This window comes from Aureimonas populi (assembly GCF_017815515.1).
Taxonomy (GTDB): Bacteria; Pseudomonadota; Alphaproteobacteria; order Rhizobiales; family Rhizobiaceae; genus Aureimonas; species Aureimonas populi.
In genome coordinates this window covers 2,812,763-3,034,891 of record NZ_CP072611.1, presented here as the reverse complement: position 1 = coordinate 3,034,891, position 222,129 = coordinate 2,812,763, and the positions used below count along the sequence as shown (strand labels likewise).

At 66.4% G+C, this 222,129-nt stretch carries 216 protein-coding genes, 7 tRNA genes and 3 pseudogenes (2 of these 226 only partly in view); 122 read left to right on the top strand and 104 right to left on the bottom strand.

Translation table 11 applies throughout. The features are described from left to right. From cckA to alaS, 3 genes are all read left to right on the top strand, one after another. Positions 1–1,512 carry the 3' portion of a cell cycle histidine kinase CckA gene (gene cckA, locus J7654_RS14370; RefSeq protein WP_209736561.1) on the top strand. 1,023 nt of this gene lie to the left of the window's left edge, so only the last 1,512 of its 2,535 coding nucleotides appear in the window; its start codon lies off the left edge, out of view; its stop codon occupies positions 1,510–1,512. A gap of 236 nt (positions 1,513–1,748) precedes the next feature. Continuing rightward, positions 1,749–2,819, top strand: coding sequence for a recombinase RecA (gene recA, locus J7654_RS14365; RefSeq protein WP_209736560.1), 1,071 nt, complete (start codon positions 1,749–1,751; stop codon positions 2,817–2,819). A 170-nt stretch (positions 2,820–2,989) separates the two neighbouring features. Next, on the top strand, positions 2,990–5,659 hold the full coding sequence (gene alaS / locus J7654_RS14360) for an alanine--tRNA ligase (RefSeq protein ID WP_209736559.1): 2,670 nt from the start codon (positions 2,990–2,992) through the stop codon (positions 5,657–5,659). Positions 5,660–5,733: 74 nt separating this feature from the next. Here alaS and J7654_RS14355 read toward each other — a convergent pair whose 3' ends face one another. Both J7654_RS14355 and J7654_RS14350 read right to left on the bottom strand, forming a co-directional pair. Then, positions 5,734–6,114 carry a PRC-barrel domain-containing protein gene (locus J7654_RS14355; protein WP_209736558.1) on the bottom strand — a complete coding sequence of 127 codons (381 nt, stop codon included), beginning with the start codon at positions 6,112–6,114 and terminating at the stop codon, positions 5,734–5,736. Between the two features lie 146 nt (positions 6,115–6,260). After that, a complete protein-coding gene (locus tag J7654_RS14350) occupies positions 6,261–7,478 on the bottom strand; it encodes an NADP-dependent isocitrate dehydrogenase (RefSeq protein WP_209736557.1) in 1,218 nt (405 codons plus the stop codon). A 161-nt stretch (positions 7,479–7,639) separates the two neighbouring features. Between J7654_RS14350 and J7654_RS14345 the strand changes: the two genes are divergently transcribed. From J7654_RS14345 to ttcA, 5 genes are all read left to right on the top strand, one after another. After that, the gene (locus tag J7654_RS14345) at positions 7,640–8,410 is read left to right on the top strand and encodes an RNA methyltransferase (protein WP_209736556.1); all 771 of its coding nucleotides are present in this window, start codon (positions 7,640–7,642) and stop codon (positions 8,408–8,410) included. Next, positions 8,407–9,228, top strand: coding sequence for a glutamate racemase (gene murI / locus J7654_RS14340; protein WP_209736555.1), 822 nt, complete (start codon positions 8,407–8,409; stop codon positions 9,226–9,228). The genes J7654_RS14345 and murI overlap by 4 nt, the downstream gene beginning before the upstream one ends. A 23-nt stretch (positions 9,229–9,251) precedes the next feature. Continuing rightward, positions 9,252–9,410, top strand: a complete 159-nt coding sequence (locus J7654_RS14335; protein ID WP_209736554.1) for a YqaE/Pmp3 family membrane protein — start codon at positions 9,252–9,254, stop codon at positions 9,408–9,410. A gap of 209 nt (positions 9,411–9,619) precedes the next feature. Further along, entirely contained in the window at positions 9,620–10,237 is a 618-nt protein-coding gene (gene rpsD / locus J7654_RS14330; RefSeq protein WP_209736553.1) for a 30S ribosomal protein S4, read from the top strand. 80 nt (positions 10,238–10,317) lie between these two features. Continuing rightward, positions 10,318–11,163, top strand: coding sequence for a tRNA 2-thiocytidine(32) synthetase TtcA (gene ttcA / locus J7654_RS14325; RefSeq protein WP_245195511.1), 846 nt, complete (start codon positions 10,318–10,320; stop codon positions 11,161–11,163). A 4-nt stretch (positions 11,164–11,167) separates the two neighbouring features. On the opposite strand, the gene J7654_RS14320 is transcribed toward ttcA, so the two are convergent. From J7654_RS14320 to purC, 10 genes are all read right to left on the bottom strand, one after another. Next, on the bottom strand, positions 11,168–12,424 hold the full coding sequence (locus tag J7654_RS14320; protein ID WP_209736551.1) for a multidrug effflux MFS transporter: 1,257 nt from the start codon (positions 12,422–12,424) through the stop codon (positions 11,168–11,170). Positions 12,425–12,578: 154 nt separating this feature from the next. After that, on the bottom strand, positions 12,579–12,926 hold the full coding sequence (gene grxD / locus J7654_RS14315; protein ID WP_209736550.1) for a Grx4 family monothiol glutaredoxin: 348 nt from the start codon (positions 12,924–12,926) through the stop codon (positions 12,579–12,581). 51 nt (positions 12,927–12,977) lie between these two features. Beyond that, entirely contained in the window at positions 12,978–13,211 is a 234-nt protein-coding gene (locus tag J7654_RS14310; protein ID WP_209736549.1) for a BolA/IbaG family iron-sulfur metabolism protein, read from the bottom strand. Between the two features lie 84 nt (positions 13,212–13,295). Beyond that, complete coding sequence (purL, locus tag J7654_RS14305; protein ID WP_209736548.1) at positions 13,296–15,518, bottom strand: phosphoribosylformylglycinamidine synthase subunit PurL; 2,223 nt, start codon at positions 15,516–15,518, stop codon at positions 13,296–13,298. Positions 15,519–15,594: 76 nt separating this feature from the next. Beyond that, entirely contained in the window at positions 15,595–16,002 is a 408-nt protein-coding gene (locus J7654_RS14300; protein ID WP_209736547.1) for a hypothetical protein, read from the bottom strand. Then, positions 15,999–16,637, bottom strand: coding sequence for a hypothetical protein (locus J7654_RS14295; protein WP_209736546.1), 639 nt, complete (start codon positions 16,635–16,637; stop codon positions 15,999–16,001). Before J7654_RS14295 ends, J7654_RS14300 begins: the two co-directional genes overlap by 4 nt. A 17-nt stretch (positions 16,638–16,654) precedes the next feature. Further along, a complete protein-coding gene (locus J7654_RS14290; RefSeq protein WP_245195510.1) occupies positions 16,655–17,047 on the bottom strand; it encodes a hypothetical protein in 393 nt (130 codons plus the stop codon). Continuing rightward, positions 17,044–17,727, bottom strand: coding sequence for a phosphoribosylformylglycinamidine synthase subunit PurQ (gene purQ, locus J7654_RS14285; RefSeq protein ID WP_209736545.1), 684 nt, complete (start codon positions 17,725–17,727; stop codon positions 17,044–17,046). The genes J7654_RS14290 and purQ overlap by 4 nt, the downstream gene beginning before the upstream one ends. Positions 17,728–17,739: 12 nt before the next feature. Next, positions 17,740–17,979, bottom strand: coding sequence for a phosphoribosylformylglycinamidine synthase subunit PurS (gene purS, locus J7654_RS14280; protein WP_209736544.1), 240 nt, complete (start codon positions 17,977–17,979; stop codon positions 17,740–17,742). A gap of 73 nt (positions 17,980–18,052) precedes the next feature. Continuing rightward, on the bottom strand, positions 18,053–18,817 hold the full coding sequence (gene purC / locus J7654_RS14275) for a phosphoribosylaminoimidazolesuccinocarboxamide synthase (protein WP_209736543.1): 765 nt from the start codon (positions 18,815–18,817) through the stop codon (positions 18,053–18,055). Positions 18,818–19,055: 238 nt separating this feature from the next. Here purC and J7654_RS14270 point away from each other — a divergent pair, with 238 nt between their 5' ends. Beyond that, on the top strand, positions 19,056–19,373 hold the full coding sequence (locus J7654_RS14270) for a DUF1476 domain-containing protein (RefSeq protein ID WP_209736542.1): 318 nt from the start codon (positions 19,056–19,058) through the stop codon (positions 19,371–19,373). A 10-nt stretch (positions 19,374–19,383) separates the two neighbouring features. Here the strand turns inward: J7654_RS14270 and J7654_RS14265 are convergent, their stop codons facing one another. Together J7654_RS14265 and cls are read right to left on the bottom strand one after the other, a co-directional pair. After that, a complete protein-coding gene (locus tag J7654_RS14265; protein WP_209736541.1) occupies positions 19,384–19,944 on the bottom strand; it encodes an RBBP9/YdeN family alpha/beta hydrolase in 561 nt (186 codons plus the stop codon). Between the two features lie 57 nt (positions 19,945–20,001). Next, positions 20,002–21,441: a cardiolipin synthase gene (gene cls / locus J7654_RS14260; RefSeq protein ID WP_209736540.1), complete on the bottom strand. Its 1,440-nt coding sequence runs from the start codon at positions 21,439–21,441 to the stop codon at positions 20,002–20,004. A gap of 205 nt (positions 21,442–21,646) precedes the next feature. Between cls and J7654_RS14255 the strand changes: the two genes are divergently transcribed. Further along, the gene (locus tag J7654_RS14255; protein ID WP_209736539.1) at positions 21,647–22,444 is read left to right on the top strand and encodes an endonuclease/exonuclease/phosphatase family protein; all 798 of its coding nucleotides are present in this window, start codon (positions 21,647–21,649) and stop codon (positions 22,442–22,444) included. Between the two features lie 45 nt (positions 22,445–22,489). On the opposite strand, the gene J7654_RS14250 is transcribed toward J7654_RS14255, so the two are convergent. The 6 genes from J7654_RS14250 to J7654_RS14225 form a co-directional block, all read right to left on the bottom strand. Continuing rightward, positions 22,490–22,819, bottom strand: a complete 330-nt coding sequence (locus tag J7654_RS14250) for a hypothetical protein (RefSeq protein WP_209736538.1) — start codon at positions 22,817–22,819, stop codon at positions 22,490–22,492. 91 nt (positions 22,820–22,910) lie between these two features. Beyond that, positions 22,911–24,224 carry an adenylosuccinate lyase gene (gene purB, locus J7654_RS14245; RefSeq protein ID WP_209736537.1) on the bottom strand — a complete coding sequence of 438 codons (1,314 nt, stop codon included), beginning with the start codon at positions 24,222–24,224 and terminating at the stop codon, positions 22,911–22,913. A 71-nt stretch (positions 24,225–24,295) separates the two neighbouring features. Beyond that, positions 24,296–25,018, bottom strand: coding sequence for a DUF2259 domain-containing protein (locus J7654_RS14240; protein WP_209736536.1), 723 nt, complete (start codon positions 25,016–25,018; stop codon positions 24,296–24,298). Beyond that, the gene (locus J7654_RS14235; RefSeq protein WP_209736535.1) at positions 25,015–26,025 is read right to left on the bottom strand and encodes a P1 family peptidase; all 1,011 of its coding nucleotides are present in this window, start codon (positions 26,023–26,025) and stop codon (positions 25,015–25,017) included. Before J7654_RS14235 ends, J7654_RS14240 begins: the two co-directional genes overlap by 4 nt. Next, a complete protein-coding gene (locus tag J7654_RS14230) occupies positions 26,022–27,053 on the bottom strand; it encodes an ABC transporter substrate-binding protein (RefSeq protein WP_209736534.1) in 1,032 nt (343 codons plus the stop codon). The genes J7654_RS14235 and J7654_RS14230 overlap by 4 nt, the downstream gene beginning before the upstream one ends. A 95-nt stretch (positions 27,054–27,148) precedes the next feature. Further along, positions 27,149–27,490, bottom strand: a complete 342-nt coding sequence (locus tag J7654_RS14225; RefSeq protein ID WP_209736533.1) for a DUF3140 domain-containing protein — start codon at positions 27,488–27,490, stop codon at positions 27,149–27,151. A gap of 279 nt (positions 27,491–27,769) precedes the next feature. Here J7654_RS14225 and J7654_RS14220 point away from each other — a divergent pair, with 279 nt between their 5' ends. The 5 genes from J7654_RS14220 (at position 27,770) to J7654_RS14200 (ending at position 30,302) form a co-directional block, all read left to right on the top strand. Continuing rightward, on the top strand, positions 27,770–28,222 hold the full coding sequence (locus tag J7654_RS14220; RefSeq protein ID WP_209736532.1) for a flavin reductase: 453 nt from the start codon (positions 27,770–27,772) through the stop codon (positions 28,220–28,222). A 56-nt stretch (positions 28,223–28,278) separates the two neighbouring features. Then, the gene (locus J7654_RS14215; protein WP_209736531.1) at positions 28,279–28,602 is read left to right on the top strand and encodes an XdhC family protein; all 324 of its coding nucleotides are present in this window, start codon (positions 28,279–28,281) and stop codon (positions 28,600–28,602) included. After that, on the top strand, positions 28,599–29,315 hold the full coding sequence (locus J7654_RS14210) for an XdhC family protein (RefSeq protein ID WP_209736530.1): 717 nt from the start codon (positions 28,599–28,601) through the stop codon (positions 29,313–29,315). The genes J7654_RS14215 and J7654_RS14210 overlap by 4 nt, the downstream gene beginning before the upstream one ends. Then, the gene (locus J7654_RS14205; protein WP_209736529.1) at positions 29,312–29,920 is read left to right on the top strand and encodes a nucleotidyltransferase family protein; all 609 of its coding nucleotides are present in this window, start codon (positions 29,312–29,314) and stop codon (positions 29,918–29,920) included. The genes J7654_RS14210 and J7654_RS14205 overlap by 4 nt, the downstream gene beginning before the upstream one ends. A gap of 94 nt (positions 29,921–30,014) precedes the next feature. Continuing rightward, on the top strand, positions 30,015–30,302 hold the full coding sequence (locus tag J7654_RS14200; protein ID WP_209736528.1) for an usg protein: 288 nt from the start codon (positions 30,015–30,017) through the stop codon (positions 30,300–30,302). Between the two features lie 3 nt (positions 30,303–30,305). On the opposite strand, the gene radC is transcribed toward J7654_RS14200, so the two are convergent. From radC to phaC, 3 genes are all read right to left on the bottom strand, one after another. Further along, positions 30,306–31,013, bottom strand: coding sequence for a RadC family protein (gene radC / locus J7654_RS14195; RefSeq protein ID WP_209736527.1), 708 nt, complete (start codon positions 31,011–31,013; stop codon positions 30,306–30,308). Positions 31,014–31,021: 8 nt separating this feature from the next. After that, entirely contained in the window at positions 31,022–31,855 is an 834-nt protein-coding gene (map, locus tag J7654_RS14190) for a type I methionyl aminopeptidase (RefSeq protein ID WP_209736526.1), read from the bottom strand. An 80-nt stretch (positions 31,856–31,935) separates the two neighbouring features. Further along, positions 31,936–33,750: a class I poly(R)-hydroxyalkanoic acid synthase gene (gene phaC / locus J7654_RS14185; protein ID WP_209736525.1), complete on the bottom strand. Its 1,815-nt coding sequence runs from the start codon at positions 33,748–33,750 to the stop codon at positions 31,936–31,938. 205 nt (positions 33,751–33,955) lie between these two features. Here phaC and J7654_RS14180 point away from each other — a divergent pair, with 205 nt between their 5' ends. The 3 genes from J7654_RS14180 to J7654_RS14170 all read left to right on the top strand — a co-directional run bounded on the left by J7654_RS14180 (position 33,956) and on the right by J7654_RS14170 (position 37,042). Next, complete coding sequence (locus tag J7654_RS14180; RefSeq protein WP_209736524.1) at positions 33,956–34,369, top strand: hypothetical protein; 414 nt, start codon at positions 33,956–33,958, stop codon at positions 34,367–34,369. A gap of 97 nt (positions 34,370–34,466) precedes the next feature. Beyond that, entirely contained in the window at positions 34,467–35,684 is a 1,218-nt protein-coding gene (locus J7654_RS14175; protein WP_209736523.1) for an LL-diaminopimelate aminotransferase, read from the top strand. Between the two features lie 53 nt (positions 35,685–35,737). After that, positions 35,738–37,042: a homoserine dehydrogenase gene (locus J7654_RS14170; RefSeq protein WP_209736522.1), complete on the top strand. Its 1,305-nt coding sequence runs from the start codon at positions 35,738–35,740 to the stop codon at positions 37,040–37,042. A gap of 26 nt (positions 37,043–37,068) precedes the next feature. Here the strand turns inward: J7654_RS14170 and J7654_RS14165 are convergent, their stop codons facing one another. After that, positions 37,069–38,298, bottom strand: coding sequence for an IS110 family RNA-guided transposase (locus J7654_RS14165; protein ID WP_245195507.1), 1,230 nt, complete (start codon positions 38,296–38,298; stop codon positions 37,069–37,071). Positions 38,299–38,501: 203 nt separating this feature from the next. On the opposite strand from J7654_RS14165, the gene glpX reads away from it, so the two are divergent. Both glpX and recJ read left to right on the top strand, forming a co-directional pair. Further along, the gene (gene glpX / locus J7654_RS14160; protein ID WP_209736521.1) at positions 38,502–39,485 is read left to right on the top strand and encodes a class II fructose-bisphosphatase; all 984 of its coding nucleotides are present in this window, start codon (positions 38,502–38,504) and stop codon (positions 39,483–39,485) included. 29 nt (positions 39,486–39,514) lie between these two features. Beyond that, the gene (gene recJ, locus J7654_RS14155; RefSeq protein WP_209736520.1) at positions 39,515–41,311 is read left to right on the top strand and encodes a single-stranded-DNA-specific exonuclease RecJ; all 1,797 of its coding nucleotides are present in this window, start codon (positions 39,515–39,517) and stop codon (positions 41,309–41,311) included. 37 nt (positions 41,312–41,348) lie between these two features. Here recJ and J7654_RS14150 read toward each other — a convergent pair. The 3 genes from J7654_RS14150 to J7654_RS14140 form a co-directional block, all read right to left on the bottom strand. After that, a tRNA-Glu gene (locus J7654_RS14150) sits at positions 41,349–41,423 on the bottom strand. Between the two features lie 67 nt (positions 41,424–41,490). Next, entirely contained in the window at positions 41,491–42,411 is a 921-nt protein-coding gene (locus J7654_RS14145) for a YcbK family protein (protein ID WP_209736519.1), read from the bottom strand. A gap of 252 nt (positions 42,412–42,663) precedes the next feature. Further along, the gene (locus J7654_RS14140) at positions 42,664–43,104 is read right to left on the bottom strand and encodes a VOC family protein (protein WP_209736518.1); all 441 of its coding nucleotides are present in this window, start codon (positions 43,102–43,104) and stop codon (positions 42,664–42,666) included. Between the two features lie 197 nt (positions 43,105–43,301). On the opposite strand from J7654_RS14140, the gene J7654_RS14135 reads away from it, so the two are divergent. The 8 genes from J7654_RS14135 to J7654_RS14100 all read left to right on the top strand — a co-directional run bounded on the left by J7654_RS14135 (position 43,302) and on the right by J7654_RS14100 (position 45,863). Beyond that, the gene (locus J7654_RS14135) at positions 43,302–43,880 is read left to right on the top strand and encodes a cold-shock protein (RefSeq protein ID WP_209736517.1); all 579 of its coding nucleotides are present in this window, start codon (positions 43,302–43,304) and stop codon (positions 43,878–43,880) included. Then, positions 43,880–44,374 (top strand): DUF192 domain-containing protein, encoded by a 495-nt coding sequence (locus J7654_RS14130; protein ID WP_209736516.1) that lies wholly within the window; start codon positions 43,880–43,882, stop codon positions 44,372–44,374. The genes J7654_RS14135 and J7654_RS14130 overlap by 1 nt, the downstream gene beginning before the upstream one ends. A gap of 103 nt (positions 44,375–44,477) precedes the next feature. Continuing rightward, positions 44,478–44,651, top strand: coding sequence for a hypothetical protein (locus J7654_RS14125; RefSeq protein WP_209736515.1), 174 nt, complete (start codon positions 44,478–44,480; stop codon positions 44,649–44,651). 44 nt (positions 44,652–44,695) lie between these two features. After that, on the top strand, positions 44,696–44,953 hold the full coding sequence (locus tag J7654_RS14120) for a DUF2171 domain-containing protein (protein ID WP_209736514.1): 258 nt from the start codon (positions 44,696–44,698) through the stop codon (positions 44,951–44,953). Positions 44,954–44,966: 13 nt separating this feature from the next. Next, positions 44,967–45,143 (top strand): hypothetical protein, encoded by a 177-nt coding sequence (locus J7654_RS14115; protein WP_209736513.1) that lies wholly within the window; start codon positions 44,967–44,969, stop codon positions 45,141–45,143. Positions 45,144–45,329: 186 nt separating this feature from the next. Continuing rightward, positions 45,330–45,406 (top strand) — tRNA-Pro (locus tag J7654_RS14110). Positions 45,407–45,451: 45 nt separating this feature from the next. Continuing rightward, on the top strand, positions 45,452–45,757 hold the full coding sequence (locus J7654_RS14105; protein ID WP_209736512.1) for an ETC complex I subunit: 306 nt from the start codon (positions 45,452–45,454) through the stop codon (positions 45,755–45,757). 30 nt (positions 45,758–45,787) lie between these two features. Next, positions 45,788–45,863: transfer RNA gene (locus tag J7654_RS14100), tRNA-Arg, on the top strand. A gap of 218 nt (positions 45,864–46,081) precedes the next feature. Here the strand turns inward: J7654_RS14100 and J7654_RS14095 are convergent. Both J7654_RS14095 and J7654_RS14090 read right to left on the bottom strand, forming a co-directional pair. Continuing rightward, the gene (locus tag J7654_RS14095) at positions 46,082–46,606 is read right to left on the bottom strand and encodes a DUF992 domain-containing protein (protein ID WP_209736511.1); all 525 of its coding nucleotides are present in this window, start codon (positions 46,604–46,606) and stop codon (positions 46,082–46,084) included. A gap of 142 nt (positions 46,607–46,748) precedes the next feature. Continuing rightward, positions 46,749–47,006 carry a hypothetical protein gene (locus tag J7654_RS14090; RefSeq protein ID WP_209736510.1) on the bottom strand — a complete coding sequence of 86 codons (258 nt, stop codon included), beginning with the start codon at positions 47,004–47,006 and terminating at the stop codon, positions 46,749–46,751. A gap of 203 nt (positions 47,007–47,209) precedes the next feature. Between J7654_RS14090 and J7654_RS14085 the strand changes: the two genes are divergently transcribed. From J7654_RS14085 to J7654_RS14075, 3 genes are all read left to right on the top strand, one after another. Next, complete coding sequence (locus J7654_RS14085) at positions 47,210–48,241, top strand: IS110 family RNA-guided transposase (RefSeq protein WP_209736509.1); 1,032 nt, start codon at positions 47,210–47,212, stop codon at positions 48,239–48,241. Between the two features lie 607 nt (positions 48,242–48,848). Further along, on the top strand, positions 48,849–49,151 hold the full coding sequence (locus tag J7654_RS14080; RefSeq protein WP_209736508.1) for a hypothetical protein: 303 nt from the start codon (positions 48,849–48,851) through the stop codon (positions 49,149–49,151). Positions 49,152–49,280: 129 nt separating this feature from the next. Next, positions 49,281–50,222, top strand: a complete 942-nt coding sequence (locus tag J7654_RS14075; protein WP_209736507.1) for a phosphatase PAP2 family protein — start codon at positions 49,281–49,283, stop codon at positions 50,220–50,222. Here J7654_RS14075 and metC read toward each other — a convergent pair. After that, a complete protein-coding gene (metC, locus tag J7654_RS14070) occupies positions 50,134–51,309 on the bottom strand; it encodes a cystathionine beta-lyase (protein ID WP_209736506.1) in 1,176 nt (391 codons plus the stop codon). The two genes, J7654_RS14075 and metC, sit on opposite strands and share 89 nt — an antisense overlap. 205 nt (positions 51,310–51,514) lie before the next feature. Between metC and J7654_RS14065 the strand changes: the two genes are divergently transcribed. From J7654_RS14065 to J7654_RS14045, 5 genes are all read left to right on the top strand, one after another. Then, positions 51,515–52,534: an amino acid ABC transporter substrate-binding protein gene (locus tag J7654_RS14065; protein WP_209736505.1), complete on the top strand. Its 1,020-nt coding sequence runs from the start codon at positions 51,515–51,517 to the stop codon at positions 52,532–52,534. Positions 52,535–52,625: 91 nt separating this feature from the next. Next, positions 52,626–53,816 (top strand): amino acid ABC transporter permease, encoded by a 1,191-nt coding sequence (locus J7654_RS14060; RefSeq protein WP_209736504.1) that lies wholly within the window; start codon positions 52,626–52,628, stop codon positions 53,814–53,816. Between the two features lie 20 nt (positions 53,817–53,836). Next, positions 53,837–55,336, top strand: a complete 1,500-nt coding sequence (locus tag J7654_RS14055) for an amino acid ABC transporter permease (protein WP_209736503.1) — start codon at positions 53,837–53,839, stop codon at positions 55,334–55,336. Positions 55,337–55,523: 187 nt separating this feature from the next. After that, entirely contained in the window at positions 55,524–56,264 is a 741-nt protein-coding gene (locus J7654_RS14050; protein ID WP_209740583.1) for an amino acid ABC transporter ATP-binding protein, read from the top strand. 131 nt (positions 56,265–56,395) lie between these two features. Then, complete coding sequence (locus J7654_RS14045) at positions 56,396–57,568, top strand: AI-2E family transporter (protein WP_245195509.1); 1,173 nt, start codon at positions 56,396–56,398, stop codon at positions 57,566–57,568. A 2-nt stretch (positions 57,569–57,570) separates the two neighbouring features. On the opposite strand, the gene J7654_RS14040 is transcribed toward J7654_RS14045, so the two are convergent. The 4 genes from J7654_RS14040 to J7654_RS14025 all read right to left on the bottom strand — a co-directional run bounded on the left by J7654_RS14040 (position 57,571) and on the right by J7654_RS14025 (position 62,284). Then, positions 57,571–58,752: a serine hydrolase gene (locus J7654_RS14040; protein ID WP_209736502.1), complete on the bottom strand. Its 1,182-nt coding sequence runs from the start codon at positions 58,750–58,752 to the stop codon at positions 57,571–57,573. A gap of 117 nt (positions 58,753–58,869) precedes the next feature. Then, entirely contained in the window at positions 58,870–60,726 is a 1,857-nt protein-coding gene (locus J7654_RS14035) for an OmpA family protein (RefSeq protein ID WP_209736501.1), read from the bottom strand. Positions 60,727–60,879: 153 nt separating this feature from the next. Continuing rightward, positions 60,880–62,025, bottom strand: coding sequence for an FAD-dependent monooxygenase (locus tag J7654_RS14030; RefSeq protein ID WP_209736500.1), 1,146 nt, complete (start codon positions 62,023–62,025; stop codon positions 60,880–60,882). A 13-nt stretch (positions 62,026–62,038) separates the two neighbouring features. After that, positions 62,039–62,284, bottom strand: coding sequence for a zinc-finger domain-containing protein (locus J7654_RS14025; RefSeq protein ID WP_209736499.1), 246 nt, complete (start codon positions 62,282–62,284; stop codon positions 62,039–62,041). Positions 62,285–62,413: 129 nt separating this feature from the next. Between J7654_RS14025 and J7654_RS14020 the strand changes: the two genes are divergently transcribed. From J7654_RS14020 to J7654_RS14010, 3 genes are all read left to right on the top strand, one after another. Next, on the top strand, positions 62,414–63,187 hold the full coding sequence (locus tag J7654_RS14020) for an alpha/beta fold hydrolase (RefSeq protein WP_209736498.1): 774 nt from the start codon (positions 62,414–62,416) through the stop codon (positions 63,185–63,187). Between the two features lie 79 nt (positions 63,188–63,266). Continuing rightward, a complete protein-coding gene (gene cysE / locus J7654_RS14015; protein ID WP_209736497.1) occupies positions 63,267–64,091 on the top strand; it encodes a serine O-acetyltransferase in 825 nt (274 codons plus the stop codon). An 18-nt stretch (positions 64,092–64,109) separates the two neighbouring features. Next, positions 64,110–64,379, top strand: coding sequence for a DUF3126 family protein (locus tag J7654_RS14010; RefSeq protein WP_377946516.1), 270 nt, complete (start codon positions 64,110–64,112; stop codon positions 64,377–64,379). 59 nt (positions 64,380–64,438) lie between these two features. On the opposite strand, the gene J7654_RS14005 is transcribed toward J7654_RS14010, so the two are convergent. Both J7654_RS14005 and J7654_RS14000 read right to left on the bottom strand, forming a co-directional pair. Continuing rightward, the gene (locus tag J7654_RS14005; RefSeq protein WP_209736495.1) at positions 64,439–65,032 is read right to left on the bottom strand and encodes a transglutaminase-like cysteine peptidase; all 594 of its coding nucleotides are present in this window, start codon (positions 65,030–65,032) and stop codon (positions 64,439–64,441) included. Positions 65,033–65,459: 427 nt separating this feature from the next. Continuing rightward, complete coding sequence (locus J7654_RS14000) at positions 65,460–66,065, bottom strand: PilZ domain-containing protein (protein ID WP_209736494.1); 606 nt, start codon at positions 66,063–66,065, stop codon at positions 65,460–65,462. Positions 66,066–66,204: 139 nt separating this feature from the next. Here J7654_RS14000 and J7654_RS13995 point away from each other — a divergent pair, with 139 nt between their 5' ends. Beyond that, entirely contained in the window at positions 66,205–66,945 is a 741-nt protein-coding gene (locus J7654_RS13995) for a rhomboid family intramembrane serine protease (protein WP_209736493.1), read from the top strand. Between the two features lie 65 nt (positions 66,946–67,010). Beyond that, a complete protein-coding gene (locus J7654_RS13990) occupies positions 67,011–67,442 on the top strand; it encodes a CBS domain-containing protein (protein WP_209736492.1) in 432 nt (143 codons plus the stop codon). Positions 67,443–67,449: 7 nt separating this feature from the next. Here the strand turns inward: J7654_RS13990 and J7654_RS13985 are convergent, their stop codons facing one another. Genes J7654_RS13985 through folE form a run of 3 tightly spaced genes read right to left on the bottom strand, consistent with a single transcriptional unit; the run spans position 67,450 to position 69,497 of the window. Beyond that, positions 67,450–68,409: a patatin-like phospholipase family protein gene (locus J7654_RS13985; RefSeq protein ID WP_209736491.1), complete on the bottom strand. Its 960-nt coding sequence runs from the start codon at positions 68,407–68,409 to the stop codon at positions 67,450–67,452. A gap of 39 nt (positions 68,410–68,448) precedes the next feature. Then, a complete protein-coding gene (gene hisI / locus J7654_RS13980) occupies positions 68,449–68,886 on the bottom strand; it encodes a phosphoribosyl-AMP cyclohydrolase (RefSeq protein WP_209736490.1) in 438 nt (145 codons plus the stop codon). After that, on the bottom strand, positions 68,883–69,497 hold the full coding sequence (gene folE, locus J7654_RS13975; protein ID WP_209736489.1) for a GTP cyclohydrolase I FolE: 615 nt from the start codon (positions 69,495–69,497) through the stop codon (positions 68,883–68,885). The genes hisI and folE overlap by 4 nt, the downstream gene beginning before the upstream one ends. Positions 69,498–69,624: 127 nt before the next feature. Between folE and J7654_RS13970 the strand changes: the two genes are divergently transcribed. The 3 genes and pseudogenes from J7654_RS13970 (at position 69,625) to thrS (ending at position 72,419) form a co-directional block, all read left to right on the top strand. Further along, on the top strand, positions 69,625–70,071 hold the full coding sequence (locus J7654_RS13970; protein WP_209736488.1) for an iron-sulfur cluster assembly scaffold protein: 447 nt from the start codon (positions 69,625–69,627) through the stop codon (positions 70,069–70,071). After that, a pseudogene (gene yidD / locus J7654_RS13965) lies at positions 70,008–70,322 on the top strand (membrane protein insertion efficiency factor YidD); the annotation flags it as partial. The gene J7654_RS13970 and the pseudogene yidD, both read left to right, overlap by 64 nt. Before the next feature lie 129 nt (positions 70,323–70,451). Then, on the top strand, positions 70,452–72,419 hold the full coding sequence (thrS, locus tag J7654_RS13960) for a threonine--tRNA ligase (RefSeq protein WP_209736486.1): 1,968 nt from the start codon (positions 70,452–70,454) through the stop codon (positions 72,417–72,419). A 24-nt stretch (positions 72,420–72,443) separates the two neighbouring features. On the opposite strand, the gene J7654_RS13955 is transcribed toward thrS, so the two are convergent. Further along, complete coding sequence (locus J7654_RS13955; protein WP_245195508.1) at positions 72,444–73,571, bottom strand: hypothetical protein; 1,128 nt, start codon at positions 73,569–73,571, stop codon at positions 72,444–72,446. Positions 73,572–73,748: 177 nt separating this feature from the next. Here J7654_RS13955 and J7654_RS13950 point away from each other — a divergent pair, with 177 nt between their 5' ends. From J7654_RS13950 to J7654_RS13940, 3 genes are all read left to right on the top strand, one after another. After that, positions 73,749–74,330, top strand: coding sequence for a nitroreductase family protein (locus J7654_RS13950; RefSeq protein WP_209736485.1), 582 nt, complete (start codon positions 73,749–73,751; stop codon positions 74,328–74,330). A gap of 3 nt (positions 74,331–74,333) precedes the next feature. Further along, positions 74,334–74,939: a flavin reductase family protein gene (locus J7654_RS13945; RefSeq protein ID WP_209736484.1), complete on the top strand. Its 606-nt coding sequence runs from the start codon at positions 74,334–74,336 to the stop codon at positions 74,937–74,939. A gap of 81 nt (positions 74,940–75,020) precedes the next feature. After that, on the top strand, positions 75,021–76,151 hold the full coding sequence (locus tag J7654_RS13940) for a DUF2336 domain-containing protein (protein WP_209736483.1): 1,131 nt from the start codon (positions 75,021–75,023) through the stop codon (positions 76,149–76,151). Here the strand turns inward: J7654_RS13940 and J7654_RS13935 are convergent. Next, a complete protein-coding gene (locus J7654_RS13935) occupies positions 76,148–76,909 on the bottom strand; it encodes an NAD kinase (protein ID WP_342451371.1) in 762 nt (253 codons plus the stop codon). The genes J7654_RS13940 and J7654_RS13935 overlap by 4 nt on opposite strands. Before the next feature lie 333 nt (positions 76,910–77,242). Between J7654_RS13935 and fdhD the strand changes: the two genes are divergently transcribed. Further along, positions 77,243–78,049 (top strand): formate dehydrogenase accessory sulfurtransferase FdhD, encoded by an 807-nt coding sequence (gene fdhD, locus J7654_RS13930; RefSeq protein ID WP_209736481.1) that lies wholly within the window; start codon positions 77,243–77,245, stop codon positions 78,047–78,049. A gap of 2 nt (positions 78,050–78,051) precedes the next feature. Here fdhD and J7654_RS13925 read toward each other — a convergent pair whose 3' ends face one another. From J7654_RS13925 to J7654_RS13915, 3 genes are all read right to left on the bottom strand, one after another. Continuing rightward, positions 78,052–79,206, bottom strand: coding sequence for an osmoprotectant NAGGN system M42 family peptidase (locus J7654_RS13925; RefSeq protein WP_377946518.1), 1,155 nt, complete (start codon positions 79,204–79,206; stop codon positions 78,052–78,054). A 91-nt stretch (positions 79,207–79,297) separates the two neighbouring features. Next, positions 79,298–81,085 (bottom strand): N-acetylglutaminylglutamine synthetase, encoded by a 1,788-nt coding sequence (gene ngg, locus J7654_RS13920; protein WP_209736480.1) that lies wholly within the window; start codon positions 81,083–81,085, stop codon positions 79,298–79,300. A 3-nt stretch (positions 81,086–81,088) separates the two neighbouring features. Beyond that, positions 81,089–82,864, bottom strand: coding sequence for an N-acetylglutaminylglutamine amidotransferase (locus J7654_RS13915; RefSeq protein ID WP_209736479.1), 1,776 nt, complete (start codon positions 82,862–82,864; stop codon positions 81,089–81,091). Positions 82,865–83,076: 212 nt separating this feature from the next. Between J7654_RS13915 and J7654_RS13910 the strand changes: the two genes are divergently transcribed. Beyond that, entirely contained in the window at positions 83,077–83,550 is a 474-nt protein-coding gene (locus J7654_RS13910; RefSeq protein WP_209740574.1) for a MaoC family dehydratase, read from the top strand. Beyond that, positions 83,547–84,233 carry a phosphoglycolate phosphatase gene (gene gph, locus J7654_RS13905; RefSeq protein ID WP_209736478.1) on the top strand — a complete coding sequence of 229 codons (687 nt, stop codon included), beginning with the start codon at positions 83,547–83,549 and terminating at the stop codon, positions 84,231–84,233. The genes J7654_RS13910 and gph overlap by 4 nt, the downstream gene beginning before the upstream one ends. On the opposite strand, the gene J7654_RS13900 is transcribed toward gph, so the two are convergent. Beyond that, positions 84,230–84,829 carry a DUF2076 domain-containing protein gene (locus J7654_RS13900; protein WP_209736477.1) on the bottom strand — a complete coding sequence of 200 codons (600 nt, stop codon included), beginning with the start codon at positions 84,827–84,829 and terminating at the stop codon, positions 84,230–84,232. The two genes, gph and J7654_RS13900, sit on opposite strands and share 4 nt — an antisense overlap. Before the next feature lie 133 nt (positions 84,830–84,962). On the opposite strand from J7654_RS13900, the gene J7654_RS13895 reads away from it, so the two are divergent. Beyond that, positions 84,963–85,379: an SH3 domain-containing protein gene (locus J7654_RS13895; RefSeq protein WP_209736476.1), complete on the top strand. Its 417-nt coding sequence runs from the start codon at positions 84,963–84,965 to the stop codon at positions 85,377–85,379. Between the two features lie 46 nt (positions 85,380–85,425). Here J7654_RS13895 and J7654_RS13890 read toward each other — a convergent pair whose 3' ends face one another. Beyond that, positions 85,426–85,620, bottom strand: coding sequence for a hypothetical protein (locus tag J7654_RS13890; RefSeq protein ID WP_209736475.1), 195 nt, complete (start codon positions 85,618–85,620; stop codon positions 85,426–85,428). Positions 85,621–85,792: 172 nt separating this feature from the next. On the opposite strand from J7654_RS13890, the gene J7654_RS13885 reads away from it, so the two are divergent. Continuing rightward, positions 85,793–87,022, top strand: a complete 1,230-nt coding sequence (locus tag J7654_RS13885; RefSeq protein ID WP_245195507.1) for an IS110 family RNA-guided transposase — start codon at positions 85,793–85,795, stop codon at positions 87,020–87,022. On the opposite strand, the gene J7654_RS13880 is transcribed toward J7654_RS13885, so the two are convergent. The 3 genes from J7654_RS13880 to J7654_RS13870 form a co-directional block, all read right to left on the bottom strand. Next, positions 87,006–87,152, bottom strand: a complete 147-nt coding sequence (locus tag J7654_RS13880; protein ID WP_209736474.1) for a hypothetical protein — start codon at positions 87,150–87,152, stop codon at positions 87,006–87,008. The genes J7654_RS13885 and J7654_RS13880 overlap by 17 nt on opposite strands. A 137-nt stretch (positions 87,153–87,289) precedes the next feature. Continuing rightward, positions 87,290–87,365: transfer RNA gene (locus J7654_RS13875), tRNA-Thr, on the bottom strand. Positions 87,366–87,441: 76 nt separating this feature from the next. Further along, positions 87,442–88,416 (bottom strand): NAD(P)H-dependent flavin oxidoreductase, encoded by a 975-nt coding sequence (locus J7654_RS13870; RefSeq protein ID WP_209736473.1) that lies wholly within the window; start codon positions 88,414–88,416, stop codon positions 87,442–87,444. A 172-nt stretch (positions 88,417–88,588) separates the two neighbouring features. Here J7654_RS13870 and J7654_RS13865 point away from each other — a divergent pair, with 172 nt between their 5' ends. From J7654_RS13865 to J7654_RS13815, 11 genes are all read left to right on the top strand, one after another. Further along, entirely contained in the window at positions 88,589–89,665 is a 1,077-nt protein-coding gene (locus J7654_RS13865) for a hypothetical protein (RefSeq protein ID WP_209736472.1), read from the top strand. Between the two features lie 40 nt (positions 89,666–89,705). Next, positions 89,706–90,515: an exonuclease domain-containing protein gene (locus J7654_RS13860; RefSeq protein ID WP_209736471.1), complete on the top strand. Its 810-nt coding sequence runs from the start codon at positions 89,706–89,708 to the stop codon at positions 90,513–90,515. A 73-nt stretch (positions 90,516–90,588) separates the two neighbouring features. Further along, positions 90,589–92,250 (top strand): cisplatin damage response ATP-dependent DNA ligase, encoded by a 1,662-nt coding sequence (locus tag J7654_RS13855; RefSeq protein ID WP_209736470.1) that lies wholly within the window; start codon positions 90,589–90,591, stop codon positions 92,248–92,250. Positions 92,251–92,351: 101 nt separating this feature from the next. Further along, positions 92,352–92,882 (top strand): YciE/YciF ferroxidase family protein, encoded by a 531-nt coding sequence (locus J7654_RS13850; protein ID WP_209736469.1) that lies wholly within the window; start codon positions 92,352–92,354, stop codon positions 92,880–92,882. Between the two features lie 185 nt (positions 92,883–93,067). Then, positions 93,068–93,511: a TadE/TadG family type IV pilus assembly protein gene (locus J7654_RS13845; protein ID WP_209736468.1), complete on the top strand. Its 444-nt coding sequence runs from the start codon at positions 93,068–93,070 to the stop codon at positions 93,509–93,511. Next, positions 93,508–95,163: a pilus assembly protein TadG-related protein gene (locus tag J7654_RS13840; protein ID WP_209736467.1), complete on the top strand. Its 1,656-nt coding sequence runs from the start codon at positions 93,508–93,510 to the stop codon at positions 95,161–95,163. The genes J7654_RS13845 and J7654_RS13840 overlap by 4 nt, the downstream gene beginning before the upstream one ends. A 137-nt stretch (positions 95,164–95,300) precedes the next feature. Then, positions 95,301–96,482, top strand: a complete 1,182-nt coding sequence (locus J7654_RS13835) for a Gfo/Idh/MocA family protein (RefSeq protein WP_209736466.1) — start codon at positions 95,301–95,303, stop codon at positions 96,480–96,482. Positions 96,483–96,762: 280 nt separating this feature from the next. After that, the gene (locus J7654_RS13830) at positions 96,763–97,932 is read left to right on the top strand and encodes a tyrosine-type recombinase/integrase (RefSeq protein WP_209736465.1); all 1,170 of its coding nucleotides are present in this window, start codon (positions 96,763–96,765) and stop codon (positions 97,930–97,932) included. Positions 97,933–98,014: 82 nt separating this feature from the next. Then, positions 98,015–98,335, top strand: coding sequence for a hypothetical protein (locus tag J7654_RS13825; RefSeq protein ID WP_209736464.1), 321 nt, complete (start codon positions 98,015–98,017; stop codon positions 98,333–98,335). A gap of 162 nt (positions 98,336–98,497) precedes the next feature. Continuing rightward, positions 98,498–98,740, top strand: a complete 243-nt coding sequence (locus tag J7654_RS13820; RefSeq protein ID WP_209736463.1) for a helix-turn-helix domain-containing protein — start codon at positions 98,498–98,500, stop codon at positions 98,738–98,740. Beyond that, positions 98,737–100,983, top strand: a complete 2,247-nt coding sequence (locus J7654_RS13815) for a VapE domain-containing protein (RefSeq protein WP_209736462.1) — start codon at positions 98,737–98,739, stop codon at positions 100,981–100,983. Before J7654_RS13820 ends, J7654_RS13815 begins: the two co-directional genes overlap by 4 nt. Positions 100,984–101,239: 256 nt before the next feature. Here the strand turns inward: J7654_RS13815 and J7654_RS13810 are convergent, their stop codons facing one another. Next, complete coding sequence (locus J7654_RS13810; RefSeq protein ID WP_209736461.1) at positions 101,240–102,052, bottom strand: IS5 family transposase; 813 nt, start codon at positions 102,050–102,052, stop codon at positions 101,240–101,242. 568 nt (positions 102,053–102,620) lie between these two features. Between J7654_RS13810 and J7654_RS13805 the strand changes: the two genes are divergently transcribed. Both J7654_RS13805 and J7654_RS13800 read left to right on the top strand, forming a co-directional pair. Beyond that, positions 102,621–103,124: a hypothetical protein gene (locus J7654_RS13805; RefSeq protein ID WP_209736460.1), complete on the top strand. Its 504-nt coding sequence runs from the start codon at positions 102,621–102,623 to the stop codon at positions 103,122–103,124. A 44-nt stretch (positions 103,125–103,168) separates the two neighbouring features. After that, on the top strand, positions 103,169–103,429 hold the full coding sequence (locus J7654_RS13800; protein WP_209736459.1) for a hypothetical protein: 261 nt from the start codon (positions 103,169–103,171) through the stop codon (positions 103,427–103,429). Between the two features lie 5 nt (positions 103,430–103,434). Here the strand turns inward: J7654_RS13800 and J7654_RS13795 are convergent, their stop codons facing one another. Continuing rightward, positions 103,435–103,908, bottom strand: coding sequence for a hypothetical protein (locus tag J7654_RS13795; protein WP_209736458.1), 474 nt, complete (start codon positions 103,906–103,908; stop codon positions 103,435–103,437). 121 nt (positions 103,909–104,029) lie between these two features. On the opposite strand from J7654_RS13795, the gene J7654_RS13790 reads away from it, so the two are divergent. The 6 genes from J7654_RS13790 to J7654_RS13765 all read left to right on the top strand — a co-directional run bounded on the left by J7654_RS13790 (position 104,030) and on the right by J7654_RS13765 (position 106,308). After that, entirely contained in the window at positions 104,030–104,386 is a 357-nt protein-coding gene (locus J7654_RS13790; protein WP_209736457.1) for a hypothetical protein, read from the top strand. Then, positions 104,379–104,651 (top strand): hypothetical protein, encoded by a 273-nt coding sequence (locus J7654_RS13785; RefSeq protein WP_209736456.1) that lies wholly within the window; start codon positions 104,379–104,381, stop codon positions 104,649–104,651. The genes J7654_RS13790 and J7654_RS13785 overlap by 8 nt, the downstream gene beginning before the upstream one ends. A gap of 168 nt (positions 104,652–104,819) precedes the next feature. Next, positions 104,820–105,218 carry a hypothetical protein gene (locus J7654_RS13780; RefSeq protein WP_209736455.1) on the top strand — a complete coding sequence of 133 codons (399 nt, stop codon included), beginning with the start codon at positions 104,820–104,822 and terminating at the stop codon, positions 105,216–105,218. Between the two features lie 24 nt (positions 105,219–105,242). After that, positions 105,243–105,521, top strand: coding sequence for a hypothetical protein (locus J7654_RS13775; RefSeq protein WP_209736454.1), 279 nt, complete (start codon positions 105,243–105,245; stop codon positions 105,519–105,521). Between the two features lie 3 nt (positions 105,522–105,524). Continuing rightward, positions 105,525–105,881: a hypothetical protein gene (locus J7654_RS13770; protein ID WP_209736453.1), complete on the top strand. Its 357-nt coding sequence runs from the start codon at positions 105,525–105,527 to the stop codon at positions 105,879–105,881. Next, a complete protein-coding gene (locus tag J7654_RS13765) occupies positions 105,868–106,308 on the top strand; it encodes an HK97 gp10 family phage protein (RefSeq protein WP_209736452.1) in 441 nt (146 codons plus the stop codon). The genes J7654_RS13770 and J7654_RS13765 overlap by 14 nt, the downstream gene beginning before the upstream one ends. On the opposite strand, the gene J7654_RS13760 is transcribed toward J7654_RS13765, so the two are convergent. After that, positions 106,305–106,469 (bottom strand): helix-turn-helix domain-containing protein, encoded by a 165-nt coding sequence (locus J7654_RS13760; protein ID WP_342451370.1) that lies wholly within the window; start codon positions 106,467–106,469, stop codon positions 106,305–106,307. The two genes, J7654_RS13765 and J7654_RS13760, sit on opposite strands and share 4 nt — an antisense overlap. Positions 106,470–106,661: 192 nt before the next feature. Here J7654_RS13760 and J7654_RS13755 point away from each other — a divergent pair, with 192 nt between their 5' ends. Further along, entirely contained in the window at positions 106,662–107,621 is a 960-nt protein-coding gene (locus tag J7654_RS13755) for an IS481 family transposase (protein ID WP_209736450.1), read from the top strand. Positions 107,622–107,670: 49 nt separating this feature from the next. Here the strand turns inward: J7654_RS13755 and J7654_RS13750 are convergent. Then, positions 107,671–107,745 (bottom strand) — tRNA-Thr (locus tag J7654_RS13750). A gap of 336 nt (positions 107,746–108,081) precedes the next feature. Between J7654_RS13750 and J7654_RS13745 the strand changes: the two genes are divergently transcribed. Next, positions 108,082–109,167, top strand: coding sequence for a TRAP transporter substrate-binding protein (locus J7654_RS13745; protein WP_209740567.1), 1,086 nt, complete (start codon positions 108,082–108,084; stop codon positions 109,165–109,167). A gap of 77 nt (positions 109,168–109,244) precedes the next feature. On the opposite strand, the gene J7654_RS13740 is transcribed toward J7654_RS13745, so the two are convergent. Next, a complete protein-coding gene (locus J7654_RS13740) occupies positions 109,245–110,762 on the bottom strand; it encodes a TRAP transporter large permease (protein ID WP_209736449.1) in 1,518 nt (505 codons plus the stop codon). A gap of 23 nt (positions 110,763–110,785) precedes the next feature. After that, positions 110,786–111,325, bottom strand: coding sequence for a TRAP transporter small permease subunit (locus tag J7654_RS13735; protein WP_209736448.1), 540 nt, complete (start codon positions 111,323–111,325; stop codon positions 110,786–110,788). A 192-nt stretch (positions 111,326–111,517) separates the two neighbouring features. On the opposite strand from J7654_RS13735, the gene J7654_RS13730 reads away from it, so the two are divergent. Both J7654_RS13730 and dnaE read left to right on the top strand, forming a co-directional pair. After that, the gene (locus J7654_RS13730; protein ID WP_209736447.1) at positions 111,518–111,751 is read left to right on the top strand and encodes a hypothetical protein; all 234 of its coding nucleotides are present in this window, start codon (positions 111,518–111,520) and stop codon (positions 111,749–111,751) included. Between the two features lie 282 nt (positions 111,752–112,033). After that, on the top strand, positions 112,034–115,510 hold the full coding sequence (dnaE, locus tag J7654_RS13725) for a DNA polymerase III subunit alpha (protein WP_209736446.1): 3,477 nt from the start codon (positions 112,034–112,036) through the stop codon (positions 115,508–115,510). Here dnaE and J7654_RS13720 read toward each other — a convergent pair. Together J7654_RS13720 and J7654_RS13715 are read right to left on the bottom strand one after the other, a co-directional pair. Beyond that, a complete protein-coding gene (locus J7654_RS13720; RefSeq protein WP_209736445.1) occupies positions 115,470–116,843 on the bottom strand; it encodes a DNA polymerase IV in 1,374 nt (457 codons plus the stop codon). The genes dnaE and J7654_RS13720 overlap by 41 nt on opposite strands. A 61-nt stretch (positions 116,844–116,904) precedes the next feature. Then, entirely contained in the window at positions 116,905–117,216 is a 312-nt protein-coding gene (locus tag J7654_RS13715; RefSeq protein ID WP_209736444.1) for a DUF3572 domain-containing protein, read from the bottom strand. A gap of 126 nt (positions 117,217–117,342) precedes the next feature. On the opposite strand from J7654_RS13715, the gene J7654_RS13710 reads away from it, so the two are divergent. Then, positions 117,343–117,714, top strand: a complete 372-nt coding sequence (locus tag J7654_RS13710) for a response regulator (protein ID WP_209736443.1) — start codon at positions 117,343–117,345, stop codon at positions 117,712–117,714. A 341-nt stretch (positions 117,715–118,055) separates the two neighbouring features. Here J7654_RS13710 and rpmG read toward each other — a convergent pair whose 3' ends face one another. The 9 genes from rpmG to J7654_RS13665 all read right to left on the bottom strand — a co-directional run bounded on the left by rpmG (position 118,056) and on the right by J7654_RS13665 (position 128,605). Next, a complete protein-coding gene (gene rpmG / locus J7654_RS13705; protein WP_149298814.1) occupies positions 118,056–118,223 on the bottom strand; it encodes a 50S ribosomal protein L33 in 168 nt (55 codons plus the stop codon). Between the two features lie 203 nt (positions 118,224–118,426). Next, positions 118,427–119,077 carry an NUDIX domain-containing protein gene (locus J7654_RS13700; RefSeq protein ID WP_209736442.1) on the bottom strand — a complete coding sequence of 217 codons (651 nt, stop codon included), beginning with the start codon at positions 119,075–119,077 and terminating at the stop codon, positions 118,427–118,429. A 77-nt stretch (positions 119,078–119,154) separates the two neighbouring features. Beyond that, complete coding sequence (locus tag J7654_RS13695) at positions 119,155–119,583, bottom strand: DUF983 domain-containing protein (protein WP_209736441.1); 429 nt, start codon at positions 119,581–119,583, stop codon at positions 119,155–119,157. After that, complete coding sequence (gene rnr / locus J7654_RS13690; protein ID WP_209740563.1) at positions 119,580–121,838, bottom strand: ribonuclease R; 2,259 nt, start codon at positions 121,836–121,838, stop codon at positions 119,580–119,582. Before rnr ends, J7654_RS13695 begins: the two co-directional genes overlap by 4 nt. Positions 121,839–121,843: 5 nt before the next feature. After that, a complete protein-coding gene (topA, locus tag J7654_RS13685; RefSeq protein WP_209736440.1) occupies positions 121,844–124,516 on the bottom strand; it encodes a type I DNA topoisomerase in 2,673 nt (890 codons plus the stop codon). 99 nt (positions 124,517–124,615) lie between these two features. After that, the gene (gene dprA / locus J7654_RS13680; RefSeq protein WP_209736439.1) at positions 124,616–125,746 is read right to left on the bottom strand and encodes a DNA-processing protein DprA; all 1,131 of its coding nucleotides are present in this window, start codon (positions 125,744–125,746) and stop codon (positions 124,616–124,618) included. Further along, positions 125,743–126,354, bottom strand: a complete 612-nt coding sequence (plsY, locus tag J7654_RS13675; RefSeq protein ID WP_245195506.1) for a glycerol-3-phosphate 1-O-acyltransferase PlsY — start codon at positions 126,352–126,354, stop codon at positions 125,743–125,745. Before plsY ends, dprA begins: the two co-directional genes overlap by 4 nt. Beyond that, complete coding sequence (locus tag J7654_RS13670) at positions 126,351–127,652, bottom strand: dihydroorotase (RefSeq protein ID WP_209736438.1); 1,302 nt, start codon at positions 127,650–127,652, stop codon at positions 126,351–126,353. The genes plsY and J7654_RS13670 overlap by 4 nt, the downstream gene beginning before the upstream one ends. Beyond that, positions 127,649–128,605: an aspartate carbamoyltransferase catalytic subunit gene (locus J7654_RS13665; protein WP_209736437.1), complete on the bottom strand. Its 957-nt coding sequence runs from the start codon at positions 128,603–128,605 to the stop codon at positions 127,649–127,651. The genes J7654_RS13670 and J7654_RS13665 overlap by 4 nt, the downstream gene beginning before the upstream one ends. Before the next feature lie 154 nt (positions 128,606–128,759). Here J7654_RS13665 and J7654_RS13660 point away from each other — a divergent pair, with 154 nt between their 5' ends. Both J7654_RS13660 and J7654_RS18370 read left to right on the top strand, forming a co-directional pair. After that, complete coding sequence (locus tag J7654_RS13660) at positions 128,760–129,281, top strand: hypothetical protein (RefSeq protein WP_209736436.1); 522 nt, start codon at positions 128,760–128,762, stop codon at positions 129,279–129,281. Beyond that, positions 129,281–129,499, top strand: a pseudogene (locus J7654_RS18370) (DUF6105 family protein); the annotation flags it as partial. The gene J7654_RS13660 and the pseudogene J7654_RS18370, both read left to right, overlap by 1 nt. Before the next feature lie 60 nt (positions 129,500–129,559). Here the strand turns inward: J7654_RS18370 and ruvX are convergent. After that, positions 129,560–130,039 (bottom strand): Holliday junction resolvase RuvX, encoded by a 480-nt coding sequence (ruvX, locus tag J7654_RS13655; RefSeq protein ID WP_209736435.1) that lies wholly within the window; start codon positions 130,037–130,039, stop codon positions 129,560–129,562. A 65-nt stretch (positions 130,040–130,104) separates the two neighbouring features. On the opposite strand from ruvX, the gene J7654_RS13650 reads away from it, so the two are divergent. The 7 genes from J7654_RS13650 to J7654_RS13620 all read left to right on the top strand — a co-directional run bounded on the left by J7654_RS13650 (position 130,105) and on the right by J7654_RS13620 (position 135,643). Further along, positions 130,105–130,806, top strand: a complete 702-nt coding sequence (locus J7654_RS13650; RefSeq protein ID WP_209736434.1) for a metal-dependent hydrolase — start codon at positions 130,105–130,107, stop codon at positions 130,804–130,806. Positions 130,807–130,911: 105 nt separating this feature from the next. Continuing rightward, positions 130,912–131,199, top strand: a complete 288-nt coding sequence (gene gatC, locus J7654_RS13645; protein WP_209736433.1) for an Asp-tRNA(Asn)/Glu-tRNA(Gln) amidotransferase subunit GatC — start codon at positions 130,912–130,914, stop codon at positions 131,197–131,199. 58 nt (positions 131,200–131,257) lie between these two features. After that, positions 131,258–131,677 (top strand): GNAT family N-acetyltransferase, encoded by a 420-nt coding sequence (locus J7654_RS13640; protein ID WP_245195780.1) that lies wholly within the window; start codon positions 131,258–131,260, stop codon positions 131,675–131,677. Then, complete coding sequence (gene gatA / locus J7654_RS13635; protein WP_209736431.1) at positions 131,674–133,155, top strand: Asp-tRNA(Asn)/Glu-tRNA(Gln) amidotransferase subunit GatA; 1,482 nt, start codon at positions 131,674–131,676, stop codon at positions 133,153–133,155. The genes J7654_RS13640 and gatA overlap by 4 nt, the downstream gene beginning before the upstream one ends. A 50-nt stretch (positions 133,156–133,205) precedes the next feature. Then, complete coding sequence (gene gatB / locus J7654_RS13630) at positions 133,206–134,702, top strand: Asp-tRNA(Asn)/Glu-tRNA(Gln) amidotransferase subunit GatB (protein ID WP_209736430.1); 1,497 nt, start codon at positions 133,206–133,208, stop codon at positions 134,700–134,702. Between the two features lie 28 nt (positions 134,703–134,730). Continuing rightward, the gene (locus tag J7654_RS13625; protein ID WP_209740558.1) at positions 134,731–135,108 is read left to right on the top strand and encodes an NADH:ubiquinone oxidoreductase subunit NDUFA12; all 378 of its coding nucleotides are present in this window, start codon (positions 134,731–134,733) and stop codon (positions 135,106–135,108) included. Positions 135,109–135,238: 130 nt separating this feature from the next. Further along, positions 135,239–135,643: a DUF2155 domain-containing protein gene (locus J7654_RS13620; protein ID WP_209740556.1), complete on the top strand. Its 405-nt coding sequence runs from the start codon at positions 135,239–135,241 to the stop codon at positions 135,641–135,643. Here the strand turns inward: J7654_RS13620 and aat are convergent. From aat to J7654_RS13595, 5 genes are all read right to left on the bottom strand, one after another. Next, positions 135,583–136,251, bottom strand: a complete 669-nt coding sequence (gene aat / locus J7654_RS13615) for a leucyl/phenylalanyl-tRNA--protein transferase (protein WP_209736429.1) — start codon at positions 136,249–136,251, stop codon at positions 135,583–135,585. The two genes, J7654_RS13620 and aat, sit on opposite strands and share 61 nt — an antisense overlap. Positions 136,252–136,258: 7 nt before the next feature. Next, positions 136,259–137,608, bottom strand: a complete 1,350-nt coding sequence (gene accC / locus J7654_RS13610; RefSeq protein WP_209736428.1) for an acetyl-CoA carboxylase biotin carboxylase subunit — start codon at positions 137,606–137,608, stop codon at positions 136,259–136,261. Positions 137,609–137,663: 55 nt separating this feature from the next. Next, entirely contained in the window at positions 137,664–138,146 is a 483-nt protein-coding gene (accB, locus tag J7654_RS13605; RefSeq protein ID WP_209736427.1) for an acetyl-CoA carboxylase biotin carboxyl carrier protein, read from the bottom strand. A gap of 204 nt (positions 138,147–138,350) precedes the next feature. Continuing rightward, positions 138,351–139,112: a DsbA family protein gene (locus tag J7654_RS13600; RefSeq protein ID WP_209736426.1), complete on the bottom strand. Its 762-nt coding sequence runs from the start codon at positions 139,110–139,112 to the stop codon at positions 138,351–138,353. A 48-nt stretch (positions 139,113–139,160) separates the two neighbouring features. Beyond that, positions 139,161–140,534, bottom strand: coding sequence for a M48 family metalloprotease (locus tag J7654_RS13595; RefSeq protein ID WP_209736425.1), 1,374 nt, complete (start codon positions 140,532–140,534; stop codon positions 139,161–139,163). A 103-nt stretch (positions 140,535–140,637) separates the two neighbouring features. Between J7654_RS13595 and J7654_RS13590 the strand changes: the two genes are divergently transcribed. After that, on the top strand, positions 140,638–141,807 hold the full coding sequence (locus tag J7654_RS13590; protein WP_209736424.1) for a pyridoxal phosphate-dependent aminotransferase: 1,170 nt from the start codon (positions 140,638–140,640) through the stop codon (positions 141,805–141,807). Positions 141,808–141,856: 49 nt separating this feature from the next. Here the strand turns inward: J7654_RS13590 and J7654_RS13585 are convergent, their stop codons facing one another. Continuing rightward, positions 141,857–144,586 carry an Rne/Rng family ribonuclease gene (locus J7654_RS13585; protein ID WP_209736423.1) on the bottom strand — a complete coding sequence of 910 codons (2,730 nt, stop codon included), beginning with the start codon at positions 144,584–144,586 and terminating at the stop codon, positions 141,857–141,859. Positions 144,587–145,160: 574 nt separating this feature from the next. On the opposite strand from J7654_RS13585, the gene J7654_RS13580 reads away from it, so the two are divergent. The 3 genes from J7654_RS13580 (at position 145,161) to prfB (ending at position 150,229) form a co-directional block, all read left to right on the top strand. Further along, on the top strand, positions 145,161–146,363 hold the full coding sequence (locus J7654_RS13580) for an N-acetylmuramoyl-L-alanine amidase (protein WP_245195505.1): 1,203 nt from the start codon (positions 145,161–145,163) through the stop codon (positions 146,361–146,363). Positions 146,364–146,558: 195 nt separating this feature from the next. Next, on the top strand, positions 146,559–149,003 hold the full coding sequence (locus tag J7654_RS13575; RefSeq protein ID WP_209736422.1) for a penicillin-binding protein 1A: 2,445 nt from the start codon (positions 146,559–146,561) through the stop codon (positions 149,001–149,003). 97 nt (positions 149,004–149,100) lie between these two features. Then, a protein-coding gene (gene prfB / locus J7654_RS13570) for a peptide chain release factor 2 (RefSeq protein WP_209736421.1) occupies positions 149,101–150,229 on the top strand; the annotation gives its coding sequence in 2 pieces (ribosomal slippage) (positions 149,101–149,169 and positions 149,171–150,229; 1,128 coding nt in all). Positions 150,230–150,269: 40 nt separating this feature from the next. Here prfB and J7654_RS13565 read toward each other — a convergent pair. Both J7654_RS13565 and J7654_RS13560 read right to left on the bottom strand, forming a co-directional pair. After that, positions 150,270–151,508, bottom strand: a complete 1,239-nt coding sequence (locus J7654_RS13565) for a M23 family metallopeptidase (RefSeq protein WP_209736420.1) — start codon at positions 151,506–151,508, stop codon at positions 150,270–150,272. 81 nt (positions 151,509–151,589) lie between these two features. Further along, positions 151,590–152,063, bottom strand: a complete 474-nt coding sequence (locus J7654_RS13560) for a peroxiredoxin (protein ID WP_209736419.1) — start codon at positions 152,061–152,063, stop codon at positions 151,590–151,592. 184 nt (positions 152,064–152,247) lie between these two features. On the opposite strand from J7654_RS13560, the gene J7654_RS13555 reads away from it, so the two are divergent. Next, positions 152,248–155,574, top strand: a complete 3,327-nt coding sequence (locus J7654_RS13555; protein ID WP_209736418.1) for an AsmA-like C-terminal region-containing protein — start codon at positions 152,248–152,250, stop codon at positions 155,572–155,574. Here J7654_RS13555 and tyrS read toward each other — a convergent pair whose 3' ends face one another. After that, complete coding sequence (gene tyrS, locus J7654_RS13550) at positions 155,575–156,825, bottom strand: tyrosine--tRNA ligase (protein WP_209736417.1); 1,251 nt, start codon at positions 156,823–156,825, stop codon at positions 155,575–155,577. A 22-nt stretch (positions 156,826–156,847) separates the two neighbouring features. Then, positions 156,848–157,516, bottom strand: coding sequence for an alpha/beta hydrolase (locus J7654_RS13545; protein WP_209736416.1), 669 nt, complete (start codon positions 157,514–157,516; stop codon positions 156,848–156,850). Between the two features lie 213 nt (positions 157,517–157,729). On the opposite strand from J7654_RS13545, the gene J7654_RS13540 reads away from it, so the two are divergent. The 8 genes from J7654_RS13540 to sufA all read left to right on the top strand — a co-directional run bounded on the left by J7654_RS13540 (position 157,730) and on the right by sufA (position 165,240). Next, entirely contained in the window at positions 157,730–158,908 is a 1,179-nt protein-coding gene (locus J7654_RS13540; protein WP_209736415.1) for a cysteine desulfurase family protein, read from the top strand. A gap of 137 nt (positions 158,909–159,045) precedes the next feature. Continuing rightward, on the top strand, positions 159,046–160,572 hold the full coding sequence (gene sufB, locus J7654_RS13535) for a Fe-S cluster assembly protein SufB (RefSeq protein ID WP_209736414.1): 1,527 nt from the start codon (positions 159,046–159,048) through the stop codon (positions 160,570–160,572). A gap of 85 nt (positions 160,573–160,657) precedes the next feature. Continuing rightward, on the top strand, positions 160,658–161,413 hold the full coding sequence (sufC, locus tag J7654_RS13530; protein ID WP_209736413.1) for a Fe-S cluster assembly ATPase SufC: 756 nt from the start codon (positions 160,658–160,660) through the stop codon (positions 161,411–161,413). 3 nt (positions 161,414–161,416) lie between these two features. Continuing rightward, positions 161,417–162,679 (top strand): Fe-S cluster assembly protein SufD, encoded by a 1,263-nt coding sequence (sufD, locus tag J7654_RS13525; protein WP_209736412.1) that lies wholly within the window; start codon positions 161,417–161,419, stop codon positions 162,677–162,679. Between the two features lie 35 nt (positions 162,680–162,714). Continuing rightward, positions 162,715–163,950 (top strand): cysteine desulfurase, encoded by a 1,236-nt coding sequence (locus J7654_RS13520; RefSeq protein WP_377946409.1) that lies wholly within the window; start codon positions 162,715–162,717, stop codon positions 163,948–163,950. Between the two features lie 10 nt (positions 163,951–163,960). Next, complete coding sequence (locus tag J7654_RS13515; RefSeq protein ID WP_209736411.1) at positions 163,961–164,371, top strand: SUF system Fe-S cluster assembly protein; 411 nt, start codon at positions 163,961–163,963, stop codon at positions 164,369–164,371. A 58-nt stretch (positions 164,372–164,429) separates the two neighbouring features. After that, positions 164,430–164,807 (top strand): VOC family protein, encoded by a 378-nt coding sequence (locus J7654_RS13510; RefSeq protein ID WP_245195504.1) that lies wholly within the window; start codon positions 164,430–164,432, stop codon positions 164,805–164,807. Between the two features lie 58 nt (positions 164,808–164,865). After that, positions 164,866–165,240, top strand: coding sequence for a Fe-S cluster assembly scaffold SufA (gene sufA / locus J7654_RS13505; RefSeq protein ID WP_209736409.1), 375 nt, complete (start codon positions 164,866–164,868; stop codon positions 165,238–165,240). Between the two features lie 70 nt (positions 165,241–165,310). On the opposite strand, the gene J7654_RS13500 is transcribed toward sufA, so the two are convergent. The 5 genes from J7654_RS13500 to J7654_RS13480 form a co-directional block, all read right to left on the bottom strand. Next, a complete protein-coding gene (locus tag J7654_RS13500; protein ID WP_209736408.1) occupies positions 165,311–166,834 on the bottom strand; it encodes a DEAD/DEAH box helicase in 1,524 nt (507 codons plus the stop codon). Positions 166,835–167,074: 240 nt separating this feature from the next. Further along, positions 167,075–167,446 (bottom strand): hypothetical protein, encoded by a 372-nt coding sequence (locus tag J7654_RS13495; protein WP_209736407.1) that lies wholly within the window; start codon positions 167,444–167,446, stop codon positions 167,075–167,077. 244 nt (positions 167,447–167,690) lie between these two features. Further along, positions 167,691–169,712 (bottom strand): DNA topoisomerase IV subunit B, encoded by a 2,022-nt coding sequence (gene parE, locus J7654_RS13490; protein ID WP_209736406.1) that lies wholly within the window; start codon positions 169,710–169,712, stop codon positions 167,691–167,693. Between the two features lie 192 nt (positions 169,713–169,904). Then, the gene (gene glnA / locus J7654_RS13485) at positions 169,905–171,314 is read right to left on the bottom strand and encodes a type I glutamate--ammonia ligase (protein WP_209736405.1); all 1,410 of its coding nucleotides are present in this window, start codon (positions 171,312–171,314) and stop codon (positions 169,905–169,907) included. A 46-nt stretch (positions 171,315–171,360) separates the two neighbouring features. Next, positions 171,361–171,699 (bottom strand): P-II family nitrogen regulator, encoded by a 339-nt coding sequence (locus tag J7654_RS13480; RefSeq protein WP_209736404.1) that lies wholly within the window; start codon positions 171,697–171,699, stop codon positions 171,361–171,363. Positions 171,700–172,025: 326 nt separating this feature from the next. On the opposite strand from J7654_RS13480, the gene J7654_RS13475 reads away from it, so the two are divergent. Then, positions 172,026–173,435, top strand: coding sequence for an NAD(P)H-hydrate dehydratase (locus tag J7654_RS13475; protein ID WP_342451468.1), 1,410 nt, complete (start codon positions 172,026–172,028; stop codon positions 173,433–173,435). Here the strand turns inward: J7654_RS13475 and J7654_RS13470 are convergent. Both J7654_RS13470 and uvrA read right to left on the bottom strand, forming a co-directional pair. After that, positions 173,423–174,238 (bottom strand): DUF72 domain-containing protein, encoded by an 816-nt coding sequence (locus J7654_RS13470; RefSeq protein WP_209736402.1) that lies wholly within the window; start codon positions 174,236–174,238, stop codon positions 173,423–173,425. The genes J7654_RS13475 and J7654_RS13470 overlap by 13 nt on opposite strands. A 1-nt stretch (position 174,239) precedes the next feature. Beyond that, positions 174,240–177,116, bottom strand: coding sequence for an excinuclease ABC subunit UvrA (uvrA, locus tag J7654_RS13465; RefSeq protein WP_209736401.1), 2,877 nt, complete (start codon positions 177,114–177,116; stop codon positions 174,240–174,242). A gap of 145 nt (positions 177,117–177,261) precedes the next feature. On the opposite strand from uvrA, the gene J7654_RS18365 reads away from it, so the two are divergent. The 4 genes from J7654_RS18365 (at position 177,262) to gyrA (ending at position 181,366) form a co-directional block, all read left to right on the top strand. Then, entirely contained in the window at positions 177,262–177,501 is a 240-nt protein-coding gene (locus J7654_RS18365) for a VOC family protein (protein ID WP_245195503.1), read from the top strand. Continuing rightward, complete coding sequence (locus tag J7654_RS18360; RefSeq protein WP_245195502.1) at positions 177,470–177,682, top strand: VOC family protein; 213 nt, start codon at positions 177,470–177,472, stop codon at positions 177,680–177,682. Before J7654_RS18365 ends, J7654_RS18360 begins: the two co-directional genes overlap by 32 nt. A gap of 105 nt (positions 177,683–177,787) precedes the next feature. Beyond that, positions 177,788–178,330 carry a single-stranded DNA-binding protein gene (gene ssb / locus J7654_RS13455; RefSeq protein WP_209736400.1) on the top strand — a complete coding sequence of 181 codons (543 nt, stop codon included), beginning with the start codon at positions 177,788–177,790 and terminating at the stop codon, positions 178,328–178,330. A gap of 357 nt (positions 178,331–178,687) precedes the next feature. Beyond that, complete coding sequence (gyrA, locus tag J7654_RS13450) at positions 178,688–181,366, top strand: DNA gyrase subunit A (RefSeq protein WP_245195778.1); 2,679 nt, start codon at positions 178,688–178,690, stop codon at positions 181,364–181,366. 76 nt (positions 181,367–181,442) lie between these two features. On the opposite strand, the gene J7654_RS18420 is transcribed toward gyrA, so the two are convergent. Continuing rightward, positions 181,443–181,571: a hypothetical protein gene (locus J7654_RS18420; RefSeq protein WP_280842340.1), complete on the bottom strand. Its 129-nt coding sequence runs from the start codon at positions 181,569–181,571 to the stop codon at positions 181,443–181,445. A gap of 223 nt (positions 181,572–181,794) precedes the next feature. Here J7654_RS18420 and coaD point away from each other — a divergent pair, with 223 nt between their 5' ends. The 5 genes from coaD (at position 181,795) to tgt (ending at position 185,612) form a co-directional block, all read left to right on the top strand. Then, on the top strand, positions 181,795–182,238 hold the full coding sequence (gene coaD, locus J7654_RS13445; RefSeq protein ID WP_245195501.1) for a pantetheine-phosphate adenylyltransferase: 444 nt from the start codon (positions 181,795–181,797) through the stop codon (positions 182,236–182,238). Between the two features lie 36 nt (positions 182,239–182,274). Continuing rightward, entirely contained in the window at positions 182,275–182,832 is a 558-nt protein-coding gene (locus J7654_RS13440; protein ID WP_209736397.1) for a peptidylprolyl isomerase, read from the top strand. A 115-nt stretch (positions 182,833–182,947) separates the two neighbouring features. Beyond that, positions 182,948–183,424: a peptidylprolyl isomerase gene (locus J7654_RS13435; protein WP_209736396.1), complete on the top strand. Its 477-nt coding sequence runs from the start codon at positions 182,948–182,950 to the stop codon at positions 183,422–183,424. After that, complete coding sequence (gene queA / locus J7654_RS13430) at positions 183,424–184,479, top strand: tRNA preQ1(34) S-adenosylmethionine ribosyltransferase-isomerase QueA (RefSeq protein WP_209736395.1); 1,056 nt, start codon at positions 183,424–183,426, stop codon at positions 184,477–184,479. The genes J7654_RS13435 and queA overlap by 1 nt, the downstream gene beginning before the upstream one ends. After that, complete coding sequence (gene tgt, locus J7654_RS13425) at positions 184,476–185,612, top strand: tRNA guanosine(34) transglycosylase Tgt (protein ID WP_209736394.1); 1,137 nt, start codon at positions 184,476–184,478, stop codon at positions 185,610–185,612. Before queA ends, tgt begins: the two co-directional genes overlap by 4 nt. Before the next feature lie 16 nt (positions 185,613–185,628). On the opposite strand, the gene J7654_RS13420 is transcribed toward tgt, so the two are convergent. The 4 genes from J7654_RS13420 to J7654_RS13405 all read right to left on the bottom strand — a co-directional run bounded on the left by J7654_RS13420 (position 185,629) and on the right by J7654_RS13405 (position 191,034). After that, positions 185,629–186,552, bottom strand: coding sequence for a glutaminase (locus J7654_RS13420; RefSeq protein ID WP_209736393.1), 924 nt, complete (start codon positions 186,550–186,552; stop codon positions 185,629–185,631). Between the two features lie 40 nt (positions 186,553–186,592). Beyond that, on the bottom strand, positions 186,593–187,699 hold the full coding sequence (locus tag J7654_RS13415; RefSeq protein ID WP_209736392.1) for a YihY/virulence factor BrkB family protein: 1,107 nt from the start codon (positions 187,697–187,699) through the stop codon (positions 186,593–186,595). A gap of 132 nt (positions 187,700–187,831) precedes the next feature. After that, positions 187,832–190,834: an autotransporter outer membrane beta-barrel domain-containing protein gene (locus tag J7654_RS13410; RefSeq protein WP_209736391.1), complete on the bottom strand. Its 3,003-nt coding sequence runs from the start codon at positions 190,832–190,834 to the stop codon at positions 187,832–187,834. A gap of 124 nt (positions 190,835–190,958) precedes the next feature. Further along, positions 190,959–191,034, bottom strand: a tRNA-Lys gene (locus J7654_RS13405). A gap of 160 nt (positions 191,035–191,194) precedes the next feature. On the opposite strand from J7654_RS13405, the gene J7654_RS13400 reads away from it, so the two are divergent. The 3 genes from J7654_RS13400 to glmS all read left to right on the top strand — a co-directional run bounded on the left by J7654_RS13400 (position 191,195) and on the right by glmS (position 195,270). Further along, positions 191,195–191,932 (top strand): cytochrome c biogenesis CcdA family protein, encoded by a 738-nt coding sequence (locus tag J7654_RS13400; RefSeq protein ID WP_209740550.1) that lies wholly within the window; start codon positions 191,195–191,197, stop codon positions 191,930–191,932. A gap of 24 nt (positions 191,933–191,956) precedes the next feature. Further along, a complete protein-coding gene (gene glmU, locus J7654_RS13395; protein ID WP_209740549.1) occupies positions 191,957–193,315 on the top strand; it encodes a bifunctional UDP-N-acetylglucosamine diphosphorylase/glucosamine-1-phosphate N-acetyltransferase GlmU in 1,359 nt (452 codons plus the stop codon). A 128-nt stretch (positions 193,316–193,443) separates the two neighbouring features. Beyond that, positions 193,444–195,270: a glutamine--fructose-6-phosphate transaminase (isomerizing) gene (glmS, locus tag J7654_RS13390; RefSeq protein ID WP_209736390.1), complete on the top strand. Its 1,827-nt coding sequence runs from the start codon at positions 193,444–193,446 to the stop codon at positions 195,268–195,270. Position 195,271: 1 nt separating this feature from the next. Here the strand turns inward: glmS and recG are convergent, their stop codons facing one another. Continuing rightward, positions 195,272–197,374 carry an ATP-dependent DNA helicase RecG gene (recG, locus tag J7654_RS13385; protein WP_209736389.1) on the bottom strand — a complete coding sequence of 701 codons (2,103 nt, stop codon included), beginning with the start codon at positions 197,372–197,374 and terminating at the stop codon, positions 195,272–195,274. Between the two features lie 163 nt (positions 197,375–197,537). Here recG and J7654_RS13380 point away from each other — a divergent pair, with 163 nt between their 5' ends. Further along, on the top strand, positions 197,538–197,825 hold the full coding sequence (locus J7654_RS13380) for an FAD assembly factor SdhE (RefSeq protein ID WP_209736388.1): 288 nt from the start codon (positions 197,538–197,540) through the stop codon (positions 197,823–197,825). Between the two features lie 449 nt (positions 197,826–198,274). Further along, positions 198,275–201,331, top strand: a pseudogene (mfd, locus tag J7654_RS13375) (transcription-repair coupling factor); the annotation flags it as partial. A gap of 8 nt (positions 201,332–201,339) precedes the next feature. Here the strand turns inward: mfd and J7654_RS13370 are convergent. Next, entirely contained in the window at positions 201,340–203,127 is a 1,788-nt protein-coding gene (locus J7654_RS13370; RefSeq protein WP_245195777.1) for an extracellular solute-binding protein, read from the bottom strand. Between the two features lie 260 nt (positions 203,128–203,387). On the opposite strand from J7654_RS13370, the gene J7654_RS13365 reads away from it, so the two are divergent. Then, positions 203,388–204,011: an invasion associated locus B family protein gene (locus J7654_RS13365; RefSeq protein WP_245195500.1), complete on the top strand. Its 624-nt coding sequence runs from the start codon at positions 203,388–203,390 to the stop codon at positions 204,009–204,011. A 69-nt stretch (positions 204,012–204,080) separates the two neighbouring features. Here J7654_RS13365 and hspQ read toward each other — a convergent pair whose 3' ends face one another. Beyond that, a complete protein-coding gene (hspQ, locus tag J7654_RS13360; RefSeq protein ID WP_209736386.1) occupies positions 204,081–204,422 on the bottom strand; it encodes a heat shock protein HspQ in 342 nt (113 codons plus the stop codon). A gap of 58 nt (positions 204,423–204,480) precedes the next feature. Beyond that, positions 204,481–205,836: a UbiH/UbiF family hydroxylase gene (locus J7654_RS13355; protein WP_209736385.1), complete on the bottom strand. Its 1,356-nt coding sequence runs from the start codon at positions 205,834–205,836 to the stop codon at positions 204,481–204,483. Positions 205,837–205,857: 21 nt separating this feature from the next. Between J7654_RS13355 and pcsA the strand changes: the two genes are divergently transcribed. Beyond that, positions 205,858–206,592, top strand: a complete 735-nt coding sequence (gene pcsA / locus J7654_RS13350; protein WP_209736384.1) for a phosphatidylcholine synthase — start codon at positions 205,858–205,860, stop codon at positions 206,590–206,592. A 22-nt stretch (positions 206,593–206,614) separates the two neighbouring features. Further along, positions 206,615–207,592 carry a quinone oxidoreductase family protein gene (locus J7654_RS13345; RefSeq protein WP_377946418.1) on the top strand — a complete coding sequence of 326 codons (978 nt, stop codon included), beginning with the start codon at positions 206,615–206,617 and terminating at the stop codon, positions 207,590–207,592. 12 nt (positions 207,593–207,604) lie between these two features. Here the strand turns inward: J7654_RS13345 and J7654_RS13340 are convergent, their stop codons facing one another. The 8 genes from J7654_RS13340 to J7654_RS18415 form a co-directional block, all read right to left on the bottom strand. Further along, positions 207,605–207,802, bottom strand: a complete 198-nt coding sequence (locus J7654_RS13340; RefSeq protein ID WP_209736383.1) for a hypothetical protein — start codon at positions 207,800–207,802, stop codon at positions 207,605–207,607. Positions 207,803–208,148: 346 nt separating this feature from the next. Continuing rightward, positions 208,149–208,958: an MBL fold metallo-hydrolase gene (locus J7654_RS13335; protein ID WP_209736382.1), complete on the bottom strand. Its 810-nt coding sequence runs from the start codon at positions 208,956–208,958 to the stop codon at positions 208,149–208,151. Continuing rightward, positions 208,955–209,761, bottom strand: a complete 807-nt coding sequence (locus tag J7654_RS13330; RefSeq protein WP_209736381.1) for a TatD family hydrolase — start codon at positions 209,759–209,761, stop codon at positions 208,955–208,957. Before J7654_RS13330 ends, J7654_RS13335 begins: the two co-directional genes overlap by 4 nt. 43 nt (positions 209,762–209,804) lie before the next feature. After that, entirely contained in the window at positions 209,805–211,352 is a 1,548-nt protein-coding gene (gene metG, locus J7654_RS13325; RefSeq protein WP_209736380.1) for a methionine--tRNA ligase, read from the bottom strand. Positions 211,353–211,409: 57 nt separating this feature from the next. Further along, a complete protein-coding gene (locus tag J7654_RS13320; protein ID WP_209736379.1) occupies positions 211,410–212,465 on the bottom strand; it encodes a DNA polymerase III subunit delta' in 1,056 nt (351 codons plus the stop codon). Further along, positions 212,462–213,127, bottom strand: a complete 666-nt coding sequence (gene tmk, locus J7654_RS13315) for a dTMP kinase (RefSeq protein ID WP_209736378.1) — start codon at positions 213,125–213,127, stop codon at positions 212,462–212,464. Before tmk ends, J7654_RS13320 begins: the two co-directional genes overlap by 4 nt. Continuing rightward, positions 213,124–214,311, bottom strand: a complete 1,188-nt coding sequence (locus J7654_RS13310; RefSeq protein ID WP_209736377.1) for a D-alanyl-D-alanine carboxypeptidase family protein — start codon at positions 214,309–214,311, stop codon at positions 213,124–213,126. Before J7654_RS13310 ends, tmk begins: the two co-directional genes overlap by 4 nt. Positions 214,312–214,393: 82 nt before the next feature. Beyond that, on the bottom strand, positions 214,394–215,575 hold the full coding sequence (locus J7654_RS18415; RefSeq protein ID WP_280842339.1) for a septal ring lytic transglycosylase RlpA family protein: 1,182 nt from the start codon (positions 215,573–215,575) through the stop codon (positions 214,394–214,396). A gap of 123 nt (positions 215,576–215,698) precedes the next feature. Between J7654_RS18415 and J7654_RS13300 the strand changes: the two genes are divergently transcribed. From J7654_RS13300 to J7654_RS13290, 3 genes are all read left to right on the top strand, one after another. Continuing rightward, complete coding sequence (locus J7654_RS13300) at positions 215,699–215,866, top strand: hypothetical protein (protein WP_209736376.1); 168 nt, start codon at positions 215,699–215,701, stop codon at positions 215,864–215,866. 138 nt (positions 215,867–216,004) lie between these two features. Continuing rightward, a complete protein-coding gene (locus J7654_RS13295) occupies positions 216,005–217,183 on the top strand; it encodes a zinc-dependent alcohol dehydrogenase (RefSeq protein WP_209736375.1) in 1,179 nt (392 codons plus the stop codon). Positions 217,184–217,372: 189 nt separating this feature from the next. After that, positions 217,373–217,945: a transglycosylase SLT domain-containing protein gene (locus J7654_RS13290; RefSeq protein WP_209736374.1), complete on the top strand. Its 573-nt coding sequence runs from the start codon at positions 217,373–217,375 to the stop codon at positions 217,943–217,945. 154 nt (positions 217,946–218,099) lie between these two features. On the opposite strand, the gene J7654_RS13285 is transcribed toward J7654_RS13290, so the two are convergent. Then, a complete protein-coding gene (locus tag J7654_RS13285; protein ID WP_209736373.1) occupies positions 218,100–218,999 on the bottom strand; it encodes a lipid kinase in 900 nt (299 codons plus the stop codon). A gap of 277 nt (positions 219,000–219,276) precedes the next feature. Between J7654_RS13285 and J7654_RS13280 the strand changes: the two genes are divergently transcribed. The 3 genes from J7654_RS13280 to J7654_RS13270 all read left to right on the top strand — a co-directional run bounded on the left by J7654_RS13280 (position 219,277) and on the right by J7654_RS13270 (position 221,302). After that, entirely contained in the window at positions 219,277–219,723 is a 447-nt protein-coding gene (locus J7654_RS13280) for a cupin domain-containing protein (RefSeq protein WP_209736372.1), read from the top strand. Between the two features lie 271 nt (positions 219,724–219,994). After that, positions 219,995–220,084 (top strand) — tRNA-Ser (locus tag J7654_RS13275). A 441-nt stretch (positions 220,085–220,525) separates the two neighbouring features. Beyond that, positions 220,526–221,302 carry a protein NO VEIN domain-containing protein gene (locus J7654_RS13270; protein ID WP_245195499.1) on the top strand — a complete coding sequence of 259 codons (777 nt, stop codon included), beginning with the start codon at positions 220,526–220,528 and terminating at the stop codon, positions 221,300–221,302. 3 nt (positions 221,303–221,305) lie between these two features. Here J7654_RS13270 and J7654_RS13265 read toward each other — a convergent pair whose 3' ends face one another. Together J7654_RS13265 and J7654_RS13260 are read right to left on the bottom strand one after the other, a co-directional pair. Then, positions 221,306–221,689 (bottom strand): hypothetical protein, encoded by a 384-nt coding sequence (locus J7654_RS13265; protein ID WP_209736370.1) that lies wholly within the window; start codon positions 221,687–221,689, stop codon positions 221,306–221,308. Further along, positions 221,686–222,129: the 3' end of a recombinase family protein gene (locus J7654_RS13260; RefSeq protein ID WP_209736369.1), read on the bottom strand. 882 nt of this gene lie beyond the right edge of the window; 444 of the gene's 1,326 nt are visible here — the last part of the coding sequence; its start codon lies off the right edge, out of view; its stop codon occupies positions 221,686–221,688. The genes J7654_RS13265 and J7654_RS13260 overlap by 4 nt, the downstream gene beginning before the upstream one ends.

The following is a 222,129-nucleotide window of genomic DNA, read 5'->3' as shown; positions in this document are numbered from 1 at the left end:
TTCACACGCTTCTTCAATTCCTCCCCCATGGCCATCGCGGCGCTGGACGCGCAAGGCAGCGCGACCAGGGCCAACCCGGCCTTCGCCCGCCTGTTCGGGCAGTCGGCGGCCGGAGGATCGATCCCGCTGGCGGAGGCGGTGCGCGAGGACAGCCGCGAATCGATTCTCGGCGCTCTGTCCGCCGCGGGGCGCGGGCAGGCCGGCATTCCGTCCATCGACGTCGAGCTGGCAGGCTCCTCGGCCCGCTCCGTGCGGCTCTACTTCAACGCCGTCTCCGACCTCACCGACGGCTCCGGCGACAGCGTCATCGTCTATGGCGTGGACTTCACCGACCAGCGCGCGCTGGAGGAGCAGTTCGCCAAGGCACAGCGGATGCAGGCCATCGGCAATCTGGCCGGCGGCATCGCGCACGACTTCAACAACGTGCTGACGATCATCACCGCGTCCGTGGACTTCCTCCTGCTCAACCACCGTTCGGGCGACCCGTCCTTCCAGGACCTTCTGCTCATCAAGCAGAGCGCCAACCGGGCCGCTTCGCTGGTTCGCCAGCTTCTGGCCTATTCGCGGCGCCAGACCATGCGCCCCAAGATGCTGAACCTGACCGATGTGGTCGCGGACATGCATCTTCTCCTCAAGCGAATCGTCGGCGACCTGGTGAAGCTCGAGCGCCACCATGGCCGCGACCTGTGGCCCGTCATGGCCGATATCGGGCAGTTCGAGCAGGTGGTGACGAATCTCGTCCAGAACGCGCGTGATGCGATGGCGGAGGGCGGCACGATCACCATTTCCACGCGCAACGTGCCGGCCGACGAGGCCGCGACCTTGCCCTATGCGGAGCTCTCTCACGCCGACTATGTGCTCGTGGAGGTGGCCGATACCGGTTCGGGCATGCCGGCCGATGTTGCCGAGCGCATCTTCGAGCCCTTCTTCACGACCAAGGAGATCGGCAAGGGCACGGGTCTGGGCCTCTCCATGGTCTATGGCATCGTCAAACAGTCGGGCGGGTTCATCTTCGTGGATTCCAAGGTGGGGGAGGGCACGGCCTTCCGCATCTACCTGCCCCGTCATGTCCCCGCCGAGATCGCCGCGCCCGCGCGCGACACCGCCGCTGCCGCCCTGCCCAACGCGCGGATCGACCTTTCGGGGACGGCCTCGATCCTGCTGGTGGAGGATGAGGACCATGTGCGGGCAGGCAATGTGCGCGCGCTGAAGATGCGCGGATACGAGGTGCACGAGGCCTCTTCCGGCGTGGAGGCGCTGGAGGTGATGGAAGAGATCGGGGGCCGGATCGACCTTGTGGTCTCCGATGTGGTGATGCCTGAAATGGACGGGCCGACGCTGCTCCGCGAAATGCGCAAGACACGGCCGGACCTCAAGTTCATCTTCGTCTCGGGCTATGCCGAGGACGCCTTCGCGAAGAACCTGCCGGACGGCGAGAAGTTCGGCTTCCTCGCCAAGCCTTTCTCCCTCCGGGAGCTGGCCGTGACGGTGAAGGATATTCTCGACGAATGAGGTCTGGCCTCGCCGGGTTTGAACGGCCTCGCCACGGCAGGGGCGCATATTCTGCGAAGGGCACACGCGTTAAGCCTTCGTTCATCAATCGCGAAATGGCGCCTCGGCCAAATCACTTCGCGAGAGTGGGAACAAAAAGAGATCATCCGCTTGCAAGATGGAACAAAAAGGGTACATTGACGGTAGCCAGATCGCATTGCGCCCCTTTGCGGCGCGTGGAATAAGGACCGGGCCCGATGGCACAGAACTCACTCCGTCTCGTTGAGGATTCGTCTTTGGACAAGAACAAGGCGCTCGACGCCGCGCTTTCGCAGATCGAACGGGCCTTCGGAAAAGGCTCGATCATGCGCCTGGGGGCAAATGAGAAGCTCGACATCGAAACGATTCCCACCGGCTCGCTCGGCCTCGACATCGCTCTGGGCGTCGGTGGTCTGCCGAAGGGGCGTATCGTCGAGGTCTACGGGCCTGAAAGCTCGGGCAAGACGACGCTGGCGCTCCATACGGTAGCGGAAGCGCAAAAGGCCGGCGGTATCTGCGCCTTCGTGGATGCCGAGCATGCGCTCGACCCGGTCTATGCTCGCAAGCTCGGGGTCAATCTGGAGGATCTCCTGATCTCGCAGCCCGACACGGGCGAGCAGGCACTGGAGATCGTCGATACGCTGGTGCGCTCGGGCGCGATCGATGTCCTCGTGATCGATTCGGTGGCGGCGCTTACGCCGCGCGCGGAGATTGAGGGCGACATGGGCGATTCGCTGCCTGGCATGCAGGCGCGCCTGATGAGCCAGGCGCTGCGCAAGCTGACCGGCTCGATCTCGCGCTCCAAGTGCATGGTCATCTTCATCAACCAGATTCGCATGAAGATCGGCGTCATGTTCGGCTCGCCCGAAACGACGACGGGCGGCAATGCACTGAAGTTCTATGCCTCCGTCCGGCTCGACATCCGCCGCATCGGCTCGATCAAGGATCGCGAGGAGGTGACGGGCAATCAGACGCGCGTGAAGGTAGTCAAGAACAAGCTGGCGCCTCCGTTCAAGCAGGTCGAGTTCGACATCATGTATGGCGAGGGCGTCTCTAAGACGGGCGAGCTGATCGACCTGGGCGTGAAATCCGGCATCGTGGAGAAGTCGGGCGCGTGGTTCTCGTACAACAGCCAGCGGCTGGGCCAGGGACGCGAGAACTCCAAGCAGTTCCTGCGCGACAATCCTGACCTGGCCAACGAGATCGAAAGCGCGATCCGCCAGAATGCGGGCCTTATTGCCGAGCAGTTGCTCGATAATTCAGGCCCAGGGGATGAAGCCGAGGCGTAAGGTTCAAGGGCGTCGCCGTCGTGGTGGCGCCTGAAGGCTTTGTAAGGGGCGCTGGCCCGGCCGTGGCTCTTGCCTCGATGGACAGCGTTCGCGGGCCTCGTTACAAGGCGCCGGGTGCGAAGCGATATGCTTGCGCACCCAGTTTTTCTCTGCCTTGCGAAGGTCTTCCCATGAACGGCGTGAACGAGATCCGGTCGGCGTTTCTGCAGTATTTCGCCAAGAACGGGCACGAGAAGGTCGCCTCCTCGCCGCTGGTGCCGCGCAACGACCCGACATTGATGTTCACCAATGCCGGCATGGTGCAGTTCAAAAACGTCTTCACCGGTTTGGAAAGCCGGCCCTACAGCCGCGCCGTCACCTCGCAGAAATGCGTGCGCGCGGGTGGTAAGCACAACGATCTCGACAATGTCGGCTACACGGCCCGGCACCATACCTTCTTCGAGATGCTCGGTAATTTCTCCTTCGGCAACTATTTCAAGGAGAACGCGATCGAGTTGGCGTGGAACCTGATCACGCGCGAATTCGGCCTGCCCAAGGAGAAATTGCTCGTCACCGTCTATGCCGAGGACGATGATGCGGCAGTCCTATGGAAGAAGATCGCGGGGCTCTCCGAGGAGCGCATCATCCGCATCGGGACGTCGGACAATTTCTGGTCGATGGGCGAGACGGGGCCGTGCGGGCCGTGCTCGGAAATCTTCTACGACCATGGCGACCAGATTTGGGGCGGGCCTCCGGGCAGCGCCGAGGAGGACGGCGACCGCTTCATCGAGATCTGGAACCTCGTCTTCATGCAGTTCGAGCAGCTCGCGCCCGGCGAGCGCGTCCCGCTGCCCCGGCCCTCGATCGACACCGGCATGGGGCTGGAGCGTGTCGCGGCCGTTCTGCAGGGCGTGCATAACAATTACGAGATCGACCTGTTCCGGGCGCTGATCGCCGCTTCGGTGGAAGCGACCGGGGCGGCGCCGAGCGACGCCAACATCGCCAGCCATCGCGTGATCGCGGATCATCTGCGCTCGACGGCCTTCCTCATCGCCGATGGAGTTCTGCCCTCGAACGAGGGGCGCGGCTATGTCCTGCGGCGCATCATGCGACGCGCCATGCGCCACGCGAAGCTTCTGGGCGCGCGAGAGCCGGTGCTGTTCAAGATACTGCCGGCGCTGGTCTCGGAGATGGGCCGCGCCTATCCCGAGCTGGTTCGGGCAGAAGCGCTGATCTCCGAGACGCTGAAGCTGGAGGAGAAGCGCTTCCTCACGACGCTCGACCGGGGCTTGTCGCTCCTGAACGAAGCCACCGCGGATCTGGGTCAGGGGCAGGAGCTGGGCGGCGAAATCGCTTTCAAGCTCTACGATACCTACGGTTTCCCGCTCGACCTGACGCAGGACGCGTTGCGCGCACGCGGCATCGGTGTCGATGTGGCGGGCTTCGAAACCGCGATGGGGCGCCAGAAGGCCGAAGCGCGCGCAAGCTGGACCGGCTCGGGCGAGGCTGCCGACGAGAGCGTGTGGTTCAAGCTGCGGGAGCGTTTGGGAGCCACGGAGTTCCTAGGATACGACACCGAGGATGCGGAGGGCCAGGTCCTGGCCATCGTGCGCGACGGCATTGAGGTCCAGAGCGCGGAAGAGGGCGAGGAGATCGCTCTGATCCTGAACCAGACGCCGTTCTACGCCGAGTCGGGCGGGCAGGTGGGCGATAGCGGCGTGATGCGCGGCGATGGCGTGCGCTTCGAGGTCGTGGACACGCAGAAGGCGGCGGATGGGTTGTTCATCCACCGTGGCCGGCTGGTGGAAGGCTCGCTGCGCAACGGCGTGGCGCTAGAGATGCATGTCGATCACGACAGGCGGACCAGGATTCGCTCCAATCATTCGGCCACGCATCTTCTTCATGAAGGTCTGCGGCAGGTGCTCGGCACGCATGTGGCGCAGAAGGGCTCGCAGGTCGCGCCTGAGCGGCTTCGCTTCGACTTTTCGCATCCCAAGCCGCTCGAGATGGCCGAGGTGGCGGAAGTGGAACGCCTCGCCAATGACATCGTGCTGCAGAACGCGCCGATCGAGACACGGCTGATGGCCGTGGAGGATGCGATCGAAACGGGTGCTATGGCGCTTTTCGGCGAGAAATACGGCGACGAGGTGCGGGTCGTTTCCATGGGGCAGGCGATCGAGGGCGAAAAGGCCGGTCGGGCGTTTTCCGTGGAGCTCTGCGGCGGGACGCATGCCCGCTCGACGGGCGATATCGGGCTTGTCCATGTGGTGTCCGAATCGGCCGTCGGCGCAGGCGTCCGGCGGATCGAGGCGCTCACGGGTTCGGCGGCGCGCGCGTACCTTCTGGAGCAGGACGCCCGGGTGAAGCGTCTGGCGGCGGCCTTGAAGGTGGGGGCCGGCGAGGTTCCCGAGAGGGTCGAGACGTTGATCGAGGAGCGCCGTCGTCTCGAGAGGGAACTGGCCGAGGCGAAGAAGCGGCTGGCGCTGGCTGGAGATGGCGCCGACAAGGACAATGCCGCTCCGAAGAGCGTGGGAGGCGTAAGCTTTGTCGGACGCGTGCTGGAGGGAGTGGCGGCCAGGGACCTCAAGGGTCTTGTCGACGAGGTGAAGACCAGCCTCGGCTCGGGGGTGGTCGCCTTCGTCGGGGTCGCGGACGGCAAGGCAAGCGTCGTCGTCGGCGTGACGCCGGACCTCGCTGGCCGCTTCGATGCCGTGCATCTGGTTCGCCAGGCCAGCGAGGCGATCGGCGGCAAGGGCGGTGGCGGCCGTCCCGACATGGCGCAGGCCGGAGGGCCTGATGGCGCACGCGCGCATGAGGCGATCGCGGCCGTCGAAGGAGCTCTCGGTCAAGCGGCCGCCTGAGGCGCAGGGCCTTCATCCACTGACTGAAAAAGGGGCCGCAAGGGCCCCTTTTTCCTATCCTTTGACTGATCCGGTCAGTCGTCCCAGGTGGGAAGCTCTGCGACCTCTTCCGGGGTCAGCGAGATGATGAGCCGGTTGGCCTCGAGGGTCAGCGCGTCCACGGGGATGAGAACGTCGCGGTCGGCGTACCCCTCGTCCCCATCGAAATCGACTGCGAAGTGGGTCGCCGTCGTGCGGTCGGGCCCGACGAGTTCTTCCACATCGCCGACTTCCACGCCTGACGCCGTGTAGACGTCGATATCGTCCAGCAGGCCCGCCGCGATGTCGAACGGCGCGACGATGGTCGCATCGTCGACTTCGACGAGCATCTGCTGGGCCAGCGTCGGCGTGGCGGCAAAGGCGCCCACGCCTGCGGCGAGCGCGATGGCGGTGGAGCGGAAGGCGTTCAATGGCATGGTGGTCTCCTTTCGAATGTCGAAGGGAGCAATGTCGCGAGAGCGAGATCGTTGCATCACGCCGGCAGGGTGCCGCCTCATGTCGCGCATGAGAAAGGCCCGGACGGCGAACGTCCGGGCCTCGATGGTTGTCTCGTCAGGGCCCCTCAGGCGGTGGCCATCGCCTTCTTCAGGTTCTCGTCGATCTTGTCGAGGAAGCCGGTCGTGGACAGCCAGGGCTGATCCGGGCCGATCAGGAGCGCGAGGTCCTTGGTCATGTGGCCGGATTCGACGGTGTCGATGCACACCTTCTCCAGCGTGGAGGCGAAGCGCGCGAGATCGGCATTGTCGTCGAGCTTGGCGCGATGGGCCAGGCCCCGCGTCCAGGCGAAGATCGAGGCGATGGAGTTGGTCGAGGTCTCCTGCCCCTTCTGGTGCTGGCGGTAGTGTCGCGTGACTGTGCCGTGCGCAGCCTCCGCCTCCACCGTCTTGCCGTCCGGCGTCATCAGCACCGAGGTCATCAGGCCGAGAGAGCCGAAGCCCTGCGCCACGATATCGGACTGCACGTCGCCGTCGTAGTTCTTGCAGGCCCAGACATAGCCGCCGGACCATTTCAGGGAAGCGGCCACCATGTCATCGATCAGGCGATGCTCGTAGGTCAGCTTGCGCTTGTCGAACTCGGCCTTGAACTCGGCGTCGAACACCTCCTGGAAGATGTCCATGAAGCGCCCGTCATACTGCTTCAGGATGGTGTTCTTGGTGGAGAGGTAGACCGGGTAGTTGCGTGTCAGGCCGTAGTTGAACGAGGCGCGCGCGAAGTCGCGGATCGACTCGTCGAGATTGTACATCGCCAGCGCGACGCCGGCGGCCGGGGCGTCGAACACCTTGTGCTCGATGACCTGCCCGTCCTCGCCCACGAACTTGATCGTCAGCTCGCCCTTGCCGGGGAACTTGAAGTCGGTGGCGCGGTACTGATCGCCATAGGCGTGGCGGCCCACGATGATCGGCTGCGTCCAGCCCGGCACGAGGCGGGGCACGTTCTTCATGATGATGGGTTCGCGGAAGATCACGCCGCCGAGGATGTTGCGGATCGTGCCGTTGGGCGAGCGCCACATCTCCTTGAGGCCGAACTCCTCCACGCGGCCCTTGTCGGGCGTGATGGTGGCGCATTTCACGCCCACGCCGTGCTTCTTGATGGCGTTGGCGGCGTCGATCGTGATCTGGTCGTTCGTCTCGTCGCGCTTCTCGACGGAGAGATCGTAATATTCCAGATCGATATCGAGATAGGGGTGGATCAGCTTGTCCTTGATGAACTGCCAGATGATCCGGGTCATCTCGTCGCCGTCGAGCTCGACGACGGGGTTTGCGACCTTGATCTTCGCCATGCTTTTCCTTCCCCTGAATTGAACGCCGCCGGATGGCCGCGCGCCGCAAGGGTCGCCGGACGGTTTCCCTTGAAAATTATAGGGGCGCGTATAACACCCGCTCCGTCGCCTGCAAAGCGAGCGTGACACGCTCTGGTGGGGCGCGAGAAGGAGCAAGGCGCGTGGCCGGGACCGACCGAACGGGCGAATGGATCAGTGGCGGGCCGGCAATCGTCCTCGTGGAGCCGCAGCTCGGCGAGAATATCGGCATGGTGGCGCGCGCGATGGCCAATTTCGGCCTGTCGGACCTGCGCATCGTCAATCCGCGCGACGGATGGCCGAACGAGAAGGCGCGCGCCGCCGCCTCCAAGGCCGATCCGGTGATCGACGGGGCGCGTGTCTTCGCCCGTGTGGAGGATGCGGTCGCCGATCTCTCCTATGTCACGGCGACGACGGCGCGCCCGCGCGACTCGCACAAGATCGTCATCGGCCCGGCGGAGGCGGGCGCCAGGCTGCGCGCGCGCATGGAGGCGGGCCAGGCGGCGGGCATCCTGTTCGGGCGCGAGCGCTTCGGCCTGTCCAACGAGGAGGTCGATCTCGCGGATGAGATCGTCACCTTCCCCGTGAACCCGGCCTTCGCCTCGCTGAACATCGCCCAGGCGGTTCTTCTGATGAGCTACGAGTGGATGCGCTCGGGCGAGGAGCTGGCGGGCCGCCCGCGCTTCGACGCCCCCGCTGCGCCGCCGGCGGACAAGGCGGACCTCTACCGCCTGTTCGACCATCTGGAGAGCGCGCTGGAGGAGAGGGGCTATTTCTTCCCGGCCGAGCGGCGCGCGCCGCTGACGCATAATCTGCGCAACATGCTCACCCGCCCGGGCTTCAGCGCGCAGGAAATCTCCGCCCTGCACGGCGTGCTGCGCGCCTTGCGAAAGGCGCCGAGGGACGCGTCATGAGCCAGCGGCCGATCCTGGTCTTTGATTCCGGCATCGGGGGGCTCACGGTCCTGCGCGAGCTGCGCGTCGCCATTCCGGACCGGCGCTTTATCTACATTGCCGACGATGCGGGCTTTCCCTACGGCGACTGGGAGGAGTCGGCGCTGATCGAGCGGATCGTCGCCCTGTTCGACGGGCTGATCGCCGAGCACCGTCCGCAGCTTGCTGTGATCGCCTGCAACACCGCCTCGACGCTGGTGCTGGCGCATCTGCGCGCCGCCTTCGACATTCCCTTCGTTGGCACGGTGCCGGCCATCAAGCCGGCGGCGGAGCGCTCCCGTTCTGGCCTCGTCAGCGTGCTGGCAACGCCCGGCACGGTAAAACGGGACTATACGCGCGGGCTCATCACGGATTTCGCGCGCGATTGCGAGGTCAACCTCGTCGGGTCCAGGCGCCTAGCCGGGCTGGCCGAAGCGCATATCCGGGGAGAGCGCGTCGGTTTCGACGAGCTGGAGACCGAGATTTCCGCCTGCTTCGTGCAGAAGGAGGGGCGGCGAACCGACATTGTGGTGCTGGCCTGCACGCACTATCCGTTCCTCGCCAACACATTTCGCAAGATCGCGCCCTGGCCGGTGGACTGGCTGGACCCGGCGGAGGCCATCGCCCGCCATGCCGCCAAGGTGCTTCCCGACATCGCGCCCGGGTTGCCGGAAGGGTTCGACCGCGCGGTGTTCACGGGCGGGGCGCCCGACTATCCCACGCGCCGGCTGATGCACGGCTTCGGCCTTTCGCTCGGCCCTGGGGAGGGAACGGCCAGCGCCTGGCGCGCGTTGGGCTGAAAACCAACAAGAAGGCTGGATTCATGGATCTCATCCGCATCATCTTCGCCATCCTCCTGCCGCCGCTCGGCGTGTTCCTGCAGGTCGGGCTGGGCAAGCATTTCTGGATCAATATCCTCCTCACGCTGCTCGGCTACATTCCCGGCATCGTCCACGCCGTATGGGTGATCGCGCGCAAGTGAGCGTACCGCGCACGCTTGACAGCGTGGGCCCCCGCGCCTAGAGAAAGCCCATCGGTGGAGCTTGAAAAGGCTCCGCCGTTTTTACGTGTCCCGTGGGAGGTCCGTTTTCGGATATCCCTGTCAGTTCGCCGCCGGCGGGCAGAGGAGGGCGCGTTTCCTCGCCCGGCGGCCAGCGCCGTTCGGGCACGAATGTGTTTGAAGGAAATGCGATGAGCAAGCGCGAAGCGTCCAAGTACAAGATCGATCGCCGCATGGGCGAAAACATCTGGGGCCGTCCCAAGTCCCCGGTGAACCGCCGCCAGTACGGCCCCGGCCAGCACGGCCAGCGCCGCAAGTCCAAGATGTCCGACTTCGGCACGCAGCTTCGTGCCAAGCAGAAGCTCAAGGGCTATTACGGCGACGTGTCCGAGAAGCAGTTCCGCAAGATCTACGAGGAGGCCGCCCGTCGCCGCGGTGATACCTCCGAGAACCTGATCGGCCTGCTGGAGTCGCGCCTGGACGCGATCGTGTATCGCGCCAAGTTCGTGCCCACGATCTTCGCGGCCCGCCAGTTCGTCAACCACGGCCATGTCAGCGTCAACGGCGTTCGCACGAATATCGGCTCGTATCGCTGCAAGGCCGGCGACGTGATCGAGGTTCGCCAGAAGTCCAAGCAGCTCACGGCGCTGATCGAGGCGACGCAGCTCGCCGAGCGCGACGTGCCGGACTACATCGAGGCCGACCACTCCAAGATGGTCGCGACCTTCACGCGCGTCCCCGGCCTCCACGACGTGCCGTATCCGGTCGTGATGGAGCCGAACCTCGTCGTCGAGTTCTACTCGCGCTGAGCGGGTTTCAATCCCAGTATCGAAAGGCCGCGCTCGTCGCGGCCTTTTGCGTTTGAGGGTGTGCCATGCCGGATGTGCCGATGGAAGCGGACGAGGACGCGGTGGAGGAGGGCGGCGGCCATTCGCTGTTCAGAAACGCGCCGTCCTCGGTCTCCTTCAGGAAGCTGCGCAAGCGGCTGCTTCGCGAGGCGCGCCAGACCATCGAGAGCCACGCCATGGCGCGGCCGGGCGCGCGCTGGCTCGTGGGCATTTCCGGCGGCAAGGATTCCTACGCCCTGCTCGCGCTCCTCATCGACCTGCAATGGCGGGGTGTGCTGCCGGTCGATCTTCTCGCCTGCAATCTCGATCAGGGCCAGCCGAACTTTCCCAAGCACGTTCTGCCGGAGTTCCTTGCGCGGCACGGCGTCGCCCACCGCATCGAGTATCGGGACACCTATTCGGTGGTGAAGGAGAAGGTGCCGGCGGGCGCGACCTACTGTTCGCTCTGCTCGCGCCTGCGGCGCGGCAATCTCTACCGCATCGCGCGCGAGGAAGGCTGCGAGGCGCTGGTTCTCGGCCATCACCGCGACGACGGGCTGGAAACCTTCTTCCTCAACCTTTTCCACGGCGCAAGGCTTTCGGCCATGCCGGCCAAGCTCCTGAACGACGAGGGCGACCTCCTGGTGCTGCGGCCGTTGATGAATTCCGGCGAGGAAGACATCGCGCGCTTCTCGGCCGCAATGCGGTTCCCGATCATTCCGTGCGACCTGTGCGGCAGCCAGGACGGCCTCCAGCGGAACGCGATGAAAGCCTTCCTCGCCGACATGGAAAAGCGCTTTCCGGGCCGCAAGGAAACCATTGCCAAGGGGCTGGCGAACGTGAAGCCGAGCCATCTTCTGGACCCGGCGCTGTTCGACTTCGCCGGACTGTCTCCGCAGCGCCGCTGAGGGCCTATTCCGCTGCCGTCGGCTTCACGGGGTCCGCGTGGCGCGGCTGGAAGAGCCTGCCGCCCTCCGCCGCCAGCACGCATCCGAGCGAGGCCAGCGAGAGGACCACGAAGCCGGTCAGCATCGGAACGATGGTGCCGTTGAAAAGATAGCCGATCAACGCCCCGATCAGCCCGCCACCGAGCGTCTGGGCAAAGCCCAGGACGGCGGAGGCCGTGCCGGCGACGTGGCCGAGCGGGTCCATGGCCAGCGCGTTGAAGTTCGTGCCGATCAAGCCGAACATGCAGAAGGTCACGGCCGTCAGCGGCAGGAACAGCCAGAACGGGGTCGCGCCGCCGAGCGTGAGGGCGATGGCGAGCTGGATTATCGACAGCAGCAGGAACATCACCAGGGCTCCGTGCGAAAGCCTGCGCGTGCCGTAAGTCTCCACCAGCCGGGAATTCACGAAGGAAACGGCGGCCATGAGGATGGCGACTGCCGAGAAGTAGAGCGTGAACTCCGGGCCGATGCCGTAGACCACGGTGTAGATCTGCTCGGCCTGGTTGATGAAGGAAAAGAGGACGCCGAAGATCAGCGCCGTCGCCATGGTGTAGCCGAATGCGAGACGGTTGGTGACGACGGTGCGGAAGGCCAGGGCGATGCGCTCGGCCGTCAGCGGGATTCGGTCGGCTGGATCGAGCGTTTCGGGCAGGCGGAACAGCGCCCAGAGCGAAACGAGAAAGCCGAAGGCGGCGACCAGGATGAAAATCTCGCGCCAGTTGCCGAACAGCATGACGAGCTGGCCGACATTGGGCACCAGGACGGGGATGACCATGAAGATCATCATGACGATGGACATCACACTGGCCATGCGCCGTCCATCGAACAGGTCGCGGACGATGGAGACGGCCACCACGCGCGTGGCCGCAGCGCCGATGCCCTGAATGGCCCGGAAGGCGAGAAGCACGCCGAAGGTCGGAGAGAAGATGGCCGCGACGGAGGCGAGCGTGTAGATGGCAAGCCCCGCCAGAAGAACGGGCCTGCGACCGAACCGGTCCGCCAGCGTGCCATAGAAGATCTGCGCCGCACCGAAGCCGATGATATAGGCGGTGATGACGAACTGGCGGCTGTTCTCGTCCGCAACCGCAAGCGAAACGCCGATGCTGGAGAGCGCGGGGATCAGGATGTCGATAGCGGCGGCGTTCAGCGCCATCAGGCTCGCGACAAGAGTCACGAGCTCCCAATGGGGCAGGCGGCGCGGCGGGAAGGGCGCGAGCTTCATCGATCTTAGTCTTTCTTGAATGCAGGCTTCGATAGGCCGCGCGAGGCCTATTAGCAAGCGTGCCTGACAATCTCGCGGCTCCAGCCGGCCGCAAAAGCCAAAGGGCCCGTTCGTCGCCGAACGAGCCCTTCGGGACGAAGCGCTTGCCGCGCCGTCAGCCGCTGGCAGACTCGGCGGCCCGCACCGCGATACCCTTGCCGGTCAGGAAGTCCTGAAGCTCGCCGGCCTGGAACATCTCGCGCACGATGTCGCAGCCGCCCACGAACTCGCCCTTCACATAGACCTGCGGAATGGTGGGCCAGGAACCGTATTCCTTGATGCCGTTGCGAAGCTCGTCGGAGGAGAGGACGTTGACGCCCTTGTACTCGATGCCGAGGTAATCGAGAATCTGCACCACCTGGCCGGAGAATCCGCATTGCGGGAAGGCGGGGGTGCCCTTCATGAAGACGATCACGTCGTTCGTCTTCACCTCATTGTCGATCCATTCGTTGATGCCGCTCATCGCGCTCGTCCTTGTCATCGCCGGCGGGTCGCGCGGCGTCTCATCCTGTTGCTATTTGGGGGCGCTGGTCTGGAGCGCCAAGGCGTGGAGCACCCCGCCCATGTTTCCCTGAAGGGCCTGGTAGACCATCTGGTGCTGCTGCACGCGGCTCTTGCCGCGAAAGCTCTCCGCCACCACTTCGGCCGCGAAATGGTCGCCGTCGCCCGCCAGGTCGCGGATCGTGACCTGCGCGTCGGGAATGCCGCTCTTGATCATTTGCTCGATCTCGTGGGCATTCATGGGCATCGGCGAATCTCCGGGGCGTCTGCTTTGAGTGTGAACCCACAGGATAGGAACTTTGCCGCGCGCCCGCAATGAGGGCGCAGGCCGTCAGGCCGGCAGCCCCTCCTCGGCGTGCGCGCCGCTCATATAAGCTGGGAACCAGCTCTCGTGGGCGACGACCAGATCGGCGACCGCCAGATCGAGCGTTCCGTCCATGACGAACCTGTCTCCACCCGCCACGCCCAGCCGGCGCGCTTCCACGCCGGCGGCTCGCACCTCGGCGAGAACGCCCTCTGCCGCTTCCGGCCGCACGGCCACGACATAGCGAGCCTGATCCTCGCCGAAGAGGGCGGCGTGGCGCGCGCCTTCGCCGGCATCGGCCCGCAGGCCGAGATTCGATGCGATGGCGAGTTCGGCCAGCGCGACCGCCAGCCCGCCATCGGACAGGTCGTGGCAGGTGCGCACGGTGCCCGCCCGGATCAGCCCGCGCACCAGGTCTCCGACGCGCTTTTCGCGGGCAAGGTCCACCACGGGCGGGGCGCCGTCCTCCCGGCCCTCGATCTCGCGCAGATAGATCGACGCGCCCAGATGCGTTCCATCCGCCCCGATGAGGAACAGGACATCGCCTTGCGCCAGATTGTCCGTCCGCGCGGTTCGCGAACGGTCCTCGATGAGTCCGACGCCGCCGATGGTCGGGGTCGGCAGGATGCCCTCTCCGAAGGTCTCGTTGTAGAGCGACACATTGCCCGAGACGATAGGGAAGGCGAGCGCCTCGCAGGCCGCGCCGATGCCTTGCACCGCCTTGACGAACTGGCCCATGATCTCCGGCTTCTCGGGATTGCCGAAGTTCAGATTGTCGGTGGCTGCCAGCGGCTCGGCGCCCACGGCCGTGAGATTGCGCCAGCATTCGGCGACGGCCTGCGCGCCGCCCTGCCAGGGGTCCGCCTCGCAGTAGCGCGGCGTTACGTCGGACGAGAAGGCGAGGGCCTTGGTGGGATGGCCGTCGACGCGGACCACACCCGAATCCCCTCCGGGCCGCTGCAGCGAATTGCCCTGGATCAAGGTGTCGTACTGCTCGAACACCCAGCGGCGCGAGGCGATGTCGGGTGAGCCCATGATCTTGATAAGCGCCTTCCCGTAATCGGCCGGCTCCGCGATCTCGGCTGCGGGGATCGCGCGTTGCGGCGCCGGCTCCACCCAGGGGCGGTCATATTCGGGCGCTTCGTCGCCCAGTTCCTTGATCGGCAGATTGGCGACCTCCCTGCCTTCGAAGAGCACGCGGAAGCGCAGATCGTCCGTCGTCTTGCCGACGAGGGCGAAGTCGAGCCCCCATTTGACGAAGATGGCCTCGGCCTCCTCGCGCTTGTCGGGGCGCAGGACCATGAGCATCCGCTCCTGGCTCTCCGACAGCATCATCTCGTAAGGGCTCATATGCGCCTCGCGCACCGGCACCCTGTCCAGTTCCAGCTCGATGCCGAGGTCGCCCTTGGCGCCCATCTCCACGGCCGAGCAGGTGAGGCCCGCCGCCCCCATGTCCTGGATGGCGATGACCGCCCCGGTCTCCATCAGCTCCAGGCAGGCTTCCAGAAGGCACTTTTCGGTGAAGGGGTCGCCCACCTGCACGGTGGGGCGCTTCTCCTCGATGGTCTCGTCGAACTCGGCCGAGGCCATGGTGGCCCCGCCCACGCCGTCGCGCCCCGTCTTGGCGCCGAGATAGACGACGGGCAGGCCGACGCCCTCGGCCTTCGAGTAGAAGATCGCATCGGTCTTCGCCAGGCCCGCCGCGAAGGCGTTCACCAGGCAGTTGCCGTTGTAGCGCGGATGGAAGTTCACCTCGCCGCCCACCGTCGGCACGCCGAAGGCATTGCCGTAGCCGCCGACGCCCGCCACGACGCCGGCCACCAGATGGCGCGTCTTGGGATGGTCCGGCGCACCGAAGCGCAGCGCGTTCATTGCCGCGATGGGGCGCGCACCCATGGTGAACACGTCGCGCAGGATGCCACCCACACCGGTCGCCGCGCCCTGGTAGGGCTCGATATAGGAGGGGTGGTTGTGGCTCTCCATCTTGAAGACCACGCACAGCCCATCGCCGATATCGACCACGCCTGCATTCTCGCCGGGGCCCTGGATGACGCGTGGGCCCTTGGTGGGCAGCGTGCGCAGCCAGCGCTTGGAGGATTTGTAGGAGCAATGCTCGTTCCACATGGCCGAGAAAATGCCCAGCTCGGTGACCGTGGGCTCCCGCCCGATCAGGTCGAGAATGCGCTGGTATTCGTCTGGCTTCAGGCCATGGGAGGCAACGAGATCCGGCGTGATGGCGATGTCGGTCATGGGCTCGGCTTCGATGGTCGCAAGGGGTGGGCGGCTCGTCAGGCTCTACCGCGCCGGAGGCGGCGATAGAAGGGGGTCAGGATGCGCGAACCCAAAGTCGCGGGTCCACGCCGAGGCGACGGCAGGGCGCGGCGTCCTCGCGTGAACGCAGGATAAGGACATCGTCGGCCGCCTGCGGGATGAAATCCTCGGTGATGCGGCGCTGGAGGATGAGGAGCGTATAGTCGGCGCTGCCCGGCTGGCGGGCAGGCGAGCGCACGCAGGTTCCATGGCCTCGCGCATCGGAGAAGAGAAGGCCGGACAGGCGCTCCACAGCCGCGCGGCGATAGACGACGGCAGCCGTCTGCTCGACATAGGCCGTCTCGGCCGGCGTGAGCGGAGCGAGTGAGGGAACAGGCGAGACCTGCGCGCCCGCGCCAGCGCAGGCGGAGAGGACGGATGCGGCCCCTATGGCCAGGACCCCGCGCCAGCCCCCGCACCTCATGACGGCGCCCTGCCGAGCCGCATGTGCCGGCTCGACCAGGCCGCCTGCCGGTCTCCGGCCTGCGCCGCGAGTAGCCCGAAAAAGGTCACGACCATATAGCCGACGAGTTCAAGGGCCTCTTCCAGGCCGGGCAGATTCCACTTATCGCCAAGCTGGGAAATCCCGATCAGCGGCACGAGGATGAGAAGGGGGGCGAGCTTGACGATGAAGGCGGGAAGCTGGCCGAACTGCGCCCGGCCGAAGCGGGCGGGCCGCACGCCGCGATTGAGCAGGGACCAGCCGATGACGGCCACCACCACCAGCAGATAGATCGTGTCCTTGTAGCCGTTATCGATGCACGGTCCGAACTCGTAGTACGGGCTGGTGCAGCGAGGAACCTCGCGGACGAAGAACAACATGCTGAGAGCGGCAAGGCTGAGAGCGGACAAGCCGCCCCATTCCGGCAAGCGCAGGCCGCCGCGCAGGAAGAAGACGGACGCAAGGGCCAGGAAGGCGAGCTGGGCGATCTCCACCGGGCCGTTTTCGCCCAGCATCCCGCCATCCCATCGCGAGAGCAGGAGCACGCAGGTTCCGACGGCAGCGGCAACGCCGAGCAGGGCCCAGTCGAGAGGCCGCGGAGGTTCAAGACGCTGCATCGCTCATTCCATCGGGTTCAGGCGCAGGTTTCGCCGCCCGCCGACCATCGGTCGATATCGCGGCGAATACGGGCCGCCGTCTCGCCTTGTAGCAACGGTCCATAGGTGGAAACGTCCGGCGTGCCGGTGCGGCCCTCGACCACCAGAAGCGGGCGCTCCTCGGGGCGGTTCTTCGGGACGACCAGGAAGCGCGGGCGCCCGGAGAAGGAGGACAGCTCGGGCGCCAGGCTGTAGCGGGCAAAGGCCGGATCGCCCGAGCGGAACCAGCAGCGATTGGCCGCCAGCGTCAGCCGCTCCATGCGGTCCAGGCCCGTGTCGCCGGCCTGTGTTGCCACCGGTTCGGGCGCGCGGCCGGCGCAGCCGGCAAGAAAGACGAGCAGCACCATCGAGGCGATGGCGCGCAGGCTCACGCCGCCACGCCCCGCGACGTCATGCCGAGGGCGCTCTCGAAGAGGCCGCGCCCATCCGTTCCGCCATGTTCCGGCTCGATCAGGTTCTCCGGGTGCGGCATCATGCCCAGCACGTTGCCCGCCGCGTTCACGATGCCCGCGATGTCGCGAACGGCGCCGTTGGGGTTGGTGCCTTCGGCATAGCGGAAGACCACCCGGTCCTCGCCCTCCAGCCGTGCCAACGTCTCCTCGTCGGCGAAATAGTTGCCGTCGTGATGGGCGACCGGGCAACGGATGATCTGGCCCGCATCATAGGCGGTCGTGAACCGGGTCGAGGCGTTGACGACCTCCAGCTTCACCTCGCGACAGACGAAGTTGAGGCTGGTGTTGCGCATCAAAGCGCCGGGCAGGAGACCGGCCTCGCACAGGATCTGGAAGCCGTTGCAAACGCCCAGAACCGGCACGCCCCGCGCGGCCTTGCCCGCCACGGCGCGCATGACGGGGGAGCGCGCGGCAATGGCGCCGCAGCGAAGATAATCGCCGTAGGAGAAGCCGCCGGGCACGACGATGAGGTCGACATCCGGGATTTCGGTTTCGCTCTGCCAGACGGTGATGGGGGGCTTGCCCGCGATGGTGGTGAGCGCCGCGATCATGTCGCGGTCGCGGTTGAGCCCGGGCAGGAGGACGACGGCAGCTTTCATGTCGCGATCCGTTCAGTCGATTTCGACGGCGTAGTTCTCGATCACCGTGTTGGCGAGAAGCTTCTCGCACATCGCCTTGAGGTCGGCCTCGGCACGGGCGCGATCCTCGCCTTCCAGCTCCAGGTCGAAGACCTTGCCTTGCCGAACGCCCGCCACCCCGGCGAAGCCGAGGGTGCCGAGCGCCCCCTCGATGGCCTTGCCCTGAGGGTCGAGGACGCCGTTCTTCAGCGTGACGAGGATGCGCGCCTTCATGGGATGATCCGTCTGTCTCTTGAATAGACCAGCTTGAGCGCCGGTGCCGGAAGCGGCTTGCCTCGCCGCCGCCTTACTTGACCAGCACCGGCCCGGAAGGGCGGGGCGGCTCGTTCTCGTTCATGATGCCGAGCCGGCGGGCGACCTCCTGGTAGGCTTCCACCAGCCCGCCCATGTCACGGCGGAACCGGTCCTTGTCCAGCTTGTCGTTGGTGGTCACGTCCCAGAGGCGGCAGCTATCGGGCGAGATCTCGTCGGCCACGATGATGCGCATCATGTCGCCCTCGAACAGGCGCCCCGTCTCGATCTTGAAGTCCACGAGCTGGATGCCGACGCCGAGGAAGAGGCCTGAGAGGAAATCGTTGACCCGGATGGCGAGCGCCATGATGTCGTCGATTTCCTGCGGGCTCGCCCAGCCGAAGGCCGTGATGTGCTCCTCGGACACCATCGGGTCGTCGAGCTGGTCGGCCTTGTAGTAGAACTCGATGATCGAGCGCGGCAGGACCGTGCCTTCCTCGATGCCCAGTCGCTTGGCCAGCGAACCGGCAGCCACGTTGCGGACGACCACCTCCAGCGGGATGATCTCGACTTCCTTGATCAGCTGCTCGCGCATGTTGAGCCGCTTGATGAAGTGCGTCGGGATGCCGATGCGGTTCAGATGCGTGAAGATGTATTCGGAGATGCGGTTGTTGAGGACGCCCTTGCCATCGACGATCTCGTGCTTCTTCTTGTTGAAGGCGGTCGCGTCGTCCTTGAAGAACTGGACCAGCGTGCCGGGCTCGGGACCCTCATAGAGGATTTTGCCCTTGCCTTCGTAGATACGGCGGCGACGTGTCATGAATGGTGCTCGATCATAAGTGGAGGAAAGGCGCGAAACTCGCTGGCGCGCGCGAAAAAGCCGTCAGCGCGTGAATAGCCCAAAGACGCGCCCTTAACAATCGCCGCTCTTAAAATCGGATTCGGGGAGGCGGACCGCAAGGGGCGCACCTTCCCTCATTTGGCCGCGCCCCTTCAAAAAAGCGGGGCGCGGGTTTAGATCGCTGCGGACCATAACCCGATCCGCTCAGGAGAATGCCATGTCGATGGACGACCGCCGCAACGAGTTCGAATCCCGCTACGCGCGCGACCAGGAGCTTCTGTTCCGCATCGAGGCCCGGCGCAACAAGCTGGTGGGTCTGTGGGCGGCCGGCAAGCTCGGCAAGGAGGGTGCCGAGGCGGAAGCCTATGCGCAGGAGGTGCTGAAGGCCAGCTTCGCGCGCCCGGGCGAGGAAGGCGTGTTCGACAAGGTACGCGCCGACTTCGACGCGGCGAATGTCGACCAGTCCGACCACCAGATTCGCCGACAGCTTGCCGAATCCTTCTCCGAAGCCGAACGCCAGATCACGGCCGGCTGATTCCGGCCGTTCAGGCCGGAAGGGGCAGGCGGGAGAGAAATTTCCCGAAGGTCAGGAGCCCTTCCGGCCAGGGGCCGTGGCCGCTGGCGCTGTTCAGGTGCCCCGAAGTGCCCGCGTCGATGAACAGAGAGCCCCAGGCGGCCGCCGTCTCCTCGGCCGCCTCGAAGGAGGAGAACTCGTCGGCGCGGCTGGCCACGACGACGGAGGGGAAAGGCAGCGGCGCGCGCGGATAGGGCCCGAAGGTCAGAAAGTGCTTCGGGCGCAGCGTGTCGCTCGCCACATCCGGCGGGGCCACCAGGAACGCGCCCGCCACATGCTTGCGAAACTGCGGAACGGCATGGATCGCCGTGGGCACGCCCAGCGAGTGCGCCACGAGCACCACGGGGCGCTCCGATGCGTTGACGGCGTCGGCCACCGCGCGGGTCCATGTCTCGCGCTCGGGCTTGCTCCACTCTTCCTGCTCCACGCGGCGCGCGGTGGAAAGCTTGCGCGCCCAGCGGCTTTGCCAATGCTGCTCGGAAGCGCCCGTGTAACCGGGCACGAAAAGGATGTCGGCGTCTGAAACTCGCATGGGCGCGCATGTGAGGGCCGCAGCGCGCCGAGTCAAGAACAGCCCCTCCCGCTCGCCTCAGAGAAGCGGGCTGATCAGCCTCATGACGTTTTCGCTGAGCTTGACGAAAAAGCCGCGCTGCTCCCACCGCTCCGGGTCCAGGCGATGGCTCTTGCCGCAATAGTCTCGCTCGATGCGCCGGAGCTGCTCCACCAGCGCCTTGTCGTAGACCACGAGCGTCACCTCCGAATTCAGCTCGAAGGAGCGCCGGTCCATGTTCGCCGAGCCCACGATGGCGATGTCGTCGTCGATCGAGAGATGCTTGGCGTGCAGGAACCGCTCGCGATACAGCATGACCTCCACGCCGGACGACATCAGCTCGTCGTAATAGGACTGCTGGGCGTGGTCGATGAGGAAGCTGTTCGTGGTTGAGGTGACGAAGAGCGTCACGCTCACGCCCTTCGACACGGCCGTCCGCATGGCCTGGAGCAGCGGCTCGTTGGGGATGAAGTAGGGTGTGGCCAGCACCACCTTCTCTCGCGCCGTGTGGATGAGGTCGGTGAACAGGACGTCGACGCCGCCCTCCGGGTAGTCCGGCCCGGTGGGCAGAACCTGCGCCATGGCCGTTCCCGCCGGCGCTCCGTCGCCATGGGGCATCAGCTCCGGCGAACCGATGTCCTCCTCGCTCTCCAGATACCAGTCGCCGATGAAGACGGCCTGAAGCTCCAGAACCACCGGGCCGGTGACGCGGGCCATGACCTCGCGATAGAAGCTCTTCGGCTCGTACTCGATGCGGTGCATGTTCTGCGAGCCTACCCAGCCGATCAGGCCATCGACCACGACGATCTTGCGATGGTTGCGCAGGTCCGCGCGGGTGGCGCGGTTCCAGAAGGAGAGGGGCAGGATGATGTTCATCTCCACCCCCGTGCCCTGAAGGCGGCGGGCGATGGCGGAACGGTGCCCGCGCGAGCCCATCGCGTCGATGAGGAGGCGGCATTTCACGCCGCGCCGTGCCGCGCGCTCCAGCGCGCTCAGCACCTTGTTGCCCGCCTCATCGTTCTGGAGAATGTAGAACATGACATGGGCATGGTGCGTGGCGCGGTCGATATCGGCCGCGATCCGGTCTACGACGCGGTTGTAGTCCGCGTCCAGCTCGATCGAATTGCCGGCCAGGCATGGCAGGCGGCCGATATTACGAATGAGGTTCGAGGCCATCCTATGCCTCGGCGCCAGGTTCTCGCAGCCGCCGCGCTGGTCCAGCGACAGGTCGCCGAGCGCGCGCCCGAGGACGCCGGGCAGTTGGCGGATGCGCCTCTTGCGCCAGCGCGGATGCTCCGCGTGGCCCAGCGCCAGATAGATGAGCAGCGCGGCCCAGGGCAGGAAGAAGAAGAGGATCATCCAGCCCTGCGCCGCGGCGGGAGAGCGGCGGAACGGGATGTAGATCAGCGCGCCGAAGATGATGATCCAGTTGATCAGGCTGACAGCGATTCGCCAGATCGAACCGTCGAAATCCGTCATGCCTCACATTCCCTTACGCCGGGCACCACTGCTCACTGCCGCTCACTTAGGGCGCAGGCGCGCCATGGGACGAGCGAAGCCCCGCGCCGTTCGACTTTCTTTCGCCTCGGGTCGCGGCCATGAGAAGATCGGGCGAGGCTGGCGGCCGCGCCCGGCATAACCATATTCATAGCCGCCAAGCCGACCCTCGAAAGGCCCGTTGTCCATGCCGCGTATCGTCTATGCCAATCTGGGGTATTCGCGAGATATAGACGGCTCGCTCGGCCATCACGTCCGGCGCGTCCACCACCATATCTACACGCCGCGCGATGTGCAGGTTCGAAGCCTGACCTTCGTGAAGGAGATGCTGCGCGAGATGAAGCCCGATTTGTCGTGCTTCGTGGAGATCGACAGGGGATCGCTGACCAACGGCTTCTTCGATCAGCTCCCCATCCTGCGCGAGGACCACCACGCGACGGTGCAGATCGATTCGAAATATGCGCTCGAACGCAAGTTCCGCCGCTTCTCCATCTCCAAGGGCAAGTCCAACGCCTTCCTGGCCTCGCAGCCCCTTCAGTTCGAGGCGCGCTATCTGGATTTCGGCAAGAAGAGGCTCGTCTACGACATCGACATCGAGGGCATCCGCGTCCTCATCGCCCACTGCTCCCTGCTCCGGCGTGTGCGGGAGCGGCAGTTCGAGCAGATCGCGGCGTGGACGCGCGAGAAGGACGCGCCGACCGTGGTGATGGGGGATTTCAATATCTTTCGCGGCTGCCGCGAGCTGGAGCCGCTGCTGCACGACCGGCGCTTCGTGCATCTGAACGGCGCCCTCGGGCCGACCTTCAGGCTCGGCCCCTACCGCGCCAGCCTCGACACCTGCCTCGTCTCGAACGACATCGCGGGGCGTTGTGAGCTGGAAATCGTCAACCAGCCCTTCTCCGACCACCAGATGCTGCGCATCGATATCAGGCCGGAGGGGGAGACGCTCCGCGAGCAGATCGAGAAGCAGGCGGCAGTCGCATGAGAAAAGACCCCGCCGAAGCGGGGCCTTTTCCTGTATGAGCCGGTCTTAGTTGGCCGGAGCAGGAGCCGGTTCGGCGCCGGGGGTCGGCGCGGGCTCTGCCGGGGCGGGCGCCTCGGGCGTGGCCGGCGGCGGCGTGGTCGTGGTGGCCGGCGGGGCTACCGGAGCCGAATCCTCTACGGCCGGCGCGCCAGCGCCTGTGGTCGTGGCGGGATCGGGCGTACCCGTGAAGAACAGGAAATAGAGCACGATCGCGACGACGAGCGCGCCGAGGATGAACCAGATCGCGCTCGGACCGCTTCCTTCACGAGGCGGCACATCACGCGGCGGGGGCGGCGGAGGGGGCGTCTGGCCGGGAGGGGGAGGCGTATGGGTCATGTCGTTTCCTTGCCTTTCAGCGTGCAACGATGTGTGCACGATAAATCGCCAGGGCCTGCTTAGGTTCCGCCCTTCCTCTCGATTCCGTGATTCATTTTTCAGCGGTGCCGAAAACCCTCGTGAAAATCGTATCGACATGCTTGGTGTGGTAGCCGATGTCGAACTTCTCGCGGATTTCGTCCTCGGAAAGCGCGGCCGTCACGTCGGCATCGGCCAGAAGCTCCTGAAGGAAGTCGGCGCCTGCCTCCCACACCCTCATGGCGTTGCGCTGGACGAGGCGGTAGGCGTCCTCACGGCTGACGCCGGCCTGCGTCAGCGCCAGGAGAACGCGCTGGGAGTGCACCAGGCCCTTGAACTGGTTGAGGTTCTTCTCCATCCGCTCGGGGTAGACGAGCAGCTTGTCCACCACCCCGGTGAGGCGTGCCAGCGCGAAATCGAGCGTGATCGTGGCGTCCGGGCCGATCATGCGCTCGACGGAGGAATGGGAGATGTCGCGCTCGTGCCAGAGCGCCACGTTCTCCATCGCCGGCAGGGCGTAGGAGCGAACCATGCGGGCAAGCCCGGTCAGGTTCTCGGTCAGCACCGGGTTGCGCTTGTGGGGCATGGCCGAGGACCCCTTCTGGCCGGGCGAAAAATACTCCTCCGCCTCCAGAACCTCGGTGCGCTGCAGATGCCGCACCTCGATGGCCAGCCGCTCGACCGACGAGGCGATGACGCCGAGGGTGGCGAAGAACATGGCGTGGCGGTCGCGCGGGATGACCTGCGTGGAAACCGGCTCCGGCTTCAGCCCGAGGGCCTTGGCGACGTGCTCCTCCACGCGCGGGTCGATATTGGCGAAGGTGCCGACCGCGCCGGAAATGGCGCAGGTCGCCACCTCCTCGCGCGCCGCCACGAGCCGCTGGCGGCAGCGCTCGAACTCGGCATAGGCCAGCGCGAGCTTGACGCCGAAGGTCGTCGGCTCGGCGTGGATGCCGTGGCTGCGGCCGATGGTGATCGTGTCCTTGTGCTCGAAGGCGCGGCGCTTCAACGCGGCGAGAAGCGCGTCGAGGTCGGCGAGAAGGATGTCGGAGGCCCGGACGAGCTGGACGTTGAAGCAGGTGTCGAGCACGTCCGAGGAGGTCATGCCCTGATGGACGAAACGCGAATCCGGCCCGACGAACTCCGCCAGATGGGTCAGGAACGCGATCACGTCGTGCTTGGTCTCGCGCTCGATCTCGTCGATCCGCGCGACGTCGAAGGTGGCGGCGCCGCCCTTTTCCCAGATGGTTCTGGCCGCTTCGGCGGGAATCACGCCGATCTCGGCCAGCGCGTCGCAGGCATGGGCCTCGATCTCGAACCAGATGCGGAACTTGGTCTCCTGCGACCAGACGGAGACCATCTCGGGGCGGGAGTAGCGGGGGACCATGAGCGTCAAGCCTTCGTGAGCGGAGGAGGGGTCGCCCGCCGTCTAACAGAGGCGGGCGGGGCGCTCAACGTTCAGTCCAGCGGCACGGGCACGGCGATGTAGCGCATGTCCGGCCCTTCGAAGCCGACCTGCTTCACGCCGATGAGCGCCACGGCCCGCATCCGGCCCGTCGCCGTGCCGTGAACCTGCACCTGCGCGATGCGGTAGTCGAAGGCGCAAGCGCGGCTGTCCGGCAGGGTCTCGTCCTCGTGCAGGACGCGCGCCGTCTCTCCCGGCCCTGCCGCCACGCGCACCAGCCTGAAGCCGGAAATCCCGTGGCCGAACGCGGTGCAGAACTCCGGCGCATCGGGCCGGGGCAGGAGGGAGAGGCGCAGCTCCACCGGCTCGTCGATGCGCGGCTCGATGGCGCGGGGCAGGAACTCCACCCGGTGCGGGTCGGCCGAAAGCTCCGTCGGCGGGCTGGATGCGACGATGAGCCCGAACTCGGCCTTCGGCTCGTGGGCGGAAAGCAGGCCGGCGGCCGCCTCGCGCGCCTGCCGCCGGGCCGCGTCCAGATGCGCGCCCTCATCATCCAGGCGCACCCGCACGGGCGAGGGGGCCAGATAACGGTCCTCGTCCAGATCGAGGACGAAAATCTCTGCGTAGGGAAAGCCGGAGCCGTCCTGGATGCCATATTGCTCGAACGCGAAGACACGGCCGTCGGCCGAGAAGCCGAGCGGGTTGAGCGTGGCGAAGTCGCCGGCAAGGGCTGGCGCGGCGAGGAACGCCGTGAGCGATGCCAGCATGAGCCTCATGCGAACTCCTTCCACGCCGGCAACGGATCATTCTCCGCCGTCGATGCGGCATGAACGCCGCGCGCGATGGCGCGCGCCATGACCGACGCTGCGGCGGCGCCCAGCTCCAGCGCCTGCCGTGCATCGGGCGCGATGCCGCTGCCCCCGGTCGCGAGGCCGAAGACGAGGTCGCCGTCGAAATCGGTGTGCGCTGGCCAGAGCGCGCGGGCGAAACCGTCATGCGCGGCGACGGCGAGCCGCCTGGCGCCGGCCTTGTCGAGGCGCGCGTCGGTGGCCACGATGGCGATGGTGGTGTTGGCGCCAGCCCGCGCGCCCAGCTTGGTGCGCGGAAGGATGGCATCGGCCGGCAGCGGCGCGGGCAGGCCGAGGCCCCCGAACTCGTCTTCGATCTCGAACGGAGCGGCCCAGAAATGGCGGGTCGTGCCCACGAGCGGCGAGCCGACCGCGTTGACCGCCACGAGAGCGCCCACGATGATGCCGCCCGGCAGGACGAGGGAGGCCGAGCCGAGGCCGCCTTTCACCGTCGCCGTCGTCGCGCCCGCGCCGGCTCCGGCGCTGCCGAGGGCGAAGTCGTGCGCGGCGCTGGCCGCCGCCTCGTAGCCGAGCTCGCGATAGGGCGGGAAACGCGCCCAGTCCTTGTCGCCGCCATTGGCGAGATCGAAGAGGATCGCGGCGGGCACGATGGGCACGCGCAGCCCCGCCACCTCGAAGCCGCGCCCGGCTTCGCGCAGGAAGGCCTGCGCGCCGCTGGCCGCATCGAGCCCGAAGGCCGAGCCACCGGACAGCACCAGCGCGTCCACCGCCTGCACCGTGTTTTCCGGCGCGAGCAGGTCCGTCTCCCGCGTGCCCGGTGCACCGCCGAGGATGGCGACCGAAGCGGGCGCAGGCGTATCGACGAGAAGTACCGTGGAGCCGCTTTTCAGCCGCTCATCGGAAGCGTTGCCGACCCGGATCCCGGCGATGTCGGTGATGAGATTGCGGCGCCCGGGCCGGCCGAACCCGCTCACGATTGCGGCACGGGAACGAACGCCTCGCCGTTCCACTCCCTCAGCTCGAAGGCACGGCGGCTGGAATCGCCCTTCCCGTCGAAGGAGATGGGGCCGAGCACGGTCGGAAAAGTCGCCTGCTGCATGGCTTCGGCAAAGCTCGACCCGCTCGCCGCATCGAGCGCGCCGAGCGCGATCTCGGTGGCCGCACGCGCAGGGCGGTGATAGCCCTCCTCGATGCGCTGGCCCGCCTCCGGCGCCTCGTCGAAGATGCCCAGGGCGCGCGTGCCCGCCGCGATATCCGTCTCGCCGGGCTCGTCCACGAGCTGCTCGCCGCCGACTATTTCCAGCTCGAGCCCGATCTCGCCCGCGTCCCGCTGGAGAATGGCGATGTCCTGCCGGCTGCCGAAGGCCAGAAAGCGCGTGACCCCGCTTTGCAGGATGCGGCGGGCAAGGGGGAACTGCACTTCTTCGGCCGGCCGGTAATTGTCGACGAGCGCGGGCTCTATCGACTCGGGGCCGAGGCGCGCGCGGACCTCGTCGGCAAGGTCGCGTGCCTGGACCGAGCCGTCCTCGACGATGCCGAAGGGCACGGTGCGCCAGTTCTCGCGCACGAAGGCGGCGATGGCGTCGGCCTCCGCGTCCGATCGCGGGGCCAGGCGCCAGACGAGATGGCCGGTCCGATCCCGCCTGTTCGTCAGGCGATTGGCGCGCACGCCCACATCGACCACCGGAATGCCGGCCTGCGTCAGCACCGGCAAGGCGGCTTCGATGGCCGGCGTGCACAGGAAGCCGATCACCGCATCGACGCGCTCCTGGACGAAGACGCGCGCGGCGACCTCACCGCCTTCCGCCGAACATTCGGTGTCTGCGGCCACGACCGTGGCGCGCGTGCCGGCTGCGGCCGCCGCGCCGGCCACCATCTGCTCGCCCAGAATGGCGGACGGCCCGGACAGAGGCGCTGCAACGCCCAGCGCGTAAGCCTGCGCGGCGGCGGGGCCGGATGCGGCGGCGAGGAGCAGGGAGAGGAGAAGGACACGTCGAGGCATGTGCGTATCCTAGACATCGCGCCCCGCGAAGGCGAGAGCGCACCCTGCGCCCCTTCATCCTCTCGTGGATGGATGATACCGCGTTACGACTTTTCTCACTTCAACGGATCGTGGCCCCAGTTCATCAGCGAGTAGCGCCACCGGCTTTTCGTCACGTCGCCCTGCGGCTTCTGCGCCGAGTGGCGTTTGATGTAGCCGACGACCTTGCGCATATGCGCCCACTGGCTGTCTGTCAGATCGACTTTCTTCGTCGCCTTGATCTCGATGATCCGGCGGCCGGAAGCATGGCCGACGGATTCGCTCTCGCCCTTTTTGGTGATGCCGACCGTCTTCGACTCCTCGGTCTCCAGCCAGCGCTCCAGTTCCGTGGGCGTCATGTTCGCCAGAGACCGGAATTCGCTCCAGGTCTGTTCATGGTCGCGCATCTCGTCCTGCATGTCGGGCTCCCGCCTGCCTTTGGCCGCCAAGGCGAACGGGTGGCGGTGATGCCGGTTCCGTCCTTGAAGGCGCCTCACGCGGCGTGCGGACCGCTGCGAGCTCGAACCCTTCGCCGGCGGGCTTGCCCGGGCCGGCCATTCCGTGGCAAGCGCGGAGGGCCGTTCGCATCCGAGTGCTCCGCCCCGTCCCGCCGGGCGGCCGGTTCTCGCAGCATTCGTGGATTGGGATTCGAAGTGCTGACAAACCCGACCGTCGACCGCGCTGAGTTTCGCGAAGCGATGAGCCATTTCGCCGCCGCCGTCCATCTGATCACCACGGATGGCCCGGCAGGGCGGCGCGGCGTGACGGCCACCTCCGTCTGCTCGGTGTCGGACGCGCCCGCGACTCTCCTCGTCTGCCTGAACCTCTCGAGCCCGCTCAACGATCGCTTCGAGGCCAATGGCGTGTTCGCGGTCAACATGCTGTCGGCCGAGGCCGAGCCCGTGGCGCGCATCTTTTCCGGGCAGGGCGGGCTGGAGCCGGAGGCGCGCTTCGCCAGCGCCCGCTGGTCGACCCTTTCGACAGGCTCGCCCGTGCTGGAGAGCGGCGCGCTCGCCAGCTTCGACTGCCGGCTGGTGGACAGCCGCATCGTGGCGACGCACCGCGTTCTCATCGGGGAAGTCGTCGCCATCCGCCAGGGCGAGCCGGCGTCGAGCCTTCTTTATCGCGACAGGCGCTATCGCACCCTCTGACAGGGGGAGGAGCGGAACCTATGTGTCGTGGACAGCATGACCCACGGGGTTCGCCAATGAGCGCAAGCGACGACGTTCTGGCCACAGCCGAGCGATGGATGGAGGAAGGGCGCTCAGGCGCTCTCGCGACGGTGGTGGAGACATGGGGCTCGGCCCCGCGCCCCGCCGGCAGCCACCTGATCGTGGACGGGCAGGGCCATTTCGAGGGCTCCGTCTCGGGCGGCTGCGTGGAAGGGGCGGTGATCGCCGAGGCCGCGCAGGTGATCGAGACGGGCGAGCCGAGAATGCTCGAATTCGGCGTGGCCGACGAGACCGCCTGGCAGGTCGGCCTTTCCTGCGGCGGGCGTATCAAGGTCTATCTCGAAAGACTGGAACCGTGAGGGCCGCGCTGCTGCGCGAGCTGAACGAGGCGCGCGCCGCCCGGCGGGCCGTGGCGCTTGAAACGGAGTTGTCCAGCGGCCGCCAGCGCCTTGTCCGGGAGACCGGGCTGGAGGCCGATCCCCGCGGCGAGGCGATCGCCAGTGCTTTCCGGTCCGGCAAGTCGGCCTCGATCGAGACGCCGGATGGGGCGTTCTTCGTCAACGTGCATCTGCCGCCGCCGCGCCTCGTCGTCATCGGCGCGGTGCATATCAGCCAGGCGCTTGCACCGATGGCGCGGCTCGCCGGCTACGACATGGAGATCATCGACCCCCGCACGGCCTTCGCCTCCCCGGATCGCTTTGCCGGGGTGCCGCTTTACGCAGCCTGGCCGCAGGACGTGCTGGCCGCGCGCCCGCTGGACGCCTACACCGCGCTGGCGGCGCTGACGCATGATCCGAAGATCGACGATTTTCCGCTGGCCGAGGCGCTGAGGGCCGGCTGCTTCTATGTCGGCGCACTCGGCAGCCGGAAAACCCACGCCAGGCGCGTGGAACGGCTCGGCAAGGGGGGCCTTCCCGAGGATGCCATCGCGCGGATCGAGGCGCCCATCGGTGTCGATATCGGGGCCTCGACGCCGGCGGAGATCGCCGTGGCCGTGCTCGGCTCGATTATCGCGGCCTTCCGCAAGCGGCGGATGCGCCCGGAGCGGCGCGGCGAGACACCGCCGCGATGAACCGCGTGCACGCGCTGGTGCTGGCGGCGGGGCAGTCCAGGCGGATGGGGAAGCCCAACAAGCTGCTGGCCCGCTTCGGCGGGGTGCCGCTCGTTCGCCGCTCGGTCGAAACAGCGCTGGCCAGTTCCGCCGACCGTGTGCATGTCGTCCTCGGCCACGAGGCCGCCGAGGTCGAGGCTGCGCTGCGCGGGCTCGATATCCGTGCGATCCGCAATCCCGCCTATGGCGAAGGGCTGGCGACCTCGCTCAAGGCCGGCTTCGGGGCGGCGAGCGAGGGGGCGCAAGGCGTCCTCGTCATGCTGGCCGACCAGCCGGGGCTGACGCCGGACCATCTCTTGCGCCTCATCCTGGCATTCGGCGCACAGGGGCCGGGGGCGATCGTCATCGCAGCGCATGAGGGACGGCGGGGCAACCCGGTGATCCTCCCGTCCCGCCTCGGGGCCGAGATCTCGGAGCTGAGCGGCGATGTCGGCGCGCGGTCGATCATCGCGGCCCATGCGGACCTGATCACAACGGTCGAGATCGGCCCGGCCGCCCTGCTCGACGTGGATACGCCGGAGGCGGTGCTGGCCGCCGGCGGCGCCATTCCCGTCACGCGCATGTGAAGGCGAGCGCGCGGCGCGGCGCAAGCTTTGCTCAACAAAAGGGGCACAGGCTCTTGCCATGGCGGCCGTGCGTGCCGCCCCTGAAGAGGAGCCCATGCTGATGAAAGGCCGCGTTCCAGACCCGCAGTTCGAACGAATGCTTCAAGGCTACGGCGTGACCACCGCCGAGGTGCTTTACCGGATGCCGGACCACCCGGCGCTTCTCCAGACGTTTTCCTGGCAGTTCGACGATATCGCCCCGGACTATCCGCGCCTCAAGCGCTTCCTCGACTATTGGGAGCGCGAGATCGAGGCGATGATCCAGTCCGTGCGGGTCATGCATCGCGGCCTCATCTCCCCGCAGGAGGTGCGCCTCGTGCGGGAGGCGGGGCACCTGCAATAGTCCTCAGATCAGGCGCGAGCCCTTGAAGCTCGTATGGCCCGAACGGCCGATGATGATGTGATCGTGCACGGCGATGCCCATGGGCCTGGCGGTCTCGATCACCGTGCGGGTCATCTCCACGTCCGCCCGCGAGGGGGTGGGGTCGCCGGAGGGGTGGTTGTGCACGAGGATGATCGCGCTTGCCGAAAGCTCCAGGGCGCGGCGCACGATCTCTCTCGGATAGACGGGCGTGTGATCCACCGTTCCCGTCTGCTGCACCTCGTCGGCGATGAGCGTGTTGCGCTTGTCGAGGAACAGGATGCGGAACTGCTCGCGCGTTTCGTGCGCCATGGCGGCCTTGCAGTAGTCGAGCAGGCTCTGCCACGAGGACAGGACCTCGCGGCCGCGCATCTCGCCCCTCATCGCCCGCCGGTTCACGGCCATCACGATGCTGAAATCCAGCGCGGTGGAGGCGCCGATGCCGTCGATTTCCTCCAGAAGGTGGCGCGGCGCGTTGACGACTTCGCCGAAGGAGCCGAAACGGGCCATCAGCGTCTTGGCCAGCGGCTTCACGTCGCGGCGGGGAATGGTGCGGAAGAGGAGGAGCTCCAGAAGCTCGTAGTCCGCAAGCGCGTTTTCGCCGGCCTGCGCGAAACGCTCGCGCAGGCGGTCGCGATGGCCGTCATGATGCTTCGATGCGGCGCCCTCGGGCCCGCCGGTCCTTGCACGCATGGGCCGGTTCAGGCGGCGGCGGGCAGGCCGGGCGTTTCAAGGCCGCCCGGAGAACGGGTGAAGACCTCGCAGCCCGTCTCCGTGACACCCACCGCGTGCTCGTACTGCGCGGACAGCGAGCGGTCGCGCGTCACGGCCGTCCAGCCGTCCGACAGCACCTTCACGTGCGGGCGGCCGAGATTGATCATCGGCTCGATGGTGAAGATCATGCCCGGGCGCATCTCCGGCCCTTCGCCGCGCCGCCCGTAATGGAGGATATTGGGCGAATCGTGGAACAGCTTGCCGACGCCGTGGCCGCAGAAGTCGCGCACGACGGAGCAGCGCTCGCCCTCCGCGAAAACCTGGATGGCCGCGCCGATATCGCCGACATGGCCGCCGGGGCGCACCTGCTCGATGCCGATCTCCAGGCAGCGATAGGTGATCTCGCACAGCCGCTCGGCCGCGCGCTTGATCCGGCCCACGGGGTACATGCGCGAGGAATCGCCGTGCCAGCCGTCCACGATCAGCGTCACGTCGATATTGACGATATCGCCTTCGCGCAGCGGCTTGTCGTTCGGCTGGCCGTGGCAGACAACGTGGTTGATCGAGGTGCAGCTCGCATATTGGTAGCCGCGATAATTCACCGTGGCCGGAAGCGCGCCGTGCTTCAGGGCGAACTGGAAGACATGCGCGTCGATGGCGGCGGTCGTCACGCCCGGGCGCACGACATCGGCCAGCTCATCGAGGCACAGGGCCGTCAGGGCGCCCGCGCGCCGCATACCCACGAAGGCATCCTCGCCGTAGAGGCGGATGCTGCCGGTGTTGCGCACGGGCTCGGCTTCGGCTTCCAGATAATGTGTCATGTGCCAATCGCTCGGGCAGGATCGTCAGGGGTCGATAGGCATGTCGCACCTTGGCGCGCGGGCTTCAAGTGCCTTGCCGCTCAGCCGCGAACGTAGGAGCCGGGCGCCGGCTCGATGAGGCTGAGCGCGCTGCCACCGACAGCGCGCGCCGGAACCCTGTCGCTCGTATGGCTCGCCAGCCACTGCCGCCAGTGCGGCCACCACGACCCCGCCGTCTCCCGGGCGGCGGCCTGCCATGCTTCGAAGGAAAGGTCGGCGCTGGGCGCCGGGCCGGTCCAGTAGCGGTATTTGCGCCTGTCCGGCGGGTTGACCACGCCGGCGATGTGCCCGGACCCGGCCATGACGTAAGTGACCGGCGAGCCGAAGGCCCGGCTTCCGGCATAGACGCTTTCGGCGGGGGCGATGTGGTCCTCTCGCGTCGCCAGATTGTAGACGGGGATGTCGATCACGCGAAGATCGACCTTCAGCCCGCCGATCTCCATTGCCCCTTGCGAGAGCCGGTTCTCCAGATAGCAGTTCCGCAGGTAGAAGAGGTGGTTGGCCCGGGCCATCCGCGTGGCGTCGGCGTTCCAGTAGAGAAGGTCGAAGGGCAGGGGCTCCTTGCCCTTCAGGTAGTTGTCGATGAAATAGGGCCAGATCAGATCGCCGGACCGCAGGAGGTTGAAGGCCGTCGCCATGTGCGAGCCTTCGAGATAGCCCTTCGCCGCCATCATCCCTTCCAGCGCCTTGAGCTGGTCCTCGTCCACGAACACCTTGAGGTCGCCGGCATGGGTGAAGTCGACCTGCGCGGTCATGAGGGTCGCCGAGCGGATGCGCTCGTCCCCCCTGGCCTTGAGATAGGGCAGGGCCGCGGCCAGCAGCGTTCCGCCCACGCAATAGCCGATGGCGTCGACCTGCGCCTCGCCCGTGGCGGCCTCCACAATGTCGAGGCCGAAGACCAGCCCTTCCTCAATGTAGGCCTGCCAGTCCTTGTCGGCATGGCGTTCGTCCGGGTTCACCCAGGAGATGACGAAGACCGTGTGCCCCTGGTCCACCAGCCAGCCGATGAAGCTCTTCTGCGGGTTGAGGTCGAGGATATAGAACTTGTTGATCCAGGGCGGGCAGATGAGGATGGGCCGCCGGGCGACCTCGGCCGTGCGCGCTTCGTACTGGATGATCTGGCAGAGATCGTTCTGCGCCACCACGGCGCCGGGGGTGGCGGCGATGTTGCGGCCGATGGAGAAGCCGGCACGGTCGCTCTGGCGCAGCTTCAACGTGCCGCCCCCCGCCGCCATATCCTCGGCGAACATCGTCATGCCGCGCACGAGGTTGGCGCCGTTCTCGGCGATCGTCTCGCGGTAGAGCTCGGGGTTGGTCAGCACGAAATTGGAGGGCGAGAGGGCGTTGGAAAGCTGCCGGACATAGAAGGCGGCCTTGCGGCGGGTATGGGGATCGAGATCCTCGGCCCGCGCCACGAGGTCGTCCGCCCAGCGCGCCGTCAGGAGATAGACCTGGCGGAGGAAGTCGAAGAAGGGGTTCCTGCTCCATTCCTCGTCCGGGAAACGCCTGTCGGGTTGCGAGGGCTGCACCTCTTGCTCCAGCTCGCCGGAAAGGCGACGAATCGAGCGGCTCCATATGTCGAGATAGCCGGAGAGGAGGTGGGTCTGCGCCTCCATCGCGCGGGCTGGGTCGGCAAGCCAGTAGCGGCTGACCTCGGAGAGGGTCGAAACCACGTCGGCATAGGCTATCGGCCCTCCGTCCGGCGTTTCGCCGCGCTCGCGCGGCTCCACCCATGCGGCGGCGGCCTTGCCGATCTGCTCCAGCGCGCGTGCCATGTTGCGCGCGAAGGCTTCCGGGTCGCGAATTCCGAACTCGCCTTCGGAAGAAGTCGCCTCGTCGCGGTGATGGTCGTCCATCGCGGTCCCTCCCAGCAGCCGCCCTGCAAGGCGGCTTCCTCAACGCGCCTTCTTCTCCTAGAAAGCAGAATAACGGCGCGAGTTCAGCCTCAAACGCTTTCTGCATGGCACATTCGTCGCCGCAGCGCAGCGCAGCGGGAGCGGTTGAAGCGTGGCCCCGCGCGGGGCACGGCTACGCCGGTGGCGAGACGAGAGGCGGGAATCGATGAAGAACATGGCGCTCAAGGCACTGGCGGCGCTCTCGCTCGGCGTTCTCGGCGGATGCCAGGGCTTCACGCCCCGCGATGACGACCCGGGCATTCCGCTGGTCGTCGCCCCGCAGGTGGAGCGCGGCCCATCCTCGCAGCGCCTCGGCCCGGACGGCTACCCGCTGATCGGCGCCTATCCGCGGGCCGCCACCTCGCAGGCCACGGCGGAGGCGGTGGCCGAGACGCAGGCGCGATACGCCAACGTCGCCGGGCGAGCCCGGCCCGTGGGAGCGGCCGACACGGGCGCCCTCGCCGCGACGGCGGCCGGGCGGGCGGCGGAGGCCGCATCCCGAAACGCGCAATATGCCAGAACGGTGGAGGAACTACAGGCCGTGGCGCGCGAGCAGCAGCGGCGCGTGGTGGGAAATTGAGCCCCGGGGTCTAAATCATCGGGCCGCGCTCCACGGCGATTGCAGGGCGGTGACGCGCGCAGTATGACGAGGCCTTCCGCGCCAGGGATGTCTCGCCATGGAAGAGTTCCACAAGGTCCGCCGCCTGCCTCCTTACGTGTTCGAGGAGGTGAACAAGAAGAAGGCCGCCGCGCGGGCCCGCTCCGTCGATATCATCGACCTGGGCATGGGCAATCCCGACCTGCCGACCTCGAAATTCGTGGTCGACAAGATGTGCGAGGCGATCCGCGACCCGCGCACGCATCGCTACTCCACCTCCAAGGGCATTCCGGGGCTTCGCCGGGCGCAGGCCGCCTATTACGAGCGCCGCTTCGGCGTGAAGCTGAACCCGGACACGCAGATCGTCGTGACGCTCGGCTCCAAGGAGGGCTTCGCCAACATGGCGCAGGCCATCACCGCGCCCGGCGACGTGGTTCTGTGCCCGAACCCGACCTATCCGATCCACGCCTTCGGCTTCCTGATGACGGGCGGCACCATCCGCTCCATCCCGGCCTGCCCGGACGAGGATTTCCTGCGCGCGGTGGACCGCGCCGTGCGGCACTCGATCCCCAAGCCCATCGCCATCATCCTGAACTACCCGTCCAACCCGACGGCCTACGAGGCGAGCCTCGACTTCTACCGTGAGGTGGTGAAGTTCGCGCGCGAGCACGAGATCATCGTGTTGTCGGACCTGGCCTATTCCGAAATCTACTTCGACGGCGCCCCGCCGCCCTCCGTTCTGGAGGTGGAGGGCGCCATGGACGTGGCGGTGGAGTTCACCTCCATGTCCAAGACCTTCTCCATGCCGGGCTGGCGCGTGGGGTTCGCCGTGGGCAACGAGCGGTTGATCGCGGCGCTCGCGCGGGTGAAGTCCTATCTCGATTACGGTGCCTTCACGCCCATCCAGGTGGCCGCCACGGCCGCGTTGAACGCGGGCGACGGGCCGGTGAAGGAAGTGCGCGACATCTATCGCCACCGGCGCGACGTGCTGGTCGATTCCTTCGGCCGCGCGGGGTGGGACGTGCCGCCTCCCTCCTCCACCATGTTCGCCTGGGTGCCGATTCCCGAGGCGTTCCGCGCCATGGGTTCGCTGGAGTTCTCCAAGCTCCTGATCGAGAAGGCGGACGTGGCGGTGGCGCCGGGCATCGGTTTCGGCGAGCACGGGGACGACTACGTGCGCATCGCGCTCGTGGAGAACGAGCACCGCATCCGCCAGGCCGCCCGCAACATCCGCCGCTTTCTTGCCTCGGGCGGCGAAGCCATGCAGAACGTGGTCCCGCTGGCGGCACGACGCTAGCGCGCCGCGCACGGCGCGGTTTCAAGGTCACAGGAATTCGCATAGGGGACCTCATGGATCGTCCATTGAGGCTCGGCATCGCCGGGCTGGGAACCGTTGGAGCCTCGCTCGCCCGGCTGGTGACGGCGCGCGCGCAGACCTACGCGCTGCGCGCCGGACGCCCGATCGAGATCGCGGCCGTGTGCGCGCGGGACCGGTCGAAGGATCGCGGCGTCGATCTGTCGGGCGCGCAGTGGTTCGACGATCCGGTGGCGCTCGCCTCGCAAGCCGAGATCGACGTCTTCGTGGAACTGGTGGGCGGATCGGAGGGCGCGGCGCTCGACAGCGTCAAGGCCGCGCTCAATCGCGGGTTGACGGTGGTGACGGCCAACAAGGCGCTGCTGGCGCATCATGGCGTCTCGCTGGCGCGGCTCGCTCACAAGAAGGGCGCGACGATCCTCTTCGAGGCGGCCGTGGCCGGCGGTATTCCCATCATCAAGACCATGCGCGAGGCGCTGCGCGGCAACGCCACCAGCCGTGTCTACGGTATTCTGAACGGCACCTGCAATTACATGCTGACGCGCATGGAAAAGGAGGGAATCGCCTTCGAGGACGTTCTGGCCGACGCCCAGCGCCTCGGCTACGCAGAGGCCGACCCGACCTTCGACATCGGCGGCTTCGACGCCGCGCACAAGCTGGCGATCCTGACCTCGCTCGCCTTCGGTTGCGAGATCGATCTCGAATCGATCTTCGTGGAGGGCATTTCCTCCGTCACCACCGCCGATATCGAGGCGGCCGAGGAACTGGGCTACCGCATCAAGCTCCTGGCCGTGGCGCAGCGCACGGAAAGCGGCATCGAGCAGCGCGTTCACCCCACGATGATTCCCGCCGCCTCCGCGCTGGCGCAGATCGACGGCGTGACGAACGCGGTGGCGATCGACACCGACCTTCTCGGCTCCATTCTCCTGGCCGGCCCCGGCGCGGGCGGGGACGCGACCGCCTCGGCGGTCCTTTCCGACGTGATCGACGCCGCAAGGGGCGTTCGCCTGCCGGCGCTGGGTGTCGAGCCGGCACGCCTCGCGCCTTACAAGCGCGCCCGGATGCGCGCGCATGAGGGCGGCTACTACATCCGGCTCTCCGTGCTCGACCAGGTGGGCGCCTTCGCCTCCATCGCGCGGCGAATGGCGGAAAACCAGATATCGCTGGAATCCATCGTGCAGAGGCGGCGGGAGGGCGAGGCGGACGATGAGACGCGCCCGGTGATCCTCATCACCCACGAGACGACGGAAGCGGCCGTGCGCAAGGCGCTAGACGCGGTGTCACGCGACGGGCACCTGAGGGGTGAGCCGCGCATGATCCGTATCGAATCGCTCAGTTGACGGGAGGATGCAGCCTAATGGTTTCGTCAAGCTGCATTCTTGAAGTTTGGGCTGAACGGCGTCCTTGTTTGGAGGATGGCCCAGACGACATTTACGCGCCGCCGTGCGAGGGCGATGACGGCTTGGTTGTGGCGTTTTCCCTCGGTTCTCTTTCGGTCGTAGAAGGCGCGGCTTTCCGGGTCTGCGAGAGCGTTGAAAGCGGACTGGAAGAAGACGCGTTTGAGGGTTTTGTCGCCTCCGGTGGATCGTCGGACGGTTCTGGATTTCCCGGACTGGCGCAGGACGGGAGTGAGCCCGGCGGCGGCTGCGAGTGCATCGGCGGAACGGAATCGGGTGGCCGAGCCGACGCAGGCGATGAAGTCTGCCGTGAGCACGGCCCCCATCCCCGGCAGGCTGCGGATGAGGGCCGCATCAGGGTGGCAATCGAGAAGGAGCTCAAGATCGGCATCGATGCGGTCGCGCTGCGCACGGGCGGCCAGCGCCTCGGTGGCGAGGTCCCTGACCAGTCTGGCGCGGGTTTGGGCGCCGGGCACGTCGATGGCCTGCGCCTTGGCCAGGGTGACGGCCTCTTCGGCCATGGCGTCAGCGCCCCGCATGCGCGGATAGGCTTTCGTGAGCTGGCGTGCGAGGCGTTCGGGCTTGGCGTCGCGCAGCTCGTGCGGAGCGGCGAACAGGCTCAGGAAGACGAGGCCGGCCTTGGTCCTCACGTCGATGCGCCGCTCCAGCGCCGGAAAGAGCGAGGAAGTAAGGTCGCGCAAACGCGCGAGACGTCTGGTCTGATCGACGACGACCTCGCGACGTCGGCCGACGAGCAGACGGATGTCGACGTTGATCTCGGTTTCGACCTCCACCGGCCGCAGGTCCATGCGGGTTCGCGCCAGATCGGCGATGGTCGCGGCGTCACGGGGATCGGACTTGTTCTCGCCGCCGCGTGTTCCCTGCCGGGCTCGGTTGACCGCAAGGCCGGGCGTGTGAACAACCCGGAAGCCCGCTTCGGCCAGCATTGCACAGAGCAGAGTGGCGCAGCCGCCGAGCAGGTCGAGCGCGACCGTGACGCTTGCGGCATCCGGCGCGGACAGTTCGCTGATCAACGCCTCGATGCCTTCCGGGTCGTTCCTGACAGCATGGCTGAAGATGGCCTTTGCGTCCGAGCTGATAGCGCAGGCCCAATGGATGTCCTTGGCGGCGTCGATACCGACGTAAAGGTGCATGCTTTCCTCCCTGATGCGTCCTCCTTTGAGCGGCAACCTTCCCACGCCGTCCTCGCCCTACACAGCGATCAATCGCAGAGCCTAATCAGCGGTCGGGTCAGGTGTGGAGACCGGGCGGTTCTGCCTCCCGAGCCATCGAGGGCGGCCAGCATGATAGCCATACCCGGTCCCCTGCCTTCCGACATCTTCGGTCATAAGAACCGCGCCGAAAAGGCAGATGTCGAAATGCACTTCATTGGTAGGGCCGCATGAGCTCGGCACCTGGCGGCAGTCTGGACCGCGTCCTTTCCATCGAGATCGCGCGGGTGACGGAGCGTGCGGCCGTGGCCGCCGCTCTCCTGCGCGGGCGCGGCGACGAGAAGGCGGCGGACCAGGCGGCCGTGGACGCCATGCGCGGCGAGCTCGCCCGCCTTCCCATCCAGGGCACCATCGTGATCGGCGAGGGAGAGCGCGACGAGGCACCGATGCTGTTCATCGGCGAGAAGGTGGGCACCGGCGAGGGGCCGCAGGTGGACATCGCGCTCGATCCGCTGGAAGGCACCACGGTGTGCGCGAAGAACCTTCCGAACTCCCTGACGGTCATCGCGGTGGCGGCCAAGGGCAGCCTGCTCAACGCGCCGGACGTCTATATGGAGAAGATCGCGATCGGTCCGGGCTATCCGGACGGCATCGTCTCGCTTCGCCAAAGCGCATCGGAAAACCTGAACGCGCTGGCCAGCGCCAAGGGCGTTCCCATCGGCGAGATCACCGCCTGCATCCTCGACCGGCCCCGCCACGCCAAGCTCATCGCCGAAATCCGCGATTGCGGCGCGTCGATCCGCCTGATCGGGGACGGGGATGTGGCGGGCGTGATCCATACGACGGACTCCGAAAGCACGGGCATCGACATCTACATGGGCATCGGCGGCGCGCCCGAGGGCGTTCTCGCCGCCGCGGCGCTGCGATGCACCGGCGGGCAGATGGAGGGGCGTCTCCAGCTCAACACTAACCAGAAGCGCGCCCGCGCCGAGGCGATGGGCGTGGTCGACCCTTACCGCATCTACCGGCTCGACGACCTCGCCTTCGGCGACGTGATCTTCGCGGCCACCGGCGTGACGGACGGCAACCTCTTGGACGGCGTGCGTTTCTACGGCAACCGCATCGAGACGCACACGCTCGTCATGCGCTCGTCCTCGCGCACGGTGCGCGATGTCCGCGCGCGGCATTACGACCGCCGCAAGTTCGGCCTCTGAGCCGTGAAGGCAGCCCTTCCGCAGGACGCATGAACGACAGCGCCCGGACATTCCTCGGCGTCGAAGCCTCGCTGCTCGGACGACGCTGGACCCATGCGCTGACGCCGCGCACAGAGGCGCTGGCGGTGGAGATCGCGCAGCGGCAGGGGCTGCCGGACCTCGTGGCGCGCGTGCTGGCCGCGCGCGGCGTGGCCGCCCCGGAGGCCGCGCGCTTCCTCGACCCCACGATCCGCGACCTGATGCCCGATCCGTCCTCGCTGACGGATATGGACGCCGCCGCCCTTCGGCTGGCCGACGCGATCGAGCGGCGGGAACGCATCGCGATCTTCGGCGACTACGATGTGGATGGCGCCGCCTCCGTCGCGCTCCTGTTTCGCTATCTGCGCCATTTCGGCCTCGAGGCGGCAATCCGGATTCCCGACCGCCTGACGGAAGGCTACGGGCCAAACCCAACCGCGATGCGCGAACTGGCCGCCGGCGGGGCACAACTGATCGTGACCGTGGACTGCGGCACGACGAGCGTGGAGGCGCTGACCGAAGCAGCGCGCGCGCGGGCGCAGGTCATCGTTCTGGACCATCACCAGACCGGCACGGCGCTGCCGCCGGCGCTCGCGATCGTCAATCCGAACCGGCAGGACGACCTCTCCGGGCAGGGGCATCTCTGTGCGGCCGGGGTGGTGTATCTGACGCTCGTGGCCGTCTCGCGCGAGTTGCGGCGGCGCGGCCATGCGGCGGCGCGGCTCCCCAACCTCCTCGACGATCTGGACCTTGCAGCGCTCGCCACCGTCTGCGACGTGGTGCCGCTCACCGGCTTCAACCGGGCGCTGGTGGTGAAGGGGCTTCAGGTGCTGCGCGGGAGGCGCAATATCGGCCTGAAGGCGCTGTGCAACGTCGCCCGGCTCGCGGGGCCGGCGAGCGTCTATCACCTGGGGTTCCTGCTCGGGCCCCGGATCAACGCGGGCGGGCGGATCGGCGCGGCGCACCTCGGCAGCCGCCTTCTGACCACCGGCGACGAAGGCGAGGCCGAGGCGCTGGCCCAGGAACTGCACCTCCTGAACGAGGAGCGGCAGGGGATCGAGCGGCGAATGCTGGATGAGGCCGAGGCCGAAGTCGCCGCCGAGATCGGCGCCGGCGAGGGGCCGGCCATCCTGATCGCCTCCCGGCAGGACTGGCATCCGGGCATCGTGGGCCTCGTGGCCTCGCGCCTGAAGGAGCGGTTCGGACGGCCCGCCTTCGCCATCGCCTTCGACGCCTCGGGCCGGGGAAGCGGATCGGGACGGTCCATTCCCGGTTTCGACGTCGGCTCGCTGATCCGCCGGGCGGTGGAGGACGGGCTGCTGGTGAAGGGCGGCGGCCACGCCATGGCGGCGGGGCTGACCATCGAGCGCTCGCGCCTTTCGGATTTCCGTGCCTTCCTGGAGGCGGCCGCCGGCAACCGCATCCACGATCTGCGCGCGCAGGATACGCTGAGGATCGACGGGGCGGTGAGCGCGTCGGGCCTGACTCTGGAACTGGCCGGCACGCTGGAGCGCGCGGGGCCCTACGGGCAAGGCCACTCCCAGCCGGTCCTGGCGCTGCCGAGGCACCGAGTGATCTCGGGCGCGCCGGTGGGCGCCAGCGGCCATCTGCGCGTCACGCTGAAGGCGGCCGATGGCGCGAGCCTGTCCGCCATCGCGTTTCGCGCGATGGGAACGCCGCTCGAGCCGCGGCTGCTGGACAGCGGGGGACGCCCGGTGCACGTGGCTGGCTGCGTATCGCTCGATCATTTCCAGGGGCGCGAGCGGGTCTCGTTCCGCATCAGCGATATCGCTGACGCCTACGACTGATGCGCGGGGCCCGATGGAAACATGGGAATGGAGAGAGTGGTACGCCCAAGGGGAATCGAACCCCTGTTTTCGCCGTGAAAGGGCGACGTCCTAACCGCTAGACGATGGGCGCAGCGAGGGGACGTATAGGGTGAGTCGCTTTTTTTCGCAACCCGCCGACGCCCGCCCGAATATGGTTTTTAGCCGTTCTGGCGGCGACGGCAGGCCCAGTTCCAGTCCCGCTTCTGCCCGACATCCACATGGATCGCGGCCGTGTGGCAATAGGTGCCGACGCCGCCACGGCGCGGCAGACTGCGCACGAAGGCGGCCACGGTCTTGCCGTCCACGCCGGGCACGTGAAGGTCGGCCGCCTTGCAGGCCATGTGCATCGAGGCCTTGGCGCCGTTGACCCGGCGGTTATGGGAGGGCGAGCGATAGCCCGAGGTGATGACGACCTTCTGGTTGAACCGGTTCTCGACCTGCCGCAGCAGCCCCACCAGTTCGGTCCCGAAGCAATTGGTGACGATATCGTCCCGCTGGACGAGGAAGCCGTTGGGCGCAAGCCGCGCCATGCCGGAAAGCGAGGCGACCTGATAGGAGCCGCCGATATCGTCGAGCAGATCCTCGTCATCGACCGAGGCCCGCTGCCCGATCTCGAACAGGGAGGACGGGTCCACGCCCGGCAGCGCCGCGTCGCGCTGCGGCTTGCCGTGCCCGTCGGTCTGCGTCACGACCACGCGCCCGCTCTTGCCATTGTCCGTGTTGCGGATCGGGGTTCTTGCCTCCGACTCGGTGAAAAGCGAGGCGTAGAGGGAGCGCTCAGAGGCGCGCGAAGGGGGCGCTGAAGCGGCGAAGGCAGAGGCCGCACGGGGCGTTTCGGCCTGAAGGCTGGCGGCAAGGGCAAGGTTGCCCGATGCCTCGGCCGCTTCGCCGCCGGCTACAGCCACTTCGGCCGCAGCCTCGCTCGTCGCTGCGTCGGCGACGATCTGCTCGGCCTCGGCGCCTTCGGCGGCCACCTCGCCCTCCGCTTCCGCGACCTCCTTGGCCTCCTCGACGGCGTTCGGCGCGAAGCCGAAGGCGGACGTCTCGTCGATCGCCGATACGCATCCGCTCAACAGCATGGCTGTCGATGCGAGCGCGATTGCCATGAAGCCAAAGGCGGATTTGCCGCCCGGCTCAGCACTGACGAATTTCAAATCCCCGCTCCACCCTCTGCCGCCAGGGCTTCAAGCCCTGGAGACGTGCGCGCCGCGCCGTCGATCTTCGGTGTACAATCCCGGCTTCACGAAGCCCGCGCGGCGGCGGGCGAACCGGGATCGGATGTCCTGCGGGCACGCATACGGTTCGAATGCGGCCTCACGATGACATGAATGTTACCACGTTCCCGTGTTTTGCATAGAGGCCCATGGTTCGGCTGGTTCCTTGGCCGGACCCTTCTGCAGTATCTCGATGGAAATACCGTCGGGAGACTTCACGAAAGCCATGTTGCCGTCGCGCGGAGGGCGGTTGATCGTGATCCCCGCATCCATCAGGCTTTGGCAGAAGGCGTAGATGTCGTCGACCTCGTAGGCCAGGTGCCCGAAGTTCCGGCCGCCGGTATAGTCCTCCGGGTCCCAGTTGTGGGTCAGCTCGACCAGCGGAGCCTTGCTTTCCCGCGCGGTCTCCACATCACCGGGCGCAGCCAGGAACACCAGCGTGTAGCGCCCCTTCTCGTTGTCGATCCGCCGGGTTTCCACGAGGCCCATCCGGCCGCAGTAGAAATCGAGCGAGCTTTCGAGATCCGCCACGCGGACCATTGTGTGCAGATAGCGCATTTCGCCTCCTGGGATTGAGCGACAACATAGCTGGCCCTGCGCGCCTGCCAAGCGCTTCGCGGCAGGTGTGCAAGGCCCGCGCAACCCTCGCAAAGGGTTGCCGGCAAGCGAATGGCGGATATCTCCGAGGGCGGGAGGTGCTTGCCGCCTGCCTCGATTGGTGCATGATCGCAGGATCACGAGAGACGGGACTCCACATGACGCGGCGGAACCCCGCAACCCAAGATGCCGAGGATGCCGGCGCTCCCGCCGGCGCGGCCGAGACACATGTCGTCTCCGGGCAGATCAAGTGGTTCGACGTGGCCAAGGGGTTCGGCTTCATCGTGCCCGATGACGAGGGCGAGGATATCCTGCTGCATGTCACATGCCTGCGGCGAGACGGATTCGCCACGGCCATCGAGGGCGCGCGTCTGGTCTGCGAGGTGACGCGGGGCGAGCGCGGGCTCCATGCCTTCCGTGTCCTTTCCATGGACCCGACCACTGCAGTAGATCCCTCTCAGCTTCCGCCAGCCCGAACCCATGTGCAGGTGGAGCCGACAAGCGAGCTGGAAGCGGCCACTGTGAAATGGTTCAACCGCACGAAGGGCTACGGATTCCTCTCGCGGGGCGAGGGGACGGAGGATATCTTCATCCATATGGAAACGCTGCGCCAATACGGCATGACAGAGCTCAGGCCAGGACAGGACGTGCTCGTGCGCTTCGGCACCGGCACGAAAGGACTGATGGCGGCCGAAATCCATCCCGGCACCGGCCCCGTGCGCGGACCTGCCCATTGATGGCCTCCGCGCTTCTTTCGGCTCGCCGCAACTGGAAGGTGCTCGCCATCGTCCTCGTGCTGGCGGTGGCTTCCTATTTCGTTTTTACGTCCAATTCCATCGGCTCCACCGCCACCCTGCTCACGGAGTCGGGGCGCCATCGCATCTCCGTGGAGATCGCCGACACGCCCGACACGCGCGCCACCGGCCTGATGCATCGCGAGGAGATGGCGCAGGATCATGGAATGCTGTTCGACTTCGGCGAGACCCGCCCGGTTTCGATGTGGATGAAGAACACGCTGATTCCGCTCGACATGCTCTTCCTGCGCCCGGACGGCACCGTGGCGACCATCGCCAGGAACGCGCGGCCGCTCTCCCTCACGCCGATCCCCTCCGGCGAGCCGGTGCGTTACGTGCTTGAGCTGAACGGCGGTGCCGCCGCCCGCTACGGCGTCAGCGTCGACGACCGGCTCGACCATCCGATCATCGCCGGGCCGGCGAGCGAATCGCGTTAATCCAGACCTCGGAAGCCACGCGCCCGCATGACATCGCGGCAGAGCCGGAACTTCCGGGCGGACTTCCGGCTTCTTCTCTGCAAACGGATGCAGGAGAACGGCGATGTCCAGAACCCCAGACGACCCGCGCGAGACGGACAAAATCTTGCCCGAACCGGTGCGCGAGGACGGCATCGTGTCCCCGGAGGATCGCCGGCCGGAAAGCGATATCGACGACAAGGACGGTGGTCTGGCCGGTATCGGCGGCGGCGATCCGTCGAAGCGCAAGATCATCTAGCAGTGGCAGCCACGCTGCCGGCATGACGACAGGAAGGTTTTATCATGAGCAGTCTGAATGACGTGAAAGAGCATATGCAGGTCGTCGGTGCCGATGGCGTGCCGGTGGGCACGGTGGACCGCATCGAGGGTGACCGGATCAAGCTCACGCGCGCGGATAGCGGCGAGGGGCGGCACGAAGGGCATCATCACTACGTGCCCGCCGCGCTTATCGCCGAAATCGAAGGCAAGACCGTGCGCCTCTCGGCCAATGCCGATGTGGCCGTGAGCTTCGAGGAGGAAGGTGACGGGAAACCGGTCTAGGCGGGAGAGCGCGATGAGCGTCGATGCCGAGATTCGCGAGGCGATCATCCAGGAAATCCAGCGCCAGGCAGAGGCCAGTGAAGGCAAGCTGACCGCGCGGATGGACGGAGATCGTCTTGCCGTGCACGGGGCGATCGATGTCGATGACCTCGTCATGGTCGTGATGGGTTCCATCGCCGGCGGCCCGTAGATGGGTGTCGCGGCCTTGAGCAAGCGGATTTCTGCGCAGAGCCGGCCGGCCACAGGGCCGAGGCCGGCTCTTTCGCTGCCTGCCGGAGGCTGTTGTGCGGTGCGCGCGTTCAACCCGTAGGTTCGGCTTGACTTCCGCTGCCGAAAGCCGCAGATCGCAGGCAGAGCAAGGCGTCACCGTCCTTGTCGGAGCGTAGCGCAGCCTGGTAGCGCATCTGGTTTGGGACCAGAGGGTCGCAGGTTCGAATCCTGCCGCTCCGACCAGTTCCCGGTGGCGCTTCGTGTTCTGATCGTCCGGAGGGAGTTCCCATGATCGCCCGCATCTACCGTCCCGCTCGCAACGCGATGCAATCCGGCAAAGGCAACACACAGTCTTGGCGCCTTGACTACGAGCCTAACGAGCCGAAGCAGGTGGAGCCGTTGATGGGCTACACGTCCTCATCCGACATGCTTTCGCAGGTGCGAATGACCTTCGACACGAAGGAGCAGGCCGTTGAGTATTGCGAGCGTCACGCAATCCCCTATCGCATCGAGGAAGACCACCGGCCGGTGCGCCAGAAGGTTTCCTACTCGGACAATTTTCGCTACGACCGCGTCCAGCCTTGGACACACTGACGGCAGGACATCCGTCCCGCCCCTGCCTTCGGCCCCGTAGCTCAGTGGATAGAGCACCGGCCTTCTAAGCCGATGGTCGCAGGTTCGAATCCTGCCGGGGTCGCCAGATCACTTTTCTTCATTGAAATCGTTGACATATTTGTCCCGACGCCCGCGACCGGTTCAAGGGGCTGTCAGGCCGTTTCCGTTCAATTTCTCGGCTGCGGCGAAGGGCGGTGCCCGCGCGGCGGATGTAGTGGTTCTTGGCAATCCGAGAACCAATGATCTGTGGTGAGTCCCGATACAAAAGGGCTGAGCACGCAGTGGTGCTCAGCCCTTTTTCAGTCAGTTGACGGCTGTCAGGGTTACGGAAGTTCCGGTGGCCGCGGCATTGAGGCCGAGCTGGCCGGTGACGCTGACGGTCTGGAGCTGCACCGAGCCAGCGGTTCCGCCGACCAAGATGTTTGCGCCGGCGCCCGCGCCCAGCGTCGCCTCGACAGTGGCGCCCTGGTAGAGGCCGCTCAGCGAGCCTTGGTGATATCCGGCCGTCGGCGCGAAGACGGCCCAGACAAGCTGGCCGCGCGTGGTGAAGCCGAGATCGATGCCCATCTTTCGGATCGTGCCGGCATAGGTTTCCGAACGCTGCTCGCCGGTGGTCGACTGGAACACGCAATTCAGTTCCTTGGCAGAGCCGAGGACGTAGCCGACGCCCCCGCCGACCTCGCAATTCAGGTAACCGATACGGACCCCGTCGCGCTCTCCCGGCTGCTGGTAGACCTCAACCGCCTCGTAGCGCGGGAGGTCGGCCGCATGGGCCATCTGAGCGCCGCCAAATGCTGCCAGGAGGGCCGTGGCAAGAACTCGCTTCATCGTCTTCTCCTTCATGACGTATCGCCGACGCGAACGGACACCGGCCGTCGGCGGCCAAGGCGTTAACGATTGACGCGGTGCAACGATCCATCCATCTCCCATTCTTCTCGCACCGCGGAGAAAACGAATGCCCGAGTCCCTTCTATGCGGGCCGGCGGGCCTTGCACCACCGGAAGGCGCGCTCGGCTTCGGCATTGGCGTTGCTCGCCGCATAAGCCTGGCCCGTGACGCTTCTCTCGAACTCGTAGCGCGAGCGGCCGGACTCGTACGCATACTGGACACAGCGGTTGCCAGAGCCGTCCCGATACTCCGAGGCGTAGATGTCGTAGGAGCTTGGCATCCCTTGCGTCTGGCACGCTCCCAGAGCCAGCAGGCCGGCCAGAACGGCGACAGTCCTCATGGGGCTTCTTCCTTCCTATTTTCATGGGACTCGCGCGGCTTGAGCCGCGGCGTTTAACGAACATGACGTAATCGCGGGAGCGATAGCCGCGAGAGTTTGCTCGGCGGTACTGTTCGAACGTCTGGCTGGTGGCTGTTCCCCGATAGGATGGAGAAACGGGCTCGCGATGGGCACCGGGCCCAGTCATCGAACGGAGGACAGCCATGAAGCAGTTTATTGGTCTCGACGTATCCATGAATGAGACCGCGGTCTCCATCCGGCAGGATGGTAAGAGGGTGTGGCGCGGCAAGTGCCCGTCCGAGCCTCGGCTGGTCGCGGCGCTGATCCGCAAGCGCGCTCCTCATGCCGAGCGAGTGGTGTTCGAGACCGGGCCGTTATCGGTCTGGTTCTATCACGCGTTGACGGCGGAGGGCGTGTCGGCGATCTGCATCGACGCGCGCCATGCCAAGGCGGCGCTCGACATGGCGCCGAACAAGACCGATGCGAACGATGCCGACGGCTTGGCGCATCTGGCCGAGATCGGCTTCTACCGGGAAGTCCGGGTGAAGGGCTTTGACAGCATGCTGATCCGCACGCTGGTCACGGCGCGACGTCAGCTTCTCAAGATGAGGCTTCAGATGTCGAACCAGATCCGTGGGCTGATGAAGACGTTCGGTCTTCTCGTCCCCAAGGGGGCGGGTAGCGTGTTCGAGCGGAACGTGCGCGAGCTTCTGCGGGACGACATGAAGCTGGCACGGATCATCCTGCCCATGCTTCGGGCCTGGGGGGGCATCCGGCTCCGGGTGGCGGAGTTGAGCAAGCAGTTGAACGGCATGGCCCGCGAGGATGAGCGCTGCCGCCTGCTGACTTCGGTACCCGGGGTTGGCACGGTCACGGCGACCGCGTTCGTGGCAGCCGTCGAGGATCCGGCAAACTTCAGGAACTCGCGTGCCGTTGGGGCATGGGTCGGCTTGACCACGAGGCGCTTCCAGTCCGGCGAGGTCGATTATGACGGACATATCTCGCGCCGCGGCGACAATCGACTGCGCAGCCTTCTTTATGAGGCGGCCGCTGTTATCCTGAACCGGTCGAGGGCCGCGAACACGTTGCGAAGCTGGGCGTTGGAATTGAAAGAGCGGCTCGGCTTCAAGCGAGCGGCCGTGGCGCTCGCACGCAAGCTGGCCGTGATCATGCACGCGATGCTCAAAACCGGCGAATTGTTCGACCCGCAAGCCGGGGTCCGAGCCACATCATGACCGGTGCGAACGCCCATCTCCCCCTACAGCCTGTCATGCCGTTCCACCGATAGCGTCCCCGTCGGACGCTCCGCGTCGTCCCTGCCGGGACGCGGACGAGATCATTCCGCGAAGCGGGAAGCACCTGCCGACCTGCGGCCGAGTGCGCAACGAACATAGGAAGATCTCTCCTGCGGAACCCATCCTGCGGCGATCGCATCGTATCGACCGCGTAGACGACCCTGTACCCGGCATACGATCAGACAACGGCCGACCTGATCCAGAAAGGCAACGCCCTTGACATAGGTGCGATTAGACGACCCGCCCCTCACGACGCCGCCGTCGAAAGCGGAACTCACACCACCCCGCGCCTCCAGCCCTTGTATGTTCATGCTCATGTTGGAAAGGGGGCAGCTCCGATATCGGTTCCGGCTCTTTCCTGCCGTGCAAGCGCATCCCGTATAAGGATTTTTCCCGGAGCTCAAAAATACGGCGGATGATTTCGCGGCCCCCGAATGGTCACGTAACGAACACGTGATCTGCCTGTTATCGCCACGGACGCGGGCGACCTTCGAAAAACGCGAACGGCATCGAGACGCCGTTGCGATCACAGAAAACGGAGCAGACCGTGAAGACAATCATTCTCGCATCCGCCCTCCTGGCCGCAGCGCCTTCGTTCGCCCTCGCCCAAACTCCCGCCGAAGAGCCGCAGGCCACCCCAACCTGCGCCCAGGCGCTTCCGCAGATCGTGCAGCTTGTGGAGCAGGCCGAAGCGGGCGGTCTGGAAGTGGGCGAGGCACGCGGGCATGTCGGCGAGGCGGAAGCCGCGCAGGCCGCCGGCGACGAAGGCGCCTGCATCGACGCTCTCGTTCTGGCGCAGAACACTGTGCTCGAGCAGCTTCCGGCCGGCACGCCGCCTTCCCAGGGCTAAGGCGACCACCCGCGTCGCGCACCGGGCGCGGCGCGGGTGCCCATGGAATTCGGCCAATTGTTCCATGGGCGCAGTTGAACGGAGAAGGCCGGATGCTAGCTTTCGATCCGCAATCGGAGAGAAAGACCCATGCGGCCGGATATCACCGCCGACGAGCGACAGGGTGATGATTCAAGCGCGCCCCCGGCCAAACCCCGCCGCCGCTATCTGGCCCACCCCCGAACGCTCGCGCGTTCGGCGCTCTTTACGGCGCGCCGCCTGAGCCGCAAGGCGCGGCCCGATGCGCCGGCGCTTGTCACATGGCCGGTCGGGGCGCTCCTGGCGCTCCTTCTCGTCTCGCTTCCCTTTCTCTTTGCCATCGACGAGGCTGTCGGGCGCGCCATGCTGGCCGAGCCGGAGGGTGTCCTCTCCTTCCTGCGCTACGCGACCGACGCCGGGCTGATTCGATGGTATCTCTACCCGACGCTCGCGATCCTTCTGGGCCTATGGATGGTGGAATGGCACGAGCTGCCGCGCAGCCGGCGGCTGAGAGGCGCCAGCTTCGCCTTCCACGCTGGCTACCTGCTTGCCGCCGTCTCCATCGCGCAGATCGTCGTGCAGGTGCTCAAGCGGGCGTTCGGGCGCGCGCGCCCGCCGTTACTGGACGAGTATGGAAGCCTGTCCTTCTCCTTTGCCCGGCTGGGTGATCACTTCGCCAGCTTTCCCTCGGGCCACTCCAGCACCATGGCGGCGGTGACGGCCGTCGCCATGGTCTGGATGCCGGCTCTTCGCCTGCCGATCCTGATCGTCGGCGTTTCGCTCGCGCTGACGCGGATCGTGGTCCGCGCCCATTACCCGAGCGACGTGGCGGCCGGGCTTGCCATCGGCTTCGCTACGGCGGTGGTTCTGGGGCGCTGGCTCGCCCAGCGGGGCCTGGGCTACGAATTCAGGCACGGGGGCAGGGGGCTGGCGGGCCTCCTGCCGGTACGTGCGGGCTCAAGCGCTATCGCGCGTTCGCCGCGGCCTCCAACGCGCGTGCCAGATCGCGCCGCAGGTCTTCCGGGTCCTCAAGCCCCACCTGGAGCCGGATGACCGGCCCTTCCGCCGGCACCGGCGTGAGCGTGCGGTCCGACAGGCTGGGCTGGAGCGCCAGGCTTTCGAAGCCTCCCCAGGAATAACCCAGGCCGAACAGTTCCAGCGCATCCAGGAACGCCTCGGCCTGCGCGCGGCCGCCGCCATCCAGCACCAGCGAGAAAAGCCCGCTCGAGCCGCTGAACTGCCGACGCCAGAGCTCGTGCCCTTCGAAGGAGGGCAGCGCCGGATGCAGGACGCGGGCCACGCCCTCCCGGCCTTCGAGCCAGTGCGCCAGGTCGAGCGCGGCGGCCTGGTGATGCGCAAGGCGGACCGGCATGGTCTTCAGCCCACGGAAGACGAGATAGGCATCGTCCGGCGCGGCGTTGATGCCCATCTGCATCTGGGCCGCCCGCAGCCGTGGAAACGCCTCGCGCGTGGCGGAAACCGAGCCCAGCATGACGTCCGAATGGCCGCCGGGATATTTCGTCAGGGCGTGGATGGAAAGGTCCACCTCGTGCTCCAGCGGCCGGAAGAAGAGGGGCGTCGCCCAGGTGTTGTCCATCATCACGACCGCATTCGCGCCATGCGCGATCTCGGCGACGGCCTTCACGTCCAGCATCTCGAACGTGTTGGAGCCCGGCGCTTCGAGGAAGACGGCGCGGGTATTCGGCCTCATGCGCGCGGCGATCCCTGTACCGAGCGAGGCGGCGAAGTATTCCACCTCCACGCCCATACGCCGAAGCATACCGTCGCAGAAGATCCGCGTCGGGCCGTAGACCGAATCGACGACGAGCAAATGGTCGCCGCTCGAAAGGAACGCGAGCAGGGGAACCGAGACCGCTGCCAGGCCCGAGGGCAGAAGCACCGTGCCGGCAGACCCCTCCAACTCGTTCAAGGCACCTTCAAGAGCGTCCAGCGTGGGCGTTCCGCGCAACGCATACGTGTAGGCTTGGCCCCGTTCGCGCATGGCCGCCGCATTGGGGAAAAGAACCGTCGACGCATGGACGATCGGGGGGTTCACGAAGCCGTGAAAGACCTTCGGTTCGTGGCCTGCGTGCAGCAGACGGGTGGCCCGTCCGGCGGTCTCTTTATTCTCGGTGCTCAATTTACGCTCTCTCTGTCTTTTTAGAATGCATTGGTAGGGGCGAAGAAGCCTGGCGGTGGAAAATCACGTCAAAAGCTTGACCTGCAAATTTTTATGGCATGTGATCCCGGTAGGACGGAAGTCCAACGACCGAACTCCTCTGCGCGTCGGCTGTCGATAGTGGTGTTGTTCTATGGTCCGATATCTCAACTCGGAAGGTGAACTGATGAAATTGAAGCTTCTCACAGGCGCGCTTGCGGTTTCGGCTGCCCTGGGCACTGTCGGCGTGGCGTCCGCGCAGACCCTGCAGGAGACGCGGGATCGCGGCGCCCTGCGTTGCGGCGTCAACACCGGCCTTCCCGGTTTCGGTTTCCAGGACGACGCGGGCGAATGGGCCGGCCTCGATGTCGATTACTGCCGCGCGGTCGCGGCGGCCATCTTCGGCGACCCCACGGCGGTGACGTTCTCGCCGCTCTCGGCCGTCCAGCGCTTCCCCGCGCTGCAGAACAATGAGGTCGACATCCTGTCGCGCAACACAACCTGGACGATGAGCCGCGACACGACGCTTGGCTTCGAGTTCGTGGGCGTGAACTACTATGACGGCCAGGGCTTCATGGTGCGCGAGGAACTCGGCGTGACCTCCGCGCTCGAGTTGTCGGGCGCGACCGTGTGCGTGCAGAGCGGCACCACCACCGAGCTGAACCTCGCGGACTACTTCGCGGCGAACAATCTCGACTACAACCCGGTGGTCATCGAGTCGCAGGCCGACGTGAACCAGGCCTATGACAGCGGGCGCTGCGACGCGCTCACCACGGATGCCTCCGGCCTCTACGCCTCGCGCCTCGAGCTCGGCAACGCGGACGAGCATATCGTCCTGCCCGAGATCATCTCCAAGGAGCCGCTCGGCCCGGCCGTGCGTGCCGGCGATCCGCAGTGGTTCGACATCGCCAAGTGGGTGCATTTCGCCCTCCTGAACGCCGAGGAACTCGGCGTGACGCAGGCGAATGTGGAGGAAATGAAGCAGTCCGACAACGTCGAGATTCGCCGTCTCCTGGGCACGGAGGATGCGTTCGGCGAAGGCATCGGCCTTTCCAACGACTGGGCCGCCCAGGCCATCGCCGCCGTCGGCAATTACGGCGAGATGTTCGAGCGCAACGTGGGCAGCGGTTCGCCGCTCGGCATCGCTCGCGGCCAGAACGCGCTGTGGACCGATGGCGGCCTCCAGTACGCTCCGCCCGTCCGCTAAGGGCGCGGGTTTCGCATCGTAGAGTCCGATCTTCGCCGCGGTCCACAAGGGGCGCGGCGAAGGTCCCCTCAATCCGAGTAAACGGGGTCTCATGACCGCAGATACAAGCAGGGCCGGGTCCATCGAGACCCGAGATTCGGTCCTCAATGACCCGAAGGTTCGCAGCGCGGTCATCCAGATCGTGCTCATCGCCTCGATCTTCGGGCTGGGCTGGTGGATGGTGGACAACACGGCCCGCAACCTGGCCGCTTCCAACATCGCATCGGGCTTCGGCTTCCTGGGCGCGCGCGCCGGCTTCGACATCGCGCAGCTCCCCATCGACTATTCCAGCAACTCGACCTACGGGCGCGCAATCCTCGTAGGGCTGACGAATACCCTGATCGTGGCCTCGACGGGCATCGTCTTCGCGACGATCCTGGGCTTCCTGGTCGGTATAGGCCGCCTGTCGCGTAATCTGATCGTGCGCGCCGTCTGCACCGCCTATGTCGAGATCTTCCGCAACCTGCCGCCTCTCCTGGTCATCCTGTTCTGGTATTTCGGCGTGCTGGCGGTGTTGCCGCTGCCGCGAAACGCCATCGAGCTGCCTTTCTCCTCCTACATCTCCAATCGTGGCCTGCAGACGCCGGTTGCCGTCTTCCAGAGCGGGGCCTGGGTCGCGGGCTTGCTCCTTCTGGCGGGCATCGTCGCGACCATCGTCCTTTCGCGGGTCTACCGGCGGCGGCAGATGCAGTCCGGGCAGCGGACGAGCATCCTGTGGCCCGCGCTCGCCCTCATCGTGGGCGTTCCGCTGGTCGCTTTCTTCCTGTCGGGCTCGCCGGTGGAGTTCGAGGCGCCGGAGCGGGGTACGTTCAATCTCGTCGGCGGCTTCCAGATCAAGCCGGAGTTCCTGGCTCTCTTCCTGGCCCTCGCGGTCTATACGGCCTCCTTCATCGCCGAGATCGTGCGCGCCGGCATTCTTTCGGTCTCGAAAGGGCAGAACGAGGCGGCGGCGGCGCTCGGCCTTCGCCGGGGTCTGGCCCTGCGCCTCGTGGTGGTGCCGCAGGCGTTCCGGGTCATCATACCGCCGCTCACGAGCCAATATCTCAACCTCACGAAGAACTCTTCGCTCGGCCTTGCGATCGGCTATCCCGAGCTGGTCGCCGTCGGCTCGACCGTCCTCAACCAGTCCGGCCAGTCGATCGAGGTCGTGGTGGTCTGGATGACGGTCTATCTCGGGCTGAGCGTCACCGTCTCGTTCTTCATGAACTGGTTCAACCGTAAAATGGCGCTCGTCGAGCGCTGAGCATCGGAAGCATATCCCGTATGGAAGAACAGGTCGCCCGCTTCGTCGCGAGAGGACAGAAGGAACCGCTGCCGCCTCCGGCCGACGAGGTCGGCCTGGCGGGCCGCGTGCGCAAGAATCTTTTCGCGACGCCGTCCGATGCGCTTCTGACGATCGTCTTCGGTGCCTTTTGCATCTGGGCCTTCTGGGGAATCCTGAACTGGGCGGTGCTCAGCGCCGTCTTCGAGGGGGCGGATCGCACCGCTTGCCTGGCGCAGGAAGGACAGACGGTGGGGGCCTGCTGGGCCTTCGTGAAGGCACGCTTCAGCCAGTTCATGTATGGCCTCTATCCGCTGGCCCAGCGCTGGCGCGTGGATGTGGTCTTCGTGCTGTTCGCGGCTCTGCTGCTGCCCATGGCGCTGCCGCGCGCGCCGTTCAAGCGGCTCAATGCGTTGCTTCTGCTGTTCGTCTTCCCCTTCGTGGCCTTCGTGCTGCTGACGGGCGGGCGGCTCCAGATGAGCGGCGCCACGGTTGCCTTCCTCTTCCTTCTGGCCGGCGGCATCACGGTGCTTCTGGCCTCCGGCCGCAGCGCGACGGTCCATCGCCATTGGGCGATGAAGGCCGCATCCTGGGGCCTCGCGCTCGCCGCGCTGGTCTTCCTGGCGAACATGGCCATCCCAGGCAGCCGGACGGCCTATTTCGGATTCCGTTTCACGACGCTCGCGCTCGGCGCGTCGGTGGTCGCCATCCTGAGCATCGCGCTCGCCGCCTTCGCGGTCTGGCGCACGGCGGAGAACCGGGGAGGTGCTCTCTTCGTCCTGCTGCCGGCCCTGGCGGTGGTCGCGCTCCTGTGGATGCTGACGGCGAATTTCGGCCTGCCCTTCGTGCCGACCAACCTCTGGGGCGGCTTGCTGGTGACACTGGTCGTCGCGGTCGTCGGCATCACCGCATCCCTTCCGCTCGGCATCCTGCTGGCGCTCGGGCGGCAGTCGAAAATGCCGGCGGTGCGCCTGCTCTGCATCATTTTCATCGAGTTCTGGCGCGGCGTTCCGCTGATCACCGTGCTTTTCATGGCCAATTTCATGCTGCCGCTGTTCCTGCCGAGCGGCGTGAGCTTCAACCAGCTCCTGCGTGTTCTGGTCGGCGTCTCGCTCTTCGCCGCCGCCTACATGGCCGAAGTGATCCGTGGCGGGCTCCAGGCCATTCCGCGTGGCCAGTACGAGGGGGCCGACGCCATGGCTCTGACCTACTGGCAGAAGATGCGGATGATCATCCTGCCGCAGGCCCTGACGCTGGTCATCCCCGGCATCGTGAACACCTTCATCGGCCTCTTCAAGGATACGAGCCTGGTGTACATCATCGGCTTGGCCGACCTTCTCGGCACGGTGCGGCGCGGCTTCTCCGATCCGACCTGGATCACGCCGTCCACGCCGGCCACGGGTCTCGTCTTCGCCGGCTTCATCTTCTGGCTCTTCTGCTTCGGGATGTCGCGCTACTCCATCTCCATGGAGCGGCGGCTCCAGAAGGGCCACAAGAATTAAAGCGCCCTGCCTGAGGCGCTTCGCAACGACTCCATAGCGCCGGGCCGCGCTGCCGAAGACCGGCCGGGCGCCTCCGGTGCGGTACGGCGGAAGTGCCGGCGTGCCCCTCATCAACCCGCACGAGCGGAGGTCAGCCATGACGAATATCGACGCCCACACAGCCCGCCCGACGCAGCCCCGCGAGACGATGTCGAAAAAGGTCGCGATCGAGCTGATCGACGTCAACAAATGGTATGGCGAGTTCCATGTCCTGCGCGATATCAATCTGAAGGTGCGCACGGGCGAGCGCATCGTGGTGTGCGGCCCTTCCGGCTCGGGCAAATCGACCATGATCCGCTGCATCAACCGGCTGGAGGAGCACCAGCGGGGGCAGATCATCGTGGACGGGATCGAGTTGACGAGCGATCTGAAGAAGATCGACGTCGTGCGCCGCGAGGTCGGCATGGTGTTCCAGCACTTCAACCTGTTCCCGCATCTGACGATTCTGGAAAACTGCACGCTCGCGCCGATCTGGGTTCGCAAGATGCCCCGGAAGAAGGCCGAGGAGATCGCCATGCATTATCTGACGCGGGTGAAGATCCCCGAGCAGGCGAACAAATATCCCGGCCAGCTTTCCGGCGGCCAGCAGCAGCGCGTCGCCATCGCGCGCTCCCTGTGCATGAACCCGAAGGTGATGCTGTTCGACGAGCCGACCTCCGCGCTCGACCCGGAGATGATCAAGGAAGTGCTCGACGTCATGGTCGGCCTCGCCGAGGAAGGCATGACGATGATCTGCGTGACGCACGAGATGGGCTTCGCGCGACAGGTGGCCGACCGGGTCATCTTCATGGATGCCGGGCAGATCGTGGAGCAGAACGTGCCGCAGGAGTTCTTCGCCAACCCACAGCATGAGCGCACCAAGCTCTTCCTGTCGCAAATCCTGCATTAAACGGGCAGGGCGGGGCGCGGGGATGGAGAATCCACGCCTTCCCGCCGCCTCCGAGATTTCGCGGGCGTGCCTCGGAACGCTCTCATTCGCGCCACGTTTCCCGCAGGCTCAGGGCCATAAGGGGAATTGCCGTGTCCGAACGGACCAGTGAGGAACACGTCAAGGCGCGAACCGTCGTGGCTCGCAATATCGGCCTGATCAGCCATCAGACGGTGCAACTCGGCCCGCGCTGGGCCGTGATCGGAATCTTTCTCATCCTTCTGGGCGGCGCGCTCTACATGACGGCGTCGTTCACACTTCCCGTCATCTTTGCTCTGCTCTTCGCCCTGGTATTGAGCCCCATCGTGCGATTCTCCCGGCGCCGGCTGAAGATCTGGGAGCCGGTTTCTGCCATCGTGCTGGTGGTTGGCACGCTCCTGGGGCTCATCGCGGCCTTCTATATGCTGAGCGGGCCCATCACCCGCATCGCAATGAACGCGCCAGTCTATGTCGAGGCAGTGGAGCGGGAGATATCCATCCTGCGAAGCCGTTTCAGCGCGCTGGAGCGCGCCGAGGGGCAGGTGCAGTCCTCCACCGAGAACCGCACGCCCGGCGCCGCGCAGGACGAGCCCCAGGAGGTCATCGTCCGCAGCCCGACGCTTCTCGACAATGCGGCAACGACCGCGCCGCAGATGCTGGCCAGCGTCGCCTTCTCCCTGATTTTCCTGTTCTTCCTTCTCTCCTCGGGCACGCTCTTCCACCAGAAGCTGATCGAAGCGATGCCCACCTTCTCGGACAAGAAGCGGGCGCTGTCCATCGCCCACGAAATCGAGCGGGAATTGTCGCGCTACCTCTTCACCATCACGCTCATCAACGCGGCGCTGGGCGTGGTGGTGGGATGCTTGCTCTGGTGGACGGGAATGCCGACGCCCGCCGTCTTCGGCGCGCTCGTCTTCATCCTCAATTACATTCCCTATATCGGTGCCGTCGTCGGCATGGCGATGGTCGGCGTCATTGCGCTCGCCGAGTTCGGCTCTCTCGGCGCGGCCATGGTGCCGGTGCTGCTTTACTTCGCCTGCACCACGGTGGAGGGCCAGTTCCTCACTCCGCTGGTAGTAGGACGGCGGCTTGAGATGAATGCCGCCGCCGTCTTCCTGTCCGTCGCCTTCTGGGGGTGGATCTGGGGCGTGGTCGGCATGTTCCTTGCCGTGCCCATCATGGTGGGCGTGAAGATTCTGGCGAACTATGTCGAAGGCCTGCAGACCTTCGGCAATTTCCTCTCCTCCGAGCGCTCGCCGGTGCCCGACGACGACAAGGAGGCTTAGGGCTAAGTCGACGCCAGTTGCTTGAGGATCGAGCGGTATGGCCCCATCAGGCGCTCCTCTTCGAGGGGCGCCTCGTCGTTCCAGGAGGCGACCACGCAGTGCTGCGCCCCGTCCGCCGTCACGAGCGTAGAGAGGTTGAGGACGCCGGGCTCCGATCCGCCCTTATAGGCAATGCCGTCCCAATCGGCCGGGTCGGCAAGGCCGGGGTTGATGCCCATGGCCGGCACCTCCTGGAGCGCCGCCAGTAGGTCGCAGAGCTCCTGCGGTGTCATGAACCATTCGGCCGAAAGCTCGGGCCGGCTCCACAACTGCGCCGTCCCGGGCAGCGGCAGGCCGGCCAGTTCGTTCAATATCTCCGAACGGCCGGATTCGTCCGCGCTCGTGTAGCGGGCGAGATATTCCTCATTGCCCTTCGCCTTCAGAACGAAAAGGTCACGGGTGGAAAGGAACGGCGTGTTGCGAGGGGAAAGGGCTTGTGCCGCCTCGCGCCCTGCTCGTCGCAAAAGCATGTCGGCGGCCGTGTTGTCGCTCAACGAAATCGAGAGATTGGCAAGTGACCCCAATGTCAGGGGCGTGCCCTCGGGCCAGGTCTGCAACAGGCCGGAGGGCAGCGAGCGATCCGCCTCCGTCAGTTCGACCACGGTTTCCCATTCGAGCTCGCCAGCTTCCACCGCCATCTGGAGCGCGCGGAGGATCACCAGCTTCGCGGCGGAGCCGACGGCGAGCGGCTCTTGAGTGCCGGCTTGCGCGGTCGTCTCTCCGTTCGAGGTCACGAGAAGCGAGACGGAACCGGGCAGAGCGGCGATCTGCGCGACGGCCTCGTCCAGGCTGCCGCCGATCTCGACGGCCGGGCGGAAGAACAGGCCGGTGATGCGCCCTTCCTCGTCGAGAGCGATTTCCGCTGGAATCTCCGCCTTGTCGAAGCGCAGGAGAAACCGGCCGCCGCTCTGCTCGATGGAGGAGGGCGCGCCATAGGCCCGCGTCATCTGCTCCACAATCGCCTCGATCTGCGCGGGCGGCACGGCGGCCAGGAAGCTGGGCGCGAACCAGTCGGCGTCCGGTGCGGCCTCCTCGAACAGCCGCTGCAACGCCGCCTCGGGGGAAATCGCCTCGGCGGCGACCGCGCCGGACCAGGCGAGCAGCCAAGCTCCCGCCGCTACGATGGAATGCGTTGCCTCCACCACCGCTTTCTCCTTCTCGGACGTTTCGTCCCCCGGGGCTCTAACAAAGCAGGGCAGACATAAAAAGGCCGGCGACACTTGCGTGCCGCCGGCCTTCCGGTTCGGTGATGAGATAGGCGGTCAGTCCGCCTGCGCGCTAACCACGGGCTTCACCAGCGCGGTGATACGGCGCAGGGTAACGCGGCGGTTATCCCGGTTTGCCTCCTGCGTCTCCACCTTCAGGAACTCCTCGCCATAGCCTTGGGTAACGATGTTCTCGGGAGGAATGTCGAAATAGTTGGTCAAGGCGATGGCCACCGATTCCGCCCGCTGGTCGGAAAGCGCAAGGTTCGCCTCGTTGGAGCCGACAGCGTCCGTATGGCCCTCCAGGAGGAAGGTTTCGTCCGGATTGGCCTCCAGCACCCGGCCGATGGCATCTGCAAGCGCTCGCAGGTTTTCCAGTTCCGCCTGCTCGATCTGGGCGGACCCGAAGCCGAAGGTGATGGTGTTCAGGTCGATGCGGCGCACCTTGTCGCGAATTCGCTCCGAGCGGCGCACCTGGTCGACCGAGTAGATCCGCTCCACCGTTTCCACCGGCGGGGCGATGATCGTGTCGTAGTAGAGGTCCTCGTCCGGCACCGCCACATCGACGATGTAGCGCTCGCGCGGAATGGTGAGCTGAAGCGGCGGCAGCTCGGCGCCGGCATCGTAGTAATAGTCCGGTTGCCGCTCATCCTCGGAATAGGGATCGTAGAAGAGTACCACCTCACGGCCATCCGGCATGATGCGCGAGCGCTGGATCACGTCCCCGTAGCGGTTCGTCACGGTGACGATCTGCACGCCGTTGTCGCGCACGATCGTCTCGCGCGTCAGCCCACGGGGCAGCTCCTCGACATAGAATTCCTGCGAATCGCCCCGCAGGCGCTCCGTATCGTCCGATCGGATGAAGTAGGAGGCGGCAGCACCCGCCGCGGCGCCCGCCAGGCCAGCGCCCACGATGGTCAGGATATCGCGGTTGCCGATGCGCTCGCGCACTTCCACCTGCGGCGGCAGTTCCGGCTCGGGCGCGGCGTCGATGCGTGTTCCTTCCACATTGGTGATGGATTCGATCTGGATGTTCTGGATGTTCTGGACGCGTGCATCGCTGGCCGCCAGCCCATCGGCGGCCACAGGCGCCTCCTGGATGGCCGCGTCCACGGGTTGAGGTGTCTCGGCCGGCGGAGCGGCTAGCGTCTCGACGGGCGCGGCCTCCTCGGCGGGAGCGGCAGGCTCGCCTTCGGCAGGCGCCTCGCCCTCGAGCGGGGTCTCGGCAGCGGGTGGGACGATGGCGTTTTCAGCCGGCGTTTCCGGAGTCACCTCCTCGGGTGCGGCTTCGGGAACGACCGGTGTTTCGGCCGGCGCCTCCAGTGCGGGCTCCGGGGTTTCCTCCGTGGCCTGCGCGGGCTCTGCCGGATCGGCCTCGGGAGCCTCGCTCGGCGGCGCATCGGCCGGCGGTTGCGGCTCCTCCGTCGGCGCCTCCTCCACGGGGGTCTCCTCGGGCTCAGGCTGCGCTTCGGCGGGGGTGTCGGTGCCGGGCGCTATGTCGGTCTGCGTGCCTTCGTCCACCGGGAGCTCTTCCGGCTCGCCGACAGGCGCGTCGGGGTCCGGCGAGGTCTCGGCCGGATCCGGCACGGAGGATTCGGGCGCGGCCTGTTCCTCCACGGGGGCGGGCTCCGGCGCAGGCTCTTCCTGCATTTCGGGCTCGGGCACCGCCTCGGGATCCGGGGCTGGCTCAGGCTCGAGGGCCGGCTCGGGCTCCGGCTCCGGTGCAGCTTCTGGCTCAGGCGCGGCCTCCGGTGCGGGCTCTTCCACCGGCGGAACGATCTGTTCTTCGCTCACCTGTGCAAGGCGCACCGCCGAGGTTTCCTGCGCATAGGCCGCCAGCGGCCCGCTGAGGGCCGTGGAGGCTGCGAGCGCGGCGACCGACAGAAAACGGCCGGTTCGATTCAAGTTCGGCATAGTCATCGACCTTTGCAATTGTCCCTTGCAGGCCCGAGTCGGCATGGCGGTTTCCTCTGCCGCGCAAGCCGTGCGGCCGTTTCACCGGCCGTCAGGTTGTCGAAGAAGTAGGGGGGCGTTGCGGCTTTGAAAGGGCGCTTCGGGCGCGATCGCTCAAGGCCGCCAGTCGTAGAGCCATGCGAGATCGTCCCGCAGGGAGGACGGAGAGCGCATGGCCAGCACGGCGTCTCGCGCGAAAGAGAAGGGGCGCGGCAGGTGATAGACGAAGCGATGGAACGCCACGCGGCTCCGCAAGCGGGCAAGGCGGGGCAGCCGCTCGGCCTCGTAGCGCCGTAGCGCCAGGCGTGGATCGGGCTCGAGGCACAGGGATTGCGCCAGCACATAGGCGTCCTCGATTGCCATGGCCGCGCCCTGCGCCGCGAAAGGCGGCATGGCGTGGCCCGCATCGCCCACCAGCGCCAGCGCCCCGCCATGCACCAGACGCCGCTTTGCCGGCGCGGAGAGAAGCGGCCAGCGGCCGAGATAGCGCGCCCGGCGCAGCGCCTCGCCGAGCGGCGCGGCAAGGCCCGACCAAAGCGCCTCGCCGGAGGGCGGCTCCGTCTTGTCGGGCCCGATAACCACGATATTGAGAAGGCGCCCGCCGCGAACGGGGTAGGTAACGATATGGCGGCCGGAGGAGAGCCAAGCCTCGATGGAGGCGGCAAGAGCCGGGCTCGCGGCACCCTGATCCACCACGAAGCGATCCGCCACGCGGCCCGTGGGCCTCGCGGGCGCGAGCCCGAGACTGGAGACGGCGGCCGAGCGTGCGCCATCGGCCGCGATGGCGATGGGATGGGCCCGCTCGAACTCGCGCCCGTCCCGCTTCAGGCGAAGAACCGCCCGGCCGCCATCGGCCGAAAGGCCGGTCAGCTCGACACCCGTGTGAAGCTCGAGCCGCGGCTCGCTTGCCACCGCTTCCGCCAGGGCCCGGTGCAGGTCGGCGCGGTGCAGCACGAGATATCCGCTGCCTTCCCGCGATGTCACGGGCACGTGGGCGATGGCCTTGCCGCTGCGCGCGTCCCGCAAGGTGACGGCTTCGGCCGCCGTCGAGGCCGAGCACACCAGGCCGAACACGCCAAGCCGTTCCAGCACGAGCAGCGCATTGGCCGAAAGCTGGATGCCGGCGCCCACCTCCTCGAACCGCGTCGTGCGCTCGAAGATGTCCGCGTCGAAGCCGGCGCGCGCCAGCGCGAGGCCGACGGCCAACCCGCCGATTCCGGCGCCCACGATGGGAATCGCCGATCGCGACCGTTCCGTCATCGCCCGGCTCTGGTCAGGCGGCGCGTTCCAGATAGGTGCATCCGGCGGGGCTTGTCTCGTCGCGGCCCAGCGCGGGGTTGAGCTTGTAGAGCGTGGAGCAGTAGGGGCAGACCTTCTCCCCGTCGTCGCCCATGTCCAGGAAGACGTGCGGATGATCGAAAGGCGGGTTCGCGCCCACGCACATGAACTCCGTCACCCCGACCTCGATCACCGGGTGGCCGGCGTCGTTCTGGAAATGCGGGGTGCCATGTCCGGCCATCGGGACTCTCCGGGATCGATGCTCGTCTCTGCGCGCGATATTAACGAGCGCGAGGGGAAAAGAACAGGGTGGCCGTGCCGCCTCGGCCCGCGCTATGGGACGGGCGTTCGACGCGCGAGGGAAACGACGATGGCGACATTCACGAACGAGGGCCTTTCCCTGTCCTATCTCGACGAAGGGCCGCGCGACGGCTCCGTCGTGCTGCTCGTTCACGGTTTTGCGTCCAACATGCGGGTCAACTGGGTCGATCCCGGCTGGGTGCAGGTGCTGACGCAGGCTGGCTACCGCGCCGTCGCCTTCGACCACAGGGGCCACGGCGAGTCGGACAAGCCGACCGACCCCACCGCCTACACGCCCGAAAAGATGGCAGGCGATGCCTTCGCCCTTCTCGACCATCTGGGCATCGAGCGGGCGGTCCTGTTCGGGTATTCGATGGGCGCACGCGTTTCAGCCTTCGCGGCGCTGGCCGGGCCGGAACGGGTCGGCGCCCTCGTCTTCGGCGGGCTCGGGCTCGGCCTCGTCCACGGTGTGGGAGACTGGGACCCGATCGCCGACGCGCTTCTGGCGCCGTCGCTGGACGATGTGACGCACGAGCGCGGCCGTATGTTCCGTGCCTTCGCGGACCGCACGCGCAGCAACCGACAGGCGCTGGCCGCCTGTATCACCGCCTCACGCAAGGAGCTGACCGCGCAGGAGGTGGGCCGAATCCGCCAACCCACCCTCATCGGCGTCGGAACCAGGGACGATCTGGCCGGCTCGGCCACGGAGCTCGCGCAGCTGATGCCCAATGGCCATGCCTTCGCGATCGAGGGGCGCGATCACATGCTGGCGGTGGGCGACCGGAGCTTCAAGGCGGAGGTCGTCCGGTTCCTGGAAGAGGACGCCGCGATCCCGGCTATCTGACGTACGGCTTCCGCATCGGGCCCCGCAGCCCTATCATATGCACGATGACGGCCGGCGGCCGACGATGAGGACGAACCGGATGACGGTGATCGGAAAGCACAGCCCTGAGCGCCTGGAGAGCGTCGATCCGATCTGGCGCCAGGTGCGCGAGGAAGCGATGGAGGCGGCCGAACGCGAGCCGTCGCTGTCGGGCTTCCTTTATGCGACGGTCCTGAACCATGCGAGCCTGGACGACGCGGTGGTTCATCGCATCGTCCAGCGTCTCGACCATGCGGACGTTCCGGCGACGCTGATCGAGCAGGCCTTCACGCAGATGCGCCTCGCGGCGCCCGAATGGCGCGAGAGCCTGCGGATCGACCTCCAGGCCGTCTACGACCGAGACCCGGCGTGCGAGCGTTTCCTGGAGCCCTTGCTCTTCTTCAAGGGCTTCCACGCGATCCAGACCCACCGGCTGGCGCACTGGCTGTGGAACGGCGGGCGCCGCGATTTCGCGCTCTACCTCCAGTCCCGCTCCTCCTCGGTGTTCCAGACCGACATCCATCCGGCCGCGCGCATGGGAAAGGGGATTTTCCTCGATCACGCCACGGGTCTCGTGGTCGGTTTCACCGCCACGATCGGCAACAATGTCTCCATCCTTCAGGACGTGACGCTGGGGGGCACCGGCAAGGAGTTCGGCGACCGCCATCCCAAGATCGGCGACGGCGTGCTGATCGGGGCGGGCGCCAAGGTGCTGGGCAATATTCGCGTGGGGCATTGCTCCAAGATCGCATCCGGCTCCGTCGTGCTGAAGGAAGTGCCGCCCAATTCCACGGTGGCGGGCATTCCGGCGCGCATCATCGGCTCCTCGGGCTGCGACGAGCCGGCGCGCGCCATGGACCAGAGCTTCGTGGAACAACCGGACTGAATTAGAGCGCCGAGGGGTATGCCTTGCGCGCAAGGCGCGCTAGCTAGCGCGGGCACAAGACCAGTAAGGAGAGACCCCTTGAAGGGCGATGAAATCCGCAAGCTCGAAAGCTACCTGAAGAAGACGTTCAGGGGCTCCGACATCGAGGTGCGCGCCTTGCCGCGCAAGAACGATACCGCCGAGGTCTACGTGTCGGACGAGTTCGCCGGGTTGATCTCCAAGGATACGGAGGAGGGCGAGCTCTCCTACCATTTCACGATGACGATTCTCGATATCGACATCGAGTAGGCCTGGCACGAGGCCTTGGAATGCGAAGGGCCGGTCAAGAGACCGGCCCTTCGCGGTTTTCAGCGAACGCTGCCGACCAGCATGCCGCGGTCGTCATGCACGCCGAGCCACTGGCCCGCATGGCGCTCCGACTGGCGCTTGAGGAAGCGGTAGGGCGTCTCCTTCCAGTCGAGAACGCGCTCGTCGAGATTGTCGAGCACGAAGTCGCCCCGGTCGGTGCGGACGGTCAGTACGGCATGGCCTTCGCCATTGGGCTGGCGAACGACCGTGATGAGCAGGGCCGAGCGGGGCAGGCCCTCGCGTTCCAGCATATACTGCTTCAAAAGGGCGTAGTCCTCGCAGTCGCCCTCCGTGGTGGGGTAGGACCACAATTCGGGCACGCCGTGCATCTCCTGGTCGGTGCGGGGGAAGATGGCGGTGTTCACGGCGCTGTTGATCTGCACCATGGTCTGCCACAGCGCATCGCTCATCGGCGCCACGGCCACCGTGCGGTTCGCCGTGCACTGGTCCGAATAGGTCTTGCAGAATTCGTAGTGCCCGATGGGCTGGGAGCTCTGGCCGAGCGTGGGCATGGTGGCCGCGGCGCTGCCGGTGCCCAGCGCGAAGGCTCCGAGGCCGATGATCGTGGCTGCTGTCTGAAGGATCTTGCGCATCGCTTGGCTCCCCGTCGTTGGGAAGCACACTGGCAGCGCGATTTTACCGCCGCTCGAAATCGCGCGTCGCAATTTGCGACGAAGTTTCGAGAGTTCGTTCAGGGATCATGCTTGCGCAAAGATTGAGGAATCGGGCCGGCGAGGCCCGTGCCGATTTACCGCCCGGTCATCATGCCGATGCCGATCTTCACCTTGGTTGAACGGTGAGGGCGCGGCCCTTGGGGCGGCAGGCCGCGAATGTTAACGGGGCAGGGGAGACGGCGCTGCGGCCGTTAACCACGGCGGCAGCGGCTGAAACGGATGCGTTCCGGGCCCGCCGACCCATGGTTAACGGGGCGGGACCAACCGGTTAACGCAGGCCGCCAACGGGCGGCATCCCTCGAAAATTTTTTTGAAAATTTCTGCGAATGCCCCGTATGCGAAGCGTCTAGCCGATGCTCTCGAGCAGGGTGTCGCGGTCCTGGATGCGGGCGAATTCCACCGCCATACCATCCTCCATGTGCCGCACCACGCGCCCGCTGGTGCTCCCGAGCGTGATGCGCGAGCCGATGGCCGGGCGCACGTCGCAGATCAGCGCCGCTCCCGAGAGGGAGAGGTCGAGGATGCGCGCCGGATACGTCCGACCATCCTCCAGCGTGAGGTTCACCGAGGAGTTCTTCGGCGCCATACGGTCGTGGCGCCGGTCCTCGGGCAGGTTCAGCTCGTGGCGGTTGGCCAGCCATGTGAGCTGCGCCGCCAGCTTCTCGCGCTTGCGATCCGAGGCCTTGATCGAGACGGCGAAACCGCCGGCGAAGACGCGCTCTACGCTGCCCTCGATCCGCCCGACATGGTCCACGTAGAGTATGACGCGCTCGCCGAGGGCCGGCTCCACCGGCGTCATCACCGCCACGTCGCCGGGCGACATGTTGTCGATGCGGCAGGGATATTCGTCGAAGCTTTCCAGCATGAAGCGGCCGAGCAGGTCCACGGCCACGCGCTGGAAGTCGCTGCGATCCTCGGACGCGGCTGGCCGGAGAAGGACGTTGCCTTGCATGGTCGTTGTCGCTGCGTGACGGAACGGTAAGGGCGATGGACAAAAGGTAAGGATGGAAGATTAACGAAGCGTGAGGATTGAAGGCTGGCGCGGGTCGGGCCAGCGCCATAGATGGAGGAGCTGCGGCAAAGGAGCTTTCATGGACGCGCATGTTCGAAACGGCACGCCCCCGATCCAGGGCGCGCCGGCCAATCCGCCGGCCTTCAATGTCCCGCGGATCGTCCTGGCCCTCATCGCCGCGCTGGTCTTCGTGCATCTCTGGCGGATGCAGCTCCTGAGCGCATCGCAGGACACGCTCGTCATTCTGGACTACGCCTTCATCGCCGGCTGCTATCGCGACCTTGCCGATTTCTGCCAGGTCCGGCCGGACGGCGCCGACTACTGGTCCCCCGTCACGCATGCCTTCCTGCACGGCGACTGGACGCATCTGGCCGCCAATTGCGCCTGGCTCCTCGCCTTCGGCACGCCCGTCGCGCGCCGGCTCCACACAGTTCGCTTCCTCGTCTTCTGCCTCCTTGGCGCGCTTGCGGGGGCCGGGCTGTTCTATGTTGTCAATCCCACCATCGCCGCGCCGATGATCGGCGCTTCCGGCGTCGTCTCGGCCGTGATGGGTGGAGCGGCGCGATTCGCGCTCGGGCGGTTCGGGCGCCTCGGCAACCGGGAGGTGGCGCTGGCGCCGCGCCTGACGGTTCTGCAAAGCCTGTCCGACCGGACCGTCCTGTTCTTCGTGGGCATCTTCTTCGCCACCAACCTCCTTCTCGGCAGTGGGCTGGGGAGCGCGTTCGGGGGCGGGCCTATCGCCTGGGAAGCGCATCTGGGGGGCTTTGCGCTCGGCTTCCTGGGCTTCGCCTTTTTCGATCCCCGGCCGCCGCGCCGCTAAGAACCTTGCCGCCCGGCGCAATCCATCGCACCATCGGGGATCGGATTTCGTTCGGGAGGCGATCAATGACGATCCGGCACATACTCAATGCCAAGGGGCGAGACATCCTGACGGTGCTGCCCTCCGCCAGCGTGGCGGACGCGGCCCGGATGCTGTGCGAGCGCAAGATCGGCGCCTTGCCGATCATCGAGGAAGGGGGCCGGCTGGCCGGCATCCTTTCCGAGCGCGATGTCGTGCGGCTGGTCGTATCCCATGGGGCGGAAGGACTGTCCAAGACCGTTTCGGAGGTGATGACGCGCGACGTGGTGACGGGGCGGGAGGAAATGACGCTGAACGAGGCGATGGAGGCCATGACGCGCGGCCGCTTCCGGCACCTGCCGATCTGCGACGAGGACCGGCTGGTCGGCATCATCTCCATCGGCGACGCGGTCAAGCGCCGGATCGAGGATGTGGAGCGCGAGGCGGAGGAGCTTCGAACCTATATCCACGCCGGCTGAACGAGGCTCAGCGCGCGGCGAGGCTTCGGCTGAGCCGGTCGATCTCGGAGAGATGGCGCCGGGCCTCGCTGTAGCCGAGGTCGATGGCCTCGCGGGCGCGGTGGAATTCCGAGAGGCCGATATCGCGGATGGGCGGCAGGATGGAGATGTCCGGCGGGTCGCCCGCGAGGCGCGAGCGCGTGGTGCGCGCCTGGATGATGTTGAAGGCATCCACCATCGCGCGCGCGATGCCAACCTTCTCGCGCCGCTCCTCCGGCGTGGAGGCCAGAACCGCCGTTTCCCTGTCGCCCGGAAGGGCTCCGCCCGGCTGGTCCGCCTCGCTCGCGCGCATCCGCACCACGGCCGCGCGGCCGAAGAGATCGTAGTTCAGGTTCACCGCCACGACCAGCGGCTCCTCATGCGCGCGGCAGACCGAGACGGGAACCGGGTTCACCAGCGCGCCGTCCATCAGCCGGCGGCCCCCGCACTCCACCGGCAGGAACACGCCGGGAAGCGCATAGGAGGCGCGCATGGCCAGCACCAGCGAGCCCGCGTTCAGCCAGACCTCGTGGCCGCTGCGCGCATCCGTCGAGACGCAGACGAGCGGGCGCCCGAGTTCCTCGATCTGCGTGTCCTTCAGCGCCCCCATAAGGCGCCGGTTCAGGCGCATGCCGCCCAAGAGGCCCGCGCCGCTCATGGAGAAGTCGAGGAAGCGGAGAAGCCCGCGACGGGTGAGCGAAAGCGCGAATTCCTCCAACTCGTCCAGCCGGCCCGCGAGGTAGCAGCCGCCGACCAGGGCGCCGATGGAGGTGCCGGCGATCATGGAGATGCGCACGTCCGCTTCATCCAGCGCGCGCAGGACGCCGATATGGGCCCAGCCCCGCGCCGCTCCGCCGCCCAGCGCCAGCGCGATGCCCCGGTGGCTGGCGGGCTGCGGGCTCGCCTCGGCCGAAGGCAGGAGGGAAGTGGAGGGCTTCTTGCTCAGCATCCCCGAAGGGTCCTTTCCGCCGCCTTCACGCCGGGCGGCTCAGCCGCCCGCCTTACGATCCGCCTGCGGCACATCCGTGACGAGGCTGCGGCCATCGTTCAGATCGACGCAGCGATAGAAGCAGGTCGGCCGGTGCGTGTGACAGGTATCCTGCGGGCGCTCGACCTCCACCTTCAGCCATACGGCGTCCTGGTCGCAATCCACGCGCAGCTCGCGCACATGCTGGAGCGCGCCGGAGGTCTCGCCCTTCTTCCACAAGGTGGCGCGCGAGCGGCTGTAGTAATGGGCGGTGCGCGTGGCGATGGTGCGGTCCAGCGCCTCGGCGTTCATGTGCGCCACCATCAGGAGCTCGCCGCCGTGCCAGTCCGTCACGATGGCGGTGACGAGGCCGGCGGCGTCGAAGCGCGGCGTGAGGCGCGAGGTCTCGTCGACCTCCGACTTCACGGGCGAGGGCGGGGCGAAGAGCGCGCCGGTCACGGGCGGGACACCAGCGCGTGGAAACGCTCGCGCTCGGCCCGGTCCTCGCGGAACAGGCCCAGATAGCTGGTCGTCACCGTGCTCGCGCCGCGCTTTCTGACACCGCGCATCGACATGCACAGATGCTCCGCCTCCATCATCACGGCCACGCCCCGGGGGGCGAGGACGCGCTGGAGGAGATTTGCGATCTCCTGCGTCAGCGCCTCCTGGGTCTGTAGCCGGCGGGAGAAGGCATCCACCACGCGGGCGATCTTGGAAAGGCCCAAGACGCGCCCGGCCGGCAGATAGGCGACATGCGCCCGGCCGAGAAAGGGCACCATGTGGTGCTCGCAATGGGAGGTGAACTCGATATCCTTCACCAGCACGATATCGTCGTAGCCGGCGACCTCCTCGAAGGTGCGGGTGAGCAGCGCTTCGGTGTCCGTGGCGTAGCCGGAGAACATCTCCTCATAGGCCTTGGCCACGCGCGCCGGCGTATCTCGCAAGCCCTCGCGCGCAGGGTCGGCGCCCGCCCAGCGCAGGAGCGTTGCGACGGCGGCCTCGGCCTCCGCGCGGCTGGGGCGCTCGCCGGCGCCGGTCTTCAGGGGATATGTCGCGACGGTCGCGGTCATCTTCGGCCTTTCCGGCTCGCACGCTTTCGGGAAAGTCGCCGCTTTCGGGCGCCTCTCCGGTTTCCTATATATCCGCGCGAGTGCGCGCTTTGTAGGGAGCCGCGCGGCGGAAGGGAAGCGAGCGCGCATGATCGACGACGTCTACAACACCCGTATCCTCGATCTGGCCGGCAATATTCCGCGGATCGGGCGGCTGGCCGCGCCCGACGCGAGTGCCACCGCGCACTCCAAGCTCTGCGGCTCGACCGTGACGGTGGACTTGAAGGTGGAGGAAGGCCGCGTGGTCGATTTCGCCCACGAGGTACGCGCCTGTGCCCTCGGCCAGGCATCGTCCTCCATCATGGCCGCGCATGTCGTCGGCGCCGGGGTGCAGGAGCTTCGCGAGGTGCGCGCGCAGATGCTGGCGATGCTGAAGGAAAACGGCCCGGCGCCCGAGGGGCGCTTTGCGGAGCTGAAGTTCCTGGAGCCGGTGCGCGACTACAGGGCCCGCCACGCCTCCACCATGCTGACATTCGACGCGGTGGTGGACGCGCTCGAACAGATCGAGCGGCGCCAGGCCAGCGAGGCGGCTTGAGCCGCCCTGGCCGCAACTATGCCGGCCCCTGGCGCAAAACGCCGGGCCGGCTTCTGGGCGTCGGCCTCGTGCGGCTCTACCAGCTCACCTTCTCGTCTCTCGTAGGCGGCCATTGCCGGCATGTGCCGACCTGCTCGGAATATGCCTACGAGGCGCTCGCCCGCCACGGCCTGTGGCGCGGCGGCTGGCTGGCCGCGCGCCGTGTCGCGCGTTGCGGCCCCTTCGGCAAGCCGGGGCACGATCCCGTTCCGCCCGCCTGAGGGCGGCGTCTTGCGCGACGGATCGGAGGTGCTAGAACCCCGTGCGCGCCCGTTCGGCGCTTCTCTCGATCGACAAGCTTTCCCGCGATCGTAGGCGGGGGTGAGCGGAAAGGACAAACGATGATCGACCTTAGTTTCCCCGACAATTCCGTCCGCCAGTACGAGCCCACGGCCACGGGGGCCGAGATCGCGGCAGGCATTTCGAAGTCGCTGGCCAAGAAGGCCGTGGCCTACGCGCTCGACGGCGAGTTGCGCGATCTTTCCGACCCCGTCGGCCGCTCGGGCGCGCTGGAGATCGTGACGCGCGAAGACCCGCGTGCGTTGGAGCTGATCCGCCACGACGCGGCCCATGTCATGGCCGAGGCGGTGCAGGAACTGTGGCCCGGCACGCAGGTGACGATCGGCCCGGTGATCGAGAACGGCTTCTACTATGATTTCGCGCGCGACACGCCCTTCACGCCCGAGGATCTGCCGGTCATCGAGAAGAAGATGGCCGAGATCATCCGCCGCAACGCCCCCTTCAAGAAGGAGGTCTGGAGCCGCGACAAGGCGCGCTCGGTCTTCGAGAGCAAGGGCGAAGCCTACAAGGTGGAGCTTCTCGACGCCATTCCCGAGGATCAGGACGTCAAGATCTACAGCCAGGGCGAATGGTTCGATCTCTGTCGTGGCCCGCACATGGCCTCCACGGGGCAGGTCGGCGAGAACTTCAAGCTGATGAAGGTGGCCGGCGCCTATTGGCGGGGCAATTCCGACAACGCGATGCTGACGCGCATCTACGGCACGGCCTGGGCCAGCGCGGAGCAGCTCAAAGCCTATCTACATATGCTGGAGGAAGCGGAAAAGCGCGACCATCGGCGCCTCGGCCGGGAGATGGACCTTTTCCATTTCCAGGAGGAGGGCCCGGGCGTCGTCTTCTGGCACGCGGGCGGCTGGCGCATGTTCCAGACCCTCGTCTCCTACATGCGCCGGCAACTGGCGGAGCAGGGCTACGACGAGGTCAACGCGCCGCAGGTTCTCGACAAGTCCCTGTGGGAGACCTCCGGCCACTGGAACTGGTATCGCGATGCCATGTTCCAGGTGACGATGGCGGACGAGACGATCGAGGACGACCGTGTCTTCGCCCTGAAGCCGATGAACTGCCCCGGCCATGTCCAGATCTTCAAGCATGGCTTGAAGAGCTACCGTGATCTACCGATAAAATATGCCGAATTCGGCAATGTTCATCGCTACGAGCCCTCGGGAGCTCTGCACGGCCTCATGCGCGTGCGCGGCTTCACGCAGGACGATGCGCATGTCTTCTGCACCGAGGAGCAGATGGCCGGCGAGTGCATGCGGATCAACGACCTGATCCTCTCGGTCTATCGCGACTTCGGCTTCGAGGAGATCGTCGTCAAGCTTTCGACGCGGCCGGAGAAGCGCGTCGGTTCCGACGAGCTCTGGGACAATGCCGAGCAGGTGATGACGCGCGTTCTGGAGCGGATCGAATCGGAATCTGGCGGGCGCATCAAGACCGGCATCAATCCGGGCGAGGGCGCTTTTTACGGGCCGAAGTTCGAGTACACGCTGCGCGACGCCATCGGCCGCGAGTGGCAATGCGGCACGACGCAGGTGGACTTCAACCTGCCCGAACGCTTCGGGGCCTTCTACATCGACGCCCATAGCGAGAAGAAGGTGCCGGTGATGATCCACCGCGCCATCTGCGGCTCGATGGAGCGCTTTCTCGGCATCCTGATCGAGAACTATGCCGGGCACATGCCGCTGTGGTTCGCGCCGGTGCAGGTTGTGGTGGCCACGATCACCTCGGACGCGGACGATTATGCCCGCGAGGTGGCTGCCGAGCTGAAAAGCGCGGGGCTGCATGTGGAGACCGACCTTCGCAACGAGAAGATCAACTACAAGGTCCGCGAGCACTCGCTGGCCAAGGTTCCGGTCATCCTCGTCTGCGGCAAGCGCGAGGCGGAAGAGCGCACGGTCAACATCCGCCGGCTCGGCTCACGCGACGGGCAGGCGCTTTCGCTGGCCGAGGCCGTCGCCGCGCTTTCGGACGAGGCCGTGCCGCCGGACCTGAAGCGCAAGCGGGCCCGGTAGGGGCAGGAGGGCTCGGGCGTTCGATCAGTCGCCCGAGCCTTCGCCCGGCACCGCCGGCTGCGCTTCGGAAACGAGAACCTCGATCTCGGCGTTGTTGCCGGCTTCCACCCTCAGCTCGCGCTGGTAGATGCGGTCGCGGTTCTTGGCGACCACCAGATAATCACCCTCCGCCAGGATCACCGAAGAGAACGCCCCGACGCTTTCGCGCACGATATCGCCCTGCGCGGAGGCGATGGACCATGCGGTATCGGCAATGGCCTCTCCACCTTCCTCGCGCACCAGCTTCATCGTCAGCTCGGCCGCGCGGTGCTGGAGGAGGGCGTCGGTGATGCGGTTGGGTTCGACGCGAATGTCGGCGCGCACCACGGCGTTCACCGCGCCATAGTTCGACACCACCTGATAGGTGCCCGAATTCAGGCGCACCACCACATTCGCCGGCACGCCCGTGGCGACGAGGCTGCGCCCCGCACCCGGCGTTTCCTCGCGGTAGATGTCGAAAGTCAGCTTTTCGGACTGGATGGGCTCGTCCGAACCGGCCGTTGCCGAGGCGTTCAGCCGAAGGCCGCCGGCATCCAGCACCACCGTCTCCTCCGTGCGCCGGCCGGAGAACTCGATCTTGCGCGTCACGCCCGCGCGGCCGTAGCCGACATGGAGGAAATAGGAACCGGGCGGCACGTCGAAAGCGGCCTCGCCGCCCTTGAACACGCCGACGAGCTGGAGCTGGCCCTCCCGGTTGCGTTCCTGCGAGAAGATGCGCCAGACGAGCCCGTCGGGAATATCCTCGCCCTCCTCATCCAGCCGCGCCCTGAGCACCAGCGCCTCACTGCTGCGAAGCAGCTCGGGCGAGGGCAGCATCGGCACCGCAAAGTCCGGCAGCGCCGGGAAGGACGGGGCCTGCAGCGGATTGCCGGTGCCTTCCGGCAGCGCGATGGGCGCAAGCGTGGTGCGCCGGAGCGACTGGGGAATGCCGAAACGCTCGCCATTGCCGTCTGGAATGGCGGAGGGGGAGGCGTAGACGCCCGGTCCGTCATCACCATCCCTCGGGCCGCCGCCGGGCCCACCGCCACCCTGCTGGGCGAGCGCCGGCAGCGCGAAGGCGCAGGCGGACAGGCAGAGGACGGCCGGAAAATGAGAAAGGCGGAGCGCTTGCAAAGCCAGATATGTCCCCCACGATCGCCGCTGATGCGCCGATGCGTTGAACCGGATATCTGGGTCCTTTTCAAGACGTCGCGTTCGTTCCAGGCGAGAGGGAGGGGCATTCGGGCGCTTGGCATCGGCTCCGCGAGCCGCTAGCTCTTGCCCGCGAAACGGATGCGGAAGGAAGCGGGCATGACGAGCGTACAGGACCATCTGGCAACCCGGCGTTCCATCCCCATTCCGGCGCTCGCCGCGCCCGCTCCCGAGGGTGACGAGCTGGCCCGCATCCTGTCGCTGGCCGTTCGCGTGCCCGACCACGGCAAGCTCGCGCCTTGGCGCTTCATCCTCATCCGGGGCGAGCCCGCCGCGGCGCTCGGCCGCGCGGTCGCGGGCCTTGCCGAGCGCCGCGAGGGGCCGCTCAGCGAGGCCAGGCGCGCTTTCGAGGAGAATCGCTTCATCCGCGCGCCGCTGGTCGTCGCCGTCGTGTCCACCGCCGGCCCGCACGTGAAGATTCCCGAATGGGAGCAGGTGCTTTCCGCCGGCGCGGTGACGATGAACCTCATCCATGCCGTCCACGCCCACGGGTATGCAGCGAACTGGATCACCGAGTGGGTGTCCTACGACGAGGACGCCAAGGCGCTGCTTGGCGTCTCGCCGGAAGAGAAGATCGCCGGCTTCATCTATATCGGAACGCCCAGCGAGCCGCCGAGCGAGCGCCCCCGGCCCGCGCTGGCCGATGTGGTGAGCGAAGCGCAGGCGCCCGGAAAGGTCTGATCCATGTTCTACGAAACGGCAACCAACGACCACGGCCTTTCCCACGACCCGTTCAAGGCTATCGTGGCGCCCCGCCCGATTGGCTGGATCTCGACGCGGGCAAGGGACGGGGCCGTGAATCTCGCGCCCTATTCCTTCTTCAACGCGATTTCGGACGATCCCAAGCTCGTGATGTTCGCCTCCTCCGGCGGGGCGAAGGATTCGGCGAGCTTTGCCATCGAAAGCGGCGAGTTCGTCGCCAATCTTGCGACAGAAGCGCTGGCCGAGACGATGAACCGAAGCTCGGCCCCGCTGCCGCGCGGCGTCAGCGAATTCGATACGGCCGGGCTGACCATGGCCGGGTGCCGGCTGGTGGCCGCGCCCCGCGTGGCCGAATCGCCGGCGGCGCTGGAATGCCGCGTCACCGAGCATTTCGTGCCCAGGCGCCTCGGAGGGGGCGCGTCCTCGTCGCTCGTCGTGATCGGTGAGGTGGTGGGCATCCATATAGACGAGCGGATTCTGCGTGAGGGGCGGATCGACATGGCGCTCGCGGCCCCGCTCTCGCGCCTCGGCTATCTCGATTTTGCGGTGACGAAATCCGTCTTCCAGATGGTGCGGCCCAAAGCCTGAACGCCCGCCGCGCATGGTAAATCCTTCGTTAAATCTTGCCTGCGATCATGGTCCACAAGGACGATGGGGCGAGAGCGAGCGATGCGGGAACTGGCGACATGGCGCGGCGCGGCAACGAGCGCACAGAAGTGCGAAGCCGCGCGCCGCATCCTCGACGCGCTTCTGGACACCGGCCTGACGCCGGCCGAAACCCGCGAGGCGCAGGAGGCGTTGCTGGCGCTGGCGGACGATCCCTCACCCAAGGTTCGCGCCGTCCTGGCCGAGCGCCTGGCGCATGAGCCCGGCGCGCCGCGCCGTCTGGCGCGCGTCCTGGCCGAGGATATCGATACGGTCGCCACGAGCATCGTCGCCCATTCGCTCGCCCTGACCGAGGATGATCTGATCGACCTTGCCGCGACGGGCACGCCGCGTGTCCAGTGTGCCATCGCGCGGCGTCCGCGCGTGCCCCTACGGGTGGCGGCGGCGCTGGCCGAGGTCGGCGGGCGCACCCCCTGCCTCGAACTTCTGGCCAACGACGCCGCGACCATCGCACCCGCAAGCCTTCGCCGCATCGTGGAGAATCACGGTTCGGACGGCGCCATGCGCGAGCGGCTTCTGCAGCGGCGGGACCTGCCGGCGGAACTTCGCCAGACCCTCCTGTTGCAGACGGCCTCGGCGCTCGGCACGGCGGACCTCGTGCGCAACGCCCTCGGCGAGGCGCGCGCGCAGCGCGTCCTCGCGGAAGCCTGCGCCGAAGGGATCGGGCAGATTGCCGACGATCTCGACACGCCGGGCATGGCGCGCTTCGTGGATCACCTGCGCACCACTGGACAGATCAGCACGGCCTTTCTCCTGCGAACGGCCTGCGAAGGGCGTATCGACCTTTTCGCGGCCTCGCTGGCGGCGCTGGCGCGCCTCACCTTTCGAAGGGTGCGCGCGCTTCTGGTGGACGCCAAGGCGCATGCCTTCAAGGCGCTTTGCGCCTCGGCCGGCGTGGCGCAGCCTGTCGTTCCGCTGCTCCTGTCCGCCATCCAAGCGTGGAAGGCAGTCCTGCTGGGCCGGGTGGACAGAAGCGCGGAGGAGGGGTTCGACTACGTCATGGCCCGCGTGATGGAAAGCCTGCCCGCCGATCCGCGCGATGAGCCGCTGGAGGAAATCCGCGCGCTCCTCGCCCGCCTCTCGGCTCGCGGTGCTCTCCGCTCGCTCACCCCGCGCCCGGCGCTGGCGGCCTAATAGCGGAACTGTTCGGCGAGGATCCGGTCGTCCCAGGAGTGATCGGGATCGAAAAGGATGACGCTGTTCGCGTCGGTCGCCATGCGCACCGTCACATGGCGCACGGACTTCACCTCCGTATGATCGGCCACCGCGTTGACCGGGCGTTTCTCGGGCTCGAGCACCTCGAACTCCACCGTCTGGCGGTTGCGCAGAAGCGCGCCGCGCCAGCGCCGCGGGCGGGCGGGGCTGACGGGCGTGAGCGCCAGAAGCGGCGCGTCTATGGGGATGATCGGCCCCTGCGCCGAGAGATTATAGGCCGTGGACCCGGTGGGCGTGGCCACCATCACGCCGTCGCCCGCCAGATCGTCCAGGCGAACCTTGCCGTCGATGGAAATCCTCAGCCGTGTCACCTGATAGGACTGGCGAAAGAGCGCCACCTCGTTGATCGCCAGCGCGTCGTGCACAGCACCGTCCGCGTCGATGGCCTGCATGGCCAACGGATGGATTTCGCTTCGGCTCGCCCGCTCGAGACGCTCGGGCAGGTCCTCCTCGCGATAATGGTTCATGAGGAAGCCGACAGTGCCCTTGTTCATGCCGTAGATCGGCTTGCCGCTGTTCATGAAGCGATGAAGGATGTTCAGCATGAAGCCGTCGCCGCCCAGCGCGACGACGATGTCCGCGTCGTCGGCGGACCGGCATCCGTAGCGCCGGCACAGACGTTCGGCGGCCGCGCTTGCCTCCGGGGTCTCGCTGGCCAGAACGGCAAAGGAAGGCATCGCGGTCCCCGGCATTCGACGATCTTCACCGATGGCTCTAACACGCGGGGCGGGCGAGGGCGACCGCTTCGGAAACGATGTGGAAACCGTGCGCGGACATCAAACGGAAACGCGCGGCGCACTATATAACTCTCATGGCTCGATGAGGGAGGTTTGTGGTGCGTGTCGAGATGTTCGTTGCTGTCTTCGTGAATGCGGTCGGCGTGGCGCTTCTGGGTGGCGCGGCGCTGCTGGCGATGATGGTGCTGTTTCCCTGAACCCTTGCCGGGCGCCGTGCGATCCGCCAGTTCTGGCGCCGGGCCTGATGCCGAATCACGGCCGAGCGGGAGCGCCATGAGCCAGGATACGAGCCTTCTTCAGACTCCGCTCGCCTTTCGCCAGGGCCGCTTCGTCTCATCGGAGCGCGCCGTGCCGGAAGAGACGGCCATCGCCATCTCCGTCAACGGCTCCACCCATGCCGTGATGATGGCGACGCCCGACCATGTGCGCGAGCTGGCGATCGGCCTTGCGCTCAACGAGCGGATCGTCGACGACCTCTCTCAGGTGGAACGTATCGAGGTGGAGGCGAGCGAACTGGGTCTCGACTGTCGGCTGTGGCTGGCCGAGGAGCGGGCGCGGACCTATGTCGCGCGGCGGCGCCAGATGACCGGGCCGGTCGGTTGCGGGCTGTGCGGCGTGGAAAGCCTGGAGCTGGCCAGCCGCGATCTGCCGGTGGTGGGGGAGGGCGCCACCCTTTCGCCCGAGCGCATCGTCCGCGCCATGGACGAGATGTCCGGCCGGCAGACGCTGGGCGCGCGGACCCGCGCTGTCCATGCCGCCGCGTTCCACGATGCCGAGGGCGGCCATGTCGTCACGCGCGAGGATGTCGGCCGCCATAACGCGCTGGACAAGGTGGCCGGGCACCTCGCCGAGGCGGGCGTCGATCCCGCGCAGGGGTTCCTGACGATCACCAGCCGGGTTTCGGTGGAGCTGATCCAGAAGGCCGCCGTCATGGGCGTATCGCTGATCGCCGCCGTCTCGGCGCCGACGGCGCTCGCCATCCGCGCGGCCGAGGGGGCGGGCGTCACGCTCGTCGCCGTGGTGCGCGGCGACGAGTTCGAGATCTTCACCCACCCCCGCCGCGTGGAGGGCGCGCTCTAGCCTTACTCGGCTGGTTCGGAATCCTCGGCCAGCTCCTGCGCCGCCTCGGCCAGAGGCTGGCGGGTGAAGCCCTCTATTCCGGCGTGAACGTTGCGGTCGCGCGTGATCTCCACGGGCGCGGTGGCATAGGCCGTCACCAATTCGGCCAGCGAGCGAAGCGCGTGGATGTGGATGCGCTCCCAGCCGTGCGAGGCGTCCACCCCGAAGGTGATGAGCGCGGTGCGCACGTCGTGGCCCGCCTCCAGCGCCGAAGCCGAATCCGACCGGTAGTAGCGGAAAACATCCTTCTGGTAGCGGATATCCTCCTCCTGGCAGAGGCGCACGAGCTTCTTGGTGAGATGGTAGTCGAACGGGCCGGTCTGGTCGGCCATGGCGATGGTGACGCCGAATTCGGACGAGTTCTGCCCCGGCGCGGTCGTGCCGTTGTCGATGGCGATCATCGAGGCGATGTCGGGGGTGAGGATGGAAGCCGCGCCGACGCCCACCTCCTCGGCGATGGTGAAAAGCCAGTGCATGTCCACCGGAGTCACGGTCTTCTCGCGTTCCAGCGCCTCGATGGCCGCCAGCATCACGGCCACGCCCGCCTTGTCGTCCAGATGGCGGGAGACGATGTAGCCGTTGTCGAGGAATTCCGGCTGCGGGTCGATGGCGACCGTGTCCCCCACCTCGATGCCCAGCCGGCCCAGCTCCTCCCTGTCGCGCGAAAGCGCATCCACGCGCAGCTCCACATGCGGCCAGCCGACGGGGGCGGTGTCCACCTCCTCGTTGAAGGTATGGCCGGACGCCTTCAGAGGCAGGATGGTGCCGCGATAGGAGCCCTTCTCGGAGAAGATCGTGGAGCGGGCGCCTTCCGCGAAGCGGGCGGACCAGTGGCCAATGGGCACAAGCTCCAGCCGGCCGTTGGCCTTGAGGTTCTTCACCTGCGCGCCCAGCGTATCGACATGGCCGACGATGGCGCGCGCGGAAGCGCGCCGGCTGCCTTGGCGAACGGCGCGGATCGCGCCGCGGCGCGTGAGCTCCACCTCCAGGCCGAGGCGCTGAAGCTCCTGCGTGACGTGCCGCACCACCGTATCGGTGTAGCCGGTGGGGCTCGGGATCCTCAGCAGCGCCTTGAGCTGGTCGGTGAGGTAATGGCTGTCGATGGAGAGCCGGGGCACGGAAATGCTCCTGATGGTCGAAGCGCCGCCATGGGCGCCGATGCTGATGTCGCCTGACATGTAAAGAAGGCGAAAGATGAAGGCGAGGCCGTCAGGAGAGCGGCTGTGCCCGGTTGCGCACGGCCCGTGCGGAGGCGGGCATCGACATGGGGAAGAGGAGGTCGACGAAACGCTCCGCCGTCGGCTGCGGCTCGTGATTGGCCAGGCCGGGGCGTTCGTTGGCCTCGATGAAGACATAGTCCGGCTCACGCGGGTCCTTGATCATCAGATCGACGCCGCAGACGGGAATGTCGATGGCGCGCGTCGCCGCGATGGCCGCCTCCACAAGCCGGGGATGAACCATTCCCGTCACGTCGTGGATCGTGCCGCCGGTGTGGAGATTGGCCGTGCGACGGACGGTCAGCGTCTCGCCGGCGGGCAGGATATCCTCCATCGCATAGCCGCCGGCCTGCACGGCGCGCTCGGTTTCGCCGTCCATGGGAATGCGGCTTTCGCCGCCCGTGGCGCCGGCACGGCGGCGCGAGAGATTCTCGATCAGCTTGACGATGGGCGTCTTGCCATCGCCCGTGATCTCCGGCGGCTTGCGGATCGCGGCGGCGACGAGCTTGAAGCCGATGACGACGACGCGAAGGTCGAAGCCCTCGAAGCAGGATTCCACCAGCACGCGCTCGCATTGCTCGCGCGCCACGGCGATCGCCTTCCTGGCATGGTCGAGCGTCTCGACGCCCACGGCGATGCCGCGCCCCTGCTCGCCACGCGCCGGCTTGACGACGATGGATTTGTGGCGCTCCAGAAAGCCGGACAGCTCATCGTCGTCGCCCGCCACGATCTGCTCGGGCACCGCGACGCCCGCTTGAGAGACAAGGCGGCGCGTGGCGCTCTTGTCGTCGCAGATGGACATGGCGACGGCCGACGTCATCTCCGAAAGACTTTCTCGGCACCGCACGGAGCGCCCGCCATAGGTGAGGCGGAAGAACCCGCCCGGCGCATCGAGAATATCCACCTGGATGCCGCGCCGGCGCGCCTCGTCCACGATGATGCGCGCATAGGGGTTCAGCGCCTCGTCATCCCCGGCGCTGCCGGTGAACAGGCGCTCGTTGATCTGGTTGCGCCGCTTCACGGCGAAGAAGGGCACGCGATAGAAACCGAGGCGGTCGTAGAGGGCGATGGCCTGCTCGTTGTCGTGCATCACCGAGAGATCCATGGTGGCGCAGCCCCGCGCCTGGAAATGCTCGGCCAGCCGGCGCACCAGCGCCTCGCCCACGGCTGGATGCGGGGTCTGCGGGTCGATGGCCAGGCACCATAGGGACGAACCGTTCTCGCTGTCCTCGAAGACGCGGCCATGATGGACGCCGGTCACGGTGCCCAGGATCGCGCCCGTCGTCTCATCCTCGGCCACGAAATAGGTGAGGGCCCTGTTGTCCCTGTTCGACCAGAAGAAGTTCGGGTCCACCTGCACCATCTTCCGGCTCTGGTAGATGCGGTTCACCTCGATGGCATCGGAGATGGAGGAAAGGCGGCGGATAAAGAAGCCGCGCGGGCGGCGGCGGCTCGGCCGATAGGTGGAAAGATCGAGCCGGTAGGTGTGCGATGGGTCGAGGAACAGCTCCTGCGGCGCATGGCCGAGAAGCACGTGCGGATCGCGGATATAGAAGGCGATGTCCCGCCTGTCCGGCCCCTCGCGCTCGATGCATTCCACCAGCGGCGCGGGTTCCGCGAAGGTTTGCCCGAAGATCAGGCGCCCCCAGCCGCAGTCCACTGAGGCGTTGGCCGAGAAGGCGGCCTCGTCGCGCTGGGCGCCGATGGGCGGCTTGGAGCCGTAGCTGCGCATACGCTTGAGCCGGTGGCCGTAGCCATTCCTGTTTCTCGCCTCTGCCATCCTCTAGAGCTCCTGCGCCTGAAGCCACATTTCCAGAAGCGCGACCTGCCACAGCTCGGAGCCCTGAAGGGGCGTGATGTGCGAGGTGGGGTCGGCGAACAGCGTCTGCAGATAGTCGTCCCGGAAGAGGGAGCGCTCGCGCGCCGCCTGCGAGCCTAGCGTATCGCGGACCATATCGAGATAGGGGCCCGAGATATACTTGAGCTGCGGGACCGGGAAATAGCCCTTCTTGCGGTCGATGACCTCCGATGGAATGACGAGCCGGGCCGCCTCCTTCAGCACGCCCTTGCCACCCTGCTTCAGCTTCTCGGCCGTCGGCACGCGGGCTGCAAGCTCAGCCAGTTCGTGGTCCAGGAACGGCACGCGCGCCTCGAGACCCCATGCCATCGTCATGTTGTCGACCCGCTTGACCGGATCGTCCACCAGCATGATCTGGCTGTCGAGGCGAAGCGCCTTGTTGACCGGATCGTCCGCGCCTTCCATGGCGAAATGCCGCCGTACGAGGTCAAGGCTGACATCCTCTGCCAAATGCCATTCCGGCGAGAGGTGGCGGTGCCGCGTTGCCTGGTCGCGGTCGAAGAAGGCGCGCGAGTACGCCGCCAGCGGGTCGGCGGCGCCGGCCATGGGCGGATACCAGTGGTAGCCGCCGAACACCTCGTCCGCGCCCTGGCCGGACTGCACCACCTTGATATGTTTGGAGACCTCGCGCGAGAGGAGGTAGAAGCCTATATTGTCGTAGGAGACCATCGGCTCGGACATGGCGGCGATGGCCCCCGGCAGGTTCTCCATCAGCTCGGAGCCCGGCACGAAGATCTTGTGGTGGTTCGTGCCGTAGTGCCTCGCGATGAGGTCCGAATACTCGAACTCGTTGCCGACCTCGCCATTGGCATCCTCGAAGCCGATGGAGAAAGTGCCGAGCCCTGTCTGGCCCGCCTCTGCCAGGAGGCCGACGATAAGGGAGGAATCCACCCCGCCGGAGAGCAGCACGCCCACCGGAACGTCCGCCACCATGCGCCGCGCCACGGCGGCGCGCAGCGATTCCAGCACCGCATCGCGCCAGTCATCGGCGGAAAGCGCCTCGTCGCCCGGCCGGGGGCCGAAATGCGGCTGCCAGAACACCTCGTCCGTGAAGCTGCCATCCGGCTCGACCATGCGCACCGTGGCGGGCGGCAGCTTGCGCACGCCCTTCAGGATGGTCAGCGGGGCCGGCACGACCGCGTGGAAGCTCATGTAATGATGCAGCGCCTCGCGGTCGATGGAGGTATCGACGTCGCCCGTCTTGACGATGGATTGCAGCGAGGAGGCGAGATAGAGGCGCTCGGGCGTGTGCGAGATATAGAGCGGCTTGATGCCGAAGCGGTCGCGCGCCAGCATCACGCGGCCGGTATCACGCTCGTGGATGGCGAAGGCGAACATGCCCTTGAAACGCTGGACACAGTCCTTGCCCCAGGCGTGGTAGGCCTTGGCGATCACTTCGGTATCGCCATGGGAAAAGAACCGGTAGCCCTTGCCGATCAGCTCCTCGCGCAGCTCGGGGTAGTTGTAGATGCAGCCGTTGAAGGCGAGGGTGAGGCCGAGATCGGCATCCACCATCGGCTGCTGCGCCTTCTCCGACAGGTCGATGATCTTCAGCCGGCGGTGGCCCAGGCCCATGTTGCCGCGCACCACCTGGCCCGCGCCATCCGGTCCGCGGCGGGCAAGGCAGTTGCCCATTCGCTCGATCCGTTCGGGCGAAGCCGGCCGTCCATCGAAGCGAATCTCACCGCAGATACCGCACATGCGCTCTTTCCAATCCTGTTCGTTTCTCCTGAACCCAACGGGCCGTGGCCCGCTATATGGGCCAGATCGTCGCACAGCCCAGCGCCGCAGTGCAAAGGCGCCGGCAAAGCGGCCATGCGGAGGTTTCATTCGCGCCGCCATGGGCGCATAGACGGGGCGTGATCTCGAAAGGGAAAGGAAGCCCGGCAGTGTCCAGCGAAATGGAATCGGCCATGCGCAGGCGGCTCGTGCCGCTGGAGACCTATCGGTCCTATCTCGACGGCGAGCCCTTCGTCTCGAGCTGGGTCACGGTCGACCAGGAGATGATCGACCGCTTCGCGGATGCCACGCTCGACCATCAGTTCATCCATGTCGACCCCGAGCGCGCCAAGGCGGAAGGGCCGTTCGGCGGCACCATCGCCCACGGCTTCCTCTCGCTCTCCCTGCTTTCGACCTTCGCCTACGACGCCATGCCCTTTGCCGAGGGCGCGCGCATGGGGGTGAATTACGGCTTCGAGGCCGTCCGCTTCCTCGCTCCCGTCCGAACCGGGACGCGCGTGCGAGGGCGCTTCCGGCTCGTCGGCCTCGCTGAGCGCGCCGTCAGCGTCCAGTCCACCTGGGAGGCGAGCGTCGAGATCGAGAACACCGCCAAGCCCGCGCTCACCGCACGTTGGATCACTCTGTCGCTCATGGAGGCCGCTTCGTGAGCGCGCCTTATGCCGTTTCGGCCATCCTGTTCGATCTCGACGGGACGCTGGTCGATTCGATTCCCGACATCCATGCCGCGCTGAACCAGACGCTCGAGAGCCTGGGCGAGCCGCCCTTCACGCTCGACGCCGTGGCCAGGATGGTGGGGAAGGGGCTGCCGACCACCATCGAGCGCGCCTACGAGGCGCTCGACAAGCCGCTGGACCCGGCGACCCGCGACCGGATCGTCGATCGCTTCCGCAAGATCTACACGCCGCGCGCCACCGAGCTGACGACGATGAACCCCGGTGCCAGCGGGGCCACGCGCGCGCTTCATGAGAAGGGTTTCCGCCTCGGCGTCGTGACCAACAAGCCGCTGGCCGAGACCATGCTGATCCTCGACCATTTCGGCTTCACCGAACTGATGGAAGTCGTTGTCGGAGGGGACGCCGGGCCGCCCAAGAAACCGGCGCCGGACCTTCTGATCCTGGCCTGTCAGCGGCTCGGCCTCGAGCCGACCGACGTGCTTCTGGTGGGCGATTCGGAATATGACGTTGGGGCCGCCAGGGCGGCGGGGATGCCCGTCCTGGTGCTGGCCGGGGGCTATTCCCGCCACAGCGCCGAGGAGCTGGGCGCCGACGTGGTGCTCGCCCGTCTGGACGAGATCGAGCACCACGTCCGCCTGCCTTCCGCGAAAGGCTAGAGCTCGAAGTCGCCGAACCCTTCGTCCATCCCCGCATCCTCCATCCCGGCCTCATCCATGCCGGGGTCGAGATCGGGCTCCATCTCGGCGGCGACCGCTTCGTCCCCGCCGGAGAACAGCCCGCCCAGCATGGAACCCAGCATCATGCCGCCGGCAACGCCCACGGCGGTTTGCGCGGCGCCGGCCAGAAAGCCGCCGCCTCCGCCGCGTTGCGCGGGGCTGGCATTGCGCGCGGCGCTGTTCCAGGGCGACCCGGCGGGCACGTCGCCCTGCGCCGCCGCGCCGCGCGAGACGGAGGGCACGCCCGCCGAACGGGCACGGGGCTGCGGCTGGCCGCCGCCGAACAGGCCGCCCAGAAGACCGCCGGAGGAGCGCTGTGTCTGGCCCTCCAGCTCCTCGATCCTCTGGCGCGCGGCCTCCAGCGCCTGTTCCTGCACGATAATGGTTTGCGCCATGTAGTAAGGCGCACCGGGCTGCGCGGCCACGCTGTCGCGAATGAAGCTTTCCGCTTCCTGGTCGCGTGGGGGCGCGGTCTTCTCGGCCTCGCGGAGGCGGCCGAAAAGGCCCTGAATCATGTTCTTCTCGTCATTGTGCATGTCGCTCGCTCCGTCGTTGCTCTACCCGATATGCGCATGGCGGCGGGCAGGTTCCACCCTTGCCCATCCTGCCGCTTGCCTTTGCGGGGGCGCGCTCCCTATCTGGGAATGGTGATATCGATGCGGATGACGGATGATTATTTTTGGGCAGGCGATGCGATGGACGGTCCCGGTGCTTCTGGCGACCGGGCTTGCCTTTGAGGCCGTCGCCGCCCCGGCAGTGCCGGTTCGGGTTGGCGGCGACGTCGATCTGCCGGCCTGCGCGGAACTGGGCGTGATCGGCGAGACGCAGTCGCAAGAAGGGCGCGTCGATGTGCGCTCCGGCCCCACCGGCACGTTTCAGGTGCTGGAGCGGCTGAATGTGGGCGACATCGTGCGCGTCTGCGACCGCAACGGAACCTTTGTTGGGGTGATCTACGGGGAGGGCGACTGCGGTGTGGCCGAGCCGGTGGCGCGCCGTGCCTCCTATCGCGGTTCCTGCCCCTCGGGCTGGGTGCACAACAGGTCGGTGGAGCCTGCCGCGCCGGGGGCTGTCGCGCCAGGTACGTGAAAGCCCGGCACGCGGAGCGGCCGGGCTTCGTTCATCCGCGTCGCGATCAGGCTGCGGCGCTGGAAGGCTGCGGTTTAGGGGCGATTCCCGCCGTCCACACCTGCACCACATCGAGCGGCAGCAGCGGGTAGAGGTCGATCTCGCCGGCGAAGGGGTTCAGGCCGTAGCCGGTGAAAACCTCACTCGCCGCATGGTCGGCCGCGCGCTCATGCGGCCCTACCAATGAAGTGCATTTCGACATCTGCCTTTTCGGCGCGGTTCTTATGACCGAAGATGTCGGAAGGCAGGGGACCGGGTATGGCTATCATGCTGGCCGCCCTCGATGGCTCGGGAGGCAGAACCGCCCGGTCTCCACACCTGACCCGACCGCTGATTAGGCTCTGCGATTGATCGCTGTGTAGGGCGAGGACGGCGTGGGAAGGTTGCCGCTCAAAGGAGGACGCATCAGGGAGGAAAGCATGCACCTTTACGTCGGTATCGACGCCGCCAAGGACATCCATTGGGCCTGCGCTATCAGCTCGGACGCAAAGGCCATCTTCAGCCATGCTGTCAGGAACGACCCGGAAGGCATCGAGGCGTTGATCAGCGAACTGTCCGCGCCGGATGCCGCAAGCGTCACGGTCGCGCTCGACCTGCTCGGCGGCTGCGCCACTCTGCTCTGTGCAATGCTGGCCGAAGCGGGCTTCCGGGTTGTTCACACGCCCGGCCTTGCGGTCAACCGAGCCCGGCAGGGAACACGCGGCGGCGAGAACAAGTCCGATCCCCGTGACGCCGCGACCATCGCCGATCTGGCGCGAACCCGCATGGACCTGCGGCCGGTGGAGGTCGAAACCGAGATCAACGTCGACATCCGTCTGCTCGTCGGCCGACGTCGCGAGGTCGTCGTCGATCAGACCAGACGTCTCGCGCGTTTGCGCGACCTTACTTCCTCGCTCTTTCCGGCGCTGGAGCGGCGCATCGACGTGAGGACCAAGGCCGGCCTCGTCTTCCTGAGCCTGTTCGCCGCTCCGCACGAGCTGCGCGACGCCAAGCCCGAACGCCTCGCACGCCAGCTCACGAAAGCCTATCCGCGCATGCGGGGCGCTGACGCCATGGCCGAAGAGGCCGTCACCCTGGCCAAGGCGCAGGCCATCGACGTGCCCGGCGCCCAAACCCGCGCCAGACTGGTCAGGGACCTCGCCACCGAGGCGCTGGCCGCCCGTGCGCAGCGCGACCGCATCGATGCCGATCTTGAGCTCCTTCTCGATTGCCACCCTGATGCGGCCCTCATCCGCAGCCTGCCGGGGATGGGGGCCGTGCTCACGGCAGACTTCATCGCCTGCGTCGGCTCGGCCACCCGATTCCGTTCCGCCGATGCACTCGCAGCCGCCGCCGGGCTCACTCCCGTCCTGCGCCAGTCCGGGAAATCCAGAACCGTCCGACGATCCACCGGAGGCGACAAAACCCTCAAACGCGTCTTCTTCCAGTCCGCTTTCAACGCTCTCGCAGACCCGGAAAGCCGCGCCTTCTACGACCGAAAGAGAACCGAGGGAAAACGCCACAACCAAGCCGTCATCGCCCTCGCACGGCGGCGCGTAAATGTCGTCTGGGCCATCCTCCAAACAAGGACGCCGTTCAGCCCAAACTTCAAGAATGCAGCTTGACGAAACCATTAGGCTGCATCCCGCTCGCCACGTGAAGCCGGATTCGATCTTCCCAGTCGGCGATGTCGTCGGCCGAGGGAGACAAAGGCAGCCCGAACCGCAGTTTCAAGCGTTCCCTGATCGTAGCCATCTTGCATTCCTTCTCATCCAGCGCCGCCCCACGCAGGGGCGCGGCGCCGGGATGATTTGGATCGGCCTGCGGCCATGTCCAGATGCTGGCACGGCGTTGCCGGCCGAATATTTGGAAGGATGCGGGGAGATGACGAATGGTGCCGCTTGTCAGACTCGAACTGACGACCTCCGCATTACGAATGCGATGCTCTACCAACTGAGCTAAAGCGGCCTCTCGTCGGCGCGGCGAAGCGCTCGACGACGGCGCTCTGATAGCCGCAATCGCAGCGCCGTTCAACCCGAAATCGTCAGCCGGTGAACGGCTGCGGGCCCAGGAGACGCGCGCAGGCTTCGCGATACTCGGCGGCAAGCCTCTCGACCAGCTCCGCGGCAGGAACAACGGCCCGCACCGCTCCGATGCCCTGGCCCGAACCCCATATGTCCTTCCAGGCCTTGGCGCCCTCGCTGGCCTTGGCGAAATCCATCTTGGCCGGGTCGCTTTCGGGCAGGCTGTCGGGGTCGAGCCCCGCCGCCGCGATCGAGCCTCGCAGGTAGTTTCCGTGAATGCCGGTAAAGAGGTTGGAATAGACGATATCGGCCGCCGTGCCCTCGACGATGCCCTGCTTGTAGCCGTCGCTCGCCCGCGCTTCACGCGTCGCGATGAAGGCGGAACCGATATAGGCCCCGTCCGCGCCCGCCGCCTGCGCGGCCAGAATGCCCGCGCCGGTGGCGATCGCGCCGGAGAGATAGAGCGGCCCGTCGAACCACTGGCGAATCTCCGAGACGAGCGCGAAGGGCGAGAGGGTGCCCGCATGACCGCCCGCGCCGGCTGCCACCGCCACGAGGCCGTCCGCCCCCTTGCGGATGGCGCTGTGGGCGAAGCGGTTGCTGATCACGTCGTGGAGAACGATACCCCCATAGGAGTGAACGGCCTCGTTCACCTCCGGCACCGCGCCGAGAGAGGTGATGACGATCGGCACCTTGTGCTTCACGCAGACCGCCAGATCCTCCTCCAGCCGCTTGTTGGATCGGTGCACGATCTGGTTCACCGCGAAGGGCGCGGCTGGCTGCTGCGGATGGGCCGCGTCATGCGCCGCCAGTTCCTCCTTCAGCGCGTGCAGCCACTCGTCCAGTTGGGCCGCCGGGCGTGCGTTGAGGGCGGGGAAGGAGCCGACGATGCCCGCCTTGCACTGCGCCGCGACCAGCGGAGGATGCGAAATGATGAAAAGCGGCGCGGCGATGACGGGCAGCCGAAGCCTCTGGAGAACATGGGGTAGGGTCATTCGGCCTCCTCACCAATTGACGTGCACGTAAGATGACGACTAGCAGATCGGCCGGGGCGGGGAAAGCATGGGAGACAGGGCAGGGCGCCTGCCTCAAAGTGTCCGAGATCGCGTGTCATTCGTCAGGCCGTCGGTCGGGCGGGGCCGGCAAGCACGAAGGAGAAGGAAATCAATGACTTTCCGCTCATCCCGCCTCGGCGCGGCAATGGCCACTCTCTGCATCTTCTCCTCGTCCGCCGCGCTGGCCTCCAGCCCGGATGCGTGGAGCCAGTTCCGGCGCGACGTGGAAGCCGCCTGTCGTGCCGGATCGGCGTCCCTGGTGCGAGAGCCGCAAATCCTCGTCGATCCCTTCGGCCTGCAATCCTACGGGCTCGCCATCCTGAACGGCGCCTCCGTGGAGGACGGATCGCCCGTCTCCATGGTTTGCGTCTACGATAAGGCTCAAGGGTCGGTGGAGATCGGCGGCACGATGGCGATGGACGCGGCCATGGCGGGGCGGGTGCCGGCCCCGCAGCCGGGCGAGGGGGCGGTTGCGCCTGCCGCCGCCACACCGGCAGCACCGGAACAGGCGCTTGCGAGCGCATCGGCGCGCCTTCTCTCGCCCTCCTCGCTGGCGGGCGGGCTGGAGCCGGTGACGCCCGGCGCGGGGGCCGGCATGACCGGCGCATCGCCACAAACGCTCGATCTCCTCGGCGAGGCCGATCGCGCGGAGCTTCAGGGACTTCCGGCGCAGATCGAACGAACGATCGCGGCCAATGCCGGCGCCTCGCTCGCCACCGGCCCGGCGGCCGCCCGCGCGGCGGCAGGTCGCGCCGCCGCCATCGCCGCAGGCACGCAAACGGGCGATCTCTCCCTGAGCGAGCCGCTGCTCGGCGAGCGAAGCTGCCGGCTCTATTATTTCGGCTATCAGAACGAGGCGGCGCGTTCTGTCGGCACGCACCGCTGCTCTGTCTCGCAAGGCGACGACGGCAATCTTCTGGTGGAGAAGACGAGCGGCGAGAGGCTGCGGGCCGGGATACGGCCGTTCACGCCGGGCGTCGCGGCCTTCGTCGGCCGCAGCTTCCAGCCCGACCATGCCGAGCGCGACTACGACCCGGCCAACCCCGACAACGCCGCCAGCAGCGAATTCGGCAATGCCGTGGGCATGGCGGTGCAGGAGGAAGGGATAATCTACCTCATATCCTCTCAGCGCCGCCGGTTCGAGGAGTCCGACAGTTTCTTCTGGGTTCTGGCTTTCGATACGCCCTGACGCTTGCGAAACGGGGCAAAAGCGACGATCTTTCAGCCAGATGCTCGACCTGTTTCCCGCCACCGCCCGGACGCTTTCGCTCTTTGCGCAGGAGTCCTCGGGCATCGTGCGCGTGATCGACACGGAAACCGCGGGCCAGCGCTTGTGCGAGGACGCGGTGATCGAGATCGGCTCCGTCGATCTCGATCTTGCCACCGGCGCGATCTTCAACCCGATGGAGACGCTGGTCGATCCAGGCGGGGTGCCGATCAATCCCCATGCTCGCAAGGTGCATCGGATCACGGACGAGATGCTGGCCGGCGCACCGCCCTTCGCGGAGGCCATCGCCCGGTTTGCCGGCGCGCCCGCCTATGCGGCGCAGCGCGCGGACTTCGACCGGCCGCGCTTGCGGCTGACGGGACGCTGGCTGTGCACGCACAAGCTGGCGCTGCGCGCCTTCCCGCAGGTGCGCGCCCACGGCTTGCAATCGCTGGTGAAGTACGTGCCGCTCGACCTCGGCGATGTGAGCGCGGGACTGGCAGGCTCGCACCCCCACCGCGCGCTGTACGACGCGCTGTGCACCGCCGTGCTCCTGCGCACAATCGCCGAGCGGCTGCGCCCGCTTTACGCCGACGCGGAGGATTTCCTGGAACGGGCCGAGCGCGTTTCGGCCGAACCGGCGCTTCTGGCCCGGCTGCGCTTCGGCAAGCACAAGAACGTGCCGCTGGCCGAGGTTCCGGACGAGTATCTGGAATGGCTCGTGAAGCAGCCCAACATGGATGCCGACGCGCTGTTCACCGCTCGCCACCACCTCAAGGCCCGCCGTGCGCAGGCTCTCGCCCGTTTCACGCGCGGCCCCGCCATCGCCTGAGGGGCTGTCGAAGGTCTGCCGCGCGCCTATCTGCAAGCGTGGTCGGGCTCCGGCCGCCTCGGAGCCGCGACCCTTGAAGCCCTTCGCCGACCTTCTCGACAGCCTCGTCCTCACGCCCTCGCGCAACGGCAAGCTGCGCCTGATGGTCGACCATTTCCGTCAGGTGCCCGACCCCGAGCGCGGCTATGCTCTGGCGGCCATCACGGGCGAGCTGGAGGTGCGCAGCGTCAAGCCGGCCATGCTGCGCGCGCTGATGGAAAGCCGCATGGATGAGGTCCTCTTAGGCTATTCCTACGACTATGTCGGCGATCTTGCCGAAACCATCGCGCTGGTCTGGCCGGGGGCGGACGCGGTGGAGGACGATCCACCCAGTCTTTCGCATATCGTCGCGGCTCTGGACGGAGCGACGCGCGCCGAGGGCCCCCGTCTCGTGGAGGCCTGGCTCGACCGGCTGGATTCCTCAGGCCGCTACGCCCTGCTCAAACTGGTGACGGGGGGAATGCGAATCGGCGTCTCCTCGCGCCTTGCCAAGCAGGCGCTGGCCGATTTCGGAGAGAAGGACATCGCGGAGATCGAGGAGCTTTGGCACGGGCTGCGCCCACCCTACGAGGCGCTGTTCGCATGGCTGGAAGGCAGGGCCGAAAAACCGCGTTCGGCCGCCGCCGCGCCGTTCCGGCCCGTGATGCTCTCGCAACCGCTGGAGGAGCCGGACTATGGCCGGATCGCGCCGGAGGATTACGCGGCCGAATGGAAATGGGACGGCATCCGCGTCCAGGCCACCGCCGAACGTGGCGTGCGCCGCCTCTATTCGCGCACCGGCGACGACATCTCCACGGCCTTTCCCGACCTCGTGGACTTCATGACCTTCGAGGGCTCGCTGGACGGCGAGCTTCTCGTCGCGCGCCCCTCGCCGGGCACGCCGGGCACGCCGGGAAAGCCGGCGCTCGACGCGCGGAAGGGGCGCGCCGAGGACGATATCCTAGTGGGCACCTTTTCCGACCTCCAGCAGCGGCTGAACCGCAAGAGCGTCTCGGCCGCCGTGATGAAGCGCCACCCGGTGTTCCTGCGCGCCTACGACCTTCTCCAGGACGGGGCGGAGGATCTGCGGCCTCTGCCTTTCCTCGAACGCCGAAAGCGCCTCGACCGCTTCGTCTCCGCTCTGGAGCCCACGCGCTTCGACATCTCGCCCTTCGTGCCGTTCGAGACGTTCGACGATCTCTCCCGCCTGCGCGGCTCGCCGCCCAGCGCGGTCATCGAGGGGCTGATGCTCAAACGGCTGGACTCGGCCTATGTGCCGGGCCGGCCCAAGGGCCCCTGGTTCAAGTGGAAGCAGGACCCGCATCTGGTCGATGCCGTGCTGATGTATGCCCAGCGCGGGCACGGCAAGCGCTCCAGTTTCTATTCAGACTATACGTTCGGCGTCTGGACCGGCCCGCAGGACCAGCCGGAACTGGTGCCCGTCGGCAAGGCCTATTTCGGCTTCACGGACGAGGAGTTGAAGCAGCTCGACAAATATGTGCGCGACAACACCATAGAGCGGTTCGGCCCCGTGCGCTCGGTTCGGGCCGAGCCTGACCACGGGCTCGTCCTCGAAGTGGCCTTCGAGGGGCTGGCGCGGTCCACGCGCCACAAGTCGGGCGTGGCCATGCGCTTCCCCCGCATTTCGCGCCTGCGCTGGGACAAGCCGGCCTTCGAGGCCGACCGGCTGGAAACCCTCCAGGCCATGCTGGAGTGAGGGGATCGGGTCCCGCCTACCGTATCGCCCGGCACGCGGGGGGAACCTCGCCATCACGCCGGAGTCTTGTCAGACGTGATGCACGGGAAGGAAACCCACACATGGCCACCGAAAAAACGCTCGCGGATGCGTTCCACGAGACACTGAAGGACGTCTATTACGCCGAGAAGCAGTCCGTGAAGGCGCTGAAGAAATCGGCCGGGGCCGCCAAGGCGCCGGAACTGAAGAAGGCCTTCGAGGACCACCGCGCCGAAAGCGAGGAGCAGGTGGAGCGCCTGACGCAGATTTTCGAGATCATCGGGAAGCCGGCGCGCGGCAAGACCTGCGAAGCGATGCAAGGCATCACCTCCGAAATGGAGGAGGACCTTGAGGACTTCGGGGAGAGCCCCGCCGCCGACGAAGTGCTGATCGGCTGCGCGCAGGCCGTGGAGCATTACGAGATCGCCCGCTACGGCCTTCTGCGCAACTGGGCCCGCAAGCTCGGCTATGACGAGGCCGTGCCGCTTCTCGAACAGACCCTGGCGGAGGAGAAGAAGGCCGACGAGTTGCTGACGCAGGTGGCGGACGGCTTGTCCGCGCCCGAAGCGGATGCGCCGCCCGTAGCGCGAAAGGCTCCGGCCCGCGCCCGCTGACGCGCACATCCTTAACAGCGCCTGAATCCTGCAACATCCGCAACATGACCTTTATGTTGCGGATGTTTTCGTCTTCGCTATCCATGCCGCCGAAATAACGCGCCCAAGCAGCATCGCGTCACTAGCCGCCACCACAGGTTGCAGCAACATCTATCGTTGCGATTCAATCCGACTGGAGGTGTCGAATGGCCTTGGCCCCTTGGTTCCTGAAGGGCACCAGGCGCCCCGTCCGCGAACTGGCCCTCGACAGCCAGGGCGCGAGTGCGGTGGAGTTCGCGCTTGTTGCACCTGTCCTGCTCGTCCTGCTGCTGGGGATCATCTACAGCGCCTTCTATCTGAGCGTTGCCCATTCGCTTGCGCAACTCTCCGCCGATGCCGCCCGCTACGCGATGGTCGGCCTGACGCAGGATGAACGCAGGACGCTGGCCGGGCATTGGGTGGGCAATGCCGGCCATGGCTATGTGCTGGTGCATGGCGACCGCGTGCAATTGCGCACGGTGGAGGAGGGCGGTTTCCTCCAGGTGGCGGTCGCCTACGAGATGGAGTTCCTTGCCGCGCCGCCGCTCATCGGGGCCGTGGTTCCATTCCCCGCCCGCCTCGAGCGCGCGACGACGGTACTTCTGCCATGAACGGCGCCCGGTTCCGAAAGGCCGCCTCCGGCTCCGTCGCCACGATGACGGCCCTGCTCATGCCGCTGCTTCTGGGGGCGGGCGCGCTGGGCGTGGATGTGGGCGCCTTCTACCTCGAACGCCGCTCGCTCCAGGCCGCAAGTGATGCAGCCGCGCTTGCGGCGGTCAGCGACCCTGCCCGAGCGGAATCGCTCGCTCGCGAGACGCTGGCGCGCAACGGCTACGCGGACGCGACCTTCCGAATCATGCGCGGGCGCTACATCGCCGACGAAAGCGTGCATCGCGACCGGCGCTTCGTGGTGGACGGGGACGGCCACGACATCCGGCTGGAAGCCTCGAGCGGAACGACCCTCTATCTCGGCCGCATTCTCACCGACACGCCGCCCACCGTCTCGGTGCGTTCCGATGCGCGCCGCCCGACCACCGTCTCGATCTCCACCGGCAGCCGCCTGGCCCAGCTCGACGGCGGGGTCGTCAACGACGTGCTCGGCGTTCTGGGGGCAGGGCTCTCGCTTACGGCGGCCGATTACAAGGGCCTTGCCGATGTCGGCCTCGAACTCGGTCCGCTGCTGGGCGAAGTGACGCGGCTGCTGCCCGTGTCGAACGTCGTGGGCACGGTCAACGACATCCTCGAAACCGAAATCACGCTGAACGTGCTGCTAGGCGCCATGGCCAACAACCTGTCCGCCGAAGGCCGCCATGCGCAGGCCTCCAGCCTCCGTCGCGCGGCCATGACCGGGGCTTCGGCACAGGCGCGCGTGAAGCTGGGCGACATGCTCGCCTTGGACGAGTCGCTCAAGAGCATCCGCGTCGGCTATCCGTCCAGTGCGCTTGCCGCCGAGGTGTCGGTTCTGTCCTTGCTGGACGCTGTTCTCACGCAGCGCGATGTCGGTAACGCGCTCTCGCTCGGGCTCAAGGTTCCGGGCCTGGTCAAGCAGGATCTGCGCGTCATGATCGGCGAGTCGATGCGGCAGAGCCGCTCGCTGGCCGTCGGCGGGGTCGGGGCGCAGGTGGATACGGCGCAGGTGCGCCTGCATTTCAACCTGAAAACGGGAGAGCTCACTACACTTCTCGGGCTGGAAGTGGGTTTGCCCATCGAGGCGGTGGTCGCCGGCGGCACCGCGCGGGTCGTGGAGGCCAGTTGCTCGTCGGACCCCCTGCGCCACCGCGTCGTCGTCGAAGCCTTGCCGGGCCTTGCGAAAGTAGAGATCGGGGAACTGGGGCGACTGGAGGAGGCCAGCGTGAACAAGGTTCTTCCCTTTGCCCGGATCGGCCAGCTCAAGCTTCTCGGCCTCATTTCGCTGGTGCGGGTCGATGCGCACGCGGCCGTGCGAGCCCTCGCGCCCAAGCCCGAACGGCTCACGTTCACCGGTGCGGAGATCGGCGGCGGCGTGATCAAGACGGCCGGCACGACCCAGTTGGTAGGCAGCGTCCTGGACGGCCTCATCGACACGCTGGAGCTTGAGACGAGGCCTTGGGTGCTCGGCCTCGTCGGCGACCTCGTGGTGGGCATCGTACGCCTGCTGCGGCCGCTCGCCACACCCGTCGACATGCTTCTCGATGCGGTTCTGGGCCTGTTGGGCGTAGGGATCGGCGAACTGGATGTCAGGGTGGACGGCATCGCCTGCTCGACCGGCCAGCTCGTCGGCTGACAAGTCTCGCCGGGCTTGCTTTCGGCTCCGGCTTCTCCAACCTGACGCCAGATGGATTCGGCCATCGCCATCCATGCCGCGAGGGGCAGGGGGACGAGCCCGCCGGGCGTTCGGCCACGATAGACAGGAGAGCTGGGATGGTGTCTGCATCGGCGAACGGCGGCGTTCACATGCCCGTCCGGCTCGGCATGGTGGGCGGCGGGCAGGGTGCCTTCATCGGGGCCGTGCATCGCATCGCATCGCGTATCGACGACCGCTTCCGCCTTGTCGCGGGAGCATTCTCCTCCGATTCCGCGCGGGCGAAGGCCTCCGCTGCCGAGTTCGGGGTGGAAGAGGAGCGCGCCTACTCCTCCTACGAGGAGATGGCGCGGGCGGAAAGCGCACGGCCGGACGGGATCGAGGCCGTCTCCATCGTCACGCCCAATCACCTGCATTTCGGCCCCGCCAAGGCATTCCTGGAGGCCGGCATACCGGTGATCTGCGAGAAGCCGCTCACGGCCCGGCTGGAGGATGCGCTGGAGCTGCAAGCGATCGTGCAAGCGTCCGGCGGGCTCTTCGTGCTCACCCACAACTACACCGGCTATCCAATGATGCGGCAGGCGCGGGAGATGGTGGCGGCCCGAGAGCTCGGCCAAATCCGCGTCGTTCAGGTGGAGTATGCTCAGGACTGGCTGACGGAGCGGGCCGAGGATAGCGGATCGCGCCAGGCCGAATGGCGCGTCGATCCGCAGAAGGCGGGCGCGGCCGGTGCCCTCGGCGACATCGGCACCCATGCCTTCAACCTCGTCTCCTTCGTCACCGGGCTGACGCTGGAAAGCGTGGCGGCCGACCTGACCGCCTTCGTGCCCGGCCGCAGGTTGGACGACAACGACCATGTGATGCTGCGCTTTGCCGGCGGCGCAAAGGGGATGCTGTGGGCAAGCCAGGTGGCGCCCGGCCATGAAAACGGCTTTTCGCTTCGCGTCTACGGTGAAAGGGGCGCCCTCGGCTGGCATCAGGAGCAGCCGAACCATCTATGGTTTACGCCCTTCGGCGAGCCCAAGCGCCTCCTGACCCGCAACGGCCCCGGCGCGCGCGCGTCCTCGACGCGGGTCAGCCGTATTCCGAGCGGTCACCCGGAAGGCTATCTCGAAGGTTTCGCCACCATCTATCGCGAGGCCGCCGATGCGATCGAGGCCAGGCGCAACGGAAACTCCATCCCGCCCGGAACCCTCTTTCCCACCATCGACGACGGCGTGGAGGCCATGCGCTTCATCGACGCCTGCCTGCGCTCCTCGGCCCAGGACAGCCGATGGACCAGACTGCGAAGCGATCCGTAAGGACGACGCCCCACGGGCGCACCACTCGCCGAGAGAAAAGCCCTCGCGTAGCCATATCCCTGAAAAGGCCAGACATTCGAGGTGTTAATCGGTGCCGGCTACCGGGATCGAACCGATGACCCCCTGATTGTAAATAGGATTTTATCCTATTAACCGGGACTAATTTCCTCAAATAGTGGTTCGCGAACAGCCACTTACGCGACAACGTAGATCAACGTGCGGCAACCGAAAGCAGCGGCCGCACGGTGCTCCATCCGGTGCTCGCGAAGGAAATAATCGAATGGCTACCCTCAACCTAACAGAGTCCCGCATCAGGGATCTACCCCTCAAATCCGGCATCTGGCGGGACGAGCAGGTAAAAGGCCTCCTCGTCGTCTGCCACGCCACGACCAAGACCTACGCCGTCCAAGGCGACGTCCGCAGGAACGGCCGGCACATCCGCACGGTGCGGGTCAAGATCGACCGCGTCGACCGGATCGGCCTGCGCGAGGCCCGCAGCCGGGCCAGGGCGATCATGTCGCAGATCCAGTCGGGCGTGGACCCGACCGCGGGACCGAAGGAGAGCGGCATCACGCTCTTGCAGGCGCTCGACGAGCACCTTCAGGAGAAGCCCTTGCGGGACGCCACGGTCGTGAGCTACCGCTACAACATCGAGCACTATCTCGGCCGCTATAAGAACCGGGCCGTGGCCGACCTTTCCCGCTCGGAAGTGCGCGACATCTACCAGCATCTGCGCAGCGCGAAGGGCCAGCCGACCGCGACCGGCGTGATGCGCACCCTGCGGGCGGTCATCAACACGGCGCTGCGGCTGGACGAGACGCTGACCTCCAACCCGGTGACCTTCCTGCGGCTCCCGACGCCGAAGAGCCGGCACGTCGACGAGCTCGATGTCGCCGAATGGTGGGAAAAGACGGAGGCGCTCTCGCCGATCCGGCGCGACCTGCACCGGGCCATGCTGCTGACCGGCGCGCGGCGGGCCTCGATCCTGAACGTCAAGCGCAAGGACGTGGACCTCGCGCGGGGCGTGCTGATTTTCAACCATATGAAGACCGGCGGGCGGATGCTGTTTCCGATGGGCACGTTCCTGCGGAATATGATCGCGCAGCGGCTCGAGGACGACCTGCCGTTCAATAATCCCTGGCTCTGGCCGTCGCCCGCGAGCGGCAAGGGCTGCACGACCGAGCCGAAGGAACGGAAGCGAGGCCTGCCGAGCCCGCACGAGTATCGCCACCACGCCCGCACCATGTTCATCGCGGCCGGCGTACCCTATGCCGAGAGTGCGCTTCTCCTCGGCCAGCGCCTTCCCGGCGCCTCGGGCGGCTACGTCCACGCCGAGCATCTCGTCGAGCACCTGCGGCCGCACGCGCAGGCGCTGGAGAACCGGATCGTGGCGGTGCGGACCTCGACGCTGCGGCTCCCGGCCACGACGGAGGAGCGCGATGCCGCGTAACGGGAAGGGTCCCCGCGCGAAGCCTCACGCGCCGGTTCCCGTCCAGCGGCAGAGGCCGGCGAAGAAGCAGGGGCCTGTCACGATGGAGGCCGTCGAGGCTCTGGTCAGGTGGTATCTCGACACGCATTGGTTCACGCCGTGGTTCGACACGGAGGCGGCTGCCGCCTATCTCAGGCGCGAGCCCGGGACGCTCAAGGGCTGGCGCTCGCGAGGCGAACGCCCGCGCTTCTACGTCGTGAACAGCCAGCTCATCCGCTACCATGTCGACGATCTCGATACCTTCGTGCGGGGCGGCAGGCGCAAGAAGCGCCTTCCCGCCTGGCTGATGGACAAGGTGGCCGAGCGGGCGGCGGACAGGCTTTTGCCCACTGTCAAGTCCCCTCGTGATGGCAACGAGAAGTAATAGTCCTCTTTGCTCTTGATCGGTGATTATTAGACGACGCGCGCTTTTCGAGGAGCCGAAACGGCGAAGCGCGTGACCGGGAAAACCCGGTCCTCCTCAGACAGAAACATGTCTGAAACCGGCCCGGCGGCGCTGCCGTCAGGCCAATGGAGGTCATTCACAATGCAGGCCAATCTCACCAAGGAGGATGTCGAGGACGCGCTGCGCCGCGTGCTCGACGCCCATCGCAGCAGTCCCTGGTACGACACCGACGCGGCTGCCGCCTATCTCTCGTCCACACCCGGAACCGTTCGGGTCTGGCGCTCGCTCGGCACCGGGCCACGCCATCACATCGTCCACGGCAAGGTCGTGCGCTACCACGTCGACGACCTTGACGCCTTCGTGCGCGGGGAGGACGGTCGATGAGCGATCATCTTGCCAATGAAGAAGGGCGCGCCGAAGGGACCGGCGCGCCCGCAGGAGCTTTGGAGAAGACCGTCGAGTTCGACTTCGACAAGATTGAGGATACCGCTCCCCAGGTTGTCGAAACGCCGTCGAAGCACGACCCCGAGGTCCTGAATGCTCACATCGCCGCCGGCCATGAGCTGATCCCGCTGAGGCACTGGCAGGCGAAGGATACCAAGGGTAAGCCGGCCGGCAAGTTCCCGAAGTCCTCCGGCTGGCGCCGTCAGCCCGCGCTCTCGCTGGCCAAGGCCGTCGCCCGTATGAAGGCCGGTTGCAATGTTGGCGCTCGCTTGCGCGACATCGATTTGGTCATCGACGTGGACCCGAGGAACTTCGCCGAGGGCGACGACCCGTTCGCGCGGCTGGTGCGGGACTTCGGCCTGTCCGAGGCGCCCTTTGTCAGGACTGGCGGCGGCGGTTTCCATCATTATTACCGCAAGCCCGCAGACATGCCCGTCTTGGGCGAGCTCGCCGCCTATCCCGGCGTCGAGTTCAAGTCGCTGGGACGGCAGGTCGTGGCCGCCGGATCGGTGCATCCGAACGGAAGTTCGTACGGGCTCGACGACGACATTCTGGCTCTGTCGCTTGCCGAGGCGCCCGAGGCGACCACCGCTCTCCTGGACGCGATTGCGAAGCCTTCCGTCGCCGCATCTACCATCGGCTCCGGCGAGATCACGCCGGCGCAGTTGGAACGGCTGCTGTCGAAGCTGGACGTGGCAGCCTACAACGGCCGTCACGACGACTGGCTGGCGATTATGATGGCGGCGCACCACGGCACCGATGGCGCGGGCGTCGACGAGTTCGTCGCCTGGTCTGTCGGCGATCCCGACTATGCCGGCGACGAGGATCGCATTCGCGGCCGCTGGGCCTCGCTGACGATCAAGGCCGGCGGCGTGACGCTGGCGACCCTCCTCAAGGCGCTCTCGGATGCAGGGCTCGGCGCCTTCATCGAGGAGGTGCTGCGCTCCTGCGGCGGAGGACTTCCCGAACGACATCGACCTGCCGGCCGAGGTCGCCGCGCCGGCCTTCTTGACCAACAAGGGGCGGATCGAGCCGAACTACCGCAACACCCAGCGGGCCATGGAGGCGGCGCGCCTCGGGGTCGGCTTCGACGAGCTCTCGCAGCGCGCTGTGCTGCGGGCCGAGCGGCTGCCCTGGATGGCGGACATCGGCCGCGAACTAACCGACGACCTGATCCGTATCGTTCGCGAGTGGATCATGGAGCAGTTCGCCCTCGAGCCGAGCGCGAGGACGTGTCGGACGTCCTGTTCGCTCTCGCGACGAAGAACACGTTCAACCCAGTTGTCGAATACCTGGACGGTTTGGCATGGGACGGCGTGTCACGTATCGACAGTCTGTTCCCGGCCTATTTCGGGTCGCCGGACAGCGCCTACGAGCGGGCGGCGGGCCGGAAGCTGATGCTGGCGGCGGTCCGGCGGATGCGCCGGCCCGGCACGAAGTTCGACACGGTGCCGATCGTCGAGGGCAGGCAGGGCTCGGGAAAGACCTCCGCGCTGCGCATCCTCGGCGGCATGTGGCACTCCGACGCCGAGCTCGGTCGCCTCGACGGCAAGGACTCGGCCGGCGCGCTGCACGGCGTCTGGATCATGGAGCTGGGAGAGCTCACCGCCATGAACAAGGCCGAGGTCGAGAACCTAAAAGCGTTTGTCACCCGCACGGAGGACCGCTACCGGCCGCCCTACGGCAGGACGGTGAAGACCTTCCCGCGCCGCTGCGTCTTCATCGGCACCACCAACAGCGCGTCGTACCTGCGCGACCACACCGGCAACCGGCGCTACCTGCCGGTCTCGACCGGCGACATCGACCTCGACGCGTTGAAGCGGGACCGCGACCAGCTCTGGGCGGAGGCCGCAATCCTGGAGGCCGCGGGCGAGTCCCTGACGCTGCCTTCGAGCCTCTGGAGCGACGCGGCCGACAGACAGGGCGACCGTCAGGTCGATGACCCCTGGCTCGACAGGCTCCGGCTGCACCTGGCATCGTCGCCGGGGCGCACACGCTTCTCGTCGCAGGAGCTGCTGGAGTTCGCGCTGGAAGTGCCGTGCAGCCGTCAGAACCAGACGGATGCGAAGCGCGTGGCTGTGCTGATGGCCAAGCTCGGCTGGCAGCACAAGGCCAATCTGCGGTTCGGGAAGCAGTCGATGACCGGGTACGTCTCGCCGGAGGACCCGACGTTCAAGGCGTGAGCGGCACGGGGCGCGGTATCTTCCATGAGGCGGATGCCGAGCCTCAAGCTCATGATCCGGCTGCGCAATTCCGGCTGCTGTATCTGTTGTATCTCTCTCTATAAATCAACATGGAATAGAGAGGGGCATAAGGGGATGGCGGCATGGCTGTTTGCTGTCGCCGTAGAGTTTCGGGCTTCGAGGTCCACCGAGATACCGCGCGCCGCGCATGGAGGCCGGAGAGCCCGCCGTCCGATCTCAGAGTCCGTCCGGGAATTCATGATGCCCGAGCGATGCGACGTAGGAGGATCATGACGGATGCGGCGTAGAGGAAGGCTGTGGCGGATGCGAGCGTGGCCTCGGTATTCTTCCAGAGGCGCCGGTTGCGGCTGATCCATGCGAAGAAGCGTTCCACGACCCAGCGCCTCGGATGGATTGCGAATCCGATCTGCTCTGGCGGTTTCCTGACGATCTCAATGTCGATCAGCGTTGCGGTGCGAGGCCGCTCTCCCGCAAAGCCTGCGTCGGCGAAGGCCTTCGTCACGAACGGGAAGGAACGCCGCGACAGGCGCAGGACAGGGACGGCACCGTCGCGGTCCTGGACACTGGCGGGCTGAGGATCGAGAACGAGGGCGCGTCCATCCGTATCGACCATGGCCTGGCGCTTTCGACCCTTCACCTTCTTGCCGGCGTCATACCCTCTCGGCCCGCCGGCCTCGGTTGTCTTGACGCTTTGGCTGTCGATGACGGCGGCGCTGGGCGAGGCATCGCGCGCCACCCGCTCACGATCCCTCATGACGAGGCGGTGGTTGATGGTCGCGAATACGCCAGCGTCGCGCCAGCGGCTGAAATGGTCGAACACCGTGCTCTTGGGCGGCATGTCCTTGGGGATGAGCCGCCAGGGAATGCCACCCCGCAGGACGTAGAAGATCGCATTCAGGATCTCGCGCGTCGGCCAGGCCGACGGTCGCCCTCGCGAACATCCCTTCGGCAGCATGGGCTCGATGATCCCCCACTCGGCATCGGTCAGGTCGGTTTCATATCGCAGGTGGTCGCGGCTATGCTGCCGCCGGGTGGTCGGGGTCCACATGGCGTTTCCAGATCAGGTGTCAGATACCCTCTGGAATCAGCCGCGCTCCGATCACTCAACCCATTCTCGGACGGACTCTTAGGTCGGTCATCCTCCGGCCCTGCGATCGTGCTGTATGAGGCGGTGGCGACATTGCTTCCGGTGGCGCTTTTCGTGCAGACCACGCAGTCCTCGCGCGTGCGAGCCAGTCAGCCGGTCAAAGGTAATGATCGGTGCCGGTGGCTCGGTGACGGGGGCCAGTACGGCCGCGGCGCGGTGACGGTGAGCGAGGCCGAACATCACCGAAGGCGGGCAGCGGCGGGCTTGCGCGCCGCTGCGGGGCGACGGTGCCAGACCCTCTAATCGCGCATAGGAGGGTCCGAGGCCCGAAGGCGAGTCGGATCAAGGGCATGGTCGGCGGCGGATTGGAAAGCACCGGGCCAGGTACCGGCAAAGGGTCCCGGCGAGAAACAACCCACTTCCCATGGAGAACGGGCCGGCGTCCTAGGATCTCCATCGGCTCAACGGCCCCTTTTCCATGGGAGGGAGGCCGGGAGCCGATTTCCCAAATTTTTGCGAGACGGTTTCGATGGCTCCCAGCACGTCCCGCACGCTGCATCATCGCAGGCAGGCAATCAGGAAGAAGGCGGCGACCATGGGCGACAGGAAGGGCGAGGTTCGGGCGGTGCGCCGTCCCGCCATGGATCGGAGATGGACAGCGGCGATCGAGGCGCGGGTCCTGGACATCATCGCGAGAACCGGCTCGCCGAAGCGGGCGTCGGAGGCGACGGGCATTTCGACGGCAACGATTCACGACCACCGCCGGCGGGATTTCGAGTTCGGCGCCAGGTACAATCAGGCGATGGACTCCGCATTTCACGAAATTCTTGGCAAGGCGTTCGATCGCTCACTTGCGGACGAGGAACCGAGCGATAGGCTGATCGAAGTTTTGCTGAAATTCCGCTGGCCTGAACGCTTGAACAACTTCCTTTCCTTCACGGCCGAGGGCGGAGCTATGGCGTCGGCGCCGGCCGGTCTCGCCCCCCCGCGTCATCGCGCGGATGGAGCCCGGCGACCGTGCCGCCTTGATTGATTTGCTGGGCAAATATCTGGCCGTCGAGGTGGAGGCCAAGGCGGATGGCGCGCTCGTCCCGGTCGACTGACGCGGCGTCGGCCTTGTTGCGCGACCTGTTGGCGGCGCAGGTGCTGGCCGAGACGCTCGCCGCCACCGCGCCCCTTGCCGTGGCCGTGTTTGGCGGAGCGAACGCGCTCGTAGCCGCGCGCGGAGGGCCGACCGGCGCATGGTTCTGGTCAGTTGCGCCGCTTCCCGATGCGATGTGGGAGCGCATGGCCGACGAACATCAGGTTCCGCACAGGGCAAATTCCGGCGACGTTTGATGACATCAGCCGCCCTTCTTCCGCTGATTGGTCTTCGGTCGATCTTCGGGAGATTCGACATAGCTCCAGATTTGGCCACGCCGATTCATTTGCCCCGGCTTCATCAGCCATTTTCTGGCGGCCTCCTTGGAACAGCCCTCGGCGTCGGCGGCCCACCTCAAGGACGGATAGATGCGGGGACCTTCGGAGTCCTCGACCTTTACGCGGTGGCTGTTAGGATAGCGCCACACCTTTCCCTCTTTTCTGAGGTGGTACAGGTCGTAGCTTATGGTCTTCGAGTTGACGACGTGCCCGCGATCCAGCGCCTCGATCAATCGCGCGATCTTCTCGGTGGTCGGCCATTCTCCGTCGATGAGAAGGCTCCTCACATACTCCATGACGATGGGCCGGCGGCGAACGTAGCCCGACTGGTGCGGTGACCGATATTTTCGACCGATCTGGCCTCGATATTTCGCGGGAACGAGTTCGTCATCGGACATAGTGGACACTTTCGCCCTTTACAAACGTTTGTAATTGCCTATCTTTTTGACGTCAAGAATGCGCTCTGCCACCTTCCTCCTGCGTCCGCGCTCCTGCGGGCGGAAAGAAGGAGCGAAGAAAATGAAGCCTTGGGATTCCAGGATTTGGCAGGACATCGCGGATGTCAAGGTCACCGATGAGGAGATCAACACCGCCATTCGGGTGATATCATTCGAGAATGCTTTCGAGAACAAGACCGTGCTGTTCCAGACGGTAATGCTGTCCGCGACCGTGATCGCCTATCTGCGTGCGCTGAAGGATCGCGGTGCTGATCGCGGTCTGCTGGCGCGGATGGTCTGCGACGAGCTGCCTTTCGAGACCAAGCGTCTGCTGATTGAGGTGCATGGCCTGATCGACCCGTTTGACGCGGCCTACGAGCAGCAGGAGCGGAAGCGCGCCGCGCGCGGCTTGAGGAGGGATTGCCGTGCCCGTGCCTGAATACATGAACCATCCCGACGCGCAGGTGTCGGCGCACGACCGCGCCGTCGCTGCGCTTATCAGCGACTCTCTTGAGGTTGAGGACGAGGCGCTCTGCGTCGCCATGGACGCTTGGCTGTTCCTGGAGGACCTTGAGCGGCTCACAGACACGCGGACCGCCGCACGCCTCTGGTTCTTGTTCTCGCAGAGCGGGCTGCGGGAGCGGTTCGACGGAGCGGGTGGCGCCATTGCTGGTCCGGTCCGGCGCGATGTCGGGACATGCTGAAGATGTCTACGGGCCGGCCGATGGGTCGGCCCGGTCAGGCCGATGGGCCTGGACGCTCATGCGGGCCGTGTCCCGCGCCGGGGTCATCCGACCGCGTGGGGCGTGACGCGCCACGACGAAGGAGAACGACCATGGCGAAGATGAAGCCCAGGCCCACCCTGGCGGTCCGTGACGGACCTACGGGCCTCGCTCTCGCGGGCGCGGGAGCTCGGCGAGCAGCACACGCGGCTGATCGCCGACATGAACGGCCGCGTGGAAACCCGCCGCAAAGAGCTGGACTCCACGCTGTCCGACCTATCGACCGGGCAGCGCATGATGCTGGTCGGCCGTGCCCTCGGTGGGCTGAGAGCCGAGCTTCGACGCAATAGCCACGACAACCGGCTCGCGCGGCTGCGCGACCTCGACGCCCTGCGCCGCGACGCCGCCGATGCCCGCTTTCATTACCAGAGCCCGGTGCAGATGCTCGCTCGCGACGGCATCGGCTCCGAGCGCCGCTCCCGCCTGATTCAGCAGCTCGAGCATTCGGGCGACGCCGAGCTCGCAAGCCTCGCCGCGCTCGCCGTGTAGGCGAAGGATCGCGAGCTTGCCGCCGTGCTCGTGTCCCGCGTCCAGCGCGTTCCTCATGCCGAGCGCCCCTTCTCGCCGCACGAGCTTGCCGACCTCCTCGTCGGGGAGGAACACCGCGCCGTCACCGCCGCGATCATGGAAATCGCGGACATCGCCGACCGGGCCATGGCCGAGGATCGCGCCTTCGAGACTGGCCGCGCCTCGCCGGAGCGCGCTGTCGGCCTCGCGCTCAGGGCGCGCGACCGTGCCGCGCTGGAAGCAGCCGACCTTATCGACATCACCGACCCCGCCGAAGAGGACTGAGCCATGGAGAACCGCGAGCAGCACATCCGCGATGCCCTGGCAGAGGTGTTCGCCACGACGCCGATGACGGTGCACATCTATCTCGGCGGCACGCCGGAAAGCTTCGACGACCGCGCCCGGTTCATGGCCGAGTGGCACCTCCGGGCCTACCGCTACCTCGAATGCCCGGTCGATCCGCGCTCCACGGCGCGGGGCAGAACGGCATGGGTCCGCTCTATGCGGGACGCCGACCTCTGGCCGGAGGATCGTCCCTACATGGTGATCGACCCCGAGGCCGATCCGATCCTTCGGGCCATCATCGAGCGATACGCCGAGGTCGAAGCGCTACATGGCGGAGCATCGGTTCATGGCCGGGCTTAACGACTTCGCCAGGCGCATCGACCGCATCGCCGTGCGGGTCGAGGGTAACGTCGAGCGCGCAGTCAAGGACTGCGCCCATGCCGTGCTGCGATCCGCCGTCGAGACAACGCCGGTCGACACCGGCATGGCCCGCTCGAACTGGACGCCCGAACTCGACCGGGCCTTCGAGGGGCTGTTTCCGGCAAGGGTTCCGGGCGCGGGCGGCTCGACAGCGGCGGACAACGCCGCCGCGGCGATCGAGGTCGGCGCGCCGACCATCGAGGCGTTCGACATCGGAAGGAACGGCTCGATCCACATCACCAACAACGCCCCGCACATCCGCCCGCTCAACGACGGCCACTCGAAGCAGGCGCCGGCCGGATTCGTACGGATCGCGGTGATGGAGGGGCTGGCGACGGTGCGCGGTGCGAAGATCGTCGAGAGCTAGGAGCGATCCCTAGGCGGCGTCAGCAGCGCGCCCGGTGTCGACTTGAGGCATTCGGCCAACTTGACGATCAGCGTCAGCGACGGATTGCGCAGGGCGCGCTCGATGCCGGAGATGTAGGTGCGGTCGATCTCCGTCTCCAGCGCAAGCGCCTCCTGCGACACGCCGAGTTCCTTCCTCGCTGCCTTCACGTTCTGAGCCAGGACTCTCTTATAGTCCACCATGGTCGCATGGCGACCAGATGTCGACTAATCGTCCACGGACTCATCGTCACATTTCTATTCGCAAGTGACGATGTGATGTTTGATCCCGTGCTTTGATGGTGCATTGTTTTCTTCTGACTGGAAGGATGCGCTATGGGCCAGATTTTACATGGGAGCGCCACGACGACAGAGGCGGTCCGTCGAGCGATACAAAATAGTCAAGAGAGCCTGAGGGCGCTGTCCAAGCGCTATGGGATCAATCAGAAGACCGTGGCGAAGTGGAAGAAGCGCGCCTCGGTCGCCGATCTTCCGACCGGGCCGAGGGACCCGCATTCGACGGTGCTCTCACTTGAGCAAGAAGCGATCATCGTCGCCTTCCGCAAGCACACGCTGCTGCCGCTCGACGATTGCCTGTATGCGCTTCAGCCGACCATCCCGCACCTGACGCGTTCATCCTTGCATCGCTGTCTGCAACGGCACGGCATCTCCCGACTGCCCGATGTCGAAGGCGACAAGCCTGCCAAAAAGAAGTTCAAGAGCTATCCGATCGGCTTCTTCCACATCGACATCGCCGAGGTCCAGACAGCCCAGGGCAAGCTGCGCTTGTTCGTGGGGATCGATCGCACATCCAAGTTCGCCTATGCCGAACTCCACACCGAAGCGGGCAAGATGATCGCGGCCCAGTTCCTGCGCAACCTGATCGCGGCGGTGCCTTACAAGATCCACACCGTTCTGACTGACAACGGCATCCAGTTCACCAACCGGGCCAGGGACAAGTATGCCTTCCATCATATCTTCGACCGGGTCTGTGACGAGAACGGCATCGAGCACAGGCTCACAAAGCTCAAGCATCCCTGGACGAATGGACAGGTGGAACGGATGAACCGCACCATCAAGGATGCGACCGTCAAACGCTTCCACTACGACGATCACGCGCAACTGAAAAAGCATCTTGCCGACTTCATCGATGCCTACAACTTCGCGAGAAGATTGAAGACGCTCAAGGGTCTCACACCATACGAGTTCATATGCAAGCAGTGGACATCCCAGCCGGATCGATTCATCATCGACCCAATCCATCAAAGGCCGGGACTAAACACTAGAACAAATTGAGAACCTTCACCACCGCAAAACCGCTTCCGCGGTCGCGATAGGAGAAGGATGGTGCCGGCGGAGAGGATCGAACTCCCGACCTTCGGTTTACAAAACCGCTGCACTACCGCTGTGCTACGCCGGCCCCTGCGACACCGATTTCCGGTGCCTATTCGGTACTTGCTCGGGTCAGACGCAGCCTAAGCGCATGATCCGATTCGCATTCTCGCCTCCAGGCCCGCCGATTACAAATCAGGTGCTCTACCATCTGAGCTAAGCCGGCCTTGGACATGGGATAAGCAGGGAAAGGGGCGCTGTAAAGGGAGGCTGGGTTTGTGTGCGCCGTCTTCGGCGGCCGAGGGCCGGGAAAGCGAAACGGCATGTTCGCAAGCTTTTCCTTGAGCTTCGCCCCGCTCGGCCCTAAACGGCGGTTCGCCGTGCTGCATCTCAAGGGAGGATTCCAGTGGATCGTCGTCAATTCATGTTCAAGGCCAGCGCCGTCTCGGGCGGCGCCGCGGCCAGCGTGGCGCTTGCCGCGCCTGCCATCGCGCAGGAGCGCCCGCAGATCCGCTGGCGCATGACCTCCAGCTTCCCCAATACGCTGGATACGCTCTTCGGCTCCTCCCAGCGCTTCGCGCAAATGGTTTCGGACCTCACGGACGGCCAGTTCACGATCCAGATCTACCCCGCCGGCGAGTTGGTGCCCGGCCTGCAGGCGCTGGATGCCGTGCGCGACGGCACGGTCGAGTCCGCGCACTCCGTGCTGTACTACTATGTCGGACAGGATCCGACCTTCGCGATCGGCTCGGCCATTCCGTTCGGGCTGAACGCCCGCCAGCAGAACGCATGGCTCTACCACGGCGGCGGCAACGAGCTCATCGACGAGTTCCTGGTTCCCTACAACGTCGTCGCGCGGCCCGGCGGCAACACCGGCACGCAGATGGGCGGCTGGTTCCGCAAGGAGATCAACTCGCTCGCCGACCTTCAGGGGCTGAAGATGCGCGTCGCCGGCATCGCGGGGCAGGTGCTCCAGCCGCTCGGCGTCGTCGGCCAGCAACTCGCCGGCGGTGATGTCTATGCGGCGCTCGAGCGCGGCACGCTGGACGCGACGGAGTTCGTCGGCCCCTATGACGACGAGAAGCTCGGCTTCTATCAGGTGGCGCCGTACTACTATTATCCTGCCTTCTGGGAGGCCGGCCCGTCGGTCCATTACATGTTCAACAAGGCGCAGTACGATGCCTTGCCGAACGCCTACAGGGCCGCACTGGACGTGGCATCGAAGGCCGCCAATATCGATATGCTGGCCGATTACGACGTGAAGAACATGACCGCGATCCGCTCGCTGGTGGGCAAGGGCGCGCAACTGCGCGCCCTGCCGCGCGATGTTCTGGACGCGGCCTATGAATCGGCGACGAACCTTTACCGGCAGCTCGACGAGACGAACGCCAACTGGAAGAAGATCTACGATCAGTGGGCCGTCTTCCGCACGCAGAGCTACGAGTGGTTCCGCGTGGCCGAGTTCACGAACGACTCCTATTCCTACAGCCAGCAGGCGATGGGCCGCTGAAGCGCAAAGCCACAGCGTGCGCAAAACGGGAAGGGCCGGTCAGGAAACTGACCGGCCCTTTTTTCGTGCCCCTGCGCTCACTGCCCGAAGCTGGGTGCGGGCGGCGGTTCGAACGTGGGAGCGGACGGAGCGCCGAAGCTGGGGGCCGCAGGGGCGCCGAAGGTCGGCGGCGGCGGAGCGCCGAAGCTGGGCGTGGCCGGCATGCCCGAGGAGGGCGCCTCGGGCATGGGAATGTTGAGCTGGATGCTCGCGGGATCGAACGTCCGCTCCGGCGTCATGAAGAACGTCACCGACTGCGGGAAGAAGATCAGGATCGCAACCAGCAGAAGCTGGAGGCCGAGCCACGGAATCGCCCCCAGATAGATATCGGAGGTCTTCACGTCCGGCGGCGCGATGCCCCGCAGGTAGAACAAGGCGAAGCCGAAGGGCGGGTGCAGGAAGGCCGTCTGGAGGTTCACGCACAGGAGAACGCCGAACCAGATGAGGTCGATATCGAGCGACTGCGCCACCGGCACAAGAAGCGGCACGATGATGAAGGCGATCTCGAAGAAATCGAGGAAGAACGCGATGAAGAAGATGAAGATGTTGACGAAGATCAGGAAGCCGACCGCCCCGCCGGGGATGTGAGACAGGAGGTGCTCGATCCACAGCCCCCCATCCATGCCCTGGAAGGCGAGGCTGAAGACCGTTGCCCCCAGGAGGATGAAGATCACCATCGCGGTGATGCGCATGGTCATCGCCATCGCCTGGCGCGTCAGCGTCCAGTTCAGCCGGCGGTGAAGCACGGCCAGCAGCATCGCGCCGATCGCGCCCATGGCGCCCGCTTCCGTCGGCGTGGCCAGGCCCATGAACATGGTGCCGAGAACCACGAAGATGAGCGCCAGCGAGGGCACCATGGACTTGGCCACGCGCCAGACGAGCGCCCGCCCGCTCATGGTGCGCGCTTCGGGCGGAAGCGGGGGCACGAGATGGGGCTTCAGCTTGGAGATGATGAAAATGAAGATCAGGAAGATCAGGATCTGCAACATGGCCGGGCCGATGGCGCCCTTGTACATGTCGCCCACGGACCGGCCGAGCTGGTCGGCGAGGATGATCAGCACCAGCGATGGCGGGATCACCTGCGTGATGGTGCCGGACGCCGCGATCACGCCCGTGGCGATGCGCTTGGAATAGCCGTAGCGCATCATGACGGGCAGCGAGACCACGCCCATGGCAATGACGGAGGCGGCGACCGTGCCGGTGATCGCGCCCAGAACTGCACCCACCAGGATGACGGCATAGGCGACGCCGCCAGGCAGCGGGCCGAAGAGCTGGCCCGCCCCTTCCAAAAGGTCCTCGGCCAGCCCGGAGCGCTCGAGAATCGCGCCCATGAAGGTGAAGAAGGGGATCGCCAGCATCAGCTCGTTCGAGACCACGCCGAAGAAGCGCAGGGGCAGGGCGTTCAGCAGGGCGGGGGAGAAGTGCTCGAAGACGACGCCCAGAATGCCGAACGTCATCCCCACGGCGGCGAGCGAGAAGGCCACCGGGAAGCCGAACAGCAGGAAGCAGATCATCGCGCCGAACATCAGCGGCGGCATGGGACCATATGCGAACATGGGGAAGGTGTTTCCTTGCCGGCCTACTGGAGAGGCTTCTCGTATTTCGTTTCAAGCGTGATGAGGCCGCGCAGCGCCGCCACGCGCTTGATGAGTTCGGACACTCCCTGGAGGAACAGGAGCCCGAAGCCGAGCGGCAGGGCGGCCTTGGCCGGCCAAAGGGGAAGCCCGCCCGCATTCATCGACACCTCGCCCGTGGTGAAGGAGCGCCAGAAGAACGGCCAGCACAGATAGAAGAAATAGCCGATCACCGGCAGGAAGAGGACGAGGAAGCCGATGATGTCGACCACCAGCTTGGAGCGGGGCGAAAGCAGGCCGTAGAGAACGTCCACCCGCACATGCTCGTTCATCCGCAGCGTATAGCTTGCCCCGAGCAGGACGATGCCCGCCAGCAGATACCACTGAATCTCGATGGCGCCGTTCGAGCTGATGCTCAGCATATAGCGCAGGAGCGCGTTGCCGCCGCTGATCAGGACGGCGGCCAGAACCATGTATTCGGCAATGACGGCGAAGCCTGCGTTCAGCCTGTCCACCGAGCGGCTGAAGAGGAGCAGCGGGCCCATTATTCTTCCCTCCAACGCGTCGCGTCCGGAAGGCTGTTCGGGGCGCGCGCCATGCGGGGTTGCCGCTTCTGCCGCACGAATCCCGCCGATGAAGCCCGCCTACGACATTTCCAGCTTCAAAGGCCAGCGCTTTCTTGCAAGGGAAGGGCAGGCGGTGCGCAAACCGCGGGGCGAAGGATGGAGGGCTGCGAGATGGAGAATGCGCGGATCACGCGCCAGCGCGAATTGGTGGAGACGATGCGGCAACGGCTTCATTTCGAGCTCCTTCTCCTCGACCGGATGCTCCGCAAGGCCGGCCACGACGTGCCGGAGGGACAACCGGCGGCGATCAGGGACGTCCTCGCAAAGGCGCGGCATCGTCAGCGCGGCAAGGCGATGGAACTCGCGGGGCCGCAGGGCCTGGCAGCGAGAGAGACGGCGCGCTGACCGCATTCCTGTGCGAGGAAGAATGGGATTGACAACGGCAACGAACCGGAACAAAAAAGGAACACAAGAACGAAACAGGAACTCATTCGATGCTGATCGTCAAGGAATGCGCTTCGCTGGCCGCTGTCTCCGCCTTCGTGCTCGGCTTCTCACTCATCGCCCATCTTGTTTGAGGATATGCCGTCCTTTCCTGTGGACGAGGGGTGCCCCCGCCACGACATCGGCGGAAGCCTCGTTCATGGGTAGGCCCTAGGCGTGGCGTAGGGTGGATGGGAACAGGCGATGGCAGAGACGATGGCTCCGCACGTTCGGCAACCGAAGTTCATCCATCTTCGCGTTCACAGCGCGTTTTCTCTGCTGGAAGGCGCCTTGCGGATCGACCAGATCGTCAAGCACGCCAAAGCCGATGGAGCCCCCGCCATCGGAATCGCGGACACGAACAATCTTTTCGGTGCGCTCGAATTCTCGGAAAAGGCCGCAAAGGCCGGGGTCCAGCCCATCGTGGGCTGCCAGATCGAGGTGGATTTCCGAGACGTGGAGAGCGATCCCTCGGGGCGGGATCGCAACGCGCTGGCAAGCTCTGGCCCGCTCGTCTTCATCGCCGCCGAGGAGGAGGGTTACGTCAATCTCGTCGATCTCGTTTCCCGCTCCTATCTCGCCCATGACGGCGACGAGCGGCCCCATATCCTGGCCGACTGGCTGGAAGGCCGCACGGCCGGCCTGATCGCCCTGACCGGCGGAGCGCTGGGGCCGGTCGGATGCGCTATCGCAGCCGGGCGTGGGCCGCTGGCGCGCGAGCGCGTTCTACGGTTGCAGGCGCTTTTCGGAGACCGGCTCTACATGGAGTTGCAGCGCCACGGCGAGCGCTCGCGGCGCACGGAAGGCGAGAGCGTCGAGCTAGCCTACGAGCTCGGCATTCCGCTGGTGGCGACGAACGAGCCCTTCTTCTTCTGTGCCGAGGATTTCGACGCGCACGACGCGCTCCTGGCCGTCGCCGCCAACAGGCTGGTGAGCCATGAGGACCGCAGACGCCTGACGAGCGACCATTGCCTGAAAAGCCAGGACGAGATGGCCGCGCTCTTCGCCGACCTTCCCGAAGCCCTGGAAAACACGGTCGAGATCGCGCGCCGCTGCTCCTTCCGTCCCAGGACGCGCAAGCCCATCCTGCCGCGCTTCGCAGGCGCGGATGCCGACCCGAAGGAGGCCGAACTCGCGGAGGTGGCCGAGCTTCGCCGTCAGGCGCAGGAGGGGCTGGAAGCGCGCCTTGCCGCCCACGGCCCCGCCCCGGGGCAGAACGAGGAAGCCTATCGCGAGCGGCTTGAGTTCGAGCTCTCCGTCATCGAGCGGATGGGGTTTCCCGGCTACTTCCTGATCGTTGCCGACTTCATCAAATGGGCGAAGGCGCAGGGTATCCCGGTGGGCCCGGGCCGCGGTTCGGGCGCGGGCTCGCTGGTGGCCTATTCGCTGACGATCACCGATCTCGACCCCCTGCGCTTCTCGCTCCTCTTCGAGCGCTTCCTGAACCCCGACCGCGTCTCGATGCCCGATTTCGACATCGACTTCTGCCAGGACCGGCGCGAGGAGGTGATCCGTTACGTCCAGCGGAAATATGGCCGCGAACAGGTGGCGCAGATCATCACCTTCGGATCCATGCAGGCGCGCGCCGTGCTGCGCGACGTGGGGCGTGTGCTCGAAATGAGCTACGGCCATGTCGACAAGCTGTGCAAGCTGGTGCCTGCCAACCCCGCCAATCCCGTCACGCTCGCCCAGGCCATCGAGGATGAGCCGCGCCTTCAGGAGGCGCGGGACAAGGAAGAGATCGTCGCGCGTCTCCTCTCCATCGCGCTGAAGCTCGAGGGGCTCTATCGCCACGCCTCCACCCACGCCGCCGGCATCGTGATCGGCGACCGGCCGCTGTCCCAGCTCGTGCCGATGTATCGCGATCCGCGGTCCGACATGCCGGTCACGCAGTACAACATGAAATGGGTCGAGCAGGCCGGCCTCGTGAAATTCGACTTCCTGGGTCTCAAGACGCTGACGACGCTCCAGACCGCCGTCGCACTGATCGAGCGCAAGGGCGTGAAGATCGACCTGTCCGCCCTGCCGCTGGACGATCCGGGCACCTACGCGATGCTGACGCGTGGCGAGACGGTGGGGGTCTTCCAGGTGGAATCGGTGGGCATGCGCAAGGCGCTGATCGGCATGCGACCCGACCGGTTCGAGGATATCGTCGCCCTCGTCGCGCTCTACCGGCCGGGGCCGATGGAGAACATTCCGGTCTACAACGCCCGCAAGCACGGCGAGGAGAAGGTCGAGATCATCCATCCCAAGATGGAGCCGATCCTGCGCGAAACGCAGGGCGTGATCATCTACCAGGAGCAGGTGATGCAGATCGCCCAGGTCCTGTCGGGCTATACGCTCGGCGAGGCGGACCTTCTGCGCCGCGCGATGGGCAAGAAGATCCGCGCGGAGATGGACCAGCAGCGCGTGCGCTTCGTCGAGGGCGCCGTGGAGCGCGGCCTGCAGAAGGCACAGGCCAACACGATCTTCGACCTTCTGGCCAAGTTCGCCGACTACGGCTTCAACAAGTCCCACGCCGCTGCCTACGCGCTGGTCTCCTACCAGACCGCCTATCTCAAGGCGAACCATCCGACGGAGTTCCTGGCCGCTTCGATGACGCTCGACTGCGGCAATACCGACAAGCTCAACGATTTCAGGACCGACGCCATGCGCCTCGGCATCGAGATCGTGGTCCCCTCGGTGCAGACCTCCTTCCGCTCGTTCGAGGTGGACGACGGGCGCATCTTCTACGCGCTCGCGGCCATCAAGGGCGTGGGCGAGCAGGCGGTGGAGCATATCGTGGAGCTGCGGCGGGAGGGCGGTCCCTTTCGCAGCCTCGAGGATTTCTGCGCTCGCATCGATCCGCGCATCGTCAACAAGCGCACGCTGGAGCATCTGATCTGCGCCGGCGCGCTTGATTGCTTCGGCCACGACCGGGCGATCCTGTGCGGCAATATCGACAGGCTCTCGGCCTATGCGCTGATGTCGCATGAGGGGCGCAACTCGCAGCAATCCAGTCTGTTCGGCGGGGCCGATGCCGAGCCCGAGCCGCTGCGCCTTGCGGAAGGTCCGGCCTGGACCACCTCGGAGCGGTTGATGCGCGAGTTCCAGGCCATCGGCTTCTATCTCTCGGCCCATCCGCTGGACGAGTACAAGAAGGCGCTCAAGCGCTTGAACGTGCAGTCCTATGCCGAGGTGGTGGCGAGTGTGCGAAAGGGCGCGACGGCCGCGCGCGTGGCTGGCACCGTCACGTCCCGGCAGGAGCGCAAGACGCGCACCGGCGGCAAGATCGGCATCGTGCAATTGTCGGACGCGAGCGGCCAGTACGAGGTGGTGCTGTTCACCGAGACGCTGATCCAGTTCCGCGACATGCTGGAGCCGGGAGCCTCGGTCATCGTGGCGGTCTCGGCGGAGGAGCGGCCCGAAGGCATTTCTCTGCGCGCCTCCGGCGTCCAGTCGCTGGAGCGCGAGGCGGAGAAGATGCAGCGCTCCATGCGCGTCTTCATGCGCGACGCCCGCCCGCTCAGCGCCTTCCGCTCGCATTTGAAGGACGGCGACAGCGAGGTGACGCTCGTCCTGGTGCGGGAGGAGGGGCGCCGTGAGGTGGAGATCGCCTTGCCCGGCCGTTTCCGCGTCTCGCCGCAGATGGCGAGCGCGATCAAGGCCGCGCCGGGCGTCCTTGAGGTGGAGCTGGCCTGATATCGGGCGAAATTTCCCGTGGGCGGGCCGCCCGCCGCGCCGCCTCCGCGTTCCGTTCCTCCACCGGCCTGAAGGTGTAGCCGGTGTCTATCGCGTGCGCGCCGAAGCGCGAGCGCACGGTGTCGAGCGCGCCTTCCGCCTTGGCGCGCCGCGCCGCGGCCGGATCGACCAGGTCAGCGGGGTCCGCCGTTTCGGCCGGAGAGAAGTCGCCACAGCCGATGCCGAGCAGGCGATAGCGCGTGCCGTCCAGCTCCTTTTCCAGAAGCTGGCGGCCAGTCTCGAAGATGCGTCCGGCAAGGCGGGTGGGAGAGCCGAGCTTGCGGTTGCGGGTTCGAGTGCGGAAGTCGGCGCCCTTCAACTTGAGGACAATGGTCTGCGCGGCGAGGTCCGTCGCCTTCAGGCGGTCCGCCACCTTCTCGCTCAACTCGCGCAGCAGGGGCACGAGGTCGGCGGCGCTCGAGAGATCGCGTTCGAAGGTCGTTTCCGATGAAATGCTCTTCATCTCGCCGCGCGGGCTCACGGGCCGCGGGTCGATGCCGCGTGAGAGGCGCCAGAGCCGCTGCCCCATCACGCCGTAGCGTTTCATCAGTTCGCCCTCCTCCATCGACTGGAGCTGGCCGATGGACCGCAGCCCGTCGCGCTCCAGCGCCTGCGCCGTCGCGGCGCCGACGCCCCAGATGAACGAGATCGGCCTGGCCGCGAGGAAGGGTAGGGTGTCGGCGCGGCCGATTACGGAGAAGCCGCGCGGCTTCTGAAGGTCCGAGGCGATCTTGGCGAGGAACTTGTTGTGCGACAGGCCGATGGAGACGGAAATTCCAAGATCGGCCTCCACCTCTCGCGCCAGCCGGGCGAGCACCAGAGCCGGCGGGCTCTTGTGCATCCTCTCGGTTCCGGTCAGGTCCATGAAGGCCTCGTCGATGGACAGGGGCTCGACCAGCGGCGTGAGCGCGCGCATGCGCTCGCGCACCGTCCGGCCGACTTCAGCGTATTTCGCCATGTCCGGGCGGATGATCGTCGCCTGCGGGCAGAGCTTGAGAGCCTTGAACATCGGCATGGCCGAGCGAACGCCGTGGATGCGGGCGTTGTAGCAGGCCGTCAGCACGACGCCGCGCCGCCCACCTCCGATGATCAGCGGCCGGTCGGCCAGATCGGGCCGCTCACGCTTCTCGACCGCTGCATAAAAGGCGTCGCAGTCCAGATGGGCGATGGAGAGGCCGGCAAGCTCGTCATGGGCCAGCACGCGCGGGCTGCCGCAAGCCTCGCAGCGCGGGCGTACGAGGGACTGCTCCTTCAGGCAGTCGCGGCAGAATGCGAAGGGGACACGAGCGGACATGGACGGAGTTCCAGACAGGCCCCATCATAACCGGCTCCGGGCGGCCCCGCGAATCTTCTCTTCAGTGCGGCACATCCTCATAGCGTCCACCCAGGGCTCGGCGCGCGGCCGCCACGCGCTCGGGCGCAATGGCGCTGGCTGCGGCAAAGGCATTCAGCGTGCCTTCGTGCGCAAGGAAGAAGTCCAGCAGGCCCGCGAAGAACGCAGGATCGGACGCAGCGGCGCGAAGGTCATTCGCCTCCAGTCCCGACAGCGCCAGGAAACGGCTCAGAAGCGCGGCATCACCGGCCAGAAAGCCCAGCGCCTCGATTGCCACGGACTCGGCGTCTTGCTGGTTCGGACCATCGGGCGACTTTCCGCGTTTTTCGAGCATCTGTTCCGTTTCCGCACCGCGTCGCAAGATTCCCACTTCTTAAATCAAATTGCCCTAGGACTCGATGGCGGACGCTTGCGAAAGCCGGCCGATCCGTCGCGAATCACGGCGTTTGGAGTATCGCGGATGTCGAAAACGGTGATGATCGTCGAGGACAACGAGCTCAACATGAAGCTCTTCCGCGACCTGATCGAGGCACATGGCTACCGCACGGTCCAGACCCGCAGCGGCCTGACGGCCGTCGATCTGGCCCGCAGCGAGCGGCCGGACCTCATTCTCATGGACATCCAGTTGCCTGAAATCTCGGGGCTGGACGTCACTCGGCAGCTCAAGGCGGATGCGGAGCTGAAGGCCATTCCGGTCATCGCCGTCACCGCCTTCGCGATGAAGGGGGACGAGGAGCGAATCCGACAGGGCGGGTGCGAGGCCTATATCTCGAAGCCCATCTCCGTCACGCACTTCATCGAGACGATCAAGACCTTTCTCGGAGACGGCTGAAGGCCCGGAATTTCGCGCCATCCTTAACCATACGTAAAGATCGCCGCACCGAGGCGCATCCGACCGTTGCTTTTCCCCCGGAATCTTCGCAAGGTCGGGGCTGGATATCGAAGCGCCCGAAAACGCAAGACGGGCGATACGGTTTCCCCATGGAATGCTCAGGTCCGCCGCATCTCCTGGGTCCCGTGGGGCGGTCGGCCGGCTCCGGTCATCAGCGGTGTCCTCGTACCGCGATCGGGACCGGCCGGCCAACTTCCTGACAAGCTGCCCATGACGGGTGCACAAACGAAAAACGCCGCCCTTCAGGGCGGCGTTTTTCGTTTCGACCAGAAGCGTGTCGCTTACTTGATCTTGGCCTCGCGGAATTCCACGTGCTTGCGCGCGACCGGGTCGTACTTGGTTTTCACCATCTTGTCGGTCATCGTGCGGCTGTTCTTCGTCGTCACGTAGAAGAAGCCGGTGTCGGCCGTCGAGAGCAGCTTGATCTTGATCGTCGTAGCCTTGGCCATGGTGCCTTATCCGCCTTGCGATAGGTGCCTCTCGGCCTTGCCTTGCGGGGCAGACGGCGCTCGTTCGAGGCTTTCGAGTGTCTGTTTTGGTTCACGCGCCCGCCGACGAATCGGGCAAGCGGCGACAGCCGAAGGATTTTCGTCCGTCGCGGTCAGGCGCGGACACTATTCATAGCGGCACCAAAGTCAAGACCGAGCGGCGCTCAGAGGAGATCGCGCAGGAAGACGCCGCCCTGCCTGCGGTAGAATGCCATAGGCATTTCAGGGTCGTAGAGGCTCGCGCTCTCCAACCGGGCGGCGAGCTCGGCAAGAACTTGGCGGGTGATGGGCGCAAGATCCTCGCCCTGCATCTCGTCGATCGTCATCCAGGCCACCTGGTCGAACTCGTCGGTCGGCCGGTCCTCGAAGGGCATCCGGCGGACGATCGTCTCGGCGCGGACGGCGAAGAAGCGCGTGTCGTAGCGGCGCACCAGGCCGGGGGGCGTGATGGCGCGCGCGAAGGGCACAAGCTTCGCAGGCATCGGCCGGACCCCGCAGGCGGCGAAGTCGCGCCAGTACGGGGCGCGCGAGGAAAATTCGCCGGGTGCGCCCAGCATGATCCCCGTTTCCTCGAAGGTCTCCCGGATGGCCGCCAGAGCGAGAGCTGCCGCCCGCTTCTCGCCGAAGCGCCTTGCGGTGCGCGCGCCCAGCCGCGCGCCGACGGCGGGCGGCAGCGGGAAGTGGCCGGCCAAGGCCAGGTCCGTGCGGTCGATGCGCCCGCCCGGGAAGACGAGCTTGCCGGCCATGAAGACATGGGCGGGCGCGCGGCGTCCCGCCAGCACGCGCGGCGGGCTGGCCGTGTCGTCCACGATCACGACGGTCGCCGCGTCGCGGATACGAACGGGCCCGGCTTGCGGGTCTCTACCCGCCTCGTGGTGGCGATCGGCGAGACTCAGCGCGATGCCTCCTCGCCGGTTTCGCCGAAGCCGTGCATGCGGATCGCCCATTGCAGGCCGATGGTCGCGCCTTTCAGCGGCTTCAGCAGAGCCAGCGTCAGCAGCGTCGTGATCGGAATCCAGATGGCCAGATGCGCCCAGAGCGGCAAGTCGCCCAGATGCTCCAGGCCCATGAAGGCGGCCACCACGATATGCCCGACGATGAAGATGGTGAGGTAGGGCGGCAGATCGTCCGCGCGGTGGTGATGGAACGCCTCGCCGCAAGCGGCGCAATGATCGACGCTCGTCAGGAAGCCGCTGAACAGCCTGCCTTGCCCGCAGCGCGGGCAGCGCAGGCAGAAGCCGCGCAGGATGGCCTGCCAGACCGGGCGCTGCGGTGCCGCAGGTTCGTTCTCGAAACGTGTTTTCGCGGTTTCCTCGCTCATCGCCGCTTCCTCGGCCCGGACCGCCCGCGCGGCGCGGCGCGGCCGGTTCGCCGGCCCGCCTTGTGGAAGGATGCGTTGGAGCGCGGCAGCTTGCGTGCCTCGCTCAGCATCTCGAATCGCATGGCTCCGGCCAGCGGCGCGGCCTCCACCAGCCGAACCTCCACGCTGTCGCCCAGGCGATGGCCATGGCCGCTGCGCTCGCCGACAAGCGTATGGGCAGCCTCGTCGTAATGGAAATACTCGCCGCCCAGGGTCGAGATCGGGATGAAGCCGTCGGCGCCATATTCCGGCAAGCGCACGAAGAGACCCGCTTTCGTGACCCCCGTGATGCGACCGGAGAAGTTGGCGCCGACCTTGTCGGCGAGGTGATGGGCGATGAGCCGGTCCACCGTGTCGCGCTCGGCCGCCATGGCGCGGCGCTCGGCTTGGCTGATCTCCTCGGCGGTCTGGTCCAGCCGCTCCTCGTCCTCCCGGCTGAGCCCGCCCGGCCCGAGGCCAAGCGCGGTAATAAGCGCGCGGTGCACCAGGAGGTCGGCATAGCGGCGGATAGGGGAGGTGAAGTGGGCGTAGCGGGAGAGGTTCAGCCCGAAATGGCCGATGTTCTCGCTCTGGTAAAGCGCCTGACTCTGCGAACGCAGCACCACCTCGTTGACGAGGCTTTCATGCTCGGTGTCCTTTACCTGGGCGAGGATACCGTTGAAATGCGATGGCCGCAGATTGCCGCTCTTGGCCAGCGGCATGTCCAGCGTTTTCAGGAAGTCGCGCAGGGATTCGAGCTTGGCCATGGAAGGCGCGTCATGCGCACGGTAGACGAGCTTCTGCCGCCTGGTTTCCAGCGCCTCGGCCGCGGCCACATTGGCCTGGATCATGAACTCCTCGATCAGCCGGTGCGCGTCGAGCCGCTCGGGCACGACCACGCGGGCGACGCGGCCCGCATCGTCCAGCACGATCTTGCGTTCCGGCAGGTCGAGGTCGAGCGGCTGGCGCTTGCCGCGCGCGGCTTTCAAGGCTTCGTAGGCTGCCCATAGAGGACGCAGGACTGTGGTGACGATCTCATCGTCCACGTCGTCCGGCATCCCGTCGATCGCGGCCTGCGCCTGCTCGTACGCCAGCTTCGCCCGGCTCTTCATCATGATGCGGTGGAAGGAGTGCCGTCGCTTCTCGCCCGTCGCGGAGAAGACCATGCGCACGGCGAGGGCAGGGCGGTCGACACCCTCGCGCAGCGAGCAGAGATCGTTGGAGATGCGCTCGGGCAGCATCGGCACGACGCGGTCGGGGAAATAGACCGAGTTGCCGCGCAACCGCGCTTCCGAATCCAGCCGCGAACCCGGCCGCACGTGGAAGGAGACGTCGGCAATCGCGACCGTCACCACATGTCCGCCGGGATTGGCCTCGTCCTCGTCCGGCGCGGCATGGACCGCGTCGTCATGGTCCTTGGCGTCGCGCGGATCTATGGTGACAAGCGGCAGCGAGCGCCAGTCCTCACGGCTCTCCATCGTGGCCGGCCCGGCCTTTTCGGCCTCTTCCAGAACGGATTTGGGAAACACATGGGGGATGGAATGGGCGTGGAGGGCGATGGTCGAAATCGCGCGTTCAGAGCCCATGGAGCCCACGATGCGCGCGACGCGCCCCTTGGGAAAGCCGGCGCGCGGGCGCGACAGCGGCTCGATCTCCACGAGATCACCGTCCCTGGCGCCCTGCACATCCTCCGGCGACACCGAATATTCGAGCCCGCGCCGCTCGACCGGATCGACGCGGCCCGCGCCACCGGGCATCAGGCGGAAAACGCCGAGCGCGCTGGCCTTGTCCGCTTCCAGAACACGGATGACGCGGGCGGTCGGGCCGCCTTCGGCCTCGAAGTCGAGCCGGCACAGGGCACGATCACCGACGCCGGCGGCCTTGCCCTCTCGCGCCTGCTTGAGGCGGAAGCGCGGCCGCTCGCCGGCCTCGTCCTCGTCCCACTTCACCGGCTCGGCCAGCAGGCCGCCCTCGTCGTCCCGCCCGCTGACGCGCAGCACGGCAACGGAAGGCAGGGCACCGGGGCGGGTATACTGCCGTCGGCTGCCCGCCAGAACGCCTTCGGCCTGGAGATCGGCCAGGATGTTCTTGAGGACGATCCGGTCGTCCCCCTTGGCACCGAAGGCCTTGGCCAGATCTCGCTTGGTGGCGCGCAAGGGGTTTTCGGCGATGAAGCGCAGCACGGATTCGCGATCGAGCGTCGGATGCGTCTTCCCGTCCTTCACGCGCCGCGCCATGCCGGTCAATCGCCTCCCGCCGCCGCCTTGGTCTTCTTCGCCGCCGGCTTCTTGGCGGGCGCCTTCTTGGCGGCGGCCTTCTTCGGCGCGGCGCGCGCCGCGCTCTTCTTCGGCGCCGCCTTCGCCTTCGGCGCCTTGCCGGTCTTCTCGGCGCGCTCCGTCAGGAGCTGGATCGCCTCCTCTAGCGTCACCGAGGCCGGATCCTTGCCCTTGGGCAGCGTGGCGTTCACCTTGCCGGTGTTGACATAGGGGCCGAAGCGGCCTTCGCGCACGGTGATCTGACCGCCGAGCGTTGGATGCTCTCCCAGCGTCGCGATGGCGGCCGGCGTTCCGCGCCCGCGCCCGCCGCGCTCCTTCTTCTCCGCGATGACGGTAACGGCGCGGTTCAGGCCCACCGTGAACACGTCCTCGACGGTTTCGAGATTGGCGTAGCCGCCATCATGCTGCAGGAAGGGGCCGTAGCGCCCGAGACCGGCCAGGATGGGCTTGCCGCTTTCGGGGTGGATGCCCACCTCGCGGGGCAGCGAGAGAAGCCTCAGCGCTTTCTCGAAATCCATCTCGGCCACTTCCCAGCCCTTGGGCAGGGAGGAGCGCTTGGCTTCCTTGCCTTCACCGCGCTGGACATAGGGGCCGAAGCGGCCTGAGCGCAGCGTCACCACCTCGCCCGTCTCGGGATCGTTGCCCAGTTCCTTCGGCTCGTTCAGCCCGCCATCGTCCGGGCTGTCCGCCGAAAGGCTGGTGCCGAGCTGCTTGGTGTAGTTGCACTCCGGGTAGTTCGAGCAACCGACGAAGGCGCCGAACTTGCCGAGCTTCAGCGAAAGGCGCCCCCCGCCGCAGCGCGGGCAGGCGCGCGGGTCCGTTCCGTCGCCCTTGGGGGGGAAGACGAGCGGGCCGAGCTCCTCGTTCAGCGCGTCGAGAACGTCGGAAACGCGAAGCTCCTTCGTGCCGTCCACATGGGCGGAGAAGTCCTTCCAGAAGTCGCGCAGCACGTCCTTCCAGGACAGCTCGCCCGCCGAGATGCGGTCGAGCTTCTCCTCAAGATCGGCGGTAAAGTCGTACTCGACATATTTCTCGAAGAAATTGTGCAGGAACGCCGTCACCAACCGGCCCTTGGAATCGGGCAGGAGCTTGCGCTTCTCCTGCACGATATAGTCGCGGTCCTGAAGGGTCTGGAGCGTCGCGGCGTAGGTGGAAGGGCGACCGATGCCCAGCTCCTCCATCCGCTTGATGAGCGAGGCTTCCGAGAAGCGCGGAGGCGGCTCGGTGAAATGCTGCGTGGGCTCGATAGCGCGCTTCGTCAGCGCCTCCTCCGCGCGGATCTCGGGCAGGCGGGCGGATTCGTCTTCTTCCTCCGCTTGGTCCGCCTGGTTCTTCGAATCGTCGCGATGGTCCTGATAGGCGCCGATGAATCCCTCGAAACGCACCACGGAGCCTGTCGCGCGAAGCTGCGCGCGCCTGGCACCGTTCTCGGCCAGAATCTCCACCGTCGTACGCTCGATCTCGGCGGACGCCATCTGGCTGGCGATGGCGCGCTTCCAGATGAGGTCGTAGAGGCGCGCCTGATCACGGTCGAGATAGCGCTCCATATCCTTCGGATGCCGGTCGAAGCCGGTGGGACGGATGGCCTCGTGGGCCTCCTGCGCGTTCTTCGCCTTGGTGGAGTAGTAGCGCGGCTTTTCCGGCACGTAGCGTTCGCCGAAGGTGGAGGCGATGGCCTTGCGCGCGGCGGCCACGGCCTCCGGCGCCATCTGCACGCCGTCGGTTCGCATATAGGTGATGAGGCCGACGGTCTCGCCGCCGATATCCATGCCCTCGTAGAGGCGCTGCGCCACCTGCATGGTGCGCGAGGCGCCGAAGCCGAGCTTGGCGGAAGCCGCCTGCTGGAGCGTGGAGGTGGTGAAGGGCGGGCCGGGGTTGCGCCTGGTCGGCTTGGCGTCCACCGAGAGCGCCCGGAAGCTGGCGCCTTCCAGCATGTCGCGGATTTCGAAGGCACGCTCCTCCGACCCGATGGACAGGCGCTGGAGCTTCTCGCCCTCATAGCCCGTCACGCGCGCCACGAAGTCCTCGTTGCGCAGCGTGCCCAGCTTGGCGGCGATCTGCCAGTACTCGTCGGTCTTGAAGCGCTCGATCTCGGCTTCGCGGTCGCAGACGAGGCGCAGGGCCACGGACTGCACGCGGCCCGCCGAGCGGGCACCCGGCAGCTTGCGCCAGAGGACGGGCGAGAGGGTGAAGCCGACCAGATAATCGAGCGCGCGGCGGGCCAGGTACGCGTCCACCAGCGGCTCGTCGATCTGGCGCGGGTTCGCCATCGCATCCAGCACGGCCTTCTTGGTGATGGCGTTGAAGACGACGCGGCTGACGGGCTTGTCCTTGATCACCTTCTTCTGGCGAAGAACCTCCAGCACGTGCCAGGAAATGGCCTCGCCCTCGCGATCCGGATCGGTTGCGAGGAAGAGCGCATCGGCGCCCTTCACGGCTTGAGCGATCTCGCTCAGGCGCTTTTGCGAGGGCTTGTCGACCTCCCAGTCCATGGAAAAATCGTCGTCCGGCCGCACGGACCCGTCCTTGGCCGGCAGGTCGCGCACATGGCCGAAGGAGGCGAGCACCTTGTAGTTGGAGCCCAGATATTTGTTGATCGTCTTCGCTTTTGCGGGCGATTCGACGATGACGACGTCCATGAGCTGACGATCCCGGAAGGTATTGCGCGGGCAAAGGGTCGCGCCAAGTGTTGCTCCGCTCACATGGACAGCGGATCGAGCGCGGTCAACCCCGCCCGTTCACGCCGAGAGGGACACGCGGCCGCCGGGGTGCCGCTCCAGGCGGCCGGCAAGCGTCAGTTCGAGAAGCACGAGCTGCACCGCGCCGGCCCCGGCGCCGATATGATCGACGAGGTCGTCCACCGTTACCGGGCTGGGGCCCAGCGCCTCGATGATGCGGGCGCGCTGGTCCTCGGCGATGTCCTCATCGGGTAGCGCCGTATCCGCCTCGTCGAATTGCGCGAACGGCGCGGACGGCGCGCGCCCGTCCAGCGGGCGGATGGCCTCGATCACGTCCGCGGCCTCCGTCACGAGGATCGCGCCGTCCTTGATCAGTCCGTTCGGCCCGCCGGCGCGCGGATCGAGCGGCGACCCCGGCACGGCGAAAACGAGCCGGCCCATCTCACCGGCCAGGCGCGCGGAGATCAGCGAGCCGGAGCGCCTGGCCGCCTCCACCACGAGAAGCCCGAGCGAAAGCCCGGCCACGATGCGGTTGCGGCGGGGGAAGTCGATGGCGCGCGGTGTCCAGCCGAAGGGCATCTCGGTGAGGAGACAGCCGCCGCCATCCACGATCCTGCGCATCAATGGCCGGTTCTCGTTGGGGTAGGGCTTGTCCAGGCCGCCCGCGAAGACGCCCGCCGTGCCCGTTTCCAGCGCCGCCTCATGCGCCGCCGCGTCGATACCGCGCGCCACGCCGGACACGATGCAGAAATCCGCTCGCCCCAGCTCCTGCGCGATGGACTTGGCGAATTTGATGCCCGACAGGGAAGCGTTGCGCGCGCCGACGATGGCGACGCACGACCGGTGCAGCGTGGCGATCTCGCCCATCACCGCCAGCACCGGCGGCGCGGCCTCCATAGCCGCCAGCGCCTTGGGGTAGTCCGCCTCGCCCAGGCACACGAAGCGCGCCTTCATGCGCGCGGCTGTGGCGAACTCGGCTTCGATAGCCGCGACGTCCGCGACCGCGATGCGCCGTTTGGCGCCGCCGCGCGCCGCCAGCTCGGGCAGCGCGTCCAGCGCCGCCTCCGCCCCGCCGAAGCGGTTGACGAGGGCGCGAAAGCCCACCGGCCCGACATTCTCGGAACGGATGAGCCGGACCCAGGCGAAACGCTGCCGCTCCGACAGGACGATGGCGGAGCCCGCTTCGCTCAACCCTTTTCTCCGATTTTTCCTTCCGTACCAGAGAGAAGGCGGGAAATGTTCGTCTTGTGCTTGATGTAGACCAGCACGGTCAGGGTGCCCGAGAGCGCGGCCGCCGGCATGTTGCCGAGGAGGAGATAGACGAGCGGCACCGCCACCGTCGCCACCAGCGCGGCGAGAGAGGAGAAGCGGAAGAGATAGGCCACGACGATCCAGTTCGCCGCGAAGACCGCGACGCCGAGCGGGGCGAAGCCGAGAAGGACGCCGAGATAGGTCGCCACGCCCTTGCCGCCCTTGAAGCCCAGCCAGACGGGCAGGATGTGCCCCAGGAACGCGCCGAGGCCCGCCAGGGCCGCCGCCGGCTCGCCCCAGTTCCAGGCGATGAGCACGGGCACGGTGCCCTTCAGGACGTCGCCCAGAAGCGTGAGCGCCGCCACCAGCTTGTTGCCGGTGCGCAGGACATTCGTCGCGCCGATATTGCCAGAGCCGATGGAGCGCACGTCACCCAGGCCGAACATGCGCGTCAGCACGAGGCCGAAGGGAATGGAGCCGCACAGATAGCCAAGGGCCAGCGACAGGACGAGAAAGAGCGGCTGGCTCTGCGCCAGGAACTCGATCACCGCCCGTCCTCCAGCTCGAAGACGGTGTTGCCGGCGACGATGGTGCGCAGGACGCGGCCCTGGAAGCGGGCGTTCTCGAATGCGGTGTTCTTGGAGCGCGAGCGAATGTCGCGCTCGGAAAAGACGAAGGGCGCATCGAGGTCGACAAGCGCGATGTCGGCCGGGCGGCCGGGCTGAAGCGTGCCGCGATCGAGCTTCAGGATTTTCGCGGGCGCCGCCGTCATGGCCTCCACCAGCCGCGCCAGCGGCACCTGCCCCGAATGGTGCAGGCGAAGAGCGGCGGGGAGGAGGCTCTCCAGCCCGATCGCGCCCGATTCCGCCTCCGCGAAGGGCCGGCGCTTGCCGTCCACGTCCTGCGGGTCGTGGGACGAGACGATGATGTCCACACTGCCGTCCGCCAGCGCCTCGATCATCGCCTGGCGATCTTCCTCATGGCGCAGCGGGGGCGAGAGACGAAAGAAGGTGCGGTACTCGCCGATATCGTTCTCGTTGAGCGACAGATGGGCGACGGACACGCCGCCCGTCGCTTTCACGCCCCGGTCCTTGGCAAGGCGCAGGGCCTCGGCCGAGGCGGCGACGGAGATCTTCGCCGCATGGTAGCGACAGCCGGTGAGGGCGGCGAGGCGCAGGTCGCGTTCGAGCGGGATGAGCTCTGCTTCCTTCGGAATGCCGGCAAGGCCCAGCCAGGAGGCCAGCAGGCCCTCATTCATCACGCCCGAGCCCGCCAGCTCGGCATCCTGCGTCTCATGGTCGAAGAGCGCATCGAAATCGCGCGCATAGGTCATGAGGCGGCGGATCAGGGCCGGGTTGGAAAGCGTGTGCCGCCCTTCGGTGAAGGCCGCGACGCCGGCTTCGGTCAGAAGGCCGATTTCCGTCATCTCCCGGCCCTTCAGCCCCTTGGTGAGGGCCGCCGAGACGAAGACGTTGACGGGCGCGGTCTCGCGCGCCGTGCGCATGACGAACTCGGCCAGTGCCACGTCGTCGATCACCGGGTCTGTGTCCGGCATGGTGAGGATGGAGGTGACGCCCCCGGCGGCCGCAGCCTCGCCGGCCGAACGGATCGTCTCGCGATGCTCCCCGCCCGGCTCGCCCATGAAGACGCGCGCGTCCACGAGGCCGGGAATGGCCAGCAGGCCGGAGGCGTCGATGACCTCGGCGCCTTCCGGTCGGCCCTGGTTGAGCGCCGAGGCGCCGGCCGCCTCGATGCGGCCGTTCGCCACGACGATGGCGCCGATTTCGTCCACCTGCCGCGAGGGGTCGAGGATACGCGCGTTCTCGATGACCAGCGGGCGGCTCATGCGTTCGCTCCCGCGTCGCCTGCAAGCCATTCCATCACGGCCATGCGCACGGCGACGCCCATCTCCACCTGCTCCTCGATGACGCTCTGCGGCCCGTCGGCGATGCCCGAGGCGATCTCCACGCCCCGGTTCATCGGGCCGGGATGCATCACCAGGGCATCGGGCTTCGCCAGCGCCAGCCTGGGGGCGTCGAGGCCGTAGAGCCGGAAATATTCGCGCACCGAGGGCACGAAGGAGCCCTCCATCCGCTCGCGCTGAAGGCGCAGCATCATCACCACGTCCGCCTCCCTCAGCCCGTCCTCCATGCGCCGGAACACCTCCACGCCCATCTGCTCGATACCGGAGGGCAGCAGGGTGGAAGGGGCGATGACGCGCACGCGGGCCCCCAGCGCGTTGAGAAGCAGGATGTTGGAGCGCGCGACGCGGCTGTGCAGCACGTCGCCGCAGATCGCCACCGTGAGCCTCGAGAAATCACCCTTGCGGCGGCGGATCGTGAGCGCGTCGAGAAGGGCCTGCGTAGGGTGCTCGTGCGCGCCGTCGCCGGCATTCACCACCGAGCAGGCGACCTTCTGCGCCAGAAGCGCCACGGCGCCCGCCGAGTGGTGGCGCACCACCAGGATATCGGGCCGCATGGCGTTCAGCGTCATCGCCGTGTCGATAAGCGTCTCGCCCTTCTTCACGGAGGAGTTGGCGACCGACATGTTCATGACATCCGCGCCGAGCCGTTTGCCGGCCAGCTCGAAGGAGGCCTGCGTGCGCGTCGACGCCTCGAAGAACAGGTTGATCTGCGTCAGCCCCCGGAGCGCCGCCTTCTTCTTCTCGCGGGAGCGGCTGACCATGATCGCCTGTTCGGCGCGGTCGAGCAGCTCATGAATGTCGGGGAGCGATAGCTGCGCGATGCCAAGGAGATGGCGGCGGGCGGCGGGCGAGGGGGCAGTGTGGGGCGCGCTCATATTGAAAGCCGCTCATAGGCAAAAGCGAGGGCCTCGGCAAGCAGGCTCTGCGGCCTCGCCGTTAAGGTTAACAAAGTCTTTCGATTGCGGGAGGCGAACGGCAGGGCGCATCACTGCGTTACGGTGGCCAAGGAGTGGCGGAAGGACGAGGATCATGAAGCGGGTCTTCTCGACGGTCGCGACAGCCGCATGGGTCGGATATCACGCAGCATGGACGATGGGCCTGGCCGCGCAGGCGGCCGGGGCTGGCACGGTGGACATCTGGCCCGGACTGGCCCTTCCCAACGCCGCATCCCTTGGCTCCCCCGTCGCCTGCGGCCTCCTCCTGGCGGCGCATGGGGGCGTGGCGCTCGGCTATTCGCGCGCGGCCCTCACGCTCCAGTCGTCGCGGTCCGAAAGCCTCGATCACGCGGACCGGACGGTGCTGCTCAGCCTTGCCGGCAGCGCGGCACTGGCGGTCGCGGCCCACCTTTTCGGCTTCGGGGGTGCGGATGCGGGCGCGTTCTCGGCCGGCATGGCGCTGGCACTCCTCGCGCTCCTGTTCGACCGTCTGGTGGAGCCCCTCCCGGAAGACGACCGGGACGAGAGGGCCTTCGCGATGGCTGCGGTGCGGATCGGTGCCGAGATGGGGCGCAAACGCGGGCAGCCCGACTCGCTGGCGCGACGGGACGGCTGATGCGCGCCTTCCTCCTGTTCTGGGCGGTGCCGCTCGGTTTCTTCTGGACGTGGTACGCCCTGTCCTATCACGACCTCCATTTCGGGATAGTGTTCTTCTCCCGCCAGGTCCACGACATCACCTTCGGCGTCTACGCCGAGCTTCTGGGCGTGGAACCCTCCGCGATCGCGCCGATGATCGCAAAGGCGATTCTCCTCGACACCGCCATCGTCCTTGCCGTCATCGCGTTTCGTCGCCGGCGCAGGATCGGCGCTTGGCTGCGGGAGAGGGGCGGGCCGTCAGGCGCGCTCGCGGCGCAGGGCGGCCAGCCTGTCGAGCGCGCCTTGCAGGATGAAGGCGGCGGCGGCCGAATCGATGCGCTCGGCGCGCTTGGCGCGGGAGACATCGGCGGCGATCAGCACCCGTTCGGCCGCCACGGTTGAAAGGCGCTCGTCCCAGAAAGCGATCGGCCGCTCGTCCAGCCTTGAATAGTTGCGAATGAAGGCGCGCGTGGCCTGCGCGCGCGGCCCCTCCGTCCCATCCATGTTGACCGGCAGGCCGATGACGATGGCGCCGCACCGCGCCTCGTCCAGCGCCTTCATCAGCGCCTGCGCGTCCGGCGTGAACTTGACGCGCTTGAGGACGGGGCGGGGGGTGGCGAAGCGAAGCCCCAGATCGGAAACGGCCAGACCAATGGTCCGGGTGCCGAGATCGAGCCCGGCAACGGTCTTGTCCTGCGCCAGGAGATCGTCCATCTCTGCGATATCGACAACGGGCATGGACGGTCCTTGATCCGGGGGCATCTCCGCCAACTGCCCGAAATCGGCCCAGTCGAGGAAGACGCATGAAGATCACCTATTTCGGACATTCCGCGTTCAAGATCGAGACCGAACGCTCGATCATCCTCATCGACCCGTTCCTGACCGGTAATCCGCACTTCACGGGCGATGTGGAGGCGGCGACGAGGGACGTGACGCATATCGCGCTCAGCCACGGGCATTTCGACCATGTCGGCGATACGGTGGAGATCGCCCGGCGCACGAGCGCCAAGGTGGTGGGCAATTTCGAGCTGGTCTCCTGGCTCGGGACGAAGGGCGTTGAGAGCATCGAGCCCGCCAACACGGGCGGAACGGTGAAGTTCGACGACTTCTCCGTCACACTTACGCAGGCGTTCCATTCCTCGGGCCATGTGGAGGAGAACGGCACCGTCACCTATCTCGGGATGCCGAACGGCCTCGTCTTCCACTTCTCGCAGGGGCCGAGCGTCTATCACATGGGCGATACGGACATTTTCGCCGACATGGCCATCATCGAGGAGCTGCACCACCCGCAGATCGGCCTCGTGCCTGTGGGCGACCGGCTGACGATGGGCGCGGCGGTGGCCGCGCTCGCCTGCCGCCGCTATTTCAACTTCCAGAAGATCGTGCCCATCCACTGGGGCACGCTGCCGATTCTGGACCAGTCTCCCGACAAGTTCACCCAGGCGATGGAAGGGGATGGCGAGCGCGTCCTGAACCCGGTGCCGGGCGAAGCCTTCGAGGTCTAGGGCCGCGAAGGCCCGGTCGGGGCGGCTCGGCAGGCGTTGTCTGCGCGCCGCCCTCTCGTTATAGCCGAGCGTAGAATCCTTCGAGTTCTCGTCCGGGAAACTGCCTTGTCCGTCGATACGAACACCGTCCGCCGCGTCGCCAAGCTCGCGCGCATCGCCGTCACCGAAGATGAGGTGGCGTCTATGCAGGGGGAGCTGAACGCCATTCTCGGCTTCGTCGAGCAGCTCGGCGAGGTCGATGTCTCGGGCGTCGAGCCGATGACCTCGGTCATCCCGATGGAGATGAGGAAGCGGGAGGACGTGGTGACGGACGGCGGCAAGGCCGAGGACATCGTGGCCAATGCACCGGCCACGGAGGATCACTTCTTCATGGTCCCCAAGGTGGTGGAATAAGGTGACGGACGAGATCACGATCCGCGCCGAGACGCCGCTGCAGGACGATGTGCGCGCCATGGTGGCCGAGCTGAACGCCTATATGCGGCCGCTGACGCCGCCCGAGTTCCAGTTCCAGCTAACTGTCGAGCAGATGGCCGAGCCGTCGGTAACGGTGTTTGTCGCGCGGGACGGCGCGGGGCAGGCGGTCGGCATGGCCTCCTTGAAGGAGCATGGCGAAGGGCTCGGCGAAGTGAAGCGCATGTTCACGCTGCCTCGCGTGCGCGGCAAGCGCGTGGGGTCCATGCTCCTGCGGCGTCTGGAGGAGCTGGCGCGCACGAGGGGCCTCTCCCGGCTCGTGCTCGAAACGGGCGAGGCCCCGGGCTTCGAGCCGGCCTGGCGCGTCTATGAACGCGGCGGCTACGCGGTCTGCGGCGCCGTCCTCGACTATCCCGATTCCGGCTATTCCCGATTCTACGAAAAGAACCTCCCCCGATGACCGATCTCACTGCCCTGACCATCGCGGAAGCGCGTGACAAGCTACGGGCGAAGGCCTTTTCCGCCCGCGAGCTGACGGATGCCTATCTGGCCGCGATCGAGGCGGCGAACCCGGCACTCAATGCCTATGTCGCGGTAACGCAAGCCCGGGCGACAGAGATGGCCGCTGCATCCGACGCGCGCATCGCCAGGGGCGAGGGGCGCGCGCTGGAAGGGATTCCGCTGGGAGTGAAAGACCTTTTCGCCACCGAGGGCATCCACACGCAGGCTGCTTCGCACATCCTCGACAAGTTCGAGCCACGCTACGAATCGACCGTGACCGCCAATCTCTGGGCGGACGGCGCGGTGATGCTCGGCAAGCTGAACATGGACGAGTTCGCCATGGGCTCCTCCAACGAGACCAGCCATTACGGGCCAGTCGTGAGCCCTTGGCGGCGCGAGGGCTCCAATCTCGACCTCGTGCCCGGCGGCTCCTCCGGCGGCTCGGCGGCGGCTGTGGCGGCACATCTGTGCGCCGGGGCGACGGCGACGGACACGGGCGGCTCCATACGCCAGCCCGCGGCCTTGACCGGCACGGTCGGCATCAAGCCGACCTATGGCCGATGCTCGCGCTGGGGCATCGTGGCCTTCGCCTCCTCGCTTGATCAGGCCGGGCCGCTGGCGCGCGACGTGCGCGACGCGGCGATCCTCTTGAAGTCCATGGCCTCGGTGGACGAGAAGGACACGACCTCGGTGGACCGGCCGGTGCCGGACTACGAGGCGTCGGTCGGCCGCTCTGTGAAGGGCATGAGGATCGGCATCCCGAAGGAATACCGCGTCGAGGGAATGCCTGCCGAGATCGAAAAGCTCTGGGCCCAGGGCATCGAGTGGCTGCGCGAGGCGGGCGCGGAAATCGTCGACGTTTCGCTGCCGCATACGAAATACGCGCTGCCGGCCTACTACATCGTGGCGCCGGCGGAGGCCTCGTCCAATCTGGCGCGCTATGACGGCGTGCGCTACGGCCTCCGCGTTCCGGGCAGGGACGTGTCGGAAATGTACGAGAACACCCGCGCGGCCGGCTTCGGCCGCGAAGTGAAGCGGCGTATCATGATCGGCACCTATGTGCTCTCGGCCGGCTATTACGACGCCTATTATCTGCAGGCTCAGAAGGTGCGCACGCTCATCAAACGGGATTTCGAGACCGTGTTCGGAGCGGGGGTGGACGCGCTGCTGACCCCGGCGACCCCCTCGGCCGCCTTCGGCATCGCGGACCAGGAGATGGCGTCCGACCCGGTGAAGATGTACCTGAACGACATCTTCACCGTGACGGTGAACATGGCCGGGCTGCCCGGCATCGCCGTTCCGGCCGGCCTTTCGCAGGAGGGCACGCCGCTCGGCCTCCAGCTCATCGGCCGGCCTTTCGACGAGGAGACGCTGTTCGCCACGGCCTCCGTGGTCGAGAAGGCGGCCGGGCGCTTCACGCCGGCCAAGTGGTGGTAGCGCGAATGCCCATTGCGCGCTCAGCCTGACCCGGGAACAGAGAATCCAAGATGACGATCGTCGATACCCGCACCCCCGATCCGAAGAAGTTCATTCCCGGCGCCACCGGCGACTGGGAGGTGATCGTGGGCATGGAGGTCCACGCGCAGGTCCTTTCGCAGGCCAAGCTGTTCTCCGGCGCCTCCACCACCTTCGGCTCGGGGCCGAACGAGAATGTCAGCCTGGTTGACGCCGCGATGCCCGGGATGCTGCCGGTGATCAACGAGGAATGCGTACGCCAGGCGGTTCGCACCGGGCTCGGCCTGAAGGCGAAGATCAACAAGCGCTCGGTCTTCGACCGCAAGAACTACTTCTACCCGGACCTGCCGCAGGGCTACCAGATCTCGCAGTTCCAGCAGCCCATCGTGGGCGAGGGGGTGGTGAAGGTTTCGGTCGGCCCGGATTCGAAGGGCGAGTTCGACGAGATCGAGATCGGCATCGAGCGGCTGCACCTTGAGCAGGACGCCGGCAAGTCGATGCACGACCAGCATCCGTCCATGTCCTTCGTGGACCTCAACCGCTCCGGCGTGGCGCTGATGGAGATCGTCTCCAAGCCCGACATCCGCTCCTCGGAGGAGGCGCGCGCCTATCTCACCAAGCTGCGCACCATCCTGCGCTATCTGGGCACCTGCGACGGCAACATGGACGAAGGTTCCATGCGCGCCGACGTCAACGTCTCGGTGAGGAAGCCGGGCGGAGAGTTCGGCACACGCTGCGAGATCAAGAACGTCAATTCGATCCGCTTCGTGGGGCAAGCCATCGAATCGGAGGCGCGCCGGCAGATCGCGATCATCGAGGATGGCGGCACGATCGACCAGGAGACGCGGCTTTTCGACCCCGTGAAGGGCGAGACGCGCTCCATGCGCTCCAAGGAAGACGCGCACGATTATCGCTATTTCCCCGACCCCGACCTGCTGCCGCTCGAATTCGACGACGCCTTCGTCGCCGAACTGGCGAAGGACTTGCCGGAGTTGCCCGACGACAAGCGCGAACGGCTGATCGCCAGCGGCCTTTCGGCCTATGACGCCTCCATCCTCGTCTCGGAAAAGGCCATCGCGGACTTTTTCGAGAAGGTGGCGGCGGGCCGGGAGGCCAAGCAGGCGGCCAACTGGGTGATCAACGACCTCCTCGGCGCGCTGAACAGGTCCGGCACCGGGATCGAGGAGACCCCCGTCTCGGCCGAGCAGCTTGGCGCGATCCTCGACCTCGTGCGCGAAGGCACGATCTCGGGCAAGATCGCCAAGGAGTTGTTCGAAATCGTCTGGGCCGAGGGCGGCGATCCGAGGGTGCTTGTCGAGGCGCGCGGCCTTCGCCAGGTCACGGACACCGGCGCCATCGAAAAGGCGGTGGACGAGGTGATCGCCGCCAATCCGGAAAAGGTGGAGCAGGCCAAGGCGAAGCCGACCCTTGCCGGGTGGTTCGTCGGGCAGGTAATGAAGGCCACCGGCGGCAAGGCGAACCCGCAGGCCGTCAACGAGCTGGTCAAGTCCAAGCTCGGCATCGAATAGGAAGCGAGGCCAAGGCATGTCGAAGACGATGGAGTGGCTGACCCAGATCTTCACCTGGTGGAACGGCCAGACGATCGGCACCCGCTTCCACACCTGGCGCTTCGGCGAGCGGGTGGGCGAGGACGAGCGCGGCAACGTCTACTACCAGTCCGAAGGCGGCAAACGCCGCTGGGTGATCTATAACGGCCCGGCCGAGGCAACGGCCATCGGGCCGGGCTGGCACGGCTGGATGCATCATCGCGTGGACCTGCCGCCTGCGCAGGAAAACTATGTGGCGCGCGCCTGGGAAAAGCCGCATGAGGTGAACCACACCGGCACGGCGCGTGCCTACCGGCCGAAGGGCTCCCTGCTCAACACGGCCGAGCGACCGCGCGTGACGGGCGATTACGACGCCTGGCAACCCTGAGCCGGTGCAGCCGCACGGCGGGACCCGAGCTTCCAGAACGCGCATTTCGGAGACGGCGATGAACTTCCTCAGTCCGGCCCTGGGACTGGCCGTTGTGCTCGCCTGGCCGCTGGCCGCGCTCTCGCAGGAAATGCAGTTCCAGGTGCCGCAAGGCTTCGAGCTGGCGCCCAACGCCTCGGGCACGCCTGCGCCGCCGCCCGCCGCGCGCGTCGAAAATCCTGTCGCCGTCTTCTCCGGGCTGGACAAGATCACCGGGCGCATCACCACCTTCGACGTCTATGTGAACGAGACCGTGCAGTTCGGCGCGCTACAGGTGACGCCGCGCGTCTGCTATACTTCCGCGCCTCAGGAGGCGCCTCGCACGGATACGTTCGTGGAGGTGGACGAGATCACTCTGGACCGCGACATCCGGCGCATCTTCACCGGCTGGATGTTCGCGGATTCGCCCGGCCTCAATGCCGTTGAGCACCCGGTCTACGATGTGTGGCTGAGGGAGTGCAAAACCGATTCGGACGTTCCTGCGCCCGCCGGCTGAAAATGGGCCTCGCGTTTCAGCGCGTCGTCCAGCAGCCTGAGATAATGCCGCCGCTCGATCTCCACCGCACCGAAACGCGCCAGATGGGTGGTGAGGAACTGCGTGTCGAGCAGCGTGTAGCCGCCTCGCATGAGGATGTCCCATAGCGCGACGAGCGCGACCTTGGAGGCGTCGGTCTCCCGCGAGAACATGCTCTCCCCGAAGAAGGCGCCGCCCAGGCTGACACCATAGAGCCCGCCCACGAGACGGCCCTCGCGCCAGCACTCCACGCTGTGCGCGTGACCCATGCGGAAAAGCTCGAGATAGAGTTCCCGGATCGGCGCGTTGATCCAGGTCTGCGGCCGGTCTGGCGCGGGCTCGGCGCAGGCATCCACCACGGCCGGGAAGGCCGTGTCGGTTCGGATGCCGAAGACGCCTTTGCGCATCGTCTTGGCGAGGCTGCGCGGCAGATGGAACTGGCCCGGCAGGAGGACACCACGAAGCGTCGGCTCCACCCAATGGATGGTGGGGTCGTCCGCGCTCTCGCCCATGGGGAAGACCCCGCAGGCATAGGCACGCAAGAGGATGGCCGGGGTGATCGCGGGCTCGTTTTCGCGACTCCCGGCCATCGGATGCTCAAGCTGCCGATTTATCGGCCAGATAATGCTCCAGCCAATGGATATCGTACTCGCCCCGCCCGATCTCCTCATTATCGACGAGGTCCTGGAAAAGCGGGAGGGTCGTCTTCACGCCGTCCACGATGATTTCGTCCAGAGCCCGGCGCAGGCGCATCATGCACTCGGAGCGCGTGCGGCCGTGCACGATCAGCTTGCCGATGAGGCTGTCGTAGAAAGGCGGGATGGAGTAGCCCTGATAGACGCCGGAATCGACGCGGATGCCGAGGCCGCCGGGTGCATGATAGTAGGTGATCTTGCCCGGCGAAGGCACGAAGGTGCGTGGGTCCTCCGCATTGATACGGCACTCGATGGCGTGCCCGGAAAAGACGATCTCGTCCTGCCGGCGCGACAGGCCCTGGCCGGCCGCCACGCGCAACTGCTCGTGGACGAGATCCATGCCGGTGATGGCCTCCGTCACCGGATGCTCCACCTGCAAGCGCGTGTTCATCTCGATGAAGTAGAACTCGCCGTTCTCGTAAAGGAACTCGATCGTTCCGGCGCCGCGATATTTCAGCTTGGCCATGGCATCGGCGCAGATCGCGCCGATCCGCTCGCGCTGCTCGTCGTCCAGGGCCGGCGAGCGCGCCTCCTCCCAGACCTTCTGGTGGCGGCGCTGGAGGGAACAGTCGCGCTCGCCGAGGTGAATGGCGTTGCCCTTGCCGTCGCCGAACACCTGAATCTCGATATGGCGCGGCGTGGCGAGATACTTCTCGATATAGACCGAATCGTCCCCGAAGGCGGAGCCCGCTTCGGAGCGCGCGGTGGAGAGCGCCATGGAGAGATCGGCGGGCGTATGGGCCACCTTCATGCCGCGTCCGCCGCCGCCCGATGCCGCCTTGATGAGCACCGGAAAGCCGATCTCACGCGCGATCTCCATCGCCTCGCCATCATCCGTCACCGCGCCGGGCGAGCCGGGGACGACGGGAATGCCGAGCCGCTCCGCCGTGCGCTTGGCCTCGATCTTGTCGCCCATGATGCGGATATGCTCGGGCGTCGGGCCGATGAAGGTGACGTTGTGCGCCTCGCAGATTTCCGCGAACCGCGCATTCTCCGACAGGAAGCCGTAGCCGGGATGCACCGCATCGGCGCCCGATATCTCGCAAGCCGCCAGAATCTGCGGAATGTTGAGGTAGGAATCGCGCGAGGGCGGTGGGCCGATGCACACGCTCTCGTCGGCGAGGCGCACGTGCATGGCCGCATTGTCGGCCGTGGAGTGGACGGCCACCGTCGAGATGCCGAGCTCCTTGCAGGCGCGCAGCACCCGAAGCGCGATCTCGCCGCGATTGGCGATCAGAACCTTGTTGAACATGAAATCCTTCCCGCCCTTGCGGCGATCGTGTGCAACTGCGGCGCGGCCCTTGGCATCAGCCGATGACGACGAGAGCCTCGCCGTATTCGACGGGCTGCGCGTTGTCGACGCAGATGCGCTTGATCGTGCCCGAGCGCGGGGCCGGAATCTGGTTCATGGTCTTCATGGCTTCGATGATGAGGATGGTCTCGCCCTCCTTCACCTGTTGGCCGACCTCGATGAAGGCGCGGGCGCCGGGAGCCGGGGCGAGATAGACCGTGCCGACCATGGGGGAGGGCACGGAGCCCACTTCGGGGCCGGCGGCAGCGGCGGGGGCAGCCTCGGCGGCGGCAGCGGGCGCGGCAGGAGCCTGCGCGAACGGCACGCCGGCCGGGGCTGCGTAATGGTAGCCGCCAGCCTGGACATATTCCTTCTGGCGCGAAACGCGGATGCGAAGCGAACCCTGCTCCAGCTCGATCTCGGTGAGGTCGGTGTCGTTCAGAATATCGGCGAGCTCGCGAATAAGCGTTCGATCCACCTGGTTGTCCTTGTTCGACATTGTTTTTCCCTGAGAGATGACTGGATGAGCGGCGACATGCCTGGAGGGCGGCCGCCCTTCGAACGAATTTTCTGGCGAGCGTGCTGCGAGGAACCGATGGCGCATCCGCGCGCAAACGGCCCCGACGCTCGACCGCCCCGCCCTATACCGCGCGGCCGGGCTGGCGCAAAGCGAAGATCGCAGGAGAGGGACGGCCGTGGCCGTTCAGCACGTCGCCCTGCCGCATTCGCGCACATTTGCGACACGGGCAGCCAGAGCCTCGGCCCCCACGGCGCCCGGCACCAGCTCGTCGCCGATCACGTAGGAGGGCGTGCCAGTGATCTGCAGCATCGTGGCAAGCCGCGCGCTCTCCTGCAGGGCGCCCAGCACGGCGGGGTCGTCCATCGCCTCGCGCACGGCATCCTCCTCCAGGCCGAGATCTGACGCTACGGCCAGCGCCGTCGATTCGTCCGCCACACCCTCGGTCGTCAGCAGGCCGTCGTGGAAATCCGGGTAACGATCGGGCGCGATATGGCGCACCGCAAGGCTTACCCGCGCCGCCTGCTCGGACTCGGGCCCGAGAACCGGGATTTCCTTCAGGACGAAGCGCAGTTCGGGATCGTTCTCGATCAACGTCGTCATATCGGCGTGGGAACGGCGGCAGAAGCCGCAATTATAATCGAAGAACTCGACAATGGTCACGTCGCCCTCGGGGTTGCCGAGCGCCGTGCCGGGGGGCGTCGCGGTCAGTTCCCCCTGAGCCTGCGCGATGGCCTCGCGCTGCTGGTCCTGCATCTCGCCCGCTCGCTGCTCCTCCAGCGCATCGAGCGCTTCCAGCAGAACCTGCGGATTGCGGATGAGGTAGTCGCGAACGATCCCCTCGATCTGGCCGGTCTCCTCGGGGGTGAAGGCGGCTGCCGGAGCGACGCCGGCAAGCGTGATGGCGCTCGCCAGCAGGAGGTGGGAAAGGCGATGCGGGCGTGGCACGGCGGAAAATCCTTGTTTCGGGCGGGCGGGTCCGGCGAAGCGGCGGCCTCAGCGTGTCTGTATGATGTCGTCGGCCCTTTGCCATTCGGCTGTTCCGGGCCGGAACTTGCCCTGTGCGCGGGCGGCGAAGACCTTGGCGTCGCGAAAGCGGCCGGCATGCCAGTAGCCTTCGGCCGTCGCCAGCTCGGCCGCGCCGACATTCCCGCTCACGCCGTAGGCCATGGCGAGGAAGCGATGCGCCATCGCGTTGTTCGGCTCGCTCTGAAGCCCCCGGCGAATCTGGGCGATGGCCTCGGGCATCTTGGCCGGGTCGCGCCCCGTGACCAGAGCCTGGCCGATCGCGGCGCGGATGATGCCGGAATTGGAAGGGTCGAGTTCGGCCGCACGGGAAAAGGCGGCGGCCGCCTCGGCGGAGCGCCCGCTGCCCATCAGGATTTCTCCGCGCACCTCGTGGAAGTAGGCGTTGCGCGGGGCGGCGGCAATAAGCCCGTCCACCTTCTGCAGGGCTTGGGCGGGCGAGCCGGAAAGATGCGTGGCGATAGCGTCCCCATAGCGCGGCGCCAGGCTCTGGAGGTCGCGCCCGAAGGTCTGCCGCACAAGGCCGGCGCCGCCATTATAGGCCGCGATCTTGGCGCGGGCCAAGTCGTGGCGCAACTGGCGCTCGGCCGGGTCCTTCCGGTCGAAATGAGGGCTGGCGCGCGCGGCCGTCTGGAGAAAGCCGATGCGGTCCTGCGGGGCGGGATGCGAGGTGAGGTAGCGGTCCGAGCGCACGCCCGACAGGAGATTGCTGCGCGCCAGCCCCTCGAAACTCTCCAGCAGGCCGCGCGGAGACTGGCCCGTGCGCTCCAGATAGGTGAGGGCGGACCGGTCAGCGGTCGTCTCCTCCGAGCGCTGATAGGCGAACAGGCCGCGCTGCGCGATGCCGCCGCCGCTCGTCATCACGCCCGCGCCCGCGGAGGCTGCCGCCCCCGAACCGGAGGCCGCGCCCGCCGCCGCGACGCCGGCCCCGAGCAGCCCGGCGACGATGGCGATGGTCTGGGCCCGCGCGATCTGGTCGCGCAGGCGCTCCTGATGGCCGCCCGCCAGATGGCCGATCTCATGGGCGATCACGCCGATCGTCTCGTTCGGCGTTTCGGACTGGAGGATCGTGCCGGTGTTGATGAAGATGCGCCGGCCGGCGACGAAGGCGTTGAAGTTCAGATCGTTGACCAGGATGATCTCGACGCGGCTCGCCGACAGGCCGGCCGCCTGAAGAAGTGGAGCGGCATAATCGCGGATCAGCGCCTCGATCTCCGCGTCGCGCACCACGGGCAGCCGCTCGCGCCCGCTCTGCGCGCCGGCAGGCACGCTCGACAAGACCGTCGCGGCGGCGGTCAGGGCGGCGACGAGCCCATGGGCCAGCCTTGCGAGAACCGGTTTCATGATATCCCTCCAGACGACGATGATTCTGCCGGCGGACGAGCCGGAGGATGGCACGCGGCCCCCGTGTTCGGACACCCTTTTCGGGCGATTATGAGGCTTTTCCATGCAAACACTCCCGATCCTGCGGTCCTCCGCCCGCTCCGATGTCGCGCCGTTCAGGGCCATGGATGTCCTGGCGGAAGCGAACCGGATGATCGCGAATGGCGCGAATGTGATCTCGCTGGCCGTCGGCCAACCCTCGGCTCCCGCGCCCAGGGCCGCGATGGAGGCGGCGCGGGCGATGCTGGCCCACGGGCGCATCGGCTATACGGATGCGCTCGGCCGCCGCTCGCTCCGGGCGCGGATCGCGGCACACTATGCGCAATGGTACGGCGTGGATGTGCCGGCAGAGCGGGTGATGGTCACGACCGGCTCCTCGGCCGGCTTCAACCTCGCCTTCCTCGCCGCCTTCGATCCCGGCGCCCGGATCGCCATCGCCGAGCCGGGATACCCGGCCTATCGCAACATTCTCAAGGCGCTGGGGCTGGTACCAATCGAGATTCCCGTCGGGGCTGCGGAGGGCTACGTGCTGACGGCCGAGCATCTGGCCCGGGTCCATGCCGAAACACCGCTCGACGGCGTCCTGATCGCCAGTCCCGGCAACCCGACCGGCACGGTGACGCCGCGTGATGAGCTTCGGCGCCTTGTGGAGTTCAGCGACCGCGCGGGCATTCGCTTCATCTCGGACGAGATCTACCACGGCCTTGCCTTCGGGGAGCCGACGGCCTCGGCGCTGGAGTTCTCCGACAGCCCGATCGTCGTGAACTCCTTTTCCAAATATTACCTGATGACGGGGTGGCGCTGTGGCTGGCTGGTGCTCCCGGCCTCCCTCGTGCGCCCGGCCGAGCGCATCGCGCAGAGCCTCTACATCTCCGCGCCCGAGCTTTCACAGGTCGCGGCCGAGGCGGCGATGGACTGCACGGACGAACTCGACGGCGTGAAGCGCAGCTATGAACGAAGCCGCGCGCATCTTTCCGCCGCACTGCCCGCGCTCGGCTTCTCGCAGATCGCCCCGATGGACGGCGCCTTCTATGCCTATGCGGCCATACCCGAGCGCTTTGAAAGCTCCACGCAGTTCGCGCAGGCCGCGCTACGCGAATGCCACGTCGCCATCACGCCCGGCCTCGATTTCGACCTTCACCGGGGCGAGCGGTTCGTGCGCCTGTCCTATGCCGGCGATCCAGCCGCCATAAAGGAGGCCCTCCAGCGCCTGGAGCATCATTTCCGAGGGTAGGCAAAAAAAGGGGCGGTCGAACCGCCCCTTTTTTATTCCGCAGGATGCTTCAGAAGAAGCTGCGGCGGGACCACCACCCGCTCTTCTTCGGCTTGTCGGACAGTTCATCCTCGGACGCTTCCTCGCCGTTCGAGATGAGGCGCGGACCTCTCGTGGCAGAGTCCGGCTGGTCGGCAGCGGCCGCCTGGTCGACGGCGACATTCTCCTCATCCGCCTCGACCACCTCGTCGGTCACCGGGAAGATCTCATCGAGCGGCGCTTCCGTGTCGAGGCTGGCGCTGGCCTCGGCGGCGGCCGCCTCGATCTCGTTCTCGTCCGGCGGGGTTGCCGCCTGAGCCGCTTCGGCATCGATCTGGCCGGTCTCGCCCATCTCAGCCCAGTCACCGTTCAAAGCTTCCACCGCCGGCACGACTTCCGGCTCGGGCGAACGCTCGCCGATTTCCGCCAGCGCGAAGTCGCCCTGCGCCTCGCCGATGGCTTCATCGGCACCCGCGCCCTCGGCCACGTCCATCACGGGACGATCGTCGTTTTCCGCATCCCGGTTGCGACGACCGCCACGGCGGCCGCGACGGCGGCGCTTGCGCTCGCGGCTTTCCTCGTCCGTCTCCGCGCCGGCCGCCTCGCTCGCCTCATCGTCCGAAGACGCGTCCTCGTCCGAGGCATCCTCTCCGGCCAGTTCGGCGGCGTCCTCGTTCGTGCCGTTCTCACGGCGCCCGCGACGGCGGCGACGCCTGCGACGGCGCCCGTCCTCGCCGCCCTCGGCGCTCGCGGCGGGCTCCTGCGCCTCATCCTCGCGCGCCTCGGCCTCGACCGCGATTTCCGCGTCGATCGCGTCTTCCGCCTCGATGCTCAGCGGCTGGACAGGCTCGAAGCGCTCGCGGCCCACGGCCTCGGCGCCGTTCTCGATGGTCACATGCTGGTGGCCGTGCCCGTCCTCGGCCTCGATGACGATCTTCAGGCCGTAAAACTTTTCGAGATCGTCGATCGTGGAGCGTTTCTCGTTGAGGACATAGAGCGCGGTCGCCGTCGGCACCTTGACGATGATGTCGTGCGTTCCGTGCTTCTGAAGGTGCTCCTCGATGGTGCGCAGCACATGCAGCGCGAGGGAGGAGGCGGAGCGGATATAGCCGTTGCCGGCGCAGACGGGGCAGGGCTGCATGGTGGATTCGAGCACGCTGGCACGAATGCGCTGGCGGCTCATCTCCATCAGGCCGAAATGCGAGATGCGTCCCACCTGGATGCGCGCCCGGTCGTCCTTCAGGCAATCCTTCAGCTTCTTCTCGACGGCGCGGTTGTTGCGCTTCTCCTCCATGTCGATGAAGTCGATGACGATGAGGCCGGCGAGATCGCGCAGGCGAAGCTGGCGCGCGACCTCCTCGGCCGCCTCCAGATTGGTCTGGTAGGCGGTGTCCTCGACCGAATGCTCCCTCGTGGAGCGCCCGGAATTGACGTCGATGGCGACCAGCGCCTCGGTCTGGTTGATGATGATGTAGCCGCCGGACTTCAGCGTCACGCTGGGCTGGAGCATCTTGTCGAGCTGCGTCTCGATGCCCTGGCGCGCGAAGATGGGCGTGGTGTCCCGATAGGGCTGCACGACCTTCGCCTGGCTCGGCATCAGCATCCGCATGAAGTCCTTGGCTTCGCGGTAGCCCGCCTCGCCGGCGACGAGGATCTGGTCGATCTCCTTGTTGTAGAGATCGCGGATCGAACGCTTGATGAGGCTGCCTTCCTCATGGACGAGGGCAGGGGCGGTGGATTGCAGCGTGAGCGTGCGCACCGTCTCCCACAGGCGCATGAGGTATTCGTAATCGCGCTTGATCTCGGGCTTGGTCCGGTTGGCGCCGGCCGTGCGCAGGATGACCCCCATGCCGCGCGGCACCTCGAGGTCCCGCACCAAATCCTTCAGCCGCTTGCGGTCTGCCGCGCTGGTGATCTTGCGCGAGATGCCGCCGCCCCGCGCCGTGTTGGGCATGAGGACCGAATAGCGGCCCGCCAGCGAGAGATAGGTGGTCAGCGCAGCGCCCTTGTTGCCGCGCTCCTCCTTCACCACCTGCACGAGCAGGATCTGGCGGCGCTTGATGACCTCCTGGATCTTGTACTGCTTGCGGGGCGGGCGGTTGCTGCGGACCGGCACCTCCTCCATCGCGTCCTCGCTGCCCAGATCGTCGACCTGGTCGGCTTCGGCGTCGGCCTCGATCTCCTCGGCATTCTCGACACTGCGGCGCGCGCGGCGGCGGGTGCGGCCCTTGGGCGCTTCCTCGTCCCTCGCAGCGATCTCGCCCTCTGCCTCGGGCTCCTCGCCAGGCTCCGCCTCCTGCGCGCGGCTCTCGTCGGCGGCCTCGTCTTCGGAGGTTTCCGACTGCGCCTCGGCATCGACGACCTCGGAGACGCTTTCGCCCTCATCGGCCGCAGCCGCCTTGGCGCCACGGCGGCGCGAACGCGCGCGCGCCGGCTTGGCGGGCTTCTCTTCGGCCTCTTCCTCCTCGGCGGCGCGCGCCAGTTCGTCCTCGATCAGCGCCTGACGGTCGGCGACAGGAATCTGGTAATAATCCGGGTGGATTTCCGAGAAGGCGAGGAAGCCGTGGCGGTTGCCGCCATACTCGACGAAGGCAGCCTGGAGCGAGGGCTCCACGCGCGTCACCTTGGCGAGATAGATGTTTCCCTTGAGTTGCTTCTTGTGCTCGGATTCGAAGTCGAATTCCTCGATCCGGCTACCTTTGACGACGACGACACGGGTCTCTTCCTGATGAGACGCGTCGATCAACATTTTGTTCGGCATGAGTACTGTGCTCCCGGGCCGGCCGGCGGCGGACGGTTCCAGCGGCAGGCGCAGAAGAACATCCGGCGGGTGGCGTGCCCGACTGGGCCAACCTCGCGGCGCAGCCTGCCCCATCGCTCCACGCCGCAGCCCGGCCGGTGGGCCTTGGCTGGATCTTGGTGGAGGAACCGGGACTTGCTGCCGACACGCGTTCGTGACCTGAAAGACTGGAAATGGACGCCCGAGGGCGCCCGACGAAGAAGTCGCACGCGTGAGGATGGGAGTTTATCCGACCGACGGCGTGCGGGGCGATCCGACCGGCGACGGTGCGTCCGGTGGAGAAATTGTCGAGACGGCCTTCCGGGAATGCCGCGGCTTTCACGTCGCAAGACGGCGATCCGGTCCTCAATGCCGAATCCTTGGCCTGACGATGCGACCGAAGGCTCCGCGCCTTTCCTTGCATGTCTCACTTCCGCTTTTATGACGGGCGAGGCTTCGAAACAAGTGTAAACGCCGCCTGGGCGCCATACCAGCCGGGCGGCGCGGCATCGAGGCAAGGCCGGCGCAGGCTTTCGCGAATCATCTCGGACAGGACATGAGCCTTCTCGACCTCCGCTTCTGCATGTTTTCGCGATTGATCGGGCCGATCCTGGCCCTTCTCCTTCTCGCGCCCGGCATGGCGCGCGGCCAGGACGCCGCTATCGTGACCGGCTTCGCGCTTTCCTCCACGGAAGGCGGCGCCACGGTGCGCATCGAGGTGCAGGGCGAGCCGGAAGCCGACATCCTGCTGCTCCAGGCCCCGAATCGAATCGCGCTCGATCTTTCCAACACGGTGGCCGCCGTGCGCCCGCCGACCGAGGGGGAAGGTCTGGTGTCGGCCCTTCGCGACGGGCTGGCGGGCAAGGATAGCTACCGCATCGTCTTCACCCTGGCAGAACCCGCGCTTGCCGAGATGACCTCTTCCGCAGAAGACGGACGCACGACCATCGAGCTTGCCTTCGAGCGGGCGAGCGCGGCGCAGTTCGCGCAGGCCGTCAGGGAGCGGGCGGGCCAGAGGCGCGCCGCTTCGCGCGCACCGTCCTCCACGCGGCAGGAGACCCTCCATACCATCGTCCTCGACCCCGGCCATGGGGGCAGGGATTACGGCGCGGTCGGCAAGGGCGGGACGCTGGAGAAGGAGCTGAACCTCTCCTTCGCCATCGCACTGCGCGAGGCGTTGGAAGCAAGCCCCTCGGTGCGCGTCGTCATGACGCGCGAGGACGACGTCCTTGTCCCTCTCGCGGAGCGCGCCGCGATGGCTCGGCGGGAGGAGGCCGACCTCTTCGTGTCCCTCCATGCCGATTCCATCCGCTATCCCGAGCTTCGCGGCGCATCGGTCTATACGCTTTCGGACAGGGCCTCGGATTCCCTGGCCGGCGAGCTGGCCGAGAGCGAGAATGCCTCCGACCGCTTCCTCGGCGAGGAATGGCAGCAGGACACGCCGGAGATCCACGGCATTCTCGTCGACCTCGTGCGGCGGGAGACGGAGCATCTGTCGCAGCGCTTTGCGGGGGAACTGGTGCTGGAGCTGAACCGCGCCGACATTCGCCTCATCAACAACCCGAAGCGCTCGGCGGGCTTTCGCGTGCTGATGGCGCCGGACGTGCCCTCGGTGCTTCTCGAGATGGGCTATCTCTCCAACGCGGACGACGAGGAGATGATGAAATCGGCGGACTGGCAGGCAAAGGCGGCCGAGGCGGTGGCCGAGGCGATCACCGGCTTCCTCGCGGCCCGGGCGGCCCTCGCCGGTGCGCCCTGACGCTTTCGCCACCCAACGGTTGCAGGAAAACAACAACAATCGCGCCGGAGGGCGTCGCAACATGGCGACGCCTTAATTATCATTCAACGCCTGTGGCCAAGCCGCCGACGTCGCACCGGGAAGAGGCGGCGCCGCAGCGCGGCGCAGGCGACGCGAGCGATGCGGCGCGAGGCGAATGCAAGCGGGGCGCCCCTCATGTTACGGCTGATCGGCTATTTCTTCGGGATCGGAAGCGTGCTGGCGCTGATCGGCGCGGCCGGTGTCGGCTGGTATATTTCCGCCATGGGCCGTGACCTGCCCGACTATCAGGTGCTGGCCAATTACGAGCCGCCCGTCACCACGCGCATCCATGCCTCCGATGGCGACCTGATGGCCGAATATGCGCGCCAGCGGCGGTTGTTCCTGCCGATCCAGGCGATTCCCAAGCTGATGAAGGACGCATTCCTCTCGGCGGAGGACAAGAATTTCTACGACCATGCCGGCATCGACTACGAAGCCATCCTGCGCGCGTCGCTGGTGCTGGCGCAGGGCGGCCCCATGCAGGGCGGCTCCACCATCACGCAGCAGGTGGCCAAGAACTTCTTCCTCACTCCCGAGCAGTCCGTGGACCGGAAGGTGAGGGAAGCCATCCTTTCGCTGCGCATGGAGCGCGCCTACTCCAAGGACCGTATCCTGGAGCTCTATCTCAACGAAATCTATCTCGGCATGGGCGCCTATGGCGTGGCTGCGGCCTCGCTCGCCTATTTCGACAAGGCCGTCAGCGAGCTCGACATCCACGAAGTGGCCTATCTCGCGGCGCTGCCCAAGGCGCCCGAGAACTACAACCCGTTCCGCAACCCCGAAGCGGCGATGGGGCGCCGCAACTGGGTCATCGCGCGCATGGAGGAGAACGGGGTGATCACGCCCGAACAGGCGGACGAGGCCTCGGCCCGGCCGCTGGACGTGAACCCGCGCCCCACAGGCACCTACCTGGCATCCGCCGAGTACTTCACCGAGGAGGTTCGGCGCGAGATCATCAACCGCTACGGGATGGACGCGCTCTACGAGGGCGGGCTCTCCGTGCGCACCACGCTCGACCCGCAGATGCAGCTTCAGGCGCGCAAGGCGCTGCATGACGGCCTCGTCTCCTTCGACGAAGCGGAAGGCTTCCGCGGGCCGGTGGAGACCGTCGATCTGGGCGATGACTGGGGCACGGCCGTCGGTGCCGTTGCGCCGCTCGCTGACGTTCCGGAATGGCGCCTCGCCGTCGTGATCGAGGCGGGCAGCGACCGTGCGACGCTGGGCCTGCATCCGGGCCGCGAGGTATCGGGCGCGCTGCGGGCCGAGCGCGAGACGATCGAACTGCCGGTCGGCGATATGCGCTGGGCTCTGCGCGTCATCCGGGAGGGCAACCGCCGTAACGCCTCGCGCGTCGACCAGGTGCTGGCGCCGGGCGATGTCGTCTATCTGGAGGAGAAGGCGGACGGGACGGCCTATGTCCTGCGCCAGCCGCCGCGCGTACAGGGCGCTCTGGTGGCGATGGACCCGCATACGGGCCGCGTGCGCGCACTGGTCGGCGGCTTCTCCTACGCGCAGTCGGAGTTCAACCGCGCCACGCAGGCGCGCCGCCAGCCGGGCTCGGCCTTCAAGCCCTTCGTTTATGCCGCCGCGCTCGACAACGGCTTTACGCCCGCCTCGGTGGTGATGGATGGGCCGATTTCCATCTCGGACGGGCGCGGCAATGTGTGGGAGCCGAAGAACTACGGCGGCGACGGCGCCGGGGCCGGCCCCTCCACGCTTCGCGCGGGCATAGAGCGCTCGCGCAATCTGATGACCGTGCGCCTCGCGCAGGAGATCGGCATGGACCTCGTGGGCGAGTATGCAGAGCGCTTCGGCATCTACGACCGCATGGGGCGCTATCTCCCTATGGCGCTGGGCTCGGGCGAGACCACGGTGCTGCGCCTCGTCTCCGCCTATTCGGTGATGGCCAATGGCGGCCGTTCCATGGAGCCCTCGCTCATCGACCGCATCCAGGACCGTTACGGACGCACCGTCTTCCGGCATGACCAGCGCCAGTGCGACTCGTGCAACGCCACCGGCTGGGGCCATCAGGCCGAGCCGGAACTGATCGACCATCGCGAGCAGGTGCTAGACCCGATGACCGCCTACCAGATTACCTCCATGATGGAGGGCGTGGTGCAGCGCGGCACGGCCACGGCCGTGCGCGAACTGGGCGTGCCGGTGGCCGGCAAGACAGGCACCACCAACGATTCCAAGGATGTCTGGTTCGTCGGCTATACGCCCAATCTCGTCACGGGCGTCTTCATCGGCTACGACAACCCGGCCAATCTGGGCCCCCGCGCCACGGGCGGCGGGCTGGCCGCGCCGATCTTCGTGAATTTCATGCGCGAGGCTCTGGAAGGCGTGCCCCCGGCCGACTTCCGCATCCCGGACGGCATGACGCAGATCATGGTGGACCGGCGCACCGGCATGGAGGCGCCGGCGGGCGGGGAGGGCACCATTTTGGAGGCCTTCAAGCCCGGAACCGGTCCTTCGAACGTCTACGAGGTCATCGGCGCGGATTCGGCGGCGGCCGCGCCTCCGGCGCCCTCCGCCCAGGTGGAGCGGGCGATCATGTCCGGCGCGGGCGGCCTTTTCTGACACCGCGCGGCAGGGCATGCCTCGCCTTTACAGGCGGGGGCGTGGTCCCTATGGTCCCGCTCGTTTTCCCCGACCATGACATGAAGGGTAGCGGCATATGCGTGCCGAGATCGAAACGATCGTCGACGAAATCAAGCAGGCCGTAAGCCTGCTGAGGAGGCATCTTTGACTGGGATCAATCCCTCAAGGAGCTCGAAAGGCTGAACGCCAAGGCGGAAGACCCGGCTATCTGGGACGATCCGCAGGAAGCCCAGAAGCTGATGAAGGAGCGCCAGCGGCTGGACGAGGCGATCGCCGGCATCCGCGCGCTGGAACAGTCGCTCTCCGACTCGATCGAGCTGATCGAGATGGGTGAGGAGGAGGGCGATGCCTCCATCGTGAAGGAGGCGGAGACGACCATCCGCGCCCTTCAGAAGGAGGTCGCTCAACGCCAGATCGACACGCTTCTCTCGGGCGAGGCCGACAGCAACGACACCTATCTCGAAGTGCATTCAGGCGCCGGCGGCACCGAGAGCCAGGACTGGGCCTCGATGCTCCTGCGCATGTATATGCGCTGGGGCGAGCGCGCACAGATGAAGGTGGAGGTGCTGGAGCAGAACTCGGGAGAGGAGGCGGGCATCAAGTCCGCGACCATCCTCCTCAAGGGCCACAATGCCTATGGGCGCTTGAAGGTGGAATCGGGCGTGCACCGGCTGGTGCGCATCTCGCCCTATGACAGCGCGGCGCGCCGGCACACCTCCTTCGCCTCGGTCTGGGTCTATCCCGTCGTGGACGATTCCATCCAGATCGACGTGTCGGAAGGCGATGTGCGCATCGATACCTACCGCGCCTCCGGCGCGGGCGGGCAGCACGTCAACACGACGGACTCGGCCGTGCGCATCACGCATCTGGCCACCGGCATCGTCGTGCAGTGCCAGAGCGAACGCTCCCAGCACAAGAACCGTGCAACCGCCTGGAACATGCTGCGCGCGCGCCTCTACGAAGAGGAGTTGAAGAAGCGGGAGGAGGTGGCGAACGCCACGGCCGCCTCGAAGACCGAGATCGGCTGGGGACACCAGATCCGCTCCTACGTGCTTCAGCCCTACCAGCTCGTGAAGGACCTTCGCACCGGCGTGGAGCACACAACGCCCCAGGACGTGCTGGACGGCGATCTCGATGAGTTCATCGAAGCCGCGCTGGCCCATCGTGTCCATGGCGGCGAGATCAGCGTGCAGGACGTCGATTGACACAAAGGCAAGGGGCCGGAAGCATTCCGGCCCTTTCTCTTCAGAGAACCCCGGCGAGGGAACGCCCTGCCTTCAGATAGGGTGAGGGATTGACGGCCTCCCCCTCCACCCGCACCTCGTAGTGCAGATGCGGGCCCGTGCTGCGACCTGTGGAGCCCGAACGGGCCAGCATCTGCCCTGGCCGCACATCGTCTCCCACAGCCACGTCGATGGACGAGAGATGCGCATAGCGTGTCGTGTGGCCGTTGCCGTGGTCGATCTCCACCAGGATTCCATAGGCTCCGGCACGCCCGGCCCGGGTGACGGTGCCGGCCGCCGCGGCGTGGACGGGCGTACCGCTCGCGACGGCGAAGTCCACACCGGCGTGGAGCGCGCGGCGATTCAGAAAGGGATCGCGGCGCACACCGAAGCCGCTGCTGCGCACGCCGCCCTCGATGGGCGCGGCGACGGGCGTGGTCTCGGCCAACGAGCGCAGATGCCGAAGCTGGCCAAGCGTTGCCGACAGGCGATCCAGATCGTCGGCGAAGGTCTCGCCGGGTGCCGGAATATAAGGGCCACCCATGCCCGGCTCTTCCGCCGGCTTGCCCAAGCCGAGCGCGCCGAGCACACGGCCGATCCGCGCCACGCGCCCCTCGGCCGCCTCAAGAAGCTCGCCGAGCTGGCTCGCCTGCTGCTCCTCCACTCCCTCGATGGTGCGGCGGAGGAGCGGCAGGACGTCGCTTTCCAGCGCTTCGACGGGGTGGCCCGATCCATCGGCTTTCAGGTCGAAAGAGCCGAAGATGGAATCGACGGCCTCATTCTCCGGCGCGTAGGCGAGGTGCCTAGCTTCCGGCCGGGCCGTGGGCAAGGCGACGGATGCGGGCACGAGGCCCACCTCCCGCGCATCCTCCAGAACCGGCTCCAGCGCGGAATAGCGCGCGGCAATGATGTCCTGGCGAAGGATCAGGCGATCCACCTTGGCGGCCAGCGTTTCCCGCTCCGAATGCTGGCGGCTGGCCAGCGTGTCGAGCTGGCCGCGCAGATGCGCCACGCGCTCCTCATAGGCCGAAACGGTGCGCGCCTCACGCGCCCGGAAGGCGGAAGCGATATCGTCGCTCATCAGGAAGAGAGCGGTGGAAGCGACGCAGGCGGCCACCAGCGAGGCGAGACCGCCCGCCGCCGCGAACAGCACCCAAGGGCGAACGGTCCAGTGACGCACCTTGTCGCCGCGCGCCAGAATGATCGTGTGCGGCGTCCGGCGGCTGGGGAAGATCGAGGAGGCCGGCGCCGAATTCGTCATGGGTCTGCCCGTCAAGGATCGCGCATCTGTGATCCGGTGATTAGACGGCGTTAAGGTTAAGACTTCCTCTCACCATAAGTCTCAGGCCGCCAGCGCCCTTGCGGCGGCCAGCACCTCCTCGGGGTGCCCCTTCACGCTGACCTTGCGCCAGAACCGCACGATCTCTCCAGCCGGGCCGACCAGCGCCGTTGTGCGCTCCACGCCCATGTAGCGCTTGCCGTAAAGGCTCTTTTCCACCCACAGCCCGAAGGCTTCGATCAGCTCTTTGCCTTCGTCCGACAAAAGGCGCACATTCAACCCGTGCTTGTCGCGAAAGCGGACATGCCTGGCCACCGGGTCGGGCGAAACGCCCATGACGGGCACGCCGAGGGAAGCGAAATCGGCTGCCAGAGCCGAAAAGCCCAGCGCCTCTGCGGTGCAGCCGGTGGTGTCGTCCTTGGGGTAGAAGTAGAGAACGAAGGGCCGGCCCTTCAAATCGGCCAGCGAAACGGTTCCGCCCTCCATATCCGGCAGGGTGAAATCGGGGCAGGGTTGGCCTTCCTGAAGCTGGGACATGCGCCTTCCTTTCGGCAAAGTGAAGTGAAATTGGCTTAGCGCGTCCGCTCGATTCTGGCACCATCATTGCTCGAGAAGGATTCGACCATTCTCCGGGCAGCACAGGGCAGGCGATGCGCAATCGACGGTGGCGTTCGGGAATGGAAGCGGTTACGCGCCATCCGACGATTCACACGAAGGCCGTATGACGAGGACGCTTCTTCGCCTGGGCACGGGCCTTTTCGGCCTCGCCCTCGCGCTCTGCATCGCGGTCGTGTGCGCGGGAGCCTTCCTGCTCTTCTCGCAGACCGGACAGGACCTGCTGCGCGAGCGCACGCAGGCTGCGATCGCGCGCCTGCTCGGCCCTGCCTACCAGAGCGACCTGGGCGAGCAGACCGTTGTCATGCGCCCGGATGGAACGCTCGCCATCGAATGGACCGGCGCCTCGGTCCGGCGGGCCGATGAGCCCGATACGATCACCGAGGTGGACCGCGTGGCCCTCGGCATCCGCCTCCTTCCGCTCGTGGGCGGGGGAATCGAGTTCGGACGCTTGGAGATCGAGGGCGCTCGCATCGACCTGTCCACCTTCGAGCGCCTGATCATATCTCCGCCGAACGCCGGAGGCGGCGAGGCGGACGAGCGCTCGACCATCTCGCGCCTGTCGGAAGGCATCGTGGGGCTTCTGGAGCGGCAGATCGAGGCGTTGCAGGCGCTGCATTTCGACACGCTGGCCTTCCGCGAGATCACCATAGACGGCATTCCGCGCCTGTCCGGCGCCTTCGAGCGGGCGCGGATCGATTTCGCCGAACTGCGCCGCTCGCGCGAAGGGGCGCTCAGCCTCTCCACCGGCTTTTCCATCGGGCGCCTTGCGCTTTCGCTCGGGGGAGACGCGGCCTTCGACAATGGAGGGAAGCTCGCTTCGCTTTCCCTGCGTTCCGGGCCGGTCGAGCTGCGGCAGGTGGTGCCGCCCGCGCCGATCACGGAAGTGCGCGACGAGCGGCCTTTCGGCACCGATGCCGATCTTGCCGTGACCCTTGGCGTCGCGCGCGAGGCACAAAGCGGCAAGCTCGTGTCCGATCTGGTGCTGAGCACCGGGCCGGGCGCGCTCCAGGCGGGCCGCAACCGCACGCGCGTGGATTCGGCGCAGCTCCGCCTGCGCCATGAGGCCGGGGCAGACGAGGTGCTTCTCCTGCCGAGCCCGATGCGCTTCGCCGGAACGTCCTTCCAGCTCGCGGGCTCGCTGCGCCCCCTCGGCGACGGACCGCAAGCGTCCGGGGGCCTGCGCTTCGACCTCGACGCGAGCGACCTCATGTCCACCGTCGGGCAGGCGGAGGGGGAGAACACGCGAGCCCATCTTTCACTGGAAGGATTCCTCGACTTCGCCCGGCGGCGAGCCGAGCTGACGCAGTTCGCGCTCGCGTCCGGAACGGGCAGCCTGGAGGGCACCGGCGCGCTCGACTATTCCTCGCCCGCCGGCCGCGTGCGGCTCGACCTGAAGGCCCTCGATCTCGGCGCAGCCGCCATCAAGGCCTTCTGGCCGTTCAACATCGGCGGCGGCGCGCGGCGGTGGTCCATCGCCAATATGGGCGACGAGGGTCGCGTGCGCGAAGGGAGCATCGCGGTAGACGTGAGGCTGGACCGCTTCCGGCCCGCCTTCGGCCCCGGGGCGGGGCCACGGCCGGACGAGTTGCGGATGGACCTTTCCATCGAGGACGCGGACTTCGCGACGGTCGGCGCCCTGCCGCGAGTCTATCAGGTGCACGGCGCCTTGCGGATGCGCGGCGGCCGGACGGAGATCATGGCGGAAGACGCGATGGTAGCGGGCTACGAAGCCGTCGTCCTGGCGCCGTCCTCCGTCACCTTCTCCCGGCCGCAGGATACGACGGCGCGCGAGACCGATATCGACCTCAGCGTGGATGCGGTGGGCGACGTGTCGCAACTTCTGGCCATCGCGGACGCGGCGCCCATCCGGGCCCTTCGCGCCGGCCCCATCGAGCCCGGCGGCGCGCGCGGCACGGGCCGGGCCGTGGCAAAAGCCCGGCTCAGGATCGGGGAGGACATCGCGCCCGGCGACATCGTGCGCGGCTGGTCCGCCGATGCGGAGCTGATGGATGTGAGCCTTGCCGAGCCGCTGGAAGGGAGGCGCTTCTCCAACCTCACCGGCTCTCTCAAGCTAGCGCCCGGGCTTGCAGAGAGCACGCTCGAGGGCGCGATGGACGAGATGCCGGCGAAGATCGCCCTGTCCATTCCCTTCGGCGCGGCTGCGGCGCAGGGCCGGCGGATCGAGATCGACCTGGCCGTCACCGCCGAGAAGGCCAGGGCCATCGCGCCCGCGCTCGCTGGCTCGCTCGACGGCGCGCTGAGCGCGAAGGTGACACAGGACGGCACGGGCACGCATCTGCGGCTGGACCTCACCGATACCCGGCTTTCGGTGCCGGCGGTGGCGTGGACCAAGGGCCCCGGCGTCGCCGCCACGCTCGACCTGGAGATGGAGCAAGCGGACGGTCTCACGCACCTGCGCAACATGCGGCTCGACGGCGCGGGCTTCGCGGCCGCCGGCTCGGCTCTCCTCGACGCGCAGGGGCTGCGCAGCGCGCAACTGACCGACGTGACGCTGAACCCCGGCGACAACGTCAGTGCGGAGATCGAGCGCAGCGGCAACGGCTATTCGATCGAGGTGAAGGGCGCACGGTTCGATGCCAGGCCCCTTCTCCAGTCCCTGCAAGGGGCTCTCAGCCAGAAGCCGGGCGCGCGAGACCCGGGCCGCGCGCTGGACGTGTCGGCCTCCATCGAGCGGGTGGGGGGCTTCAACGAGCGGGTTCTGGAGAACCTTTCGATGAACTACACCGCGCATGAAGGGCGGCTGGCGGCGCTTTCGCTCGGCGGACGGCTCGGCAGCGGCCCGGTACGCGGCGATCTTGCGCCCAGCGGCGAGGAGCGCGCCGTGCGCCTGACCGCGTCCGACCTCGGCGCGTTGCTGCGCTTCACGGGTGTCTACCCTCACATGGAAGGCGGACAGGGGCGGCTCGACCTTCTGGGAACCGACGAAGCGGGCTATCGAGGAACCTTCGCTATCTCCGACTTCACGCTGGTCGACGAACCGCGCCTGGAGCGCATCGTGGGCAGCGAGCCGGTGGCGGGGCAGGGGAGCCTTTCGCAGGCGGTCGGGCGAGACCTGCGCACCAGCCGCGCCTATTTCGATCAGGCCTCGGCGGCGCTGGCCTATTCCGGGGGCACGTTCCAGATCGGCAACGGCATTCTTCGCGGGCCGGTCTTCGGCTCGAGCTTCGAGGGCACGCTCTACGACAGCCAGGGCCGCATTGCCATCTCCGGCTCCTTCATGCCCGCCTATACGGTGAACCGCATCTTCGGCGCGATCCCGCTGGTGGGGCAGATCCTCGGCAACGGCAACGAAGGCGGTCTTCTGGGTATCACCTACCGCCTGTCAGGTGCCTTCGCTTCCCCGACGCTGACGGTCAACCCGATCTCCATCATCGCGCCGGGGATCTTTCGCCAGATCTTCGAATATTGATCAGGCCGCCGGGCGCACGAGAACGTGCTTCTTGCGTCCGACCGAGAGCTTGACGACACCCTCCTTCAGGTCGCCGTCGCCCACGATCCTGCGATCGTCCGAAACGGACTGGTCGTTCACCCTTACGGCGCCGCCCTGGACATGGCGCCGCGCCTCGCCGTTCGACCCGGCAAGGCCCGCGCGCACGAGGAGCGTCAGCACGCCGACGCCCGAGGCCAGCTCGGACGAAGCGATCTCGATGGTGGGAAGGCTTTCGGCCAGCCTGCCTTCCTCGAAGGTCGTGCGGGCGGTTTCGGCCGCCTGCGTCGCGGCCTCGCGCCCGTGGACGATCGCGGTGGCTTCGGTTGCCAATATCTTCTTGGCCTCGTTGATCTCCGACCCGCCGAGAGCGGCGAGGCGCGCGATCTCGTCGAGCGGCAGGCGCGTGAAGATCTTCAGGAAGCGGCCGACATCGGCATCCTCCGTGTTGCGCCAATATTGCCAGAAATCGTACGGGCTGAAGAGGTCGCCGTTCAGCCAGACCGCGCCTGAGGCCGACTTGCCCATCTTCTCGCCGCTCGCCTTGGTGAGGAGCGGGGTGGTCAGCGCGTAGAGCTGCGGGCCGCCCATGCGGTGGCTAAGATCGACCCCGTTGATGATATTGCCCCATTGGTCGGAGCCGCCCATCTGCAGCACCGTGCCGTAGCGACGGTTCAGCTCGGTGAAGTCGTAGCCCTGCATGATCATGTAGTTGAATTCGAGAAAGCTGAGCGACTGCTCGCGGTCGAGCCGCAGCTTCACCGAATCGAACGACAGCATGCGATTGACCGAGAAATGGCGGCCAACGTCGCGCAGGAACTCGACATAGTTGAGCTTCAGGAGCCAGTCGGCATTGTTCACCATCAAGGCCGGGTTCGGGCCGTCGTAGCGAAGGATGTTGCCGAAGACGCGCTTGATGCCGTCGATGTTCGTCTGGATCTGCTCGGGCGTGAGAAGGCGGCGCTGGTCGTCGCGGAATGAGGGGTCGCCCACCATGGACGTGCCGCCCCCCATCAGGCTGATCGCCTTGTGCCCCGTCTCCTGCAACCAGTAGAGCATGGTGACGGTGATGAGGTTGCCGATATGGATCGACGTAGCCGTGGCGTCGTAGCCAACATAGCCGGTGATCGGTCCCTTCAGCGCCAGCGCGTCCAGCCCTTCGGGGTCGGAGATCTGGTGAATGAAGCCGCGCTCGTCGAGGACGCGCAGGAAATCGGACTTGAAGCGGGTCATCGAAATTCCGGTCCTCGAAATCTTACTTCAGGCGCTTGGGCGCGGAGAGTTCGCCGGCAAGGCGGCGGTCCAGATAGTCCGCGCATTCGGCCATCAGCTCGGGCGTGTGATCGGTGTAGAAGTGGTTGGCCCCCTCCAGCGTCTTCTGCGTGATCAGGATGCCCTTCTGCGTCTTCAGCTTGTCCACCAGCGTCTGCACGTCCTTGGGGGGCGCCACGCGGTCCTTGTCGCCATGGATGATGAGGCCCGAGGACGGGCAGGGCGCCAGGAACGAGAAGTCGTAGGAATTGGGCTGCGGGGAGATGGACATGAAACCCTCGATCTCCGGCCGGCGCATCAGGAGCTGCATGCCGATCCAGGCGCCGAAGGAATAGCCCGCCACCCAGCAGTGCTTGGAATCGGGATGCAGGGTCTGCACCCAATCCAGCGCGGCGGCGGCATCGGACAGTTCGCCCGCCCCGTGGTCGAACTCGCCCTGGCTGCGCCCGATGCCCCGGAAGTTGAAGCGCAAGGTGGTGAAGCCGCGCTCCTGGAACATGTAGAAGAGCTGGTAGACGATCTGGTTGTTCATCGTGCCGCCGAAGCGCGGATGCGGATGCAGCACGATGGCGATGGGAGCGTTCTTTTCCTTGGCGGCCTGGTAACGGCCTTCCAGGCGGCCGGCAGGGCCGTTGAAGATCACTTCGGGCATAAGGGTCTGTCCTGACGGATCGGGGGCCGGGCCCCGCGCCTTGACGGCGGCGGGGTCGCCTTCTACGTTCAAGTTTAGAACAATTCAAAAACTTGGGCGAATTCCTTGACGGCGCCTTGTAGGCTGTCCACCCTTCGCAATTCAAGGAATTTGCGCTTCGATGCCATGGGAACGGCGCGAGGGCGCCCAACGGGCCGGACGCAGCGAGCGGACATGACGGCGCAGACGCGATTCTATTTCGACCACAATGCCAGCGCCCCCCTGGTGCCGGAGGCGCGGGCGGCGCTCGTGTCGGCGCTGACGGCGGGCAATCCGTCCTCGGTCCATCGAGAGGGTCGTGGCGTGCGGGCCCTTGTGGAGGACGCGCGCGAGGCCATCGCGGGTCTGGTGCACGCCGCGCCGGACGGCGTCGTCTTCACCAGCGGCGCGAGCGAGGCGGCCAATGCCGCCCTCGTGCCGCTCTGGCATCGCGATGGTATGCCGGTGGCAATCTCCCGTCTGGCCGTTCTAGAAACGGACCATCCGTGCACGCAGGAGGGCGGGCGGTTTGAGCCGGCTGCGATCACGCGGCTGCCGGTGGACCGCGACGGCCGGCTGCTTCCGGAGGCGCTCACGCGCTGGCTGGAGGCGGCGGGCGGGCAAACCTCGATGCTGGCCATCACCCTTGCCAACAATGAAAGCGGCGTCATTCAGCCGATCGAGCCGATCCGCGCCGCGCTGGCGGGGCGCGACGTCGTCTTCGTCGCCGATGCGGTCCAGGCCGCGGGCCGCCGCCCTCTCGATATCGCGGCGCTGGGCGCCGATGCGGTGATCCTGTCGGGGCACAAGATCGGCGCGGTGATGGGTGTGGGCGCGCTCGTGCTCCGGGATGCCGCCTTCGCACCCCTGCCACTCGTCCGCGGGGGCGGGCAGGAGCGGCGCCACCGGGCGGGCACGGAAGCGGTGCCGGCCATCGCCAGCTTCGCGGCGGCCGCAAGGCTCGCCGCCCGTCGTTCGAAGGGCGAGATCGAACGGCTTCGCTCGCTGCGTGCCCGTCTGGAAAGCGCTTTGGAAGCGCGCGGGGCCGTGATCATCGGAAGCGGCGCCGAGCGCCTCGCCAACACGATCTTCGTCACGGCGCCCGGCCTGCGCGCGGAAACGGCGCAGATCGCGCTCGACCTGAAGGGGTTCGCCGTTTCCGCCGGCTCGGCCTGCGCGTCCGGCAAGGTGGCGTCGAGCCCGGTTCTGGCAGCCCATGCGAGAGCCGGCCTGCCCATCGACCCGAGCCTCGGGGCAGTGAGAATCAGTTTTGGCTTCGAGACGACAGAGGCCGAGATCGATGCTATGGAAGCAGCGATTGCGCCCTTGATCGAGCGGGCGGCCGCCTCGCAGGCCGTTCTCCACGACGCCTGAGGGCGAAAAGCACCGTATTCCTGCCGCAAGCCTTCAACTTTTGCGGTGGAACGACCATTTGAACGATTATAAACAGGCCCCGGATACGACCTGCCCAACTGCCGGACCTTGAATCCGGCGTGTATGGAGACATTGAGATGCCCGCAGTCCAGGAAACGATCGATCAGGTTCGCCGGATCGACGTCGATCAGTACAAGTACGGCTTCGAAACGCTGATCGAGATGGATGTCGCCCCCAAAGGGCTGAACGAAGACATCATCCGCCTCATCTCGGCGAAGAAGGACGAGCCGGAATGGATGCTGGAATGGCGCCTGGCCGCCTTCGAGCGGTGGAAGACCATGGAGAGCCCGGGCTGGGCGCGTCTCGACTATCCCGAGATCGACTTCCAGGACATTCATTACTACGCCGCGCCCAAATCCATGTCCGGCCCCGCTTCGCTCGACGAGGTGGACCCGGAGATCCTGAGGACCTACGAAAAGCTCGGCATCCCGCTTCGCGAGCAGGAGATTCTCGCCGGCGTGGTGAAGCCGGCTCCCGTCGCTCAGTATGATGAGGACGGCAACGAGATCGCGCCCGCAGAAGAGCGGCGCGTCGCGGTGGACGCCGTGTTCGATTCGGTCTCGGTGGCCACGACCTTCAAGAAGGAGCTGGAGAAGGCCGGGGTGATCTTCATGCCGATCTCGGAGGCGCTGCGTGAGCATCCCGAGCTGGTGAGGAAGTATCTCGGCTCGGTCGTGCCGGTGTCGGACAATTTCTTCGCGACGCTGAACTCCGCCGTCTTCACGGATGGCTCTTTCGTCTATGTGCCGCCGGGCGTACGATGCCCGATGGAGCTTTCCACCTATTTCCGCATCAACGAGCGGAACACGGGGCAGTTCGAGCGCACGCTCATCATCGCCGACAAGGGCTCCTACGTCTCCTATCTGGAAGGCTGCACCGCGCCGCAGCGCGACGAGAACCAGCTTCACGCCGCCGTGGTGGAGCTGGTCGCCCTCGAGGATGCCGAGATCAAGTATTCCACGGTCCAGAACTGGTATCCGGGCGATAAGGAAGGCAAGGGCGGCATCTACAATTTCGTCACCAAGCGCGGCGACTGCCGTGGCGACAATTCGCGCATTTCGTGGACGCAGGTGGAAACCGGCTCCGCGATCACCTGGAAGTATCCCTCCTGCATCCTGCGGGGCGACAATTCGCGTGGGGAATTCTACTCGATCGCCGTCTCCAACGGCTACCAGCAGATCGATTCCGGCACCAAGATGATCCATCTCGGCAAGAACACGTCGAGCCGCATCATCTCCAAGGGCATCTCGGCCGGCAATTCGAACAACACCTATCGCGGCCAGGTGACGGCCATGCGCAAGGCCGCGCATGCCCGCAACTTCACGCAGTGCGATTCCCTCCTGATCGGCGAGGAATGCGGCGCGCACACCGTGCCCTATATCGAGGCGAAGAACTCCACCGCGCAGTTCGAGCACGAGGCCACGACCTCGAAAATCTCCGAGGACCAGCTCTTCTACTGCATGCAGCGCGGCATCCCGGAGGAGGAGGCCGTGGCGCTGATCGTCAACGGCTTCGTCAAGGACGTCATCCAGCAGCTTCCGATGGAGTTCGCCGTGGAGGCGCAGAAGCTCATCGGAATCAGCCTGGAAGGCTCCGTCGGCTAAGGCCGCCGGCTCCGGCGCCACTCAAGATCATCCTGGCCGGGAGACCGCCTCGCGGACCGGCTCCGTAAAACCGAAGAAGAACACCATGCTCGAAATCCGCAATCTCCACGCTCGCGTGGCCGATACCGACACCGAGATCCTGCGCGGGCTCGACCTGACGGTGAAAGCCGGTGAGGTGGCCGCGATCATGGGGCCGAACGGCTCCGGCAAGTCGACGCTCTCCTACATCATCGCGGGCCGCGAGGATTACGAGGTCACCGAGGGCGACATCCTCTATAATGGTGAGTCGATCCTCGAGATGGACGCATCCGAGCGCGCCGCCTCCGGCGTGTTCCTCGCCTTCCAGTACCCGCTGGAGATCCCGGGCGTCGCGACCATGACCTTCCTGAAGACGGCGCTGAACGCGCAGCGCAAGGCGCGCGGCGAAGGCGAATTGACGACGCCGGACTTCATGCGGCGTGTGAAAGCCTCGGCCGCCGATCTTAAGATCGACCCCGCCATGCTCAAGCGGCCACTGAATGTGGGCTTCTCGGGTGGCGAGAAGAAGCGCGCCGAAATCCTGCAGATGGCGCTGCTGGAGCCCAGGCTCTGCGTGATGGACGAGACCGATTCGGGTCTCGATATCGACGCCTTGAAGATCGTCTCTGACGGCGTGAACGCGCTGCGTTCGCCCGAGCGCGCCTTCCTCGTCATCACCCACTACCAGCGCCTTCTTGAGCATATCGTGCCCGATACGGTGCATGTGCTCTACAAGGGCCGCATCATCCGCTCCGGCGGGAAGGAACTGGCGCTGCACCTGGAAGAGCAGGGCTACGCCCAGGTCATCGACGAGGCGGCCTGAGCCATGTCGCTTGCCAACACCCGCACCCCCGCCGAGACCGCGCTGATCCAGCGCGCCGAGGGAAGCCTCGCCGTTTCCGATGCCAACCGGCAGGCGGCGCTGGAGAAGCTGCGCGCGGAAGGGCTGCCAAGCCGCCGCGTGGAGGCGTGGCACTATACCGACCTTCGCGCCCTTCTGGGCCGCCGCCCGACGGACGCCGGCTCGGTGGCGGCCACGAGCTATCTCTCTCCGCTTCTGGCGGGCAGCGCCGTCGTGGAACTCGGGGCCGAACCCTCCGGCAACGATCCGGTGGCCGGCGTGCATATCGAGCGCTCCGAAAGCCCGCTCGACTGGAACCGCCCGGTCAACCATCTGGACCGCGACTTCGACACGGTTCGGGTTCTGAACACCGCGCTCGGCGCGACGGGGTCTTCCATATCGATCGCCGATGCCGCGCAGGTGGCGGCGCCTCTGGAGCTGCGAGCCGAACCGCGCAGCGGCGGCAGCCATGCCTTCTCCTCGGTCTTCCTCGGCGCGAAGTCCAAGGCGGTGGTGGTGGAGCGCCTTTCGCCCGGATCGTCCACCGCGCTTTCGACGGCTGTGAACGAACTGACGCTCGGCGACGGGGCCGAGGTGCTCTGGATCGTCGACAACGCCAAGGGGGAGGGCGAAAGCCATCTCGGCCAACTGAATGTGCGGCTGGGCGCCGATTCGCTTCTGCGCGTCTTCATCCTCAATGCCGGCGGCGCGGTGGTGAGGACCGAAATCCACGCCGTGACGGAAGGCGAGGGGGCGGACATCCAGATTCGCGGCGTGAACCTTCTTCAGGAAGGCCAGCATGTGGACGTCACCACGACCTTGAACCATCTCGTCGCCAACACGACTTCGACGGAAATCTTCCGCAATGTCGTGACGGGCGGCCACGGCGTCTTCCAGGGGATGATCCGCGTTGCGAAGGGCGCACAGAAGACCGATGCGCGCCTGGCCTGCAACTCTCTTCTCCTGTCGGACGAGGGAGACTTCTCGGCCAAGCCGGAGCTTGAAATCTTCGCCGACGACGTTCAATGCGGCCACGGCGCGACAGCGGGCGAGATCAACGCCGACCATCTGTTCTATCTGATGAGCCGCGGCATTCCCGAGCACACTGCCCGCGCGCTCCTCGTAAAGGCCTTTGTCGACGAGGTGGTCGAGGAGATCGAGCACGAGGCGGCCGTGGAGGCGCTGGAGGCGCGGATCGACGAGTGGCTGGCCGTGGAGCGCACGGCGCGCAAGGTGGCGGCGGCTTGAACGAGCGGCTCGCCGCCCAGCCCAGGAGCATGGCGATGGATAATCGGACACTCGCCTACGACGTCGAAGCCATCCGGCGCGATTTCCCCATCCTCTCTAAGGAGATCTATGGGAAACCGCTCGTCTATCTCGACAACGGCGCCTCGGCCCAGAAGCCGAAGGCCGTGCTCGATGCGATCCAAAAGGCCTATAGCGAGGACTACGCGAACGTTCATCGCGGGCTGCACTTCCTCTCCAACAAGGCCACGGAGGAGTTCGAGGCCGCGCGCGAGACCGTGCGCGGCTTTCTTAACGCCGGCAGCAGCGAGGAAGTCGTCTTCACCCGCTCGGCGACGGAGGCAATAAACCTCGTCGCCTATGGCTACGGAATGCCGGAGATCGGCGAGGGCGACGAGATCGTGCTCACCATCATGGAGCATCACTCCAACATCGTCCCGTGGCACTTCATACGGGAGCGGCAGGGTGCCAGGCTCGTCTTCGTACCGGTGGAGGATGACGGGTCCATCTCGGTCGAGGCCTTCGAGCGCGCCATCACGCCGCGCACCAAGCTCGTGGCGATGACGCACATGTCGAACGTGCTGGGCACGGTGACGCCGGTGAAGGAAGTCGTCGCACTCGCCCATTCGCGTGGCATTCCGGTGCTGGTGGATGGAAGCCAGAGCGCGGTGCATCTGCCCGTCGATGTGCGGAGTCTCGACTGCGACTTCTACGTCTTCACGGGCCATAAGGTCTACGGCCCGACCGGCATCGGCATTCTCTACGGCAAGGCCGGGATGCTTGAGAAAATGCGCCCGTTCAACGGCGGCGGCGAGATGATCGTCGAGGTGAGCGAGGACAACGTCACCTACAATGCGCCGCCGCACCGGTTCGAAGCGGGCACCCCGCCGATCGTGCAGGCGATCGCGCTAGGCGCGGCGCTGAACTATATGAGCGGGCGCGGCCGCGAGGCGATTCTCGCCCACGAGGAGAGCCTGCGCGATTACGCCCATGAACGCCTCAAGGCGATCAACTCGCTTCGTATCTACGGCGAGGCTCCGGGCAAGGGCGCGATTGTTTCCTTCGACCTGGAAGGTATCCACGCCCACGACGTGTCCATGGTGATCGATCGCGAGGGCGTGGCGGTGCGTGCCGGCACGCATTGCGCCCAGCCGCTGTTGAAGCGGTTCGGCGCGACCTCTACATGCCGGGCGTCGTTCGGGTTATACAACACCCATGCCGAGATCGACATCTTGGCCGAGGCGCTGGAAAAAGCACGGCGATTCTTCGCCTGAGGATGAGAAAATGGACGAGACGGATCTGAAAGCCGCCCCCGCGGCAAGCACCGCCGAGGCCAACATAGCGATGGCAGGCGGCCCCGCGGCCGGCTCCACCATCCCCCCGGAAGAGCTGACGCGGCTGACGGACGAGATCGTCGCCGCGTTGAAGACGGTGTACGATCCCGAGATTCCGGCGGACATCTACGAGTTGGGCCTGATCTACAAGATCGACATCGACGACGACCGCAATGTCGATGTCGAGATGACCCTGACAGCGCCCGGCTGCCCGGTGGCCGGCGAGATGCCGACCTGGGTCGAGAATGCCATCGCCTCGGTGGGCGGCGTTCAGTCGGTGAAGGTCGAACTGGTCTTCGATCCTCCATGGACGCCGGAGCGCATGAGCGAGGAAGCGCAGGTCGCGGTCGGCTGGTATTGAGACGATGGCGCCACAAATCGAGGGCGTTCTGGAGACGTGTCTCTATGTGGACGACCTTATGGCGGCGACGGACTTTTACCGCAACGTGCTCGGCCTGAAGCCGATCTTCTCCGAATCCCGCATGGCCGTTTATGAACTCGGCCCTGCCTCCGTGCTGATCCTGTTCGTGAAGGGCGCGACGCTTGAACCGGTGGAGACACCGGGCGGAACCATCCCGCCGCATGATGCCGGCGGCGCCATCCATGTCGCCTTCGCCGTGGCGGAGGAAAGCCTGCCGAAATGGCGCGCGCGGTTCGATCAATTCGCGATTACGGTCGCCAGCGAGGTGACTTGGAAGCAGGGCGGCACCAGCCTTTACTTGCACGATCCATCCGGCAACCTCGTCGAACTCGCCACTCCCGGCCTCTGGCCGAACTATCCGCGACGCTTGCGCTGAGGGGCCATTACGCCCATCTTTCGCTCGAAGGATCGCCGTTTTTCAAGAGGGACCACTTATGGGCCGCTTCTCTGTTTTGACCATGACCGACGCTGCCGCCGCCCGTGTGCGCGAGATCGTGGCGGCGAAGGGTGACGAGGCGCTCGGCATCCGCGTCGGCGTCAAGAAGGGCGGCTGCGCCGGCATGGAATATACGATCGGCCTGGCGACCGAATCGGCGCCCGGCGAGGATTCGGTGGAACGCGAAGGCGCGCGCGTTTTCGTGGCGCCTGAAGCCGTGCTCTTCCTGCTCGGCACGGAAATGGACTACGAGGAAACCACGCTCCGCTCCGGCTTCACCTTCCGCAACCCGAACCAGACCTCGGCCTGCGGGTGCGGTGAGTCGGTTGAGTTGAAGATGGCCGATCCCGCCGCGCTGGCGCCGGCCGGCTAAGCTTTGATCCTCACAAAAGAAAAAGGGCGCGGCTGAGCCGCGCCCTTTTCGATTCATAACCGCAACGCGTTTAGGTGCCGGTGGTGATCAGCATGAAGGCCGGCACGTCGTCGCCGAAACCAAGCGGCGTCGCTTCGCCGCCGCCTCCACGCCTGCGGTTGTTATCCACGTTTCGCGGGGCAGGCGCAGGTGAGGGGGCCACGGGCGCAGATGGAACAACTTCAGGCTGCTTGGCTGTTTTCGCCGGTGCGCGCTTCCTGGTGCGCGGGTTCGGCGCGTCCGCCTCGACGGCAACAGGCTCCGGCGCATCAATGGCCGGCTCCGAATTGATCGCCTCGTCCGTCGTGGCGTCATCGGCTTTGGCGGTCTTCGCCCGTCCGCCGCGCGGCTTGCGCTCGGTCAGGCGCTTAGCGCCTCGGCCGCGCGCGGGTCGGTCGTCATCCTCTTCGAGGGCCGGCAGCGAGGTCAGATCGCCATCCAGCCAATCGATCTCGCGCCCGATCAGCTTCTCGATGGCGTCGAGATACTTCTTGTCCGCCTTCGTCACGAGCGTGAAGGCCTTGCCGGAGCGGCCTGCGCGACCGGTGCGCCCGATACGGTGAACATAATCTTCCGCGTGAATGGGGACGTCGAAATTGAAGACGTGGCTCACCATCGGGATATCGAGACCGCGCGCAGCCACGTCCGAAGCGACCAGCAGCGTGATCTTGTTGTCCCGGAACCCCTGAAGCGTCATCGTGCGGGCGCGCTGGTCCATGTCGCCGTGAAGGGCGCCAACGGAGAAGCCGTGCTTTTCAAGAGAGCGGAAAAGCAGCGAGACGTCGCGCTTGCGATTGCAGAAGATGATCGCGTTGGTGAGATCCTCACCCTGCGCCCGGACGATCTTTCGCAATGTCTCGCGCTTCTCGTAATCCTCCTTGCGCGAGGCGACGAGGCGCTGCTCCACCGTCTGCGCGGTGGACGAGGCCTTGGCGACTTCGACGCGGACCGGGTTCTGGAGGAACTGCTCCGTCAGGCGCGTGATTTCCGGCGGCATGGTCGCGGAGAAGAACAGCGTCTGCCGGGTGAAGGGAATCATCTTGCAGATCCGCTCGATGTCCGGGATGAATCCCATGTCGAGCATCCGATCCGCCTCGTCGATCACGAGAATCTCGACGCCCGTCATCAGAAGCCGCCCTCGCTCGAAATGGTCGAGCAGGCGCCCGGGGGTCGCGATCAGCACATCGACACCCCGGTCGAGCTTCTTGATCTGCTCGTCGAACGAGACACCGCCGATGAGAAGCGCGACATCGACCTTGGAATTCGCGCCATATTTGGTGAAGTTCTCCTCCACCTGCGCGGCCAGTTCGCGAGTCGGCTCCAGGATGAGGGTCCGCGGCATTCGAGCCCGCGCTCGCCCCTTTTCCAGCAAGGTCAGCATGGGCAGAACGAAAGAGGCGGTCTTGCCCGTCCCGGTCTGCGCGATGCCAAGCACATCCTTTCGCTCGAGAGCGTGAGGAATGGCCTGTGCCTGGATCGGCGTCGGCTCGGTGTAACCCGCAGCCTCGACGGCGGACAGAACCTTGGCGCTCAGGCCGAGATCGGAAAAGGGCATGAAGTCGATGGTTCTCTTCGTGAAAGACGGGGCGGCGACCGCAAATCTGCCTTTGCCGAGGCGATAAGCGCGCAACTTGCACGAGTCAAGCTGACGACAGGCAAATAAGGCGATAACACTCGCATTTGCAGGCCTCCTGCACAGCTTTATCCCAAAGGGAGGTAGTGCGCGAGCCTTCTTCTACTCGAATGCGTGGGGCGCGAATCTATTTGCGTGCCCGGCCAGCACCCAAGCTGCGCGTCAATTCGAGGCCGGCCCGAACACGTAGGGTTCCTGCGAGGTGAAAAAGAGTTCGTAGGTTTCCGCGATCTCCCCATCCAGCGGCACGATGTCGAGGAAAAGGGTCAGAAGCTCCGCCTGCGCCTCGGAGGGCGCGTCGGGCCGATAGCTGACGATCGCTCCGTCCAGCTCCCCGATCTCCACGATCTCGGTGCTGGTGGAGACGCGAACCTGCCCGCCATCCTTTTCGAGTTGCTGAACGAAGAAGCGGTTTCCCGTCGTTTCGTCGAGCGACTGGAGCATGACCGTGCGCCAGATTCCCCGGCGCTCGCCTTCGATCCATGGACCGAGGACCTGAACATCGGCCACGAGCGGCGAAAGGGATCGAAGCATGTCGGCGGCTTCGTCTTCGGCTGAAGCCCCACCGTCAGCCGCGCTTTCCTGGCCGTTGGCTGGTGCGGGCTGCGAAGCGAGCGGGGCTGACTGCGGCTCCGGGGTCGCGGGAGGAGGGCTCTCCTGCGCCCCCACCGGCATCGACCCCAGGGCGAGAATGGCAGCAGCGGCGGCGAGGCGGGACGGAAGCAACATCGTATCGAACCTTTGGCGAGAAGCGCTAGGGCAAGATGGGTCGGGTGCGTCAGACGTCGAGGTCTTCGGCAAAGGCCGCGCGGTCCTGGATGAAGCGAAAACGAGCCTCAGGCTTGCTGCCCATCAGCGCATCGACAGCCCCCGCCGTGCCGCTTTCCACCGCGTCGTCGATCTCCACGCGCAGGAGCGTGCGCTTGCGCGGGTCCATCGTCGTTTCCTTCAGTTGCGAGGGCAGCATCTCGCCCAAGCCCTTGAAGCGGCTGATCTCGATCTTGCCCTTCCCCTTGAAGTCGCGCGCAATCAGACGCTCCCGGTCGCGGTCGTCGCGGGCATAGACCGTCTTGCCTCCCTGGCTCAGCTTGTAGAGCGGCGGCACGGCGAGGAAGAGATGCCCCTCGCGGATCAGCTCGGGCATTTCCTGGAAGAAGAAGGTAATCAGCAGCGAAGCGATATGCGCGCCGTCGACATCGGCGTCGGTCATGATGATGACCCGCTCGTAGCGAAGGTCCGCCTCCCGGTATTTGCCGCGCGTTCCGCAGCCCAGCGCCTGGATGAGGTCGGAAAGCTGCTGGTTGGCGCCCAGCTTTTCGCGCCCGGCCGACGCGACGTTCAATATCTTGCCGCGCAGGGGAAGAATTGCCTGCCGCGAACGGTCTCGGGCCTGCTTGGCGGAACCGCCGGCAGAATCGCCCTCCACGATGAAGAGCTCGGCTCCCGCGGCGCCGGTCTGCGAGCAATCCGCCAGCTTGCCGGGCAGGCGCAGCTTGCGCGTTGCTGTCTTGCGGCTGACTTCCTTCTCCTGCCGGCGGCGCAGGCGCTCGTCGGCGCGTTCCACCACCCATTCGATCAGCCGGGCCGCATCCTGCGGCGAGGAAGCGAGCCAGATGTCGAAACTGTCTCGGAGCGAGGCTTCCACGATGCGATGCGCCTCGGCGGTGGCCAGCCGATCCTTGGTCTGCCCGACGAATTCGGGCTCGCGGATGAAGACGGACAGCATGGCGGAGGCCGTCATCATCACGTCGTCCGCCGTGATGATCGAAGCCTTCTTGTTTCCCGAAATCTCCGCGAAGGCCTTGAGTCCGCGCAGCAGGACCGAACGCAGGCCGGCCTCGTGAGTGCCGCCCTCGGGCGTCGGGATCGTGTTGCAGTAGGAACGCACGAAGCCATCGGCCGCCGTCCACGACACCGCCCATTCCACCGCACCGTGGCCGGAGACCTTCTCCGTTCGGCCAGCGAAGATCTGCGAGGTGACGCGATGCTCCTTGCCGATGGATGCGGCGAGATAATCCTTCAGGCCGCCGGGAAAGTGAAAGCTTGCACGGGCCGGCACCTGATCGCTGCCGTCGAGCAGCCGGGGATCGCATGACCAGCGGATTTCAACGCCGCCGAACAGGTAGGCCTTGGATCGGGCCATCGCGAAGAGGCGGGCGGGTTCGAAAGCCGCCTCCTCTCCGAAGATCAGCGGATCTGGCTTGAAGCGCACGCGCGTTCCACGCCGGTTCTGAACGTCGCCCGCTTCCTCCAGCGGGGTGACGGCCAGGCCGCGCGCATAAGACTGCCGGTAAAGCTTGCGCCCGCGCGCGATCTCGACATCCAGCCGCTCCGACAGGGCATTCACCACGGAAACGCCCACGCCGTGCAGGCCGCCGGAGGTTTCGTAGACGCGCGAATCGAACTTGCCGCCCGCATGAAGCGTAGTGAGGATCACCTCCAGCGCGGACTTGTCGCGGTATTTCGGGTGCGGGTCGATGGGAATGCCGCGCCCGTTATCCGTCACCGAGAGATAGCCATCCGCGTCCAGCGAGACGTCGATGACCGATGCGTGGCCCGCGACCGCCTCGTCCATCGAATTGTCGATCACCTCAGCGAAAAGGTGATGCATCGCCTTGGAGTCGGTGCCGCCGATATACATTCCGGGGCGGCGGCGCACAGGCTCGAGCCCTTCCAGCACCTCGATATCGGCAGCCGTATATTCGGTGTTCTGGACAAAGGGCTCGGCCACCGCGAGGGGTCGGGCAGGGGCACGCACGGGCTTGCGCGCGGCAGCGCCGGAGAACAGATCATCACTCATAGAGGACCTATTCCCGCTGCCCGCAAACGCCTGCTCCCGCCATGAAGTGCCATGGCCTAGGGGTATACTTTCACGAAATGTTCTTCAAGGCGCGCTGGTGAAAACAAGGCCGGAACTGACGGCCCGTTGCAGACCCGCCACGAAAAAAGGCCCCGCGAACGGGGCCCTCTTCGATCGGGTCGGCCTCGAGGCTCAGACCGAATAGTACATGTCGAACTCGACCGGATGCGGCGTCATCTCGTAGCGCAGCACCTCGGCCATCTTCAGGTCGATGAAGGCGTCGATCTGGTCGTCGTCGAACACGCCGCCGGCCTTCAGGAAGTCGCGGTCGGCATCCAGGCTTTCCATCGCCTCGCGCAGGGTGCGGCAGACGGTGGGGATCTCCTTCAGCTCCTCGGGCGGCAGGTCGTAAAGGTCCTTGTCCATGGCCGCGCCCGGATGGATCTTGTTCTTGATGCCGTCGAGGCCGGCCATGAGCATGGCTGAGAAGGCGAGGTAGGGGTTCGCCGTCGGGTCGGGGAAGCGGACCTCGACGCGCTTGGCCTTCGGCGACTGGCCGAAGGGGATGCGGCAGGAGGCGGAACGGTTGCGCGCCGAATAGGCGAGCAGCACCGGAGCCTCGTAGCCCGGCACGAGGCGCTTGAACGAGTTGGTCGACGGGTTGGTGAATGCGTTCAGCGCCTTGGCATGCTTGATGATGCCGCCGATGTAGAACAGCGCGGTGTCCGACAGGCCGGCATATTCATTGCCCGCGAAGGTGGGCTTGTCGGCCTTCCAGATCGACTGGTGGACATGCATGCCCGAGCCGTTGTCGCCGAAGACCGGCTTGGGCATGAAGGTGGCCGTCTTGCCGTAGGCGTTTGCGACCTGATGGATCACGTACTTGTAGATCTGCATCTTGTCGGCGTTGCGCACGAGCGTGTCGAACTTGATGCCGAGTTCGTGCTGCGCGGCCGCCACCTCGTGGTGATGCTTTTCGACCGCGACGCCCATCTCGGCCATCACCGTCAGCATCTCGGAGCGCATGTCCTGAAGCGAATCGATGGGGGGAACCGGGAAGTAACCGCCCTTGATACGCGGACGGTGGCCAAGATTGCCCGTCTCGTAATCCGCATCGTCGTTCGAGGGCAGCTCGGTCGAGTCGAGCTTGAAGCCGGTATTGTAGGGGTCCGCCTTGTACTTCACGTCGTCGAAGACGAAGAACTCGGCCTCGGGGCCGAAATAGGCGGTATCGCCGATGCCGGACTGCTGGAGGTACGCCTCGGCCTTCTTGGCCGTCGAGCGCGGGTCGCGGTTGTAGCTCTCACCCGAGATCGGATCGAGGATGTCGCAGTAGATCGCCATGGTCGACTGCGCGAAGAACGGGTCCATGTGCGCCGTCTCGGGATCGGGCATCAGGACCATGTCCGACTCGTTGATCGCCTTCCAGCCGGCGATGGAGGAACCGTCGAACATCGAGCCTTCGGAGAACATGTCCTCGTCCACGATGGACACGTCCATCGTGACGTGCTGCAGCTTTCCCTTCGGATCGGTAAAGCGCAGATCGACGAACTTGATCTCGTTGTCCTTGATCTGCTTCAGAATATCGTTGGCCGATGTCATCCCTGGCTCCTGGTCTCGACGATAGGGTTGAAAGAATGCGGGGCGGTCAGATGGCGTCCACGCCGGCTTCGCCGGTGCGGATGCGGATCGCCTCCTCGATGTTTGACACGAAAATCTTGCCGTCGCCGATGCGGCCCGTCTGGGCGGCCTTGCGAATGGCCTCCACGGCCGCAGCCACGGACTCGTCGGCAAGAACGACCTCGATCTTCACCTTGGGGAGGAAATCGACGACGTATTCCGCGCCCCGGTAAAGCTCCGTGTGGCCTTTCTGGCGGCCGAAGCCCTTGGCTTCCGTCACGGTGATGCCCTGGAGCCCGACGTCCTGAAGCGCTTCCTTCACTTCGTCCAGCTTGAACGGCTTGATGATCGCCTCGACCTTCTTCATCGGACCTTCTCCTCGCATCTCTCGTCCCGACGACCCGAACATGCCTTAAATCGCCTTCGCGAGCAGGGCGTTCCGGCAGGCCGAAGCGGCTGCAAGGCAATTGGGGCCAAGCGAACCATTGACGGCATCGGGCGTTGTGTAGCGGCTTCCCATTTGACACGCTACCGCGCCATCTAGAGGAAACGGCGCAAGATTCGACAATTATCTGCACTTTCTTTGTGCGCTTTGCCCATTAAGGCGTCATAATTTCACAAATGACTGTAATTCCTCATCTTCTCTCGCCCGATGAAATGGCACACGCCGATCGACTGACGGTCGAAAGTGGAGTGCCGATCTTGCAACTGATGGAAACGGCGGGAAACGCCGTGGCGACGGCGGTGATCGATCAATTCGGGTGGGGTCGTCCCGTCTCGGTTCTCGCGGGCCCCGGCAACAATGGCGGCGACGCCTTCGTCGCGGCCCGGCTCCTTCGCGAGCGCGGATGCGATGTCGAGATTTTCGCTGGCACCACGGATCGCTATACGGGCGCGGCCGCTGCAAGCGCCCAGGCGTGGGGCAGCGACGTGCGGCTCCTGAGGGACTTCCGGACCGGACCGGATACCCTGATCGTCGACGGACTTTTTGGCGCCGGGCTCTCTCGGCCCGTCGATGGAGAGTTTGCCCGCACGGTCGAGATCGCGAACGCTTCCCGAGCGCCTATCCTCGCGATCGATATTCCGAGCGGAATCGATGGCAATACCGGCGAGATACGCGGAGCCGCGATGCGTGCGGCCCTGACGGTCACGTTCTTCCGCCCGAAACCCGGCCACCTTCTTCTCCCGGGCCGAGCCCATTGCGGCGAAATTCGCATTGCCGATATCGGCATCTCGTCCGATGTGCTGGCGCGGATCGAGCCGACGACATTCGCCAACGAGCCGGCGCTCTGGCACGCCCGGCTTCTCGCGCCCTCCGATACGCATCACAAGTACGACCGCGGGCACACCGTGGTCCTGTCCGGGGGTGCGTCCCATGGCGGTGCGGCCCGCCTTTCGGCCATGGCGGCGCTTCGGGGCGGGGCGGGGCTCGTCACCGTCGCATCCCCAGCCTCCGGGCTTCTGGTCAACGCAACGCATCTCGACGCCATCATGCTCAAGCGATGCGACGAGGAGGGGGACCTGCGCGCGCTGGCCGAGGACCGGAGGCTGAATGCCTATGTTCTTGGCCCCGGGTTCGGCGTGGGAGAGAAGGCACGCGCCTCTGCCGGCGTGATCCTGAAGGCGGGGCGGGCCCTGGTGCTGGACGCGGACGGGCTCACGTCGTTTCAGGATGTCCAAAGGGCGCTGTTTGAGCGTGAGGGGGCGGGGCCGTTGGTGCTCACGCCCCACGACGGAGAATTCGCGCGCCTCTTCCCGGATCTCGCGGGCCTTCCTTCCAAGCTGGACCGGGCGAGGCTCGCATCCCGACGCGCCGACGCCATAGTCGTTCTGAAGGGAGGCGACACGGTGATCGCGGCGCCCGACGGGCGAGCAGCGATCAACGAGAACGGCAGCCCCGCGCTGGCGACGGCGGGCACTGGCGACGTGCTGACCGGGCTCATAGCCGCCCAACTCGCGAACGGCGTACCGGCTTTCGAGGCAGCCTGTGCCGCCGTCTGGATTCACGCTTGCGCGGCTTCCGGCTTCGGAACGGGCCTGATCGCGGAAGATTTACCCCGCCTCGTACCCCGCGTTCTGGCGACACTGCATCAAGAGCGTTGATGGGCGTTGATGCGCTCCATCAAGGCCATCGCCGCCTGTGGGGCGCGCGATTTGCCCTCGCGGATGAAGTAGACGAAGACATCGCGCGGCGTCTTCCGGGCCGGCTCGTCCGGCAGCATCAGCGGCAAATCGCCGGGCGCATCGCCCGCTGCCCAGAGGCGCGCGCGTTCCGCCCATTCGTCCAGCGCTTTCAACTCATACCCGGTCTCGATCTCGTCCCGGCCCTTCTGAAGGCGCGCATAGACGAAATCGCCCGTTACGTCGGCGATCTCGGCATAATCCTCGTCCTGTGCGTAGACGATGGCGACACCCGCCTCTCGCGCCAGCCGAACCGCCTGCGGGTCCAGGAAGCTCGCGTGGCGAAGCTCGACCGCGTGGCGCAGCGCATGCCCCTCGACCGAGGAAGGCAGGAGCTTCAGGAAGGCGGCAAAGTCGTCCGGCTGGAACGCCTTCTTATCGGCGAACTGCCAGAGGATCGGCCCGAGCTTGTCGCCGAGTTCGACGATCCCCGATTTCACGAAGCGATCCACCGATTCGCCGGCCTCGGCGAGAACGCGCTTCTGCGTGGCATAGCGCACGGCCTTGAGGGAAAAGACAAACCCCTCCGGCACTTCGCGCGCCCATTTGGCGAAGGTGGAAGGGGACTGTGTCCGGTAGAATGTCGAGTTGATCTCGATGGTCGGAATCTGGCGCGAGGCGTGCGCCAGTTCTTGTGTCTTCGACAGCTTGGCCGGGTAGAACGAGCCACGCCAAGGCTCGAAAATCCACCCGCCGATACCGGCACGGATCGTCCCGGCCGCCATCCTACTCGGCCGCCTCGGCCTTCGGCGCCGGCCGCCGTTCCAGCAATTCCTTCAGGAAGCGCCCGGTATGCGAACGGGCCTCCTTCGCGATGTCTTCCGGTGTCCCGGTCGCGACGATCCGCCCGCCGCCGTCCCCACCTTCGGGGCCGATATCGATGACGTAATCAGCCGTCTTGATGACCTCCAGATTGTGCTCGATGATCGCGACCGTATTGCCCTGGTCTACCAGCGAATGGAGGACTTCGAGCAGCTTGGCAACGTCGTGGAAGTGCAGGCCCGTGGTCGGCTCGTCCAGGATGTAGAGCGTGCGGCCCGTCGCGCGCCGCGAAAGCTCCTTGGCCAGCTTCACGCGCTGCGCCTCGCCGCCGGAGAGCGTCGTGGCCTGCTGGCCGACCTTGATGTAGCCGAGCCCCACTTCCTTCAACGTCGCCAGCTTGTCGCGAATGGACGGGACGGCCGCGAAGAACTCGACACTCTCCTCCACGGTCATGTCGAGGACGTCGGCGATCGACTTCTCCTTGAACGTCACCTCCAGCGTCTCGCGATTGTAACGCTTGCCGTGGCATACGTCGCAGGTGACGTAGACATCCGGCAGGAAGTGCATCTCGATCTTGATGACGCCGTCGCCCTGGCACGCCTCGCAGCGGCCGCCCTTCACGTTGAAGGAGAAGCGGCCCGGCTGGTAGCCGCGCGCCTTGGCCTCCGGGAGCCCCGCGAACCAGTCGCGGATCGGCGTGAAGGCCCCGGTATAGGTCGCCGGGTTGGAGCGGGGCGTGCGGCCGATGGGGGACTGGTCGATATCGATGACCTTGTCCAGCAGTTCCAGCCCCTCGACCCGATCATGCTCGGCGGGAATGTCCCGCGCGTTGGAGACGCGCCTTGCCGCGGCCTTGAACAGCGTTTCGATGAGGAAGGTCGACTTGCCGCCGCCCGAAACACCCGTCACGCAGGTCATCAGGCCCATCGGCACCTCGGCCGTCACGCTCTTCAGATTGTTGCCACGCGCGCCGACAACCTTGATCGCCTTACCCTTCGTGGCCTTGCGGCGCTTCTGCGGCACCGGAACGCCGAGGGCGCCGGACAGATAGCGGCCGGTGAGCGACCGGGGATGAGCCATGATCTCGGCCGGGGTTCCCGAGGCGATCACCTCGCCGCCGTGGATGCCGGCTGCCGGGCCGATATCCACCACATGGTCGGCCGCAAGGATCGCATCCTCGTCGTGCTCCACCACGATGACCGTATTGCCGATGTCTCGCAGATGCTTGAGCGTAACGAGAAGCCGTTCATTGTCGCGCTGGTGCAGGCCGATGGAGGGCTCGTCCAGAACGTACAGAACGCCGGTGAGGCCGGAGCCGATCTGCGAGGCAAGGCGAATACGCTGCGATTCGCCGCCCGACAGGGTGCCGGAGGCGCGCGCGAGCGTCAGGTAATCGAGCCCCACATCGTTGAGGAATTTCAGTCGCTCGCGAATCTCCTTGAGGATGCGGACGGCGATCTCGTTCTGCTTCTGCGTCAGTTCCTCGGGCAGCGTCTCGAACCAGGCGGCGGCCTGCCGGATCGAAAGCTCCGTGACGGCACCGACATGCTTTCCGGCGATCTTCACCGCCAGCGCTTCCGGCTTCAGCCGGTATCCCGTGCAGGCCGGGCAGGGCGTGGCCGACATGTATCGCTCGATCTCCTCGCGCGACCACGCCGAATCCGTCTCGCGATAGCGTCGGGCAAGATTGGTGACGATGCCCTCGAAAGGCTTTGTCGTCTTGTACGAGCGCAGCCCGTCATTGTAACGGAACTCGATCTTTGTGCGGCCTGTGCCGTTCAGGATCGCTTCGCGCGCGGCCTCGCTGAGATCGGACCATTTGTCGGTCTGCTTGAAGCCGTATTCGCGCCCCAGCGCCTCCAGCGTCTGCCCGTAATAGGGCGAGGTGGACTTCGCCCACGGCGCGATGGCCCCTCCCTTCAACGTGCGGTTCTCGTCCGGCACGATCAGGCGCGGATCGACCGCCTGGTGAGAGCCGAGGCCGTCGCAGCTCGGGCAGGCGCCGAACGGGTTATTGAAGGAGAAGAGACGTGGCTCGATCTCGGGAATTGTGAAGCCGGACACCGGGCAGGCAAACTTCTCCGAGAAGACCATCTGGCGCGGCCTCCCGCGCTCGTCCGTGCCATCGGCGAATTCGGCCACCGCGATGCCATCGGCCAGCCGCAGAGCGGTCTCGAGCGAGTCGGCCAGGCGCGCGGAAATGTCCGCGCGAACCACGACGCGGTCCACCACGATGTCGATATCGTGCTTGTACTTCTTGTCCAGCGCAGGCGCATCGGCAATGTCGTGAAACTCGCCATCGATGCGAACCCGCTGGAAACCCTTTTTCTGAAGCTCCGCCAGTTCCTTGCGGTATTCGCCCTTTCGCCCGCGCACCAGCGGGGCGAGCAGATACAGGCGCGTGCCTTCCTCGAGCGCGAGGATGCGATCGACCATCTGACTGACGGTCTGGCTTTCGATCGGCAGGCCAGTGGTGGGCGAATAGGGCACGCCCACCCGCGCGAAAAGAAGGCGCAGGTAATCGTAGATCTCGGTGACGGTGCCCACCGTCGAGCGCGGGTTCTTCGACGTGGTCTTCTGCTCGATGGAGATGGCCGGCGAGAGGCCGTCGATCTGGTCGACGTCCGGCTTCTGCATCATCTCGAGGAACTGGCGCGCATAGGCCGAGAGGCTCTCGACATAGCGCCTCTGCCCCTCGGCATAGATCGTGTCGAAGGCGAGCGACGACTTGCCCGACCCGGAGAGCCCCGTCATGACGATCAGGCTGTCCCGGGGAAGATCGAGATCGACATTCTTCAGATTGTGTTCGCGCGCGCCGCGCACCGAAATCGTGTTCTTCATGAGCTCTGCCGCGACACCCTGGTCCCCATCTCCGCCGAACCAGTCCCGGCGAGGTCTGGTCACAACGCGGCTTGACGAAAAGCGTTCTAGTGTTCTCTCTATGTTCCTATTCGCCCTGCCTGAGGCTGGCAAGAGAGGCCAAGTGATGTTCGAACAGAGAATGACGCTTCTTACCCTCGGCGTGGCCGATGTGGGAAGGGCGCGAGCGTTTTACGAGAGGCTCGGCTGGAAAGCCTCCAGCGCGAGCCAGACGGGAATCGCCTTCTTCCAGATCGGGGGCAGCGCCATCGCGCTGTACGAACAGGCCGCGCTGACGGCCGATACGGGGCTTGCCGAACCTCGCCCGGGCGCCCGTGACGCTGGCCTACAACACGCGCTCGCGTGAGGAGGCAGACCTGTTGATGGGCGAAGCGAAGGCTGCGGGCGCCGCCGTGCTTCGTGCCCCTCACGAAGCACCGTGGGGCGGTTATGTCGGCTACTTCGCCGATCCCGACGGCCATCCCTGGGAGGTGACCTATGCACCGACCCTCGTGCCGCAAGCGGACGGAAGCATCGTGCTGCCGTAGCGAATCATGAAAGAATCAGGGGGAAAGCAGAGCTGTGCCTTTCTTGGGCGCGGTCGCATCCCTAGGTTCGCCGAACACTTCATCCGGGCGCAGGAGACGGAAAACATGGCAGGCAGCGTCAACAAGGTCATCCTCGTGGGCAATCTCGGGGCGGACCCGGAGGTGCGCCGACTGAACTCCGGCGACGCCGTGGTCAATCTGCGCATCGCCACTTCGGAGAGCTGGCGCGACCGCGCCTCGGGCGAGCGCAAGGAGCGCACCGAATGGCACAACGTCGTCATCTTCAACGAGAATCTCGTGAAGGTGGCCGAGCAGTTCCTGAAGAAGGGATCGAAGGTCTATATCGAGGGCCAGCTCCAGACCCGCTCATGGGACGACCAGTCCGGGCAGAAGCGGTACACTACGGAAGTCGTGCTCCAGCGCTTCCGGGGCGAGTTGCAGATGCTCGACGGCCGCAACGAAGGCGGCGGCTCTTATGAAGGCGGCGGTGGCGGATACGAGCGCGGCGGCGGCGGGGGCGGGGGACGCTCCGGCGGCGGTGGCGGCGGATACGGTTCCAGCGGTGGCAGCTCGCGCGGGGGCGGCAGTGCCGGAGGCGGAGGAGGCGGGGGCCGATCGGATGACCTCGACGACGAAATTCCGTTCTGAAGATCAACGCGCGCGGCCCGGTCGAGAAGCAGGCCGCACCAGCGACTCGACCGGAATGGCCAGGCCGTTTCTCAACGGCCTGCTGCCTCCTTTCATAAGGTGCGCCCCGCACCGGAGTGGCGAGGGGAGCACCTGTCCAGCCGAACGAGAGGCTTAACGCCGCGCTGAGGAGCGAGGGCCAGGATACCGCGCAAGGCTTCCGCCCGGGCGCGGCTCGTCGCCCTTGCGCTTTGAGGCCGCAGGTTCCATACCCCCTCTGACGCTAGAAGCAGCCGGGAAAACCACTTGGCCGACGAAGACAGCAAAACCCCGCCCGAACGCCCGCGCGGGATCGAATCCGTCTCCATTATCGAGGAAATGCAGCGGTCCTATCTCGACTACGCGATGAGCGTGATCGTGAGCCGCGCGCTGCCCGACGTGCGTGACGGGTTGAAGCCCGTGCACCGGCGCGTGCTCTTTGCGATGAGCGAAATGGGCCTTGCCTGGAATCGCCCGTTCCGCAAATCCGCAGGTGTCGTCGGCGAGGTGATGGGTAAGTACCATCCGCATGGCGACGCCTCGATCTACGACGCGCTGGTGCGCATGGCGCAGGACTGGTCGCTGCGCGCGCCGCTGATCGACGGGCAGGGCAATTTCGGCTCGATCGACGGCGACCCCCCGGCGGCCATGCGCTACACCGAGTGCCGCCTGGAGAAGGTCTCCGAAGCGATCCTCGAGGATATCGACAAGGAAACGGTCGACTTCCAGGAGAATTACGACGGGCGCGAGATGGAGCCCGTGGTGCTTCCCGCGCGCGTTCCGAACCTCTTGGTCAACGGCTCCGGCGGCATCGCCGTGGGCATGGCGACGAACATCCCGCCGCATAATCTCGGCGAGATCGTCGACGGCTGCGTGGCCATGATCGACAATCCGCAGATCACATTGCCGGAACTGATCGAGATCATTCCGGGCCCCGATTTCCCGACGGGCGCGATCATTCTCGGCCGGGCCGGCATCCAGTCGGCCTATTCCACCGGGCGCGGCTCCATCCTGATGCGCGGCAAGGTGCATATCGAGGAGATGCGCGGCGAGCGCGAGGCGATCATCGTCACCGAGGTTCCCTACCAGGTGAACAAGGCGACGATGATCGAGAAGATGGCCGAGCTCGTGCGCGACAAGCGCATCGAAGGTGTCTCCGACATTCGCGACGAGAGCGATCGCGACGGCTACCGCGTCGTGGTGGAGCTGAAGCGCGAGGCGTCCTCCGACGTGGTGCTGAACCAGCTTTACCGCTTCACTCCGCTGCAGACCTCCTTCGGCGCGAACATGGTGGCGCTGAACGGTGGCAAGCCGGAGCAGATGACGCTGGTCGACATGCTCTCGGCCTTCATCGCCTTCCGCGAGGAGGTGGTGAACCGGCGCACCAAGTTCCTGCTGCGCAAGGCGCGCGAACGCGCGCATGTGCTGGTGGGCCTTGCCATCGCGGTCGCCAATATCGACGAGATCATCGCCCTCATCCGCCGCGCGCCCGACCCGGCGACAGCGCGCGAACAGTTGATGGAGCGCGAATGGGAAGCCAAGGACGTGGCCCCGCTCGTGCGGCTGATCGACGATCCGCGCCACCGCATTTCGGAGGCGGGAACCTACCGGCTTTCGGAGGCGCAGGCCCGCGCCATCCTCGACCTTCGCCTCCAACGCCTGACGGCGCTCGGCCGCGACGAGATCGGTGACGAGTTGAACAAGCTCGGATCCGAGATCAAGGATTATCTCGACATCCTCTCCTCGCGCGTTCGCGTGCGCGACATCATCAAGGCCGAACTGATCGCCGCGCGCGACGAGTTCTCCACGCCCCGGCGCACGGTGATCTCCGAGGGCGCGGCGGACATGGACGACGAGGACCTCATTCCTCGCGAGGACATGGTCGTCACCGTCAGCCATGGCGGCTACATCAAGCGCGTGCCGCTGGCCACTTACCGGGCGCAGCGCCGGGGCGGCAAGGGGCGCTCGGGCATGAGCCTGAAGAGCGAAGAGGATTCGGTGACACGGCTGTTCGTGGCCAACACGCACACGCCGGTCCTGTTCTTCTCCTCGCGCGGCATCGTCTACAAGGAAAAGGTCTGGCGCCTGCCGCTGGCCACGCCGCAGTCAAGGGGCAAGGCGCTGGTCAACATGCTGCCGCTCGAAAAGAACGAGCGCATCACCTCGATCATGCCGCTGCCGAACGACGAGGAGGCCGCGGCCGAGCTGAACGTCATGTTCGCCACGACCAAGGGCACCGTTCGCCGCAACAAGCTGGCCGACTTCATCCAGGTGAATCGCAACGGCAAGATCGCGATGAAGCTGGAGGAGGCCGAGGATGAGATTCTCGCCGTCGCCACCTGCTCGGAGGACGACGACGTGCTCCTGACGGCAGCGTCCGGCCAGTGCATCCGCTTCCCCGTCACCGATGTGCGCGTCTTCGCGGGCCGCAATTCGATCGGCGTTCGCGGCATGGCCCTGAGCAAGGGCGACCGGCTGATCTCCATGGCCATCCTGCGCCATGTGGATGCGACGCCTGCCGAGCGCGCGGCCTATCTCAAGATGCGCAGGGCCGTTGAAGGTGAAAGCGGGGTGGAAACCGCGACGGATGAGGAAAGCGTGGAGGACGTGTCCCTCAGCCAGGAGCGTTACGCCTTTATGAGCGCGGCCGAGGAGTTCGTCCTGACCGTCAGCGAGTTCGGCTACGGCAAGCGGTCGTCGTCCTACGATTTCCGCACGATCGGGCGCGGCGGCAAGGGTATTCGCGCCACCGACGTATCGAAGCTTGGCGATATCGGGCAGTTGATCGCAGGCTTCCCCGTCGAGGATGGAGACCAAATCCTGCTGATCTCGGATCGCGGCCAGATGATCCGCGTGCCTGTCGAGGGTATCAGGATGGCGAGCCGAGCGACCAAGGGCGTTACCATCTTCAATACCGCAGATGGTGAGCGCGTCGTTTCCGTCGAGCGCATTCCCGATCCCGGCGGCGAGGATGTGGAAATGTCGGGAGAGGATGGCGGCGAGGAAGCCGCCTCCTGATGCTTGAGTGGGCATTCGACAGTGTCGGGTGCCCAGCCTGGGCGGTGGCCGGGAAGACCCGGCGCCGCCGGCAGGCCTATCGCATGACGCGCGCTTTGCGCACCCGCGCCTTGACGCGCGACTGCTCCGCCTCGTTGTGGATCGTGACGGCTGTCGCCGTCACCAGCGTTGCCACCATGGTCAGGGAAAGCGCGAAGATCAGCATGGCATATCTCCAGATTCAGCCGGACAACGCGAGCGAAGTTTCATTGGTTCCGGACCGGACTTTTCGTCGGTCCGCCGCTTTGTCTTTCGCAGGGTGCAGGCAACTTCTTTCCGAGATATGGGTGCGGGACGCTCTCAGCGGTAGAGCGGACGTGGTTTCGATAAACGCGGTTAGCCGAGGGTGAAGTTTGGGCAAGGCGCTCTATGCGGGATCGTTCGATCCTATGACCAACGGTCATCTCGATATCCTGAAGCGGGCGAGCCGTCTTTTCGACGAGGTGGTGGTCGCCATTGGCGTCCATCCGGCCAAGCCCGGCCTCTTCTCGTTCGAGGAGCGCGCCGCCCTGATCCGGGAGGCGCTGAAGGGGGAGGGCAGCGCCATCGAGGTGATCTCCTTCTCGGGCCTTGTCGTGGAAACGGCGCGGGAGGTGGGAGCCGACATTCTTCTGCGCGGCCTGCGCGACGCGACCGACTTCGACTACGAGATGCAGATGGCGGGCATGAACGCCAGCCTGGCGCCCCAGATCGACACGGTGTTCCTGCCCGCCAGCGCGCCTTCCAGGCCCATAACCGCCACATTGGTCCGGCAGATCGCAGCGATGGGCGGAGATGTATCGGCCTTCGTGCCAGCGCCCGTCGCCATCGCCCTCAAACGGAAATTCGCCTGACGGCCCAGCGCCCTCGGGACTGATCGGAGACCTGCCTTGACCCTCTTTGCCCGCCTCGGCTTCGCCCTGTCGCTGCTGACCTCCGCCTTCGCACTGCCGGCCTCCGCGCAGGAGACCGCGGACCCGGAAAACACTCTCGTCATCACGACCGACCACGGCGACATCACCATCGCGCTTCGCCCCGATCTGGCGCCCAACCATGTGGAGCAGATCAAGGCGCTGGCAGCCGAGGGATTCTATGACGGCGTGGTCTTCCATCGCGTGATCGACGGGTTCATGGCGCAGACCGGAGACCCCACAGGTACCGGCATGGGCGGCTCGGAGCGCCCGGATCTGGCCGCCGAGTTCTCGAACGAGACCTTCGACCGGGGCACGGTGGGCATGGCCCGCAGCCAGAACCCGAACTCGGCGAACTCGCAGTTCTTCATCATGCTGGCTGACGGTGACTTCCTCGACGGCCAGTACACCGTGGTGGGCGACGTGGTGGCCGGGATGGAGGCCGTGGACCAGATCAAGAAGGGCGACGCGGCGACCAACGGGCAGGTGGAGGATCCCGACCGGATGCTGACCGTGCGCGTCGGCGGCGATTCCTGAGGCACCCGCCCGCACGGGTTGCGAGGGCGCGCCCGATGCGGCAAACAGCCTGACGATTCCTCGAACAGCCGGCGCAGGGCGACCTCCGCCGGCGATAGTCTTGAAAGGAGAAGGCATGGCCTTCGACAAGCCGGAAGACACCCTGGTTCTGGAAACCACGAAGGGCCGGGTGGTGATCGAGATGCGCCCCGACCTCGCGCCGGGCCATGTCGAGCACATCAAGAAGCTCGCGCGAGAGGGCTTCTATGACGGCATCGTGTTCCACCGCGTCATCGAGGGCTTCATGGCCCAGACCGGCTGCCCGCGCGGCACCGGCACGGGCGGCTCGCAGTATCCCGACCTGAAGGCCGAGTTCAACCCAGAGCCGCACGTGCGCGGCACGGCTTCCATGGCCCGCGCGCAGAACCCCGACAGCGCCAATTCGCAGTTCTTCATCTGCTTCGAGGACGCGCCGTTCCTGAACCGCCAGTACACGGTCTGGGGCAAGGTCATCGAGGGCATGGAGAATGTCGACCAGATCAAGCGCGGCGAGCCCGTGCGCGATCCCGACAAGATCGTCTCGATGAAGGTTGCCGCCGACATCGAAGGCTGATGCGCGTCGATCTCTTCGACTTCGAGCTTCCGGAAGAGCGGATCGCCCTGCGGCCCGCTCTTCCGCGCGAATCGGCCCGGCTCCTGCATGTGCCGGCCAATGGCGGCTTTGGCGACAGGACGGTCGCGGAGCTGCCGGCGCTGCTGCGCGAGGGCGACCTTCTCGTCTTCAACGATACGCGCGTCATCCCCGCGCAGTTGGAAGGGCGCCGCATCGGCCGGGGAACGGATGAGCCTGCCTTAGGCGCCACCTTGCACCAACGCCTCGACGGCTCGACCTGGAAGGCCTTCGTGCGCGGCGCGCGCAAGCTGAAGCCGGGCGATATCGTGCGGTTCGGCGACGATGCATCCCTCCATGCCACGGTGCGGGAGAAGGGTGAGAGCGGCGAAGTCACCTTCGCCTTCGAGGCGAGCGGGCCGGAGCTGGACCGCGCGATCGCGCATGTCGGCTCGGTGCCGCTCCCGCCCTATATCGCCTCCAAACGCGCCGTGGACGAGCAGGATCTCAGCGACTACCAGACGATCTATTCGCGCCAGGAGGGCGCCGTCGCGGCCCCCACGGCAGGCCTGCACTTCACACCCGCCCTGATGAAGGCATTGGCGGCGAGAGGAATCGAGCAGGCGTTCGTCACCTTGCATGTAGGGGCCGGCACGTTCCTGCCGGTGAAGGCCGATGATACGGCCGCCCACCGGATGCATTCGGAGGTGGGAACCATCGACGAGACGACCTGCGCGCGGTTGAACGCGGCGCGGGAGGCGGGGCGGCGCATCGTCGCGGTGGGCACCACGTCGCTGCGCCTTCTGGAAAGCGCGGCGGATGACACAGGAAGGCTTAGCCCCTTCGCCGCGCCGACCGACATCTTCATCACGCCCGGCTACCGCTTCCGCGCGGTCGATGCGCTGATGACCAATTTCCATCTGCCACGCTCGACGCTGTTCATGCTCGTTTCCGCCTTCAGCGGACTGGAGCGAATGCGCGCGGCATACGACCATGCCATCGCCGGGGGCTATCGCTTCTATTCCTATGGCGATGCCTGCCTTCTGGAACGCTCATGACAAACCGCTTTTCGTTCACATTGCTGGCGCAGGACGGGCATGCGCGCCGGGGCGAGATCACGACGCCGCGCGGCACGATCCGCACGCCGGCCTTCATGCCGGTGGGCACGGCGGGGACCGTCAAGGCGATGTATCCGGGCCAGGTGCGCGACCTGGGGTCCGACATCATCCTCGGCAATGTCTATCACCTGATGCTGCGGCCGGGGGCCGAACGGGTGGCCAAGCTTGGCGGGCTTCATGAATTCGCCCTCTGGCCCTGGCCGATCCTCACCGATTCCGGCGGCTTCCAGGTCATGTCGCTCTCCTCGCTCCGCAAGCTGGACGAGGACGGCGTCACCTTCCGCTCACATATCGACGGTTCCACCCATCGCCTGACGCCCGAGCGCTCCGTCGAGATCCAGCATCTGCTCGATTCCGATATCCAGATGCAGCTCGACGAGTGCATTCGCCTGCCGGCCGACCGGCGGGAGATCGAGCGCGCGATGGAGCTTTCGCTGCGCTGGGCCGAGCGGTCGGCGAAGGCATTCGGCGATCAGCCCGGCAAGGCCATGTTCGGCATCGTGCAGGGCGGCGACCAGCCGGACCTGCGCATCCGCTCGGCCGAACGCCTCGCCGCGATGGACCTGAAGGGCTACGCCGTGGGCGGGCTCGCAGTGGGCGAACCGCAGGCGGTGATGCTGGAGACGCTGGCCGAGACGTTACCCTCGCTGCCCGCCGGCAAGCCCCGCTATCTGATGGGCGTCGGCACGCCGGACGATATCGTGCAGTCGGTGGCGCGAGGCATCGACATGTTCGACTGCGTCATGCCGACGCGGGCAGGGCGCCACGGCCTCGCCTTCACGCGACACGGACGCATCAACCTTCGCAACGCGCGCCATGCCGAGGATTCCTCGCCGCTCGACGAGACCTCGGACTGCCCCGCCAGCCGCGACTATTCGCGCGCCTATCTGCACCATCTCGTGCGCGCCGACGAGGCACTGGGCGGAATGCTGCTGACATGGAACAATCTGGCCTACTACCAATCGCTGATGGCCGGCATTCGAAGCGCCATCGAGGCCGGCTCATATGCCGACTTCGTGGCCGAGACCAAAGCCGGGTGGGAGCGGGGCGAGGCAGCCCGAAAGGCCGCCTGAGACCGCCCGTGTGCCCCTAACCGAAAACCGACCATCCGGTTCGCTGCGAAAGCTTGGCCAGTGCCAGCGTTCCCAGCATCGAATTGCCGTTCTTGTCGAGTCCGGGCGACCAGACGGCGATCGACGCCATGCGGGGCGCGACGGCCAGGATGCCGCCCGCGATGCCGCTCTTGGCCGGCAGGCCGACCCGGGCCGCGAACTCGCCCGAACCGTCATACTGCCCGCAGGTCATCATGAGGGAAGCGATCTGTCGTGCGCTATGGCCATCGGCCAGGATGGTGCCCGCCTCCGGGTCCGCGCCATTGTTCATGAGAAACCGCCCGGCCTTCGCCAGATCACGAGAGGACAGCGAGAGCGAGCACTGGCGCGTATAGGCTTCGATGACGCTGTCCACCGAATGATTGAGGTTGCCGAACGACTTGGCGAAATTCGCCAGCGCCTGGTTGGTGTAGGATGACGAGGCGTCCGAACTCGCGATCTCCTCATCGATGCGAACATTCTCGTCCCCAGCCAGTCGGACGAGGAGGGACCGTACGAGATCGGCCTCGTCGCCCTCGGCCCTGTCCAGGAGGAGATCGACCACGACCAGCGCCCCGGCATTGATGAAGGGGTTGCGCGGAAAGCCTTCGTGCCGCTCGAGATCGATGATCGAGTTGAACGGGTCGCCGGACGGCTCGCGCCCCACCCGCTTCCACACGTCCTCACCGTAGGCCTCCAGCGCCAATGTGAGCGAAAACACTTTCGAGATGCTCTGGAGGGAGAAGGGCTCGTCGGCATCACCCGCCACTGCGACTTCGCAATCCGCAGTCACGACGGCCAGGCCGACCTTGTCCAGATCGGCCCCCGCCAGTTGGGGAAGCGCATCCGATGCCGTCCCGTGGTCCTTCTCGGCGCGCACTTCCTCCACGATCTGCGCAACGATGTCCTGCAACTCTGGCACGCCTGGCGCCTCCGGTCTCTGTTGATGTGGGGAGCGGCCATCAGCCGGTCTGCTTGCCGAGCGAGTCGGCCATGCGGGCTCCGCGTTGGCCCATCGGCTGGTTGGGCTCGGTGGTCGTATCCTTCGCAGTCTGGTGCTCCAGCTCGGCATTCAGTTCCGCGCCGAGCAGGATGACCATCGAGGAAATCCAGATCCATGTCATGAAGCCGACCGCCGCGCCGAGCGAGCCGTAGGTCTCGTCATAGCTGCCGAAATTCTCGACATACCAGGAGAACAGGATCGACACGATCACCCAGAGCAGCGCGGCGAGAGCTGAGCCCCAGTTGACCCAACGCCACTTGGCCTTTTCCCGGCTCGGCCCGTAGCGGAAGATGATGGAGATGCCGACGCTGACGACCACGAGCAGGATCGGCCAGCGCAGGAGCAGCAGCCATTCCTCGACAACGCCGAGCCCGAAGAAGTTCAGCGCGACGGGCAGGACGACGACCGCGCCAAGCGCCACGATGATGAAGATCAGCGTCGACAGGGTGAAGAGCAGGCTGATGAGCGTGAGCTTCACGAAGCTTCGCTTCTCGGTTTCGCCATAGACGATATTGAGCGCGTCGAAGAGCGACTTCATTCCGGCATTCGCGCTCCACAGCGCGATGCCAAGGCCGAAGACGAGCCCGAAGCCCAGCGTGGTGCGACCCTGAGCGGCCAGCCGGCTCATCGTCTCGGCGAGGATGTCCATGCCGCCTCCGGGGACGACGCCGTCCAGAACGTCCAGATGTTCGCTGACGGTCGCGGGGTCCGCAAAGATTCCATAGATGGAGACGAGCGCGGAGATCGCGGGGAAGATCGCCAGCAGGACGTAGAAGGTCAGCCCGGCCGCGACCAGCATCAGCCGGTCGTCGTTGAACTCGCTATAGGTTCGAAGCAGGATGTCCTTCCATCCGCGCGCCGTCATTTCGGAGGGCGCGCCAGCCTCACGTCCGCGTGCGGCCTGCGAACCGGCGCTCGTACCGTCCTGCACCTCGGCGCTTTCCTCGCCCCCGCTGTCCCGTCGCCCGAAGCGCGAAAGGGTGCCGATCCCCATGATGGCAATGGCCCAAAGGGGCGTGCGCCGCTGCCGGGGCGTGTCGCGCAGGCGCGCCTTGCTCGATTCCATCTGGGGCTCTTTCCGTATTTCCAACGTGGTTTGAACGCACCACTGCCGCAAGCGATCCGGGGCCAAGGCGCTTATCGGCCCGAAATCCACCGACGCCCCGGCAAGACATGCGAGAACGGACGGGCTGCGGGATCAGAAACGATAGGAGAAGCCGGCGTTGATGCCGTTGTCGGTGGAACCGCTGCCGAACTGCCCGATATAGTTGAGGCTGAGCTCCGCATTCGGCGACAAGCCGACATCCAGGCCCAGTTCGACGACAGCGGAATTCCTGGAGACGGGAACGCCGGATACGATAAAGGCATCGCTGCCGGCGAAGGCGGGACGCGCCGTGAGTGCCTCGCCGGCAAGGACACGCCGCCATCCCAGCATACCCTTCGTCGTGACATCGAGGCCGCCGACGAACATGCGCGACGAGGCGCGCAGGCCAAGGGTCGACAGGGTTGCATCGTGCCGCGCGCCCGGCGCGGCGAGGGCCGCTGCGCCGCCGCTTTCAGCCCAGCCATCCATATCCAGGTGCACATAGGCAAGGCCGGCGAAGGGCTCGATCTCCGCCGCCCCCAGCGCCAGCCCATAGCCCAGTTCTCCGAAGAGCTGGGCCGTCCGGGCGCCGTAGTCGGCAAAAAGCGTATCGGTAAAGTGCGCGAAGGCGACCGAGCGGGCTGCCTCGATCTCGTGCCAGCCATAGGCCGCGCCGCCCCGCAGGTTGAAGCCGGCGAGCTGCGTGCCGGCATAGGCGCCGACATGGACACTTTCGACATCCGCCGAGGAGGCGCGCTCGTCCAGATCGTAGGCCGAGCGGCTGTAACCGGCCAAAAGGCCGACGCGCGCCATATCCGCGATCAAGGCGTCCGCGCCAAGAAGGAGCCCGGCCGTATCGCGGGCGAGCGAGGCGGCCTTGCCGTCTCCATCACTCTCGCCCCAGGAGCCGAAGCCGGACATCCACGCGCCTGCGCCGCCGACGGCCCGCGCGGCGCCTCGATCCGGCCCGGAGGTGGCGAAAGCGATCTCGGGCATGGAACGAGCCGCACGAAGCCGCTCGTCCGCCGCCTTCCGAATGTGCCGCGTATCCTCGATCAGGCCGGTCCCGATCGAGGCGTGCACCTCGCCGGAGAGCCAATCGAAGGCTGCGGCCGCGCCGGAGCGATCCAGCCGAACCAGCGCGTCGTAGAGCGGCGTGCCGGGAGCCGGCCTGTCGAGAACGCCCGCGACCCCGCGTCCATTGGGCGTGCCCACGGCTTCCGAGAAGGGCACCTCGTTGCGCTCCAGTGCGATCAGCACGCGGTTCGCATCGTAGGAGAGTTCAGGCGCGAGAAAGGCGAAGTCGGATTCCACCGCGCCATACTGGCCCGTCAGGCCGCCCGCCGCCTCGACGAGCGTGTAGGCGCGAAACGCCTCGAAGGACTGCGCGGCGAGGATGCGAAGGCGGCTTGCGTCCTCGATGAGGACAGCTCCATCGACGGCCAGCGGCGCGAGCGTATCCGACAGGACCACGCTGTGAAGCGCCCCGGCGCCAAGCGTCAGATTGCCAGCGATGCTCAGCGAAGGCCCGTCAGCAAGAAGGGTTCCGCCATCCGCGACCGTGAGGGAGCCGGCCCGGCCCGCCCCCGCGATCGTGCCGGTGCCGAACACCGCGATTGGGGCGAGAGACAGCCCGCCGTCGAGGAGGAGCGTGCCGTCCTGAACGCTGCTGGGACCGAAGATCGCGCTGGCGCCCGTCACGCGGAAGACACCGCCTCCGACCTTGGCGAAGCCACCCGCGCCGGCGAAGGTGCCGGCAAATTCGCTCGAGCGTCCATCGCCGCCCAGTGTCAGGGTGTTCGACGCCAGATCGACCGCGCCCTCGCCGGCCAGCGAGCCGATCGTTTGGTCGAAGCCGGCGACGTCGAGGAGCGCGCCGGAGGCGACGGTGACGGCCGAGAGGGGGGCGAACGCGTTCGCGGAAGCCGCCTGAAGGGTTCCGGCGGCGACACGGGTCGGGCCCGTATAGCTGTTCTCGCCCTCCAGCCGCAGGATCTGGTCCCCGACCTTGACCAACGACCCGCCGGTTCCGCCCGCAACGCCACCGTCCGCAAGGCCGCCGACGGTGGTCATCAGCCCGTTGCCGCCGACGGTGAGCGCAAGACCGCCGAGAAAGACCCTCCCCGTGCCGAGGAGGGAGCCGACGCTCGTCGCGCCGCTCGTCAGGGCGGAGAAATCGAGAACGGCATCGTCCTGGAGGCGCATTTCGGCGAGGCCGCCGGAGGCCTCTTGAGCGAAATAGGTGGCGCCGCCCGTCTGCGTCTCGATCAGGGCGGTCGCGGCCGTCGAGCGGCCGTCGAACGTCAGTTGTCCCGCATGTGCGATCCGGCCCGCCCCCGCCGATGAATCGTCGGTGAAGCGGACGCTCGAGCCGGCATTGCCGACGATCTGGCCTTCGCCAAGCGAGGCCTGCCCGGTGAAGTCCACGCCGCCGCTATTGGCGATGACGGCCGCGCCGGCGCCGCTCTCGTCGGCGAAGGTGACTTGCCCGGTTTCGTTGTTGGCGATGAAGCGGCTTCCGGCCTGCGCGCGCGCCTCGAACCGCACCGCACCGCTATTGTTCAGGAGGCCGCCATCGCCGCCGCCGGCCTCGTCCGTGAAGACGACCGTGCCGGATTCATTGTTGATAAGGCCGGCCGTGCCTGCGCTACTCCTATCGGAGAAGCGGAGTGCTCCGTTGTTCTCGATCTCGGCGCCGCCTGCGCTGGCCTGCCCGGCAAAACTGAGGTCGCCCGAGCCGTTGTTGACGATTCGCGCGGAGCCCGCGTTCGATGCGTCCTCGAAGGAGGTCTGCGCATTGTTGGTCAGCACTGCGTTTTCGCCGGCGGCCCGTCCCGCGAAGCGCGCGGAGCCGCCATCGTTGACGACGATCCGCGCGTCGGCCGCCGAGGCATCGTCCGTGAAGGTCACGCTTTCGCCGGTGTTGCGCGTGATCTCGGCGCCATCGGCACGCTCGGAGCCGGAATAGACGAGATCGGAAGCCTGCATCTGGAACGGCCCGTTCGCCTGTTCCACATCCTCCGGCAGCATCGCGAAGGGCTCGGCGGCGCTTGCCGGCGTCATCGACGCCAGAAGAGTGAGAATAGAGGTCGTCGCGGCCAGATCACGAAACCGCATCGCACCCCTGCCTCCGCCCAACGACCATCGTCGCAGGACATCATGCCTGGCTTATGCGAAGGTTAATAGCCCGATGAAATCGCCTGCACGGTCGGACGCAAGCGCATTTCAGGCCCCGGATCATTGGTGAGCGCGCTGGGGCTCGAACCCAGGACCTACAGATTAAAAGTCCGTTGCTCTACCAACTGAGCTACGCGCTCATCGCAGCGGTGCGTCGAGCCCCGGGCGATTCCGGCGGACCATATTGTCCGGGCCGCGCGGGGTCAATCCGGAGAGGGGCGCGAGCGCATTTGCGGTCGGCCAAGCCGCGCGATAGAAGGGCGGCGATGGTGGGCCGCGATCGGAAAGGACGGCGAATTGATCTCCGAACTCTCCTATCCGACGGCGGTCTTCGCCGGGGCGCTGTCCTTTCTGTCGCCCTGCGTCCTGCCGCTGGTCCCGCCCTATCTCTGCTACATGGCCGGCGTTTCGGCCGATGAACTGCGCGCCGGGCGTGCCATGCCGTCTGCCGGTTACACGCGGGTGGTCGCCACGGCGATGATCTTCGTTCTGGGCTTCTCCACCGTGTTCGTCGCGCTGGGGGCGGGCGCTTCCACGATCGGGCAGGTGCTTCGGCAGAACATGCATTGGCTGGGTGTCGTCGCAGGGCTCGGCATCATCGTCATGGGGCTGAGCTTCCTCGGGCTCTTCCGCCTGCCGTTCCTGGCGCGCGAATTCCGCTTCACCGCGCCGGACAGGCCGCGCAGCCTGCTGGGCGCCTATCTCATGGGCCTGGCCTTCGCCTTCGGCTGGACACCCTGTATCGGCCCCGTCCTCGGCGCGATTCTCGGCCTTGCCGGCACGCAACAGACGGTGGGCGAGGGCGCTACGATGCTGGCCTTCTATTCGGCCGGCCTCGGCGTTCCGTTCATTCTGGCCGCCGCCTTTTCCGGCGCCTTCCTGAGAGGCGCGTCCCGCCTGCGTGCGCATTTCGGCACGGTGGAGAAGGCGATGGGCGGCCTTCTCGTCGTCACAGGCATCCTCTTCCTGACGGGCGGAATCCAGACCTTCTCCTTCTGGCTTCTGGAAACCTTTCCGGCCTTCCAGGCCATCGGCTGACAGATTTTGAACAACGGACCGCATCTGATGACGCGCACCTGCCTGTCTATCGTTCTCGCCGCCGGTGAGGGCACGCGCATGAAGTCCTCCCGCGCCAAGGTTCTGCACGAAGTGGCAGGATTGCCGCTCGTCTGCCATGCGGCGGAGGCTGCCCGGGCCGCCGGCTCCTCCCACATCGCGCTAGTGACAGGGCGTGAGGCGCAGGCGGTGGAGCAAGCCGTGCGGGCGCGCTCGCCCTCCGTCTCCGTTCACCTGCAGGCCGAGCGCCTCGGCACCGCCCATGCCGTCCTGGCTGCGCGGCACGCGCTGGAGCGCGGGTTCGACGACGTGCTGGTGCTGTTCGGCGACACCCCGCTTCTCACGGCCGAGACCTTGCGGCGCGCGCGCGCCGAACTGGCGAACGGGGCGGCGGTCTGCGTCGTGGGCTTTCGCACGAAGAGCCCTGCAGGCTACGGGCGCCTGCTCGTCGAGAACGGCGCTCTGATCGCGATCCGCGAGGAGAAGGACGCCAGCGCGGAGGAGCGTGCGGTCGAGTTCTGCAATGGCGGGGTGATGGCATTGCAGGGCGCCCGTGCGCTGGCGCTTCTGGACCAGATCGGCAACGACAACGCCAAGGGCGAATTCTACCTGACCGACATCGTGGAGAAGGCGCGGGAGGCCGGCCTTGCGGTGCGGGCGGTGGAGGCAAGCGAGGATGAGCTTCTGGGGGTCAACACACGGCTGGAGCTCTCGGCCGTCGAAGCGCTCTGGCAGGAGAGGCGGCGGCGCGAAATGATGCTGTCCGGCGTCACGATGATCGCGCCGCAAAGCGTCTTCCTTTCGCACGACACGGTTCTCGAACCCGACGTGATGGTGGAGCCGAACGTCGTCTTCGGACCCGGCGTGCATGTGGCCGGGGGGGCGACGATCCACGCCTTCTCGCATCTGGAAGGCGCTGAGGTAGGCGGGAAGGTTTCCGTCGGCCCCTTCGCGCGGCTGCGGCCGGGCACGGTGCTGGGCACCGGCTCGAAGGTCGGGAATTTCTGCGAGACCAAGAACGCTGTTATCGAGGAAGAGGCGAAGGTGAACCACCTCACCTATATCGGCGACGCGCATGTGGGGGCCCGCGCCAATATCGGGGCGGGAACCATCACCTGCAATTACGACGGCGCGCTGAAACACCGTACCGAGATCGGCGAAGATGTCTTCGTCGGGTCGAACTCCTCCCTCGTCGCGCCGATCGCCATCGGGAACGGAGCCTATGTCGCCTCGGGCAGCGTCCTCACAGAGGACGTGCCCGGCGACGCGCTCGCCATCGGGCGCGGACGGCAGGTGACGAAGGAGGGCCGAGGGAAGATGATCCGCGAGCGGAACGCGGCGGCGAAGAGGGCGAAGCCTTCCTGACCGGCTCAACGCGCGCGTAATCTTTCGTCATCAAAATCTATGATCGGCGCTCAGGGCTTTCATGCTCTAAGCGTGCCGGTCGTCCGCCCGAGCGGCGGACTTTGCACTTTATTGCCGGGGCTACCTCCATGTGCGGAATCATCGGAATCATCAGCCGCGAGCCGGTTTCTTCCAGGCTCGTCGATGCGTTGAAGCGGCTTGAATATCGCGGCTACGATTCCGCCGGCATCGCGACACTGGAGGGCGGTGCGCTTGGCCGCCGCCGTGCCGAGGGCAAGCTGGCCAATCTGGAACGGCATCTGGCCGAGAACCCCTTGCCGGGCACCATCGGCATCGGTCACACCCGCTGGGCCACGCATGGCGCGCCGACCACGCGCAACGCCCACCCCCATGCGACAGCACGGGTGGCAGTCGTTCACAACGGCATCATCGAGAACTTCCGGGAGCTGCGCGCCGAACTTTCGGCCGAGGGCTACGCCTTCGAGAGCGATACGGATACCGAGACCGTCGCGGTCCATGTAACGCGCGAGATGGACCGCGGCGCCGCGCCGCGCGAGGCCGTGGCGGCGACCCTGAAGCGGCTGGAGGGGGCGTTTTCCCTCGCTTTCCTCTTCAAGGACGAGGAGGGACTGCTGATCGGCGCGCGCAAGGGCAGCCCGCTGGCCGTCGGGGAGGGCAAGGACGAGATGTTCCTCGGCTCCGACGCCATCGCCCTTTCGCCCTTCACCGACGCCGTGCGCTATCTGGAGGACGGCGATAGCGTGATCCTCGATCACGGCCGGGCGGCGATCTACGATTTTGACGGCAACGAAGTGGTGCGCCCACTGCGCCAGGCGGTCGGCAAGGCCTTCTACGTGGACAAGGGCAACCACCGCCACTTCATGCAGAAGGAGATCTACGAGCAGCCCGAGGTGGTGGGCCATACGCTCGGCGCCTTCGTGGACATGACGACCGGGCGCACGAAGATTCCCCAAGGCCAGCCGCTCGACTTCTCCTCCGTGCGCCGCATGGCGATCTCGGCCTGCGGCACAGGTTTCTACGCGGGCACGGTGGGGCGCTACTATTTCGAGCGCTATGCGCGCATCGCCTGCGACCTCGATGTGGCTTCCGAGTTCCGCTATCGCGAGAGCCCGCTGGGCGATGTCGATCTCGCGCTGTTCGTCTCACAATCCGGCGAGACGGCCGACACGCTCGCCTCGCTGCGCTACGCCAAGGCGCAGGGGCTGAAGACCGCCTCCATCGTCAACGTGCCCGAATCCACCATCGCGCGCGAAAGCGATCTCCTCTTACCGACGCTGGCAGGGCCGGAGATCGGCGTAGCCTCCACCAAGGCCTTCACCTGCCAGCTCACGGCGCTCGCGGCCCTGTCGGTGCGCGCGGGGGTCGACCGGGGCGCCGTTTCGGCGGAGGAGGAGCTGGAACTGACCGGCGCGTTGGCCGAGGCACCGCGAATGATCAACGCCGCGCTGCATCTGGAGGAGCGCATCGAGGAACTCGCGCACGATATGGCGAACCATCGCCATGCGCTGTTCCTCGGCCGGGGCTTCTCCTACCCTCTGGCGATGGAAGGCGCGCTCAAGCTGAAGGAAATCAGCTACATCCATGCGGAGGGTTACGCGGCAGGCGAGCTGAAACATGGGCCGATAGCCTTGATCGACGAGACGATGCCGGTCGTCGTCATCGCGCCCCATGACCGCGTTTTCGAGAAGACGGTGTCCAACATGCAGGAGGTCGCCGCGCGCGGCGGCAAGATCATCCTGATCACCGACGAGAAGGGCGCGGCCTCCGGTGCCGTGGATGCGGCCGAGACGATCGTCCTGCCGAACATGCCCGAGATCCTGACGCCCATCGTCTACTCGGTGCCGCTGCAGCTGCTGGCCTACCACACCGCCGTCCACATGGGCACGGATGTCGATCAGCCGCGCAATCTGGCCAAGTCCGTCACGGTCGAGTAGCTCATCCGGCGCGCAGGAGGCGGACCGCCTCGTCCTTGCCGAAGAGATAGAGGAGCGTGCGCAGCGCCTCGCCGCGCTCGCTCTTCAGCTCGGGGTCACGAGTCAGGACAAGGCGCGCGTCGTCACGCGCGATCTCCATCAGGTCTCCGTGCTCCTCCAGCTTCGCGATGCGGAAGCTTCTGAGACCCGACTGGCGCGTCCCCAGAAGGTCGCCTTCGCCGCGAAGATTCAGATCCTCCTCGGCGATGCGGAACCCGTCCTCGCTTTCGCGGATCACGGCCAGCCGCGCCTTCGCTGTTTCCCCCAGCGGGCTGCGATAGAGCAGCACGCAGGAGGATGGCCTGTCGCCGCGCCCCACGCGCCCGCGCAACTGGTGCAGTTGCGACAGGCCGAAGCGTTCGGCGTGCTCGATAACGATGATGGAGGCGTCCGGCACGTCCACACCGACCTCGATGACGGTGGTGGCGACGACGAGGCGCGTGCGGCCGGACTTGAAGTCGGCCATCGCGGCATCCTTCTCCTCGCCGCTCATCCGGCCGTGGACGAGGCCGACCACATCGCCCAGCACCTGCCGCAGGTGGTCATGGCGCTCCTGCGCGGCGGTCAAGTCGCTCTTCTCCGATTCCTCCACGAGAGGGCAAACCCAATAGAGCTTTTCGCCGGCCTCGATGGCCTTGCGCGCCCGCTCCACCACCTCGCCGATCCGCTCCATCGGAACGGCGACCGTGGCGATGGGCTTTCGGCCGGCCGGCTTGCCCGTGAGGCGGGACACGTCCATGTCGCCGAAAGCAGCGAGCACCAGCGTGCGGGGAATGGGGGTCGCCGTCATGACGAGCAGGTCCGGCGCGCGGCCCTTGCGGGTGAGGCTGAGGCGCTGGTGGACGCCGAACCGGTGCTGCTCGTCCACGACCACGAGGCCAAGGTCGTGATACTCGACATCCTCCTGGAACAAGGCGTGGGTGCCGACGACAATATCGACCTCACCCCCGGCGATCCGCCGCAGCTTCTCCGCGCGGGCCTTGCCATTGTCGCGCCCCGTCAGGAGCGCGATGGAAAGGCCGGCTGCCTCGCACCAGCGCGCCAGCCCCGCGTAATGCTGGCGCGCCAGAATCTCCGTCGGCGCGAGAAGCGCGGATTGCGCTCCCGCCTCCTTCGCCGCCGCCATCGCCATGAGGGCGACGACGGTCTTGCCTGCACCCACGTCCCCTTGAAGGAGGCGCAGCATCCGGTCCTCCTGCGCCATGTCGTTCAGGATTTCATTTATGGCCTGCCTCTGGCCCTCGGTCAGCTCGAACGGCAGGGTGGCCTGCACGGCGGAACGGGCCGCGCCGTCACCGGACAAGGAGCGGCCCCGGGCGCGCTTCATCCGCTGGCGCGAGAGAGCGAGCGCGAGCTGGCTGGCAAGGAATTCGTCATAGGCCAGACGGCGATAGGCTGGATTGTTCACGTCGAGGTCGAGCGGATCCTGCGGATCGTGTAGGGCACGCAGCGCCTTGTCGAAGGCCGGGAAGCCGTGGCGGCGAACGACGTCTGGGTCGGACCATTCAGCCAAGGGCGACATTCGTTCGAGCGATGCATGAACAGCCTTGCGCAACACCTTGGCGGACAAGCCGGCGGTCATAGGATAGACCGGCTCGACCAGCGTCATGCCCTCGGCTTCCGCCTCGGATGCGACGAACTCGGGATGGACCATTTGCGGGCGGCCGTTGAACCATTCGACCCGGCCGGAGACGATCATGGTTTCGCCCACCGGCAGAAGCTTCTCCAGCCATGCGGATTGTGCCCGGAAATAGGTGAGGGCGATCTCGCCCGTCTCGTCACGGGCGAAGACGCGCGCCGGCTGCGACTTCGTGGCGCCGGGCTGGTGCCTGTCGATGCGCAACTTCAGCGTCGCCAGCACGCCTTCGGGCGCGGTGGCGATCTCCTCGCGCCGCCGGCGGTCCACCAGCCCGCTCGGAAGATGGAACAGGAGATCGCGCACGCGCGGGCCCGCATCCGAGCCGGCCGGAACCAGCAGAGTATCGAGAAGCGCACAGACCTTCGGCCCGACGCCGGGCAGGCTGGAGGCGGAGGCAAAGAGCGGATCGAGAACGGACGGACGCATGGTGCGATGCTTTATCGCCTTCGCCCGCAAGGGCAAGGCTGACAGCACGCCGCCGGCCGCCTATATGGGCGCACGACGATGACCAAGCGACCGCGGACGGCCACGAGGGCCGCCCGCGGCTTTCATGGTTCGACGGCCGAAATCCTTAGACGGGTTCATGTTCATGTCCGGTACCACGCGCACCTCTGAAGGCCTCGACATCAGGCGGCGCAAAGCGCTCTTCCGCTCCTGGCACCGAGGCACGCGCGAGATGGACCTCGTGCTGGGCCGCTTTGCAGATGCCCATATCGACGCGTTGAGCGACGAGGAGCTGACGCAGTACGAGCATTTGATGGACGCGCCCGACCCCGAGGTCTTCGCCTGGCTGACGGGGGAGAAGGAGACCCCCGGAAATTACGACACGGCGATCTTCCGCCGCATCCGCTCCTTCCACGCGGGAGGCGCGGCATGAGCGCGGCGGAGGCTCTCAAGAAGGCGCTGTCGCGGGGCGGCGAGCTTCGCATCGGCAACGTGCTGGACGGCTACGAGCCGTTTCTGCTGGCCGAGATCGCCCGCCATCGCGGCGGAAAGACGCCCTTCGTCTTCGTGATGCGCGATGGAAACCGCATGGGAGAGCTGGAGGATGCGCTGCGCTTCGTCGCGCCCGACCTGCCGGTCTTGTCCCTGCCGGCCTGGGACTGCCTTCCCTATGACCGTGTCGGCCCATCCTCCGGCGCGGCGGCACGGCGCTTGTCCGCTATGGCCGCGATCTCCGCGCTCAAGCGCGATCCGCACCGCGCGCTGATCCTGACCACCGCCAACGCGCTGCTACAGAAGATGCCTCCCGCGCAGGTGCTGGCGGACGAGACGGTGCATGCCCGCACGAGCGGGCGCATTGCGATGAACCACATCGTCGGCGTTCTCTCGCGCGGCGGCTTCGAGCGCGTGACCACGGTGCGCGAGCGGGGCGAATACGCCGTACGCGGCGGCATTCTGGATCTCTTCGCGCCGGGTGAGGAAGAGCCCGTGCGGCTCGACTTCTTCGGCGACACGCTGGAATCGATCCGCGCCTTCGATCCGGCAACGCAGCGCACCACCGGCACGCGAAAGAGCTTCGAGCTGGCGCCGGTTTCCGAAGTGACGCTGAAGGACGACACGATCAGCCGCTTCCGCACGAATTACGTGAAGCGGTTCGGCGCACCCTCGCGCAACGACGCGCTCTACGCCTCGATATCGGAAGGGCAGCGCTTCTCGGGCATGGAGCATTGGCTGCCCCTGTTCTACGAGCGGCTGGAGACGCTGTTCGACTACACGGACGGCTTCCCCATGGTGCTCGACCACCTCGTCGGCGAGGCGGTGGGCGAGAGACGCAAGCTGATCGAGGACTATTTCGAGGCCCGCAAGCGCGGGTCGGACGGGGCGGGGGAAGCGATTCCCTACAACCCGCTCCAGCCGGACGAGCTCTATCTCTCGGAGGACGAGCTCAACGGGCAGCTTGCCAGCGCGCAGCCGGTCCGCCTGTCCTCCTACGCGCTGACGGACGCGGCCTCAGGTGCAAGCGTCGTCAACCTCGACCTCACGCGCGGGCGCAATTTCGCGGCCGAGCGGCAGGCCGGGGACGTCAACGTGTTCCGCGCGGCGGTCGATCACATCTCGAACATCCGGGCCAAGGGCCGGCAGGTGATCCTCGCGGCCTGGACGGACGGCTCGCGCGAGCGCCTGCGGCAGGTGGTGGAGGAACACGGGCTCGGCAACATCAAGCCCGCGGAGACCTTCGCCAAGGCGCTGGAGGCTGGCAAGAACACGGTGGCGACCGTCGTGCTCGGCATCGAAGCCGGCTTCGAGACCGACCGCTTCGTCGTCGTCGCCGAGCAGGATATCCTCGGCGATCGGCTGGTGCGGCGCGGCAAGCGGCGCAAGAAGGGCGCCGACTTCATCTCAGAGGTATCGGGCCTCGACGAAGGCGACATCGTCGTCCATGTCGATCATGGCATCGGCCGCTTCGTCGGCCTCAAGACCATCCAGGCCGCCGGCGCGCCGCACGATTGCTTGGAACTGCGCTATGCCGGCGAGGATCGCCTTTTCCTGCCGGTGGAAAACATCGAGCTGCTTTCGCGCTATGGGGGCGAAGGCTCGGAGGCCATGCTCGACAAGCTGGGCGGCGGTGCCTGGCAGGCGCGCAAGGCCAAGCTGAAGAAGCGCCTGCTCGACATGGCGGGCGAGCTGATCCGCATCGCGGCCGAGCGCGAGATGCGTGGCGCGCCCAAGCTGCTTCCGCCCGAGGGGCTGTGGGGCGAGTTCCAGGCGCGCTTTCCTTATGAGGAAACGGACGAGCAGCAGAACGCCATCGACGCGGTGGTGGACGATCTCTCCGCCGGCAAGCCGATGGACCGGCTGGTCTGCGGCGATGTCGGTTTCGGCAAGACGGAGGTGGCGCTGCGCGCGGCCTTCATCGCCGCCATGAACGGGCTGCAGGTGGCCGTGGTGGTGCCGACGACGCTACTCGCCCGCCAGCACTTCAAGACCTTCAACGAGCGCTTCCATGGCCTGCCCCTCGTGGTGCGGCAAGCCTCGCGCCTTGTGACCGGCAAGGAGCTTTCGGACACCAAGAAGGGGCTGAAAGAGGGGACGGTCGATATCGTGGTGGGAACCCACGCGCTTCTCGGAAAGGCCGTCGACTTCAAGAATCTCGGCCTTCTCGTCATCGATGAGGAGCAGCATTTCGGCGTGAAGCACAAGGAGCGGCTGAAGGAGCTGAAGTCGGACATCCATGTCCTGACGCTCTCCGCCACGCCCATTCCGCGCACGCTGCAACTAGCGCTGACGGGCGTGCGCGAGCTTTCGCTGATCACCACCGCGCCGGTGGACCGCATGGCGGTGCGCACCTTCGTGGCGCCTTTCGACCCGTTGGTGGTGCGCGAAACGCTGCTGCGTGAGCGCTATCGCGGCGGCCAGAGCTTCTATGTCGTGCCGCGTGTTTCCGATCTCTCATCGGTGAAGGAGTTCCTCGACGCGCAGGTGCCCGAGCTCAAGGTCGCCGTGGCGCACGGGCAGATGGCCGCCGGCGAGCTGGACGACATCATGAACGCCTTCTACGAAGGCCAGTACGATGTGCTTCTGGCAACCACCATCGTCGAATCGGGCCTGGACATTCCCAGCGCGAACACGCTGGTGGTACACCGGGCCGACATGTTCGGCCTTGCCCAGCTCTACCAGATTCGCGGCCGCGTCGGCCGCTCCAAGCAGCGCGCCTATGCGCTGATGACGATCCCGGCCAACAAGACGCCGACAGCCGGCGCCGACAGGCGGCTCAAGGTGCTGCAATCGCTCGACACGCTGGGCGCCGGCTTCCAGCTCGCCAGCCATGACCTCGACCAGCGCGGCGCGGGCAACATTCTGGGCGAGGAGCAGAGTGGCCATGTGAAGGAGGTCGGATTCGAGCTCTACCAGCAGATGCTGGAGGAGGCGGTGGCCGAGATGAAGGGCGTGGAGCCGGAGAGCGACGGTTCGTGGTCGCCGCAAATCTCCCTCGGCACGGCCGTGATGATCCCGGAAAGCTACGTGCCGGACCTTTCCCTGCGCATGACGCTATACCGGCGGATCGCCGACCTGGCCGACGCCCGCGAGATCGACGCCTTCGGCGCGGAGATGATCGACCGCTTCGGCCCGATGCCGGTGGAAGTCGATCACCTGCTCAAGGTCGTTTTCATCAAGTCGCTATGCCGCAAGGCGAACATCGAGAAGCTGGACAGCGGGCCGAAGGGGATCGTCATCCAGTTCCGCGACAAGAGCTTCGCCAATCCGGGCGCGCTGGTGCGCTATATCGCCGAGCAGGGCGCGGCGGCGAAGATCCGGCCGGACCAGTCCATCGTGCTCATGCGCGACTGGGCGACGCCGGAAAAGCGGCTGAACGGCGCGGCGACCATCGCCACGCAGCTCGCGCGCTTTGCCGGGGAGGCGGAAAAGAAGGCGGCCTGACGCCGCCTTCAGTTGGTTTGCGGCTCGCGCCAGAAGGCCGGCAGATAATAGCCGGTGAGCGGCGTCGTCTCGGGATGCCGGATGAACTTCCACCGCGCCAGCCACTGATCGGCCACGTGATAGAGCGGCACGACATAGCTGCCGGAGATCAACAAGCGGTCGTAGGCACGCACGGCAGATACGAAATCCTCGCGCGAGCGCGCCTGGACGATGTTCCGGAGCGCCGCGTCGATCGCCGGGCTCGCCACACCGGCGAAGTTGAAGGAACCCGGCGCGTCGCGCGAGGCCGACCCCCAGCGGTTCACCTGCTCGGCGCCCGGCGAGAGCGAGCCGGTGAGCTGCGACAGGATCATGTCGTAGTCGAACTCCTGCCGGCGCTTCTGGTACTGGGAATCGTCCACCTGCCGCACATTGGCGGTGATGCCGATACGCGCGAGGGTTCGTGCGTAGGCGAGGGCGGTGCGCTGCTGCTCCATCGTCTGCACGAGGATTTCGAAGGCGAGGGGCCTCCCATCCGGGCCGACCATCCTGCCGCCTTCGATCGCATAACCGGCGCCGCGCAAGATCTCCATCGCCTTGCGCAGGACGGTGCGATCGCTTCCCGATCCATCGCTCACCGGCGGGCGCAGTTCTCCGACCATCGCCGCCGGCAGGACTTCGTCCGGGAAGCGGGCGAGGAACGCGCGTTCCGCCGCATCGGCCTCATGACCGACCGACGACAATTCCGAATTGTCGAAGAAGCTGACCGTTCGCGTATAGGTGCCGTGATGCAGGTTGGCGTTGGCCCATTCGAAGTCGAAAAGGCTCGCGACAGCCGAGCGCACCTCGCGGTTCTGGAAGACGGCGCGACGCGTGTTGAAGAAGAACGCCGTGACGGCTGCCGGCCGGCCGGTCTGGAACGTCTCCTTCACGACATCGCCGTTCGCAACGGCGGGGAAATCGTATGAAATCTGCCACTGGCGCGGATCGCGCTCCTGGTAGATGTGAAATATGCCGCGCTTGAAGGCTTCGAACATGGAATTGACGTCGCGGAAATACTCCACGACGATCTCCTCGTAATTGTCGAAGCCCTGCTTCACCGGAAGATCGCGGCCCCAGTAGTCGGGATCGCGCCGGTAGACGATACGCTGGCCTGCCTGCACCTGAGCGATCTCGTAGGGCCCAGAACCGACCAGCGGGCGCAGCGTGGAGCGGCCGAAGGTCTCGCGCTCGAAACCGTGCTCGGGCAGGACCGGGAGGCCGGCGAGAAGCAGCGGCAGTTCGCGGTCAGCCTGCTCGTTGAAGGTGAAGCGCACGCCGCGCTCTCCGACCTTCTCGATGGTTTCCACGCGCGAAAGCCAATTGGTGTAGTGCGGGCGCACCACGCCCGGCTGCTTCATCATGTCCGTGGTGAAGATGACGTCTTCCGGGCGCACCGGCATGCCGTCCGAAAACTTCGCCAACGGATTGATCTGGAACTCGACGAAGGTGCGATCCTCGTCCGTTTCCACACTTTCGGCCACAAGGCCGTAGAGCGTGAAGGGTTCATCCGGCGAACGAAACATCAGCGATTCGAAGACGAGATTGCCGAATTCGGGATCGAAGAAGATGCCCCGCGCCGTGGTGGCCGCGCCTTGCACGATGACGGGGTTCAGATTGTCGAAATCGCCCGCCACGCCGTAGACCATGCGGCCGCCCTTGGGCGCATCGGGATTGGCGAAGGGGAAATGGTCGAAACCCGCCGGCATGGCCGGCTCTCCATGCATGGCGATGCCGTGCATCGGCTGTGCCCACCCCGGCACGGCGCCCCAGGCCATGGCGGCGGCGAGGGCCGGCACGCACGCGCAGCGCTTGAGGGCATGCCAATGGCTGTTCGTTCGCATCCAGGACGGCTCCAGCGAAATGGGATCGGGCCGAATCTATCGAATGTCTCGCCTTCTGCCTACCGCCGCAAAGCGCGCGCGAGCCTGCGTCCGGGCCTTTAAACAGCCGTATTTGCTAAGCACGGCCAAGCTCGCTAAGGGGAAGCGAAGCCTGATCTTCGTGACCGAACAACGCCCAAGAGGATGAGAGTCCCGTGAAAATCCGTTCGCTCAAAGTCGACCGTCTCGCCGCCGCCGGTCTTCTCGCGCTCGTCGCTGCGGGCGTCCCTTCGCAGGGCAACGCGCAGGCCGTGCCGACCGAGTGGTTCAAGGTGTGCGCGCCGCAGGGCGAGAACACCATCTGCAACACGCAGTACACGCTCGTCGCCGACACCAGGCAGCTCATCACGGCGGTCAACCTTATCGACGTGTCCGGGCAGGTCAATCAGCGCGTTCTGCAGGCCGTGGTGCCGACCGGCCGCGTCATTCCCGCCGGCGTGCAGATTCAGGTCGACACCAATGCGCCCCAGACGTTGAACTTCTCCGTATGCTTCCCCGACCGCTGCATCGCGGAGGTTGAGCTGACCCAGCAGATGGTCGATTCGATGAAGCGCGGCAGCACGCTGAAGATCACGTCGACAAACTTCCAGCGGCAGACGAACCCGATCGACGTCACGCTGGTGGGCTTCACCCAGGCCTTCGACGGCCCGCCGCGTGAGCAGCCCGAACTCGAGGCGCGCCAGCAGCAGCTGAACGAAGCGCTGCAACAGCAGGCCGCTGAGCGCCGCCAGCGCTTCGAGGAAGCGCAGAGCCAGGCGCTGGACGCCGAGGCGCAGTAAGAGAAATTTCGATAAATACGAAAAATGGCGGCCCATGGGCCGCCATTTTTCGTTCGATGGGAAGGCGTATCAGTTCCGCCGGTTCTGCTTGAGTCGGTAAACGCCGTCGAACGGCCCTTCGAAGAGTTCGGCCACGCGGGGATGCAACACGGGATCATGCGCCTCGTCCAGCACGAGGTTCTGCTCCGAGACATAGGCGACGTATTCACTCTCCGCGTTCTCGGCCAGCAGGTGGTAGAAGGGCTGGTCCTTTCGCGGGCGAGCCTCCTCGGGAATGGAAAGATACCACTCCTCGGTATTGTCGAACTCGGGATCGACATCGAAGATCACGCCACGAAACGGGAAGATGCGGTGGCGGACGATCTGCCCTATGGCGAAGCGGGCGGTCTGAACGGTGGGAGCTAGGTTCATTTCTGCCGAATAGTCCCCTGTCCGGCAGGAATGCAAGCGTGCGAGCCGCTCGTTCCTCTCACAATCGTCGATCGTGACCTCTCGGCGGGAGCTCCGCCGAGCGCTTCGGCGCCACCGCGCTTGCGATGGCGCGCAGGCCCGCGCCCGGCGATACGCCCTCACGCATGGCGAAGCGGCGCAGCAACGGAACACCGGACAGCGCGCCCAACCCGATAGAGCGGCCAAGTTGCACCGGAAGAAGGCCGGCGAGGAGGGAGCGGTTCAGAAGATCGACCGCAAGCGTGCGCGAGGCGACATCGACGGAGCGCCTAGCCTCATAGCGCGCAAGCGTGGCTAGGGATCCGGGATCGTCGCGGGAGTCCTTCGCCGCCTCCACGATGGCCGCTGCGTCGCGCAGGCCAAGGTTCAGGCCTTGCGCGCCGATAGGCGGGAAGACATGGGCCGCTTCTCCCACCAAAGCGACCCTGGGGGATGTCATGCCCCGTGCCGCCGCGCCCGAAAGGGGGAAGACCTGCAGGCCTTCCTCGATCTCCACCGCTCCCAGGATCGAATGCAGCCGCTCCTCGACCATACGGGCGAGGCGCTCCGGCTTGAGATCCACGATCAGTTCCGCCGTCTCGGGCTCCTCTACCCAGACGAGCGACGAGCGCTTGCCGGGCAGGGGCACCTGCGTGAAGGGTCCGCTTCGGCGATGGAACTCGGTCGACGTCGCGCCGTGGTCGCGCTCATGCTTGAAGTTCAGGACGATCGCGCTTTGCGGATAGGACCAGCGGCGCAGCGCGATGCCGGCGGATTCGCGCACGCGCGACCCGCGCCCGTCCGCGCCGACGACCAAGGATGCCTGAACCTCAGAACCATCGTCCAGCGTCAGAAACCCGGTGTCCCCCTCGACGTGAAGGGAATCGAGCGGCCTCTCGATCACCGTCAGCCGCGCGGACAGCTCTGCTGCACGGGCTGCGAGAGCGTCCTGCGCCTGCGCGTTGAGCACGTTGACGCCGAAGGACGGAAGATCGATTTCGGCTGCCCGGAACTCTACATTCGTCGCCCGGAACAGGCGCTGCGTATCATCGATGATGCGCATCACGACGAGGGGCTGGGCGACTGCTTCGATTCGCGGCCAGACACCGGCGTCCTTCAGGAAGGCCACCGAGCGTCCGATGAGTGCCGTGCTTCGCCTGTCGGCCGGCGCCTTGGGCGCCAGCAACACGGTGTCGAAGCCGCTGGCCGCAAACCCGATGGCCGCGCAATAACCCGCCAACCCGCCGCCGACCACCGCGATATCCCGTTTCAAGGCGTTTCCTTTCGAGGCCAAAACGACGATCCCGGCGCGAGAATGCGCTCCACCGTGCTCTTTCCGTTGGATTGCAGGAGATACGCGCCGCGGCGCGGATGACAATGGGGCACTCTGCCCCATACTATCTGACGAACGGCGCAAATGGCGGATGAAGCGGAACTCGTGACGGCAAGAATCGATCAGTGGCGCGCCTTTTCCGTGCATCTGTTGACGGCGAGCGGTGCCTTCTGGGCCTTTCTTGCCATCATCGCCGCGGCAGAGGATCGCTGGGTGGCGATGTTCCTCTGGCTCGGCTTCGCCCTTTTCGTGGACGGGATCGACGGCCCGCTCGCACGCCGGGTGGACGTGGCGCGCGTGCTACCGAACTGGTCCGGCGACATGCTGGATGCCATCATCGACTATGCCACCTACGTCCTGATCCCGGCCTTCGCCCTGTATCAGTCGGGAATGCTCGAAGGCGCCTCCGCCTTCCTGGCCGCCGCGCTCATCGTCGTCACCAGCGCGATCTACTATGCCGATACGCGGATGAAGACGAAGGACAATTTCTTCCGCGGCTTCCCCGTGACCTGGAACATGGTGGTCTTCGCGCTGTTCGCGGCCCAGCCGGGCGAAGCGGCAACGCTGGCCATCGTCGTGTTCTGCGCGGCGACCACCTTCCTGCCGATCAAGTTTCTCCATCCGGTGCGCGTCGCCCGGCTTCGCCCTCTGAACCTGACGATCTTCGCGGCGTGGTCGCTCTTCGGCCTGATTTCCCTCCTGATGGACTTCGATCCACCGGCGCTGGTGACGGCCGGTATCGTCGCCACGTCGCTTTACCTTCTTCTGATCGGCGCCGCGCTTCAGTTTGTGGACCGATTCCGCATGCGTTCGGCCTGATATTCGGCAGGGAGACGAGACATTGACCAAGGCGATGATCGTGGAGGCTGTTGGCGGGCCCGACGTCATGGAATGGCGCGACTACGACCCCGGGCAGCCGGGAACGGGCGAGATTCGAGTGCGCCAGAAGGCGGCCGGGCTCAATTTCATCGACATCTATTTCCGAAACGGAACCTATAAGGCGCCGTCATTTCCCTTCGTGCCCGGCAAGGAGGGGGCTGGCACCGTGGTCGCCGTCGGGGAGGGCGCCCAGGATTTTGCGGTCGGCGACCGCGTCGCCTACTACAATGGCGTCTCCGGCACCTATGCGGAAGAAGTCGTGCTGCCGGCTGAAAGCGCCGTGCGTCTTCCCGACACGGTCGATGAGGATGTGGCGGCCGCCATCATGCTGAAAGGCTTGACGGCCGAGTATCTTCTGCGGCGGACCTTCAAGGTCGGGCCGGACACCACGATCCTCTTTCATGCGGCGGCCGGCGGTGTCGGATTGCTTGCCTGCCAATGGGCCAAGCATCTCGGCGCAACGGTGATCGGCACGGCTGGCTCGGCGGAAAAATGCGAACTCGCGCTTGCCCATGGCTGCGACCATGCCATCAACTATCGCACAGAAAATTTCGTCGAACGCGTCGCGGAGATCACCGACAACCGCAAGTGTGACGTCGTCTACGATTCGGTCGGACGGGACACCTATCCGGGCAGCCTCGACTGCCTGCGGCGCCAAGGGCTCTTCGTCAGCTTCGGCCAGTCGTCGGGTGTCATCGAGAATTTCAATCTGGCGCTCCTGAACCAGAAGGGCTCGCTCTTTGCGACACGCCCGAGCCTGTTCGGCTACAATTCCACGCCCGAGGAATTGCGATCCGCCGCCGAGGCTCTCTTCGATGTAATCGAGTCCGGCGCGGTGAAGGTACGGATCAACCAGCGCTATCGGCTCGAGGACGCACGGCGCGCTCATGAGGATCTGGAAGCACGCCGCACGACGGGCATCTCGATCCTGGACATCTGAAACGATGCTTGATCAGTGGCCGAATCGGGTGGCCTGTTCCGGATCGTCGTTCCTCAAGGCGAGCGCGTAGAAGGCGGCCCTGACGACATCCTTCTTGCTGGCCGAGGGATGCTCTTTCCGAACGGCCTTGATGATGTCCTTCGGCTTCACGTCCGGCCTGGCCAGGCGCGACACGGTCGCGGCGATATCGAACAATGCATCCTTGACCATCGGTCCACCTGTCGCTCCGGTTGCTCGCCATCCCATTCAGCACTTCCATGACAGCCCGATGACAGACCGGCATCCGCAGGCCCGTTGTCGTCGGCAGGCATAGCGACGGAGGGCGCATAGGCGGCGTCGCACACGTCACGTAGCCTCGTCAGAAAGGTGAGAGGGTAGCGAGAGAGAGTGGGAGTGGGACGGGGGGAGTGGCGCCAACACAGCAAAGCGTTTGTTGCATAAGATAGATTATGGAACTTCGTATTGGCAGTCCGGGAGAGGACCTTCGGGCTGATGTGATGTTGACCTCGGCTGAAAACGCATTCTCACCGCGGTGCCTTAAACGCGCCGCGGCACCTCAGGCCAGGCGGACCCTCAGGGTCAATCCGTCATAGGCAGGCTGCACATGATCTGGCAGGCTCTCACGCAGTGCCCGGTAATCCAGCGGCGTGTGCATGTGCGTCAGCACCGCGTTCTCCACGGCGAGCGTGTCGATCCATTGCAGCGCTTCACCCAAGGAGAAATGGCTGGGATGCGGGCGGTGCTGGAGCGCGTCGATGATGAGATGCCGCACACCGCGAAGGCGCTCGACGGTCTCGGGCGGAAAATCGCTTACGTCGCTGCAATAGGCCAACGAGCCGATCAGAAGACCCAGCGAACGGATCGATCCGTGGATCTGGGCCAGCGGCTCGATGACGACCGGCCCGCCGGCGCCTTCGATCCGGAACGTATGGCCAGGCTGCACCTCGACGAGCCGGGCGATCGGCGGATAGCTGCTGCCCGGCGGGGTTTCGAAGCAATATCCGAACCCTTCCATCAGACGCGCGATCGTGGGCGTGTCCGTATAGACGTTCATCAGTTCGTGCGTGCCCTGAACGTAGCTGCGAATGTCGTCCAGGCCGTGAATGTGGTCGGCATGTGCATGCGTCACGACGATCCCGTCGATATGCCGCACGTCGGCCGAAAGCATCTGGTCGCGAAAATCAGGGCCGCAATCGATGACGACGACCGTCGTCCCATCAGGCCCGATCCGCTCCACGAGGGCCGAGCACCGGCGCCGGCGGTTTTTCGGTTCGTCCGGGTCGCACGCGCCCCAGTCGCCGTTCACGCGCGGCACGCCCGGCGACGAGCCGCAGCCCAGGATCGTCAGGCGCAGTTCGTCGCTCATGCGGCGTTCGGCCGGCGCGGGTCGGGCACCTTGGCGAAAAGGCAAAAGAAATTCTCGCTCGTCCTCGTCGCGATCTCCTCCAGCGAAACATCCTTCACCTGCGCCAGAACCTCGGCGGTGTTGCGGACATAGGCGGGTTCGTTGCGCTTTCCGCGATATGGCGGCGGCGCAAGGAAGGGCGCATCCGTTTCCACCAGCAGCCGGTCCACCGGAACGTCTGCCGCGATGGCGCGAACGTCCTGCGAGCGGTTGAAGGCAAGGATGCCGGAGAAGGAGACATAGCCTCCCATCTCGACCCCGGCCTCGGCCAGGCGCCGGCCCGAGGAGAAGCAGTGCAGGACGAAGGGGAAGGCCCCCTTCCCCATCTCATCACGCAGGATCGCCTCCATGTCCTCGTCCGCGTCGCGCGCGTGGATCACGAGAGGAAGCTGGGTCTCGCGTGCAGCGGCGATATGCCGCCGGAAAACGGCGGCCTGCACATCATGCGGTGCCTTGTCGTAATGATACTCCAGCCCCGCCTCGCCGATGGCGACGATCTTGGGTCCCTGCGACAGATCCACGAGGGTCTGCGTGGCCACATCGGGCTCCTCGCCCGCATTTTGCGGATGGGTGCCCACGGAGGCATAGACGCTCGGGTAGCGCTCGGTGAGCGCGATGAGCGAGGGCAGCTTCGAAACGAAGGTGGAGATCGTTACGAGAACGCCGACACCCTTGTCCTGAGCGCGCGCAACGATCTCGTCGCGCTCGGCGTCGAAGTCGGCGAAATCGAGATGGCAGTGGCTATCGACCAGAAACACAGACATCACAAAGGCTCAAGCTCTCGTTCATGCAGCGCGGGTTCGCCGTTCAGCCCGCCTGGCTGTCGGCCTCCACGAAACGTGGAAAGACGCCTTGCGGCAGCGGCAGGGGCCGGCCGGCGGCCAGCATTCGGCCGCCCGCCAGATCGAAGAAGCTGCGCTCGTCCTCGCCGACCGCCAAAAGCTCGAGAAGCTTGGCGCAGGAGCCCGGCATGAAAGGTTGGAGAAGAATGGCGACGCGGCGAAGCACCTCGGCCGTCACATAAAGCACGGTTCCCATCCGCGCGGTATCCGTCTTGCGCAGGACCCAGGGCTCTTGCGCGGCGAAGTAGCGATTGGCCTCCGAGACGACGGATACGACGGCGGCCAGCATGGCGTGCAGCTCCTGCCTGTCGATGGCCGCCCGCGAGCGCTCCAGAAGCGCCCCGCTGGCCGCCAGGATCGCCTCGTCCGCAACCGTGAATTCGCCCGGCTCCGGCAACCTCGCGCCGCAGTTCTTGTTGATCATCGACAAGGAGCGCTGCGCGAGGTTGCCGAGGTCGTTGGCCAGCTCTGAATTCATGCGCGCCACGATCGCTTCGTGGCTGTAATTGCCGTCCTGCCCGAACGGCACCTCGCGCAGGAGGAAGTAGCGGAACGGGTCCAGCCCGTAAGCCTCCACCAGCGCCAGCGGATCGATGACGTTGCCCACCGACTTCGACATCTTCTCTCCGCGGTTGAAGAGGAAGCCGTGCACGAAGACCCGCTTGGGCAGATCGATGCCGGCCGACATCAGGAAGGCGGGCCAGTAGATCGTATGGAAGCGGACGATGTCCTTTCCGATGACGTGGAGGTCGGCGGGCCAGAAGGCCGCGCGCTCGCCGCCTTCGAAATAGCCGGTTGCCGTGAGGTAGTTCGTCAGCGCGTCGACCCAGACATACATCACATGCTTCTCGTCGCCCGGGACCGGAATGCCCCAGTCGAAGGTCGTGCGTGAGATCGAGAGGTCGCGCAGGCCTGAGCGCAGGAAAGAGAGAATCTCGTTGCGCCGCTCCGCCGGCGCCACGAAGTCGGGATTGGCCTCGTGGAACGCCAGCAAGCGCTCCTGAAACGCCGCGAGACGGAAGAAGTAGCTCTCCTCCTCCACCCATTCCACCGGCGAACCCTGAGGGCCGAGCCGCGTGCCATCCTCCGCGAGCCGCGTCTCCTCCTCGCCATAATAGGCTTCGTCCCGCACGGAGTACCAACCGGAATACGAGCCCTTGTAGATATCGCCGGCCGCTTCCATGCGCCGCCAGATCTCCTGGCTCGCGCGGCAATGACGCTCCTGCGTGGTGCGGATGAAATCATCGTTGGAAGCGCCGACCGCCTGCCCCATCCGCTGGAACTCGTCGGAATTGCGTTGCGCCAATTCTCCCGGCTCGATGCCGAGCGAGCGCGCCGTCTGGAGCATCTTGATGCCGTGCTCGTCGGTACCCGTCAAAAAGAAGACGTCGTAGCCGTCAAGCCGTTTGAAGCGGGCGATGACGTCCGTCGCGATCAACTCGTAGGCATGGCCGATATGCGGACGACCGTTGGGATAGGAAATCGCGGTCGTCAGGTAGTAGCGCTCGGCCATGGCGGTCTTTCGGCGATGATGTCGATCCTGGCGGGATAAAGCATCGCGCGCCTCGGCTCAATCGGCGTGAACGGCCCGAACGTCGCGCTCGCGCGCGGCCTGAAGCTTATGGAAGAAGGTGAGCAGCGTCTGCTTGCGGTCGAGGTTGAACGCGCCCGCCTCAAGCCAGCGTGCCTGCTCGTCCTGCCAGAGCGCCGCGAGGCGCCCGGCGCGGGCCATGTCGCCCGCCGTCAGCGCATCCTCGGCCTCGGCCGCAAGGCGATGGAAAAGCTCGCCGACCATAGCCTCGAAGGCGGCCTCCCGCCCTTTCAGGACCAGCGCGTCGGCCAGCTTCTGGATCCCGGCCCAGTCCGGGCGCCCCGAAATAAGCCGCGCCACCTCGTCGCCGACCTCGAGCGCGCCCGCCAGAAGCATCATCGCCGCTGCCCGCACGCTGCCATCGGCCCGCGCGGCGGCTCGCCGGATGTCTTCGGGAGAAGCGTCGATTCCGGCGGAGGTCAGTGCGGTTTCGACCTCGCCCGGTGAAAGCGGGTCGAAGCGCAGCACACGGCAGCGCGAGCGGATGGTCGGCAGCAGCCGCCCCGGCATGTGGTTCACGATCAGGAAGATCGAGCGCTCGGGCGGCTCCTCCAGTATTTTCAGGAGGGCATTGGCCGCATTGCGATTCATGTCCTCGGCAGGATCGATCATCGCCACGCGCCAGCCCTCGGCAGCCGTGGTGTGGAAGAAATGATTGAGCCGCCGAATCTCCTCGACGGTGATCTGGGTGCGAAACCCGCCCCGCTCCCCGGCCGGCCGGGTGATGTGGATGAGGTTCGGATGCCCCGCCTGGGCGATCTGGCGAGAGATGGTTTGTGAGATCTGAATGTCGCCCCACGCTACACTCGTCGAGGTCGACAGAAGCTTGCGCGCGAATTCGAAGGCAACGCTCGCCTTGCCGACGCCGCGCGGCCCCTGCAGGAGCCAGGCATGATGCAGCCTTTGGCCCCGCGCCGCAGCGTCCAGCGCCTCCCGTGCGGCTTCATGGCCCACGATCCGTGCCAGCATCGCAGGCGTCGGCAGGCCTTCGATATCGTCGTGCTGGTCCGGCGCATCGGTATGCCCGGCAATCATCGCCCGATTTCCCCCAGGCCGATCCGCTCACGCAGAGCCGCCTCGATGGAGGCGGCCACCTCGTCCACCGAACGGGCAGCGTCGATCACTTCGCAGCGCTCCGGCTCGGACCGGGCGATCCGGAGGAAGGCCTGCCGGCGCGCCTCGTGCAATTCCACGCCTTCCGATTCGAATCGGTCTGCCTCGTCGGCACCCCGCCGCGCCGCGGCCCTCTGGAGCCCCAGCGCGGCTGGCAGATCGAGAACGAATGTGAGGTCGGGGTAGAGTCCTTGCAGGGTCGCCCGCTCGAGCCGGCTCAGAAACTCCCGCTCCGCGTCTTCGCCGAGCCCCTGATAGACACGTGTCGAATCGTGGAAGCGATCGCAGAGGACATCGCGCCCTTCCTCGATCGCCGGCCGGATGAACTGCTGGATATGGTCGGCGCGCGCCGCGCTGAAGAGAACTGGCTCCACATCGGGACCGAACTCCCTGGCGCGCCCGGACAGGATGATGCGACGGATCGCATCGGCGCCCGGCGAGCCACCCGGCTCGCGCGTCGTCACCACCTCCCGGCCATGCCCGCGCAGGAACGAGGCTGCCCGCTCGATCTGCGTCGTCTTCCCGCTTCCTTCACCGCCTTCGAACGTGATGAACAGGCCTCGCTCTCCGAGAGATCGCGTCACAACGCCCGAACCCACCCGAACGCCAGTTCCCGCACCGCGCCGACGGCGCGGCTGGCGAAGGTGCCCTCCTCCACGTCATGCCCGGCGTACAGGTCTTGCGAAAGGCTGACGCGCTCGCCGACGCGCAGCTCCAGCCGGCCCACCTTCTCGCCCTCGGCTACGGGCGCCTGGAGTGGGCCGTCATAAACGACGACCGCCCGGAGCCTTTCGGTCGTATCGTTGGGCACATAGGCGACGAAGTCGGCATCCGCAACCAACGACACCCTGTCCGCCATGCCGCCGAACACCATGGCGGTGCCGACGCTCTCTCCGGCGCTTACCAGGGTTTTTCGTGAAAAGGCGCCCTGCGCCCAGTCGAGCAGCCGCCTTGCCTCGCTGCTGCGCATCCGCTCGCTCTCCAGGCCGCCGAGCGCGATATAGGTCGTGCGCCCTTCGCGCTCCACCGCGCCGGCGATGGCGTATCCCACGCCCTCGGCGAAGCCGGTGGCCAGCCCCGTTGCTCCGATATCCATGGCCAGAAGAGGGTTGCGGTTGCGCTGGCGAATACGGTTCCATTCGAACTCGCGCTCGCCATACAACTCGTAGAGAGCGGGGTAGGCGCGCTCCAGATGCCGCGAGAGGCGTGCCACGTCCCGAACCGTCGTGGCTTGCCCTTCGGCTGGCAGACCCGTTGCATTGACGAATTTCGAGCCGGCGAGGCCAAGCTCGCCCGCCCGCTCGTTCATCAATGCAACGAAAGCCGCTTCCGAGCCGGCGAGCCCTTCCGCCAGGATCAGGCAGGCATCGTTGGCCTGCTGGATGATGAGACCGCGAAGGAGCGAGTCTACAGGGACATTCGAGCGGACTTCGGCGAACATGGTGGAGGTGCGCGAGGGCGCGCCTCCCGTTCGCCACGCATGATCGCTGACCCGGTATTCGGTAGACGGCAGGACGGAGCCGGCCTCCAACGCATTGAAGACGACCTCCGCCGTCATCAGCTTGGCAAGCGAAGCGGGCGGAAACGGCTGGTCGGCATTCTTCTCGAACAGCACGGCGCCGGTCTCGCCGTCGATCAGGATCGCCTGTCCCGCGCTGGTCTCCATAGCGGGCGCCGCAACGCGCACCTGGGCCGCCGCCGGCGTGCTTTCCACCGCCGCGAAAGCGACGAAGGCCCAGAAAAAAAGCTGCGATCGTCCGGTTGTCATCGTCGCGGCACCTTGTCTCCGGTATCGGGCCTGCCCCGCGCCAGACCTTACCAGATCGTCGCGTGCTCTGCCGGGCCGGCCTTCAGTCGCGAAGCACGAAGGCGTCCGAGGCGCCGGCCTGCCAGAGGGCCGTTAACACCGCATCGGCGTTCTGCCCTCCGTTCAGCGCGAGCGACAGGGAGGCACCGCCCTCCCCGGCCTCTTCCATCAACTGGCCACGTCCCGATGCGACATCCTGAATACGAAGCAGCAATGCGACGTCATCGACCGTGCCGATCTCGATGCGCTCAAGGCGGGCCTCGCCGGCCGTGAGCTGCGCAAGCGCCCGAAACGCCCCCGATTCCATTCGGCCCTGCGTCGCATAGGAAAGGGCGAAGTCGCGCAGGGTCGGCATGGGCACCGCGGATGGCGGAGCGACGGAGGCCGGCACTGCGAGGCCTGTTTCGATGGCGCCGGCGGCACTGGTGTCCCGCACGCGCGGAAGCGGCGTCGCGCCGTTGAAGGATGCAAGGCTTTGCGTATCCGAAGCCGGCGCCTGGCGTGATGCGATCATGACGCCGCTGGGCAATCCGTCGTCGATCGGGCGCGCTCCGCCCGGCCGGAACGAAGCCATCAGAACCGAGCTGTCGTCCCCCTCCAGAGGCGCGCGGCCGATATACTCGACCTTGACGTCCGCTATGCCCGCATTCTTGAACTCGAGCACCTCCGCCGCGCGCTGGGACAGATCCACGACCCGCCCGTGGGCGTACGGGCCGCGATCGTTAACGCGCACCATCACCGAATGGCCGTTCGCCTTGTTGGTCACGCGGGCATAGGAGGGCAACGGAAAGGTCGGATGCGCGGCCGACAGGTGGTACATGTCATAGACTTCGCCGTTCGCCGTAAGGCGCCCGTGGAAATTGGAGCCGTACCAGGAAGCCTTGCCGGTGCGCACATAGCCCGGCTCTTCCTTGGGGTAATACCATTTTCCGCGAACCTGGTAGGGCTTGCCCACCTGCTCACGCCCTCCCCCTTTGGGAACGCGCTTCAGGTTGGTTACGCGCGGGCTGGCGGGGACCCCATATTCGGACGAGGAGAAGATAGGCGATTCATCCAGTGGCGCGACTTCGCCGCCGTCATGGGTGGAGGAACTCGACTGGCAGCCGGCCAAGAGAGTCGCAGCACATGCGATCGCAGCGACACCGCCCACGCGGCGCGGCGAACCGGCTATTCCTGCCATCAGGTCGTCCCCTCGCAAATTCCATGCACTCCCGGAAGGAGCCATCCCAACTTCATCCCTCTCCAAAAAACGTTACCAGCAGGTTACGGGCAAAATCAACCGGGCCCTCCCCTCGCCTTCCATGGGATGCCGACTAGCTCCCCATCAGGACAGAAGGAGCCAAGCGCGATGAGCGAACGCCCGAACGACGATACGAAACCCGAAGACGAGCGGCCTGACAAAACGCCGCCCGCCGGCCCCCATGCCAAGCCGGATTTGACCGACAACGAAAAGACGCCGGGCGCCGGCAGCCTGCCGGACCCGGCCGACGATGACCAGGACGCCGTCTCCGGCTGACTTGCAGGCCAACTCCGGTCACGGCGAAACATGTGGGGAGCCGGGCCAGGGAACACGGATTCTCCGCGCAGCGTTGGCTGGATGAGAGCGTTGCGGCGATGGCCGCAACGCCGGAAATCCCGAAGTCTGGAGACCCCCATGAAAGCGCTTTGCTGGCACGGAAAAGGCGATATCCGTTGCGATACGGTTCCCGATCCCAAGCTCGAGGGACCGCGGGACGCGATCATCAAGGTGACGGCCTGCGCCATATGCGGATCGGACCTGCATCCCTATGACGGCTACATGCCGACGATGGAATCGGGCGATATCATGGGCCACGAGACCATGGGCGAGGTGGTCGAGGTCGGCTCCGAGGTTTCCAACCTGAAGGTGGGAGACCGCATCGTCATACCCTTCAACATCGCCTGCGGCGAATGTTTCTTCTGCCAAAAGCAGCTTTTCTCCCTGTGTGACAGGTCCAACCCCAACGCGAAGCTGGCGGCCGAGGCCATGGGGCACTCGCCCTCGGGCCTGTTCGGATACTCTCATATGCTCGGGGGATATGCGGGCGGTCAGGCCGAGTATCTCCGCGTCCCGTTCGCCGATGTCGGTCATTTGAAGGTGCCCGACGCAATCCCAAACGAACAGGCGCTCTTTCTCTCCGATATCTTTCCCACCGGCTACATGGCGGCAGAGAACGCCGAGATCGAACCGGGCGACACGGTAGCGATCTGGGGCTGCGGACCGGTTGGCCAGTTCGCGATCCAAAGCGCGTGGATGTTCGGCGCGGGCCGCGTCATCGCCATCGACAACGTGCCCGAGCGGCTGGAGATGGCCCGCACGCACGGCCGCGCGGAAATCATCAATTTCGACGAGGTGAAGGTCTTCGACCAGTTGCAGGAGATGACGAAGGGACGCGGCCCCGACCGATGCATCGACGCGGTGGGTGCCGAAGCCCATGCGGGCGGCTCGGTCGACTCGGTTCTCGACAAGGCGAAGGCAGCCATGTTCCTCGGCACGGATCGCGCCCACGTCCTGCGCGAGGCCATCATGTGCTGCCGCAAGGGAGGCACGCTCTCGGTGCCCGGCGTCTATATCGGCTTCCTCGACAAGGTGCCCTTCGGGGCCTTGATGAACAAGGGGCTTACCGTGCGAACGGGCCAGACGCACACCCATCGCTATCTTCAGCCCCTTCTGGAGAAGGTTGTCTCCGGCGAGATCGATCCATCCTTCGTGATCACCCACCGGGCAGGCCTTGAGGAAGGTCCCGATCTCTACAAGACATTCCGCGACAAGCAGGACGGGTGCATCAAGGTGGTGATGAACCCGAACGGCTGAGCACTCCAAAACAGATGAGCGGGCGCCCCATGGGTGCCCGCTTTGTCCTGCCCGTCATACCCGCCGCCCACGCAAAGCGCCCCACTTACATTTTCAGAGGCGCGCCTCACGCGTCAGCCCTCCTCTCAATCGCGTCCCTAACACCTCATTAAGCTTGGCCGCATAGCCTTTCCTCCAACCGGAGGAGACATGATGCGCGTTGCGATGGTCCTTGCCCTCCTGCTGCTCTCAGGCTGCGCCTCTGCACCGAAGAACACGGACAATTCGTGCGCGATCTTCGAGCAGCAGAGCGGCTTCCTGACGAACTGGCGCAGGGATGCCGAAAGAACATCCACCGAATTCGGCATACCCGTCTCGGTTCTGATGGCGACGATTCAAGCCGAGTCGAACTTCGAGGCGCGGGCTCGCCCTCCCCGCCGGAAGCTGCTGGGCGTCATTCCCTGGAAGCGGCAATCGACGGCCTACGGCTACGCACAGGCGCTTGACAGGACGTGGGACGACTACCAGAGGCGAACGGGCCGTTCGTTCGCGCGCAGAACCAACTTTTCGGATGCGATCCACTTCATCGGCTGGTACCACCACCAGAACCACCGCAGGAACGGCATCGCCCGCAACGACGCGTACAACTTGTATCTGGCCTACTATGCCGGCCCATCGGGCTATGCCCGGGGCAACTGGAAAAGCGACCCCACAGCTCGGAGGGGCGCCCGCAGGGCAGCCGATATGGCGGCCCGCTACGAGACGCAGTTGAAGCGATGCTGATGGCGGCGAGGGAGGCACGAGGGTAGCGAGAGACCCCGTTACCCGCCGGCTATTTCGAAAGAGGATATGCGGGAATAGTCGTATCCTCCACTCCTGTCGCGCTTAGCGGCGCTTCGCCGCAGGCGCATCCCTCGCGGTATTGGCGGCCGCAGGGTTACGACGGCGCCCCCGGCACGAACACATCGACCGCACGGCGATGGATACGGAAGTGAGCCGGGGTCGTCGTTGAGATGTCCCCGTCCGTATTCACATCGTGCGGCCGGCGTGTCTGGACTTTCAATTCGGCTGTTCGAAACGTTCTCACTTTGCGCGAGTTGCCCTGCGTGCCCCGCCGCAGTGCCGGCGCGAGCGCCAGCAACTCCCACCAGTGATCGATCTCCAGGCTATAGACGTCAAGTGCTCCGTCGTCGGGCGCGGCCGACTGCTCCACAGCCATGCCGCCACCGTAATATCTGCCATTGCCCACCGATATTTGAACCGTACGCACCGTCTCCATACGCCCGTCATGCTCAATCTGGACCGTGAAGGGCTGGCTTTGCCGCAAGAGGTTGAAGGCCGCAATCCCGTACCCCAGCTTGCCCCATCGCTTCTTGGCTTCCGCGGTGAGATTCTTGGCCAGCGACGCCGAGAACCCGATACTCGCCACGTTGAAATACAGCCGGCCATTGACCTCGCCCAGATCGATGGCACGCTTGTTCCCCCGCACGATCACCTCGGCGACCGCCTCGATGTTTTGCGGCAACCCAAGAGTGCGGGCGAGATCGTTCGCCGTTCCAAGCGGGAGGATGCCGAACGGGAGCCGCGTTTCCATCAACGCGCGGGCAGCCGTATTCAGCGTCCCGTCGCCGCCCCCCAAAATCACCAGATCGACGCTCTTGCGGTGTTCTCGGATCAAATCCTCGAAGGGACGGCCTTCTGACGGTTCAATGAGCGTCAGGCCTCGACGCAGAACGCCGAGCGCTCCCTCGATGGACGCCCCTCCGCTGCGCGCCCGCTTGTTCAGCAGAAGCAGTGCACGTCTCGGCAGTTTCTCGCCGCCCGGTTCTTTGATCATGTGCGCTTCCTGTGACGACCGCGACTTCTAGCGTTGGCGGTGTGTCGTTTTTGCGCTCGTTCGAGCATGATCCGCAGAAATGGCCTTGGATGGCGAAGACGCCAATTACGGGCGGTCCCGATCGACACGCCCACCCGCACGAGGATGTAAAACGAGGCCGGCCGCGGCACTGCAATCGATTCTGGAATGCCTTCGGATGCGTTGACTTCCGCCGCGGGGTGGCGGTTCATGCGTGAGGGGGAGCATTTCGGGCGGGCACAAGGACATCATTTCAGGAATGCCTCTGAACGACCTGATGGCGGACGCCATCATCAAGCAGCTCAGCATGACCCGGCACCCGGAAGGCGGCTGGTATGTGGAGACCTTCAGGGACGAAGGCGGCGGAGCGCGCGGGCATTCGACAGCGATCTATTTTCTTCTGAAACGTGGCGAGCGCTCGCATTGGCACCGAGTGGGCGACGCGTCGGAAATCTGGCTCTACCACGCAGGCGCACCGCTCAGCTTGTCGCTGTGGGACGAAGGCGAAACCTTCCGCATAATTCGCCTAGGTCCCGACCTTGTTCTAGGCGAACAGCCACAGGCGGTAGTGCCTGCGAATGTATGGCAGGCAGCGGAGAGCGAAGGCGATTTCACGCTCGTCAGTTGCGTCGTAGCACCAGGTTTCCTCTTCTCTTCTTTCGAGCTCGCGCCCCCGGGCTGGGAGCCACCATTCGAAAGCCGCTGAAGGAGGAAGGCAGGCGGACGCCCCTCACTCCGAAATCTCAGCGAACCGACCCGTCGGAGTAGCGCCGCATACACGCGACAGCATCGTATTCGACCTGCAGGAAACCGCCGTTGTCCACCCGCGCATCATACCGGCATGGAGCGAACGCCGCGCAACCGGTTGACGCAGCAATCCACGCGGCGGTAAAGCCGAAGCCGTTCGGCGGCAATTCGGTAGCAGAAGCGGCGGTAGCCGGCTAGAGAACCCGAGAAAGCGAACGAAAGCAAGTCTAGGAAGGGTGGCCGAGTGGTTTAAGGCAGCGGTCTTGAAAACCGCCGTGCGGGCAACCGTACCGTGGGTTCGAATCCCACCCCTTCCGCCACTTTCAAGTTGCGAACCTGCCCCGAGGCCCCGATGTGGGGCTTTTTTCTTTTTATCTCAAAGGGGGTTGGCGGTTGGGTCCGCCCTGCGGAGACCGGCGTTACGGCTGATATTGGTCTCTGAACGGTCAGCGTCTCTTTTCGAGCGCCCTGCCGGAAAATAAGGGCGGTATCGAAATTCGGCGGGTTTTCAGTCAATTGAGCAAGCACTCACGCTTACACGTTGTCGCGGACATGAGCGCCAGGCTGACGCGCGGAGACACTCGGGGGCGGCGAAGCTCTGCGGCTCGATGCGCGGATGTGCGCGTTCAGACGGGCAGACCGTTGGCTGCGCATCGGAAGTCTCTGATGACAAAAGGACTTCTCCCCTCTAGCCTGGCGCAATGTCAAACGGGCCTTGGACGGATGAAGAGAACGACCTGATCGTCGCGGATTACTTCGCGATGCTGGCCGATGACATCGCCGGGCGCCGTTACAGCAAGACGGAGCATCGCCGGACGCTCCTGCCGCTGCTCAACGATCGTTCGGAAGGATCGGTCGAGTTCAAGCACCAGAACATCAGTGCGGTGCTGAAGGGGCTCGGCGAGGACTGGATCCTCGGCTACAAGCCAGCGTTCAATTTCCAGATGACGCTGGTCGATGCGGTGGCGCGCTGGCTCGCGCTCCATCCCGACTGGCTCGGTCGGATGCCCGGCACACGTCCGGCCACCGGCCTACAGGAGGCCGCGCAGCTCTGGATCGGCCCACCGCCCACGCTGTCCAACCAGCCACCGCCGCAAGAGCTCGAGCAGATGCTGCACATCGCCCGCAAATTCGATGTCGCGGGCCGGGACGAGCGCAACCGCGCTCTCGGTCGCGCGGGCGAGGAACGTGTGCTGGCGCATGAGCGGGCTTCGCTTCAGGCCGTGGGCCGCGAGGATCTGGCGCGGAAGGTACGCTGGGTGTCGCAAGAGGATGGTGACGGCGCAGGTTATGATATCGAGAGCTTCGCGCCGGATGGGCGGTCGCGCCTGATCGAGGTGAAGACCACGAATGGATGGGAGCGCACACCGTTCCTGATCACCCGCAACGAACTGGCCGTGGCCGAGGAGCGGCGCTCGGAATGGCGTCTGTTCCGGCTCTGGAACTTCTCGCGCGAGCCGAAGGCGTTCGAACTCCACCCGCCACTCGATGCCCATGTCGCTCTGACCGCGACGACGTTTCAGGCGAGCTTTCACTGACGATCAGCCGAACACCTGCTTGGCCTGCTCCGGCCACGGTGCGGCAGTTGCTTCCACGAGGGACATGAGGCTGACCGCCGGAGACTCCCGGCCGCAGGTCAGGCGTTTGAGGACGGTGGGCGACAGATAGGCCAATCGCAACTGGCGACTGACATGCCGCTCTGCCAGACCGACAGCCTTGGCGAGATCATGGACGGTGGCGAACTCTCCGGCTTCCATGCGGCGGCGCCAGCTCCACGCCCGGCCGATGGCGCGCAGGACGTGAGGATCGGGAGCGCGGTCTTCGCTCGGACGATAATCCACCGGTGGCAGGAGCTTCGGCCGCCCGTTCTTCTTTCGCACCTTCAGCGGGATCAGCACCCTGATCGTGTCACTGGCCTGTGTCATTCAGCAGCCTCCATACGAGCGGGTGCGAGCATCTCGCGGATGACCCCACCGATTCCCTCGGCCCGAACATCGACCGCAAGCCCGTCAGCGGTCACGATGACGCGCCGGACGAGCAACTGGATGATCCGCGCCTGTTCCGCAGGAAAAAGCTGGTTCCAGAGCGCGTCGAAATCGTTCAACGCAGCGATGGCCTCGGCTTCTCGAACCTGCGGGCCGCCCTGCCGCAAGGCGTCGAGAACCTTCGTCACCACCTCGGGCGTCTGCACGATACGGCGGACTTCCGTCACCACTGCGTCCTCGACCATGCCTGCCGGAAGCCGCGACGGCACATCGGATTCGCTATCCTCGCGGTTCCGGATCACATCCATTGAAACATAGTAGCGGTAGAGCTTGGCTCCCTTGCGCGTGGCCGTCGGCGTCATGGCTGCGCCGGTTTCGCT

Excerpts from the sequence above, each read along its gene's own strand:
- recA (WP_209736560.1), top strand. The coding sequence starts at position 1,749 with ATGGCACAGAACTCACTCCGTCTCGTTGAGGATTCGTCTTTGGACAAG.
- alaS (WP_209736559.1), top strand. The coding sequence starts at position 2,990 with ATGAACGGCGTGAACGAGATCCGGTCGGCGTTTCTGCAGTATTTCGCC.
- J7654_RS14355 (WP_209736558.1), bottom strand. The coding sequence starts at position 6,114 with ATGCCATTGAACGCCTTCCGCTCCACCGCCATCGCGCTCGCCGCAGGC.
- J7654_RS14350 (WP_209736557.1), bottom strand. The coding sequence starts at position 7,478 with ATGGCGAAGATCAAGGTCGCAAACCCCGTCGTCGAGCTCGACGGCGAC.
- murI (WP_209736555.1), top strand. The coding sequence starts at position 8,407 with ATGAGCCAGCGGCCGATCCTGGTCTTTGATTCCGGCATCGGGGGGCTC.
- J7654_RS14335 (WP_209736554.1), top strand. The coding sequence starts at position 9,252 with ATGGATCTCATCCGCATCATCTTCGCCATCCTCCTGCCGCCGCTCGGC.
- rpsD (WP_209736553.1), top strand. The coding sequence starts at position 9,620 with ATGAGCAAGCGCGAAGCGTCCAAGTACAAGATCGATCGCCGCATGGGC.
- ttcA (WP_245195511.1), top strand. The coding sequence starts at position 10,318 with ATGGAAGCGGACGAGGACGCGGTGGAGGAGGGCGGCGGCCATTCGCTG.
- J7654_RS14320 (WP_209736551.1), bottom strand. The coding sequence starts at position 12,424 with ATGAAGCTCGCGCCCTTCCCGCCGCGCCGCCTGCCCCATTGGGAGCTC.
- grxD (WP_209736550.1), bottom strand. The coding sequence starts at position 12,926 with ATGAGCGGCATCAACGAATGGATCGACAATGAGGTGAAGACGAACGAC.
- J7654_RS14310 (WP_209736549.1), bottom strand. The coding sequence starts at position 13,211 with ATGCCCATGAATGCCCACGAGATCGAGCAAATGATCAAGAGCGGCATT.
- purL (WP_209736548.1), bottom strand. The coding sequence starts at position 15,518 with ATGACCGACATCGCCATCACGCCGGATCTCGTTGCCTCCCATGGCCTG.
- J7654_RS14300 (WP_209736547.1), bottom strand. The coding sequence starts at position 16,002 with ATGAGGTGCGGGGGCTGGCGCGGGGTCCTGGCCATAGGGGCCGCATCC.
- J7654_RS14295 (WP_209736546.1), bottom strand. The coding sequence starts at position 16,637 with ATGCAGCGTCTTGAACCTCCGCGGCCTCTCGACTGGGCCCTGCTCGGC.
- purQ (WP_209736545.1), bottom strand. The coding sequence starts at position 17,727 with ATGAAAGCTGCCGTCGTCCTCCTGCCCGGGCTCAACCGCGACCGCGAC.
- purS (WP_209736544.1), bottom strand. The coding sequence starts at position 17,979 with ATGAAGGCGCGCATCCTCGTCACGCTGAAGAACGGCGTCCTCGACCCT.
- purC (WP_209736543.1), bottom strand. The coding sequence starts at position 18,817 with ATGACACGTCGCCGCCGTATCTACGAAGGCAAGGGCAAAATCCTCTAT.
- J7654_RS14270 (WP_209736542.1), top strand. The coding sequence starts at position 19,056 with ATGTCGATGGACGACCGCCGCAACGAGTTCGAATCCCGCTACGCGCGC.
- J7654_RS14265 (WP_209736541.1), bottom strand. The coding sequence starts at position 19,944 with ATGCGAGTTTCAGACGCCGACATCCTTTTCGTGCCCGGTTACACGGGC.
- cls (WP_209736540.1), bottom strand. The coding sequence starts at position 21,441 with ATGACGGATTTCGACGGTTCGATCTGGCGAATCGCTGTCAGCCTGATC.
- J7654_RS14255 (WP_209736539.1), top strand. The coding sequence starts at position 21,647 with ATGCCGCGTATCGTCTATGCCAATCTGGGGTATTCGCGAGATATAGAC.
- J7654_RS14250 (WP_209736538.1), bottom strand. The coding sequence starts at position 22,819 with ATGACCCATACGCCTCCCCCTCCCGGCCAGACGCCCCCTCCGCCGCCC.
- purB (WP_209736537.1), bottom strand. The coding sequence starts at position 24,224 with ATGGTCCCCCGCTACTCCCGCCCCGAGATGGTCTCCGTCTGGTCGCAG.
- J7654_RS14240 (WP_209736536.1), bottom strand. The coding sequence starts at position 25,018 with ATGAGGCTCATGCTGGCATCGCTCACGGCGTTCCTCGCCGCGCCAGCC.
- J7654_RS14230 (WP_209736534.1), bottom strand. The coding sequence starts at position 27,053 with ATGCCTCGACGTGTCCTTCTCCTCTCCCTGCTCCTCGCCGCCGCATCC.
- J7654_RS14225 (WP_209736533.1), bottom strand. The coding sequence starts at position 27,490 with ATGCAGGACGAGATGCGCGACCATGAACAGACCTGGAGCGAATTCCGG.
- J7654_RS14220 (WP_209736532.1), top strand. The coding sequence starts at position 27,770 with ATGAGCCATTTCGCCGCCGCCGTCCATCTGATCACCACGGATGGCCCG.
- J7654_RS14215 (WP_209736531.1), top strand. The coding sequence starts at position 28,279 with ATGAGCGCAAGCGACGACGTTCTGGCCACAGCCGAGCGATGGATGGAG.
- J7654_RS14205 (WP_209736529.1), top strand. The coding sequence starts at position 29,312 with ATGAACCGCGTGCACGCGCTGGTGCTGGCGGCGGGGCAGTCCAGGCGG.
- J7654_RS14200 (WP_209736528.1), top strand. The coding sequence starts at position 30,015 with ATGCTGATGAAAGGCCGCGTTCCAGACCCGCAGTTCGAACGAATGCTT.
- radC (WP_209736527.1), bottom strand. The coding sequence starts at position 31,013 with ATGCGTGCAAGGACCGGCGGGCCCGAGGGCGCCGCATCGAAGCATCAT.
- map (WP_209736526.1), bottom strand. The coding sequence starts at position 31,855 with ATGACACATTATCTGGAAGCCGAAGCCGAGCCCGTGCGCAACACCGGC.
- phaC (WP_209736525.1), bottom strand. The coding sequence starts at position 33,750 with ATGGACGACCATCACCGCGACGAGGCGACTTCTTCCGAAGGCGAGTTC.
- J7654_RS14180 (WP_209736524.1), top strand. The coding sequence starts at position 33,956 with ATGAAGAACATGGCGCTCAAGGCACTGGCGGCGCTCTCGCTCGGCGTT.
- J7654_RS14175 (WP_209736523.1), top strand. The coding sequence starts at position 34,467 with ATGGAAGAGTTCCACAAGGTCCGCCGCCTGCCTCCTTACGTGTTCGAG.
- J7654_RS14170 (WP_209736522.1), top strand. The coding sequence starts at position 35,738 with ATGGATCGTCCATTGAGGCTCGGCATCGCCGGGCTGGGAACCGTTGGA.
- glpX (WP_209736521.1), top strand. The coding sequence starts at position 38,502 with ATGAGCTCGGCACCTGGCGGCAGTCTGGACCGCGTCCTTTCCATCGAG.
- recJ (WP_209736520.1), top strand. The coding sequence starts at position 39,515 with ATGAACGACAGCGCCCGGACATTCCTCGGCGTCGAAGCCTCGCTGCTC.
- J7654_RS14145 (WP_209736519.1), bottom strand. The coding sequence starts at position 42,411 with ATGCTGTTGAGCGGATGCGTATCGGCGATCGACGAGACGTCCGCCTTC.
- J7654_RS14140 (WP_209736518.1), bottom strand. The coding sequence starts at position 43,104 with ATGCGCTATCTGCACACAATGGTCCGCGTGGCGGATCTCGAAAGCTCG.
- J7654_RS14135 (WP_209736517.1), top strand. The coding sequence starts at position 43,302 with ATGACGCGGCGGAACCCCGCAACCCAAGATGCCGAGGATGCCGGCGCT.
- J7654_RS14130 (WP_209736516.1), top strand. The coding sequence starts at position 43,880 with ATGGCCTCCGCGCTTCTTTCGGCTCGCCGCAACTGGAAGGTGCTCGCC.
- J7654_RS14125 (WP_209736515.1), top strand. The coding sequence starts at position 44,478 with ATGTCCAGAACCCCAGACGACCCGCGCGAGACGGACAAAATCTTGCCC.
- J7654_RS14120 (WP_209736514.1), top strand. The coding sequence starts at position 44,696 with ATGAGCAGTCTGAATGACGTGAAAGAGCATATGCAGGTCGTCGGTGCC.
- J7654_RS14115 (WP_209736513.1), top strand. The coding sequence starts at position 44,967 with ATGAGCGTCGATGCCGAGATTCGCGAGGCGATCATCCAGGAAATCCAG.
- J7654_RS14105 (WP_209736512.1), top strand. The coding sequence starts at position 45,452 with ATGATCGCCCGCATCTACCGTCCCGCTCGCAACGCGATGCAATCCGGC.
- J7654_RS14095 (WP_209736511.1), bottom strand. The coding sequence starts at position 46,606 with ATGAAGCGAGTTCTTGCCACGGCCCTCCTGGCAGCATTTGGCGGCGCT.
- J7654_RS14090 (WP_209736510.1), bottom strand. The coding sequence starts at position 47,006 with ATGAGGACTGTCGCCGTTCTGGCCGGCCTGCTGGCTCTGGGAGCGTGC.
- J7654_RS14085 (WP_209736509.1), top strand. The coding sequence starts at position 47,210 with ATGAAGCAGTTTATTGGTCTCGACGTATCCATGAATGAGACCGCGGTC.
- J7654_RS14075 (WP_209736507.1), top strand. The coding sequence starts at position 49,281 with ATGCGGCCGGATATCACCGCCGACGAGCGACAGGGTGATGATTCAAGC.
- J7654_RS14065 (WP_209736505.1), top strand. The coding sequence starts at position 51,515 with ATGAAATTGAAGCTTCTCACAGGCGCGCTTGCGGTTTCGGCTGCCCTG.
- J7654_RS14060 (WP_209736504.1), top strand. The coding sequence starts at position 52,626 with ATGACCGCAGATACAAGCAGGGCCGGGTCCATCGAGACCCGAGATTCG.
- J7654_RS14055 (WP_209736503.1), top strand. The coding sequence starts at position 53,837 with ATGGAAGAACAGGTCGCCCGCTTCGTCGCGAGAGGACAGAAGGAACCG.
- J7654_RS14050 (WP_209740583.1), top strand. The coding sequence starts at position 55,524 with ATGTCGAAAAAGGTCGCGATCGAGCTGATCGACGTCAACAAATGGTAT.
- J7654_RS14035 (WP_209736501.1), bottom strand. The coding sequence starts at position 60,726 with ATGCCGAACTTGAATCGAACCGGCCGTTTTCTGTCGGTCGCCGCGCTC.
- J7654_RS14030 (WP_209736500.1), bottom strand. The coding sequence starts at position 62,025 with ATGACGGAACGGTCGCGATCGGCGATTCCCATCGTGGGCGCCGGAATC.
- J7654_RS14025 (WP_209736499.1), bottom strand. The coding sequence starts at position 62,284 with ATGGCCGGACATGGCACCCCGCATTTCCAGAACGACGCCGGCCACCCG.
- J7654_RS14020 (WP_209736498.1), top strand. The coding sequence starts at position 62,414 with ATGGCGACATTCACGAACGAGGGCCTTTCCCTGTCCTATCTCGACGAA.
- cysE (WP_209736497.1), top strand. The coding sequence starts at position 63,267 with ATGACGGTGATCGGAAAGCACAGCCCTGAGCGCCTGGAGAGCGTCGAT.
- J7654_RS14010 (WP_377946516.1), top strand. The coding sequence starts at position 64,110 with ATGCCTTGCGCGCAAGGCGCGCTAGCTAGCGCGGGCACAAGACCAGTA.
- J7654_RS14005 (WP_209736495.1), bottom strand. The coding sequence starts at position 65,032 with ATGCGCAAGATCCTTCAGACAGCAGCCACGATCATCGGCCTCGGAGCC.
- J7654_RS14000 (WP_209736494.1), bottom strand. The coding sequence starts at position 66,065 with ATGCAAGGCAACGTCCTTCTCCGGCCAGCCGCGTCCGAGGATCGCAGC.
- J7654_RS13995 (WP_209736493.1), top strand. The coding sequence starts at position 66,205 with ATGGACGCGCATGTTCGAAACGGCACGCCCCCGATCCAGGGCGCGCCG.
- J7654_RS13990 (WP_209736492.1), top strand. The coding sequence starts at position 67,011 with ATGACGATCCGGCACATACTCAATGCCAAGGGGCGAGACATCCTGACG.
- J7654_RS13985 (WP_209736491.1), bottom strand. The coding sequence starts at position 68,409 with ATGCTGAGCAAGAAGCCCTCCACTTCCCTCCTGCCTTCGGCCGAGGCG.
- folE (WP_209736489.1), bottom strand. The coding sequence starts at position 69,497 with ATGACCGCGACCGTCGCGACATATCCCCTGAAGACCGGCGCCGGCGAG.
- J7654_RS13970 (WP_209736488.1), top strand. The coding sequence starts at position 69,625 with ATGATCGACGACGTCTACAACACCCGTATCCTCGATCTGGCCGGCAAT.
- thrS (WP_209736486.1), top strand. The coding sequence starts at position 70,452 with ATGATCGACCTTAGTTTCCCCGACAATTCCGTCCGCCAGTACGAGCCC.
- J7654_RS13950 (WP_209736485.1), top strand. The coding sequence starts at position 73,749 with ATGACGAGCGTACAGGACCATCTGGCAACCCGGCGTTCCATCCCCATT.
- J7654_RS13945 (WP_209736484.1), top strand. The coding sequence starts at position 74,334 with ATGTTCTACGAAACGGCAACCAACGACCACGGCCTTTCCCACGACCCG.
- J7654_RS13940 (WP_209736483.1), top strand. The coding sequence starts at position 75,021 with ATGCGGGAACTGGCGACATGGCGCGGCGCGGCAACGAGCGCACAGAAG.
- J7654_RS13935 (WP_342451371.1), bottom strand. The coding sequence starts at position 76,909 with ATGCCTTCCTTTGCCGTTCTGGCCAGCGAGACCCCGGAGGCAAGCGCG.
- fdhD (WP_209736481.1), top strand. The coding sequence starts at position 77,243 with ATGAGCCAGGATACGAGCCTTCTTCAGACTCCGCTCGCCTTTCGCCAG.
- ngg (WP_209736480.1), bottom strand. The coding sequence starts at position 81,085 with ATGGCAGAGGCGAGAAACAGGAATGGCTACGGCCACCGGCTCAAGCGT.
- J7654_RS13915 (WP_209736479.1), bottom strand. The coding sequence starts at position 82,864 with ATGTGCGGTATCTGCGGTGAGATTCGCTTCGATGGACGGCCGGCTTCG.
- J7654_RS13910 (WP_209740574.1), top strand. The coding sequence starts at position 83,077 with ATGCGCAGGCGGCTCGTGCCGCTGGAGACCTATCGGTCCTATCTCGAC.
- J7654_RS13900 (WP_209736477.1), bottom strand. The coding sequence starts at position 84,829 with ATGCACAATGACGAGAAGAACATGATTCAGGGCCTTTTCGGCCGCCTC.
- J7654_RS13895 (WP_209736476.1), top strand. The coding sequence starts at position 84,963 with ATGATTATTTTTGGGCAGGCGATGCGATGGACGGTCCCGGTGCTTCTG.
- J7654_RS13890 (WP_209736475.1), bottom strand. The coding sequence starts at position 85,620 with ATGTCGAAATGCACTTCATTGGTAGGGCCGCATGAGCGCGCGGCCGAC.
- J7654_RS13880 (WP_209736474.1), bottom strand. The coding sequence starts at position 87,152 with ATGGCTACGATCAGGGAACGCTTGAAACTGCGGTTCGGGCTGCCTTTG.
- J7654_RS13870 (WP_209736473.1), bottom strand. The coding sequence starts at position 88,416 with ATGACCCTACCCCATGTTCTCCAGAGGCTTCGGCTGCCCGTCATCGCC.
- J7654_RS13865 (WP_209736472.1), top strand. The coding sequence starts at position 88,589 with ATGACTTTCCGCTCATCCCGCCTCGGCGCGGCAATGGCCACTCTCTGC.
- J7654_RS13860 (WP_209736471.1), top strand. The coding sequence starts at position 89,706 with ATGCTCGACCTGTTTCCCGCCACCGCCCGGACGCTTTCGCTCTTTGCG.
- J7654_RS13850 (WP_209736469.1), top strand. The coding sequence starts at position 92,352 with ATGGCCACCGAAAAAACGCTCGCGGATGCGTTCCACGAGACACTGAAG.
- J7654_RS13845 (WP_209736468.1), top strand. The coding sequence starts at position 93,068 with ATGGCCTTGGCCCCTTGGTTCCTGAAGGGCACCAGGCGCCCCGTCCGC.
- J7654_RS13840 (WP_209736467.1), top strand. The coding sequence starts at position 93,508 with ATGAACGGCGCCCGGTTCCGAAAGGCCGCCTCCGGCTCCGTCGCCACG.
- J7654_RS13835 (WP_209736466.1), top strand. The coding sequence starts at position 95,301 with ATGGTGTCTGCATCGGCGAACGGCGGCGTTCACATGCCCGTCCGGCTC.
- J7654_RS13830 (WP_209736465.1), top strand. The coding sequence starts at position 96,763 with ATGGCTACCCTCAACCTAACAGAGTCCCGCATCAGGGATCTACCCCTC.
- J7654_RS13825 (WP_209736464.1), top strand. The coding sequence starts at position 98,015 with ATGGAGGCCGTCGAGGCTCTGGTCAGGTGGTATCTCGACACGCATTGG.
- J7654_RS13820 (WP_209736463.1), top strand. The coding sequence starts at position 98,498 with ATGCAGGCCAATCTCACCAAGGAGGATGTCGAGGACGCGCTGCGCCGC.
- J7654_RS13815 (WP_209736462.1), top strand. The coding sequence starts at position 98,737 with ATGAGCGATCATCTTGCCAATGAAGAAGGGCGCGCCGAAGGGACCGGC.
- J7654_RS13810 (WP_209736461.1), bottom strand. The coding sequence starts at position 102,052 with ATGTGGACCCCGACCACCCGGCGGCAGCATAGCCGCGACCACCTGCGA.
- J7654_RS13805 (WP_209736460.1), top strand. The coding sequence starts at position 102,621 with ATGGCTCCCAGCACGTCCCGCACGCTGCATCATCGCAGGCAGGCAATC.
- J7654_RS13800 (WP_209736459.1), top strand. The coding sequence starts at position 103,169 with ATGGCGCGCTCGTCCCGGTCGACTGACGCGGCGTCGGCCTTGTTGCGC.
- J7654_RS13795 (WP_209736458.1), bottom strand. The coding sequence starts at position 103,908 with ATGTCCGATGACGAACTCGTTCCCGCGAAATATCGAGGCCAGATCGGT.
- J7654_RS13790 (WP_209736457.1), top strand. The coding sequence starts at position 104,030 with ATGAAGCCTTGGGATTCCAGGATTTGGCAGGACATCGCGGATGTCAAG.
- J7654_RS13770 (WP_209736453.1), top strand. The coding sequence starts at position 105,525 with ATGGAGAACCGCGAGCAGCACATCCGCGATGCCCTGGCAGAGGTGTTC.
- J7654_RS13765 (WP_209736452.1), top strand. The coding sequence starts at position 105,868 with ATGGCCGGGCTTAACGACTTCGCCAGGCGCATCGACCGCATCGCCGTG.
- J7654_RS13755 (WP_209736450.1), top strand. The coding sequence starts at position 106,662 with ATGGGCCAGATTTTACATGGGAGCGCCACGACGACAGAGGCGGTCCGT.
- J7654_RS13745 (WP_209740567.1), top strand. The coding sequence starts at position 108,082 with ATGTTCAAGGCCAGCGCCGTCTCGGGCGGCGCCGCGGCCAGCGTGGCG.
- J7654_RS13740 (WP_209736449.1), bottom strand. The coding sequence starts at position 110,762 with ATGTTCGCATATGGTCCCATGCCGCCGCTGATGTTCGGCGCGATGATC.
- J7654_RS13735 (WP_209736448.1), bottom strand. The coding sequence starts at position 111,325 with ATGGGCCCGCTGCTCCTCTTCAGCCGCTCGGTGGACAGGCTGAACGCA.
- J7654_RS13730 (WP_209736447.1), top strand. The coding sequence starts at position 111,518 with ATGGAGAATGCGCGGATCACGCGCCAGCGCGAATTGGTGGAGACGATG.
- dnaE (WP_209736446.1), top strand. The coding sequence starts at position 112,034 with ATGGCAGAGACGATGGCTCCGCACGTTCGGCAACCGAAGTTCATCCAT.
- J7654_RS13720 (WP_209736445.1), bottom strand. The coding sequence starts at position 116,843 with ATGTCCGCTCGTGTCCCCTTCGCATTCTGCCGCGACTGCCTGAAGGAG.
- J7654_RS13715 (WP_209736444.1), bottom strand. The coding sequence starts at position 117,216 with ATGCTCGAAAAACGCGGAAAGTCGCCCGATGGTCCGAACCAGCAAGAC.
- J7654_RS13710 (WP_209736443.1), top strand. The coding sequence starts at position 117,343 with ATGTCGAAAACGGTGATGATCGTCGAGGACAACGAGCTCAACATGAAG.
- rpmG (WP_149298814.1), bottom strand. The coding sequence starts at position 118,223 with ATGGCCAAGGCTACGACGATCAAGATCAAGCTGCTCTCGACGGCCGAC.
- J7654_RS13695 (WP_209736441.1), bottom strand. The coding sequence starts at position 119,583 with ATGAGCGAGGAAACCGCGAAAACACGTTTCGAGAACGAACCTGCGGCA.
- rnr (WP_209740563.1), bottom strand. The coding sequence starts at position 121,838 with ATGGCGCGGCGCGTGAAGGACGGGAAGACGCATCCGACGCTCGATCGC.
- topA (WP_209736440.1), bottom strand. The coding sequence starts at position 124,516 with ATGGACGTCGTCATCGTCGAATCGCCCGCAAAAGCGAAGACGATCAAC.
- J7654_RS13670 (WP_209736438.1), bottom strand. The coding sequence starts at position 127,652 with ATGAGCCGCCCGCTGGTCATCGAGAACGCGCGTATCCTCGACCCCTCG.
- J7654_RS13665 (WP_209736437.1), bottom strand. The coding sequence starts at position 128,605 with ATGAGCGCGCCCCACACTGCCCCCTCGCCCGCCGCCCGCCGCCATCTC.
- J7654_RS13660 (WP_209736436.1), top strand. The coding sequence starts at position 128,760 with ATGAAGCGGGTCTTCTCGACGGTCGCGACAGCCGCATGGGTCGGATAT.
- ruvX (WP_209736435.1), bottom strand. The coding sequence starts at position 130,039 with ATGCCCGTTGTCGATATCGCAGAGATGGACGATCTCCTGGCGCAGGAC.
- J7654_RS13650 (WP_209736434.1), top strand. The coding sequence starts at position 130,105 with ATGAAGATCACCTATTTCGGACATTCCGCGTTCAAGATCGAGACCGAA.
- J7654_RS13640 (WP_245195780.1), top strand. The coding sequence starts at position 131,258 with ATGGTGGCCGAGCTGAACGCCTATATGCGGCCGCTGACGCCGCCCGAG.
- gatA (WP_209736431.1), top strand. The coding sequence starts at position 131,674 with ATGACCGATCTCACTGCCCTGACCATCGCGGAAGCGCGTGACAAGCTA.
- gatB (WP_209736430.1), top strand. The coding sequence starts at position 133,206 with ATGACGATCGTCGATACCCGCACCCCCGATCCGAAGAAGTTCATTCCC.
- J7654_RS13625 (WP_209740558.1), top strand. The coding sequence starts at position 134,731 with ATGGAGTGGCTGACCCAGATCTTCACCTGGTGGAACGGCCAGACGATC.
- J7654_RS13620 (WP_209740556.1), top strand. The coding sequence starts at position 135,239 with ATGCAGTTCCAGGTGCCGCAAGGCTTCGAGCTGGCGCCCAACGCCTCG.
- aat (WP_209736429.1), bottom strand. The coding sequence starts at position 136,251 with ATGGCCGGGAGTCGCGAAAACGAGCCCGCGATCACCCCGGCCATCCTC.
- accC (WP_209736428.1), bottom strand. The coding sequence starts at position 137,608 with ATGTTCAACAAGGTTCTGATCGCCAATCGCGGCGAGATCGCGCTTCGG.
- accB (WP_209736427.1), bottom strand. The coding sequence starts at position 138,146 with ATGTCGAACAAGGACAACCAGGTGGATCGAACGCTTATTCGCGAGCTC.
- J7654_RS13595 (WP_209736425.1), bottom strand. The coding sequence starts at position 140,534 with ATGAAACCGGTTCTCGCAAGGCTGGCCCATGGGCTCGTCGCCGCCCTG.
- J7654_RS13590 (WP_209736424.1), top strand. The coding sequence starts at position 140,638 with ATGCAAACACTCCCGATCCTGCGGTCCTCCGCCCGCTCCGATGTCGCG.
- J7654_RS13585 (WP_209736423.1), bottom strand. The coding sequence starts at position 144,586 with ATGCCGAACAAAATGTTGATCGACGCGTCTCATCAGGAAGAGACCCGT.
- J7654_RS13580 (WP_245195505.1), top strand. The coding sequence starts at position 145,161 with ATGAGCCTTCTCGACCTCCGCTTCTGCATGTTTTCGCGATTGATCGGG.
- J7654_RS13575 (WP_209736422.1), top strand. The coding sequence starts at position 146,559 with ATGTTACGGCTGATCGGCTATTTCTTCGGGATCGGAAGCGTGCTGGCG.
- J7654_RS13565 (WP_209736420.1), bottom strand. The coding sequence starts at position 151,508 with ATGACGAATTCGGCGCCGGCCTCCTCGATCTTCCCCAGCCGCCGGACG.
- J7654_RS13560 (WP_209736419.1), bottom strand. The coding sequence starts at position 152,063 with ATGTCCCAGCTTCAGGAAGGCCAACCCTGCCCCGATTTCACCCTGCCG.
- J7654_RS13555 (WP_209736418.1), top strand. The coding sequence starts at position 152,248 with ATGACGAGGACGCTTCTTCGCCTGGGCACGGGCCTTTTCGGCCTCGCC.
- tyrS (WP_209736417.1), bottom strand. The coding sequence starts at position 156,825 with ATGACCCGCTTCAAGTCCGATTTCCTGCGCGTCCTCGACGAGCGCGGC.
- J7654_RS13545 (WP_209736416.1), bottom strand. The coding sequence starts at position 157,516 with ATGCCCGAAGTGATCTTCAACGGCCCTGCCGGCCGCCTGGAAGGCCGT.
- J7654_RS13540 (WP_209736415.1), top strand. The coding sequence starts at position 157,730 with ATGACGGCGCAGACGCGATTCTATTTCGACCACAATGCCAGCGCCCCC.
- sufB (WP_209736414.1), top strand. The coding sequence starts at position 159,046 with ATGCCCGCAGTCCAGGAAACGATCGATCAGGTTCGCCGGATCGACGTC.
- sufC (WP_209736413.1), top strand. The coding sequence starts at position 160,658 with ATGCTCGAAATCCGCAATCTCCACGCTCGCGTGGCCGATACCGACACC.
- sufD (WP_209736412.1), top strand. The coding sequence starts at position 161,417 with ATGTCGCTTGCCAACACCCGCACCCCCGCCGAGACCGCGCTGATCCAG.
- J7654_RS13520 (WP_377946409.1), top strand. The coding sequence starts at position 162,715 with ATGGATAATCGGACACTCGCCTACGACGTCGAAGCCATCCGGCGCGAT.
- J7654_RS13515 (WP_209736411.1), top strand. The coding sequence starts at position 163,961 with ATGGACGAGACGGATCTGAAAGCCGCCCCCGCGGCAAGCACCGCCGAG.
- J7654_RS13510 (WP_245195504.1), top strand. The coding sequence starts at position 164,430 with ATGGCGGCGACGGACTTTTACCGCAACGTGCTCGGCCTGAAGCCGATC.
- sufA (WP_209736409.1), top strand. The coding sequence starts at position 164,866 with ATGGGCCGCTTCTCTGTTTTGACCATGACCGACGCTGCCGCCGCCCGT.
- J7654_RS13500 (WP_209736408.1), bottom strand. The coding sequence starts at position 166,834 with ATGCCCTTTTCCGATCTCGGCCTGAGCGCCAAGGTTCTGTCCGCCGTC.
- J7654_RS13495 (WP_209736407.1), bottom strand. The coding sequence starts at position 167,446 with ATGCTTCGATCCCTTTCGCCGCTCGTGGCCGATGTTCAGGTCCTCGGT.
- parE (WP_209736406.1), bottom strand. The coding sequence starts at position 169,712 with ATGAGTGATGATCTGTTCTCCGGCGCTGCCGCGCGCAAGCCCGTGCGT.
- glnA (WP_209736405.1), bottom strand. The coding sequence starts at position 171,314 with ATGACATCGGCCAACGATATTCTGAAGCAGATCAAGGACAACGAGATC.
- J7654_RS13480 (WP_209736404.1), bottom strand. The coding sequence starts at position 171,699 with ATGAAGAAGGTCGAGGCGATCATCAAGCCGTTCAAGCTGGACGAAGTG.
- J7654_RS13470 (WP_209736402.1), bottom strand. The coding sequence starts at position 174,238 with ATGGCGGCCGGGACGATCCGTGCCGGTATCGGCGGGTGGATTTTCGAG.
- uvrA (WP_209736401.1), bottom strand. The coding sequence starts at position 177,116 with ATGAAGAACACGATTTCGGTGCGCGGCGCGCGCGAACACAATCTGAAG.
- J7654_RS18365 (WP_245195503.1), top strand. The coding sequence starts at position 177,262 with ATGTTCGAACAGAGAATGACGCTTCTTACCCTCGGCGTGGCCGATGTG.
- ssb (WP_209736400.1), top strand. The coding sequence starts at position 177,788 with ATGGCAGGCAGCGTCAACAAGGTCATCCTCGTGGGCAATCTCGGGGCG.
- gyrA (WP_245195778.1), top strand. The coding sequence starts at position 178,688 with ATGCAGCGGTCCTATCTCGACTACGCGATGAGCGTGATCGTGAGCCGC.
- J7654_RS18420 (WP_280842340.1), bottom strand. The coding sequence starts at position 181,571 with ATGCTGATCTTCGCGCTTTCCCTGACCATGGTGGCAACGCTGGTGACG.
- coaD (WP_245195501.1), top strand. The coding sequence starts at position 181,795 with ATGACCAACGGTCATCTCGATATCCTGAAGCGGGCGAGCCGTCTTTTC.
- J7654_RS13435 (WP_209736396.1), top strand. The coding sequence starts at position 182,948 with ATGGCCTTCGACAAGCCGGAAGACACCCTGGTTCTGGAAACCACGAAG.
- queA (WP_209736395.1), top strand. The coding sequence starts at position 183,424 with ATGCGCGTCGATCTCTTCGACTTCGAGCTTCCGGAAGAGCGGATCGCC.
- tgt (WP_209736394.1), top strand. The coding sequence starts at position 184,476 with ATGACAAACCGCTTTTCGTTCACATTGCTGGCGCAGGACGGGCATGCG.
- J7654_RS13415 (WP_209736392.1), bottom strand. The coding sequence starts at position 187,699 with ATGGAATCGAGCAAGGCGCGCCTGCGCGACACGCCCCGGCAGCGGCGC.
- J7654_RS13410 (WP_209736391.1), bottom strand. The coding sequence starts at position 190,834 with ATGCGGTTTCGTGATCTGGCCGCGACGACCTCTATTCTCACTCTTCTG.
- glmS (WP_209736390.1), top strand. The coding sequence starts at position 193,444 with ATGTGCGGAATCATCGGAATCATCAGCCGCGAGCCGGTTTCTTCCAGG.
- recG (WP_209736389.1), bottom strand. The coding sequence starts at position 197,374 with ATGCGTCCGTCCGTTCTCGATCCGCTCTTTGCCTCCGCCTCCAGCCTG.
- J7654_RS13380 (WP_209736388.1), top strand. The coding sequence starts at position 197,538 with ATGTCCGGTACCACGCGCACCTCTGAAGGCCTCGACATCAGGCGGCGC.
- J7654_RS13370 (WP_245195777.1), bottom strand. The coding sequence starts at position 203,127 with ATGGCCTGGGGCGCCGTGCCGGGGTGGGCACAGCCGATGCACGGCATC.
- hspQ (WP_209736386.1), bottom strand. The coding sequence starts at position 204,422 with ATGAACCTAGCTCCCACCGTTCAGACCGCCCGCTTCGCCATAGGGCAG.
- J7654_RS13355 (WP_209736385.1), bottom strand. The coding sequence starts at position 205,836 with ATGGGGCAGAGTGCCCCATTGTCATCCGCGCCGCGGCGCGTATCTCCT.
- pcsA (WP_209736384.1), top strand. The coding sequence starts at position 205,858 with ATGGCGGATGAAGCGGAACTCGTGACGGCAAGAATCGATCAGTGGCGC.
- J7654_RS13340 (WP_209736383.1), bottom strand. The coding sequence starts at position 207,802 with ATGGTCAAGGATGCATTGTTCGATATCGCCGCGACCGTGTCGCGCCTG.
- J7654_RS13335 (WP_209736382.1), bottom strand. The coding sequence starts at position 208,958 with ATGAGCGACGAACTGCGCCTGACGATCCTGGGCTGCGGCTCGTCGCCG.
- J7654_RS13330 (WP_209736381.1), bottom strand. The coding sequence starts at position 209,761 with ATGTCTGTGTTTCTGGTCGATAGCCACTGCCATCTCGATTTCGCCGAC.
- metG (WP_209736380.1), bottom strand. The coding sequence starts at position 211,352 with ATGGCCGAGCGCTACTACCTGACGACCGCGATTTCCTATCCCAACGGT.
- J7654_RS13320 (WP_209736379.1), bottom strand. The coding sequence starts at position 212,465 with ATGATTGCCGGGCATACCGATGCGCCGGACCAGCACGACGATATCGAA.
- J7654_RS13310 (WP_209736377.1), bottom strand. The coding sequence starts at position 214,311 with ATGACAACCGGACGATCGCAGCTTTTTTTCTGGGCCTTCGTCGCTTTC.
- J7654_RS18415 (WP_280842339.1), bottom strand. The coding sequence starts at position 215,575 with ATGGCTCCTTCCGGGAGTGCATGGAATTTGCGAGGGGACGACCTGATG.
- J7654_RS13300 (WP_209736376.1), top strand. The coding sequence starts at position 215,699 with ATGAGCGAACGCCCGAACGACGATACGAAACCCGAAGACGAGCGGCCT.
- J7654_RS13295 (WP_209736375.1), top strand. The coding sequence starts at position 216,005 with ATGAAAGCGCTTTGCTGGCACGGAAAAGGCGATATCCGTTGCGATACG.
- J7654_RS13290 (WP_209736374.1), top strand. The coding sequence starts at position 217,373 with ATGATGCGCGTTGCGATGGTCCTTGCCCTCCTGCTGCTCTCAGGCTGC.
- J7654_RS13285 (WP_209736373.1), bottom strand. The coding sequence starts at position 218,999 with ATGATCAAAGAACCGGGCGGCGAGAAACTGCCGAGACGTGCACTGCTT.
- J7654_RS13280 (WP_209736372.1), top strand. The coding sequence starts at position 219,277 with ATGCCTCTGAACGACCTGATGGCGGACGCCATCATCAAGCAGCTCAGC.
- J7654_RS13270 (WP_245195499.1), top strand. The coding sequence starts at position 220,526 with ATGCTGGCCGATGACATCGCCGGGCGCCGTTACAGCAAGACGGAGCAT.
- J7654_RS13265 (WP_209736370.1), bottom strand. The coding sequence starts at position 221,689 with ATGACACAGGCCAGTGACACGATCAGGGTGCTGATCCCGCTGAAGGTG.